The sequence below is a fragment of the Amycolatopsis sp. NPDC114505 genome (assembly GCF_055633615.1).
This window is the reverse complement of the sequence record NZ_JBVKDV010000002.1, coordinates 387,965-613,039: the sequence shown is the minus strand read 5'-3', so window position 1 is coordinate 613,039 and position 225,075 is coordinate 387,965. Positions and strand designations below refer to the sequence as shown.

Here is a 225,075-nt window from a genome sequence, read left to right as displayed (position 1 = left end):
ACGAGCACCTCGCGGTGCCGTTCCGACAGCTCGGCCAGCGCCTCGGCGACCAGCCAGCCCTGCACCGCGCGGTCGGTCCCGTCGCCGACCGCCCGCTCCGGTGGCCGGTCGGTCATCACCTCCGACCGGGCCGACGCCGAGCGCCAGCCGTCGATCGCGATGCGCCGCGCCACCGTGAACAGCCACGCCCGCGCCGAACCCTGCGACTGGTCCAGCACCGCCGTCGACCGCCAGGCCCGCAGCAGCGTCTCCTGGACGACGTCCTCGGCCCGGATCCGGTCGCCGGAGGTCAGGTGGAGCGCGTACGACCACAGCGCGCCCGCGTGTTCCTCGTGCAAGGCGCGCATCAGCGCGTCTTCGGCGACTTCCCCCACGAACTCAGGCCGCGACTCGGCGCCGGTCCTTCACGAACATCAGGGCCAGGCCGCCGACGATGCAGACCGCCTCGGTGATGACGCCCCAGTACTCCGGCTGGCTGTTGAACTGGTCGTGGTTCCCGGCGAACCCGACGGTCGCGGCCAGCACGTACGCGCCGAGCGTCAGCACGCCGAACCCGACCGCGCCCAGCGCCGGCAGCCAGTGCCGCCAGGCCAGCACCGCGATCGCGAGGACCAGGCCGCCGATCGCGTCGAGCAGGAACAACGGCCCGACGATGCCCGGGTAGTCCTCGGTCCACAGGAAGTAGTGCACGCCCGCCGAACCCAGCAGCGCGGCCGCCACGACGATGCGCAGAACCCAACTCACCATGATCGATCCTCCACTCCACACCCACTCGGCTACATACACGGAACAGGGGCCGATCCGGTTCACCGCGAATTGAACCGATGCGGTGTCGATCTCGTTTAGAGGGGCATGACTGCCGAAACCCACTCCCGCCGCACCGTCCTCACCACCGGTGCCGCCGTCGCCGGTGTCGCCGTCGGCGCCGTCGCGCTCACCGCCTGCGGTTCCTCGGACGACGCCAAGTCGGGCACCGCGCAGGCACCGATCGCCGCCGGCACGCCGCTGGTCGCCCTCGCCGACGTCCCGGTCGGGGAGGCGAAGGCCGCGAAGGCGCCGGACGGTTCCGACGTGATCGTCGCCCGGACGTCCGAATCCGCCTGCGCCGCGTTCAGCGCGATCTGCACCCACCAGGGCTGCACGGTCGCCCCGAAGGGCGCCGACCTCGTCTGCCCGTGCCACGGCTCGGTCTTCAACGCGCTCACCGGGGAGGTCAAGCAGGGCCCGGCGAACAAGCCGCTGCCGTCGGTGCCGGTCAAGGTCGAAAACGGCAAGGTCGTGACCGGCTGACGGGCCGGGAACACGCGAAGGGCCCTTGTGGACAGTCGTCCCCAAGGGCCCTTCGTGTGACAGGAAGACCTCAGGCGTCCCAGCCGAAGAGCTTCTCGCCGGCGGCGACGTCCCGCTCGGCGTCCAAACCGGACAGCACGTCTGCCGAGGCGTCCAGCGCGACCACCGGGACGATCGCCGAGTAGCCCGCCGCGGTCACCGCCTCCGGGTCCCAGCTGACGATCGGCTGGCCGGCCCGCACCTGCTCGCCCTTGACGACGTGCAGTGTGAAGCCCTCACCCTTCTCCTTGACCGTGTCGATGCCCAGGTGCACCAGCACGGCCTTGCCGTCCTCGGTCGCGACGACGTAGGCATGCGGGTGCAGCGTCGCGACCGTGCCGTCGACCGGCGCGACCGCGTCCGTCCGGCCGCCCGACGGCTGCACCGCGACGCCCGGACCCACCATGGCCTCGGCGAACACCGGGTCGGGGACCTCGGTGATCGGCACCACCCGCCCGGCGACCGGACTGAGGATCTCCAGGCTCACAGCAGGTCCTCGATGTCGCTGGCGATCGTGTCCGCCTCCGGCCCGACGATCACCTGCAGCGCCGACGACCCCATCTTGACCACGCCCATCGCACCGGCCTTCTTCAGCGCCGCTTCGTCGACGAGGCTCATGTCCTCGACCTCGCAGCGCAGCCGCGTGATGCAGCCCTCGATCTCGGTGAGGTTCTCCGTGCCGCCGAGTGCGGCGAGGATCTTTTCGGGCCTGTCATCCGCCATCGCGGTCTCCTTGATCACTGTTTGTTCCCAACCTGACGCGCACCGCGTGTCCACCTGTACTACGCCGTTCGTCGGCATGCACCCCGCCGCGGGCCACGAACGGATAACGGTGGTTGACACCCGTCCGCGCGGCGGAGCATCCTGCCCCATCAGATCATTGGTCTAGACCGGAACGTACCAATGTTCCGGGCCGGACGCGAGCACCGGTCCCCCGGTGACGCGAGAACGAGGAGGGTGACGCCGATGAGCGCGGCAGCGCACGTCCCGCCACCCGACCGGGTCGTCAACGGGCCCACGCCCAAGCACGCCCAGCTGCGGGAGATCCTCCGCCGCACGGTGGAACGGGAACTCCCGCCGGGTGCGCCGATCCCGTCGGAACGTGAGTTGGCCCAGCGCTACGGCGTGTCGCGGCTCACGGTCAGATCGGCGATCGGCAAGCTCGTCGAGGAAGGTCTGCTCGCCCGCGTCCGCGGCAAGGGCACGTTCACCGCGGCCCGGCGGATGGAGCTGCAGCTCTACCTCATGTCGTTCACCGACGACATGCGGAGGCGGGGGCTGACGCCGACGACCGAGGTGGTCTCGGCGGCCACCGAGGTCCCGCCGACCGCCTCGGCGCACGCCCTCGGGCTGTCCGAGGGCACCCCCGCACACCACCTCGTGCGGTTGCGCCACGCCGACGGCGTGCCCCTGGCCGTCGAACGCGGCTGGTACCACGCGGGCCGGGCTCCCGGCCTGCTCGAGCTCGACCTGACCCAGTCCATCTACGCGCAGCTGGCCGAGACGTACGACGTGCGTCCCGACCAGGCGTGGCAGACGGTCTGGGCCGAAGGCGCGGACCGCGAGACGGCCCGGCTGCTCGGCATGCGTGCCGGCAGTCCCCTGCTCGTGTTCCGCCGGGTCTCCAGCGCCAACGGCGACCCGATCGAAGACATCACGTCCTGGTACCGGGGAGATCATTACCAGGTGACCATGCAGTTGGACCGGAACACCCCGGAACCCGGTCAACCACCCCACTATGGAGGATCCAGATGAGCTCCACCACCGCGGAGGGGGCGAAGAAGAGCGGCAGCGGTCTCGCCGGTCTTCAGCGCTTCGGCCGTAGCCTCATGCTCCCCATCGCCGTGCTCCCGGCGGCGGGCATCCTGTTGCGGTTCGGACAGGACGACATGCTCGGCAAGGACGGCCTCGGCTGGAACAAGGTCGCCTCGGTGCTGGGCGCCGCGGGCGGCACGCTGTTCAACTGGCTGCCGCTGCTGTTCGCGGTCGGCATCGCGGTCGGCTTCGCCAAGAAGGGCGACGGCTCGACCGCCGTCGCGGCGGTCGTCGGCTTCTTCGTCTTCAGTGCCGTCATCCAGGTGTTCGCTCCGCTGACCGACCTGCCCGGCTACAAGGCGGGCGCGACCGAGCTCGCGCCGATCAAGTGGCCGTACTCCGTGCTCGCGGGTGTCGTGGTCGGCATCGTGGCCGCGTTGCTGTGGCAGAAGTACCATCGCATCAAGCTGCCCGCCTACCTGGCGTTCTTCGGTGGCCGCCGGTTCGTCCCGATCATCACCGCGCTCGTCATGGTGATCCTCGGCGTGATCTTCGGCCTCGTCTTCCACTGGGTCGACCAGGGCATCCAGGCCGCCGGTGACGCGGTCACCTCGTCCCCGATCGTCGGTGGCGGCATCTACGGCGCACTGAACCGCCTGCTCATCCCGGTCGGTCTGCACCAGCTGCTGAACGTCCCGGTCTGGTTCATCTTCGACGGCGGTGACATCAACAACTTCGTCGCGGGCAAGCTGTCGGCGGGTGCGTTCACCACCGGCTTCTTCCCGATCTTCATGTTCGCGCTCCCCGCGGCCGCCCTCGCCATCTGGCAGACGGCCCGCCCGGCGCAGAAGAAGGTCGTCGGCGGTGTGATGATCGCCGGCGCGCTGACCTCGTTCCTGACCGGTGTCACCGAGCCGATCGAGTTCTCGTTCATGTTCGTCGCGTGGCCGCTGTACCTCTTCCACGCGATCATGACCGGCACCTCGCTGGCGATCTGCAACGCGCTGGGCATCCACCAGAGCTTCAACTTCTCGGCCGGCGCGATCGACTACCTGCTCAACTTCGGGGCCCCGGCCGCGCAGAAGCCGTGGCTGCTGATCCCGATCGGCCTCGTCTACGCGGTGATCTACTACTTCGTGTTCCGCTTCGCGATCACCAAGTGGAACCTGCGCACGCCGGGCCGTGAGGACGACTCGATCGAGGCCGACCTCGACCGCACGGCCGCCGCGTAACATCCCGACCGACGTAGAACCCCTTCAGGAAGAGGACGAGAACATGCCGGAGAAACGCGTCGCCGTGGCGAGCAAGGTGGGCCTGCACGCCAGGCCGGCCGCGCTGGTGGCGAAGGCGGCCGCGGCGCAACCCGTCGCGGTGCAGATCGCCAAGGCCGGCGGGAGCCCGGTGGCCGCCGGCAGCGTGCTCAACCTGATGACCCTCGCCGCCGGGTACGGCGACGAGGTCGTCATCAGCGCCGAGGGCGAAGGCGCCGAGGAGGCCGTGGAAGCGGTCGCCCAGCTGGTCGCCACCGACCTCGACGCCTGAGTAACACCACGCGAAGGCCTTCGCACCGGTCCCCGACACCGGTGCGGAGGCCTTCGTGGCGTTTCGTAGGGTGGACGCATGGAGAGCGTGCGCCTGATCGACGAGTGGCCGGTGGACAACGCCGCGACGGCCGTGGTGTCCGCCGGCGGGACTGTCGTGGGCCGCCACGGCGACACCGCGCGGACGTTCCGGCTGGCCTCGGTCAGCAAGCCGCTGACCGCCTACGCCGCGCTCATCGCGGTCGAAGAGGGCGTCGTCGAGCTGGACACGCCGGCCGGCCCCGAGGGCTCGACCGTGCGGCACCTGCTCGCCCACACCTCGGGCCTCGCCTTCGACGCGCACAAGGCCATGGCCGCGCCCGGCACGCGGCGGCTCTACTCCAACGCCGGGTTCGAGCAGCTGGCCGACGCGCTGGCCGAGCACTCCGGCATCCCCTTCGCCCAGTACCAGGCCGAAGCGCTGTTCGCCCCGCTCGGCATGACTTCGACCACCTTGACGGGTTCGCCCGCCTCCGGCGCGGAGTCCACTGTGGACGACCTGGTGGCCTTCGCCGCCGAGCTGCAGGCCCCCAAGCTGCTCGACCCCGCGACCGTGGCCGAGGCCACGAACGTCGTCTTCCCCGGCCTGTCCGGCGTGCTGCCCGGGTTCGGGCACCAGAAGCCCAACGACTGGGGCCTCGGCTTCGAGATCCGCGACCACAAGAGCCCGCACTGGACCGGCTCGGCCAGCTCGCCGCGCACCTTCGGGCACTTCGGCCAGTCCGGCACGTTCCTCTGGGTCGACCCGGACGCGGGCGCGGCCTGCGTCGCGCTGACCGACCGCGCGTTCGGCCCGTGGGCCGCCGAGGTGTGGCCGCGCTACACCGACGCCGTCCTGGCGGAATTGAGCGCGTGAAGGCCCTGCTCGCCGCGCTGCTGCTCCTGCTCGCCGCCTGCAGCGCGCCCGAGGCCGCCACCCCTCCCCCGGCGACGCGGTCCGAAAGCCCGCCGGCCCCGCCCGCGCTGGGCACGAACGGTGCCGCCGTGCCGGCGCTGAGCTGGACGCCGTGTCACGGGAAGTTCCAGTGCGCGGCCGCGTCCGTCCCGCTGAGCTACCGCGAGCCGAAGGGCACCGCCATCACGCTCTCGGTGATCCGGCTGCCGGCGAGCGACCCCGGCCGGCGGCTCGGCTCGCTGTTCTTCAACTTCGGCGGCCCGGGCACGGACGGCGTCGGCGAGCTGACGCGGTTCGCCGACCGCTATCCCGACGAGCTGCGCGCCCGCTTCGACCTGGTGAGCTTCGACCCGCGCGGGATCGGCGGGTCCGCGCCGATCAGCTGTCCCGGCGCCGACCACGCGCCGGGGCCGGGTTCGCCGCTGCGGCAGCCGGACGCGTTCTTCGCGGCGAGCGCGGCCCCGGGCAAGGCGTGCGCGGCCGGGTCGGGTGCGCTGCTGAGCCACCTGTCGACGGCGAACGTGGCACGCGACCTGGACCTGCTGCGCCAGGCCGTCGGCGACCCCACGCTGAACTTCTACGGCTACTCCTACGGCACCTACCTGGGCGGCACGTACGCGAACCTGTTCCCGGACAAGGTCCGCGCGATGACCCTCGACGGCACGCTCGACCTGGTCGCGAACGCCACCGGCAAGCCCGGCCAGGAGAAGCAGCCGGTCGACGTCCGCGCCGACGTCGCCGGGGCGCAGCAGCAGGAGCTGGACCAGTTCTTCGCGGTGTGCGCCGCGGCCGGGCCGAAGTGCGCGTTTTCCGGCGGCGACCCGAAGGCGAAGTTCGCCGGGGTCTTCGCGCGGGCGTCGCGCGGCCCGGGCGTCGGCTCGCTGATGAGGACCGTGGACAGCGCGCTGTACCAGTCGGGCCGGTGGAAGCGGCTCGCGCAGACCCTGGCCGCGATGCCGGTGGGCTCCGGTCCGGCCGCGCCGGTGCTCGACCCGTACGTGCCGGCGCACTCCCCCGGGTTCCTGGCCGTCCAGTGCGTCGACAGCGACAACCCGTCCTCGGCGGCGGATTACGCGGCACTGGCGCCCCGGGAAAGCGCGCGTCAGCCGTATTTCGGGCTGGGCTCGGTGTTTTCGATGGCCCAGTGCGTCGGCTGGCCCGCGCACGACCCCGATCGCTACACCGGGCCGTGGAACCGGCCGCGGAAGAACCCGGTGCTGGTGCTGAACAACCGCTTCGACCCGGCGACGCCGCTGCACAACGCCCAGGCGACGGCGGCCGAACTGGGCGACGGCCGGGTGCTGGTCGTCGACGGGTACGGCCACACGTCACTGGACGCCCCGAGCGCGTGCGCCTCGGCGGCCGTGGTGAAGTACCTGACCGACCTGAGCGCCCCGGCCGAGGGCACGACCTGCGCGCCGGACGCGGTGCCGTTCTCGTGAGTGAGAAACAGGGTTAGAACACTGTTTCTCACTCACGACCCGCCGGGACCCGCTGTTCAGCCGAACGGCCGACGGCGGCAGGGTCTTTGGACCCTGCCCACCGTGATGTGCGGGTGGTGTCATGGTTCTCGTGCGGGCCCGCCGCCGGGCCGGTGCGGGGACCTCGGGCCCCGGCGGGCCGCACGCCTCACTCCATGAGCCGGATCGGCTCCCCCGCCCGGAACGCCGCGATGTCCTCGACGGCGTCGCCGTAGAAGATCTCGTAGGTCTCGCGGGCGACGAACCCGAGGTGCGGCGTCAGCACCGCGTTGTCCATCGTCCTCAGTGGATGGTCGGCCGGGAACGGCTCGGTGTCGTAGACGTCCAGCGCGGCCGCCCGGATCTCCTTGCGCCGCAACGCGTCCACCAGCGCGGCCTCGTCGACGATCGGGCCGCGCGAGGTGTTCACCAGCAACGCGCTCGGCTTCATCGCGGCGAGCTCGGCCGCGCCGACCAGGCCGCGGGTGCGCTTGCTGAGCACGAGGTGGATCGAGAGCACGTCCGAACGCGCGAACAGCTCCTCTTTGGACACCGCGGTGACGCCGTGCGGATCGGCCTTCTCCTGGGTCAGGTTCTGGCTCCAGGCGATGGTCTCCATCCCGAAGACCTGCCCGATCTTCGCCGCGCCCGCCCCGAGCCGGCCGAGGCCGAGCAGGCCCAGCGTCTTGCCGTGCAGCATGGTGCCGACGGTCGTCTGCCAGCCGCCTTCGCGCATGTTCCGGAACTCCTGCGGCAGGTTCCGTGACGCGGCGAGGATCAGCGCCCAGGTGTGCTCGGCGGTCGGCTGCCCGAGGTACCCGGTCCGGGAGACGACCACGCCGTTGCGCTTTGCGGCCGGGACGTCGATGGCGGCGTTGCGCGGACCGGTGCTGACCAGCAGCTTCAGGTCCGGCAGCCGGTCGAGCACCTCGGCCGGGAAGCGGGTGCGCTCCCGCATCGCGACGATCGCGTCGAAGCCCTGGAGCTGCGCCACGACGTCGGTGAGGGGCTCGGTGAAGACGGTGATGTCCGCCTTGAGCGAGTCCCAGTCACCGAAGGTCAGGGCGACGTCCTGGTAGTCGTCGAGAATCGCGATCCGCATGATCTCACCGTAGTGGCACGAACACGTCCACGCGGACCAGGTGGTGGTCGGAGGCGTCGTTCAGCCGGGCCAGCGCATCGGACGGGACCGGCCAGAACACCTCCGCGTGCCACGGCACCAGCCCCTTCGACGGCAGCACGTAGTCCGTCCGCAGGTTGCCCGGCGCGACGTCGTTGAAGTCGCCCGTGTCGTAGAACGGGTCGCTCTGCTGGCCGACGTTCGCGCCGCCCTGGGTCTGCGCCGCCAGCACCGCGCCGCGGCTGCCCGGGTGCGTCTGGATGACGCGCCGCGCGTTCAGCAGCTGCTCGATCGCGCCCGGGACGCTGTCGCCGTCGAGCGGGTCCGAGTTGTTGTCGCCCGCCACCACGAAACGCTCAGAAGCGCCCAGACCGCCGCGGTGACCGCGGTCGTCGTGGATGTAGCCGCCCTTCCCCGGCGTCACGTAGTCGGCCCAGAAGCGGATCTCGTCGTTGTTGCGGGTGCCGTTGCGGTCCTCCGGCCCGTCGAAGCTCGGCGGCGTCGGGTGCGAGACGAGGAAGTGCACCGTCGAGCGGCCGATCTTCAGCGGCAGGTCCCAGTGCGACTTCGACGACAGCCGCAGCACGTTCAGCTCCGCGGGGCTGTACCAGTCGTGCGGCGCCGGCGTGGCCGGGTCGTCCGGCAGCAGCGCGCCCGGCATGTCCTTCCACAGGAACTTCTGGAACGTTCGCACGTGCGCCAGGTCGATCGGGTACTTCGACAGCACGAGCAGCCCGTACTGGCCTTCGAACGTGCCGAAGCCCTGGGCGTCGTTGCCGAGGCCGATCGTGCCGTCGCGGTCGAGGTCGAAGCCCGTCGGCACGCCCGTGTTGACCGGCGCGGTGTAGGCGTACGGGTAGTCGATCGGCTTCGCGCCGTTCTGCCCCACCGCCAGGTAGTTCTTCCGGAACAGGTCCGCGGCCCGGTTGCCGGGCACGTAGTCGAACTCGTTGATCAGCTGGACGTCGGCGCGGTTGCGCTGCACGACCTCGGCGACCTTCTGCGCCTGGGCGTTGCCCGGCGTCGAGAGGTCGGTCACCAGCTGCCCGGCGGCCGCCCGGTTCAGCGAGGCGTTGAAGGTCGCGAAGCGCACATTGGTCCCGAAGCTCGCGGAAGCGGTGGCGGGCACGAAGAGCGCGACGAGCGCGGCGGCCGTCAACCCGGCGGCGATGCGTTTCACGGTGATACCTCCCAGTCGGTGTGACCCTACCCTCTTGAACACGTTCAAAAAGAGCGCTACCGTCCTTCTTGAACACGTTCAAAACAAGGAGGAACCATGGACCGCATAGTGCTGGCGTACGCCCTCTACCTGCTGATCAGCATCCCGTTGACGGTGCTCGTGGCCCGGACGCTGAGCCGGCACGGCCGCACCTTCCTCACCGAGGTCTTCGCCGACAGCCCCGGCCTGGCCAACGCCGTCAACCAGCTGCTGGTCGTCGGCTTCTACCTGGTCAGCCTCGGGTTCGTGACGCTCTTCCTGACCAGCCACGCCGAGGTGCCCACCGCGCGCGAGGTGTTCGAGCTGCTCTCGGTGAAGGTCGGCGTGGTCGCGCTGATCCTCGGCGTGATGCACCTGACGAACGTGCTGGTCTTCAACGGCATCCGGCGCCACCACCTGGCCGCCAAGCAGGCACCGCAGCCGGCGCCACTGCCCTACGGCATGCCGCAGGCCCCGCCCTTCCCCGCGCCCTGACGTGCCCGGCGCTAACGTGCCGCACGTGGCCAAGAGCGAGGAAACGCGGTCCCTGATCGTCACGACCGCGATGCGGCTGTTCACCGAGAACGGCTACGACCGCACGACGATGCGGGCGATCGCCGCCGGGGCGGGTGTCTCCGTCGGGAACGCCTACTACTACTTCTCGTCGAAGGAACAGCTGATCCAGGGCTTCTACGACGAGATCGCGAAGCAGCACCTCGACGAGGCCCGCGCCCGGATCGGCGGCGAGACCGCCTTCGCCGCCCGCCTGAAGACCGTGCTGCTGTGCTGGCTGGACATCGCCGAGCCCTACCAGCGCTTCGGCACGCAGTTCTTCGTCAACGCGGCCGACCCGGAGTCGCCGCTGAGCCCGTTCAGCGACGACTCCTCGGCCGCCCGCGAAGCGTCGATCGGCCTCATGCGCGAGGTCGTCGACGGCTCCGACGTCAAGCTCGACCCGGAGCTGCGCGGCCAGCTGCCCGAGCTGCTCTGGCTCTACCAGATGGGCGTGGTGCTGTTCTGGGTCCACGACCGCTCGGCCGGCCAGAAGCGCAGCCGGATGCTGGTGGAGCGCAGCGTCCCGCTGATCGCCCGGCTGGCCGCGCTCTCCCGGCTGCGGGTGTTCCGCCCGGTCAGCCGGGAGATCGTCGACCTCATCCAGGACCTGGCTAAGAAGGACTGACCGCCCGGAAGTAGAGGAACCGAGGCTGCGTCCGCAGCTTCTCCGCCCACTTCGGGTCGGCCTCGTCCGCCGCCGGGACCGGCATCGGCTCCACCAGCCGGTCGACGGCGAACCCGGCGTCGCGCACCGCCTGGAACGTCCAGCTCAGCGGGCGCCGGTAGAACCGGACCGGGTGCGGCTTCCCGTCGAGGCCGAAGTCGTCTTCGAGCAGCTCGAGCTGGAAGTAGTCGTCCTTGTCGAACCAGTGCCAGTCCTCGCCCGGGTGGTGCACCGAGAACACGAGCGCCCCGCCCGGCTTGAGGACCCGGCGGAACTCGGCCAGGGTGGCGCCCCAGTCCTTCAGGTAGTGCAGCACGAGCGACGCCGTGACGACGTCGATCGAGCCGTCCGGCAGCGGCAGCGGCCCGCTGACGTCCACGACCTCGAAGCGGGCGACGCCGCCGAACTTCCGGCGGGCGACCTCGACCATGCCCGCGCTGGCGTCGACGCCGAGGACGTCCGCGCCCCGCTCGGCCAGCAACGCGCTGAGGTGCCCGGCCGCGCAGCCGACGTCGAGGACGCTCAGACCGGCGACGTCGCCGGCCAGGTCCACGATCGCCGGCCGGTCGTAGAGGGCGTTGGTGACGGACTTCTCCGCGTGCGACGCGTAGGCCTCGCTGTAGCCGTCGTACTGCTCGGCCCGCGCGCGGGCGAGGATCTCCTCGACCACCGCCGTCTTGGCGTCGGCGTACTGCTGGACGTACTTCCACTCCTTCGCACCCAGCTCACGCTTCGTCGTCGCGTAGAGCTCCAGCTCCTCCGGGTGCGACCGCAGGCGGTCGCGGAAGAGCCGGTAGCGCGGCGTCTGGCCGTTGCCCGGCGAGTAGACGTGCAGGTTGATGTTCGTGTCCGGGCCCTTGAAGCAGCGGTGCTTCTCCCAGTCCGGCTCGCGGATCACGAGCCGGTAGCCCGCGGCCTCCAGCGCCGGCAGGTAGGCGTCCTCATCGTCGGAGTCCGGCACCTCCAACAGGATGTCGACGCAGGGCTTGGCGCACAGGCCCGGCACCGACGTCGAGCCGACGTGCTCGAGGACGAGCACCCGCTCCCCCAGCGCGCCCCGGATCCGCGCGGCCTCACGCCCGAACCGCGCCGGCCACTCCGGGTCATAGTCGACGAGGGTGACCGTGGTGTTGAGCTGCGGCGCCTCGCCGCCGACCCAACCCGACTCGATCTCGTCCTCGCTCAACGCTTCTTGGCTGGTCATTCCGGTAGACCCCCTTCTTCAAGGCAGTCGACCAGATTATCAACCCGCGCAAGCGGATTTACGAGATCGGCAGCGGCAGCAGGTTCCCGGTGGCTTCGCGCAGGGCGTCGCGCATCGCCGCGCGCGGGGCCGGGCGGCCGGTGAAGTGCTCGGCCTGGCCGAACGCCTGGTGCAGCAGCATGTCCAGCCCGGTCGCGAGCCGTCCCCCGCGGGCGGCGACGGCTTCGGCGAGCGGCGTCGGCCACGGGTGGTAGATGACGTCGAGGACGTGCTCGACCGCCGCGAGGTCGTCCGCCAGGGACGCGACCGCGTCCGGCGGCACGGTGTTCACCAGCACCGCCGCGGACCCCAGGGCCGCGAAGTCCGTCTCGGACCAGCGAAGCACGTCGACATCGAGCGAAGCCCGCTTCGCCGCGTCGAGGGTTTCGCCGGCCCGCGCGGGATCCCGCACGACCAGGCGCACCTGCCGCACGCCCAGCGCCGCGAGCCCGACGACCGCCGCGGCCGCCGTGCCGCCCGCGCCGAGGACGACGCCGGTGTCCCCGGGCGACGGCTCGTAGCCGCCCGCGGCCCGCAGTGCCCCGGTGACGCCGTCGACGTCGGTGCAGTCCGCGAGCCAGCCCTTCGCCGTGCGGACCAGGGTGTTGGCCGCGCCGACGGCGGCCGCGCGCGGCGTCACCTCGTCGGCGTGGTCCAGCGCCGCGCGCTTGCCCGGCATGGTGACCGAGAGCCCGGCCCACTCGGGGCCGAGGCCGGCGACCAGGCCGGGGAGCTCCTCGGCGCCCGTCTCGATGCGCTCGTACGTCCAGCCGGTCAGGCCGAGCGCGGCGAACGCGGCGCCGTGCAGCACCGGCGACAGCGAATGGGCCACCGGCTTGCCCAGGACAGCCGCCCGGCGCGGCTCAGATGACACCGCGATCCCTGGCCAGATCCCGGTTCTTGTTGTGCTCGTCGTTGGTGACCGCGAAACAGGACAGGCCGTTCTTCTCGCACTTGACGAAGTAGACCCAGTCCCCCGCCACCGGGTGCACCGCCGCCTGGACGGCTTCGGGGCTCGGCACCGAGATCGGCGTCGGCGGCAGTCCGTTGATCTTGTAGGTGTTGTACGCCCCGGACTTCACGCGGTCGGCCTCGTCGGTCAGCAGCGTCGGGCGGTCCAGGATGTAGTTGACCGTGGAGTCCATCTGCAGCCGCATGTTGATCCCGAGCCGGTTGTAGATCACCCGCGAGAGCTTGCCGAAGTCGGCCTTCACAGCCTCGCGTTCGATGATCGAGGCGATGATCAGCGTCTGGTACGGCGTCATCCCCGGGCCGGTCGACTGCGGGCTCAGCCCGGCGCTCTGGATCGCCTCGGTCGAGGAGCGCACCAGCTGCCCGACGATCTCCTGCGGAGTCGCCCCGGGCCGGACGTCGTAGAGGCCCGGCGCGATCAGGCCCTCGAGCCTGCGGTCCTTGCGGTCGGCCTTGTTCGCGGGCTCGATCGCCCAGTCCGGCACCCCGAGCGTCTTGAGGTCGGCGCCGTCGACGAACTTGCGCAGGGCGTCGGCCGTGACGCAGGTGCTCTTGCCGTCGATCTGCGCGCACGACGCCTTCGCCATCAGGCTGTACACGCCGGGCGTCACCTTGCCGTCGGGCTGGGTGATGTCGTCGAACTGCGTGTACGGCCGGATCTCCAGCTGGCCGACCCGCGAGCCGGTGTCGAGGATCCGGTCGACCGCGCTGGCCCCGGACATGTGCGACTTCATCACGTAGAAGCCGTGCTGGATCCGCGACAGCTTCGGGTTGTCCTCGCCGGCCTTGACGAACGCCTTGCCGCTGGCGACCACGCCCGCCGTGGCGAGCTTCGCGCCGATCGCCGACGTCGAGTCGCCGTCGTCGACCTGGAACAGGACGTCCCCGTCGCCGGAGCCCTCGAAGTCCTCGTAGCCGAAGATCTTGTTGAAGCCGTAGTAGGCGCCGCCCGCGAGCAGCACGATCACCACGAGCGCGGCGACCCAGCCGAGGGCGCGCTTGCCCTTCTTCTTGCGCGGCTTGGCCGGTTCGTCCTCGTAGTCGTCTTCGTACTCGGCGTCGTCGTAGTCCTCGTACTCGCCCTCGTCGTACTCGTCGTAGTCCTCGTCGTACTGCGCGTACTCGTCGTCCTCGGCGAAGAACTCCTCGGGCTCCTCGTGCGCCGGCTCGGCCGGAGGCGGCGGAGCGGTCTGCGCGGGGATGATGTCGGTGACCGGTTCCTCGCGCACCGGCGGGGGCGGCGGGCGACGACGCCGGGGCGGCTCCAGGCCGCTTTCGGGCACGCCGACAGAGCGGTCACCCGGCTGGACGGGCCGCCGCGGGGAGTCCGGGGTCGCCCGACGCGGGTCGGCCGCGTCCGGGTCGAGCACCGCGCGACGCCGGCGCGAATCGCCGGTCTCGTCGGGATCGGGCGCCCGGCGCCGCCGCGGCTCGGCGGCTTCGACCGGGTCGGGAGCGGCGCGACGCCGGCCGGACGGCGGCTCGGCGCCTTCGGAGGCGGCCCGGAAGCGGGCCAGGTCGGCCACCTCGTCCGAGGCGCCCCGGGGGCGGCGCGGGGCCTGTCCTTCGTCCGGCGCGCCGCGCAGCCGCGCGGCCTGGGCCTCGGCGGCCTCTTCCAGGTCGAGCATGGCCTGGTGCCTGCGCGCGGCTTCGGCCTCGGCCAGCTCTTCGGGGGACGGCCGGCGACGGCTCGGCTCCTCGGGGACCGGCGCGGGACGGCGGCGGCGCGGGGCCGCCTCCTCCGCGGCCGGGGGCGGAGCCGGGCGGCGGCGCCGGGGTTCGGCGGGCTCGCCGGGGTCCGTGCGGCGGCGGCGCGGGGGCTGGGCGTCGGCACCGTCGTCGAGGCCGTGGCGGGCCCGGACCGGGGCCGACCGCTCGGCGTCGCGGGGGTCGAAGTCTTCGTCGGCCGGGGGCAGCGTGCCCGGCGGCTCGAGGCGGCGACGACGGCCGGCCTGCGCGTCGCGGCGCGGGTCGTGGCCCGGTTCGGGCCGCGCCCGGCGGGACGGCTGGGGCAGCTCCTGGGAGCCACTGTTTTGGGAGCCACCGCGGCGCGAAGGCTGCGGAAGCTCCTGGTACCCACTGGCGTGGGGGTCGTGCGGGTCCGCACGACGCGGTGCGGGCCGGGACGGCGGCGGTGTGGCCGGTCCCGGCTCGCGGAGTCGCCTGCGCCCGCGTGAGGACTCAGGTGGCTGCTCGTTCATCGGTCTCCCTCCCGGGCGCGGTGCGCAGCTGCGGCGTCGATCCAGGCCTGCAGGATCTCCACGGCGGCGGCCTGATCGACCACCGCGCGTTGCTTGCGGCCCTTGACCCCGCGCTGGGAGAGGATGCGGGATGCGGTGACCGTGGTCAGCCGCTCGTCGCCCAGCCGGACCGGCACGGGCGCGACGCGCCCGGCCAGAAGGTCAGCGTACGCGATCGCGGACTCGGCCGCCGGTCCCTGGCGGTTGGCGAGCGTTCGCGGGAGGCCCACGATCACTTCGACCACCTCGTGCTCGGTGACGAGGGCGGCCAGCTGGTCCAGATCACTGTCGTCGGTCGCATCGCGGGAGAGGGTAACCAATGGCGACGCGAGCACCGGTGCCGGATCGCTCAGCGCGACCCCGACCCGGACGGATCCGACATCGACGCCGAGCCGGCGCCCGCGGCCCGGATCGCCTTCCCCAGGCCGGTCCGGGCCGCGGTTCCCGCGGTTAACCAATGCCGGCAATCGCCGAGCGCAGGGCCGTGACCGCGTCGTTCGCGCCGGCCGGGTTCGTGCCACCGCCCTGGGCCATGTCGGGCTTGCCGCCGCCGCGGCCGCCGATCTTCTCCGCGAACGACGGCACGAGCTTGCCCGCCGCGATGCCCTTGTCCTGAGCCGCCTTCGTCGTCGCGACGACGAAGCTCAGCTTCTCGCCGGCCGGCGAGAACAGCGCCACCACGCCGGGCCGCGCGCCGAGCCGGCCGCGGATGTCGGAGGCGAGCGCACGCAGGCCGTTGCCGTCGACGTCCGGGACGACCTCCGCCACCACGGTGACGCCGCCGATCTCCTGCGCCTTGTCGAGCAGCGCGCCCGCCGAGCCCAGCACCTGCTGGGTCTTGAGCTGCGTGATCTCCTTCTCGGCGTTCTTCAGCCGGGTCAGGACGTCCTCGATGCGGCCCGGCAGCTCGTCCGACGGCACCTTGAAGGTGTTCGCCAGCTGCGAGACCAGCAGCTGCTCCTTGCGGACGTACTTCAGCGCGTCCGAACCGACCAGCGCCTCGACGCGGTGCACGCCCGAGCCGATGGAGGCGTCCGAGACCAGCTTGACCAGGCCGAGCTGGCCGATCCGGTCGACGTGCGTGCCGCCGCAGAGCTCGCGGGAGTACTCGCCCATGTCGACCACGCGGACGTCGTTGCCGTACTTCTCGCCGAACAGCGCGACCGCGCCCAGCTCGAGGGCCTTGTCCTTGGTCGTGGTGAAGCTCCGCACCTCGACGTTGGTCTGCAGGTAGTCGTTGACCTCCTGCTCGACCTCGGTCAGCACGTCGGCCGACACCGAGCCCGGCGTGGTGAAGTCGAACCGCATGCGGCCCGGCGAGTTCAGCGAACCCGCCTGCGCCGCGCGCTTGCCGTACGCGCCGCGGACGGCCGCGTGCACCAGGTGCGTCGCGGAGTGCGAGCGCTCGATGGAGAGGCGCCGGTGCGCGTCGACCGAACCCGTGAGCTTCGTGTCCAGGCCGACCTCGCCGTCGGTGACCTCGACGCGGTGCACGAACAGGCCCGGGACGATCTTCTGCACGTCGAGGACCTTCAGCTCGACGCCGTCGCCGAGCAGCACGCCGGTGTCGGCGACCTGGCCACCGCTCTCGGCGTAGAACGGCGTGCGGTCGAGGACCAGCTCCGCCTTCTTGCCCGCCGAGACGCTGCGGACCGGCTGCCCGTCTTCGAGCAGCGCGACGACCTTCGCCTCGGCCTGCAGGTCGGTGTAGCCGAGGAACTCGGTCTCGCCGTGCTGCTCCAGGACCTTCCGGTACTCCGAGAGGTCGCCGTGGCCGGTCTTGCGCGCCGCCGCGTCCGCCTTCGCGCGGGTGCGCTGCTCGTTCATGAGCGTGCGGAAGCCGTCTTCGTCGACGGACAGGCCCTGCTCCGACGCCATCTCGAGGGTCAGGTCGATCGGGAAGCCGTAGGTGTCGTGCAGCTGGAAGGCCTTGTCGCCGGCCAGCACGTCGCCGCCGCCGCGCTTGGTCTCCTCGGCGGCCAGGTCGAAGATGCGCGAACCGCTCGTCAGGGTCGAGAGGAAGGCCTCCTCCTCGATCCGGACGACCTCGTTGATCCGGTCGAACCCGGCGACCAGCTCGGGGTAGGTCGGGCCCATGGTGTCGCGCACGACCTTCGCGAACTCCTGCAGCACCGGCTCCTGCACGCCCAGCAGGCGCGTGGAGCGGACGATGCGGCGCAGCAGCCGGCGCAGCACGTAGCCGCGGCCGTCGTTGCCCGGGGTGACGCCGTCGCCGATCAGCATGACGCCGGTGCGCGCGTGGTCGGCGATCACGCGGAACCGGACGTCGTCGGCGTGGTTGCTGCCGTAGCGGCGGCCGGAGAACTCCTCCGCGCGGCCGATGACCGGGCGCACGAGGTCGGTCTCGTAGACGTTCTCGACGCCCTGCAGGATCGTCGCGACGCGCTCGACGCCCATGCCGGTGTCGATGTTCTTCTTCGGCAGCTCGCCGATCGGCTTGTGCCCGAGCTTGGGGCTCAGGTCGCCGCGGACGTCCTGCATGAAGACGAGGTTCCAGATCTCGATGTAGCGGTCCTCGTCGGCGACCGGGCCGCCCTCGCGGCCGTACGCCGGGCCGCGGTCGTAGTAGATCTCCGAGCAGGGACCGCCGGGACCGGGCACCCCCATGTCCCAGTAGTTGTCCTTGCCGTCGCGCTCCTGGATGCGCTCGCCCGGCAGCCCGGTGAGCTTGCGCCACAGGCCGGCCGCCTCGGCGTCGTCGTTGTAGACGGTCGCCCAGATCCGGTTCGGGTCGAGGCCGAAGCCGCCGTCGCTCTGGGGCTTGGTGATCAGCTCCCAGGCGTTCTCGATGGCGCCTTCCTTGAAGTAGTCGCCGAAGGAGAAGTTGCCGGCCATCTGGAAGAACGTGTTGTGCCGGGTGGTCTTGCCGACCTCGTCGATGTCCGGCGTGCGCACGCACTTCTGCACGGAGGTCGCGCGCGGGTACGGCGGCGGCGCCTCACCGAGGAAGTACGGCTTGAACTGCACCATGCCGGCGTTGACGAACAGCAGGTTCGGGTCGTCGAGGATCAGCGGCGCGCTGGGCACGCGCGTGTGGCCCTTGCTCTCGAAATGGCGCAGGAAACGATCGGTGATTTCGTGTGTGTCCACGGGTCAGTCCTTGTGCTGTGGTGCCGGAGTGGGAGGACGTCGGCGGCGGAGCGGCCCCGGGTCGCGCGGGCGCGACCGGTCAGCGCTCCGCCCGGCGAGCTCGCCGGACGGGGCGGCGGTCGGCGGCGTGCCGGCCGGACGCCTGCGGCGTCACCACGCCCGTCCGCTCCTCGACCATGTCGTGCAACTCCTGCTCCCGCTCGCTCATGCCCGCGCGCACCTCGGCGCCGAACGAACCGACGGCGCCGGCCAGCTCGCGCACGGCCTCGCCCAGGTTCGATGCTAACCCGGCCGGAGTGGCCTGACGAGCGGTTTCGGCGGCCTTGCGGGACAGGGCGACGCCGGCGACCACGCCGACACCGAGCCAGAACAGCCGCTTCACTTGCCGGCCTTCTTCGCTGCCTTCAGCGCGCTCTTCTTCTTGCGCGCCCGGATCGCCTTGCTGAGCCCGTAGGACAGCGCCGCGGTCTTGACCAGCGGACCACCCAGGGTCGCGGTGAACACCGACGTCAGCGCGGAGACGTTGCCGGTGACGGCCTGCGCGTTCGACGTGATCCCGTCGACCCGCTCGAGCTGGGCGTTGACGTGGGTGATCGTCTGGTTCGCGCCGACCAGCAGCGGGTCGGTGTTGCTGTTGGTGCGCTCGATCGCCTCGGTGGCCGCGTCCAGCGTCTTGCCGAGCTTGATCAGCGGGATCGCCAGCAGGACGACCAGCACCACGAATGCTCCTGCGGCGATCAACGCGGCGATCTGCCCTGCCGACACGGGCCCTCCTCGGTTCACTGTGTGACTTGGCGTCTTGGGTGCAGGTGAGGTTACCGCCTGGCCGGGTCCCCGACCGTGTCACCCCGCGCGGGCCGGAAAACGCCTCGCTCCGGCGGTCGCGGGGCGGTACACCTGGGCGATGGGACACGACGACGGGCCCGGTCGCCGGGTGCTCGCCGGCCCGGCCGGAGCCGCGGCCGACGTGCTGGCCGCGTTGCCGGGCGCCGACCTGACGACGGTCCAGCTGGAGATCGCGCGGCGGCGCGCGGCCCGGCTGGCTCCCGCCGACGTGCTCCGCCGGCACCGGGACGACCGGTTCGTCGCGGCGAGCCCGCTGCCGTTCGCGTCGGTGCGGCGGGTCGAGGACGTGGTGCTGGCCGCGGCGTCGTCGTCGTTCGACCTGGTGACGCTCGCGCCGCTGGTCCCGCTGGGCACGCAGTCGGCGGTGACGGGACTGGCCCAGCACCGGGTGGTGCCGACCGGCCGCGGCACCGAGGTCGCGGCGGACCCCACGACGGGACTGGCCCTGGAGGCGGCGGTCCGGCGCCCGGCCGGGGATGTCGTCCGGTTGGCGACCGTCCAGCGCGTGGTGCGCGCCCAGCGCGTGCCGGCCGGGCTGTTCGCGCACTTCTCGCTGTTCGGCGCGGTCACGGCGGGCCGCGACACCGGCGGCCTGGAGTTCGAGCGGACGGCGGCGGCCGAGCACGCGCGCCTCATGGCGGCGGGCTGCTTCGCGCTCGGGGCCACCGCGGTCTCGCTCGGGGTGACGGTGCTGGACCCGCGGTTCGAGGACCTGCTCGACGGGGTCCCGGTGCCGGTCCACGCGTTCCCGGACCGCGAAGGCGGCCGAGGCGGGTACTACGAGGGGCTGTGCTTCAAGGTCTACGCGGCCTTCGGCGGCGAGCCGGCCGAAGTCGGCGACGGCGGCTTCACGCCGTGGACGCGCCGGCTGCTGGGGAACGCGAAGGAGCGCTTGATGACGAGCGGGCTGGGCATCGACCGCCTCGCCACGCTCCTCCCGGGCTGACCCGAGCGGGTCAGGCGTCCTTCACCACCGCGAGGTACAGCGCCGCCATGTCCTCTTCGCCGTGGCCCGCCTCCACCGTCGCCTCCAGGTGGGCCAGCGCCGCGCGAGCGCCCGCCACGTCGACGTCGGTGCCCGCGGCCTCCACCACCAGCCGGGCGTCCTTCGCCGCCAAGCCCGCCGGGAACGCCGGCGGGTACTCGCCGGCCAGCATCGCCGCGCCCTTCACGTGCGCGTAGCCGACGTCGAGGCCGCCGCCCTTGATCGTCTCCAGGAACAGCGACGGGTCCAGGCCCAGGCCGTGGGCCAGGCCGAGGCTCTCGGCCGTGGCGTTGGTCAGCGCGAGCACCCACGCGTTCACCACCAGCTTCAGCCGGCTCCCCTGCCCGGCCGGGCCGAGCCACCGCGTCTTCACGGCGACCGCGTCGAACACCGGCGTCGCCGCGGGGCGGGCCTCGTCCGGCCCGGATGCCAGCACCTGCAGCTGCGCCTGCTCCGCCGGGGTGCGCGTACCGAGCACGGGCGCGTCGACGAACACCACGCCCGCCTTCTCCGCCGCCGCGGCGAGGCGGTCGGTCCAGTCGAGGCCGACCGTGCTCATCTGCAGCCACAACGTGCCCGAAGCGGGCGAAGCGGCTTCGAACGCCGAAGCGACCGCGGGTCCGTCCGCGAGCATGGTCACCAGGATGTCCGCGCCCTCGGCCGCGGCGGCCGCCGAATCGGCGACGGTGGCGACGTCGGCGAGGCGCTCGGCCTTCGCCGGGGTCCGGTTCCAGACCCGGACGTCGAGGCCCGCCTTCGCGATGTTGGCCGCCATCGGCGCACCCATGATCCCGGTTCCCAGAAACGCGACGCTCATGTGCCCATCGTGCCGAACGCGCGGCGGTCCCGCAGTCCGGTCAGTAGTCGCCGAGGAGGCAGAACGGGTGCCCGGCCGGGTCGGCGTAGACGCGCCAGCCGCGGCCGCCGAGGTCGGGGTCGAGGAGCCGGCCGCCGTTCGCCAGCACCTGGTGGTGGGACTCGCGGAAGTCGTCGACCTCGAAGTCGAGGTGGAACTGCTGCGGGAACGACGGGTCCGGCCAGCGCGGCGGCCGGTAGTCGAACGACCGCTGGAAACCCAGGACGATCCCGTTGACGTGCACGGTGGACCAGTCCTCGTCGACCCGCCACCGCGGGTCCGGCCGGTCCACCTCGCCGCCGAGCAGGGCTTGGTAGAAACGGGCGAGCACCACCGGTTCCGGACAATCCAGGACGATGCACTGCAGTGTCGCGGGCACGGGAGCGCCTCCTGCGGTCACGGCGACCCCGGTTTTCGGGCCACCTCAAGGCGCGAAGCTTACGTAACCCGATGATCTTGACTTCCGCGGGCCACGCCGGTGATCAGGTTCCCGACGATTCGTGCGCCGGGTTCACTTCTCCCCGCGGATCGTCCGGCGCAGCTTCGGGACGCGCTCGGCGAGCGTGCGCTCCGCGCCGCGCTGGGTCGGCTCGTAGTAGTCCTTGCCGACCAGCTCGTCCGGCGGGTACTGCTGGGCCAGCACGCCTTCCGGGACGTTGTGCGGGTAGCGGTAGCCCTGCGCGTTGCCGAGCTTCTTCGCGCCCGCGTAGTGCCCGTCGCGCAGGTGCGGCGGGACAGTGCCGGCGAGCCCGCCGCGGACGTCGGCCAGCGCGGCGTCGATGCCGGTGACGACCGCGTTCGACTTCGGCGCCGTGGCCAGGTGGATCGTCGCCTGCGCGAGCGCCAGCCTGCCCTCGGGCATGCCGATGAACTGGACGGCGTGCGAGGCCGCGACCGCCGACTGCAGGGCCGTCGGGTCGGCCATCCCGATGTCCTCGCTGGCGTGCACGACCAGCCGCCGCGCGAGGAACCGCGGGTCCTCCCCCGCTTCGATCATCCGGGCCAGGTAGTGCAGCGCGGCGTCCACATCGGACCCGCGGATCGACTTGATGAACGCGCTGATGACGTCGTAGTGCTGGTCGCCGTCGCGGTCGTAGCGCACCGCGGCCTTGTCCACAGTGGACTCGACGATGGGCAGGTCGATCGTCTTCGCCTCGGTGGCCGACGCCGCGTCGGCCGCCGCCTCCAGCGCCGTCAGCGCGCGGCGCGCGTCACCCTCGGCGAGCCGGACGAGGTGGGCGCGCGCGTCGTCGGTCAGCGTCAGCTCACCGCCGAGACCGCGTTCGTCGGCCAGCGCGCGCTCGATCAGCCGCGTGATGTCGTCGTCGGTCAGCGGGCGCAGCTGCAGCACCAGCGAGCGCGACAGCAGCGGCGAGACGACGGAGAACGACGGGTTCTCGGTGGTCGCCGCGACCAGCAGGACCGTGCGGTCCTCGACCGCGCCGAGCAGCGCGTCCTGCTGGGTCTTGGAGAACCGGTGCACCTCGTCGATGAACAGCACGGTGTTCTCGGTGTTGTACTGCCGGCGCCGCCGCGCCTCCTCGATGACGCCGCGCACCTCCTTGACGCCCGCCGAAAGCGCCGACATCGCGACGAACCGGCGTCCGGTGGCGATCGAGACCAGGTTCGCCAACGTCGTCTTGCCCGTGCCGGGCGGGCCGTAGAGCAGCACCGACGCCGGCGCGGCCCCCTCGACCAGCCGCCGCAGCGGAGCGCCTTCGCGCAGCAGGTGCTGCTGGCCGACGACCTCGTCGAGCGAACGCGGCCGCATCCGCACGGCCAGCGGGGAGCTCGCCGGGTCGGCCTGCGTGTCGCTCGCGTTCGACGTCGTGCGCTCCGGCGGCGGGGCCACGTCGGCGTTCACGGTGAAGAGCTCGTCCTGTGCCACACCGATGACGTTAACCGACGGCACCGACAGAACCCTTGCCGTGGTCGGCGCATCGGCGCTACCGTCGTGATGACTGGTTGACCGAAAGTGCGAATCCGGTCAACAAGTCAAATGCTCAACGAACAAGCAGGTGGAGACCATGAGCCATCCCAACCGCGAGCGCGCCGACCGCATCCTGGACGCGGCGGGCGAGCTGCTGCTGCGCATGGGCTACCGGAAGGTGGCGGTCGACGACATCGCGCGCGCGGTCGGCATCGGCAAGGGCACCGTCTACCTGCACTGGCGCAACAAGGAGCTGCTGTTCCAGGCGCTGATGATGCGCGAGTCGGCCGACCTGACCGACGAGATCCTGGGCCGGATCCGGGACGACCCGGCGATGATCCTCCCGCACCGGATGATCTCGTCCTCGTTCCTCGTCACCCACCGGCGGCCGCTGGTGATGGCGATGCTGCGCGGCAACGCCGACATGTTCGGCTCGCTCGGCGACCTAGCCCTGCGCAAGCAGCAGGACGCGCTGCGCTCGCAGTTCGAGGAGGCGATGCTCCGGCGCGGGCTGATCCGCTCGGACGTCCCGAACCTGACCTACGCGCTCAACGCCGCGACGCTCGGCTTCTACCTGGGCGACACGCTTTCCGACGAATTCGACGGCATCCCGCTCGAAGAGAAGGCGACGGTGCTCGCCCACCTGATCCGCACGGCGTTCGAGCCGGCCGGGGAACCCGACCCCGCGGCGGTCGCGGACGTGGCGGCGGAGCTCGGTTCGGCGCTCGAGGAGCTCGTCTCGGGCTACCGGCAAGGGATCTACGCACACGATCCCACCAGGGCGCCCGGCTGATCCCGGGGCCACAAGGGGAAAGAAGGGGCGGACATGACCACCACACAAGCGGACACCTGGGGTCTCCACGAATCCCAGTTCTGGCTGCGGGGGAAACAGCCCGAGGAGCGCGTGCACCACGCGGCCGAGCTCGGGTTCTGGAACGTCTACGGGCACCCGGAGGCCGAAGAGGTCCTGCGCGACCCGGCGACGTACTCCTCGGACACCACCCGGCTGGTGCCGAAGGAGATGATGGAGGGGCAGGACCTCGACGTCGACTTCGCGGAGATGCAGGCGGGCAACCTGCTGCAGCTGGACCCGCCGCTGCACAACAAGATGCGCAAGCTGGTCAGCCGGGCGTTCACGCCGAAGGTCGTCGCGGACCTGGAGCCGCGCATCGCCGCGGTGACGCACGAGATGCTCGACGCGGCGGGCTCGTCCGGCCGGCTCGAGCTGGTCGAGGACCTGGCCTACCCGTTGCCGGTGATCGTCATCGCGGAGCTGCTGGGGGTCCCCGCGAGCGACCGGCACCTGTTCAAGGGCTGGGTGGACAAGCTGTTCGACTCCTCGGAGCAGTTCTCGCTCAAGGAGCAGACCGAGGGGCGGCAGGAGGCGGTCAAGAAGTCCCTGGAGGGGCAGAAGGCGCTCGTCGAGTACCTCGGCGTGCACGTCGACGAACGGCGGAAGCAGCCCCGCGAGGACCTGCTGACCAAGCTCGTCGAAGCCGAGGTCGACGGCGAGAAGCTGACGCGCAACGAGGTCGTCAACTTCGCCAACGTCCTGCTGCTGGCCGGGCACATCACCACCACGATGCTGCTCGGCAACGCCGTGCTGTGCCTGGACACGCACCGGGAGTGGGACGAGCGCGTGCGCGCCGACCGGTCCCTGGTGCCGCCGGCGATCGAAGAGTCGTTGCGGTACCTCTCGCCATTCGCGGTGGTGGCCCGTTCGACCACGCGCGAGGTGGAGCTGGGCGGGGCGACCGTGCCCGCGGACGAGATGCTGCTGGTCTGGGTGGCTGCGGCCAACCGCGACGAGCGGGTGTTCGCCGACCCGGACACCTTCAACCCACTGCGCGATCCCAACCCGCACCTCGCATTCGGCCGCGGGATCCACTTCTGCATCGGGGCGCCGCTCGCCCGGCTCGAAGGCCGGGTGGCGCTGAACATCCTGTTCGACCGCTACCCGGCGCTGCGCACGATCCCGGGTGAGCCGCCGAAGTTCCAGGTGAACCCGAACATGACGGGCGTGCGGGAGCTGCCGCTCACGACGGCGTGAACCGGTTGCGCCCTGGGCGAAATCGCTCGCCCGGGGCGCCGCCGTGCCCGAGGGTGGACCGATGAACGTGGCGGTGCTGTCGGACATCCACGGCGTCCTGCCCGCGCTGGAGGCCGTGCTCGCCGAGCCGGACGTCGAGGCGGCGGACCGGATCGTGCTGCTGGGCGACATGCTCGCCGGACCGATGCCGGTGGAGACCCTGGACCGGTTGCGGGCGCTGGGCTCGCGGGCGATCTGGGTGCGGGGCAACGCCGACCGGGAGCTGGCGGCGTCGGCGCGCGGCGCCGGGAAGTTCGTCCCGGACCCGATCTTCCCGTGGGCGGCGCGGCAGCTGCGTCTCGAGGACCTGCCGGTGCTCGACGCGCTTCCGCTGACGGTGTCGCTCGACGGCGTGCTGTTCTGCCACGCGACCCCGCGTGACGACACGGAGATCGTGCTCGTCGACAGCCCGCTGCAGCGGTGGGCGGAGGTCTTTTCCGGAGTGGCCGAGCGAACGGTCGTGCTGGGCCACACGCACATGCCGTTCGTGCGGCTCGCGGACCGGCGGCTGGTCGTCAACCCCGGGAGCGTCGGAATGCCTTACGGCGCAAGCGGTGCGCACTGGGCCCTGCTCGGTGACGGCGTCCAGCTGCGGCGCACGGCGTACGACGTCGAGCCGGCGTGCCGGTTCCTGGCTTCGCGGTCGGGCTACCCCGACATCGAGGCGTGGGCGGACTACTTCGTCCGCAGCCCGGCTTCCGACGCGGAGGCGCTGCGGGTGTTCAGCGGGTCCGGAACGACTTCCACATGATGACCGCGGCGTAGGGCAGGAACTCGCGGCCGCGGCGCCAGAGCCACGGGATTCCCTTGAGCACCAGCCACCCCACGTGTCCCGAGGCGCTCGGCTCGACGCCCCCGCCGCAGGTGAGGCTCACGGGCTCGGGGACGTCGAAGCCGGCTTCGGCGAGGAGGCCGGTGAAGCCGTCCGCGAGCAGGCGGTGCCCGAACTCCGAGGGGTGCAGCCGGTCGACGCTCCAGACGGCCAAGTCGTAGGCGCCCGGGAGGCGGTCGAGGTCGAGGCAGGGCACGCCTTCGCGGGCGACGACGTCGTCGATGGCGGCGTTCAGCTCGGCGACGCGGGCACTGAGGGCGCGCTTGAGCGACGGCGGGAGGCGGAAGACCTTGCTGTGGTCGTGGAACCGGACCGGGACGACGGTGGTGTTCACCTCGCGGAGCCGGTGGATGATGCCGGTGAGGTCGGCGGCGATGCGGGCGGCGTCGAAGTCCGGCCTCAGGGTGTCGTTCATCCCGGCCACGAGCAGCGCGACATCCGGCCGGTGCGCGACGGCGGCGGGCACCTGGTCGGTGAGCACGCACCGCATCCGCGCACCGGTGAAGGCGGGGTTCAGGTAGCCACCATCGTCGACCCCGAGCGCGGCGGCGACGAGCGGGCCGACGCCCCGCCAGCCCCCGCGCCGGGGAAGCGGATCGCCCAGCCCGACAGCGGTGGAGTCACCGAGCACGACGAGCCGCCGGGCTTGCTTCAGCGGCTCGAGCGACGGCACGGCGGCGAGCGCGGGGCGGCTCGGACGGGAGGGTTCGGGGGTGACTTCGACACTCATCACGGTCACGCCCACGACCATCGGCCACGGAAGCTCACTTGCGGTGAGGACGAGGTAACACGCCCGCGACCGGGCGCCTAATTCTTGACGCTCACCTCACAGGAGGGCGAAATGTCCTGTTCGTGGGCGGCCCAGAGGTCTTGCCGAGAGGCAGTTGCGGCGGGCCGGCGGCTGGCGGCTGGCGGCTGGCGGCTGGCGGCTGGCGGCTGAACACGCAAGGCCCGAGACGCCCTCTCCCGCAGAAGCCCGGCAATGTCGGGTCCGCGCGGCCGGCCAGCGCCGCCGCGGTGTCATGAACGACCCGTTCACCTAACCCGACGCCATGAACAAAAGTCATTCACGTCGTTGAGCCAGCCGCACACGTCGACTTTGCAGGGCCCCAGCCCTCCCGCAAGCAACCCCCGCCCATCCCTGGGGGACCGCCCGCCTCCAGCGTATCGGCGCCGCCCGACGGTAAGCCGGAACCGGCCGCGAAACGGCCGCCCGATCCACATCACGGCCGGCCTGTGGACAACCAGCCGGCGTCAGCGGAAAGCCGGGTAGAACGCCAGGTCGGCGTGCGGGCCCAGCCGGGCCGCCAACGCCGCCGCCACCCGGGTCGCGAACTCCGAAACCGCCGTCATCCGGACATATCCCGCGTGCTTGGCCAAGTCTCGCCACCACGTCACCAGCGCCGCCTCGCGGCTCACCGGGGCCGCGTGGCGGGAGAGGTCCAGCGATCCCAGCTCCTCGCCCGTGATCAGCCACACCCGCAGCAGCTCGCTGGTCGTCAGATGCTCGGCCAGTGCCTCGTCGTCGGCCAGGGCCGGCCAGACCCCGACCACCTCCGCGCGCCACGCCGCGACCATCGCCTCGCTCATGCCCGCCGGCAAGGCCAGCGCGTCCGGCCAGCTCGCAAACGGGAGCCTCAAGTGCGCCGCGTCGACCAGGGCCGAGCGGACGCAGCCGTACTCGAAGTCGAGGAAGCGGACGCTCTCGCCCGTCACGAGGTTGTTGTCCGGGCTCAGCTCCACCGGGCTGAACGCGCGGAAGCCCGCCGACCGCGACTGCTCCAGTGCCGCCGCCACCTGCGCGAGGACCTCGTCCGGCGCCGGGATGCCCAGGCGCTCCTGGATCACCGCCGGCACGCGCTCGTGCAGCTCGTCGCCCGCGGCGGAGTCCGTCTTCGACGGGCCGCCGAGCCGGCGCAGCAGCGCGTTGAAGTCCGCTTCGCGCCCCGCCGTGCTCGCGTGCAGCCGGCCCAGCGAGCGGGCCCACGACAGCAGCGCGCGCTCGGCCGCGCGGGAGTCGCGGGCGTAGAGCTTGTCCTCCAGCGTCGGCGTGCGGCCGAGGTCCTCCAGCACCAGCACGCGGTCGCGGCCGTCGTGGGCCAGCAGCTCCGGGCACATCCGCTCGTCCGGCGCCAGCGCGGTGAACAGCTGGTAGCTGACCGCCTCGTGGGCGAACGGGTCGGCGCCCGAGGACGGCTGGTCCGGGTAGTGCTTGATGACCAGCGTGCGCGGCAGCGCGAACGACGACGACACCACTCTCGCCCGGACGACCGTGGCCGGCCCGCTCCCCGCCAGGTCTTCGGGCGCGACCAGCGTGATCGCGCTGCCGAACCGGCGGGAAAGAACGGACTCGCCCGCCGCGACCGCAGCGGCGACGGCGAGCTGCTCGGCTCCTGCCCCGACCCCAGCATCGCCGGTGGAGGAGGTGTCGACTGTCATTGTCACCGACCCTACTCGTGACTGAGCAACCATGACTACTGACATCCGGACAAGAAGGATCCCCCGGCCCGGGCGGGGTCATCCCCGTGAAAGCGGACGCTGCCCCACCGGTAAACGTTGCCCATTCCGGCGCAGGATCAACACAATGGCCGCTGCTGCAACGATTCCGAGAAGGTTGACGAGCAGCTGTCCCACCGATTGGACGCATCGGCCCCACTCCCCCGCCACGGCGGCCACGACCGCGTAGCCCGCGGCCGGCACCGTCGTCACGGAGATGAAGACGCCCACGAGCGCCGCCGACTTCGCCGAGGTCATGGCGAGCATCCCGGCCGCGCCGGCGAGCATCGCCACGACCAGTGACGGCATGCCCACCGAAAAGACGAAGTCGACCTCGTTGTGCTGCTTCAGCTCGAACGCCTGCGCGCCGAACACGTCCGTGACGCGCACGAGCAGCGAGCCGCCGAGTGTCACGACCATGGCCAGCGGGAAGCCGATCCCCAGCGCCGCGCCCGCCAGCCGGACGAGGTCCCACCGGCGCAGCACCACGCCCACCGCCAGGGCGGCGAGCGGCCCGAACTCCGGGCCGACGACCATCGCGCCGACGATCGTCACCGCCGAGTCCGTCAGCACGCCGACCGCGGCCAGCAGGCAGGCGATGGTGAGGAACGCCAGGAACGTCACGTTGAGCCGCGACTCCTCGCCCGTGCGGGCCAGCAGCTCCTGCCAGACGACGGCGTCCGCGCCTTCGCCCGGCGCCGCCTCCTCCGCCTCGTCGGCGGCGTCGGACAGCGCCGTGTCGATCGCTTCGAGCGTGATCCCGCCGGTGCGGTCGAGCTCGAGCACGCACAGCGCGTCCACGATCTCGTCCGCCGCCTCGCGCGCGATATCGGCCTCGACCAGGTCCCCTTCCGGGGACACGGCGACGCCGCGGTGCACGATCAGGTGCGCCGTCCCGGCGTGTGCCCGCAGGATGTCGAGCGCCTGGGCGGTCTTCTCCGGCGGGCACACGGCCCTGAGGTGCAGCACTAGTTCTGCGGCGGGGTGGCCGGCTTCGCGTCGATGCCGGCCTCCTTGCGCTGCTGCGCCGTGATCGGCGCGGGCGCCGCGGTCAGCGGGTCGTAGCCGCCGCCGGTCTTCGGGAACGCGATCACGTCACGCAGCGAGTCGGCCTTGGCCAGCAGCATGACGATGCGGTCCCAGCCGAACGCGATGCCGCCGTGCGGCGGCGGGCCGAACGCGAAGGCGTCGAGCAGGAAGCCGAACTTCTCCTGCGCCTCCTCCTCACCGAGGCCCATCAGCGCGAAGACGCGCTTCTGGACGTCGCCGCGGTGGATACGGATCGACCCGCCGCCGATCTCGTTGCCGTTGCAGACGATGTCGTAGGCGTAGGCCAGCGCGTTGCCCGGGTCCTGCTCGAACTTGTCGATCCACTCCGGGGTCGGCGAGGTGAACGCGTGGTGCACCGCGGTCCACTTGCCGGCGCCGACAGCGACGTCGTCGCCGATGTCCTCGACCGGCGCGAACAGCGGCGCGTCGACGACCCACACGAACGACCAGGCGTCCTCGTCGATCAGGCCGAGGCGCTTGCCGATCTCGTCGCGCGCGGCGCCGAGCAGCGGCTGCGTGCTCGAGGCCTTGCCCGCGGAGAAGAAGACGCAGTCGCCCGGCTTGGCGCCCGCGGCGGCGGCGACGTTCTCGCGTTCGGTCTCGGACAGGTTCTTGGCGACCGGGCCGCCGAGCGTGCCGTCCTCGTTCACGAGGATGTACGCGAGGCCGCGCGCGCCGCGCTGCTTCGCCCACTCCTGCCACGCGTCGAGCTGGCGGCGCGGCTGGCTCGCCCCGCCGGCCATCACGACCGCGCCGACGTAGGGCGCCTGGAACACGCGGAACGGCGTGTCGGCGAAGAACTCCGTCATGTCGGTGATCTCGAGGTCGAAGCGCAGGTCCGGCTTGTCCGAGCCGTACTTGGCCATCGCCTCGTGGTAGGTGATGCGCGGGATCGGCCGCGGGATCTCGTGCCCGACCAGCTTCCACAGCGCGGTGACGATGTCCTCGCCGACCTTGATGACGTCGTCCTGCTCGACGAAGCTCATCTCGATGTCGAGCTGGGTGAACTCCGGCTGGCGGTCGGCGCGGAAGTCTTCGTCCCGGTAGCAGCGCGCGATCTGGTAGTACCGCTCCATGCCGCCGACCATGAGCAGCTGCTTGAACAGCTGCGGCGACTGCGGCAGGGCGTACCAGGAGCCGGGCTTGAGCCGGGCCGGGACGAGGAAGTCGCGGGCGCCTTCCGGGGTGGAGCGGGTCAGCGTCGGGGTCTCGATCTCGACGAAGTCCTGGTTGTGCAGCACCTCGCGGGCGGCGCGGCTGACCTCGCTGCGCAGCCGCATGGCCGCGGCCGGGCCGCTGCGGCGCAGGTCCAGGTAGCGGTGCTTGAGGCGGATCTCCTCGCCGACGTCGACCCGGTCGTCGATCGGGAACGGCAGCGGCGCGGCCTCGGACAGCACCTCGAGCTGGGTCGCGAGGACCTCGATCTCGCCGGTGGGGATCTCGGCGTTCGCGTTGCCCTCGGGGCGCTTCGCGACCTCGCCGACGATCTTGACGCAGAACTCCGAGCGCAGCGCGTGCGCGCGCTCGGCCATCTCGCCCTCGCGGAAGACGACCTGGGCGACGCCGCTGGCATCACGCAGGTCGATGAAGATGACGCCGCCGTGATCGCGCCGCCGGGCCACCCATCCGGTGAGGGTGACGGTCTGTCCGGCCTGTCCGGCACGCAGGGTGCCGGCGTTGTGAGTGCGGAGCACTGCGACTGCTCTCCTTCGACATGGGGTGTTCTCGCTGCCCGGAAAGGCTAACGAACAGCCCAGCGTACGACGTCGGCAGGCTTGGCTTGCGCGGTGGTCAGAGCACGTACTTCGGCCGGGCCTCCAGCGCGGCGACCAGCCGGTGGGCCTGGGCCAGGTAGGCGCCGACCGGGTAGATACCGCCGCCGGGGTGGGCGACCAGCCAGCTGGCCGCCGCCGGCGGCGACGCGAAGAACGGCTGGCCCGCGCAGGCCATCGCGTCGACGTGGTCGAGCCCGAAGCCCAGGTCGACCGCGGCGACGACCGCCGACGGCGGGTCGGCCTGGATGATCCCCCGGTCGGTGAGGTCGATGCGGATGCGCGTCCGGGTCACCGGGCAGATCGCCTCGGCGTGCACGCGCTCGCCGGTGGCGATGGCCAGCAGGAACATGTCGACGGTGCCGTCCGGGCCGGCACCGAGGGTGCCTTCGGCGGGTTGGAGGCGGTGGTGGGCGCCGCGCGGCGCGGGGCCGGTGCTGACGAGGTCGCGGTGCAGGGTGAAGCCGATCAGCTCGACGAGCCGGCGGACCTCGGCCGGGGCGACGCCGACGATGGCGGCCAGCCGTTCGACGCCCACCGGGTGCCGGCCGGCCCGGGTCAGCTTCAGAGCGGCCCACGCGAGCCGGGCGGCCGCGACCCGGTCGGTCTGCGAGGTCGTCATCACCGCTCTCCTTCCGCTTCGATCCCTTCGACGTTAGGCGTCGGTGAGGTGGGGCGACAACGACACGATCGGACATTTTTCCGCAAGGCCGCGACACGGTGGCGCAATCGTGTCCGGACTACGGCGAACGGGGGAGTTCACCGGTAGCCGGCGGCGTTCCGGGTGACGGCCTCACCCACACGGCGGCCCGGCGGATGATCACGGACCGGCGGACGGTGTTGTCCACAAAGGACCGATCACGCGATGATGTTCGCGCTCCCACCGCTTCGCGCCGGAAGAGCTGTGACTATTCGGCCACCGGTGTCTCGGCTCGCGGCCTCACAACAGGCGCGGCTGCTCCGCCGCCGGCCCCGCCACCCGCAGCTCTGACGCCCGGACAGGAGGCTCGACCACCGCGGGGATCCAGCACGCTTCCGCACAACAGACGCAGCTGACCCACGACCAGTTCCCCCGCCCGCACTCAGGTGCCCGGACCGGGCGCTCGGCCACCGGTGTCTCGGCTCGCGGCCTCACAACAACCGCAGCTGCTCCACGACCGGTGCTTCCGGCGGCGGTTCGGGCAGCTTCTCCGGTCGCCGCGCCTCGTACCCCGTCTTCGGGGCCAGCCCATGCCTCCGCAGCAACGGCGCCACCCGCTCCCCCAGCCGCTCCCGGTACGCCTTCTGCACGTAGCTCCCCCGCGCGTACAGCTCCCGGTACCGCGGCACCAGCGCCGGGTACGCGCCCGCCAGCCAGCGCCCGAACCACTCGCGCGCGCCCGGGCGCAGGTGCAGCGGGATCACCGTCGCGCTCGTCGCGCCCACCTCGGCCAGCTTCGCGAACAGCGCGTCCAGCGCCTCCGGCGAATCCGTCAGCCACGGCAGCACCGGCGCCACCAGCACCGAGCACGGCAGCCCCGCGTCACGGGCCTTGCGGACCAGCTCCAGCCGGGCCTGCGGGCTCGGCGTGCCCGGTTCGAGGCGGTGCTGCAGCTCGCGGTCGAGCAGGGCGATCGACACCGCGAGCGAGACCGGCACGTCGGCGGAGACCTGCTGCAGCAGCGGCAGGTCCCGCGCCAGCACGGTGCCCTTCGTCAGCACCGACAACGGCGTCCCGGAGCGGGCCAGCGCCGTGATGATCCCCGGCATCAGCCGGTAGCGGCCCTCCGCGCGCTGGTACGGGTCCGTGTTCGTGCCCATCGCGACGGGCTCGCACCGCCACGACGGCCGTTTCAGCTGCGCCGTCAGCACCTCCGGGGCGTTGACCTTCACCACGACCTGCGTGTCGAAGTCGTGGCCGGCGTCGAAGTCCAGGTACGTGTGGGTGTTCCGGGCGAAGCAGTTGTGGGACACCATGCCGTCGGCGATGAAGTCGCCGGTGCCGGTGGTGATGTCGAACAGCGGCAGCTGCAGGCCCAGCGGCTCGATCGCCTCGACGCGGCGGCGGCTCGCGCCGATCACCGCGCCGTCCAGCGACCGCTTCCACCCCACCGCCGGGTTGCTCACGTGCAGGAACCGCAGCACCTCGGCCGTCCCGCCCAGCAACCGGACCTCCTGCCGGGCGGGGAACTTCGGCACCTCGTCGATCTGGTGCGCGAAGCCGAAGCGGGTGAGCGCGCCGGCGAAGGCGTCGGTGATCTCGGGTTCGTCGTGCGCGACGGCGAGGACGCCGCGGCCGTAGTCGCCCGCGATGTCGAAGATGCCGGCCAGGAAGCCGCGCTGCCAGTGCGCGTCCGGCTCGGCCGGGACCTTCAGGAACCCGACGGACGAGCCGAAGTCGGGCAGGTACTCGAGCGCGCGCGTGGCGGCGTCCGGTTCGGCGGCGAACCCGCCGGAGCGCAGCATCCCGCAGAGGTAGCCGGCCCGGTAGCCGAGCGTCTCGTCCGGCGTGGGCTCGAACCGGCCGACGCCGATCAGCTCGGTGCCGGGCTCCAGGTGCGGGCGCTGCGCGGCGCCGAACTTGGTGCCGGTGACGTGCTTCCAGCCCTTGCTCGTGAGGAACCGGTGGTCGCCGCCCGCGACGAGCCGGGTGCCGTCCTCCAGGGTCACCCGGTAGGCGGCCCGCAGGGTCGTCCAGTGCGCTTCGACCCGGGTCGGCACCAGCCGCCGGGACGCGCCGTGGCCGCGGGTGCCGTAGAGGGCGTCGCCGACCTCCAGTTCGGACAGGGCCTTGGTGCGGCCGTCCGCCATCAGGATCTTGGTGCCGCCTTCGAGGCAGTAGGTGCAGGCGTGGGAGCAGCCGCGGTACGGGTTGACGGTCCAGCTGAACGGCACACCGGACCCGGTGGGCACCTTGTTCAGCACGGAGCGGGCGTGCACCTCGTGAAAGGTGACGCCGTCGAACTCCGGTGACCGCACGGACCGCACCAGGCCCTCCAGCCCGGGCAGTGCCGGCTCACCCTCCCCCGCTCGCTGCCGATCCCATCGCACAGCGCCAGTCGAACATATGTTCTAGACGAGTGTCAAACGCGTTCGCCGGGAGCGGATTCCGCCGATCAGGGGCAGCGGGTCAGGGTGGCCACCGGGCCCGGTCGGCCGGGAACAGCGCGGGCAAGTTGCAGCAGGAACTGCCCCGGCAGCGCGCCCACGCCGCGCTCGCCCGGGGTGCGCGGCACCGTCGGCAACGTCGCCTGGACCGGGCCGAACTCGCTGACGCGCACCTGGGCCGCCGGACTCAGGAGGAGAAGCGGTCCAACGCGCGGATCTTGTTGGTCGCGTCCAGGGCCGCCACCTTGTACGCCTCCGACAGCGTCGGGTAGTTGAACACCGCGTCGACCAGGTAGTCGACCGTGCCGCCGCAGCCCATCACCGCCTGTCCGATGTGGACGAGGTCCGTCGCGCCCGTGCCGAACACGTGCACCCCGAGCAGCTTGCGGTCCTTTGTGGACACCAGCAGCTTCAGCATGCCGTAGCTGTCGCCGGTGATCTGGCCGCGCGCCAGCTCGCGGTAGCGCGCGATACCGACCTCGTACGGCACCGCCGACGACGTCAGCTGGGCCTCCGTCGCGCCGACGTAGGAGATCTCCGGGATCGTGTAGATGCCGATCGGCTGCAGCGCGCCCAGGCCGTTCGCCGGCTCGCCGAACGCGTGGTACGCCGCGAGCCTGCCCTGGTCCATCGACGTCGCCGCCAAGGCCGGGAAGCCGATCACGTCGCCCACCGCATACACGTGCGGGACCTCGGTGCGGTAGCTCTCGTCGACCACGAGGCGGCCGCGCTCGTCCGCCTGCAGGCCCGCCGCCTCCAGGGCCAGCTCGCCCGTCATCCCCTGACGGCCCGCGGAGTACATGACGCCGTCGGCCGGGATGCGCTTGCCGCTCACCAGCGTCGTGATCGTCGCGTCGTCGGACACCGCGACGTCCGCGACCTTCTCGCCGAAGCGGAACGTGACGCCCAGGTCGCGCAGCTGGAACTTCAGCGACTCCACGATCTCCGGATCACAGAAGTCGAGCATCTGGTCGCGTTGCTCCACGACGGTGACGCGCGAGCCGAGCGCCGCGAACATCGACGCGTACTCGATCCCGATCACGCCGGCCCCGACCACGACGAGCGACGACGGGATCTGCTCGAGCCGCAGGATCTCGTCCGAGTCGAGCACGCGCGCGGCGTCGAAGTCGACGTGCGCCGGGCGCGCGGGCCGGGTCCCGGTGGCGATCACGACGTAGTCCGCGCTCAGCGTCCGCCGGTCGCCGGCGTGCTTGCCGTCGACGACGATCGTGTGCGGGTCGGCGAACGAGCCGGTGCCGGCGACCAGGTCGACGTGGTTGCGCATCAGCTGCGCGCGCACCACCTGGACCTCGCGCCCGACCACGTGCTGGGTGCGCGCCAGCAGGTCGGCGATCGTGATGTCCTGCTTGACGCGGTAGCTCGCGCCGTACAGCTCGCGCTGGTTCATGCCGGTCAGGTAGAGCACCGCTTCGCGCAGCGTCTTGGACGGGATCGTGCCGGTGTTGACGCACACCCCGCCGACCATGTCGTGCCGGTCCACGACCGCCACCCGCTTGCCCAGTTTCGCCGCGGCGATCGCGGCCTTCTGGCCGCCGGGGCCCGAACCGATGACGATGAGGTCGTACTCGTGCTCGCTCACGACGTCGAGCCTGCGCACCCGGGCGCCCCGGCGCAACCCCTCGCCGGTGAAGATCCGCGCGCGATGCCGTCTCGGCGCTAGCGTGACCGGGTGCTGCGGGTGTCGCTGCTGGGCGAGCAGGTGATCGCCGACGACGAGACCGGGGCCGTGCTGACGCGGTCACCGCGCTCGGTCGCGCTCGTCGGTCACCTCGTCGTGCACGCCGGCCTGGCGCAGCCGCGGCGGCTGATCGCCGGGCTGTTCTGGCCGGACTCCACCGACGCGCAGGCCCTGACCAACCTCCGCCGCGAGCTGCACCAGCTGCGCCGCGTGCTCGGCGACCCGCCCTCGCTGGCCGTCACCGGGCGCGACCTGTCCTGGCGGGACACGCCGTCGAGCCGCGTGGACGTGCGGGAGTTCGACGTCGCCCGCCGGGCCGCGCTGGCCGCGACCGACCCCGGTGACGTCGTCGCCCACGCCCAGGCCGCCCTCGCGACCTACCGCGGCGAGCTGCTGCCGGGCCTGGCCGACGACTGGGTCCTGGCGGCCCGCGCCGAGCTCGACCGCCAGTGCGTCGAGCTGTGCGACCTGCTCTGCCGGACCCCGGCGGGCGACCCGGCCGTCGCGCTCGCCGCGGCCCGGCGCCGGATCCGGCTGCGCCCGCTGGAGGAGACCGGCTACCGGACGCTGATGGGGCTGCAGGCCGACGCGGGCGACCGGGCGGGCGCGGTGAGCACGTACCACCGGTGTGCGTCGGTCCTCGAACGCGAGCTCGGCGTCGTCCCGGCCGAGCCGACCCGCGCGGCGCTGCGCCGGCTGCTCGCCCGGCCGGACCCCGAACCCCGGCGGGCGGCGGCGCCGGGGCTCGTGGGCCGGGCCGCCGAGCTGGCCCGGCTCGCCGACGCCTGGCGCGGCGCCGCGGCGGGACGCGCCGGGGTCGTCCTCGTCCGGGGTGACGCCGGGGTCGGCAAGACCCGGCTCGTCGCCGAGCTGGCCGGGCAGGCCCGCGCGGAGGGCGCCGTCGTCGCGGTCGGCCGCTGTTTCGGCACGGCGGGCCGGGTCGCGCTGGCACCGGTGGCCGACTGGCTGCGCGCGCCCGCGGTGCAGCGGGCGGCGACGGCGCTGGATCCGGTCTGGCGGACCGAGGTCGACCGGCTGCTGCCGGCCGCGCGCCGGAGCACGGGCGGGCACCCGAGGGTCGACGCGTGGCAGCGCCTGCGGTTCTTCGAAGGGCTGGCCCGCGCGCTCACCGCGGGCGGGCGGCCCGTCCTGCTGGTGCTCGACAACCTGCAGTGGTGCGACGAAGAGACACGCGCGTTCCTCGCCTTCTGCCTCGGTCTCCTGCCGGACGCGCCGCTGCTGGTCGCCGGGACGCTGCGCGACGGCGACCAGGACCCCGGCGTCGCGGCCTGGACCGCCCAGCTGCGCGACGACGGCAAGCTCACCGAGCTGCCGCTGCTCCCGTTCGACGCCGACGGCACCGCACGCCTCGGCGAAGTGGTGGCCGGGCGCCCGCTGTCCGCGTCCGACCGCGCCGTGCTGCACGCGGCGACCGGCGGCTTCCCGCTGTACGTCGTGGAAGCGTTGCGCACCAACGACTCCCCGCCGTCCGGCCGGCTCACCGGCGTGCTGCGGGCGCGGCTCGAGCAGCCCGGCCCGGCCGCCCGCGAGATCGCCGGGCTCGCCGCCGCGGCCGGCCGCGACTTCACCCTGGAGCTGCTCACCGAGGCGAGCGACCTCGACGCGGACACCGTCGTCGACGCGGTCGACGAGCTGTGGCGCCGCCGGATCGTGCGCGAGTTCGGCGGCAGCTACGACTTCGCCCACGACCTCCTGCGCGAAGCCGCCTACCAGCAGGTCAGCCCGCCGCGACGGTGGCTGCTGCACCGGCGGCTGGCCCAGGGCATGGAGCTGCTGCACGCCGACGACACCGACGCCGTGGCGGCGCAGCTGGCCGAGCAGTACGCACGCGGCGGGCGGCCCGACCGCGCCGTCGCCCACTACCGGCGGGCCGCGGCCGTCGCCGCCCGGACGTTCGCCCACGCCGAGGCGATCCGGCTGCTCAAGGCGGCCCTCGAACTCGTCCGCGCGCGCCCGGCGAGCGGCAACCGCGACCGCGCCGAGCTCGAGGTCCTCGAAGCGCTCGCCGGCCCGCTCAACGCCCACCACGGGTACTCCTCCCCCGAGCTGCAGCACGTCCTGGAACGGTCGCTCGCGCTCGCGGAGTCCGCCGGCGGCAAGGAGTCCGCGCTGACGGCGCTGCTGGAACTGTGGTCGTCCCGGTTCGTCCAGGGCCGGACGGCGGAGGCGCACGAAGCGGCCGAACGCGCCCTCTCGCTGCTCGTCCCCGGGACCAGTGCCGCACAGGGCGGCTCGGCGCACTTCATCGTCGGGGGCTCGTCGCTGAGCCTCGGGCACGACCCGGCCGAGGCGCTGCGGCACTTCGAGCTGGGCGCCGAACGCACGCGCGGCGCGTCGTCGTGGCCGATCGGCACCCGGCCGGACGTCCACGGGCCGGCGTGGGCGGCGCACGCGCACTGGCTGCTGGGCCACGACGACGAAGCCGTGGCCAGCAGCAACGCCGCGATCGACCTCGCGCGGGCGATCGAGCAGCCGTACAGCCTGGCCATCGCGCTGGCGTACGCCGGGATCACCCACCAGATGCGCCACGACCGGCGGGCGCTGTGGGCGGCCGTCACCGAGCTGCACGCGCTGTGCGACCGGTACGGCTTCGCGTACTACCGGGAGTGGGCGCTGGTGCTGGGCGGCTGGTCCCGCGGTGGCGCGGCCGGGCTCGCCGCCGCGCAGGAGGGCGTCGCGCACCTGAAGGCCGAAGGGGCGTTCGCGCGGATGCCGTACTGGCTGACACTGGTCGCCGACGTGTCGGCGCCGGAGGCGGCCCGCGCGACGCTGGACGCCGCGCTCGCCGCCGGGGAGGCCCGCGACGACCGCTGGTGGCTGCCGGAGGTGCTGCGGCTGCGGGCGGCCCACGACGCCGACCCGGCGCCCCGCCTGCGGGCCGCCGCGAAGCTCGCCCGCGCCCAGGGCAGCGTCGCCCTGCGGCGGCGCGCCGAGGCCGACCTCGGCGTTTTAGGGGGCCCGGGTGGCGGAGCCCCCGGCTCGGGGCGAAGCCCCGGATTGCGCAGCGTTCGGCCGGTGCCCTGACCTGCGGCGAACGGACCGAACGCTGCGCGAACGCCGCGTGCCTACGTTCTCCTCGGGTAAGGGAAATCCGAGAGGGGCACCATGACCACCACCGCTCTGCCGCACGAGGAACTGGCCGCCGCGCTGCGCGGCGACCTGATCACGCCGGCCGACCCGGGCTACGACGAAGCCCGCGCCGTCTACAACGCCATGATCGACAAGCGACCGGCGGCGATCGCCTACTGCCGCGACACCGCCGACGTCGTCGCCTGCGTCCGCTACGGCCGCGCGCGGGGCCTGGACATCGCCGTGCGCGGTGGCGGCCACAACGCGGGCGGCCTCGGCGTCGCCGACGGCGCGCTCGTCATCGACCTGTCCGGGCTGCGCAGCACCACCGTCGACCCGGTGAACCACACCGTCCGCGCCGACGCCGGCTGCACCTGGGGCGACGTCGACCACGCGACGGTCGCGTTCGGCATGGCGACGCCGTCGGGCATCGTCGGGTCGACCGGCGTCGCGGGCCTGACGCTCGGCGGCGGCATCGGCTACCTGGCCCGGCGGTTCGGCCTGACGATCGACAACCTGCTCGGCGCGGACGTCGTCCTCGCGGACGGGTCGTTCGTGCACGCTTCCGAGTCGTCGCACACCGACCTGTTCTGGGCGCTGCGCGGCGGCGGCGGCAACTTCGGCGTCGTCACGTCGTTCACGTTCCGCTGCCACGACATCGGCGAGAACGGCACGATCATCGGCGGCCCCGTGCTGTACGACCTGGGCGACACCCCGGACGTGCTGCGCTGGTACCGCGAGCTGCTGCCGTCCCTGCCCGAGGAGCTCAACGGCTGGTTCGGGTTGCTGACGATCCCGCCGGCACCGCCGTTCCCGGAGGAGCTGTGGGGGCGCAAGGCGTGCGGCATCATCTGGTGCTACACGGGTTCGCACGACAAAGCGGACGAGATCCTGGCCCCGGCACGCGAGTTCGGGTCACCGCTGCTGGTCGGCCTGCAGGAGATGCCGTACACGGCGCTGCAGGGCGCGTTCGACGCGCTGTACCCGCCGGGGCTGCAGTGGTACTGGCGCGCGGACGTGTTCCACGAGATCTCCGACGCGGCGATCGACATCCACGTCAAGTACGGCGAACGCCTGCCGAGCATGCACTCGTCGATGCACCTGTACCCGATCGACGGAGCGGCGAGCCGGGTGGCTCCGGACGCGACGGCATTCCCGCACCGGTCCGGCGGCTGGTCGGGCGTGATCGTGGGGGTGGACCCGTCGCCTGCGAACGCTTCGGAAATCTCCCAATGGACACGGGACTACTGGGAAGAACTGCACCCGACCTCGGCGGGCGGGGCGTACGTCAACTTCATGATGGAGGAGGGCCAGGACCGGGTGAAGGCTTCGTACGGCGCCAACTACGAGCGGCTGGCCCAGGTCAAGCGCCGGTACGACCCGGAGAACGTGTTCCACGTCAACCAGAACATCCGCCCGGCGTGACGGCTCACCGCCCGGCCGGGAGCCTGCTGGAGTAGGTTCCCGGTCGGGAGGTGATCGGCATTTCCGCGGTTCCGGCGACCCGGTGGGACGTCCTGCTCGCGATCGGCGCCGGCGGCGCGCTGGGCAGTCTCGCCCGCTACGGCCTGTCGGTGGCGATCCCGCACGCGCGCGGCGAGTTCGCTGTCGCCACGCTGCTCACCAACGTGCTCGGGTGCCTGCTCATCGGCGTCCTGATGGCGTTCCTGACGACCACCGCGCGTCCCCACCACCTGCTCCGGCCGTTCCTCGGCGTCGGGATCCTCGGCGGCTTCACGACGTTCTCCACGTTCGTGACCGACACCCTCGACGCCGCGACGACCGGGCGGATACTGGGCTCGCTGCTGTACACGGCAGCGTCGCTGGTGCTGTGCCTGGCCGCGGTGACGGCCGGCCTGACGGCGACCCGCGCGGTCCGGAAGGGACGCTGATGGAAGGGCCGGCCACCCGCCTGACGATCTACCTCGGCGAAGACGACCACTGGCACCACAAGCCGCTCTACCACGAGATCGTCCGCCGGGCGCGCGACGCCGGGCTGGCGGGCGCTTCGGTGCTTCGCGGCGTCGAGGGCTACGGCGCGTCGTCGCTGATCCACACGACGCGGATCCTGTCGCTGTCGGAGGACCTGCCGATGGTCATCGTGATCATCGACGCGGAGGACAAGCTGCGCGCGTTCCTGCCCCAGCTGGACGAGCTGATCGGCGAGGGCCTGGTGACGCTCGACCAGGTCGAGGTGGTCCGCTACGTGGGGCGGACGGAGTGACGCTGGTCCTGGTGGCCCTCGGCGGGGCGGCGGGCTCGATCCTGCGCTACCTGACCGACCGCCGCGTACAGGCGTGGCGGGACTCGCCGTTCCCGTTCGGGACGCTGACGGTGAACGTCGTGGGCTCGTTCATCCTGGGCTTCCTCAGCGGCTGGCTGCTGCACGGCGCGGAGCCGTCGTCGGTGCGGGCTCTCGTGGCGGTGGGGTTTTGCGGCGGCCTGACGACGTTCTCGACGTTCGGCTACGAGACCGTCCGGCTGTTCCTGGAGAAGACACGGCTGTACGCGGTGCTCAACGTCGTGGTGACGGTGGTCGCGGGCCTCACCTCGGGCGCGCTCGGCCTGCTGCTCGCCACCGCACTTTGGTCGTGAGTGAGAAACAGTGTTCTAACCCTGTTTCTCACTCACGACCCCTCAGCGCGGCGCGAGGCCCCGCACCTGCTCGAACGGATCCCCGCCCGTGGGCAGCAGCGCGATGATCGGCGTCGTCAGCCCGTTGTCCACATAGGACTGCACCTGCTCGCGGCACGACTCCACGCTCCCGTGGATCACCAGCTCGTCGACGACCGCGTCCGGGATCACCTGGTTCGCCTTCTGCCGGTCCCCCGCCGCCCACGCCTCGTGCATCGGGGCCAGTGCGTCGCCCCGGCCGAGCCAGTCGTGGAACGCCGCGTACACCGGGACCGTCAGGTAGCTCGAGATCAGCATGCGGCCCAGACCACGCGCCGCTTCCGCGTCCTCCGTCGGGCAGACGAAGATCCGGGCCGCCAGCTCGACGTCCGGGCCGATCACCGAGCGCACCTGGGGCACGTCCGATGCCGCCAGCCAGTTGGTGATCGCGCCGTCCGCTTCGCGGGCCGCCAGCTTCAGCATGCCCGGGCGCAGGGCCGCCAGCATGATCGACGGCGGCGGGTCGGCCGGGCGCTCCAGCCGGAACTTCGAGACGGCGAACGTCTCGTACTTCTCGCTGACCTTCTCCCCCGCCAGCGCCGAACGCAGGAACCGCAGCGTGTCCCGGGACCGCGCGAAGGGCTCCTCGAAGGCCGCCGCGTTCCAGTTCGAGACGATCACCGGGGACGACGCGCCGATGCCGAGGACGAACCGGCCGGGTGCCAGCTCCGCGACCGTCGCCGCCTGCATCGCCAGCAGGCCCGGCCCGCGGGTGTACACCGGGACGATCGCGGTGCCCAGCCGCAGCTGCGGTGCCCACTGCGACGCGAGCACGAGCGGCGTGAACGCGTCCGTGCCCGCCGTCTCCGCCGTCCACGCGTCGGTGTAGCCCAGGTCCGGCAGCTGCTCGACCAGCTCCCGGTGCGCCGTCAGCGGCACTCCGGTCAGCGGAATCGTGAGACCCCAACGGCTCATGAATTCTCCTTGTCCACGGCGGAAAGCTCGCGCAGCAGCCAGTCCACCTGCGTGCGCATCAGGTTCTCCGCGACCTCTTCGGCCTGCGGCGTCATGTGGGTGGCGCCGGCCAGCGGCAGGAAGACGTGCGGCCGCCCCTTCGCCAGCAGCGCCGACGACAGCCGCAGCGAGTGCGCGACGAACACGTTGTCGTCGGCCAGCCCGTGCACGATCAGCAGGGCCCGGCTCAGCTCCGCGGCGCTCTCGATCAGCGAGTTGTGCGCGTAGCTTTCGACCTCGTCCTGGGGCTTGCCCAGGTACCGCTCGGTGTAGTGCGTGTCGTACAGCGACCAGTCGGTGACCGGCGCGCCCGCGACCGCCGCGTGGAAGACGTCCGGCCGGCGCAGCACCGCCAGCGCCGAGAGGTACCCGCCGTAGGACCAGCCGCGGATCCCGACGCGCTCGACGTCCAGCTCGGGGAACTGCGCAGCCGCCGCCTCCAGCGCGTCGACCTGGTCCTGCAGGGTGACGTCGGCGAGCCGGCCGTGGACCTCGCGCTCCCACACCGCGCCGCGGCCCGGGGTGCCGCGGCCGTCCGCGACGAGCACCGCGAAACCCTGGTCGGCGAGCCACTGCGACGTCAGGAACGCGTTGCGGCTCTGCAGCACGCGCTGGGCGTGCGGGCCGCCGTACGGGTCGAGCAGCACCGGCAGCTTGCCTTCGCTCGGCTCGTAGCCGCGCGGCAGGAGCAGCGCCGCGCGCAGGCCGCGCTCCCCCAGCGTCAGCCAGGTCAGGTTGGGCACGATGTCCGGGTCCACAGTGGACACTGCGATCGACGCGACCGGCGCGCCGTCCCGCAGCACCGAGACGTGCGGGCCGCTGTGTTCGAGGCTCCACGAGGAAAGGACGGTGACCGCCGCGGACCCGGCGCCGACGTGGACGCCGTCCTCAGTGGACAGCCGGCGGACGGACGAGCCTTCGGTGCGGAACACGTGGATCTGCGTCGGGTCCTCTTCGGACGCGCTGAAGAGGATTTCGTCGCCGACGTCGAGCACCGCGCGCAGCTGCAGCCCGGCCGGGGTGACGGCCTCGCCGCCGACGAACAGGCGGTGGTCGCCGTCGACCATCTCCTCGGTGACGAGCCGCCCGTCGGGGGTCCACGCCGGGACGCCGCCGACGATGTCGATCCAGTGCTGGTCGGCCGCGGTGTGCACGACCGAGGTCGAGCCGTCGGCGACGTCGAGGGCGAGGACGTCCATCCGCTTCTGGTCGCGTGGCTCCACCGCCAGCAGCGGCGGGCCGCCCGCCGACCAGTGCACCGACGCCAGGTACTCCCACTCACCCGGGGCGACGTCCACGCGGGAGCCGTCCAGGCCGAGCACCGACAGCGACACGAGCGCGTTCGTGGTGCCCGCGGCCGGGTAGGCGACGACGTTCGCCGGGTGCTGCGGGTTGGCCGGGTCGGCGATCGTCCAGCGCGGCACCGGGCCGCGGTCGGAGCGCTCGGCCAGGATCCTCGCGCCGTCCGGGGACCACCAGTAGCCGCGGCTGCGGTCCATCTCCTCGGCCGCGATGAACTCGGCGAGACCCCAGGCGATGTCCTCGCCGTCTTCCTCGACGAGCACGCGGTCGTCGCCGGTGGCCAGCTCCAGCACGTGCAGCCGCCGGTCCTGCACGTACGCGACGTGCGTGCCGGCCGGGTTCGGCCGCGGGTCGATCACCGAGCCGTCGACGCGCAGCGTCACCTCGCCGGAAGCGAGATCCAGGGTGTGGAGCTTGCCCGACAGCGAGAACGCGGCGACCGTGAACGCCGCGTCGACGCTGTAGTGGACGACCCCGCCGCCGGTCTCGCGGGCGCGTTCACGCCGCGCCCGCTCCTCGGCCGGCAGCTCCTCCTCGCCGGGCAGCAGCTCGACGGCGTCGACGAGCTTCGCCTCGGCGCCGGTCGCCAGGTCGGCCGACCACAGGCTGTGCCGGGGGTCGGTGCCCGACTCCGCGCGCAGGAACAGCACGCGCGAGGCGTCCGGGGCGACCCGGAACTCCTTCGGCGCGCCGAGGGTGAAGCGCTGGGTCTGGGCCTGCTTGCGGAGGAACGGGAGGTCGTCGACATCGGTCACGTCCGCACTCTTTCAGACGATCACGACGGGACGCCAACACCCTTCAGCTTCGCCAGCTCCTCGGCGACGTCGTAGTCCGGCTCCGGGAACTCCGGCTTCAGCTCCGTGAGGGTCTCGATCAGCAGTTCGGCCACCGCCCAGTTCCGGTACCACTTGTGGTCGGCGGGCACGACGTACCAGGGGGCGTGGGCGGTCGACGTCTTCTTGAAGATGTCGGCGTAGGCCTCCTGGTAGGCCGGCCAGTGCGAGCGGGCTTCGAGGTCGCCCGGGTTGTACTTCCAGCGCTTCTCGGGTGTCTCCAGCCGGGCCTTCAGCCGGTTCAGCTGCTCCTCCGGCGAGATGTGCAGGAAGACCTTGACGACGGTCGTGCCCGTATCCGTCAGCTCCTGCTCGAAGGCGTTGATCTCGCCGTAGCGGCGGCGGCGCTCGGCCGCGGTCAGCAGCCCGGTCACGCGCGGGACCAGGATGTCCTCGTAGTGCGAGCGGTCGAAGACGCCGATCTGGCCGGGCGTGGGCAGCTGCTTGCGGATCCGCCACAGGTAGTGGTGGCGCCGCTCGGCCGCGGTGGGCTTCTTGAACGCGGCGTAGTGCACGCCCATCGGGTTCACCAGGCCGAGCACGTGCGAGACCGTGCCGCCCTTGCCCGAGGTGTCCATGCCCTGCAGCACGAGCAGGACGCTGCGCCGTCCGCCGCCGACGCCCTCGGCGTAGAGCGCCTCCTGCAGCCCGGACAGCCGCTCGCCGGCGCCTTCGAACTTGGCGAGCGCCTTGGCTTTCTTGCCGGGCCCCACCGGGGTCGAGCCCGGGTCCGGCAGCTCCGCGCCGACGCGCAGCGTGTTCCGGACCCGGCTTCCGTCGTCCTTCTTGGCCATCTCGTGAAGTTACCCGCTCAGGCGGCGGCTTTCTCGGCGAAGAGTTTCAGCAGACCACCGTGTCCGCCCTCGGTGGAGACGCCGTCACGGACCTTCTGCGCGGTTTCGCCGTGCCGCTCGAAGTTCCGGTGCTCCAGCTCGACTCGCGTGCTGCGCGGCCCCTCCTCGACGAATCTCACCTCGATCTCGCTGGCGTGCGCGGGATCGGGGTCGACCTTCCAGTCGCCGTCGATCCGCCACGACAGGACCACCCGGGCGGGTGGCTCCCAGACGAGCACCTCGCCCCACTGGCACTCGGCGCCGTCGACGGTCTTCTCGTACCAGCGTCCGCCCGGCTTCGGCTCGATGACGGCCTCGGCGAGGTCGGCTTCGCCCAGGTGGTGCTCGCGCGGCCACCAGCTGTCGAAGGCCTCGGTGTAGGTCTTGAACGCGTGCTCGCGCGAGCACGCGACGGTGATCGTCTTGCGGATCGGCTCCAGGGTCATGACTGCTCCTCTTCGGTGGATTCGGCGTACTCGGCGAACGAGCGCAGCGCGTCCGACCACATCCGGTCGAGGTAGGCGCGCACCGCGGCGATGCCGTCGGGCTCGAGGCGGTACAGCCGCTTCGTGCCCTCGGCCCGGTCCGCGACCAGGCCGGCCTCCTTGAGCACCTTGAGGTGCTGGGAGACGGCCGGGCGGCTGATCGGCAGGTCCGCGGCCAGCTCACCGACCGCGCGCGGCCCGGCACGGAGCGCTTCGACGATCGCGCGCCGCGACGGGTCGGCCAGCGCGGCCAGCTGGTCGCTTCCGTAAGTCGCCACGAACGGTAAGTTACGGCTTACCAATGGCCTCGTCAACCGGCGCGCACTGTTTCGAGGGTGTTACACACGGATTGCGCAACGAACAACGGGTGAAAGCAACGATTCCCGGCTGAACTCTGCGTGTTCTGCCTCTAATCTGAACAGATGACGACGTTCGCCGGCCGGGAGACCGCCGCCCCCTCCGCCGCGAGCTTCATCGAGCTCGACGAGCGGTGGAGCACGCACAACTACCACCCCCTGCCCGTCGTGATCGCCGAAGCTTCCGGGGCTTCGGTGACCGACGTCGAAGGCCGGTCCTACCTGGACTTCCTCTCCGGGTACTCGGCCCTGAACTTCGGCCACCGCCACCCGGACCTGATCGCCGCCGCGGTCGAGCAGCTCGGCCGCGTCACGCTGACGTCGCGGGCGTTCCACCACGACCAGCTGGGCCTGTTCTGCCGCGAGCTGGCCGAGCTGACCGGCACCGAGCTCGTCCTGCCGATGAACTCCGGCGCCGAGGCCGTCGAATCGGCGGTCAAGATCGCCCGCAAGTGGGCGCACCGGGTCAAGGGCGTGCCCGACGGCACCGCCGAAATCATCGTCGCCGACTCGAACTTCCACGGCCGGACCACCACGATCGTGTCGTTCTCGACCGACGAGACCGCCCGCGCCGACTTCGGCCCGTTCACGCCGGGCTTCGTCACGGTGAAGTACGGCGACGCGGCCGCGCTGCGCGACGCGATCACCCCGCGCACGGCCGCCGTGCTGCTGGAGCCGGTGCAGGGCGAGGCCGGCGTCATCGTCCCGCCGGAGGGCTACTTCGCCGACGTGCGCGCCGCCTGTGACGAGCACGGCGTGCTGCTGATCGCCGACGAGATCCAGTCCGGGCTGGCCCGCACCGGCACGGTGCTGGCACTGGACCACGAGGGCGTCCGCGCGGACGTGTACACGCTGGGCAAGGCCCTCGGCGGTGGCATCATGCCGGTGTCCGCGGTGGTCGGCCGCCGCGACGTCCTGGGAGTACTGAAGCCGGGCGAGCACGGCTCGACGTTCGGCGGCAACCCCCTGGCGTGCGCGGTCGGGCGCGCGGTGGTCCGCCTGCTGGCGACGGGCGAGTTCCAGCAGCGATCGACGGAACTGGGCGCCCACCTGCAGACGCGGCTGGGTTCGCTGATCGGGTCCGGGCTGTCCGAGGTCCGCGGCCGCGGCCTGTGGGCGGGCATCGACATCGCCCCTGGCGGACCGTCCGGGCGCGAGGCGTCCGAGGCACTGGCCGGCCGAGGTGTGCTGTGCAAGGAGACGCACGAGCGCACGCTGCGGGTGGCACCGCCGCTGGTGATCACCCGCGAGGAGCTGGACCGCGGCATCGACGCGATCGCCGAGGTCATCCGCCCCTGAACCCCCGGATGCCGCCGGGTGAGCCTCCCGCCCCGGCGGCATCCGGAGCACAACGCGGCTTTGGTGCGCGGCCCTGGTGCACGCTGCGGCCGGCCCGCGGGCGGCGGCAGTCCACAGCGCAGACCCGGTCCCGGCGAGCACCCCGGCGAGGCATGCTCGGCCCCGGCCGGGCGGAGCCGCCTCCCTCGGGCGGCGGCAGACCCCGGCCCAGGCGAGCACCCGGCACGGCTTTGCACGGCCCGGCCTGGCGGATCTACCTCCCGCAGGCGGCGGCAGTCCACAACACCCCCCCGGGCCCAGGCGAGAACCCCGCCGCGGCATGCGCGGCCCCGGCCCGGCGGCGCGTCCCCCGACCCGGCCTTCGGGTCATGAGCGCGGCCGGGTGACACCTGGCGGCTCGGGAGCAGATCGTCCCCTTCGGACGTTGTGCCCGATATGGGATCAGGGGAATGGGTGGAGCGGCCGCTCGTCGGCGCCGACAGCGTCACGCCGGCCGAACTCTACGAACAGGGCAAGCGGCTCCGGGACAAGACGCCCGCCGGCGTGCACGACCACGAAGCCGCCGCGAAGGACCGGCCGAGTGCGAAGCAGTACTTCGACGCCAGCAACGCCGGGCGCCTCCCCGAACTGGTCGAGCTCCGCCGGGAACGCATGCTCGCCTCACCGTTCACCTTCTTCCGCGGCGCCGCCGGGCTGATGGGCGCCGACCTCGCCGGGACGCCGTCGTCCGGGGTCATCGCGCAGCTCTGCGGCGATGCCCACGCCGCCAACTTCGGGCTCTACGGCACGCCCGAAGGCAAGATCGTGATGGACATCAACGACTTCGACGAGACCGTCCCAGGCCCGTGGGAGTGGGACCTCAAGCGGCTCGCGGCCAGCCTCGTGCTCGCCGGCCGCGAGGGCGGCATCGGCGAGTCCGGCTGCCGCGAAGCCGCCGAAGACGCCGTGAAGTCCTACCGCCGCACCATCCGCGCGCTCGCCGACCTGCCGTTCCTGCGCAGCTGGAACGCCCTGCCGGACTCCTCGGTGCTGTCCAAGGCGCGCGCGGACGAGCTGATCGACGACTTCGCCGACGCCGCCGAGAAGGCCCGCAAGAACGACAGCGCGAAGGTCGCCGCGAAGTGGACCGAGCGCGTCGACGACCACGAGACCGGCCTGGCGCGCCACCGGTTCGTCGAGGACCCGCCGGTGCTCACGCACGTCGACGAGAAGACGGCCGAGGCGGTCGCCGCCGGCCTGGTGTCCTATGTGGACACCCTGCGCGAGTCACGGCGGACGCTCATCGCGCGGTACCGGATCGCCGACGTCGCGTTCCGCGTGGTCGGCACCGGCAGCGTGGGCTTGCGCAGCTACGTCGCCCTGCTGCACGGCAACGACGACGAAGACCTGGTGCTGCAGGTGAAACAGGCGCAACCGCCGGCGCTCGCGCCGTACCTCGACCTGCCGGAAGCGGAGCACGAAGGCCGCCGGATCGTCGACGGCGCCCGCCTGGTCCAGGCCGAAACGGACGTCCTGCTCGGCTGGACCACGATCGACGGCGTCCCGTTCATCGTCCGCCAGTTCCGCAACCTCAAGGGCGACATCGACCCGTCGGAGCTGGAGAAGGACCACCTCGACGACTACGGCAGGCTGGCGGGCGCACTGCTCGCCCGCGCCCACACGCGCTCGCTGCACCCGAAGGTCCTCGCGGGCTACTTCGCCGAGGACTCCGAACTGGACGAAGCGATGGGCGCGTACGCGGTGCGGTACGCCGACCGGACGGAGGCCGACCACGCCGCCTTCTCGGCACCTTAGGTCGCGAACAACTCGGTGACGTCCGCCGCGCAGCCCCAGGCCAGGGTGATCCCCGAGCCGCCGTGGCCGTAACAGTGCACGACCTCGCCCTTCCGCTCCAGCCGCACCACCGGCCGGTACGGGCGCAGGCCCACCGCCGACCGCAGGACCTCCGACCCCGCCAGCGCCGGAACCAGCTCGCGGCAGCGGCGCACGATGTCCGCCGTCACGGCCGGGTCCGGTTCGACGTCTCCCCGGCCGGGCTCCTCCGTGCCGCCGCACACGACGTGGCCGCCGTGCGGGATGACGTACGTGACGCCCGGGCCGCTCTCGTCGACCACGAACTCCGGCAAACCCGGGTCGCTCAGGTGCACGACCTGCCCGCCGATCGGGACCATCGAGCCGTCGCCCGCCAGCGCCCCCGCGCCCAGGCCCGTCGCGTTGACCACCGGACCCAGGTCCGACAGCGAAGCCAACGTCCGGTGCTCGACGCGCACGCCCAGCGCCACCACCTGTGCGAGGAGCCAGTCCAGGTACACCGGGGTGTCGACCAGCGCCGTCGTGAACCGCAGGTGGCCGCCGTCGCGGACCGGGTCGAGCATCGCCGGCAGCCACTGCGGCTCGGGCTCGCCCGGCGCCAGCAGGACGTGGCCGCGGCGGAAGCGCACGCCCGGCGCCTCCTGCTCGCGCAGCACCGCCAGGGTCTCGGCCGTCCAGCGCACGATCCGCTTGTCCGGCAGGCGCACCGGCGGGTACAGCACCCCGCCCGCGACCGCCGAGGTCGTCTCCCCCGGCGGGGCCGCCGCGACGACCGTTACGTCGTGTCCCGCACCGGCCAGCCGGTATGCGCAGCTCAGGCCGATGATCCCGGCCCCCGCCACCGTGATGTGCATGCCCGCATCGTGGCAGACGGGTGCATCACGGAGTCACAGCTACCCTCTCGCGAGTGAGGACGATGTGGGTGCCGGCCGCGGTCTGCGGCCTGCTCGCGGTGCTGCTGGGACTGCCGTTCGCCGGCGGGACCACGCCCGGCGCCGTCGACGCGACCGTCGCCGGCTGGACCGCGCACCTGAGCCCCGGTGTGCTGCGGGTGCTGGTCTTCCCGACCGAGCCATACGTCGTGATCGCCCTCGGCGTGCTCGCCGTCGTGCTGTGCCTGCGCGCCGGGCGGCGGACCGACGCCGCCCTCGCGCTCGGCGCGCCGCTGCTGGCGATCCTGCTGACGGGCTGGCTGCTGAAACCGCTCTACGACCGGTGGAAGAACGACACCCTGGTCTACCCGAGCGGCCACACGGTGAGCCTGGTCGCGGTGCTGACCGTGCTCGTCCTCGTCACGCGCAAGGCGGTCGTCGCCGTGCTCGCCGCGCTGGCGCTGCTCGCCGCGGCCGCCGGGCTGGTCGGGATGGGCTACCACTACCTGACCGACGTCGTCGGCGGGACGCTGTTCGCGGTCGCCGTCGTGCTGCTCACGTGGTCGGTGCCGCGTCGCGTGCCAGTGCCGTCAGCCGGCTGACCGCGCGCAGGTACTTCTTGCGGTACCCGCCGTTCACCATCTCCTCGGTGAACAGCGACGGCAGCGGCTCGCCGGAGACGACGACCGGGATGGCCCGGTCGTAGAGCCGGTCGGCGAACGCGACCAGCCGCAGCGCCACGTTCTGGTCCGGCGCCGGGTGAACGCCGCGCAGGTGCACGCGGGTGACGCCGTCGAGCAGCCGCCCGTAGCGGGACGGGTGCAGCTCGCCCAGGTGCGCGCACAACGCGTCGAAGTCGTCCACAGTGGACCCCTCGTGCGCGGCGACGGACTCCTCGAGGACTTCGGGCGAGACCGGTGGCGGCGCCTCCGGCAGGCCGCGGTGGCGGTAGTCCGGGCCGTCGACGCGCACCACGCCGAAGCGGGCCGACAGCGTCTGGATCTCACGCAGGAAGTCCTCGGCGGCGAAGCGGCCTTCGCCGAGCTTCTCCGGCAGGGTGTTCGACGTGGCCGCGATGTACACGCCGGCGTCCATGAGCTCCTGCAGCAGCCGCGTGACCAGCGTGGTGTCACCCGGGTCGTCCAGCTCGAACTCGTCGATGGCCAGGATCCGGTGCTCGGACAGCCGCCGCACGGCCTCGGCGAAGCCCAGCGCGCCGACCAGGTGGGTCAGCTCGACGAACGTGCCGTACGCCTTGGGCGAGGGCGCCGCGTGCCAGGCCGAGGCGAGCAGGTGGGTCTTGCCGACGCCGAAGCCGCCGTCGAGGTAGAGCCCCATCGGGCCGGCCGGCTCCGGGGAGCCGCCGAAGAGCTTGAAGCGCTTCTTCTCCTTGCGCGCGCCGATCTTGGCCGCGAACGCCGAGCACGCCTCGACCGCGGCGGCCTGGCTCGGCTCGTCGGGGTTCGGGAGGTACGTGTCGAACCGGACCGCGTCGAAGCGCGGCGGGGGCACCAGCGCGCCGATCAGCTCGTCGGCGGACAGCTCGGGACGGCGATCGGCGAGGTGCGCGGGCATGGTCGCAGAGCCTAACCGCGCGGCGGGGCGCGCCCGGCGGCGATGTCCCCCGGTCGAGACGCACTTCACGCCCGTGTTGGGATTGTCGCGTGCGGAGCGTGTGGCCCTCTTCGACGGGCGAGCTGACCGGGGTGGACCTCGAGGGGATCTACGCCTACCCGGCCGATCTCGACCGCCCGTGGGTCCAGGTGAACTTCGTCGCCTCGGCCGACGGCGCCGTCGAGGTCGACACGACGTCCGCGGGGCTCTCGCACGCCGCCGACCGGCGGGTCTTCCTGCTCGGACGCGACCTCGCCGACGTGGTCCTGGTCGGCGCCGGCACCGCCCGCGCGGAGGACTACCGCGGGGTCGTCGCGGGCCCGAAGCGGCTGGAACGCCGTCGCCGGCTCGGGTTCGGGACCGTCCCGCCGATCGCCGTCGTGACCCGCACCGCGGATCTCGACCCCTCGTCCCGGCTGTTCACCGAGACCGTCGTACCCCCGATCGTGGTCACCACGGAGTCCGCGCCGACCGGCGCCCTCGAAGCCGCCGGGGCGGAGATCCTGCGCGCGGGCGACGACGACGTCGACGTCCGCCGCGCGCTCGAGCTGCTCGCCGCGCGCGGGCTGCGTCGCGTCGCCTGCGAGGGCGGGCCGCGGCTGTTCGGCCGGCTCGTCGCGGACGACCTCGTCGACCAGCTGTGCCTGACCGTCGCGCCGCTGCTCGTGGCCGGCCCGGCCGCCCGGATCGCCGCGGGGCCGGTCGCCGTGCCGCGCCGGCTCGCGCTCGCGTCGATCCTGCTCGAGGACGGCTTCACGTTCCTGCGCTACCGCCGGGACGCCGGGTGAGCGGCGACGCCGACCTGCTCGCCAGGGCCGCGGCCGGCGACGACGCCGCGTTCGGCGCGCTCGTGCGGCAGCACACGCCGCGGATGTACCGCGTCGCGCTGCGGATCACCGGCAGCGCCGCCGAGGCCGAGGACGTCGTGCAGGACGCGTGGCTCGCCGCGTGGCGCTCCCTCGGCTCCTTCCGGCACGAGTCCGCGGTGTCGACCTGGCTCTACCGCGTCGTCACCAACAGCGCGCTCGCCCTCCTGCGGCGGCGCCGGCCCACGATCTCGCTCGACTGCCCGGAACCCGACGGACAGTCCACTCTGGACAGTGCGCTGCTCGCCGGGGCCGACCCGGGGCCCGAGGGCCGTGTCGTGCGGGCCGAGGAGGTCGACGCGGTGCTGCGCGCGATCGGCAGGCTGGAGGTGTCGCAGCGCGTGCCGCTGGTGCTGCGCGAGCTGGAGGGCCTGAGCTACGAAGAGGTCGCCGAGGTGCTCGACGTGAACGTCGGCGCCTTGCGCTCGCGGCTGCACCGGGCCAGGGTGGCGCTGCTCGCCGAGTTGAGGGAGCGGTGATGGCCGAGCTTTCCGATCCCGAGCGGGACCCCCGCTGGGACGCCGTGCGCGCGGCGGCGCGCCGCCGGGTGCCGACCCCACCCGGGCTGGTCGAACGCGTGCTGCGAGCCGTCGCGCGCGGCCGCCGGACCGCCGTCGAGGTGCCCGGCGAGACGGGCAGCCTGCGCGTCACCGGGAACGTCGTCGCCCAGCTCGCGTCGGCCATCGCCGCCGAACGGGCACCCGAGGGGGTGCGGGTGTCGGCCGTCGCGGTCGAGGACGACGCCGTGCAGGTGCTGGTGTCGGTCCGGTTCGGGCTCACCGCCGACGCGGCGGCCGAGGCGCTGAGGCAGGGGATCACCGCGGAGCTGTCCCGCCAGCTCGGCGTCGCCACGACGGTGAACGTGCACGTCGTGGACGTCCACCCCGGCTAGCCGTTCCCCCGATCGGGGGATCTTGCGTGAGGTTTGCCCGCCGCGGGGCATCGTACGGGCGAGAGACCGCCGCGAGAGGAGCCCGCACGCATGCACCCGGAACGGACCGAAAGCCCCGGCACGGTGACCCCGCTCAACGAGGAGGGCGCCGCCGGCCGCACCACGATCTCGTCGGTGGTCGTGCAGAAGGTGGCCGGGCTGGCCACCCGCGAAGTCCCCGGGGTGCACGCCCTGGGCGGCGGCGGGGTGTCGCGCGCGCTCGGCGCCCTGCGCGAACGCATCCCCGGCTCCGGCACGGTCACGACCGCCGGCGTCGCGGTGGAGGTCGGCGAGAAGCAGACGGCCATCGACCTCGACGTGGTCGTCGAGTACGGCGCGCGCATCACCGACGTCGCCCGCGCGGTGCGGCGCAACGTGATCACCGCGGTCGAGCAGATCACCGGCCTCGAGGTGATCGAGGTGAACATCGCCGTCAACGACATCCACCTGCCCGGCGAGGAAGAACCCGAATCGACGCGGGTGGAATGACGGGGCACGACCCGGGCGACAGGGGCGACGCGGAAGGCCGGACGGCCTTCCGCGCGTTCGTGCGCGCCCACCACCCGGACGTGGGCGGCGACCCGGCGGAGTTCGCGGCCGGGCTGGCCCGCTTCCGGGCGGCGGGGGCGGCAGGCGGTCCGGGCGGGTCGGCCGGTGCCGCCTCATCCCGCACCGCCTCAGCCAGGCCCACTGAGTCCGAAGTGGACTCTCGCTACGACGCTCCCGTGACCTTCGTCGTGAACCGCCGCGGGATCGCGGCCGTCCTGGCCCGGTTCCGCCGCCGTCGCCGTCCGCCCCGAGTGCTGTGACCCGCACCTTCCGTTCGAAGGACCGTCCAAGGAGGACATGTGAACGCAACGCAGACCGGGCTCCTCGCCGGGCTGATCCTCGGCCTCGCCGCGACCCAGGGGTTCACCGCGTTCCTGGTGACGCTGGCCGTCGGGATCATCGGCCTGGTCGCCGGCCGGGTCCTCGACGGCGAGCTCGACCTCGGCGAGCTCTTCGGCAAGGGCCGCGACAAGTGAGCCGCGTCCTCGACGTGCCGCGCGAGCTCGCCGAACCGGCCGAGCGCGGCACTCTCACCGTCGGGCACGCCGTCGTGCGCAAGGTCGCCCAGCACGCCGCCGACCAGGTCCCCGGCACTTCACGCGACGGCAAGGGCGCCAAGGCGAAGGTCGGCGGCCTCGACAACGACGTCGACCTCGCGCTCGACCTGGCCCTGCAGTACCCGGCGCCGGTGCGGACCGTCGTCGGCGTCGTGCGGGAGAAGGTCACCGAGGAGGTCGAGCTGCTCACCGGCTACCGCGTCCGCACCCTGGCCGTGACGGTGTCCGCGCTCCGGCCGGACGTGCCGCCGAGGGTGCGGTAGCCGTGCGCCCGCTCGTCCGCCTCCTGTCCACTCTGCTCGGCCTCGCCTTCGCGGCCGCCGGCGCGCTGCTCGCGCTCGAAGTCGGCTGGCACTGGTGGCGGCCCGGTTCCGGCCCGCTGGTGGTGCCGTGGCCGCGCTGGCAGGCCGAACTCGCGTCGCTGGGCTGGGACGCCTACGCGGTGCGCGTCGGCGCCGGTGTGCTCGCCGCCGCGGGCCTGGTCCTGCTGCTGTGCGCGGTGGCCGCCAAGAGCCGCGCGATCCGGCTCACCGACCCGGCCGACGAGGTGAGCGTCTCGACGTCGCCGCGCTCGCTGGCCCGGCTGGTCGGGCTCACCGTGCGCGCGCAGGACAACGTCGCCGGCGCGACGGTCACCGCGAGCGCCCGCCGCGTCCGGGTCCGCGCGAAGAGCACCCTCGAAACCGAAGGCGAGCTGCGGCCACGCCTGCTGGAGACGGTGTCCGCGCTGCTCGACGACGTTCCGCTCGTGCGACGGCCCAAGGTCTCGGTCGTCGTCGACTCCACCAAGGACCGCCGATGAGCGAGCTTGCGAGTGAATCATCCAGCACAGCGCTTTGTGCTCAGCAGGCACCGAGCGTCAGCGAGGTGCGCGCATGAGCAAGTCAGTCGCCGCGAAGGCGCTTTCCCGGTCGTACACGGGCGAACGCACCTGGACGTTCCTCGTCGGGCTGCTGGCGCTGGCCGGCGGCGCGCTCGCCCTGGTGGTCGGCCTCGGCTGGCTCGGCGAGTTCCGCGGCCGCCGTCCGCTGCTCGACCCGATGGCCCTCGACTGGCTCGGCGGCCACGCCACGCCCGCCCGGATCGTCGCGATCGTGCTCGGCGTCCTGCTGTTCGTGTTCGGCCTGCGCGGGACGCTGCGTTCACTGCGTCCGGAGCCGCGGCCCGACGTGGACCTCGACCGCACCGAGGGCGCGGAGCTCGTCGTCACCGCCGCCGCGATCTCCGGCGCGGTCCAGGCCGACGCCGAACAGCTCGACGGCGTGAGCCGCGCCCGGGTCCGCGCGGTCGGGTCGCGGACGTCTCCCGCGTTGCGCATCACCCTGTGGCTGCACGAGGGCACCGACCTCAAGAGCGTCTGGGAAGACCTGGACGCGCGCGTCCTGACCAGGGCGCGGGAGTCGCTCGGCCTCGACGTCCTGCCCACCGCCGTCCGCCTGGAGCTTGACACGAGCGCGGCGAAACGCGTGCGCTGAGCGGCGTCTTTCCGCAGAATGCCCGCATGCCCCTACCGCTGCGGCCGCCGCTGAAGCCGATGCTCGCCAAGCCCGCGAAGGCCATCCCGGACTCCGGGGGCCTGCTGTTCGAGCCGAAGTGGGACGGCTTCCGCTGCATCGTCTTCAGGGACGGCGACGAGCTGTACCTGCAGTCCCGCGCGGAGAAGCCGCTCAACCGGTACTTCCCGGAAGCCGTCTCCCGGCTGCTGGAGACGCTGCCGCCGCGGGTCGTGCTGGACGGCGAGCTCGTCGTCGCGCGCGGCGGCCGGCTGGACTTCGACGCGCTCACCCAGCGGATCCACCCCGCCGAAAGCCGCATCACGCTGCTGGCCGACGAGCAGCCCGCCGAGTTCGTCGCCTTCGACCTGCTCGCCCTCGGCGACGAGTCCCTGCTGGACGAGCCGACGTCGGCCCGGCGCGAACGGCTCGTCGAGCTGGCCGGCGACCGGTTCGGGCTCACCCCGGCCACCACCGACCCCGCCACCGCGCGGCACTGGTTCGAGCTCTTCGAGGGCGCGGGCCTCGACGGCGTCATCGGCAAGCCCCTGGACGAGCCGTACACGCCGGGCAAACGCGTCCTGCACAAGTACAAGCACCTGCGCACCGCGGACTGCGTGCTGGCCGGGCTGCGCTGGCACGTCGACGGCGGGCCCGGCGAACTCGTCGGGTCGTTCCTGCTCGGCCTGCACGACGAGAAGGGCGTGCTGCACCACGTCGGCACCGTCGGGTCGTTCCCCAAGGAGCGCCGTCGCGAGCTCGCCGAAGAGCTCGCGCCGCTGGTCACCGACGGCGAGGACCACCCGTGGGGCGGTCGCGCGGAAGGCGAGGGCCAGCGGATCCCCGGCGGCATCAGCCGCTGGCGCGCCACCGAGCACGAATGGGTGCCGCTGCGGCCCGAGCGCGTCGTCGAGGTCGCCTACGAGAACACCGAAGGCGGCATGCCGTCGCGGTTCCGGCACAACGCGCGGTTCGTGCGGTGGCGGCCGGACCGCGAGCCCGCGTCGTGCGACTACGGCCAGCTGGACGAGCCGGCCCGCTACGACCTCGACGCCGTGTTCCGCGGCCAGGTGGTGCGGACCCGCTAACCCGCGTCCCACACCTGCCGTGCGAAGCTCGGCGGTACCTGTCTTTGATCGACGTGAGGACCTCGCCCGTGCACCGCCGCCGTACCCGTGTCCTGGTCGCGCTGCTCGCCCTGGCCTCCGCCGCGGGGTGCGCCGCCGGGCCGTCGGTCCGGCCGGCGCTGGTCGAGAACGACGGGAAGACGACGGCCGCCTCGCCGTCGGGCACGCCCGCGGTGCCGCTGCCGCCGCTGGGCGAACCGCAGTCGCCGTCGCTGCGGTGGGCGGACTGCGACGACGACACCCGGCAGCGGATCGGCACCCCCGCCGTCCCGGACACGCTGCACTTCACGTGCGCCCGGGTCACCGCGCCGCTCGACGCGCCCGGCGAGGCCCGGCGGTCGGTGGTGCGGCTGCTGGCGCTGAAGGTCGGCTCCGGGCCGGTGCCGCTGGTCGTGGTCAACGACGTCGACGGCGACCCGGGCACGGTGTACGCCGCGCGGCTGGCCGCGACGCTGCCGCCGGCGTTCCTGGAGAAGTTCTCGCTGATCGGCCTCGACCGGCGCGGCACCGGGCTCTCGGGTGCCGCCCAGTGCGTCCCCGACGACATCCGGCACGACCTGATCGACGCGGACCCGGCGCAGGGCGACCTGCAGGACGTCCTGGACGCCGCGCGCAAGGCCGGGCAGCAGTGCGCGATCGAGCTGGACGACTCCCAGACCGCGCTGGACAGCTGGCGCGGGGCCGGCGACCTCGACGAGCTGCGCAAGCAGCTGGGCATGGACCGGCTGGACGCCATCGGCCGCGGCGACGGCTCGAAGGTCCTCTCGGAGTACGCGGTGCGCTTCCCCGGCCAGGTCGGCCGGATGGTGTTCGACGGCGTCCCCGACCCGGGCCCGGACACCGCCGCCGTGCTCGACGCGGTCGCCGCCGGCGCCCAGTCCACGTTGGACGCCTTCGCCGCGGACTGCGCCGCGCGCAAGTGCGCCCTCGGCGACCCGAAGGCGGCGCTGACCGCGCTCACCGGACAGCTGCGGGACAGCATCGCGCCGCTGACCGACGACGGCGTCGCGTTCGGCCCCGGCGTCGCGATGTACGCGGTCTACTCGGGTTTGGCGCAGCGCACGCGGTGGCCGGAGCTGGCCGACGCGATCGTGGCGGCGCGGTCGGGGAACATCCGGCCGCTGGCGGCGTTCGTCACGCCGGTGCTGCACGATTCGCGCGCGCAGCCGTCGCGCCTCGACGTCACGATCGCGACCCGCTGCAACGACAGCCAGACCCGGCTCTCGGCCGACCAGCTCGACCAGGTCGTCGCCGGGATGCGGGGGAAGTACCCGCAGTTCGGCGCGGCCGTCGCCCAGCAGCTGGCCTGGTGCGGGCCGTGGCCGGTGCGGACCGAGCCGCTGCCGCCGGCGGGCGCGCCGGGTGCCCCGCCGATCCTGGTCGCGGCCACCGCGGCCGACCCGGTGACGCCCCAGCTGGGCAGCACCCGCGCGGCCGACCGGATGCCGTCCGCGGTGACGATCACGTGGCAGGGCGCGGGTCACGGTGCGCTGGGCACGTCCCCCTGCGTCACCGACGCGGCCCGCGCCTTCCTGATCGACGGCAAGATCCCCACCGACGGCACCCTCTGCCCCGCCTGAAACGGGCTTCACGCGTGATCAGAGAGGCATCACGCGTGATTGGCGGGGCATCACGCGTGATTGAGGGGGCATCGAGGGTGATGCCCCTCCAGACACACGTGATGCCCGCCCAGTCACGCGTGATGCCTCTTGGCGCACGCATCGACGCGGGTTACTGGCGGTAGGACTCCACCTCGGAGATCGGGCGGGCCGCGGCTTCGTCCGGGTTCTCGTGGAACTCCGTTTTCGCGCGGCGCTGCCGGAGCAGGTCCCAGCACTGGTCGAGCTGCTGCTCGACCGTGGTGAGGCGATCCTTGTCGCCGCCGCTCAGCCCCACGCCGACCGAACGCGACCGGAGCTCGTGCTCCTCCGCGATCAGTTCGTCGATCCGGCCCAGGATCTCGCCGTCGGCCATCGTGTTCCTCCTCTTACCGGGGTTGCGCTAGGGGGAGACGCTACCCCGGCTCCGGGAATTCCCGCCGCGTCCGCTTCGTTGACCAGGGCATGAGCACCGTTGAACTGACCGCCGAGAACTTCGACCAGACGGTAAACGACAACGAGTTCGTCCTGATCGACTTCTGGGCGAGCTGGTGCGGGCCGTGCCGCCAGTTCGCGCCGGTCTACGAAAAGGCCTCCGAGAAGCACGACGACCTCGTGTTCGCGAGCGTCGACACCGAAGCGCAGCAGCAGCTCGCCGCCGCCTTCGACGTCCGCTCCATCCCGACGCTGGCCATCATCCGCGACAAGACGCTGATCTACGCCCAGCCCGGCGCGCTGCCCGAGCCCGCCCTCGAAGAGCTCATCAAGCAGGCTCGCGAGGTCGACATGGACGAGGTCAAGCGCAAGGCCGCCGAAGCCGAGGCCGAACAGGCCTGACCACCACCACATGACTGAGGCCGCCCCGCGGGGCGGCCTCGGTCATGTTCAGGAACGTGTCGCGAGCCCGCGCAGGAAGAACGCCAGGTTCGCCGGGCGCTCGGCCAGCCGGCGCATGAAGTAGCCGTACCACTCGTCGCCGTAGGGCACGTAGACGCGCATCCGCGACCCGCCGGCCGCGATCCGCGCCTGCTCCTCCGGCCGGATGCCGTAGAGCATCTGGAACTCGTGGTCGTCGTCCTTGCGATCGTTCTCGATCGCCAGCGCGGCGGCGATCTCGATCATCCGCGGGTCGTGCGAGGCCACCATCGGGTACCCGGAGCCCGCCATCAGGACGCGCAGGCAGCGGACGTAGGACTTGTCCACTTCGGACTTCTCCTGGAACGCGGCCGGCTCCGGCTCGGCGTACGCGCCCTTGCACAGCCGCACGCGCGACCCCGGCCCGGACAACTCCCGGCAGTCCTGCTCGGTGCGCCGCAGGTAGGCCTGCAGCACCGCGCCGACCCACGGGTACTCGCCGCGCAGCTCGCGCAGGATGCCGAGCGTCGAGTCCGTGGTGGTGTGGTCCTCCATGTCGAGCGTCACGGTGGCACCGACGGCCTCGGCCGCCGCGCAGATCTTCCGCGCGTTCTCCAAGGCGACGTCCTCGCCGTTCGACGGCAGGAACTGCCCCACCGCCGACAGCTTCACCGAGACGTCGGCACCCTCGGCCAGGCCTTCCGCGGCGAGCGCGGTCAGCACGGCTTCGTAGGCCGCGACCGTCGACGCCGCCTGCGCGGCGTCGGTGGTGTCCTCGCCCAGGTGGTCGAGGGTGATCCGCCGGCCGTCCGCCGCCAGTTCCCTGGCGACGCGGACGGCGTCGGCGGTCTCGGACCCGGCCACGAACCGGCGCACCACGGATCGCGTGGCGGGCACGGCTTCGACGAGCCGCCGGATGCCCTTCGAGCGGGCGGCGGCGAGCAGCGGGGCACGCAACATGACGGTCTCCCTCTCAGCCCTGGTGCGGGTAACGGACGCTGGTCGGCGGGACGAACGTCTCCTTGATCGAGCGCGGGCTCGTCCAGCGCTGCAGGTTGAAGATCGAGCCCGCCTTGTCGTTGGTGCCCGAGGCCCGCGCGCCGCCGAACGGCTGCTGGCCGACGACGGCACCGGTCGGCTTGTCGTTGATGTAGAAGTTGCCCGCGGCGAACCGCAGCGCTTCGGACGCCTTCGCCACGGCCGTGCGGTCGTTGGCGATGATCGCGCCGGTCAGCGCGTAGGCCGCCGTCTCGTCGACGAGCTTGAGGACGGCGTCGAAGTCGCCGTCCTCGTAGACGTGCACCGCCAGGATCGGGCCGAAGTACTCGGTCGAGAAGATCTCGTGCTTCGGGTTGTCCGACACGAGGATCGTCGGCTGCACGAAGTACCCGACGCTGTCGTCGGCGGTGCCGCCGGTCAGGACCTCCACCGAGTCGTCGGCGGCGACGCGCTCGAACAGCGCCTGGTGCTTGGCGAACGCGCGAGCGTCGATGACCGCGCCGCCGAAGTGCGACAGGTCGGTGACGTCGCCGTAGGACAGCGCCTCGGTCTCGGAGACGAGACCGTCCTTCACCCGGTTCCACACGCTGCGCGGGACGTACGCGCGCGAAGCGGCGGAGCACTTCTGGCCCTGGTACTCGAACGCGCCGCGGACCATCGCGGTGCGCAGGACGTCGACGTCGGCCGACGGGTGCGCGACGATGAAGTCCTTGCCGCCGGTCTCGCCGACCAGGCGCGGGTACGAGCGGTAGCCCGCGATGTTCGCGCCGACCGTGCCCCACAGGTGCTGGAACGTCGCGGTCGAGCCGGTGAAGTGGATCCCGGCCAGGTCGCGGTGGGTCAGGGCGACCTCGGAGACGGCCTTGCCGTCGCCCGGCAGCAGGTTGATGACGCCCGGCGGCATCCCGGCCTCTTCGAGCAGCCGCATGGTCAGGTGCGCGGCGAACGACTGCGTCGGCGACGGCTTCCACAGCACGGTGTTGCCCATCAGCGCGGGCGCGGTGGGCAGGTTGCCGGCGATCGCGGTGAAGTTGAACGGCGTGATCGCGTAGACGAAGCCTTCCAGCGGGCGGTGCTCCAGCCGGTTCCACACGCCGGGCGAGCTGATCGGCTGCTCGGTGAGCACGCGGCGGCCGAACTCGACGTTGAAGCGCCAGAAGTCGGCGAGCTCGCAGGCCGAGTCGATCTCGGCCTGGGTCGCGGTCTTGGACTGGCCGAGCATGGTGGCGGCGTTGATCGTGGCGCGCCACGGGCCGGTCAGCAGGTCGGCGGCGCGCAGCAGGATCGCGGCGCGGTCGTCGTAGGACAGGCCACGCCACTCCGGCGCGGCCTGCGCGGCCGCGGCGATGGCGTCGGTGGTGTCCTGCTGGGTCGCGCTGTGGATGGTGCCGAGCACGTGCCGGTGGTTGTGCGGCTGGACGACGTCGATCTTCTCGCCGCCGCCGGGACGCTGCTCGCCCCCGACGGTGACCGTGAGGTCGACGGGTTCCGCCTGGCCCAGCCGCTTGAGCGCACCCTCGAGTTCCGCGCGCTCAGCGCTGCCCGGCGCATACGTCAGCACCGGCTCGTTCTTCGGGGCGGGGGTCTGGGTCACGGCGTCCACGGCGGCTCCTCTGCCTTTCCTGTACGTCTGGATGCCCCGAACGGTAACTCCGGACACGCTTCGGCGGCTTGTTCAACCGGCTAAAATCAATCGGGTGACTTTGGCCGATCCGATAACGTCGTTGCGGCACGTGCTGGCGACCCTCGGGGAACCGCTCGTCGAGGTCGTCGTGGCGCCGCACGGCCTGGGCGTCCCGGTCACCGACGTCGTGATCCTCGACCCCGAAGACCCCCTGGAAGCCGGGCCGGGCGACCTGGTGCTGGTGATCGGCGCGCGCGGCCGGGCGGCGGCGCCGGCGATCCGCGCGGCCGGGCGCGGCGGGGCGGCCGCGGTGGCGGTCAAGGGCGCGACGGGCGCCGACGTCGCCGCCGACGCGGGCATCGCGCTCCTCACGGTCGGCGCGGAAGCGCGCTGGGAGCAGGTGGAGTCGCTGGCCCGCGGGGTCGTCGAGGCGGCGCGCGCGGGCGGCGAAGCGGCCAGCGGCGAGGTGCTCGGTGACCTGTTCGCCCTGGCCCAGACGATCGCGACGCTCACCGGTGGCCTGGTCAGCATCGAGGACACGGCGAACCGCGTGCTCGCGTATTCCCGGGCCGGCGACGAGGTCGACGAGCTGCGGCGGCTGTCGATCCTCGGCCGCGAAGGCCCGGAACGTTACCTCGCGATGTTGCGCGAATGGGGCATCTACCAGCGGCTTCGCGCCGGGGAGGGGATCGTCCGGATCGACGAGCGACCGGAGCTGGGCATCCGCCGGCGCATCGCGGCGGGCATCCACGCGGGCAAGCAACCGCTCGGCACGATCTGGGTCCAGGAGGGCGCGCAGCCGCTCACCGAACGCGCCGAGACGGCCCTGCTCGGCGCGAGCCGCGCCCTCGCACCGCAGCTGATCCGCGCCCGGACGCTGCCCAGCCCGGAGCTGCGGCTGCGGGAGGACCTCCTCGCGAGCCTCCTCGAAGGGCGGCTGGACGCGGAGTCCGTCGCGGACGACATCGGCGCGGACCCGGCCCGGCCGGCGCAGGTCCTGGCGTTCTCCTTGGAGCGATCGGGCAACCGGCAGCTGCGCCGAGCCGAGCTGGTGCACCTCATCGCCGTCCACACGGCCGCTTACCGGCGCAGCGCACTGGTGAGCGTGATCGGCGGCCGCGTCTACGCGCTGCTGCCGGACCTGCCCGAGCACTCGGACGCGGCGGTCCTGGCACTGGCGAAGGAGATCGCCGGCACCGCGCGGCGGCACCTGGACGTCCCGGTGCGGGCGGCCCTCGGCGGCGTGGTGCCCCGGCTGTCGGACGCGGCGGCGTCCCGGGGCGACGCGGACCGCGTCCTGGCGGCGATGGCGCGCGGGCACTGGGAGGCCGACGTCGCCTCGCTGGCCGACGTCCGCGCCGAGGTGCTGCTGTCGGAGGTGCTGGCGTTCCTCGGCGGGCAGCCCCGGATCCGCGACCCGCGGCTGACGTCGCTGGTGGAGCACGACGCCGAGCACGGCGGCATCCTGGTCCCGGCGGTCCTGGCGTGGCTCGACGCGTTCGGCGACGTCCGGGCGGCGGCCCGGGTCCTGAACATCCACCCCAACACGGTCCGCTACCGCGTCCGGCGCGCCGGTGAAGTGTCCGGAGTGGACTTCGCCGACCCCGCTCAGCGCATCCTCACTCAGCTGCAGCTGAGGCTCTGACCCTGCTAGCTTCGCCGGCGTGGATCTCTTCTCGCGCACGTGGGCGGCGTTGCGCGCCGCGGTCGCCGCTCTTCCGGACGACGACTTCGCGAAGCCGTCGGGGTGCCGGGGGTGGCTGGTCCGGGACCTGGTCTGCCACCTGGTGATCGACGCGCAGGACGTCCTGATCACGCTGGTGACACCGGCTTCTTCGGCGGTGACGCACGACGCCGTGACGTACTGGGCGGTGACGGACGCGCCGCCTTCGGCCGACGACCCGCTGGACGCGCTGATCGTCCGCCTGGCGGCGGCGTACGAGGACCCGGCGCTGCTGAAGTTCCACCTCGACGACGTGGGCGCGGCGGCGGGCCGGGCGGCCGATCTGGCGGACCCGGCGACGCGGGTGTCGACGCAGGACATGGTCCTCACCGCGGGCGACTACCTGTCGGCGTACGTGCTGGAGTGGACGCTGCACCACCTGGACCTGGTGGCGCACGTGCCGTCCGCGGCCGGGCCGCCCGCCGAGGGCGTGGCGCGGACACGCGAGATGCTGGCGCAGATCGCCGGAACGACGTTCCCGGCGTCGTTCTCCGACGAAGACGTGCTGCTGGTGGCGACCGGCCGCCGCTCCCCCACGGACGCCGAGCGCGAGGCCCTCGGCGACCTGGCCGCGCGGCTGCCGTTCGTGCTCGGCTGATCCTTCGGCGAAGGCCGCAACCCCGGCGGCCTACGGTGGAGGAACCCGCCCTCCAGGAAGGCTTCCCCCGATGCCCGAACTGCAAGTCATCGCCCGGCACACCCTCCCCGCCGGCAGGACGGCCGAGCTGCTGCCGCTGTACCGGCGGCTCGCCGAAGCCAGCCGCGGCGAGCCGGGCAACCTCGCGTTCGAGGTCTACCGGGACCTGGACGACGAGCACAGCGTCGTCCTCCTCGAGCGGTACACCTCGCCGGAGGCCTTCGAGGAGCACCGGCGGACCCCGCACTTCAAGGAGCTCGTCCTCGAGCAGCTGGTCCCGAACCTCGCGAGCCGCACCATCGAGTCGTACCAGGCCACGGACTGACCGCCGCGGCTTCGGGGCCGGGCGCCCGGCCCCGAAGCTTCGTCGGACTAGGCCCGCACCAGGCTGAACCGGCGGCGTTCCTCGTCGACGCGGTCGATGCGGACGCTCACCCGGCTCCCGGTCTCGGGGGCCGTATCGGTCACCCACAGGCCGTGGACACCGGGCGCGACCTCGACGAACGCGCCGAACGGGACCACCCGCGCCACGACGCCGTCGAGCACCTCGCCGCCGGCGTGGGCCGCGACGAACTCTTGCCATTGGGACATGCGATTCACCTCCTTCCCGCGCACGTTCCGATGACGGAAGACGTGCGGGAGGCGGCGGGCCACGGGGCCGCCCGGAGGTCACGGCACAGCCGGGTACCCCGTCTGCTCACGGCTCGAGGCCGACCCGGCAGTCACGCGAAAACCATACCGCGAAAACGTCACCGTAATATTCCGACGCGGTACTGCCGCAATTCGATATCCCCTCACGAAATGGGGACGCGAAGGCCGGCGACTCCGGCCAGCGCGGCGAAAGAATCGAGCCGCGCGGATTGGTCGTAGGCGGCGGTAGTGGCGAGGACTTCGTCGGCGCCCACGGCCGCGACGAGCGCGCCCAGGCGGTCCTCGACTTCGGCCGGGGTGCCCGAGATCTGGCCGTCCAGGGTCTCGTCGAGGCGCCTGCGCTCGCGGTCGGTCATGGGCCGGGCCAGGACCTCCGCGGGCGGTGACAGCGGCGGGAAGACGCCGTGGGAGCGCGAATACACCGTCGCCCACGCCTCCGACACGAGCAGGCGGCGCGCGTCGGCCGCCGAGTCCGCGACGGCGATCGCGGACGACACCACGACGTACGGCTCCCGCGCCCACTCCGACGGCCGGAAGCCGTCGCGGTAGCGCGTCACGGCCTCGACCAGGGCGCGTTCGCCGCGGACGGGCGCGATCACCAGCGGCAGCCCGAGGTCCGCGGCGAGGTCGGCGCCGGACCCGGTGGCCAGCAGGAACGGCGGCACGCGCAGGCCCTCGGCGGGGTAGGCGTGGACACCCGCGTGCGAGCCGGTGAAGAACCCGAGCAGCTCCCGGACCTGCGCGCCGAAGTCGTCGGCGGCTTCCTTGCCCTGGCCGAGCGCCTCGCGGACGCCGGCGGTGAAGCCGACCGAGCGCCCCAGTCCCATGTCGATCCGGCCGGGGTACAGCGCTTCCAGGACGCCGAACTGCTCCGCGACGACCAGCGGCCGGTGGTTCGGCAGCATGACGCCCCCGGTGCCGACCCGGATCCGGCTGGTCGCGGCCGCGACGGCGGCGGCCAGCACGGCCGGCGCGGAGCCGGCGACCCCGGGCACGCCGTGGTGCTCGGAGACCCAGAACCGGTGGTAGCCCAGCCGTTCCACGCCGGAAGCGAACGCGACGGTGTCCCTCAGCGCCCGCGCTGCCCCGCCGTCACGCCGCACCGGCGAACGGTCGAGCACGGAGATCCTCACCCCGGGTGCAACGCCCGGCGCGGGCCGGGATTCCCGTCAGGGGCGCCAGCGCTCGCTGTAGTCCGGGTGGTCGGTGTAGGGCAGGGCCAGCAGGCGCAGCGTGAGGCACCAGTTGGAGCCGGCCTCGTCGGCGGGCACGTGGCAGGTCTCACACCAGTATTCGCTGCCGTAGAGCGGAAAGCCGGGCACCTTCTCCGACACCGTGGTGCGGTGCGCGAGCAGGATCCGCCGGGCCGCCTCGATCTCGTTGATCATCTGGTTGACCGCGTCCAGGTCCAGGTCGGTCAGCCCGCGGATCTTCTGCTCCACGGCGACTTTCGTCTCGCCGCGGTTCATCGCGTCGCCGGCTTTCGCCTTGTTGACGGCCTGCATGATCATCGCCTGCCGCGCACCCACGCGCGCGGCGAGGAAAGCGATCAGGTCGTCCACTGAGGGCCTCCCTCGAACTCGCCCCGGGGACATGTCCCCGGGGAGTCGTCGATCCGGGACCGCACGTTACGCCGTTCGAGCCGGTGGTCGAGACCACCGAGGCGGCCGTACGCCATTTGTGACCCGAAAGGCGACAGTGGGCAGCGAACTGCTCACTCCGCGTTTCCCGCGGTGAGATTCCGATTAAGGCTTTGACGGTTTCGGGCCCGCGAAAGTGGCGCGCGGCACCCTTGTGGCCTCGATTACACCCGGTATCGATCGGGCGTACTCCGGTGCCGCTGAGTAACACCGGTCCCGGCCGCGGCGTCTGTCCCGGGCACCAGAGTCCACGGAGGCGAGCCCTGTCCGCTGCGCTTCCGCCCGTGTCGCGGGTGCCCGCTCGGCCGAAGCGCCAGAAGCAGCCGTGGATCGTCGGCGCGGAGCTCGTGGTCCCCGCCCTCTTGGCGGGCGTCGCGACGGCGATTGCCGTCGGCAAGGCGTCTTCGAGCCCGCGCCTGGACAAGACCCAGGCAGCGCCTGCGTCGGCCCCGGCGTGACCGGGGCTCCGCAGACGGTGGGATCCGGCCTCGCGACGCCACCACCAGTCCCTCGATTCCGGCCTTCGTCGCGCCGGCCACCACCGAGCCCGCCCTGCCCGAGCCCACGCGAAGGACTACTCGGTCGATCTGGCGGTCGTCTCGAAGCAGTGCTTCGGCTCCGCGGGGTGCACCGTCGTCGTCGAACCGAAGCTGACTTTCCTCGGGCGCGAGCACGAGACGGCCTACGCGCAGGGCGAGCGTGACGGCGGTCGGCTGCCGCAAGCCGCAAGGTCACTCCTCCGGCCGCGCCTTGCTGGGCTGGACCCGCTTGGGCTCCCCCGGCATCTTGGGGTAGTCCGGCGGGTACGGCATGTCCCCCAGCCCGTGGTCGCGCAGGTCGCGCTCGTACCACTCCAGGGCCTTCTCCAGGCCGAACGCCTCCGCGTCCATCGCCTCGTGCAGGTCGCCGTGCGAGGCCAGGAACGCCGGGATCGTCAGCACGTCGAAGTCGTCCGCGTCGACCTCGCCCAGCAGGTCCCACGTCAGGGGCGTCGACACCGTGGCGCGCGGGGTGCCGCGGACCGACCAGCTCGACGCCACCGTGCGGTCGCGCGCCGCCTGGTTGTAGTCCAGGAACACGCGGCCGCCGCGCTCCTCCTTCCACCACGCGATCGTCGCCTTCTCCGGGATGCGGCGCTCGACCTCGCGGCCCAGCGCGATCACCGCGTGGCGGACCTCGACGAAGTCCCACTCCGGCCGGATCCGGACCAGCACGTGCACCCCGCGGCCGCCGGAGGTCTTCGGGTAGCCCGTCAACCCCGCGTCGGCGAGCACGTCACGCACCACCAAAGCGACCTCGACCGCGTCGGCGAACCCGGCCCGGTCGGGCGGGTCGACGTCGATGCGCAGCTCGTCCGGGTGGTCCACGTCGGGGCGGCGGACCGGCCACGGGTGGAAGTCGAACGTGCCCAGGTTGGCCGCCCAGGCGAAGACCGCCGGCTCGGTCGGGCACACCTCGGCGGCCTTGCGGCCCGACGGGAACGTGATCTCGGCGGTCTCTAGCCAGTCCGGCGCCCCCTTCGGCACGCGCTTGGCGTAGAACCACTCGCCCTCGACGCCGTCGACGTAGCGCTTCAGCGTGGTCGGCCGCTCGCCGATCGCGCGCAGCAGCGGCCCGCCGACGGTGATGTAGTGCTCGACGACCTGCCGCTTGGTGATGCCGCGCTGGGGGAAGTACACCTTGTCCGGGCTCGAGACGCGGACGGTGCGGCCGCCCACCTCGTACTCGACCGGGTCACCGTGCTTGGGCATGCGGCCACGCTAGCGGTGATCGGGCTCACCGGGGCGCTGCGCCGAACGCCGAACGTGCCCCGGAGGCCGGCGAGGCCCGCAACGGACCGCCGGTAGGCTGGAGCGGGTGTCCGGCCGCACCAAGCTGATCGTCGCGCTCGCCGTGCTCGCCCTCTTCGCGGCGGCCGCGGTGCTGCTGCCGATCCCCGGGCCCGCCGAGCTCCGCGCCTGGGCCGCCGCCACCGGGCCCGCCACGCCGCTGGTGCTGTTCGTCGCGTATTCGCTGCTCACCGTCGCGCCGATCCCGCGCACGGTGTTCAACCTGGCCGCCGGCCTGCTGGTCGGCACCGCGGCCGGGATCGCCATCGGCCTGGTCGCCACCACCATCGCGGCCGGCCTGTCCTTCGGCCTGGCCCGGCTGCTCGGCCGCGACCTGGTCACCCGGCACCTGCACCGATCCGCCGTCCGGACGGTCAACGACCGGCTCTCCGGCGGCGGCGTCCTCGCGATCACCTCGCTGCGGCTGATCCCGGTGGTGCCGTTCGCGCCGTTCAGCTACCTCTGCGGCGTGTCGGCCGTGCGGCCGGTCCCGTACCTGGCCGGTACGCTCCTCGGCAGCGTGCCCGGCACCGTCGCCGTGGTCGTCCTCGGCGACGCCCTGACCGGCGACACGCCGCCCGCGCTGCTCGTCTGCTACGGCGCGTTCGCGCTGGCCGGGGCGCTCGGACTGGTCAGGGTGTTCAAGAAACGGGCCCCGGCCGAACCGGAGCCCGCCGGACCGGCTGGCTGACGCGAACAGCACGGGGCCGACCGCTACACTCGATCGGGTGCGCGAAGCGGAAACGCGCTGAGCAGGGCCACCATCACCGGGAATTTCGTCAGGAGCAGTCGCCATCGACACCGGTCAGCTGATCGCGGGGCACTACCGCCTCGTCGAGCACATTGGTAGCGGTGCCATGGGAGTCGTGTGGCGCGCCACCGACGTGCGCCTCGAGCGCGACGTCGCGATCAAGCAGATCCTCCCCCAGCCGGGCGTCTCCGAGACCGAGCGCGACAACATGCGCCAGCGCGCGATGCGCGAGGCGAAGAACGCGGCCCGGTTCCAGCACCCGAACGCGATCGTGGTGTTCGACATCGCCGAGCACAACGGCGACCCGTGCCTGGTGATGGAGTACCTGAACGGGCCCAGCCTCTCCACGATCCTCTCCCAGGACGGCACGCTGCCCCTCGGCCGGATCGCCCGGATCGGCGAGCAGGTCGCGTCCGCGCTGGTCGCCGCGCACCGGGCCGGGATCGTCCACCGCGACGTCAAGCCCGGCAACATCCTCATCGACGAGACCGGCACCGCGAAGATCACCGACTTCGGCATCTCGCGCGCGGCAGGCGACATGACGCTGACGGCCACCGGCCTGATCGGCGGCACCCCCGCCTACCTGGCGCCCGAGCTGGCCCGCGGCGCCGACCCGGTGCCCAGCTCCGACGTCTTCGCCCTCGGCGCGACCCTCTACCAGGCGATCGAGGGCACCACGCCGTACGGCAACACCACCAACCAGCTCGCGCTGCTCTACGCGGCGGCGAACGGCCAGATCAACCCGCCGGTGCAGGCGGGCGCGGCCACCGCGCTGCTGATGAGCCTGCTGCGCAGCGAGCCGGGCGAGCGGCCGAGCATGGCCGAGGCCCGGGAGCGGCTGGCCGCGCTGGCCCGCACCGAGCCGGGCGGCGCGATGGCGTCACCGCCGCTGCTCTCCGGCGGCGGGGGCCGCAAGCCCGCCGGCCCCGCCGAGAGCGGCGACCGCCCGCCGTGGCAGCGCACCGACCAGCCCGCACCGCCGTCGCCGCCGGTCGGCACGCCCGCGCCCGGGGGCAAGGCGCCGTCGAACCCGCCGCGCCCGACGGCGGCGTTCATGCCGATGCGGTCGCCGGCGGCACCGCCGAACACCCCGCCCAGACCGATGCCCGCCGCCGCTCCGACGGCGAGGGCCCCGCAGTACTCGTCGACCCCCTCGAAGCCGGACAACAAGCGCAAGTACGCGCTGCTCGCCGGCGGCGGCGCCGCGGTCGTCGTGGTCGCGGTCATCATCTTCCTGGTGGTCAACTCCGGCGGGGGCGGCGGAACGGGCGGCACCACGAACGCCCAGTCGCCGAACCAGCCCACCACCGGGCAGTCGAGCCCGAAGACCAGCCGCTCCGACGACGCCCCCGCGTCCGGCCAGCTGGGCAAGACCCCGTCCGAAGGCAAGATCACGGACTTCGGCCAGGCGGGCCGGCTGCTCACCGACAGCTACTACCCGAACCCGGGCGCCGGCTGGGGCTATCTGACGCCGGCCGCGCAGGCGGTCTACGGCTCGCAGGCCGAGTACCAGACCTACTGGAACGAGCAAAAGGGCAGCATCAAGGGCTACCGGCAGGCCAAGGCGGAGGACGCCGGGGACGGCTCGCTGAACCTGACCATGGAGCTCAACGGCACCCGCCGGGCGTACCACATCGTGCTGATGAACGGGCAGTTGCTGATCGACAGCAACACCAGGCTCGACGCGAACCCCAACACCGGCCTGTAGAGACTTAACACGCCGCTGGTGGGCTGACGGGCGCGGATGGCCTACCGTGGACGCATGGCCGACAACGGAGCTTCGCTGCCGGGCCAGAATCCTCGCTTCCACGAGGATCTGGTCGGCCTGGATCCGTACGACCCGGAGGCGCTGGCGTTCGCCGAGCACCTCGACCGGATCGAGCGATCCGGTCCCAACTACACCATCGAAGCCGCGCTCGACGGCGTCTCCGACTTCGCCGATTCCAGCAACCGCCTCGGCGGCCTGCGCTACTGGGTGTCGGCCTTCATCGTCGTGCTCATCGTGCTCGGCGTGATCGTGGCCGCATGGGACATCGTCGTGCACGCCCTGGCGTGGCTCGCGGCGTAACGTGGAGCGGGTGAAAGGTATGAAACCCGTTGTCGGCGCCACCCCCCGCGTCGTGAAGTCCGAGCAGGAATGGCGGGAGCAGCTGGGCCCGGAAGAGTACGCCGTGCTCCGCCAGGCCGGCACCGAACGGCCGTTCACCGGTGAGTACACCGACACGAAGACCACCGGCGTCTACGAGTGCCGGGCCTGCGGTGCCGAGCTCTTCCGCAGCGACACCAAGTTCGAAAGCCACTGCGGGTGGCCGTCGTTCTTCGACCCGGCGGACTCCGACGCCGTCCTGCTGCGCGAGGACCGCGCGATGGGGATGAAGCGGATCGAGGTGCTCTGCGGCTCCTGCCACAGCCATCTCGGGCACGTCTTCGAGGGCGAGGGCTACGCGACCCCGACCGACCAGCGCTACTGCATCAACTCGATTTCGCTGAAGCTGGTACCCCAGTCGTAGCACCGCCAGCCTAAATCCTCCTCAAGCCGACAACCGCCGCCCTTCCTCGAACGTAGTCTCCGCACACGGACGAGGGAGGGCGGCGTCATGACCGACACCTGGGGCATTCCCGGACCGCTGTTCACGGGCCTCTACCTGGGCCTGCTGCTCGTACCCGCGGCCTACGCCGCGGTGCGCGTCACGCTGCTGCGGCGCGGCCGCGCGGGCGGCGCGCCGGAACGGGCCGAAGAGCTGGCGCTGCTGACCGGGGGACGCACGCGCGCCGGCGAGTTCGTCGTCGCGCGGCTGCTGGACGGCAAGGTCATCCGGATGGACGGCACCGGCCGCGTGCACCGCGTCCGGGGCAGCGCGCCGGACGACCTGGGCCGGGCCGCGCTGGTCCGGATCAGCAAGACCGGCACCGCCGTCGCTTCGGTGAGCCGTGAAGTGCTGCACCACCCGGCGCTGGCCGACCTGGAGAACGGCCTGGTCGCGCGCGGCCTGCTCGTCGACGCGGGGAAGATCCGCCGGACCTGGGTGTTCACCGCCGTCGCGTACTGGGTGCTGGTCGTCTTCGGGATTCTCCGGCTGATCGCGGGCAGCTCCACCGGGCACCCCGTCGGCTTCCTGGTGGGCCTGCTGCTGCTCGGCCTGGTCGCGGCCATCTTCGTCACGACCCGGGCCGCGAACCCCTCCGAGGTCAAGGCCACCACCGCCGGGCGGGCCGCGGCGGGCGAGGCCGAGCGCGCCGGCTCGCTGACGTCCGGCCCGGCGGGCGCGGTCGCCGCCGGCGGGTTCGGCGGCCACCCCGACAAGGACGTCCGGCTGGCCGTCAGCCGCGCCACGGTGGTGTCGACGTCCCGTGCCTACAGCCGCCGCGGCCGGTGGGCGGCGGCCGGCGGCGGTGGCGGGTTCGCCGGCTACTACGGCGGCAGCTCCTGCGGTGGAGCGAGCGGTGGCAGCTCTTGCGGCGGTGGTGGCGGGGGCGGCTGCGGAGGCGGTGGCGGCGGGGGGTGCGGCGGTTGAAACGCCGACGCGACCACCCGCGTCTCACAGCTACGGTAACCGCAACTCAGTGAGGGGAGACGGGCGATGAACGACCCGTGGGGCATCTCCGGACCGGATTTCGTGGTCCTCTACATCGCACTGCTCGGCGCGGCGCTGCTGCTCCGGCTCATCGTGTCCGGGGTCGTCGCCGCCCGCGCGTTGCGGGCCGACAACGTCCAGCCGGGACCGCCGCCGACCGTCTACCAGCTCGCGTTCCTCGCGGGCGGGCCCGACCGGGCCGTCGACGCGGCGATCGCGGCGCTGGTGGAGCGCGGCCAGCTGCGCGTCAACAGCTACAAGCAGGTCAGCCAGGCCGGCGCGCGACCGTCCGAGCCGCTGGAGCAGGCGGTCTTCGACGCGGCGCAGCTCAAGACGACGGCGACGCTGCGCGCCTACGGCCGCCGGTCGGCCGCGATGCGCGCGCTGGAAGAGGGTCTCGACCAGCGGGGTCTGCTGGCGTCGGCGGCCGCCAAGCGGCAGTCCCGGACGTTCGGGCTCGTGCTGCAGCTGGCCGTGCTGGTGGTCGGCGTCCTGCGGCTGGTCAACGGCATCTCGCTCGGCCGGCCGGTCGGCGTCCTGGTGTTCCTGGTGCTGATCGCGGCGGTGCTGACGATCGTGGCCGCGGTCCGGCGGTCGAAGACCGGACCCCGGCAGCCGTCGGCCGCGGGGCAGCGCCTGCTCGGCCAGGCCCGGTCCGCGGCGAGCGGCCCGGTGCCGGCCGGGATGCTGGCGGGCGGCGTGCTGCTCGGCGGCGCGGTGGCCGCGGTCGCCCTCGGCGGCTGGGCGATGTACCCGGACGAGGAGCTGAGCGCGGCGCTGATGCCGCCCGCGGGCTCCTTCGGCGGCGGCGGGTCGTCGGGCGGGTCGTCGTGCTCCAGCTCGTCGTGCAGCAGTGGGTCGTCGTGCAGCAGCGGGTCTTCCTGCGGCGGCGGCTCGTCGTGCGGCGGCGGTGGCTGCGGTGGGTGAGCTGGGCATCGGCATCGGCTGGCGGCACGAGCTGGACCTGTCCATCGCGCGGCTGCCCGGCGTCGACTGGGTGGAGGTGGTCGCCGAGAACCTGCACGCCGACCACCTCCCGGAGACGCTCGTCGCGCTGCGGAAGCGGATGCCGGTGCTGCCGCACGCGGTGTCGCTGTCGCTGGGCGGGGCCGAGCCATTGGACACCGGGCGCGTCCAGCACCTCGCGGAGATCGCGCGGGCGCTGGACGCACCGCTGGTCAGCGACCACGTGTGCTTCGTGCGCGCGGGCGGGCTCGACTCGGGCCACCTGATGCCGCTCCCCCGCACCCGCGAGGCGCTGGACGTGCTGGTGGCCAACGTCCGGCTCGCGCAGTCCATCGTGGACGTCCCGTTCGCGCTCGAGAACATCGCGGCGGTGCTGGACTGGCCGGACGCCGAGCTGACCGAGGAGCAGTTCCTCACCGAGCTGACCGAGCGGACGGACTGCCGGCTGATCATCGACGTGGCGAACCTGTACGCCAACGCCCGCAACATCGGCACCGACCCGGAGCGGTTCCTCGACGGCATCCCGTGGGAGCGGCTGGCGTACGTGCACATGGCGGGCGGAACCGAGCGCGACGGCGTGTACCACGACACCCACGCCCACCCGGTGCTGCCGGAGGTGCTTTCGCTGCTCGCGGAGCTCCGCCGCCGCACGGATCCGCCGGGGGTGCTGCTGGAACGCGACGACGACTACCCGACCGACGACGAGCTCGCGGCGGAGCTGGCGGCGTTGCGGGCGGCGGTGACGGAGTGAGCCGGGCGGAGCTGGCGGCTCAGCAGGCTTCGTTGCTGCGAGCGTTGTTGGCTGACGGGCCGGCGCCGGAGGGTTTCGACGCTTCGCGGCTTCGCGTGGAGGCTCAGGTCCTGCGCCGGAAGCACGGGCGGGTGCTGGCGTACCAGCGGCCGGAGCTGGCGGAGGAGCTCGGGGACCGGTTCGGGCCGCTGTTCACGGAGTTCAATGCTTCGCGGCCGAAGCGGGATAATGAGCGGTCGGGGGCGTACGCGGATGCGTTTGTGACGTGGTTGATCGAGGGTGGGCATGTGCCGAAGCCGAAGCGGGGCTTGGTTTCCCGGCTCCGGCGGCGGTAGTCCACAAGGTGGTGGGCTTGTGGACAGCCCGGGCTGGAGTGGGCTTTTCGTCAGGCAGCGCCGGTAAACTGGCTGCGGGGGCATCCCCCGGGAAGGGCGGGCTGCGTCTGGGCCAGCAGCGGCAGGACGAGCCGCGTCGAGGCCCGGCCGCATCAGGACCAGCTCCGGTCGGGGTCGGCTGTGCCTAGGCCGGCTGCGGCAGGACCGGCCGAGCCAGCTGCGGGGGGCGAGCTGCACCTGGGCCAGCCGCAGCAAGGCAAGCCGCGCGAGGCCCGGCTGCGCCAAGACCGACCGCGTCACCGCCAGCTGCCGCAGGACAAGCCGCGTCGAAGCCCGACTGCGGCAGGACCAGCTGCGGTCGGAGTCGGTTGCTCCCAGGCCGGCTGTGCCGGGGCCAGCCGCAGCAGGACCGGCTGCGCATGGGCCAGCCGCGGCAGGACAAACCACGTCGAGGCGCAGCCGCGTCAGGACCTACCGCTACAGGACCAGCCGCTACAGGACCAGCCGCGCCGAGGCCCACCACCTCAGGACCCCAGCCGCGGTCAGACCCGACCGCGTCAGGGTGTCCAAGTCGGCTTGTCGACACCCGGCAACCGCGTCCCGAAGTCCCACCGGGGCTCCGCTCCCGGCAACCCACCCGCCATCCGGACTCGCGTCAGCCGGCCGTAGCCGCTGTCCACTTCCTCCGTCAGGTCCGCGAAATCCACCTCAGCACCCGCAGGATCCTTACGCCCCAACGAATCCAGCCAACGGCCCGTGCCCGCCAAAGAAAGCCGGACCCGCCACGTGCCGCCGTCGGTTACCTGGCGGCGCAACGCCGTCATCACCGCCGCCGCCGCGAGCCAGCCCGTTCCGTGGTCCAGCGCCTGGACCGGGAGCGGCGACGGGTCGCCGTCGGGACCGAAAGCCATGCCGTTCGACATCTGCACCAAACTGTCGAACCCACGCCGCCGGGCCCACGGACCCTCCCAGCCGTACGCGCTCAAGTCCGCGATCACGAGACCCGGTCGCAGCTCCGCCAGCTCCGCAGGCCCGAAGCCGATGCGGGAAAGCGCACCCGGGCGGAACGACTGCACCAGTACGTCCGCCCGGCTGATCAGCTTCTTCAGCCGCGCGCGGCCGCCCTCCGTGTCCAGTGCCACGAACGCCGATCGCTTGCCCTGACCCGTGTCGCGCACCAGCGTCTCGACGCGCGGCAAGTGCGCCGCGCCGACGTGCAGCACGTCCGCGCCGTGGGCCGCCAGCACCCGCCCTGCCACCGGGCCGGCGAGGACGTGCGTCAACTCCAGGATCCGGATGCCGCCCAGTGGACGGTCCGAATAGAACAACGTCCGCTTCGGCGCTTCGCCGATCGGCGCCAGGTCCACCAACGGCAGTGATGCCACCGCCGCCCCCTGCGGGTGCGCGGCCCAGTCCTCGGGCGATCGCAGCTGCGCCGCCGCTCCCCCGGCCGACACGACCGCGTGCTCGACCTCGCGCGCGCCGCGGCCGGCGACGGCCTTCGTCACCGCGTCCCGGGTCCCGGGGACGCCGAGTCCCCAGCACACCGCCGCTTCGTGACGCGGGTAGTTGCAGTGCAGGCGCACCCAGCCGTCGGCCGTGCGGTAGTTGCCCGACAGCGGCGCCCACACCGGCTCCGGCGAAGCGCCCTCGACGCGCGAGAACCCTTCGCTCGCGAACGCCGCCGCCGCGTGGCGGGTGTCCGCCGTGACGACGCCGGGCTCGATCTCGCGCAGCTTCAGCATTTCGCCGGCCGCCAGGGTTGCCGCGGCAACGGTCGCGGTTGCGGCGGCCGCCACCCGGTACGGGCCGGGCAGCACGTCTTCGGCGCCGGTCAGCTCGACCGGTCCCGGCGCTTCCCCGGTGAGGGTGCGCCAGACGCCGTCCAGGATCTCCGGCACTACGGCAGGGCCGCGACGAGCTCGGCGGGCGGCACGCGGGTGCCGGTGTAGAACGGGATCTCCTCGCGCACGTGCAGCCGCGCCTCGGTGCCGCGCAGGTGCCGCATCAGGTCGACGATCCGGTGCAGCTCGTCGGCCTCGAAGGCCAGGATCCACTCGTAGTCGCCCAGCGCGAACGACGCCACGGTGTTGGCGCGGACGTCCGGGTAGTCGCGGGCTTCCTTGCCGTGGTCGGCGAGCATCTTGCGGCGGTCGGCGTCCGGCAGCAGGTACCACTCGTAGGACCGGACGAACGGGTAGACGCAGATGAACTTGCGCGCCTCTTCGCCGGCGAGGAAGGCCGGGATGTGGCTCTTGTTGAACTCGGCGGGCCGGTGCAGCGCGGTCTGGCTCCAGACCGGCGTCGACGCGCGGCCGAGCGGGGTCCGGCGGAAGCCGGAGTAGGCCGCCTGGACCTGCTCGATCTCCTCGGCGTGCCACCAGATCATGTAGTCGGCGTCGGCGCGCAGGCCCGAGAGGTCGTAGACACCCCGGACGACGACGCCCTTGGCCTCGAGGCCGTCGAGGTACTCGGTCGTCTCGCGCCCGGCCGTCCCGCGGTCCTCGCCCAGCCTGCCGGGCTCGATCCGGAAGACCGACCAGGTGGTGTAGCGGATGGTGTCGTTGAGCTCGTTGTAGTTGACCCGCGCCATGCTTCCATCCTGTCACCGCGGCGACGCGGCCGCTGCCACGGGTCAGGTGAGAGCACTCACGAAGAGAGGTGGGCCGCGATCCGCTGCGCCGCCGCCTCGGCCGTCGCCACGCACGCGGGCAGCCCGACGCCGTGCAGCGTCGCCCCCGCCACCGCGAGCCCCGGCACCCCGGCGATCGCCTTCTCGATCCGCTCCACGCGCTCGAGGTGGCCCGTGCCGTACTGCGGCAGGCCGCCGCCCCAGCGCGTCACCAGCGTCTCGACCGGCGCCGCCGTCACGCCCGTCAGCCGCGCGAGGTCGTCGCGGACCACGCGGACCAGCTCGACGTCGTCGGCCTGCAACGCGCCCAGGTCGCCGAAGCGCCCGACCGAGCCGCGGACCAGCACCGGGCCGGTGCCGAAGTGCGCCCACTTCCGCGACGAGAACGTGAACGCCTTCGCCGCGTAGGGCTTGCCCGAGGCGTCGCCCTCGCCGGCGCCGATGAGGATCCCCGAGGCGTCGGGCAGCCGCGTGCCGGGCGGCAACGCCAGCGCCACCACGGCCATCGACGCCAGCTCGACCTCGCCGAACGCCGCCGAAGCCGCGGGCACCAGGTCGGCCAGCAGCCGCCGGGCCGAGGGCGCGGGCACCGCGAGCACGATCGCGTCGGCCTCGACCGTGTTGTCCGCGGGCGCGTGCGCGGTGGGGTTCGCGCCGATCCGCAGCCGCCAGCCGGGGCCGTGCCGGTCGATGTCGCAGACCGGCAGCCCGGTCCGCAGCTCGGCGCCGGACAGCTCGGTGAGCCGGTCGACCAGAGTGCCCAGGCCGCCAGGGACGGTGCCGAACACCGGCGCCGTGCTCGGCGACGCGGGCAGCTGCGCCTTGGCCGCCGCGGTCAGCGAACCGGCGCCCGCGGCCACCGCCGCGGCCAGGCCGGGCATGGTCGCGCGCAGGCCGAGGCCGTCGGCGCCGCCCGCGTAGACGCCGCCGAGCAGCGGGTCGACGAGCCGGTCGACCAGCTCGTCGCCGAACCGCTCGCGCAGCAGCGGCCCGAGCGGCAGGTCGCCGCCCGGCAGCCTCAGCTCGGGCAGCGACGGCTCGGCCTCGACGGCCCGCCGTCCCGCCTCGGACAGCACGCCGGCCACCGATTCGGCCGACGCCGGGACGCCCATGACGGTGCCCGGCGGCAGGCCGGTCACGGTGCCGCCGGCGTGGATCTTCGCGCGCGCCTTCGTCGGGTGGACGACGTCGAGCCCGAGCTCGCGGGCCAGCGCGAGCATCTCGGGACGGCGGACGAGGAACGCCTCCGCGCCGACGTCGTAGGGGACGCCGGCGAGCTCGGTCGTGCGCAGCTTCCCGCCCGGCGTCTTCGTCTTCTCGAACACGACGATCTCGGCGCTGTCGCCGAGCAGGCGCCGCAGCCGGTACGCCGCGGTCAGTCCGGAAACGCCCCCGCCGACGACCGCGACGCGCTTCACAGCTCGTGCACCAGCCCGACCACGCGGGTCAGCACGTCGGGGTCGACGCCCGGCAGCACGCCGTGGCCGAGGTTGAAGATGTGGCCGTCGGCCGTCTTGCCCTCTTCGACGATCCGGCGGACCTCGGCTTCGAGGACCGGCCAGGACGCGTGGAGCAGCGCCGGGTCGAGGTTGCCCTGGACGACGGCGTGCCCGCCGAGGCGCCGGACGGCCTCGTCCAGGGGGATGCGCCAGTCGACGCCGACGACGTCCGCGCCCGCGTCGCGCATGGCGCCGAGGAGCTCACCGGTGCCGACACCGAAGTGGATCCGCGGCACGCCGTACGCGGCGACGCCGTCGAGGACCTTCGCCGAGTGCGGCAGCACGAACTCGCGGTAGTCCCGCTCGGACAGCGCGCCCGCCCAGGAGTCGAACAGCTGGATCGCGTCGACGCCGGCGTCGAGCTGCGCGCGCAGGAACGTCAGCGCGATGTCGGCCAGGCGGCCGGCCAGCTCGTGCCACAGCGCCGGCTCCGAGTGCATCAGCGCCTTGGTGTGCTCGTGGTTGCGGCTCGGGCCGCCCTCGATGAGGTAGCTGGCGAGGGTGAACGGCGCGCCGGCGAAGCCGATCAGCGGCGTCCCGCCGAGCCGCTCGACCAGCAGCTTGACGCCGTCGGCGACCTTCCCGACCTGGTCGGGGGCCAGCTCCGGCAGCGCCCGCACGGCGGCTAGGTCGCGGATCGGCGCCGCGACCACCGGGCCGGTGCCGGGGACGATGTCGATATCGACCCCCGCGGCCTTCAGCGGCACCACGATGTCGCTGTAGAGGATCGCCGCGTCGACGCCGTGCCGGCGGACCGGCTGCAGCGTGATCTCCGCGAGCATCTCGGGGTCGAAGCAGGAGTCGAGCATCGGCACGCCCTCGCGCAGGGCGCGGTACTCGGGCAGCGAGCGGCCGGCCTGGCGCATGAACCAGACGGGCGTGCGCGCCGGGCGTTCGCCGCGGGCGGCGGCCAGGAACGGGGCTTCGGGCAGCTCGCGGCGGCCGGACTGGGCGGCTCGCTGCGGCAGGGGCGTGGTCGGAGACATCACGGTCAATCGTGCCACGAGCCCGGCGGGGCGTTTCTCTCGGCGCGCCTGCGCCCGCAACGGGGCGTGCCCGCCCTAAAGTCGAAGCGTGACCGCGATGACGCCAGTGCCCGAACTCTTCCGTGAAGCAGTTGTGGCGCTGCAGTCCGTCCGACCCCGCCGGGAGGTGCTGCTGGAGCCGATGCGGGCGCCGCAGCGGCTCGCGCCGTGGTCGTACGCGGTCAGCTGCGAGGTTTCCGGGCCCGCGGACGTGCTGGCCTCGGGCCGGCTGGTCCTGCTGCACGACCCCGAGGGCCAAGAGGGCTGGGACGGCGTGCTGCGGCTGGTCATGTACGTGCGCGCGGAGCTGGACCGGGAGCTGGCGACGGACCCGTTCCTGCCGGCGGTCGGCTGGTCGTGGCTGACGGACGCGCTGGAGGTGTCGGGCGCGAGCTGGACGGCGCTGGGCGGCACGGTGACGGAGACGTCCTCGGCCCGCTTCGGCGACATCTCCGGCCCGGCGCGCACGGACGACCTGGAGCTGCGGGCGTCGTGGACGCCGACGGACGCCGGGCTTTTGCCACACGGGCAGGCGTTCTGCCAGGTCATGGCCAGTGTCGTGGGCTTGCCGCCGGTCGGCGTGACGCTCTTCGGGCAGCGCCAGAGCTCCTGACCGGGGTCTCGTCGGCTACGCCGGGCCGCGCCCGCCGGACTCGGCCATCCGGGCGATCATCGCCGCGGTCCGGCGCCGGCTGATCTTCCCCGGCCGTCCCCGCACCGGAGCCTTGTACGGATGTGAGCAAATTTCACATCCGCTGAACGCCGTCCAAACCAACGGGAACCCCCGGTCGGCCCCCTCAGCCCTTCACCGACGGGTGTAACCGCCCTGGCAACTGCCGCACCCCCGGCCGGCCGGCTCGACGTTTCCGAGGCCGTTTCACGTCTTCGCCGATGCCCCCGTTAGTGACGCTCGGCAGTCACGCACCGCAACAAGATCAACTTGCGCCACACCGGCCGAAGATCGCCTCCGAAGGCCACGGACAGTCACCGTTCCGGCCGTCCGGAGAGCCCTCGGAAGCCGGTTCGCGAAGTTGATCATGCCCCGGCCGGAGGCACATTCCGGCCCTCCCGGACCCCCATCCGGCCCCTCGTGACTACGCGCACCGGCAGCTGCACACCCCATCTGCACGGCCATTTGGACGCCGGTAACTTCTTTGCATCGTGTTCGCTGGGCTATCCGTTAGCAACCGGCCGTGCACTAGCCCGATCGTGTTACTCCGAACCCACTGAGTGACTGTTCGTTTGAGATAGATACCCATTCGATCCCCCCGCGACGGCCCCAGGGCGGCTACAGTGCCTTCGACGACACCACTTTCGGTCTAAAGCTGGCGCGGCTGAACGGCCGAAGGTCCCGGTGCCGGTCGGGGGGCACGACCGACTCCAGGGAGGTAGTGACGTGGCTACCGTCGGCATTTCTCAGGCCGTCCGATCCACGCCAGCCGGTGCATTGCCGGCGAGCATGGTTCCGCACCCGCGGGAAGAGCTTTTTTCCGTGTTGGTGGTCGATGACCACCCGCTGTTGAGGGAGGCAATCGCAGCAAGACTCGCACAGATGGGTGCGGGGACCGTCCACGAAGCCGCCACGGTGGCCGAAGCGAGGGCGCGAGCACAGGCCACTGGGCCTTGTGACCTGGCGATCCTCGATCTCGGACTGCCGGACGGCAGCGGTATCGAGCTGGTTACGGAACTCCGTAGCCACGGCTGGCCGCGCGTGGTGGTACTCGCATCCTCGGACGACCCGTACGCGGTCCGCTCGGCCTTCCAGGCCGGGGCCCAGGCGTACCTGCTGAAGTCCGCGTCGCCGGTCGTAGTGACCGATGGCGTGCGGCGTGTGCTCGAGGGCGGCGTTTACGCCGACCCGAGCGTGGCTCCGGTGCTGGCCACCGGGACCCGCGTCGCGGGCACCGACAACACCCCGCGCGAGCTGTCCGCTCGTGAGGTGGAGGTGCTCCAGCTGGTCGCCGACGGACAGTCCAACAAGGAGATCGGCGAGGAGCTTTCGCTCTCCGCTCTCACCGTCAAGTCCCACCTGTCCCGGATCGGGCGCAAGCTCGGCACGGGCGACCGGGCTCAGATGGTTGCGCTGGCCATGCGAGCCGGCGTCATCCGCTGACGCAGACGAACCTCCCTGCGGGGCGGGCGGACCAGGCGCGGTACGCCCGTCCCGTAGGGTCGTCGGTTATGGGAAGTGCAGAGGCCTCCGGGATGGAAATCGAGTCCACGGGCGGCCCTGTGCTGCTACGCGAGCCCACCGAGGGCACCCCTCCGGTGGTCACGGACCAGTCCGCGCTGGCTGAAGCCTGCGCGCGGCTGGCCGCGGGCACCGGCGCGGTCGCCGTCGACACCGAACGCGCGTCCGGCTACCGGTACTGGCCCAAGGCCTACCTCGTCCAGCTGCGGCGCGAAGGGTCCGGCACGGTCCTGATCGACCCGACCGAGCTGGACGACCTCACGCCGTTGCGGAACGTCCTCAACTCCCTGGAGTGGGTGCTGCACGCGGCCTCCCAGGACCTCCCCTGCCTCGCCGAGCTGGACCTGCACCCGGCGGGGCTCTTCGACACCGAACTGGCCGGCCGGCTGGCGGGCTACGAGCGCGTCGCGCTGGGGACCCTCGTCGAGCTGCTGCTGGGCTACACCCTCGAGAAGGGGCACAGCGCGGCCGACTGGTCGAAGCGGCCGTTGCCGGTCGACTGGCTCAACTACGCGGCCCTCGACGTCGAGCTGCTCATCCAGCTGCGCGAAAAGCTGGAGGCGGAGCTGGGCGCCCAGGGCAAGCTGGAGTGGGCGCAGCAGGAGTTCGAAAACGTGCGCCTGGCGCCGCCGCCGGCCCCGCGGGCCGAGCCGTGGCGCCGGACGTCCGGCGTGCACAAGATCCGCAACCCCCGCGGGTTGGCGGCGGTCCGCGAGCTGTGGCAGGCCCGCGACGAGCTGGCCCGCAAACGCGACCGAGCACCGAGCCGGATCCTCCCGGACAGCGCGATCATCAACGCGGTGACGGCCGACCCCAAGACGGTCGAGGAGCTCCAGGCACTACCGGTGTTCAGCGGCCGCGTCCAGCGCAAGTACACGGCGAACTGGCTCCGCCACCTCCAGGCGGCTCGCGCGCTCCCGGCATCGGAGCTGCCGTCACCGTCCCAGCCGACGGACGGCCCACCCCCGGTCAACCGCTGGGCGGACAAGGACCCGGACGCGGCGGCCCGCCTGTCGGCGGCCCGAGCGGCATTGACGGCGATCGCGGAGGACCGGCGGCTGCCGGTGGAGAACCTGCTGCTGCCGGACCTGGTGCGCCGGACGTGCTGGCGTCCCCCGGCGGAGACGGACGAGGAGTCGGTGGCTTCGGTGCTGCGTGCGGGTGGGGCGCGGCCGTGGCAGGTGGACTTGACGGCGGTGGCGCTGAGCAAGGCCCTGCAGACGACCGCTTCCTGAGCGGACAGATCCAGGACACTTCCGGGTCATCACCGCATGGCACCGGGAATCGATCGCGCGCCGACCTATTCTCGCCGAAGTCCCGCGACTCCGGCGAAGGTGTGCTCGATGACCGACTTCATGTCCGATCAGCCCGCTGTCCAGTGCTTCCTCAGTTTCACGCACGAGGACGACAGTTTTCTGAATTTCGTCACTCCGTTGAAGTCGTCTCTCGAGAAGTTCTGCGCTTCGGCACACGGCCGAAAAGTCGAGGTCTTCGTGGACCGCGAAAGCATTGGCTGGGGTGAAGACTGGCGCACCAAGATCCAGGACGGGATCAACGCCGCGATGGTCTTCATCCCGGTCATCTCGATGAACTACTTTTACGAGAGCGACTCCTGCCGCGAGGAGCTCACCGCGTTCTACGCCAAGGCCAACGAACTCGGCCTGACCCAGCTGATCCTGCCGTTGATCGTCCTGGGACGAAACCTCATCACCCAGAGCAGCGACGACGCGAACATCCGCATCATCGAAAGGTTGCAGTACATCGACATCGAAGACGCAGTGCTCGCCGGAGCCGGGACCGCCGAGTGGCGGAGGGCCATGGCCGTAGTGGCGGACAAGTTGATCAAGGCCATCCAGTCAGCCGAGAGCAAGCTGGAGACTCTGCAAACGACCGAGGCGACTCCCTCTCCCCACGCACCAGACGACGACTCCCCCGGTCTCCAGGAGTACGTCGAGCGGCTTGCCGAGATCGGCACCCTGCTCGAGCAGCAACTCGGCACCGTCACCATCTCGCTGAACGACGTGACCGAAGAAATGCTGCAGGCGACGGCCGATATGGAAGGCCAGTCCAAAGAAGTCATCAAAGAACGAATCGCCCGAACAGCCGACACGATCAAACCGCTGTCGGTGAGTATCCAGCAGGCAGGCACCGATTTCGAGAACACGATCGCAGAGACCGACAACATCATGCGCTCCTACGTCTCGCTCATGAACTCCCACGGGAGTCCTGACATGGTGACCCAAGCGCGCAAAGAGTACGAGGAATTCGTGGAACTACTTGGCGAGCTGGAGACTGTGGAGACGACGATCTCCGGCTTCCTCGGCCAGATCCGCCCCCTCGAAGCGATCAACGCGCCCCTGCGCGCGGCGATCCGGCCGCTGCGGGTCGGCGCTCAGTCGATCCAGCTGGGCATCCGAACTCTTCGCGACCTCAAGGACCTCATGACGGCGGAGAACGCCGCTAGTCGGTGAGCGTCGCCAGCAGCGTGTGACCCTCCGCGCGCAGTTCCTCCGTCGGCTCCGGCAGCCCCGCCAAGCGGACCACCCCGTCCGCCCCCTCGCGGACGTGAGCCTCGACATCCAACTCCGGATCATCCCGCCGGATCACCGCGATGCTCTCCACCAACCCGAACACCAGGTCCGTCCGGATGGCCACCGCCGAGGACGCGATCCCGGACGCCGCCACCAACCGCCCATACGCGGCCTTCAGGTCGGCGCGCTCGGCGCGGAAGCGGGCCAGGTTGGGCGACCCCACCTCCGGCAGCAGGTACAGCGCGCCCAGGTTGTGGCGGGCGCCCCCCAACAAGCGGATGTCCGCGTACGCCAGGGCCCACAGCCGGACCGCTGCCGGGGATGCATCCGCGACCAGCCGCGCCGCCAAGTCGAGTGACGGACGGACCGTCTCCGCCAGCAGGGCCGCGAGGATGTCTTCCTTCGCCGGGAAGTGGTAGTACAGCGACGCCTGACGCAGGCCCGCGCGTTCGGCGATCGCGCGTGTCGTCGTCGCCGCGTAGCCGGCTCCGGTGAACAGCTCGCCCGCCGCGTCGAGCACGGCCTGGCGCGCGTCCGGGCGGTTCGCCGCCGCGCCGCTCGCCCGGGGCCTGCCGACCCCTACCCCTTTGACCACGGCGGTGATCTTGCCAGGTTCGCGGCCCGGACACCCGCACGGACGCCCGGTTACACCCACATGTCGCCGTTGACGCGCGGTCGGCTCGGCCGTTAACGAGCCCCTAACGCGCCGGAGATCGGGAAGTCGCGCCCGGACCTTAATTTCTGTCAAGCGATCGAAACAAGGAGTCTGCATGTCCGACGAACTCACCGCCTTCGGTTACCGCCAAGAGCTTCGCCGGTCGCTGGGCGGGTTTTCCGCCTTCGCCGCCGGCTTCTCGTTCGTCTCGATCCTCACGACCGTCTTCCAGCTCTTCGGCTTCGGCTACTCCTTCGGCGGCCCGCTCTTCTTCTGGACGTGGCCCGTGGTGCTCGCCGGCCAGCTGCTCGTGGCGCTGACCTTCGCCGAGCTCGCCGCGCGCTTCCCGCTCGCCGGATCCGTGTACCAGTGGGCGAAACAGCTCACCCGGGGCTTCCTCGGCTGGCTCGCCGGCTGGATGATGCTGCTCGGCTGCGTCGTCGCGCTCGCCGCCGCGGCGATCGCGCTGCAGATCGTGCTGCCCTCGGTGTGGGACGGCTTCCAGTTCGTCGGCGGCGACCCCGCGGTGACGTCGCCGAGCGGCGCCGCCAACGCCGTCCTGCTCGGCACGCTCCTGCTCCTCTTCACCACCGCGGTCAACGCCGGCGGCGTGCGGCTCATCGCGCGGATCAACGACTTCGGCGTCGCGGCCGAGCTGCTCGGCGTCGTCGTCCTCATCGCCGGCCTCGCCCTGTTCGCGGTCCGCGGGCCGCAGGTGGTGCTGCACGACGCGCCCGGCACGAGCGCCGGGATCGGCGGCGTGCTCGCTTCGGCGCTCATGGCGGCGTACGTGCTCTACGGCTTCGACACCGCCGCGTCGGTCGCGGAAGAGACGAAGAACGCGCGAAGGGCGGCTCCGCGCGCGGTGCTGCGGGCGGTGCTCGTGTCCGGGATCGGCGGGCTGGCCGTGGTGATCACCGCGCTGATGGCCGCGCCGAGCCTCACCGACGGGCAGCTCGCCGGGCACGGCCTGCCGTACGTCATCACCGCCGTCTTCGGCGACACCCTCGGCCGGGTCTTCCTCGCAGACGTCGCGACCGCGGTCGTCGTCTGCACCCTCACCATCCAGACCGGCACCATCCGCCTGATCTACGCGATGGCCCGCGACCGCGCGCTCCCCGCGTCCACCCGACTTTCGTCGGTGAGTTCGCGCACGGGCACGCCGATCGCGCCCGCCCTCGTGTCGGGTGGGCTCGCGATCGGGCTGCTGCTGCTCAACGTCGGCAACCCCACGCTGTTCAGCACGATCACCGGGACGTCGGTGGTGGTCGTCTACCTGGCGTACCTGCTGGTCACCGGGCCCTTGCTGGTGAACCGGCTGCGCGGTCGCTTCCCGCCGGAGCCGGGGCTGTTCTCCCTCGGCCGCTGGGGCGTTCCGGTGAACGGAGCAGCGGTTCTCTACGGCATCGCCATGATCGTGAACATCGCCTGGCCACGCCCGGAGATCTACGACGTGACCGGTTCGGGCGCCCCCTGGATGCTCTTGTTCCCGATAGAGTTCGTCGGCGGCGCTCTGGTGATCGGCCGGCTCTGCTGGCTGCGGCTGCGTCCCGCCCCCGCCCTCGAACCCGCGCTCTGAGAGAGGACGTCCATGAGCACCACCGCCACCCCCTACGGCGCCCGCGACCACGCCCGCGCCCAGGCCGGCACCGTGGTCGAAACGATGCCGTCGATCCCGGCGAGCACGTGGCCGGCCGAGGTTCCCCAAGTCGCGCCCGAGGCGCTGACCTGGGCCGAGACGGTCGCCGGCGGCGGATACACGCACAAGGTGCTCGCGCGGGGCACCCGGCTGCGGCTGACCGACGTCGACGGCGACGCCTGCGCGCACCTGCTGCTGTTCAACGCGGATCAGCCGTGGGAGCGGCTGAACGTCGCGGACACGGTGAAGGTGCAGTGGAACGCCTACCTGGGCCCGAAGGTGGCGCTGCTGTCCGACCAGGCGCGGGTGCTCGCGACGATCGTCTCGGACTCGAGCGGGCGGCACGACGCGCTGTGCGGGACGTCCACTGTGGACAGCAACACCGAGCGCTACGGCGACGGCGCCCCGCAGGGCCCCTCCCCCGCCGGGCTCCCGCTGTTCACGTTGGCGGCGGCCAAGAACGGCCTCGGGCCGCGCGACCTGCCGCCGAGCCTGTCGTTCTTCCAGGGGGTGCGGGTCCAGCCGGAAGGCGGCCTGGACTTCACCGGGTCCGCGGGCGCGGGCGGGTCCGTCGAGCTCCGGATCGAAATGCCGGTGATCGTGCTGATCGCCAACGTGGCGCACCCGGTCGACCCGCGGCCGGACTACGCCGTGACCAACCTCGAAGTCCTCGCCTGGCGCGACCGGCCGTCCACTCCGGACAGTCCGGAGTGGACGCACTCACCGGAGGCGCAGCGGGCCTTCGAGAACACCGCCGATTACCTGACCGCCCGGGGGATCGCATGAGCACGGCCTACCGTTCCACGCTGGAGCTGACGTTCGACGTCGCCGCGCGCGCCCCGTTCTCGACCGTGCTGAAGCGCGGCAGCGAGCTGGCGATCATCGACCTCGGCGGCAACCAGGCCGTCGACTTCCTCTGCTACGACGCGAACGACACGAGCAAGCGCTACAGCGCGGCGGCGACGATCGCGGCCCAGCGCAACATCTTCCTGACCACCGGCAGCGTGCTGCGCACCCAGGAAGGCGCACCGCTAATGACCGTCGTCGCCGACACCTGCGGGCGTCACGACACGCTCGGCGGCGCGTGCAGCAAGGAGTCCAACAGCCTCCGCTACGGCCAGCACACCCGCTTCCAGCACGCCTGCGTCGAGAACTTCCTCAGCGAGGGCGCGAAGTGGGGGCTGGGCAAGCGCGACCTGGTCAGCAACGTCAACTGGTACATGAACGTGCCGGTCGAGGAAGACGGCACGCTCGGCATCGTCGACGGGATCTCCGCGCCCGGCCTGGAAGTCCGGCTGCGCGCCGAGACCGACGTCCTCGTGCTCGTGTCGAACTGCCCGCAGATCAACAACCCCTGCAACGGGTTCGACCCGACGCCGGTGCGCCTGGTCGTGACGTCCCCCGGAGGCGGCGAGTGAGGCTGCTCGTCGCCAACCGCGGCGAAATCGCCGTCCGGATCCTGCGCACCGCCGGAGAGCTGGGCCTCGAGACCGTCGCGGTGTACTCCGACGCCGACCGCCTCGCCCCGCACGTCCGGCTCGCCGACCGGGCCGTGCGGCTCGGTCCGGCGCCCGCCGCGGAAAGCTACCTGCGGGCGGGCGCGATCGTCGAGGCCGCACTCGAAACCAGCTGCGACGCCGTCCATCCCGGTTACGGGTTCCTGTCCGAGGACGCCGCGTTCGCGCGGGCCTGCGAGGACGCCGGGCTCGCGTTCGCCGGGCCGTCGCCCGCGCACCTGGAGGTGTTCGGCAGCAAGCACACCGCCCGCGAGGCCGCCGTCGCCGCGGGTGTGCCGCTGCTCGCCGGCACCGGTCTGCTGTCCGATGTGGACGAGGCGGTGGCCCGCGCCGCGGAAATCGGTTACCCGGTGATGCTCAAGGCGACCGGGGGCGGCGGCGGGATCGGCATGCGCGCGTGCGCGTCGCCCGAGGAGCTGCGCGACGCCTGGGAGACCGTGCGGAGCGTCGCGGCCAAGAGCTTCGCGAACTCCGGGGTGTTCCTGGAACGCCTGGTGCGCCACGCGCGGCACGTCGAGGTCCAGGTGTTCGGCGACGGCTTCGGCGAGGTCCTGGCGCTGGGCACCCGTGACTGCTCGTTGCAGCGGCGCAACCAGAAGGTCGTCGAGGAGTGCCCGGCACCGGACCTGCCCGGCGCCGTCCGGAAGCAGCTCGTCGACTCGGCCGTCGCACTGTGCTCGTCGGTGCGGTACCGCTCGGCCGGCACGGTCGAGTACGTCTACGACCCCGACCGCGAAGAGGCCGCGTTCCTCGAGGTCAACACGCGGCTGCAGGTCGAGCACCCGGTCACCGAGGCGGTCTACGGCGTCGACCTGGTCGCCTGGATGCTGCGGCTCGCGCAGGGCGACCGCGCGATGTTCCGCGCGGTGCCGGTCGCGCGCGGGCACGCCGTCGAGGCGCGCGTGTACGCCGAGGACCCGGGTGCCGGGCACCGGCCGAGCGCGGGGCTCGTCACGCGCGTCGTGCTCCCCCCGGATGCCCGCGTGGACACCTGGGTCGAACCGGGCACGACCGTCACCACCCACTACGACCCGTTGCTGGCCAAGGTGATCTGCACCGGCACCACCCGCACCGACGCCATCGCGCACCTGCGGGAAGCGCTCGCCGTGACCCGGGTCGACGGGGTGCGCACCAACCTCGGGCAGCTGCGCGCGGCGGCCGCCGACGCGGCGTTCGGCGCGGCCATCCACGACACGTCCACTTTGGACGGCATCGAAGACAGTGAGCCCCGCGTGGACGTCGTGCGCGGCGGGACCATGACGACAGTGCAGGACTGGCCCGGCCGCACCGGGTACTGGCACGTCGGGGTCCCGCCTAGCGGGCCGATGGACGACCGCTCCCTGCGGCGCGGCAACCTCGCCCTCGGCAACCCCGAAGGCGCGCCCGGCCTGGAGTGCACTGTGGACGGTGTGACGCTGCGGTTCTCGCACGCCACGCAGGTGTGCGTCACCGGAGCGCCGGCGACCGTGCTGGTCGACGGCGCCGAGGTTCCCTTGTGGACACCCGTCGAAGTACCCGCCGGAGGCACGCTCGACGTCCGGGCGTGCACGGCGGGACTGCGCAGCTACGTGCTCGTCCGCGGCGGCGTCGACGTCCCGGCGTTCCTCGGCAGCACGGCGACGTTCACCCTGGGCAAGTTCGGCGGGCACGGCGGCCGCGCACTGGCCGCGGGCGACGTCCTGCGGACCGGGCCGGCCCCCGCGGACCCCGTCGTGGGCCCGGTCGCCGACCGCCCGGAGTTCGCCTCGCACTGGACGATCGGCGCGCTCGAAGGACCCCATGCGGCACCGGAGTTCTTCACCCCCGATGACGTCGACACGTTCTACGCCACGGACTGGCAGGTGCACTTCAACTCCGCCCGCACCGGCGTCCGGCTCGTCGGGCCGCGACCGAAGTGGACTCGCGCCGACGGCGGCGAGGCCGGCCTGCACCCGTCGAACATCCACGACACGCCGTACGCGATCGGCGCCGTCGACTACACCGGCGACCTGCCGATCCTGCTCGGCCCGGACGGGCCCAGCCTGGGCGGCTTCGTCTGCCCGGCGACGGTCGCCACCGGCGAGCGGTGGAAGCTCGGGCAGCTGCGCCCGGGCGACACCGTGCGGTTCGTGCCGATCGACGCCGACCACGCGGCGGTGCTGCGGCAGCGGCCGGCCCCCGCGGTGACGTCCACCAGGACGGCCCGCCACGACGGCGGGGTCCTGGGACGGCAAGCGTCCGAGGGCGACGAGCCGTCGGTCACCTACCGCCGCAGCGGGGACGACAACCTGCTCGTCGAGTACGGCGAGATGAAGCTCGACCTCGCCCTGCGGATGCGGGTGCACGCGCTCGGCGAGCGGCTCGCGGCCGAGGGCGTGCCGGGGATCGTCGACCTGACGCCGGGCATCCGGTCGCTGCAGGTGCACGTCGACCCGGACGCGCTGCCCGTCGAGAAGGCGCTCGGGCTGGTGCGCGAGCTGGAACGCGACCTGCCGCCGACCGCCGACCTCGAGGTGCCGAGCCGCAGCGTCCGGCTGCCGCTGTCGTGGGACGACCCGGCGACGCGCGAGGCGATCGAGCGGTACATGACCGGCGTGCGCGACGACGCGCCGTGGTGCCCGTGGAACATCGAGTTCATCCGCCGGGTGAACGGACTGTCCAGTGTGGATGACGTCTACCGGACGGTGTTCGACGCGGAGTACCTGGTGCTCGGCCTCGGCGACGTCTACCTCGGCGCGCCGGTCGCGACGCCGCTGGACCCGCGCCACCGCCTGGTGACGACGAAGTACAACCCGGCGCGGACGTGGACCGCGGAGAACTCCGTCGGCATCGGCGGCGCGTACCTGTGCATCTACGGCATGGAGGGGCCGGGCGGCTACCAGTTCGTCGGCCGGACCGTACAGGTGTGGAACAGCTGGCACGGCGGGGACCGGCCGTGGAACCTGCGGTTCTTCGACCGGATCTCCTGGTACCCGGTGTCCGCGGACGAGCTCCTGGAGCTGCGCGCGCAGAGCTCGTCCGGGCAGCTGGCGCTGGACACCACCGACGGCACCTTCAAGCTGGCCGAGTACCAGCAGTTCCTCGCCGACAACGCGGACGGCATCGCCGCGTTCCGGGCGACGCAGTCGGCGGCGTTCGAGGCGGAACGGCGGGCCTGGGCCGCGGCGGGCGAGTTCGACCCGAAGCCGGAACCGGTGACGCTGCCGCGGAAGCGGGTCGAGGCACCGCCGGGCGGCCACGTCGTCGAGGCGCCGTTCGCCGCGACGGTGTGGCGGGTGGACGTCGCGGCGGGCGAGCGCGTCGAGGACGCGCAGTCGCTGGTGACGCTGGAAGCGATGAAGACGGAGGCGCGGATCCCCGCGCCGGCCCGCGGTGAGGTGGTCGAGGTGCTCGTGTCCCCCGGTGACCAGGTGGCCCCCGGAACGCCGTTGGTGGTGCTCGGATGAGCCTCCGGGAACGAGTGCACGCCGCGTACCGGCGGATCGAGCAGGTCGACCGGCCCGAGATCTGGATCGACCTGCGGCCGGAGGCCGAGGTACTGGCCGAGGCCGAAGCGTTGGTCCAGCGCGGGTTGCCGCTGTACGGCAAGCTCGTCGCGGTCAAGGGGAACATCGACGTCGCCGGGCTGCCGACGACGGCGGGTTGTCCGGCCTACGCGTACAAGCCGGAGGCCGACGCGCCGGTCGTCGCGCGGCTGCGGGCGGCCGGGGCGCTGGTGCTCGGCACGACCAACCTCGACCAGTTCGCGACCGGGCTGGTCGGCACGCGCAGCCCGTACGGCGCGGTCCGCAACGCCGTCGACCCGGCGTACGTCTCGGGCGGGTCCAGCTCGGGGTCGGCGGTGGCCGTCGCCCTGGGCATCGCCGATCTGGCTCTGGGCACGGACACCGCGGGCTCCGGGCGGGTGCCGGCGGCGTACAACGGGATCGTCGGGCTCAAGCCGACGCCCGGGCTGCTGCCGACCGAGGGCATCGTCCCCGCCTGCGCGAGCATCGACTGCGTGTCGCTGTTCGCGCGGACGGTCGAGGAGGCGGCGTTCGCCCTGACCTGCCTGGCCGAACCCGCGCGAGTCCACCCGGGACGGTTCCGGCTCGGCGTGCCGGACCGGCTGGGACCGCTTGAAGCGGGCTGGGCGGAGGCGTTCGAGGCCACCGTCGCGGAGTACGCGGCGGCGGGCGCCGAAGTGACCACAGTGGACATATCGACATTCCTGGAAGCAGCGGACCTGTTGTACGGCGGCGCGTTCGTCGCCGAGCGGTACACCGCCGTCGGCGAGTTCCTGGACGCGCATCCGGACGCCGTGGACCCGGTGGTGCACGGCATCATCACCGGCGCCAGGGACATTCCGGCGCACCGGCTGTTCGCCGACCAGCGAACCCTGGCCGGGCTGCGCGCCAAGGCCCTCGCGGTGCTGGCCGGCGTCGACGCGCTCCTCATGCCGACGACGACCGAGCACCCCACGATCGCCGCGGTGGCCGCGGATCCGGTCGCGGTCAACGCCCGCCTGGGCCGGTTCACCAACTCCACCAACCTGTTCGGGCTCTCGGCGCTGGCGGTCCCGGCGGGCACAGTGGCCGGGCGCCCGTTCGGCGTGATGCTCGTCGGCGCCCCGCACGACGACCTGAAACTGGCCGCCCTCGCCGGGCTGCGCGGCGAACGGGTGCCGATCGTGGTGGTCGGCGCGCACCTGCGCGGACAGCCGCTGAACCACGAGCTGACGTCGCGCGGCGGGCGGTTCGTTTCCGAGGTGTCGACTTCGGCGTCGTACCGGCTGTTCGCGTTGGACACGGTGCCGCCGAAGCCCGGGTTGGTGCGCGTCGCGTCCGGCGGGGTGCCGATCAAGGCGGAGGTGTGGGACCTGCCGGTACGCGGCTTCGGCGAGTTCGTCTCGCGGATTCCCGCACCGCTGGCGATCGGCAAGGTGGAGCTGGCCGACGGCTCGCGCGTGTCCGGCTTCCTGTGCGAACCGGCGGCGACGGAAGGCGCGGAAGACATCTCGGCGAAGGGCGGCTGGCTGGCGCACCTCGGGTAATTCGGATGCGGACCGATGACGCGGCCCGCACACTGAGGACGTGAACACCCTGCCTTGCGGCCATCCGGGTCGCATCGGCACCTTGCGCCTCTGCCCGCACCTGGCTGTCGAAGAACCTCCCCCGTCCACGCGTCACCTGACCGGCGTGGGCACGCGCTACGACCTGGTCTGCGGGCTCTGCACGCCCGCCGCGCTGGTCGACGTCTGCGAGAGCTGCGCCGATCGGGCCGACCAGGAGAGCTTTCCCGCGGCCTGGCACGGCGAGCCCGAAATCCTGCTGCGGGACGGGGAACTCGGCGGAACCTGGTCGACGCGCCCCTGCCCGGTGCGGCCGGTGAACGACGGCTGCCTGGCCCCGATGCCCGGCGGCTGGCTCGCGCTCACCGAAGAGGGCTTCGTCCGGATCGACGAAGACGACCAGTGGCTCCTCGGTCCGGTCGAGCTGCCCGCGGAGACCTACGAAGACATCCGGGACATCCCGGACCGCCCCCGCCGCGGCCTGCACACCTCGCGGGACGGCCGGTACGCGGCGGTCGTCTCGGACTACGGCCAGTTCGCCACCGTCGTCGACCTGCGCGAGTGGCTCACCGTCGTCGACCTCGACCGGGACTGGAACGACAACGAGCTCACCCGGTTCCCCTTGGCCTTCCTCGGGGAAGGCGAGACGGCCAGGGTCGTCGCGGGGACGGACTGGAACCGGCTCGACGTGTTCGCCCTGCCCGGCGGGGAACTGCTGACCGACCGCGAAACCGCGGCGCCGGACCGCGGCGAGAAGCCTCCCGAGCACTACCTCGACTACTTCCAGGGCGCGCTCCACGTGAGCCCGTCCGAACGGCGATTGGTCGTGGACGGCTGGGTCTGGATGCCCGTGGGCGCGCCGTTGGTGGTCGACCTGCGCACCTGGCTCGGCGGCGACGTCCACGCGGCCGAAACGGGCCGGCATCTCACCCCCGGCCGCAGCAGCGACTGGGACCAGCCGATCGCGTGGCTCGACGACACCACGGTCGCCGTCCAGCGCATGGGCGCCGCGTGGCAGGAGCTCCTCGACGGCGTCGAGCTGTACGACGCGGGAACCGGCCGCCGGACCGGGATGTTCGCGGGTCCGAAGGGGCCGATGTGGGGTCACCACGGCCTCCTGCACGTCGCCGCCGACGCCGGCTTCGAGATCTGGGACCCCGCCGACGGCGCCCGAATCGGGGTCGCCGAGGGCTTCCGCCCCATCGCGCACGACCCCGCGACCGGCGCGTTCGCCGAACTGCGTAACGATCAGCTGAGGATCTGGGCCGCCGTCGGGTAACAACGCTCGTTCCGGGGCAGGAAACCGCCGATGACCTCGGTGAGACCCCGGAGGCGGCCCATGACCACCGCGACCCAGACCCCCCTCGTCCACTCCTACTTGTATCTGCGGCGCGCGATCGGGCTCATCGGCCTGGCCCTGCCGATGGTCCTGATCGTGGGCAAGCAGGTCGTCCAGGGCGGCGATCTCATCGGGTCGCTCAGCGGCTACTACTACAGCGATCTCGGGAACGTCTTCGTCGGCGCGATGTGCGCGGTGGGCGTGTTCCTGCTCGCCTACTACGGCCACGACTTCATCGACAACGTGGCGAGCACGGTGGCAGGCCTCGGCGCGATCGGGCTGGCGCTCTTCCCGACGACCCCGGATCGGGACGTTTCATCGTGGGACCGCACGTCCGGCGTGCTGCACCTGGTGTTCGCGGCGGTGTTCTTCCTGATGCTGGCGTACTTCTGCCTGCGCCTGTTCCCGCACGACGGCGAGCAGCCGGCGGGGACCGGGGTCGTCTACCGCGTGTGCGGGGTGGTGATCCTGGCCGCGCTCGTGCTCATCGCGGTGACGAGCTGGCTGCGGCTGGTGCCCGAGCTGCACCCCGCGCTGTGGCTGGAGAGCGTCGCGGTGTGGGCGTTCGGTGTGGCGTGGCTACTGAAGGGCCAGACCCTGACGCCCAAGAGTGTGCCGTAGCCCACTCGACCGGGCCACACCACTGGTTACCGACGGGTAACAAGGGCTATCGTGCGGGCAAAGACCTCTACTTCATGGAGCATTCGTGGCCGCACCAGCAACGCCGCTCGCGCCGACCGCGCGGGGCGTGCGCACCGTCGCCTTCGTCGAGGGGGTACGGACCCCCTTCGGCAAGGCCGGCGAAAAGGGCATCTACGCCGGGACCCGCGCCGACGACCTCGTCGTCAACGCCATCCGTGAGCTGCTGCGGCGGCACCCGGAGCTGCCACCCGAGCGCGTCGACGAGGTGGCCATCGCCGCCACCACCCAGATCGGCGACCAGGGCCTGACCATCGGCCGCACCGCCGCGCTGCTCGCCGGCCTGCCGAAGTCCGTGCCGGGCTTCGCCATCGACCGCATGTGCGCCGGCGCGATGACCGCCGTCACGACCGCCGCGTCCGGCATCGGCTTCGGCGCCTACGACATCGCCATCGCCGGTGGCGTCGAGCACATGGGCCGCCACCCGATGGGCGAGGGTGTCGACCCGAACCCGCGGATCATCGCCGACAAGCTCGTCGACCCGACCGCGCTCGTCATGGGCCAGACCGCCGAGAACCTGCACGACCGCTTCCCGGCGATCACCAAGCAGCGCACCGACGCCTACGCCGCGCGCAGCCAGGAGCGCTACGCCGAAGCCGTCAAGACCGGCAAGATCGGCCCCGAACTGGTCCCCGTCGCCACGCGCTCGAAGGAACTGGGCTGGGGCCTGGCCACCGAGGACGAGCCGCCCCGCCCGGGCACCACGCTCGAAACCCTCGCCGGGCTGAAGACGCCGTTCCGCCCGCACGGCCGGATCACCGCGGGCAACGCGGCCGGCCTCAACGACGGCGCGACCGCCTCGATCCTCGCCGACGAGGAGACCGCCCGCGAGCTGGGCCTGCCGGTCGCGATGCGGCTGGTCGGCTACTCCTTCGCCGGCGTCGAGCCGGAGGTCATGGGCATCGGCCCGGTGCCGGCCACCGAGAAGCTGTTCAAGCGCACCGGCCTGTCCATCGACGACATCGGCCTGTTCGAGATCAACGAGGCCTTCGCCGTGCAGGTGCTGGCCTTCCTCGACCACTTCGGCATCGATGACGAAGACCCGCGCGTCAACCAGTGGGGCGGCGCGATCGCGTGCGGCCACCCGCTGGCGTCGTCCGGCGTCCGGCTCATGACGCAGCTGGCCCGCCAGTTCGCCGAGCGGCCCGACGTTCAGTACGGCATGACCACGATGTGCATCGGCATCGGCATGGGCGGCACCGTGATCTGGGAAAACCCGGCCTTCCAGGGGGCGAAGTAATGACTTTCACCGCAGAAGAGGCGAAGGCCGCGTTCCCGGACGAGGTCGTCACCAACGCCGTCACGCGGCTGGTGAAGGTGCCCGGGCTCGAGAAGCCCGTCGCGCTGATCACGCTCGACAACGGCCACGACCACACCCGGCCGAACACCTTCGGCCCGCAGGGGCTCGTCTCCCTGAACGCCGCGCTGGACAAGGCGTTCGAGGCCGAGCCGGCCGCGATCGCCGTCACCGGCAAGCCGTTCATCTTCGCCGTCGGCGCGGACCTGTCCGGCGTCGAGTCGGTCAGCGACCCGAAGCTGGCGCGCGAGATCGCCCAGACCGGGCACGACGTCTTCCGCCGCCTCACCGAGACGAAGATCCCGACCTTCGGGTTCATCAACGGCGCGGTCATGGGCGGCGGCCTCGAGCTCGCGCTGTCCTGCCACTACCGGACGCTCTCGGAGAACACCGCCGCGATCGCGTTCCCCGAGGTCTTCCTCGGCCTGTTCCCGGGCTGGGGCGGCACGCAGCTGCTGCCGAACCTCATCGGGCCGGACGCCGCCGTCACGGTGATCATCGAGAACGCGTTGGCTCAGAACAAGATGCTCAACGTCAAGAAGACGGCCGAGCTCGGCATCGTCGACGCGGTCTTCGGCAGCGCCGACTACCTCGAGCAGTCGCTGCTGTGGCTGGCGAAGGTGGTGAACGGCGAGATCACCCCGGAGCGCCGCGAAATCAACCGCGACTCCGAGTGGGACGCCGCGATCGCCCGCGCCAAGTCCCTTGTGGACGGTCGCACGCACGGTGCGTCGCCGGGTGCCACCAAGGCCGTCGAGCTGCTGGACCTGGCTCGCGAGAACGACCTCGACCGCGGCTACGCGGCCGAGACCGACGGCCTCGCCGAGCTGCTCATGTCCGACGTCCTGCGCGCCGGGCTGTACTCGTTCAACCTGGTCAACAAGCGCGCCAAGCGCCCGGCCGGCGCGCCGGACCGGAACCTGGCGCGCAAGGTGAACAAGGTCGGCATCGTCGGCGCCGGCCTGATGGCCAGCCAGCTCGCGCTGCTGTTCGTGCGCCGCCTCAAGGTGCCGGTCGTGCTGACCGACGTCGACCAGGCGCGCGTCGACAAGGGCGTCGGGTACGTCCACGACGAGATCGACAAGCTCCTGGCCAAGAAGCGCGTCTCCCCGGACGGCGCCAACCGGCTCAAGGCGCTGGTCTCCGGCTCGCTCGACAAGGCCGCGTTCTCCGACGCCGACTTCGTCATCGAGGCGGTGTTCGAGGAGCTGGGCGTCAAGCAGCAGGTGTTCGCCGAGCTGGAGCAGCACGTCAAGCCCGAGGCGATCCTGGCGACGAACACGTCGTCGCTGTCGATCACCGCGATGGCGTCGAAGCTGCAGCACCCCGAGCGCGTGGTCGGCTTCCACTTCTTCAACCCGGTCGCCGTGCTGCCGCTGCTGGAGATCGTCCGCGGCGAGCAGACCGACGACGCGTCCCTCGCGACGGCGTTCTCGGTCGGCAAGCAGCTCAAGAAGTCCAGCGTGCTGGTGAAGGACGCGTCGGCGTTCGTCGTCAACCGGCTTCTGCTGCGCTTCCTGGGCGAGGTGCTGGTGGCCGTCGACGAGGGCACGCCGTTCGAGGTCGCCGACGGCGCGCTCGAGCCGCTCGGCCTGCCGATGTCGCCGCTGACGCTGATGCAGCTCGTCGGCCCGGCCATCGCGCTGCACGTCGGCGAGACGCTGCACGAGGCGTTCCCGGACCGCTTCACCGTGTCCGACAGCCTCGCCAAGTTCGTCAAGGCGGGCAAGAAGGGCGTCTGGGTCTGGGACGACAAGGGCAACCAGTCGCCCGACCCCGAGGTCGTCGAGCTGTGGACGCAGGGAGACTCTCCGTCCACTTCGGAGCAGGTGCGCGACCGGGCGCTGTCCGCCATCGCCGAGGAGATCCGGATCATGCTCGACGAGGGCGTGGTCGCCGAGGCGCAGGACATCGACCTGTGCCTGATCCTCGGGGCCGGCTGGCCGTTCTGGAACGGCGGCATCACGCCGTACCTGGACCGCTCCGGCGTCTCCGAGCGCGTGAACGGCAAGCCGTTCCTCGCCCCGGGCGTCGCTTCGGTCCCGGCTGACTAGTACTCGCCCTCTCGAGGGCACTTCGGCGGCGGCGCGGTGAGTTTCAGCTGCGCCGCCGTCGTGTCGGAGTCGATCACCGTCACCCGCTCGGCGGTCCGGAAGCGGGCGTGCAGCTCCCGGGCCCAGGCCATCAGGTCGGTGCCCGGGACGGCGAGCAGCGAGACCGAAGGCGGGTCGACGAACACCCGCCGCGCCTTCGCGTCGTCGTGGAAGGACCGCGCGGCCCCCTGCATCTCGGCGTCGGACGGGAAGACCAGGACGACCGCCGCGCACAGGGTGTGCCCGGCGAGCGGCACCGGGTTCGTGTCCACCGGCAGGTCCGGCGGCCGCTTCAGGGCCGCGACGCCGAAGGCCAGCCCCACCCCGGCCGCCAAAGCCAGCGCGAAGACCGGCACCACGACGCGGACCAGCGGCTTTTCCGTCACGCCCAAGATCACAGCACACGTTGGCCGCCGGGACACCGCCCGTTCACCCCGGCGGCTTAGCGTCCGCGCGTGACCACCGACAGACGCCGGTTCCTCAAGGGCGCCGGGCTCGCGGCCGCCGCCGCGGGCATTCCCCTCCCCACCTCCGGGAGCTCCGAGCTGGACCGCCTGTGCGGCCGCTACCAGTGGCTGGTGGGCGACCACCACACGCACAGCCAGTACTCCTACGACGCGATGTACCGGATCGACCAGATCGCCCGCGGCGGGCGGGCGCACGGCGCGGACTGGATCGTCTTCACCGACCACGGCCACGCCGAGCACGAGAAGGCGTCGGTCGAGCCGACGGAAGCGGATTTCCTCGCCGCTCGGCGGAAGTACCCGGACCTGCTGCTGTGGCACGGCATGGAGTGGAACGTCCCGGGCGCCGAGCACGCGACGGTGTTCTTCCAGGCCGGTGACCGGCAGGCGGCGAAGCTGCGCGAGTTCGAGCGGACCTTCGACTGGCGGCTGACGGGCTCGGAGGCGTCGAGCCCGGCGAACGAGGCCCTCGCGCTGCGGGCGTTGCGCTGGCTCGCTTCGGAGGAACAGGCGAAGCGGATCCACGCACCGGTCGTGCTGGTCAACCACCCGCTGCGCAACGGCCGCGTCGCCCCGCACGAGCTGCGCGCGTACCGCGACGCGGCGCCCGGCATCGTGATCGGCATGGAGGGCGCGCCCGGCGCACAGGCGGACGGCTTCCCGAAGCCGCTCGGCAACGGCGGCGCCCGCGGCGGCTACGCGAATGCTCCCGGCCCGAACTCGTGGCCGGGCTTCCCGGCCGAGGCGTACCGGACGTTCGGCGGCTGGGACTGGGCGACGGCGAAGGTCGGCGGGCTGTGGGACTCGCTGCTCGCCGAGGGCAAGCCGTGGTGGATCACCACGAACTCCGACTCGCACTACAACCGCGGCGACACGCTGGTGCGACCACAGGTCGCGGATGACTGGTACGACACGCACGGGAAGTTCCCGGACCCGGTCGACACCGGCTCCCCACAGCTGCTCGCGCCGTACGCCGACTTCTACCCCGGGGAGTTCAGCCGCACGTACGTCGGCGTGACGCGGCGCAGCCTCGAAGGCGTCCTGGAGGGCCTGCGGGCCGGGCGGATCTGGCTGACGCACGGCGGGCTGGCCCAAGACCTCCAGGTCGGCGCGTACGGCGATGGCGCTTCGGCGACGCTGGGCGGGCGGCTGCGGGTGCGGCGGGGTTCGGACGTCACGGTCGTGCTGTCGGCGCGGCTCGCGTCGCGGCCGAACGGCGGCGGCTCGGTGCCGCGGCTGACGCGCCTGGACGTCGTCGCGGGACCAGTCACCGGACCGGTCGCCGACCCCGACACGATGACGGCGCCGGGCACCCGGGTCGTCGAGTCGTTCGAGCCGCGGTGGGCGCCCGGGCGGCAGGTCGTCTTCCGGCACACCTTCCGGAACGTGCGTTCGCCGTTCTACGCGCGGGTCCGCGGGACGAACGGGGATTCCGAGCCCACACCGGACGTTATCGGACAGGCGAACCCGTTCGAGGACTTGTGGTTGTACGCGAACCCGATTTTCGTGGACGTGTGCTGAACGGACTCGCCAGACCACTGCTCGTCCGAGCGGTGATGACCGGGCTGCGGTGGCTGCTGCGGCTGCCTTCGCCGGTGCTCCGCGTGCTGGCCGGCCATCCCGTGGTGGTCGACGGGCGGCAGCCGGTGCTGAGCGCCCGGGTGCTGATGCGGGTGTCGCGGCTGGCGCCGTTCGACGCGCCGCACCGGAACGGCAGCCTCGCGCGGGCCCGGGCCGAGCTGAACCTGGCGGGTGCGCTGGCCGGCGCCGGGATCTGCCGCGGGGTGCGGACGCACGACTCGACGTGGCCCGGGCCGGGCGGCCCGCTGCCGCTGCGGCTGTACGAGCCGGCCGGGGTCCCGGCGCCCGGGCCGGCGCTGGTGTACTTCCACGGCGGCGGGTTCGTCCTCGGCAGCCTGGACACGCACGAGGGCGCGTGCCGCCTGCTGGCCGAGGAGGCCGGGGTGCGCGTGGTGTCGATCGGCTACCGGCTGGCCCCGGAACACCCGTTCCCGGCGGCGGCATCGGACGCGGTGGCGGCGTTCGCCCACGTCTTTTCCCACGCGCCGGAGTTCGGCATCGACCCGGCGCGGCTCGCGGTGGGCGGCGACAGCAGCGGCGGCAACCTGGCGGCGGTGGTGGCCCACGCGGCAGCCCGCGGCGAGCTGCCGAAGCCGACGTTCAGCCTGCTGCTCACCCCGGCGACGGACGCGCTGGGCGAGTCGTCGTCGCACCGGCAGTTCGGGTCGGGTTTCCGTCTCGACCGCGACGAATGGGCTTGGTACCGCTCGCAATACGTGCGAGACCCGGCGCTGTACAAGGACCCGCGGGCATCGGTGCTGTACGACGACCAACTGGAGGGCCTCCCGCCGACGTACGTGGCAACGTGCGGCTTCGACCTGCTCCGCGACGAAGGCGAGGCCTACGCTCTCCGCCTCGCGTCGGCAGGAGTTCCGTTGGTGCACCGACGGCACGAAGGGCAGCTGCACGGCTTCGCGAACCGAGTCGGCATCGACCCGGACGCCCGAGCGGCGATGGTCCACGCGGCGGGAGTCCTCCGCGCCGGCCTCGCGCTGAGCGGTCGTGAGTGAGAAACAGTGTTCTAACCCTGTTTCTCACTCACGACTAGCGGACCGGGAGGTGGACCGTCACGCCCAGGCCGCCGCCCACGATGGGTTCCGCCGTCACGCTTCCGCCGTGGGCCGCGACCGCCGCGCGGACGATCGACAGGCCCAGACCCGCGCCGTGGCGGGCCGTGCGGGCCACCCCGGCCCGGCGGAACGGCTCGAACAGCTCCGGGACCGCTGCCGGGTCGAGCAGCCCGCCCGATGAGCGCACCCGCAGCATCGACCACTGCGGGCCCGGCTGCGTCACGACCTCCAGCCAGCCGCCCTCGACGTTGTGGCGGACCGCGTTCTCCAGCAGGTTGCCCGCGATCCGTTCGAGCAGCGCCGGGTCGCCGAACGCCGGTGCCGGCGTCACCGCGAACGTCGCCCGGATCCCGCGCTGATCGGCTTCCGTGCGCGCCGCGCGCCAGGCCCGGTCGACGACCGCCGCCAGGTCGACCGGCTCGCGGACGCCGAGGCCGGCGCCGTCCGTGCGGGCCAGCAGCAGCAACGAGTTCACCAGCTGCCCGGCTCGCTCAGTCGCGTCGCGGACCACCCCGCCCATCCGGCGCAGCTCGGCTTCGTCCGCGTCGTCGTCGGAAAGGGTGACGTCGAGCTCCGTGCGGATCACCGCCAGCGGCGTCCGCAGCTCGTGGCTCGCGTTCGCGACGAAGTGGCGCTGCGCGTCGAACGCGGACTGGAGCCGGTCGAGCATGTCGTCGAACGTGCCCGCCAGCTCGGCCAGCTCGTCGCGCGAACGCACCTCGCCGATCCGCTCCCCCAGCGACTCGACCGACAGCCGCCGCGCGGTGCCGGTGATCTCGCGCAGCGGCAGCAGCACGCGCGAGGTGAACGTCCAGGCGAGGATCGCCGCGGCCGCGACCACCAGCAGGAACGCGACCGACCCGAACAGCAGCATCCGGTTGCGGGCGTGCACGCGCAGGTGCTCGGCGAGCGTCGACGCGTCGACCTGGACGCCGTCGACGACGACCACGCTGCCCGGCGGCATCTGCGGGACGTTGTCGAGCGAGTCCCGGACCAGCGTCCAGGCCAGCCAGAGCAGCAGCAGGCTGACGGCGGCGACCAGGACGGTCGCCAGCAGGGTGATCCGGGCGCGAAGGCTGCGGGTGCCCGGCAGGTTCACGCGCGTGGTGCGCCGGGCTCCGGCACCCGGTACCCGGAGCCGACGACGGTCTCGATGATCCCCGGCTCGCCGAGCTTCTTGCGCAGCGTCATGACGGTGACCCGGACGGTCGTCGTGAACGGGTCGGCGTTCTCGTCCCACACTCGCTCGAGCAGCTCCTCGCTGCTGACCACCGAACCGGCGGCCGACAGCAGCACCTCGAGCACGCCGAACTCCTTGCGCGTCAGCTCGACCGGCCCGCTCGCGCGGCGCACGGTGCGCTTGGCCGGGTCCAGCTCGACGTCCCCGGCGGTGAGCAGCGGCGGCGCGGCCGGCGTGGCGCGCCGGCCCAGCGCCCGCACCCGGGCGACCAGCTCGGGGAAGGCGAACGGCTTCGCGAGGTAGTCGTCGGCGCCGAGCGACAGCCCGTCGACGCGATCCGACACCGAGCTGCTCGCGGTCAGCATCAGCACCCGGGTCAGCTCCCCGGACGCGACGATCTCCCGGCACAGCTCGTCGCCGGACATTCCGGGCAGATCCCGGTCCAGCAACACGACGTCGTACCGCGTGACGGCGGCCTTTTCGTGCCCGTCGTCCCCGGTGAGCGCGACGTCCACCGCCATTCCCTCACGGCGCAGCCCGCGGGCGATCGCATCGGCCAGGGGTTCTTCGTCCTCGACTACCAAAACTCGCACGAGACCACAATTCCATATTTTCCTGAGAGTGCCCTTTAAGGACGATGTGCGTCCGGTGAGGCCCACCGCAGGGCGAACCACAGCCGCATCCGGATCTCCGGGTCCGCCAGATCCACCCCCAGCGCCTTCTCCACCTGCGCGATCCGGTGCCGGACGCTGTTGCGGTGCACGCCCAGCTCGGCCGCGGTCGGCTCCCAGCCGCCGTGGTGGGCCAGCCACGTCCGCAGCGTCAGCACCAGCTCGCGGTCGCCCGCCGCGTCCAGTGCGACAAGCGGTTCGAGGGCCTTCGCGGCGAAGCCCGCCGCGGCGCCCGGGGCCAGCAGCGCGTCGAAGTCCGACGAACCGGCGACGATCGGGCGGCCGAGCGTGCGGGCCCGCGCCAGCAGCAGGTCGACCTCCGCCTCCTCGAGACGGTCGGCCGGTGCCGGCGACCCGGCCGCGGCCAGCCAGCCGAAGGAGCGGAGGTCTTCGAGCACCGCGAGCGACGGCGCGGTGCCCACGATGGCCACGAAAGCGGGGCCGGGCAGCACCGAAACCAGCGGTGTGTCCAGCCGCGCGCGCAGCCAGTCCGGGCGCTGCGCCCCCTCGCCGGGGCCCCGCCGGTAGGCCGCGCCGGCGATCAGCCGGACGACCTCGGAGCCCACCAGCGCCCGCGCCACCTCCCGGGCCGACGTCCGGCCGAGCAGCAGGCCGGTCGCCGCCGCGCCCAGCTCGGCCGCGTCGGACCCCGCCCGCCCGACCAGGCCGAGCAGGGCCGCGCCGACGGCGAGGATCGCGCGGTCGGCGCCGTCGAAGCGCCCGGCGCGGCCGAGCACGACCAGGTGCGACGCGGTGGCCTGCGGGTACACCGGCTGGACCACGACGAACCCGCCGTCCAGCTCGGTGGTCGCGCTGCGGATCCCGCTGCCCGCCCGCACCGTCGCCATCAGCTCCCGCACCGCGGGCGGCAGCGGCGTGGGCGCGTCGTGCGCCGAGGCGAGGACGTCCCCGGCGCCGACCAGCGCGACCCATGACTCCAGCAGCTTCGCCAGTGACGAGGTCAGCTCGCCCAGCCCGCCGCCCGCGGCGCGCGTCAGCGTCTCGCGGGCGGCGGTGATCCGCCGCTGTTCCCGCTGCGCCGCCTCGGTCAGCGCGACCGAAACCGCCTGGTTGATCGCCAGGAACGGCGTCCGCGTGGGCACCACCAGCAACGGCAGGCCGTACCGCGCGCAGGCCCGGCGCAGCGGCTCGGGCAGCGTCTCGAACACGTTCGGGGTGAGTCCGAAGCCGAGCGCCGTCACGCCGGCGTCGCGCAGGCCCCGCACGTACCGGTCGACCTCCGCCGGCAGGTTCACCCCGGCGGTGAGGATCAGCTCGCCGCCGACCAGGTAGGGCGCGGGGTCCTGCAGCTCGCTGACGTGCGCCCAGCGCACCGGCGCGTCCAGCGCGCCCGGCCGCAGGGTCTCGCGGACGACGTGCAGCGCGAGCTCCCGGTTGCCGACCACCGCCCGTAACGGGACATTCACTTCGGAAGACAACGGATCCAGGTTCTGGGTCATTCCGTCTCCAGAAAGTCGACTTGAGGACGAATCATCCCATGCCGAACCCGGTGCGCGCGAACCTACGGTGACCCGAACAACACCGAGGCAAGGAGGACGCCGTGACCGGGGACTACGTGGTCATCGCCCTGTACATCGCGGGCATGCTCGGGGTCGGCTGGTACGGCCTCCGGCTCGCGAAGACGAAGTCCGACTACCTCGTCGCCGGCCGCCGGCTCGGCTGGTTCATGTACTCCGGCACGATGTCGGCCGTCGTGCTCGGCGGCGCGTCCACCGTCGGCGGCGTGAAGCTCGGCTACACCTACGGCATCTCCGGGATGTGGCTGGTCGTCAGCATCGGCGTCGGCATCCTGGTGCTGCACGCGCTGTTCGCGCGGCGGCTGGTCCGGCTGAAGGTCTACACCGTCGGCGAGATGCTCGACCTGCGCTACGGCGGCCGCACCAGCGCCGTGTCCGGCGTCGTCATGTGGGGCTACACCCTGATGCTCACAGTCACCTCGACGCTGGCCTTCGCGACCATCTTCAAGGTCCTCTTCAACCTGCCGAACTGGGCCGGCATCGCGATCGGCGGCTCGATCGTCGTGCTCTACTCGGTGCTCGGCGGCATGTGGTCGATCACGCTCACCGACATCGCCCAGTTCGTCATCAAGACCATCGGCATCCTGGCGATCCTGCTGCCGGTCGCGATCTCTTCCGCGGGCGGCTTCGAAGGCATGAGCGAAAAGCTCGACGCGAGCTTCTTCAGCTTCACCTCGATCGGCACCGACACGATCATCACCTACTTCGTCATCTACACCTTCGGCCTGCTGATCGGCCAGGACATCTGGCAGCGCGTGTTCACCGCCCGCACCCCGGCGATCGCGACGTCCGGCGGCATCACCTCCGGCGTCTACTGCCTGGTCTACGGCCTCGCCGGCGCCCTGATCGGCACCGCCGCGCACGCGCTCTACCCGGACCTCGCGAGCGCGCAGGACGCCTTCGCGACGATCGTCGAACGCCTGCTGCCCACCGGCGTCCGCGGCCTGGTGCTGGCCGCCGCGCTGTCGGCGATGATGTCGACCGCGAGCGGCGCGCTGATCGCCTGCTCCACCACCACGACGTCGGACCTGCTGACCAAGCTCGGCCTCAAGAAGGGCGGCGAGGTCAGCCGCAACCGGATCGCCACGCTGGTGCTGGGGCTGCTCGCGATCGGCATCGCGATGATCGTCGACGACGTCGTCAACGCCCTCACCATCGCCTACGACATCCTCGTCGGCGGCCTGCTGGTCGCGATCATCGGCGCGCTGTTCTGGAAGCGCGGCACCCGGCAGGGCGCGTACGCGTCGATGGTCGCCGGCACGGTGTCCGTCGTCGCCTTCATGATCATCGACGGCGTCGACGCCAACACCCCGATCTACTGGGGCCTCGGCGCGAGCCTGGTCGTCTACCTGGCCGTCAGCTTCGCCACGCCCCGCACGGCCGACTCGATCCTCGCCGTCTGGACCCGCCGCCTCAGCGGCGAAGACACCACCACCGAAACCCGGGAACAGGAGCCCAGCAGTGCCTAACATCGGACCCCTCGACTCGTCGCGCGTCCCCCGGTTCGCCGGCTTCGCGACCTTCGCGCGGCTGCCGCGGATCGACCAGGTCGAGCACGCCGACGTCGCCGTCGTCGGGGTGCCCTTCGACTCCGGCGTCTCCTACCGGCCCGGCGCGCGGTTCGGCCCGGCGGCGGTGCGCGAGGCGAGCCGGCTGCTGCGGCCGTACCACCCGGAGCTGGACGTCTCGCCGTTCGAAGAGAAACAGGTCGTCGACGCCGGGGACATCGCGGTCAACCCGTTCAACATCGGCGAAGCGATCGAGACGCTGCAGCAGGAAGCCGAGGCGCTGCAGGCGAACGGGACGCGGCTGGTGACGGTCGGCGGCGACCACACCATCGCGCTGCCGCTGCTGCGGGCCGCGGCGAAGCAGCACGGGCCCGTCGCCCTGCTGCACTTCGACGCGCACCTCGACACCTGGGACACCTACTTCGGCGAGCCGTACACCCACGGCACCCCGTTCCGGCGGGCGTCGGAGGAAGGCATCCTCGACACGAGCGCGCTTTCGCACGTCGGCACGCGCGGGCCGCTGTACGGCAAGCGGGACCTCGAAGAGGACCGCCGGCTCGGCTTCGGCATCGTCACCTCCGGCGACGTCCTGCGCCGCGGCGTCACCGAGACCGTGGACGCGCTGCGGCAGCGCATCGGCGACCGGCCGCTCTACATCTCGGTCGACATCGACGTGCTCGACCCGGCCCACGCCCCCGGCACCGGCACCCCCGAGGCGGGCGGCATGACCAGCCGCGAGCTGCTCGAAATCCTGCGCGGGCTGCGCGATCTCAACCTGATCGGAGCCGACGTCGTCGAGCTGGCCCCCGCCTACGATCACGCCGAGATCACCGCCATCGCGGCCTCCCACGTCGCCTACGACCTGGTGAGCCTGCTGTCGTTGGGAAAGAGCGCATGACCGATACCGACCGCATCGGCGGCGACGTCGTCGTCGAAACCCTCCGCGCGCTGGGCGCCGACACCGTGTTCGGCCTGCCGGGCCAGCACGCGCTCGGCCTGTTCGAGGCGCTGCGGCGAGCCGGCGACCTGCGGGTGATCAGCGGACGCGTCGAGAACAACCTCGCCTTCGCCGCCGACGGGCACGCCCGCGCCCGGCTCGCGGCGAACCCCGACGGCCCGGTCCCGGTGACGCCCCTGCTCGTCTCGACCGGGCCGGGCGCGCTGCTGACGTTGGCTTCCCTGCAGGAGTCCCGCGCGGCGTCGGTGCCGGTGCTCGGCATCTCCAGCCAGGTCCCGGTCACCGGGCTCGGCGGCGGTCGGCACGGTTACCTGCACGAGCTGCCCGACCAGCAGGCGAGCTTCCGGGACGTCGTGAAGTCGGTGCACGTCGTGCGCCGCGCGAGCCAGATCCCGTCGGCGTTGCGGGAGGCGTGGACGTCGGCCGCGACGGCGCCGTACGGCCCGGTGTGGGTCGAGATCCCGCAGGACGTCCTGCTCGGCCCGGCCGGGCTCCCGCCGATCACGTCGGTGGCGGCCACTCCCCCACCGCTGGAACCGCTGCCCGAGCTGGTCACCGCGGCGGCCGATCTGCTGGCCGCGGCGTCGAACCCGGTGATCCTGGCGGGCGGCGGCGCGCTGCGGTCCGGCGCGCACGCCGAGCTGACGGCGCTGGCCGAGGCCCTGCGCGCCCCGGTGATCTCGACCTTCGGCGGCAAGGGCGTCTTCGGCTGGGACCACGAGCTGTCCGGGCGGTCGTGGATGGAGGACTGGCACACCACGGAGTTCCTCGCTTCCGCGGACGTCCTGCTGGTGCTCGGCTCGGGGCTGGGCGAGCTGTCCAGCAACTACCGCGAGTTCGCCCCGCGCGGCCAGGTGATCCAGGTCGAGGCCGACCTCGGCAAGCTGGAGTCGAACTACCCGGGCCTGGGCATCCACGCCGACGTCAAGCTCACGCTGCGGGCGCTGCTGGAGTGGGTGCCGATGCGGGCGTCCGACGGCCGGGCGGAAGCCGCCGTCGCTTCGCTGGTGTCGTCCGTGGAGTCGCGATTGGACGGTCAGGACCTGGCCGTCGAGCGCAAGCTGATCGACGACATCCGCGCGGCGCTGCCCGAGGGCACGCAGACGTTCTGGGACATGACGATCGCCGCGTACTGGGCCTGGTCGGCGTGGAACCCCGAGGGCGCGCCGATCCACACCGCGCAGGGCGCGGGCGGGCTGGGCTACGGCCTGCCGGGCGCGCTCGGCGGCGCGGCCGCCGGGGGCACGACGCTCGCCGTGTCCGGTGACGGCGGCGCGATGTACGGCGTCGCCGAGCTGGCCACCGCGGTCCAGCACGGCCTCGACGTGACGTGGCTGGTCGTCGACGACGGCGGCTACGGCGTCCTGCGCGAGTACCTCACCGACGCGTTCGGCCACACGACGGCCACCGAGCTGGCCCGGCCCGACTTCGTGGCCCTGGCTTCGTCGTTCGGCGTGCCCGCGACGTTGTCCACTCTGGACACGGTGGGTGCGGACCTCGCCGAAGCGCTGCGCACGCCCGGGCCGTCCGTGGTCGTCCTCCCCGCCCTGCTGAAGCTGTTCGCGCCGACCCACCTGGAGAAGGCATGACCGACGCCCGCACGCTCGACCTGACCGACCCGGCGACGGGCGAGGTGTTCGGCACCAGCGCGATCGCCTCGCAGTCCGATGTGGACACGGCGCTCGAAGCCGCGGCGCAAGCGTTTGCGGTCTGGCGGCGCAGCACTCCGGCGCAGCGGCAGCTGGCCCTGCTGAAGATCGCCGACGCCCTCGAAGCGCGAGCTTCGGAGTTCGCCGACCTCGAGGTGCGCGAGACGGGCAAGATCCGGTCGGTCGTGCTGGAGGAGGAGATCCCGGAGTGCGTGAGCGCGCTGCGGTTCTTCGCCGGCGCCGCGCGGCACCTGGAGGGCACGGCCGCCGGGGAGTACACACCCGGCCACACGTCGGTGATCCGCCGCGAGCCGGTGGGCGTCTGCGCGCAGATCGCGCCGTGGAACTACCCGCTGATGATGGCGGTCTGGAAGATCGCGCCGGCGCTGGCCGCGGGCAACACGGTGGTGCTCAAGCCGGCCGAGACGACGCCGTCGACCGCCGTGCTGCTGGCTCGCGTGGCCGCGGAGTTCCTGCCCGCGGGGGCGTTCACCGTGCTGACCGGCGACCGCGACACCGGCCGGGCGCTGGTGCGCCACCCGATCACCGAGCTGGTGTCGATCACCGGGTCGACGCGGGCGGGCATCGATGTCGCGACCGTCGCGGCCGCCGACCTCAAGCGCACCCACCTGGAGCTGGGCGGCAACGCACCGCTGCTGGTGTTCCCGGACGTCGACGTCGCGTCGGCGGTGGAAGGCATCGTGGGCGCGGCGTTCTACAACGCCGGGCAGGACTGCACGGCGGGCAGCCGGGTGCTGGTGCACGAGTCGATCCACGACGACTTCGTCGCTTCGCTGGCGAAGGCTGCTTCAGCTCAGACGCCGGGCGTCGATTACGGGCCGCTCAACAGCGCGGCACAGTTCTCGCGCGTCGAGGGCTTGATCTCACGGCTGCCTTCGCACGCGCGGATCGAGACCGGCGGGACGCGGTTCGGTTCTCGGGGCTTCTATTTCGCCCCCACGGTGGTTTCCGGCCTCCACCAGGACGACGAGATCGTCCAGGAGGAGATCTTCGGCCCGGTCATCACCGTCCAGTCCTTTTCGGACGAAGCTTCGGGCGTCGAGCTGGCCAACGGAGTCCCTTATGGACTGGCGTCGTCGGTCTGGACGAACGACCTCGGCGTCGCCGCGAGGGTGTCGGCCGAGCTGGACTTCGGCTGCGTGTGGGTCAACACGCACGGACCGCTGGTGGCCGAGATGCCGCACGGCGGGTTCGGCCACTCCGGCCACGGCAAGGACCTCTCCGGATACGCCTTCGCCGAGTACACCCGCGTCAAGCACGTGATGACGAGGTTCGCATGAGCGACAAGATCACCGAGGTCGAGCAGCACGGCATCGCCCCGATCCCCCCGGAGGAGCAGACATCGCGCCCGCGCGACCTGTTCCGGATGGCGTTCGGCGGCGCGAACACGTTCGCGACGATCATCCTGGGCACACTCCCGATCGCGTACGGGCTGAGCTTCCGCGACGCGGCACTGGCGACAGCGCTCGGCGTGGTCGTCGGCGGGCTGGTACTGGCACCGATGGCGTTGTTCGGCCCACGGACGCGCACGAACAACGCGGTGTCCTCGGGCGCACACTTCGGCGTGGTCGGCCGCTGCGTCGGCTCGTTCCTGTCCCTGCTGACGGCAATAACGTTCTTCGCGATCTCGGTCTGGGTAAGCGGCGACGCGGTGGCCGGCGCGGCACAACGGCTGTTCGGCTTCGACGGCGGCGCGGCACTACGGGCCGTGGCGTACGGGCTCATCGCGATCGCGACGCTGGTCGTCTGCATCTACGGCTACCGGTTCATGCTCCTGGTCAACCGGGTAGCGGTGGTGCTCGGCACGGCGATCATGCTGCTCGGGATCGTCGCCTATGGCGGCACGTTCGACCAGGGTTACGCGGGCACAGGGACGTACGCACTGGGCACGTTCTGGCCGACGTTCACGTTGGCGGCCCTGACGGCCCTGGCCAACCCGATCTCGTTCGGCGCGTTCCTCGGCGACTGGGCCCGTTACATCCCTTCATCTTTCAGCAAACGTTCTCTGCTGGCAGCGCCGTTCCTCGCGCAGGTGGCGACGTTGCTGCCGTTCGGCTTCGGCATCGCAACGGCAACCCTGGTGGCCGACCCGGCCGACTACATCACGGGCCTGACGGCGGTGTCCCCGCTGTGGTACGCGATCCCGCTGATTGTGGTGGCCCTGATCGGCGGCCTGTCCACGGGCACGACGTCGTTGTACGGGACGGGCCTGGACTTCAGTTCGATCTTCCCGAAGCTGTCCCGGGTCCAGGCAACGCTGCTGATCGGAACGCTGAGCGTGGCGTTCATCTTCGTCGGCAACTTCGTGCTGGACATGGTGTCGAGCATCAACGCGTTCGCGACGCTGATCGTGCTGTGCACATCACCGTGGATGGTGATCATGATGATCGGCTTCCGCCAGCGGCGCGGCTTCTACGACGTGGCGGACCTGCAGGTGTTCAACGAGGGCCGCAAGGGCGGCCGCTACTGGTTCACCCGCGGCGTGAACTGGCGCGCGATGGCGGCCTGGATCCCGGCGACAACGCTGGGGCTGCTGTGCGCGAACACGCCGATGATCGCGGGACCCCTGCGAGACATAGCGGGCGGAGTGGACGTGAGCCTGCTGGTGACGTTGGCGACGGCAGCGGTGGCATATCCGGTACTGGTGAAGCTGTTCCCAGAACCAGCAGAGGTGTTCGCCTCAGCCGCCACCGAGCAGCCGGAAGCCGTCCCCGCCGAAGCCTGAGCTGGTGGTCATCCCGTCGCCTGAGGCCACAAAAATCACTTTGAGCCAGGCCCGCAACCCACAAGCAAAGGCGGGAAGAAAGCGCAAGCTTGCGGGCCTGGCTCAAAGTGATAGGCCTCAATCAGACGACGGGATGACCACCAGCGACGACGGTCATCCCAGAGCCTGCCCGTCCGGCGAGGACAAGCTTTTCACCTGCGATTGACGTCCTTGGCCGGAGCAGACTCCGAAGAAGACCCAAGCCGAGAAGCCCACTCAGTAACCCGCCGAGCCACATCCTGAGCGGTCAACCCGATCCGCCCCAGCACCTCGTCCCGGCTGCCCAGGTCGTGGAACGTCTGCGGCACCGCCAGATCCCGCAGCGGGACGTCGCACTCCGCGTCCCGGAAGACCGCCGCCAGGGCCGAGCCGAAGCCGCCGTGGCGGCCGCTGTCCTCGACAGTGACCACGAGCTTGTGCTGTGACGCCAGCGCCACCAGCTCCGCCGGGACCGGCAGGACCCAGCGTGGGTCGACGACCGTCACGCCGATGCCCTGGTCCGCCAGCCGGGCAGCGGCCGCCAGGCCCAGCGTCGCGAACGGGCCCACCGTCACCAGCAGGACGTCGGCGCCCTCCTTCGGGCGGCGCAGCACGTCGACCGTGCCCACGCGCTCGACCGCGGCGACGTCCGTACCGACCTTGCCTTTGGAGAACCGCAGCGCAGTCGGACCATCCGACACAGCGACAGCCTCCCGCAGCTCCTCCCGCAGCGTCGCCGGGTCACGCGGAGCAGCCACCCGCATCCCCGGCACCATGCCGAGCAGCGACAGGTCCCACATACCGTGGTGACTGGGCCCATCCGGCCCGGTGATGCCCGCCCGGTCCAGCACCAGCGTCACCGGCTGACGGTGCAGCGCAACGTCCATCAGCATCTGGTCGAAAGCCCGGTTGAGGAACGTCGAGTAGATCGCGACCACCGGGTGCAGCCCGCCCATCGCCAGCCCGGCGGCCGACGTGACCGCGTGCTGCTCGGCGATGCCGACGTCGTACCAGCGGTCCGGGAACGCCTCGGCGAACTTGTCGAGGCCGGTCGACCGCAGCATCGCCGCCGTGATCGCGACGACGTCCTCGCGCTCGGCGCCGATCTTCGCCAGCTCGTCGCCGAACACGCCGGTCCAGCTCGGGCCCTTGACCGGCGGCAGGCCGGTCTCGGGGTCGATCGGGTCGGTCTGGTGCATCTGGTCGTGCTCGTGGTTGACCGCGGGCGCGTAGCCGTGGCCCTTCTCGGTCACCACGTGCACGATCACCGCGCCGCCGAACGTCTTCGCGCTGTGCAGGGCCTTCTCCAGCGCCACCTGGTCGTGGCCGTCCACCGGCCCGAGGTACTTCAGGCCGAGGTCGGAGAACATCGCCTGCGGGCTCAGCGCGTCCTTCAGCCCGGCCTTCGCGGCGTGCAGCGCGGCGTAGATCGGCTTGCCGACGACCGGGGTGTGCTTGAGGATCTCGCGGCCGCCGTCGAGCAGCCGCTCGTAGCCGGGCTGCAGGCGCAGCGCCGCGAGGTGGTCGGCGACGCCGCCGATGGTCGGCGAGTAGGAGCGGCCGTTGTCGTTGATGACGATGACGACCGGGCGCTCGCGGTGCGCGGCGATGTTGTTGAGCGCCTCCCAGCACATGCCGCCGGTGAGCGCGCCGTCCCCGACGATGGCCACGGCGTGCCGCTCGCCCTCGCCCAGCGCGAACGCCTTCGCCAGGCCGTCCACATAGGACAGTGCGGACGAGGCGTGGCTGCTTTCGACCCAGTCGTGGTCACTCTCCGCGCGCGACGGGTAACCGGTGACGCCGCCGGTCTGGCGCAGCCGGTCGAAGCCTTCGGCCCGGCCGGTGACGATCTTGTGCACGTAGGCCTGGTGCCCGACGTCCCAGACGATCGCGTCGCGCGGCGAGTCGAACACGCGGTGCAACGCGATGGTCAGCTCGACGACGCCGAGGTTCGGCCCCAGGTGCCCGCCGGCGCGGCGGACCTTGTCGACGAGGAAGTCCCGGATCTCGGCGGACAGTTCGCCGAGGTCCTCGACACTCATGCGCTTCAGGTCCGCCGGTCCGTTGACGGACTCCAGCAACGTCACTCGTCTCCACCTCACTTGATCGGCACGCCCCGCGTCCGGCCAGTCTACGGAGGACGGCCACCGCGCCTCCGCCCGCCGCGTCCGGCGTCACAGGCGGAGCGCGATCACACGTCATCTCCCGGGGTGAACCTCGTCTCCCCGCGGTGCTGTGGCGGTCACGCGCTGTGGCCACGAGAATGGGACGCATGGCGGACTTCTTCATCGGCGGCGACTGGGTGGACGCGATCGGCGGCGGCCGGCGGGAGATCCGCTGCCCGGCCGACGGTTCCCTGGTCGCGACGGTCGCCGAGGGCACCGCCAAGGACACCGAGGCCGCGATCGCGGCGGCGCGGCGGGCGTTCGACACCGGCCCGTGGCCCGGCACGCCCGCCCACCTGCGCGGTGACCTGCTGCTGCGCACCGCGGACCTCCTCGATCGCGACGCGGAGGCGTTCGCGCGCGCCGAGTCCCTCGACACCGGCAAGCGCCTGGTCGAGAGCCGCTACGACATGGCCGACATCGCCGCCTGCCTGCGCTACTTCGGCAAGCTCGCGGCGCAGGACGCGGGCCGCGTCGTCGACACCGGCAACCCGGACGCGTTCAGCCGGATCGTGCACGAACCGGTCGGCGTCTGCGGGCTGATCACACCGTGGAACTACCCGCTGCTGCAGACCGTGTGGAAGATCGCGCCGGCGCTGGCCGCGGGCAACACGTTCGTGCTCAAGCCCAGCGAGCTGACGCCGCACACCTCGATCCTGTTCCTGAAGCTGCTTACCGAGGCCGGCCTGCCCGCGGGGGTGGGGAACCTGGTGCTGGGCGCGGGTGCCGAGGTCGGCGCGCCACTGGCCGAGCACCCGGACGTCGACCTGGTGTCGTTCACCGGCGGGCTGGCGACCGGGCGCGTCATCGCCGCCGCGGCGGCCGCGACGGTCAAGAAAGTGGCCCTGGAGCTGGGCGGGAAGAACCCGAACGTGGTCTTCGCGGACGCCGACTTCGAGACGGCGGTCGACTACGCGCTGACGGCGGTGTTCCTGCACTCGGGCCAGGTGTGCTCGGCGGGCACGCGGCTGATCGTGCAGCGCGAGTGGCACGACGAGTTCGTCGCCGAGCTGGTGCGCCGGGCCGAGCGGATCCGCCTGGGCGGGCCGTTCGACTCCCGGGCGGAGACGGGCCCCCTGATCTCGGCGGCCCACCGGGCGAAGATCGAGGCGTACGTCGCGGCGGCGCTGGCCGAGGGCGCGGTGCTGCGGACGGGCGGCCGCCGGCCGGACGACCCGGCGCTGGCCGACGGCTTCTACTACCTGCCGACCATCCTGGACCAGGTGAAACAGGGGTCGTCGGCGGTCGTCGACGAGTCGTTCGGGCCGGTGCTGACGGTCGAGACGTTCACCGACGAGGACGACGCGGTCCGCATCGCCAACGACACCCACTACGGCCTGGCCGGCGCGGTGTTCACGAACGACGCGGGGCGGGCGCAGCGCGTGGCCGGGCGGCTGCGCCACGGCACGGTCTGGATCAACGACTTCCACCCGTACCTGCCCCAGGCCGAGTGGGGCGGCTACAAGCAGTCCGGCTTCGGCCGCGAGCTGGGCCCGACGGGGCTCGCCGAGTACACCGAGGTCAAGCACATCTACCAGAACCTCCGGCCGGCACCGCAGCACTGGTTCGCCGGCTGACTCGGGCCGGATCGCCCGATCGGGATCCACCGAACGGCCCAGCGCCGGAAAGGTGCTCGGAAAGCCGTTTCCCGCGTCTTATGCTGCGTCCACCGCGACGCAGGGAGGCCGGAGTGGACCAGCATCGACCGGGGAAGCGGCTTCGGGGCCCGCGCGCCGTGGCGGTGGGGATCGCGAGCCTCGGCGTGATCGCGGGCCTGACCCTGCGCACGGCGGACTACCCCGGGATGCTCCCGCCGGGGACGCCGGATCCGGAGCTGGACCTGGGGTTGCGCCTGGTGTGCGCGGCAGCGGTGCTGATCGCGGGGACGCTGGCGTACCTGACGTTCGCCCGCCACCAGGACGAGCCGCTGGCGATGACATGCCTCCCGGGTCTGGTGGTGACGGGCGTGGTGCTGCGCCATTTGGTGGTGACGCTCCCGGGAGTAACCCGAATTCAGCCGGCGGCGCGGGTGGTGCCGGGGGCGGGGTCGTGGGTGTTGTTGGCGTCGGGGGTGGCGATGACGGCGGCCGGGCTGGCGGCGGCGTTCGCGGTGCGCCGAGCGGCCTGAGCGGGGTGCGGCAGCCCTTGGCGCTGCTCTGGGGCACCCGCCGGCAGCCGTCGCGGCTCGCCGAGCGGCGTGAGCAGGGCGTGGCCGATGCCCGCGGGTCGCGGCTGGCCGGGTTCGCGGTCGGCCGAGCGGCCTGAGCGGGTACGGCTGCCCTTGAGCGCTGCTCTGGGACACCTGCCAGCAGCCTTCGCAGCTCGCCGAGCGGCGTGAGCAGGCCCCCAGCGCCGCCGCAGCCGGCCCGGCGGCGACCTTCGCGGCTCGCCGAGCGGCCTGAGCGGAGTGCGGCCGGCCCTGAGCGCTGCCGATGTCCGGGTCGCGATGACGGCGGCCGGCCGGGCAGCAACCTGCGCGAGGTGCGGCCACCTCGCTGATCGCGAGCGCGGCGGTGCGAGCGAGGTGCCGGTGCCGGTGCCGGTGCCGGTGCCGCAATGATCGCGGGGCGGCGGCTGAAGCGAGCCTCCCCACGACGCACGTACCTCCGCTAAACTCGTTTCATGCCGCAACGAAAAGAATCCGCCGAGCTGGCACGGGCCGTGATGGAGCTCATCGACCAGGGGCATCGGCGGATCTCGCGGCGGATCGACCTCACTCGCGTCCGCGTGCTCGGGCTTGTCTCCGCCCGGGGGCCGCTGCGGCCGCGGGACATTGCCGCGGAGCTCGGCCTCACCGCTTCCGCCACCAGCCGGCACCTCTCCGCTCTCGAACGGGATGGCCGGGTCGTCGTCGAGGCGGATCCGGCTGACTCGCGGACCTTTCTCGTCCAGGTCTCGCCGGGTGGGCAGGCCGAGATCGACGCCACCGTCGATGCCGGTGCCGCCGTGTTCGCGCAGGTCATCGCCGACTGGTCGGACGAAGACGTCGCCACCGCGCGGGTCCTCATCACCCGCCTCAACGACGCCTGGGCCCGGCGCGGCGAAACCAGCAGCACCCCACCGTCCGGCCCGCGCTGGCAGCGGGCCCGCATGCAGGAGGACTGACGTGGACACGACCACCCGCGCGAAGAGCGCACCCAAGCCCGTCCAGGCCGCCCGGGCCCTCCTGGCCCTCGTCGGGCTGAGCCACCTCGTCATCCCGATCGTCATGGGCGCGCGCGAGGACACCCTGCGCGATCAGATCGCCGCGCAGCACCCGGACTTCGGGGCCGCCGAGGTCGCGCGGTCGGCCGATGTCGCCGTGGTCTCCGGGGCCGTCTTCCACGGCCTGCTGCTCCTCCTCTGCTTCCTCCTGGTCGTCAAGCTGGGCTCGGGCCGGCCGTGGACGCGCCGGCTCACCGTCGTCTCGCAGCTGCTGTCGGTGGTCTTCGGCTTCTTCTCGTGGTCGTCGTCGCCGATGTTCCACGCCGTCATCCCCGTGGCCGCCGTCGCGCAGCTCGCCGTCGTCGTCCTGGTGTGGGCGCCCCGGCCGTCACGGGACTTCTTCGCCAAGCGGTAGCTAGCCGCTCACCGCCTTCCGGCCGAGGAACGCCGCGAGCCGGTCGGCCGCCGTCACCCCGGGCGGCGCCTCCACCTCCGGTCCGAACGGGCCGCCCGGCTGCCGGGGCGCCGCACCGAACCGGGACCGCCACTGCTCCAGCGCCCCCTCCGCGAGGTCCGGCAGCAGGTCCGTCGAGGCACCGGTCGCGTCCGCGAGGTCCCAGCCGTGGGCCAGGTACTCGTTCACGCGCATGTGGACGAGGAACACGCCCGGCACCTCCCCCAGCGGGGTCGTCACCTTCCGCGCGAACAACCCGGGCGAGGCCAGCACCGCCCGCGCCGCCGCGACGGACGCCACGAAAGCCGAAGCCGGGGACGCACCGAGATAGTCACCGTCCGGGGCCGGTGGACCCAACTCGGCCCAGAACGCGACTTTCGCGTTGCCGTGCGCGAGGTGGTTGACCACCGCGCGGACGTCCCAGTCCGCGCACGCCGTCGGCAGGGTCCACTGGTCGTCACGGAGCGCGGTGACCAGGGAAGTCACCGTCGAGGCCGCGCGATCGAAGTCGTCGAGAGGAGTCATGCCCGCAGTGTGACGGTCACCACCGACAAAAACTCAGGACAGCAGCGCCACGCACTCCACGTGGTGGGTCATCGGGAACGCGTCGAACGCCCGCAGATCCGTCAGGCCGTAGCCGTGCGACGCGAAGGTCGCCAGGTCACGGGCCAGTGCCGCGGGGTCGCACGCCACGTAGACGATCCGATCGGGTGAACCCGCGACGATCGACTCCACCACCGCCTTGCCCGCCCCCTTGCGCGGCGGGTCCAGCACCACGACGTCCACGGGCTTCGGGGCCGACTCCAGCACGTGCTCGACGCGCCCGGCCTCCCAGGAGACCTGGGGCAGGTCGGCCAGGTTCTTCTCGCCGTCGGCGACCGCGCGCCGGCCGGACTCGATCGCCAGCACCCGGCCCGCCGGGCCGACCTGCGAAGCCAGCACCGACGCGAACAGCCCGACCCCGGCGTAGAGGTCCCAGGCCGAACCGCCCGCGGGGGCGTCCGCCCACTCGGCCACGACGGCGGCCAGCGTCGACGCCGCGGCCGGGTGGACCTGCCAGAAGCCGTGCGCGTCGAGGTGCCAGTCGCGCCCGGCCGCGTGCTGCACGGCCACGCCGCCCGCCAGCTGCCGGGCGCGGACCTTGCCGCGGACCGTCGACAGCTCGCGCACGTGGACACCGCCGTCGCCGTCGCTGGTGACCTCGAGCTCGCTGCCCGGCCGCCAGCGCCGCGCCAGGACGTCGTCGAGCTCGCCCGGCACCGCGATCGGGCAGTCCTCCAGAGCGACCACCCGGTGGCTGTGGTGGGCGCGCAGGCCCGCGCGTCCCTCGCGGTCGGCGACCAGCCGGACGCGGCTGCGCCAGTCCAGCGGACCGCCGTCGAGGGCCTCCACGACGACCTCGCGCTCGATGCCGGCCAGCCGCTGAAGCTGCTCCGCCACCACCGAAGCCTTCAACGAACGTTGGTACGCGGGGGAAGCGTGCTGCCAGTCGCAGCCGCCGCAGCCGCCCGGCACCGCGAGCGGGCACGGCGGTTCGACCCGGAACTCCGACGCCGACAGCACCTCGATCGCGTCGCCGCGGCAGAAGGAACCGCCGTTGTCCTCGGTGACCTCGACGCGGACCTGCTCGCCCGGCAGCGCGTGCCGGACGAACACGACGCGGCCGTCGGCACGCGCCACGCAGTGGCCGCCGTGCGCCACCGCGCCGACCTCGACCTCGAGGACCCGGCCCAGCCAGCTCGTCATTCGGCAGGCTCCTTGGGCTTCGGCGCCGTGACCGGCTTTCCGTTGGGTGAGAAGCCGCGGCGGACGTCGCCGGCCGCGGGACGTTCGTTCCGGACTCGCGCGGCCGCCTTGGCCGAGGACTCCAGCTGCCACGGCACGCTCGCGACGATCACGCCGGACTGGAAGAGCAGCCGGCCCTTGAGCCGCAGCGCGCTCTGGTTGTGCAGCACCTGTTCCCACCAGTGCCCGACCACGTACTCCGGGATGAACACCGTGACGACGTTGCGCGGGTTGTCCCCGCGCACGCGCTTCACGTAGTCCAGGACCGGTTTCGTGATCTCGCGGTAGGGCGACTCGACGACCTTCAGCGGCACCTTGAAGTTGTGGGCGTCCCATTCAGCGGTGAGCCTGCGCGTGTCCGCATCGTCCACATTGACCGTCACGGCTTCGAGGACGTCCGGGCGCATCGCCTTGGCGTAGGCCAGCGCGCGCAGGGTCGGCCGGTGCAGTTTGGACACCAGCACGATCGCGTGGTTGCGCGACGGCAGCACGGTCGGGGTGTCGCCGAGGTCCTTCAGCTCGTCGGCGACGCGGTCGTAGTGCTTGCGGATCGCCGTCATCAGCACGAAGATCGCCACCATCGCCGCGATCGCGATCCACGCGCCGAGCAGGAACTTGGTGATGAGCACGATCACCAGCACGATGCCGGTCATGGTCAGGCCGACCGCGTTCACCGTCTGCGAGCGCCGCATCCGCCGCCGCTTGGCCGGGTCGGTTTCCTTGGCCAGTAACCGGTTCCAGTGCCGGATCATGCCGGCCTGGCTCACCGTGAACGACACGAACACACCCACGATGTAGAGCTGGATGAGTCGCGTGACCTCGGCGTCGAACGCGATGATCAGCACCAGTGCGAACGCCGAGAGGAACAGGATCCCGTTGGAGAACGCCAGCCGGTCGCCGCGCGTGTGCAGCTGCCGCGGCAGGTAGCGGTCCTGCGCCAGGATCGAGCCCAGCACCGGGAAGCCGTTGAACGCGGTGTTCGCGGCCAGCAGCAGGATGATGCCGGTGGAGAAGGAGATGTAGTAGAACGCCGGCGGGAAGTCGGCGAACACCGCGTGCGCGATCTGCGCGACGATCGTCTTCTGCTCGTAGCCGGCGGGCGCGCCGACGAGCTGCTCCGCCGGGTCTTCGGCGAACTTGACGTCGGTGATCGAGGCCAGCGTGATGATGCCGACCAGCATGGTCACCGCGAGCAGGCCCATCATCAGCAGCGTCGTCGCCGCGTTCTTCGACTTGGGTTTCTGGAACGCCGGGACGCCGTTGCTGATCGCCTCGACCCCGGTCAGCGCCGCCGCGCCGGAGGAGAACGCGCGCAGCACCAGGAAGGCGTACGCGACGCCCGCGAACGTCCCCTCGGCGTTCAACGTGAACCCGGCGCTCTCGGCCTTCATGTCGGCGCCGGTCGCCGCCCGGAAAAGGCCCCAGGCGACCATCACCATGATGCCCAGGATGAACCCGTATGTCGGGATCGCGAAGGCCTTCCCCGACTCCCGGATGCCGCGCAGGTTCAACGACGTCAGCACGACCACGATGACGATCGAGGCCAGCACCTTGTGCTGCGCCACCCACGGCACGGCCGACCCGATGTTGGCCACACCGGACGAAGTGGACACCGCGACCGTCAGGACGTAGTCGACGAGCAGCGCGCTCGCCACGGTCAGCCCGAACTTCCCGCCCAGGTTCGTGTTGGCGACCTCGTAGTCGCCGCCGCCGCTCGGGTAGGCGTGCACGTTCTGCCGGTACGACGCGACGACGACCAGCATCACCAGCGCGACCATGATGCCGATCCACGGCGCCAGCGCGTAGGCGGAGAGGCCCGCGACGCTCAGCGTCAGGAAGATCTCTTCGGGGGCGTACGCCACGCTCGAGAGCGCGTCGGACGCGAAGATAGGCAGCGCGATGCGCTTCGGCAGGAGCGTGTGAGCGAGCCTGTCACTGCGGAACGGACGTCCGAGGACCAGGCGTTTCAGCACGGTCGGGAACTTCGACACCACGGAAGCGTAGCCGCCGGGGTGCACGGTAGGTTCGGCGCTGGCATGTCCGGGTAGGTACGGACGGGTTAACCGCCGAAGAGGAGGCAGGGCGTGCACGTGGTGATCATGGGATGCGGCCGGGTGGGCGCGTCTCTGGCCGCTGCGCTGGAGCGGCTCGGCCACGAGGTGGCCGTCATCGACAAGAGCCAGCAGGCGTTCCGGCGGCTCGGCAGCGACTTCCACGGCCAGCAGGTCGTCGGCGTCGGGTTCGACCGCAAGGTGCTGATCGAAGCGGGCATCGAGCGGGCCGGCGCGTTCGCGGCGGTGTCCAGCGGCGACAACTCGAACATCATCTCCGCGCGGGTCGCGCGCGAGAACTTCGGCATCGAGCACGTCGTCGCGCGGATCTACGACCACAAGCGCGCGGCCGTGTACGAGCGGCTGGGCATCCCGACGGTGGCGACCGTGCCGTGGACCACCGACCGGTTCCTGCGCACGCTCCTGCCGGACGGCGTCGCGTCGGCGTGGCGGGACCCGTCGGGCAACGTCGCGCTGCTGCAGCTGCCGCTGCACGAGGGCTGGGTCGGGCACTCCGTCCGGTCGCTGCAGGAGGCGTCCGGCGCGCGGGTGGCGTTCATCATGCGCTTCGGCACGCCGGTGCTGCCGGACGGCAAGACGATGGTGCAGGACGGCGACGACGTGTGGGTCGCGGCGCGCTCCGGCACCGTCAGCGACGTGACGAGTGTGGCCAATCGCGAACCGGAGGACGAGGCATGAGGGTCGCGATCGCCGGCGCGGGCGCGGTGGGGCGCTCGATCGCCAACGAGCTGATCGACGGCAGGCACCAGGTGATGCTCATCGAGCGGGAGGCCGACCAGTTCGAGCCGCAGACCGTCGAGCAGGCCGACTGGGTGCTCGGCGACGCGTGCGAGGTGTCGATCCTGGAGGAGTCCGGGATCGAGCAGTGCGACGTCGTGATCGCCGCCACCGGCGACGACAAGGCGAACCTGGTCGTCTCCCTGCTGGCCAAGACGGAGTTCGCGGTGCGGCGCGTGGTGGCGCGGGTGAACAACCCGGCCAACGAGTGGCTGTTCACCGACGCCTGGGGCGTCGACGTCGCGGTGTCGACCCCGCGGATGCTCGCGGCGATGGTCGAGGAGGCGGTCAGCGTCGGCGACCTGGTGCGGCTGATGACGTTCCGCCAGAGCAACGCGAACCTCGTCGAGCTGACGCTGCCGGCGGAGACCCCGCTGGCCGGCAAGCCGGTGAGCGAACTTTCGCTGCCGCGCGACGCGGCGCTGGTGACGATCCTGCGGGGTGACCGGGTGATCGTGCCGCAGCCGGAGGACCCGCTGGAGCCCGGCGACGAGCTGCTGTTCGTCGCGACGGCGGACGTCGAGCCGGAGATCCGGACGGCGCTGGGTTACTGAGTTCGTCCATGGAGAAGGCCCTCGGCGAGTGCGCCGGGGGCCTTCTTCGTGGTCCGAAAACTGTCGGTGCTCTCCGGTAACGTGAAACCGGGGGCTCCCCTACGCGCGCGGGTTGTCACGCTTCGCGAGGGCGACGACGGGACTCGCGTGATCGGACGCGTATCCGGCGTGTTCGGGCGCGTGACTCACGTGATCGGGCGCGCATCTCGCGTGATTCGGCGCGCATCACGCGTGATCAGGCAGGCATCGCGCGTGATTGAAGGGGCATCACGCGTGATCGGGGAGCCGACACGGCGGATCCGCTGGTGCGGCACCCGGTGGGTCAGGCTTCGGGAGCCTGGGCGTACTTCGCGCGCAGCCGGGCTTCGACCTCGGCGTCGGTCTCCGGCTTGGGCTCGTCCTCGGCCTGTGCCTTCAGCCGCTTGTCCGACCGGCGCACCGCCCAGACCACCACCAGCAGGCCCAGCGCGTACAGCGGGTACCCCATGGCGATCTTCGTGAACGCCAGCCAGCCGGTGTAGTCCTCCTGGTACAGCCACCGCTGGACGACGAACCGGGCGGCGAACACGGCCGCCAGGGCCAGCGTCGCGATGTCGTAGCCGTAGCGGGACGGCTTGTCCTTGCGCCACGCCTGGCCGGTGCCGTTCAGCACGTTCCAGACGACGCCCGCGATCGGCCAGCGCACGACCACCGACAGCACGAAGATCCCGCAGTACACCAGGCTCGCGTAGATCCCGAAGAGGAAGAACCCCTTCGCGGACCCCGTGCGGTAGGCGATGAACGCCGCGATCGCGACGCCGAAGAAACCGGAGATCGCCGGCTGCAGGGGCTCCTTGCGGACCACCCGCAGCACGGTGATCGCCACCGCGCTGCCCACCGACGTCCAGATGGCCGCGGTCAGGCCGAAGAAAGCGTTCGCCAGGACGAAGACGATCACCGGCACCGACGAGTAGATCAGGCCGGACACGCCGCCCATCTGCTCGAGCAGGGTCGGCTGCGGTTCTTCTTCCGCGTCGGTCTTCTTCTCGCTCGGGGCGGGTTCAGTCACGATGGGTGATCAACTCACTGGGCTCTGGAGCTCGTAATAGGGGTTGTACAGCACCTTCTGGCCGTCACGCTCGGCCATCCGGCCGCGCACCTTGATCGTCCGGCCAGGCTCGATGCCCGGGATCCGGCGGCGGCCGAGCCAGATTAGCGTCACGCCCTGTGTCCCGTCGAACAGCTCCGCCTCCAGCGTGGCGGCCTCGTTCGTCGGGCAGAGCTCCACGCTGCGCAGTCTCCCCATCACAGTGACCTCTTCGCCGGAACGGCAGTCGCAGGCCCGCTGCGCGCCCTCGGCGCCGGACCTCATCGACATCTCGTCGGCGTCGAGCTCGTCGACGTCGCTGGTCAGCTTGCGTACCAGCCGGCTGAAGTAGCCGCCGTCTTTGGCGGACATAGGTGCTCCTGTGCTCCGGGGCCGGCGACAAAACTGCTTGCGGCCCGTGCGGTTCAAGCGTACTGCGGTCTCCGCCAGGGAAACGCCTTTGCGCAAAGATCGCAACGTGACGTCCGCGATCAGAGTTCCCGCCGCGGTGCTGCTGCCCGGCACCGGCTCGGACGAGGTGTTCGTCCGGGCGGTCTTCGCCGGCCCCCTGCGCGCCCTCGGTGTCCCGCTCATCGCGCCACCGCCGCCGCCCGGTGCGGCACTGGCGGACGGCTACCTCGCGACGCTGGACGCGCTGGCGGACGAACACGGCGAACTGCTCGTAGGCGGCATTTCGTTCGGCGCCCACCTGGCCGCGGAGTGGGCGGTGGCCAATCCGGGCCGTTGCGGGGGCCTGCTGGCCGCGCTCCCGGCCTGGAACGGCCCGCCGGGCCTGGCACCCGCATCGCTGGCCGCGACGCTGTCCGCGGATCTGGTGGCCGGCTCCGGGGTCGACGCGGCGCTGGCGCAGACGGCGGGCAGCCCGGACTGGCTGCGGGCGGAACTGGACCGGGCGTGGCGCCGCCACGGCGACGGGCTGGCGGCGGGCCTGCGCGCCGCCGCGGACCGTCCGGCGCCGACGCTCGAGGCGCTCTCCGCGCTGGCCGTCCCGGCCGGGATCGGCACGTGCACCGACGACCCCATCCACCCGACGAAAGTCGCATCGGAGTGGACCCGCGCCCTCCCCCGCGCCGCCCTCGGCGAGACGACGCTGGACGCGCTGGGCGCCGACCGCGAGTCCCTGGGCCGGGCGACCGTGCTCGCCTTCCTGAGGGCCCTCGAAACGCACTGAGGGGCACCCGCGCGGTCGCGCGCAGGTGCCCCTCAAAGACGTGGTCAGCCCTGTTGCTGCTGGGCCGCGATGTGCTCGGCGACGGCCTCGGGCAGCGTGATGGTGAGCGGGGTGCGGACCGGCATCGGCGCGTCACCGCGGTCGACGATCGTGCGCCGCACGATCCCGCGCAGCACCTCGACGGCCGCCGCGGCCTCCGACTGCGGCCCGGCGATGACGCCGCGCAGCATCCAGCGCGGCCGGTCGATGCCGACGAACCGCAGCGAGACGTCGCCGACGATGGCCGAGATCTCCAGGCCCCACACGCCGCGGCCGATGTTGACCTTGGCGCCGTCGGCCCGCAGCTGCTCGGCGAGCTCGGTGCTCACCTCGCGCCAGAGGCCGCCGGTGCGCGGCGCGGCGTAGGCGCTGACCGTGATCTGGCCCTGCTCGGTGACGACGTGCACGGCGCGCACGCCCCCGGTCTCGGGGTCCATCTCGACCTGGACCTGGGATCCGTCGGGCACCGGCACCTTCACCGAGCCGAGGTCGATCCGCGGGACGCCGTCGTCCTCGAAGTCCGCGACGTCGAACGGGCCGTCGGAGACGTCCGACAGCTCCGAGTCCTCGTCGTACGCCTCGTCCTCGATCGTGTCGTCGGCCTCGGGCGCGGCGTGCCTGCCGGCGGACTCGCCCTCGGTCCGCCGCTTGCGTCCGAAAATCCCCACTACTTCTCCGTTCCTTCCCCCGCGCCGGCGCTCGCGCCGAGCGCCTGTGCTCCCAGTGTGGCGTGTCCACCCGTGGAGCCGTAGCCTCCGTCGCCCCGTTCGGTGGCGTCGAGCTCGGCGACCTCGACGAACACCGCGTGCTCGACCCGCTGCACGACCAGCTGGGCGATGCGGTCGCCGCGCGTGAGCTTCACCGGGTGCACCGGGTCGTGGTTGATCAGGCAGACCTTGATCTCCCCGCGGTAGCCCGCGTCGATCGTGCCCGGCGTGTTCACCACCGAGAGGCCGACCCGGGCGGCCAGGCCCGACCGCGGGTGGACGAACCCCGCGTACCCGGGCGGGAGCGCGATCGCGACGCCGGTGCCGACGACGCCGCGTTCCCCGGGTTTCAGCACGATATCCGAGGTCGTGACGAGATCGGCGCCCGCGTCGCCCGGCCGGGCGTAGGCGGGCGGCGGGACATCCGGGTCGAGCCGGGAGAGGAGTACCTGAACGCTGGACACGGGCGGCGAGATTACTCTCTACCCGTGGGTGAATCTGCGAAGACGGCCGCGAGTGCCGCGGTCCGGCACTCCGAGCGGCTGTACGTGCCGTGGTGGGGCTGGCCGTTGCCGGTGCTGGGCGCCATCCTGCTGGCCGCCGAGGTCGACATGGGCTACCCCGGCGTCCGGGCGTGGCTGCCGTACGTGATCGCGCTGCCGGTCGTCGTGGGGCTGATGCTGTCGCTGGGCCGGGCGAAGGTCCGCGTCACCGGCGGTGACGAGCCGGAGCTGTGGGTGGGCGACGCGCACCTGCCGCTGCGCTACGCCGGGAAGATCGAGATCTTCGACAAGGACGCCAAGCGCAAGGCGCTGGGCCGCGACGGCGACCCCGCCGCGTACGTGCTGCACCGCGGCTGGGTGGGCCCGGTCGTCCGGATCACGCTCACCGACCCCGCCGACCCGACGCCGTACTGGCTGTTCAGCACCCGGCACCCCGAGCGCGTCGCCGAGCTGGTCAAGGGCGCCTGACCCCAGGCTCTGCCCCCTCAGGACATGGGAAGGGGGCCGGCCTGCCGGCCGGCCCCCTTGTCCCCAGCGCTTCGAGCCTCCCCCTTGGTGCCCTCGAGGCTCTCCGCGTCTGTTCGTCCCCTGAACCCTGTCCGAGATCCCGCGCGCTCAGGCGCAGTCGCGGCAGATCAGGCGTCCGCCGCTCTCCTCCGACAGCCGGCTGCGGTGGTGCACCAGGAAGCACACGGAGCAGGTGAATTCATCCGCCTGCTTCGGCACCACCTTCACGGTCATGTCCTCCCCGGAAAGCCCGGAAAGGTCGGCACCCGGCAGCTCGAAGTTCTCGGCGGTCGCGTCCTCGTCGACGTCGACGACGCCGGACTGGTTCTCGTTCCGCCGGGCCTTGAGCTCCTCCAACGAGTCTTCGGCCAGCTCGTCGGCTTCGCTGCGGCGCGGAGCGTCGTAGTCGGTAGCCATGTGTCCCTCACCCCTGCGATCAGCTTGTGTAGTCGTTTTCCCGGACCCCCGGGTGCGCCCGTGAGTCCGCCGTGCCGCTGGTCAACGTTCCAGGGCCGCTGTTTGTGCCCGACGGCCGAAGTGACCGAGGTCTCTTCTTTATGGGCCTCTTCCTGCGGCCGGAGCCCGGGAAGGGTAGCTCACGCCCGCGACGGTTCTGCAACGAGTCAGACATTGCCCCGAAATCGTCACCCGACAGGGGGAACCCGCAGGTAAGACGCGTTGTCGTCCATTCGGGTTGCCCGCGGGTGGAGAACTTCACCGGCGGCCCGTGTCCGCTTGCCCCGGCCGACCCCGCCGTGGTGCGATCGCCGCACGGGGAACCGTCGCGGACGAGGTCCGCGACGACGAGCAAAACACCGGAAACCGGCGAGGTGACCCGGGACGCCGGGCACCGGCCGCAGCGCCTAGGCTGATCGGCCACGACGGTGCCGGGTTCGCACCGGCCGGGTTCGGTGTTCGGGAAGGGACGGGCAGGTGGCGTCGGGGAACGGCATCGGGGACCGTGAGGCGCGGCCTTATCGCAAGCACAAGCCGCTGCCGGCGCTGATCGTCATCGGCGTGCTCGCGCTCGGCGCGATCATCGTCTGGATCAACGCGGCGGTCGGCAAGGGCGACGTCGACGAGGCCGTGAAGTGCGACCCGGCCGCGAGCCCGCCGCCGGGTGTCACGTTCAGCACGCTCCCCCACAACGCGCTCGACGACCGCGCGCCGGTGCCGCCGGACAAGGTCGCCGTCAAGGTCCTCAACGCCTCCAGCACCCGCGGCCAGGGCGGCATCGCCACCACCGCGCTGAAGGAGCTGGGCTTCACCGGCGCCGGCGAGCCGGCCAACGACCCGGCTTACGAGGGCCGCGTGGCCAAGTGCCGCGGCCAGATCCGCTTCGGCGAGAACGGCGTCACCGCGGCCCGGACGCTCAGCCTGGTCGTCCCGTGCGCCGAGCTGGTCCAGGACAACCGCAAGGACGCGAGCGTCGACCTGGTGACGGGCAGCCTCTTCGGGGATCTCCGGCCGCGCGCGGAGGCGCGCCAGATCCTCACGCAGCTCGCCGACTGGTCGAAGGCCCACCAGGGCGGCGGCACGAACGAGCAGTCAGCCGGTGCGAAGGCTCCGGTCATCGACCAGACGTTGCTCGCCTCGGCCCACGACGTCGGCTGCTGAGGCCCGAGCGCCCACAACGCCTCAGAGACCCAACGCCCCTGCGACCCAACCCGCGCGCGTGGGGGCGCCCCCGTTTTCCACGCTACCGGCGAGCACCGACAGTTCCGGCGACCCGGCGTCGCGAACGGCCCGTTCGCGACGCCAGAGGTCCCCGATGAGGCGTTCGCGACGCCAGAGTCCCGGACGAGACGTTCGCGACCCGCCCTCAGACCTCCGACGCGCCGCAGTCCGCGAGAACCTTCCGCAGCGGATCCGCGATCGACGGCGCCGCCGCGTACGTCGCGTCCGCGCCCAGCTCCGGGGCCGATCCCGGCAGGTGCACCCGTGCGCCCGCCTCCGCCGCGATGAGCGCCCCCGCCGCCCAGTCCCAGCGGTGCAGCCCGTGCTCCACGTACGCGTCGAGCCAGCCCGCCGCCACCGCGCACAGGTCCAGCGACGCCGCCCCGTTGCGCCGGATGTCGCGGACGCGCCCGAGCAGCTCCGCCGCGAAGCGCGACTGTCGCGTCCGCCGCTCGGCCGCATACGCGAACCCGGTCCCGACGAGCGTCAGCTCCAGCCGGGCGGGTGCCGACACCGCCAGCCGGCGGCCGTCCAGGAACGCGCCCTGGCCGCGTGCGGCCGACCAGACGCGCCCGCTCGCCGGCTCCACCACCGCGCCCGCCACCGACTCGCCGCCGACCTGCGCCGCCACCGACACCGCGAACCACGGCAGCCCGTAGAGGAAGTTGACCGTCCCGTCGATCGGGTCGACGACCCAGGTCACGCCGTCGCCGGCCGACCCGCCGCCCTCCTCGCCGAGCACCGGCTCCCCCGGTCGCAGCGAGGCCAGCCGGGCGCGCACGAGCTGTTCCGACTCGTGGTCCACCGCGGTCACCACATCGGTGTCCGCGGACTTCGTGTCCACGGCCACCGAGCGCCCCCGGGCCATCCCCTCCCAGGCCTCGCGGACCAGCTCGGCGGCGTCCGTCGCGACCTGCACCGCGACGCTTTTCAGCAACGACTCGTCAACTCCCACGTCCGACATGTCACCACATCCGGTTAAAGTCTCCGAGGCAGGCTTCTGAATCGTGCGAGAAGGGACCACGTCCGTGGTGGAGGCGACCCGCCGAGGTTTCGGCATCGACATCGGCGGCAGCGGGATCAAGGGTGCCTTGGTCGACCTGGACAAGGGGCAGCTCATCGGCGACCGGATCCGGATCGAGACGCCGAAGCCGTCGACGCCGTCGGCGGTGGCGGACGTCGTCGCCGAGATCGTGACGCAGGCGGGCTGGGACGGCCCGGTCGGCGTGACGCTCCCGGCGGTCGTCAAGAAGGGCGTCGCGCACACCGCGGCCAACATCGACAAGCAGTGGATCGGCACCGACGCCGACGCCCTCTTCGCCAAGCGCCTCGGCCGCGGCGTCGACCAGGTCGCGATGCTCAACGACGCCGACGCGGCCGGCATGGCGGAGATCCGATTCGGCGACCCCGTCGCGCGCCGGGGCGTCACCGCCCTGCTCACCTTCGGCACCGGCATCGGCAGCGCGGTGTTCCAGGACGGCAAGCTCGTCCCGAACACCGAGTTCGGTCACCTGGAGATCGACGGCCACGACGCGGAGAAGCGCGCGGCCGCCTCGGTGAAGGACAACGAGGGCCTCTCGTACCCCGAATGGTCCAAGCGCGTGCACCGTTATCTGACCGTGCTCGAAAACCTGATCTGGCCCGACCTGTTCATCGTCGGCGGCGGGGTCAGCAAGAAGGCCGAGAAATGGGTGCCGCTGCTGGACATCCGCACTCCGGTCCTGGTGGCGACGCTGCAGAACAACGCCGGGATCGTGGGTGCCGCGGTGGCCGCGAGCGAGGGCATCCAGCACTAGTTCCGGCACGGGTTCCGGTGCCGATCCGGGCGCCGAACCGGGCCGGAGGGTGATCGCTTCGCGACGCATGCGCGTACCGTCGTTACAATGGAACACGGCCCACGGCTGCGGAGGCGAAAACCGCAGGCCGAGGCGTGAATCCCGAATGTGAGGCAGCAGTGGCTCCGTGTCCGCTGCTCGTCATGATCGACCGCTGCGAAAGGGCGTAAGTGGCAGCCGCAAGAACCGCAACCCGAGGCGGGACGAAGACAGCGACCGCAGCCGGCGAGCCGGCCGAAGAGGCAGCCACCGGGACGGCGAAGCCTGCGGCCCGCAAGACCACCACTGCCAAGAAGGCACCGGCCAAGAAGGCACCGGCGAAGAAGCCCGCGACCAAGGGCGAGGACGGCGAGCCCGACGGTCCCGAGGGCCCCGAAGGCGAGCTCGACTCACCCGATCTGTCGGATCTGGAAGAGGTCGAGGTCGACGTCGTCGACGAAACCGTCGTCGACGAGCCGGACACCGGCTCGACGGATGACGACGACGATGACGACGACGAGGAAGAGACCCCGGCGCAGCGTCGCCGCGGTGCCGCGGCCGACAAGGCGGCGGCCGCGAAGAGCTCCGACAACCCGGACTTCGTCTGGGATGAGGAAGAGTCGGAGGCCCTGCGCCAGGCGCGCAAGGACGCCGAGCTCACCGCGTCGGCCGACTCCGTGCGTGCCTACCTCAAGCAGATCGGCAAGGTCGCGCTGCTGAACGCGGAGGAGGAGGTGGAGCTCGCCAAGCGGATCGAGGCCGGGCTCTACGCCGCCGAGCGCGTGCGCACCGCCGAGGAGGAGGGCGAGAAGCTCGTCACCCAGATGCGCCGCGATCTCAAGTGGATCGTGCGCGACGGCGAGCGCGCCAAGAACCACCTGCTGGAGGCGAACCTCCGGCTCGTGGTGTCGCTGGCCAAGCGCTACACCGGCCGCGGCATGGCGTTCCTGGACCTGATCCAGGAGGGCAACCTCGGCCTGATCCGCGCGGTGGAGAAGTTCGACTACACCAAGGGCTACAAGTTCTCGACGTACGCCACGTGGTGGATCCGCCAGGCGATCACCCGCGCGATGGCCGACCAGGCCCGCACCATCCGCATCCCGGTGCACATGGTCGAGGTCATCAACAAGCTCGGCCGCATACAGCGCGAACTCCTGCAGGACCTCGGCCGCGAGCCGACGCCCGAGGAGCTCGCCAAGGAAATGGACATCTCCCCGGAGAAGGTCCTGGAGATCCAGCAGTACGCCCGTGAGCCGATCTCGCTCGACCAGACGATCGGCGACGAGGGCGACTCGCAGCTCGGTGACTTCATCGAGGACTCCGAAGCGGTCGTCGCGGTGGACGCGGTGTCGTTCACGCTGCTGCAGGATCAGCTCCAGTCGGTGCTGCAGACGCTGTCCGAGCGCGAGGCGGGCGTGGTCCGGCTGCGCTTCGGCCTCACGGACGGCCAGCCGCGCACGCTCGACGAGATCGGCCAGGTGTACGGGGTCACCCGTGAGCGCATCCGGCAGATCGAGTCGAAGACGATGTCGAAGCTGCGCCACCCGTCGCGGTCGCAGGTCCTGCGCGACTACCTGGACTGAGTTCCTTTCAGAAACCCGCCACCGAGATTTTCTCGGTGGCGGGTTTCTTTGTGTCCACATAGGACATCAGGGCACGGCCAGGCCGCGCTCCCGCAGAGACTCCTCGACGCGCAGGCGTTCGATCTCGCGGTCCATGCCCTCGGGCAGCTCGGCGAGCCGGTGCGGGACGCCGATCTGGCGGCACGCCTGGGTGAGGAGCTCGTCGTACGCCTGGCGCGTGCCGAGCCGCCGGGCGGCTGGGGTGCCGGACGGATAGTCGGCGAGCAGGCGGTGCACCCGCCGCAGGTCCGCGGCGACGCGTTCGATCGGCGGACCTTGCGGCTGGGGCTTCGCGCGCTTCTCGAGGAGCCGGCGAAGCAGCTTCGGGGCGCGCAGCGCGCACCAGAAGAGCACCGTGGGAGCGATGCAGACCACGGCGAACAGGATCAGGTTCGCGAGGACGCCGCCGGCGCCGGCCATGCCCTCATCGTAAGCCCGCGCGGGCGTTTCGGGACCCCTCCCCGGCGACGAACGGTAAAACGTCCCCATCACGACTGTGCCGGGGAGGAACTGCTGTGCCGTGTGCGGTGTTGCTCGGCCTCGGCCTGGGCGCGGCGGCCCTGGCCTGGATCATCTCCGCGCTGGGCGACGGCGCCTGGCTGCTGGGCGTCACCGCCGCGGTCGCGCTCGTGACGGTGACGATCCACCTCACGGCCCGCGCCCACGGGACGGCGTCGCGGGTCCGGCTCGGGCGGGTGCGCCGCCGGCTCCGTGCGGCCGGCCGTCACCCGGCCCACGTCTACGCCGTGCACGACCGCGGCCGCCGGGCCCGGACGAGGGCGCGTCACCTCGTGTTCCTCGTGCACGAGCCGCGGCTCCACTCGCTCGAGCTGCTGGCCTGGTCGTCCGGCGAACTCGAACGACGGTGGCACGCCGAGCCCGCCGGAATCACCGAAGCCAAGGTCGCGCTGGGCGGGACGACCGGCCGGTGGACCGACCTGCCCGCGGAGCTCGTCCTGCGCGTCGGTGACGACGACCCGCTGGTGCTGTGGGTACCGGGTGCGCAGCCCGGGCTCATGCAGTTCGCCTGGTACCTGGACGCCCCGGCCCGCCGCCGTCGCCGCCGCGCGGCCCGCCGAGCCCGCGAAAAACGCGAAGCCGACCGTGATTCAAGGGGCATCACGCGTGATCAGGAGGGCATCACGCGTGATTGAAGGGGCATCACGCGTGATTGGAGGGGCGACACGCGTGATGCCCCTTCCGTCACGGGAGTTCGGGGGTCGGTGGGGTTTCTTCGATGAGCCAGAGGACGCCGGCCGGGGGGAGCTGGAGGACTGCCGAGGCCGGCTGGCCGTGCCAGGGGTCCTCCGTGGCCTCCACCGAACCCAGGTTTCCGACGCCCGAGCCGCCGTAGGCCTCCGCGTCCGTGTTGACTGCCTCGCGCCAGCGGCCCGCCGCCGGCAGGCCGACCCGGTAGTCGTGGTGCGGGACGCCCGAGAAGTTCGCGATGCAGGCCAGCCGTGACCCGTCGGTGCCGATGCGCAGGAAGCTCAGCACGTTGCCGCTCGAGTCGTTCGCGTCGATCCAGCGGAAGCCGTCCGGCGAGGTGTCCTGGCTGAACAGCGCCGGCGACGAGCGGTACACCGAGTTCAGCGACCGCAGCAGGTCCTGGACCCCGCGGTGCAGCGGCTCGTCCAGCAGGTGCCAGTCCAGCGACCGCTGCTCCGACCACTCCGAAGGCTGGCCGAACTCGCCGCCCATGAACAGCAGCTGCTTGCCCGGGTGCGCCCACATGAACGCCAGCAGCGAACGCAGGCCGGCCGCCTTGTTCCAGGCGTCGCCCGGCATGCGGCCCCACAGGGATCCCTTGCCGTGCACCACTTCGTCGTGCGACAGCGGCAGGACGAAGTTCTCGCTCCACGCGTACACGAGCGAGAACGTCATCTCGTTGTGGTGGTACGCGCGGTGGATCGGCTCGTGCGACAGGTACCGGAGCGTGTCGTGCATCCAGCCCATGTTCCACTTGAAGCCGAACCCGAGGCCGCCCAAGTGCGTCGGGCGCGTGACGCCCGGCCACGCCGTCGACTCCTCGGCCACCATCACGACGCCCGGGTGTCGCTTGTAGACGGTCGCGTTCAGCTCCTGCAGGAACTTCACCGCGTCCAGGTTTTCGCGGCCGCCGTACTGGTTCGGCAGCCACTCCCCCTCGTTGCGGGAGTAGTCGAGGTAGAGCATCGACGCCACCGCGTCGACCCGCAGGCCGTCGAGGTGGAACTCCTCGATCCAGTACAGCGCGTTGGCGACGAGGAAGTTGCGGACCTCGTTGCGGCCGAAGTCGAACACGAGCGTGCCCCAGTCGGGCTGCTCGCCGCGGCGCGGGTCCGCGTGCTCGTAGAGCGCGGTGCCGTCGAACTTCGCCAGCGCCCAGCTGTCCTTCGGGAAGTGCGCGGGCACCCAGTCGACCAGGACGCCGATCCCCCGCTGGTGCAGGCGGTCGACGAAGTAGCGGAAGTCGTCCGGGGAGCCGAAGCGCGACGTCGGCGCGTAGTACGACGTCACCTGGTAGCCCCACGAGCCGCCGAACGGGTGCTCCGACACCGGCAGCAGCTCCACGTGCGTGAAGCCGGTCTCGATGACGTAGTCGCCGAGCTGGTCGGCCAGCTCGCGGTAGTTCAGCCCGGGCCGCCACGAACCGAGGTGGACCTCGTAGACGCTCATCGGCGCCGCGGACCACTCGGTGGCCTCGCGCTGGGCGACCCACGCGTCGTCGTCCCACAGGTGCCCGGAGGTGGTGACGACCGACGCCGTCGCGGGCGGGAGTTCCGTGCCGAACGCCATCGGGTCGGCCTTCTCGCGCCAGTTGCCGTCGGCGCCGAGGATCCGGAACTTGTAGCAGGAGCCGGCGCCGACACCCGGCACGAACAGCTCCCAGACGCCCGACGAGCCGAGCGAGCGCATCGCGTGACCGCGGCCGTCCCAGCCGTTGAAGTCGCCGATCACGCGGATGCCGCGGGCGTTCGGCGCCCACACCGCGAACGACGTCCCCTCGACGACGCCACCCGGCGTCTCGTACGAACGGACGTGCGCGCCGAGCGCCTCCCAGAGCCGCTCGTGGCGGCCCTCGCCGATCAGGTGCAGGTCCAGCTCGCCGACCGTGGGCAGCCAGCGGTACGGGTCGTCGGCGGTGACGGAGTGCCCGTCGTAGTCGATCTCCAGCCGGTAGTCGCCCGGGTGTTCCGGCACCGCGACGGCGAACAGTGCGTCGATCACCGGTTCCATCGGGTACCGGTGCTCGCCGCTGCGCAGGGCGACGGCCTTGGCTCCGGGCAGCAGCGCCCGGGCCACGAAGCCCTTGCCCACCGCGTGCGCGCCCAGCACCGAGTGCGGGTCGTGGTGCGAGCCGGCGAGCAGCCGGTCGATGTCCGCGGCCGCCGGGGCGGCGGCCGGGAGGCCTTCCGGAACCGCGTTCACGGCGTCATCCCTCTCCATCGGTGATCCGGGCGATCGAGGCGAGCGGCACACCCAGCCAGTCGGGCCGGTTCGCGTGCTCGTAGCCCACCTCGTAGACCGCCTTGTCCAGTTCGAAGGCGCGCAGCAGCTCGCCCTGTTCGCGCGGGTCCGCCGCGACCGCGGCGTAGCCCTCGCAGAACGCCGCCCGGTTGCGGTGCGACCACTCCAGGGCCCGCGCGGCCAGCGCCGAGTCGTCCGGCTGGCCGACCAGCATCTGCTGGGCCGCGTAGTCGAACGACCTCAGCATGCCCGCCACGTCGCGCAACGGCGACCGCAGCGCGTGACGCTCCTCCACCGGCGCCGCCGGCTCGCCCTCGAAGTCGATCAGCAGCCAGCCGGTGACCGTCCGCAGCACCTGGCCGAGGTGCAGGTCGCCGTGGACGTACTGCATGGTCACGGAGTCGGCGGGCAGCGCGCGCAGCTTCTCGAACGCCGCCCGCAGCCCGGGAGCGTGCGCGGCCAGCTCCGGCACCCGCGCGGCGACGGTGTCGAGCCGGACGAGCATCGCCTTCGCCGACCGCTCCAGCTCGTCGGCGTCGACCGGCTCACTGCCGAGGGCCTCGGCCAGGTCCGCGTGCACCTCGGCCACCGCGCGCCCGAGCCGCTCGGCCTCGCCGGCGAAGTCGCCGCCGACCTCCTCGGCGTGCAGCTCCGGCGCGGCCATCAGGTCGCGGACGCTGGTGGTGGCCATCGCCCAGCCGTCGACCGCGTCCGCGACGAACTGCTGGAGCATGCCGACCGTGGTCGGCTCGCCGTCGAGGTCGCCGGTGATCGAGCCGAGCACCGGCGCGATGTGCTTGCTGTCGACGCCCTGCAGCGCCCGGTGCAGCATCAGGTCCTTGTTCTTGCCCGGCGTCAGCTTCCGGAACAGCTTGAGGATGTACTGCCCGCCGTAGACCAGGGACGTGTTGCTCTGCTCCGACGTGATCGGCCGCGCCCGCAGCCCGGTGTCGAGCTCCACGCCGGGCTCGTGCTCGAAGACGAGCGAGCCCACCGTGGCCTCCCGGGCCATCAGGTCCAGCAGCACGCCGGTGACGTCGAGGTCGCCGGACGCCTCGTAGGCGTTGAGGTCGCCGACGGCACCGATCCAGCTGCCCGACGAGATCTCCGGCGGGTGCGTCCGCCGGCCGACGAGCAGCTGGTAGGGCTCGCGCCGGTCACCCTGGGCGACCTCGACGACCACGTGCAGCAGCTGCGGGTCGCCCGCGACCAGCTCGGTCACGCCGAGCACCCGGACGCCGGTCACCGGCCGGTCCTTGCCGGCGAACCAGCGCTGCTCCGGCAGCCAGTGCTCCAGGTCGCCGAGCAGGTCGTCGACCAGCTCACGCGGGTCGGACAAGGGACTCACCTCGTTTCGCCTTCGTCTCCCGGGCTCGTCAGCTGGAACCAGTAGAAGCCGTGCCCCGGCAGCGTCAGCAGGTACGACAGGTCCCCGATGCCCGGGAAGCGCACGCCGCCGGTCAGTTCCACGGGGACGCAGCCGCGGTGCGCGGACAGGTCCAGCTCCACCGGCTGCGGGAACCGGGAAAGGTTGTTCACGCAGAGCACGACGTCCTCGCCGCCGTCCGGGCGCCGCCACTGGCGCTTGTACGCCAGCACGCTCGGGTTGGACCCGCCGAGGTCGACGAACTCGCCTTCGGCGAACGCGTGGTGCTCCTTGCGCACCTCGATCATCCGCCGGGTCCAGTTGAGCAGGGAGGACGCGTTGTTGGACTGCGCCTCGACGTTCAGGCCCTGGTAGCCGTACACCGGGTCCATGATCACCGGCAGGTAGATCCGGCCGGGATCGCAGGAGGAGAACCCGGCGTTGCGGTCCGGGGTCCACTGCATGGGTGTGCGCACCGCGTCACGATCGCCGAGCCAGATGTTGTCTCCCATGCCGATCTCGTCACCGTAGTACAGAACGGGCGAGCCCGGCAGGGACAGCAGCATCGCCGTGAAGAGCTCCTGCTGGTTGCGGTCGTTGTCCAGCAGCGGGGCCAGCCGGCGGCGGATGCCGATGTTGGCCTTCATCCGCGGGTCCTTGGCGTACTCCGTGTACATGTAGTCGCGCTCTTCGTCGGTGACCATCTCGAGGGTCAGCTCGTCGTGGTTGCGCAGGAAGATGCCCCACTGGGTGCCGCTGGGGATCTCCGGGGTCTGGGTGAGGATCTCCGAGATCGGGAAGCGCGACTCGCGGCGCACGGCCATGAAGATCCGCGGCATCAGCGGGAAGTGGAACGCCATGTGGCACTCGTCGCCGCCGACCGCCGCGTCGCCGAAGTACTCGACGACGTCCGACGGCCACTGGTTCGCCTCGGCCAGCAGGATCCGGCCGGGGTACTCGTCGTCGACGACCTTGCGGCAGCGCTTGAGGAACTCGTGCGTGCGCGGCAGGTTCTCGCAGTTGGTGCCCTCCTGCTCGAACAGGTACGGCACGGCGTCCAGGCGGAACCCGTCGATACCCAGGTCGAGCCAGAACCGCAGGGTGTCGATCATCGCGTTCTGGACGTCGGGGTTCTCGAAGTTCAGGTCGGGCTGGTGGGAGAAGAACCGGTGCCAGTAGAACTGGCCGCGCACCGGGTCGTAGGTCCAGTTCGACGTCTCGGTGTCGACGAAGATGATCCGCGCGTCGGCGTAGCGGGAGTCGTCGTCGCTCCACACGTAGTAGTCGCCGTACGGGCCGTCCGGGTCCTGGCGGGACTGCTGGAACCACGGGTGCGCGTCCGAGGTGTGGTTGAGCACCAGGTCCGTGATCACCCGGATGCCCCGCCGGTGCGCCTCGTTCAGCAGGAAGACGAAGTCCTCGACGCTGCCGAACTCCGGCAGCACCGCGCGGAAGTCGCTGATGTCGTACCCGCCGTCGCGCAGCGGCGACGCGTAGAACGGCGGCAGCCACAGGCAGTCGATGCCGAGCCAGGCCAGGTAGTCCAGGCGGCCGGCCAGGCCGCGCAGGTCGCCGGTGCCGTCGCCGTTCGAGTCGGCGAAGGCGCGCACCAGCACCTCGTAGAACACCGCGCCCTTGAACCAGTCCGGGCTGCTCGGCGCCTGCTGCGCCGAGCGGAAGTCGCCGGCCTGGGGCTCCACGAGCATGCCGTCGGCGGTGATCGCCTCACCGGTGTGCGGCACGCCGTCCAGCCCGAGCGCGGCGTCGGGGCGGGGTTCCTCCGCCATGTGTTCCACCTCAGTCCCTCGATCCGTTCCTTCCCCTGCTAACCGGCCAGCCGCCGCCGGACCGAGACCACGTGCGCCACGGCCCGCCAGGGCTCGAGCCGGACGAAGTTCGCCGGCCCCCAGTCCCAGGTGTCGCCGGTGACCTCGTCGTGGGCGATCAGCCGCTCGTGCGCCTCGAACCCGAGCTGGGCCGTGTCGAGCCACAGCGTGCCCTCCTGCGGCCCGTACGGGTCGAGGGTCACGACGGTGACCACGGTGTCGCCGGTCGCCGGGTCCTGTTTGGAGTACGCCAGCAGCGCGTCGTTGTCGACGTGGTGGAAGTGCAGGGTGCGCATCTGCTGCAGCGCCGGGTGCGCGCGGCGGACGGCGTTCAGCTTCGCGATCCACGGCTCCAGCGACCGCCCTTCGGCGAGGGCGCGCTCGAAGTCGCGGGGGCGCAGCTGGTACTTCTCGGAGTCGAGGTACTCCTCGCTGCCCTCGCGGACCGGGACGTGCTCGAACAGCTCGTACCCCGAGTAGACGCCCCACGTCGGCGAGATCGTCGCGGCCAGCGCGGCCCGCAGCGCGAACATGCCGGGCCCGCCGCGCTGCAGCGACTCGTGGAGGATGTCCGGGGTGTTGACGAACAGGTTCGGCCGGCCCTCGTTCCAGTGCTCGCGCAGGTCGATGGCGAAGTCGATCAGCTCCTGCTTGCCGGTCCGCCACGTGAAGTACGTGTAGCTCTGGGTGAAGCCGAGCCGGGCCAGTCCCCACAGCCGCGCCGGGCGGGTGAACGCCTCGGCGAGGAACAGGACGTCCGGGTGGGCGTCCTTCACCGACTGGATCAGCCAGGCCCAGAAGTCCGGCGGCTTGGTGTGTGGGTTGTCGACCCGGAAGATCTTCACCCCGTGGTCGATCCACACCGTGATGACCCGGAGCATCTCTTCGTAGACGCCCTTGGGGTCGTTGTCGAAGTTGATCGGGTAGATGTCCTGGTACTTCTTCGGCGGGTTCTCCGCGTAGGCGATCGACCCGTCCGGGCGGGTGGTGAAGAACTCCTGGTTCTTGAGCACCCACGGGTGGTCCGGCGCGGCCTGCAGCGCGAAGTCGAGCGCGACCTCCATGCCCAGCTCTTCCGAGCGGGCGACGAAGGCGTCGAAGTCGTCAAAGGTGCCGAGGTCCGGGTGGATGGCGTCGTGGCCGCCCTCGTCGGAGCCGATGGCCCACGGCGAGCCGACGTCGTGCGGCTGCGCGTCGAGGGTGTTGTTGGGCCCCTTGCGGTTCACGCGGCCGATCGGGTGGATCGGCGGCAGGTAGACGACGTCGAAGCCCATCTTGGCGACGCGGTCGAGCGCGGCCGAGGCCGTGGCGAAGGTGCCGTGCACCGCGTTGCCCTCGGCGTCGAGGCCGCCGGTGGAGCGGGGGAACAGCTCGTACCAGGAGCCGAACGCGGCGCGGGGGCGGTCGACCCACGCCTTGTGGGGCTTGCCCTTGGTGATCAGCTCCCGCACCGGGAACTCGTGCATGATCCGGCGGACCTCGGGCGAGAGCGCGGGTCCGACCCGCTCGGCGAGGCCGCGCTCCTCGTCGCGCAACGCGGTCAGCGCGCCGGTCAGCAGCGCCTTCTCCGCCCGGCGGTCCGGGCGGCGGGAGACGCGCTCCAGCAGCCGGGCGCCGTTCTCGAGATCGTTGGCGAGGTCCTCGGGGCCCTGCCCCGCGGCGATCTTCACCTCGACGTTGTGCTCCCACGTCGCCCAGGGATCGCTCCACGCGTCGATCCGGTAGGTCCACGTGCCGGTGGTGTCCGGGACGATCACCGCGGCGAACTCGTCGGGGTGGTCGGGACCGCGCGGCACCATCCGCGTCTGGCGCGTCAGGCGGTCGCCGGGACCGCGCCACGCGACGGTGGCCGCGACGGCGTCGTGGCCCTCGCGCCAGACGGTCGCGGTGACCGGGATGTGTTCCCCCACAACGGCTTTGGCCGGATACCGGCCGCAGCTCACGCTGGGGGAGACGTCGTCGATACCGAGCCGGCCGGTCATGGGCAACGCCCCTCGAAGTGTCGGTTTGGACGCAGGCGTCGTCAGTCTGCCTGACTCGATCAAGCACGAACGAGGCAGGGCTCTTTTGTTCTGTACCCACCCCGGTGCGGACGAAACGCTTTCCCCGCAACGAATTTCGGGCGGATGTCCGGCAGGTTAAGTCCACGCGGGGCCCGGCCGCCGGCCGCGGCCGCTGAACACCCGTACCCGAATGGACGACACGCGTACTCCGCCGGACGACACGCGCACGCGGATGGACGACACGGCGGCGGAGCCCGGCCCCACGTCGTGTCGTCCGGCCAGATACGCGTGTCGTCCGGCTGGGTGCGTGTGTCGTCCGGTGGGGTACGCGTCAGTAGGGTTCGGGGGCGGGGTCCGCCGCCAGGCGGGGGGCGCGGAGCAGGAGCAGGGAACGCGACTGGAGCGTCACGCGGCTCTTGGCTTCCAGGGTGCCCGGGTTGGCCGGGTTGCCGTCGGAGGTGCTCGTGTCGAGCGTCGGCTTGAACGTCTCGCCGTACTCGCGGCCCGGCAGCGTCACCTCGGCCGGCTCGTCGCCCGCGTGCAGCCACATCAGCCACGAGTGGTCGGGCACCAGCTCGCCGTCGCGGTTGCGGGCCTGGCTGTTCGAGCCGTCGACCCACATGCCGAGCGTGTGCCGGTCCTCGAACCAGTCGGTCTCGCCGAACTCCTCGCCGTCCGGGCGGAACCAGACCAGGTCCGGCTTGCCGGTCGGCGTCGTCCGGCCTTCGAAGAACTCCGGCTGCCGCAGCGCCGGGCTCATCGAGCGCAGCCGCACGACCCGGCGGGCGAAGGTCAACATGGCCTCGGCCTCGGGATCCTCTGGGGTCCAGTCCAGCCAGGACGTCTCGTCGTCGAGGCAGTACGCGTTGTTGTTGCCGCCCTGGGTCCGCCAGAACTCGTCGCCCGCGGTGATCATCGGGGTGCCGGTGGACAGCAGCAGCGTGGCGAACATGTTCCGCACCTGCCGCGCGCGCAGCCCGCGGATCCCCTCGTCGGCCGTGTCGCCCTCGGCGCCGTGGTTCCACGAGCGGTTGTCGTTGGTGCCGTCGCGGTTGTCCTCACCGTTGGCCTCGTTGTGCTTTTCGTTGTAGGACACCAGGTCCCGCAGCGTGAAGCCGTCGTGGGCGGTGACGAAGTTGATCGACTGCCACGGCCGGCGCAGGTTGTGGTCGTAGAGGTCCGACGAGCCGGACAGCCGGTAGGCGAGGTCGCGCACGCCGGTCGCGCCGCGCCAGAAGTCGCGCACGGTGTCGCGGTAGCGGCCGTTCCACTCCGCCCACTGGGCGCCGAAGCCGCCGACGCGGTAGCCCTCGCCGGTGGCGTCCCATGGCTCCGCGATGAGCTTGCAGCGCGAGAGCACCGGGTCGGTGGTGATCGCGGTGAGCAGCGTCGACGCGGGGTCGAACGGGCCGCCGCGGGCCCGGCCGAGCGTGCTGGCCAGGTCGAACCGGAAGCCGTCGACGCCCAGCTCCTGCGTCCAGTACCGCAGCGAGTCGGTGACCAGCCGGACCACGGTCGGCGAGCCGGCCTCCAGGGTGTTGCCGCAGCCGGTGATGTCGGCCATGTGGCCGCGCTCGGTGTGCAGGTAGTACACGGGCGCGTTCAGCCCGCGGAAGCTCAGCGTCGGCCCGTCGGGCCCGCCCTCGCAGGTGTGGTTGAACACGACGTCGATGATCACCTCGATGCCGGCCGCGTGCAGGGCGGCCACCATCAGCCGGAACTCCTCGACCTCGTGGCCGGGCTCGCTGGCGTAGCCGGCGTGCGGCGCGAAGAAGCCGAGCGGCGAGTACCCCCAGTAGTTGTGCCGGCCGGCCCGGACCAGCGACGGCTCGTCGAGGAACGAGTGCACCGGCAGCAGCTCCACCGACGTGACGCCGAGCCGGGTCAGGTACTCGATGGCCACCGGGTGGGCCAGGCCGAGGTAGGTGCCGCGCAGCGCCTCCGGGATGAACGGGTGCTGCTGGGTGAACCCCTTGACGTGCAGCTCGTAGATCACCGCCTCCTCGAACGGGACCTCCGGCTTGACCCCGGTGTCCGGCCCGCCCGGCGACGACACCACCGACAGCGGCACGCTGCCCAGGGAGTCCACTGTCGACATCGGCCCGCGCTCGGGGTCACCGGTGAAGCCCTGCGCCGCGGTCAGGTCGGTGAGCCCGCCGGTGATCTGCCGGGCGTAGGGGTCGAGCAGCAGCTTGTGCGGGTTGCAGCGCAGGCCGCGGGCCGGGTCGTACGGGCCGTGGATCCGGTAGCCGTACCGCTGCCCCGGCGTCACCCCGGGCACGAGGCCGTGCCAGACGCCGAACGTGCGCTCGGTGAGCGCGATCCGGCGCTCCGACCCGTCGGCGTCGATCAGGCACAGGTCGACCGCGTCCGCGACGGCGGAGGTGATCGCGAACCGGACCCCGCCCGCCTCGGGGTGGGCGCCGAGCGGGAACGGGCGTCCGGCGAGGACGTGCTGGGTCGAGGGTCGTGTGGCCATTCCTGAATCGTCCCAGATCCGGGTCACATCGCGCGCGATGTGACTTCCGGTTACGGGGTTTCGACCAGGACGAAACTCTCCGGCGGCAGGACCGCGGAACTCCCGTCCACGGTGGCCCCGGCCCAGGTCAGCAGGGTCGCGGTGGCCGCCAGCGGGAGCGTGACCGGGCCGGGACCGAAGTTGACGGCCAGCCGCAGCCCCCCGCGGTGCAGCACGAACCAAGAGCCGTCCGGCGCGGTGTCCACCCGCAGGTCGGCGACCCACGGGCCGGCCAGCTCGGGCCGCTCGCGGCGCAGCCGGATCAACGTCCGGTACAGCTCGAGGGTCTCGCGGTGGCCGGGCGTGTCCGCTTCGGCCCAGTCGAGCCGGGAGCGCTCGACCGTCGCCGGGTCCATCGGGTCGGGCACGTCGGACTCGCCCCAGCCGTGCCGGGCGAACTCGCGACGGCGGCCCGTGCGGACCGCCTCGGCCAGCTCCGGGTCCGGGAAGGAGGCGAAGAACTGCCACGGCGTGCTCGCCCCCCACTCCTCCCCCATGAACACCATCGGCGTGAACGGCGAGCAGAACAGGATGGCCGCGCCGCACGCCAGCCGGTCTCGCGACACGGTCGCGGACAGCCGGTCGCCGGTCGCGCGGTTGCCGATCTGGTCGTGGTTCTGCAGGTAGGCGAGGAAGCGGTGACCCGGCACGGTCCGGGTGTCGACCGGACGGCCGTGCGTCCGCTCGCGGAACGACGACCAGGTTCCGGCGTGGAAGAACACCTCGCGCAGCACCCGCTCGACGGCGTCTCCCGCGGCGAAGTCCGTGTAGTAGCCCGACTCCTCGCCGGTGAGCTTGACGTGCAGGGCGTGGTGGAAGTCGTCCGACCACTGGGCGTGCAGGCCGTACCCGCCGCGTTCGCGGGGCGTGACGAGCTTCGGGTCGTTGAGGTCGGACTCGGCGATCAGCGTCAGCGGCCGGTTCAGCGCCGCCGACAGCGCCTCGGTCTCGGTGGCGAGCTGTTCGAGCAGGTGGACGGCTCGCCGGTCGAGCAGCGCGTGCACGGCGTCCAGGCGCAGCGCGTCGACGTGGAAGTCGCGGAACCAGCTCAGCGCGTTGTCCACGACGTACCGGCGGACCTCGTCCGAACCGGCGCCGTCGAGGTTGAGGCCGGGCCCCCAGTCGTTCTGCCCGGCGAAGTACGGCCCGAAGCGGTCGAGGTAGGCGCCCGACGGCCCGAGGTGGTTGTAGACGACGTCGAGCACGACGGCCAGGCCGCGCGCGTGGGCCGCGTCGACGAACCGCTTGAAGCCGTCCGGACCGCCGTAGGGCTCGTGGACCGCGCCCCAGAGGACGCCGTCGTAGCCCCAGCCGGCGGTCCCGTCGAAGGAGTTGACCGGCAGCAGCTCGACGTGGGTGATGCCCAGCTCGACGAGGTGGTCGAGCCGGTCGATCGCCGCGTCGAAGGTGCCGCCCTCGGTGAACGTGCCGACGTGCAGCTCGTAGACGACGGCGCCGGGGAGCTGCCGGCCGTGCCAGGCGTCGTCGGTCCACTCGAACTCGCCGTGGTCGTAGACGCGCGACTCCTGGTGGACGCCGTGGGGCTGCCACCGCGACCGCGGGTCCGGCAGCCGGTCGCCGGAGTCGTCGAGGAGGAAGGCGTAGTTGATGCCCTCCGCTTCGGCGTGCCACCAGCCGCCGTCGCCGGCGGTCATCTCGTGCACGCCGGCGTCGACACTCACCCGGACTCGGCGGGCCGCCGGGGCCCACACGCTGAACCTCATGCGTCTCCTCGCACCAGCAACGCCACGGGGTACCGCTCGAACAGGGTCGCCAGGTCGCCGGTGACCTCGCGGCCGGTCAGGACGTCGGTCCAGACGCCGGCCGGCAGCGGGAGCACGGTGTCGCGCCAGCCGCCGGCGGCTTCGAGACCGACCGGCAGCCGGGTGACCGCGACCGCCAGGTCCGCGCTCCGGGTGAAGGCGAGGCAGTGCTCGGCCGCGACCCCTTCGGCGCGCAGCGGCCGGTAGCCGCGGAACAGCGCCGGGTGTTCACGGCGCAGCCGCAGCGCCTTGTGCACCACGAGCAGCTTCGCCGCGCCCGACGCGTCGATGTCCGACAGCTCGCCGTCGAGGACGCGGGCCAGGATCTCGCGCCGGACCGCGTAGTCGACCGGGCGGCGGTTGTCCGGGTCGACCAGCGAGAAGTCCCACAGCTCGGTGCCCTGGTAGACGTCCGGGACGCCGGGCGCGGTCAGCTGCACGAGCTTCTGGCCGAGGGAGTTCGCGTAGCCGGCCTTCTCGATGCGCCCGACGAACGCCTCGATGTCCGACGCCAGTCCGGCGTCGCCCATGACGTCCTCGGGCCACGCGGCGACGTCGGCCTCGAACGCCTCGTCGTGGCTGGTCCAGCTGGTCCGGAGCTTGGCTTCCTTGGCCGCCTTGTCGAGGTAGTCGCGCAGCCGCGCGGGCTCGATCGGCCACGTCGAAACCAGCGTCTGCCACGCGAGCAGGTTCAGCGACGGCTCGTCGATCCCGCGGCGCGCGGTCCACCGGCGGACGGCCTCGGCGAACTCGCCCGGCACTTCCGCGAGCACGGCCATCCGCGCGCGGGTGTCCTCCGAGCGCTTGGTGTCGTGCGTGGTCAACGTCGTCATCGAGGCCGGGTGCCCGGCTTCGCGTTCGGCCGCCAGGCGGTGGAACTCCTCGACGTCGAGGCCGAACCGGTCCGGGTTGCCGCCGACCTCGTTGAGCGCGGCGAAGCGGGTGTAGCGGTAGAACGTCGTGTCCTCGGTGCCCTTGGCCACGACCATGCCGGACGTCTGCTGGATGCGGGTGGCCAGCTCGCTGTCGGGGTTCTCGGTCACGTAGGCGTCGAGGAGGATCAGCGCGTCGGCGAGGTCCGGCCGGGCTTGCCGGGCTCCGGCGATCGCGGCCGCCCAGTTCGCCGCGCCTTCGGGGAGGTACGAGCGGTAGACGGGGAAGGCGACCATCGTCTCGGCGACGGCTTGCCGCGCCTGCTCCGGATCGACGTCGGGCAGCAGCGCGGCGATCCGCCGGACCTCGGCGACCAGGATGTGGTCGGTGACCAGGCGCCGGGCCTCGGCCTCGACGCGGTGGTAGCCGGTCTTCACGCCCAGCTCCGTGGCCAGCTCGGTGAAGGCGGGCTCGGCGGCCGGGTCGACGAAGACGCCGGCGACCTCGCGCAGGGCGTCGTAGCCGGTGGTTCCGTCGACCGGCCAGCTCTGCGGCAGCGGCTCGCCCGGGTGCAGGATCTTCTCGGCCACGATCCACGCGTTCGGCGCGTTCTCGCGCAGCCGCCGGAAGTAGCCGCCCGGGTCGGCGAGGCCGTCCGGGTGGTCGACGCGCAGGCCGGTGACGTCGCCGTCGGCGACCCAGCGCAGGACCTCCCCGTGCGTCTCGGCGAACACGGTCGGGTCCTCGACGCGGACCGCGGCCAGGTTCGTGATGTCGAAGAACCGCCGGTAGGTCAGCTCCGCGTTGCCGCGGCGCCAGCCGACCAGCCGGTAGTGCTGGCGCTCGTGGATCTCTTGCGGCGTCCCGCTTTCCGTGCCGGGGGCGATCGGGAAACGGTGGTCGTAGTAGGCGAGCTCGCCGCCGTCGACGGTCAGCTCGGCGACGGCGTCATCGTCGCCGAGCACCGGCAGCAGCAGCGGGCCGCGGTCCCAGTCGACGTCGAAGAAGGACGCGAACTCCGAGTCGCGGCCGTGCGCCAGGACGTCCCACCACCACCGGTTGACCTTCGGCACCTCGACCGACATGTGGTTCGGCACGATGTCGACGACCAGGCCGAGCCCGAGCTCCTTCAGCTTCGCGCTGAGCGCCTGCCGGGCTTCCTCGCCGCCCAGCGCGGGCCGCGCGCGGGTCGCGTCGACGACGTCGTAGCCGTGGGTCGAGCCGGGCGCCGCGTCCAGCACCGGCGACGCGTAGAGCGCCCCGATGCCCAGGTCACGCAGGTAGCCGGCGATCTCCGCGGCGTCGCTGAAGGGGAACTCCGGGCGCAGCTGCACCCGGTAGGTCGACTCCGGCACCGTCATTCGGACTCCGTCTCCGTCCGCTGCAGCACGATCAGGGAGCGGGCGGGCAGGGTGAACTGGCCGCCGCCTTCGATGGACTTCGCGTCGCGGGGCTCCACCTCGCCCGTCGCGGTGTCGATGACGACGGTCCAGGCCTGGCCGTAGCCGTTGCCCGGCAGCTTGGCGTCGATGTCCTCGTAGTGCGCGTTGAACGCGAGCAGGAACGAGTCGTCCTCGACGTGCATCCCGCGCGGGTCGAGGTCCGGGATCGCCTGGCCGTTGAGGAAGACGACGACCGCCTTGCCGAAGCCGTCGTCCCAGTTCTGCTCGGTCATCTCCTCGCCGGCCGGGGTGAACCAGGCGATGTCGCCGAGCTTCTCGCCCTTGCCGACCGGGCCGCCCTGGAAGAAGCGGCGGCGGCGGAATACCGGGTGCCCGTGCCGGAACGCGGTCAGCCCGCCGACGAACTGGACCAGGCCGGCGTTCTCCTTGGCCAGCTCCCAGTCCATCCAGGCGATCTCGGAGTCCTGGCAGTAGACGTTGTTGTTGCCCTGCTGGGTACGGCCGATCTCGTCGCCGTGCAGGATCATCGGCACACCCTGCGACAGCAGGATCGTGGCGAGCATGTTGCGCTGCTGGCGGATGCGCAGCTCGTTCACCTCCGGGTCGTCGGTCTCACCTTCGACACCGCAGTTCCACGAGCGGTTGTCGTCGGCGCCGTCGCGGCCGTCCTCGCCGTTGGCCTCGTTGTGCTTCTCGTTGTAGGACACCAGGTCCCGCAGCGTGAAGCCGTCGTGGGCGGTGACGAAGTTGATCGACGCGAACGGGCGGCGGCCGTCGTCCTGGTAGAGGTCCGACGAGCCGGTGATCCGCGACGCGAACTCCCCGAGCGTCGAGGGCTCGCCGCGCCAGAAGTCGCGGACGGTGTCGCGGTACTGCCCGTTCCACTCCGTCCACAGGGGAGGGAAGTTGCCGACCTGGTAGCCACCGGGGCCGACGTCCCACGGCTCGGCGATGAGCTTGACCTGGCTCACGATCGGGTCCTGCTGCACGAGGTCGAAGAACGTGGACAGCCGGTCGACGTCGTAGAACTCGCGCGCCAGCGCCGAGGCGAGGTCGAAGCGGAAGCCGTCGACGTGCATCTCGGTCACCCAGTACCGCAGCGAGTCCATGATCAGCTGCAGCGTGTGCGGGTTGCGCACGTTCATCGAGTTCCCGGTACCGGTGTAGTCCATGTAGTACTCGGGCTCCCCCTCGACCAGCCGGTAGTAGGCCTCGTTGTCGATGCCGCGCATCGACAAGGTCGGCCCGAGGTGGTTGCCCTCCGCGGTGTGGTTGTAAACCACGTCGAGGATCACTTCGATGCCGGCCTCGTGGAAGGCCTTGACCATGCCCTTGAACTCCTGGACCTGGCCGCCCTCACCGGGCATCGCGGCGTAGGAGTCGTGCGGCGCGAAGAAGCCGATCGTGTTGTAGCCCCAGTAGTTCGTGAGGCCCTTCTCCTCCAGGCCGTGGTCGGAGACGAACTGGTGCACCGGCAGCAGCTCCACCGCCGTCACGCCGAGCTTCTGGAGGTGTTCGACGACGGCGGGGTGCGCCAGGCCGGCATAGGTGCCCCGCAGCGCCTCGGGCACGAACGGGTGATTCACGGTCATGCCCTTGACGTGGGCTTCGTAGATCACCGTCTCGTTGTACGGCCGCTTCGGCTGACGGTCGTTGCCCCAGTCGAAGAACGGGTTCGCCACCAGCGAGTAGGGCACCCGGCCGGCGGAGTCGTCGTCGTTGCGATCCTCCGGGTTGGCGAACTGGTAGCCGAACAGCGACTCGTCCCACTTCACGCCGTGCGAAACGGCCTTCGCGTACGGGTCGATGAGCAGCTTGTTCGGGTTGCAGCGCAGGCCGCGGGCCGGGTCGTACGGGCCGTGCACCCGGAACCCGTAGCGCTGGCCGGGCTGGACGTTGAGCAGGTAGCCGTGGTGGACGAAGCCGTCCACCTCTTCCAGGGCGTACCGCGTTTCGTTGCCGTCGTCGTCGAAGAGGCACAGTTCGACCCGCTCCGCCACCTCGGAGAACAGGGCGAAGTTCGTCCCGACTCCGTCATAGGTGGCGCCGAGCGGGTAGGGCGTTCCGGGCCAGGGCCGCACTGGGTTCTCCTCGAGCTTTCGCAGGTTGTGCCGGGTGTCCGTGCTGACGGACGGGAATCGCGTGCCGTGGGGTACCCGTTACCGGGGCAAGGGACGCGCCGCCGCCAGCGGCGCGATCGCGGCGCGCACCCCCTTCGCGGTGAAGAAGCCGTCGACACTGACGGGAAGGGGGATCCGCCAGTTAGGGTACTGGTCGACGGTCCCGGGCAGATTCGGCTGCCGCACTTGGCCCGCCACGTCCGCCGGCGAGGTCAGCACCAGGCGTGACGCGGCTTCGGCGAGCAGCGTGTGCAGGGCGACGACCGGGTCGCCGGCCGGAATCCCTTCGCGCGCAACGAGTTCGAACAAAGCTTCACGTTCGGCGGCGGCCGCCTCTTCCTCCGCTTCGACACCCCGGTCCAGCAGCCCCAGCTCGGCCCGGACCCGGACGTGCTCGCCCTGCAGCCAGCCGGAGACCGTCGGCAGGTCGTGGGTGGAGATGCTGGCCATGGCCTCCGGGTCCCAGCTCGACGGACGCGTGAACGGCTTGCCCGGCGCGTCCCAGTCGCGTTCGAACCAGAGCACGGCCGAGCTGAGCATGCCGCGCTCGTGCATGGTCTCGGTGACGGTGTCCTCGACGGTGCCGAGGTCCTCCCCCACGACCACCGCGCCGGCCCGGTGCGCCTCGAGCGCGAGCACGCCGACCATGGCTTCGGCGTCGTAGTGGACGTAGGTGCCGCGGTGCGCGGGCTCGCCCGGCGGGATCCACCAGAGCCGCCAGAGCCCGGCGATGTGGTCGACCCGGATGCCGTCGGCGTAGCGCAGGACGCCGCGGATGACGTCCCGGAACGGCGCGTACCCGGCCTCGGCGAGCTTGTCCGGCCGCCACGGCGGCAGGTTCCAGTCCTGTCCCTGCTGGTTGAACGCGTCCGGCGGCGCGCCGACGCGGACGTCGGCGGCGAAGACGTCCCGCACCGCCCAGGTGTCGGCCCCGCCGGGGTGCACGCCGACGGGCAGGTCGTGCACGATCCCGACGGTCATCCCGGCGTCTTTCGCCGCTTTCCGGGCGGTTTCCAGCTGCTCCCGGCAGAGGTGCTGGAGCCAGGTGTGGAAGCCGACGCGGTCCTTGAGCTCTTCGCGAGCTTTTTCGACCTCGGGCCCGGCCGGGTCCCGGAGTGGCGCCGGCCACTCCCGCCAGTCGGCGCCGTGCTGCTCGGCGAGGGCGCAGAAGAGGGCGAAGTCTTCGAGGTCCCGGTCTTTCGGCAGGTCTTCGACCCGGTGCGGCCACAGCAGCTCGAGCGCGGCGCGCTTGGCCGTCCAGACGGCGTCGTAGTCGATCAGTTCGCCGTCCCGGTCCGGAGCCAGGGACTGCACGGCCTCCTGCGTCGCGGCGCCGGCCTGCGCGTAGGTCTCGGTGGCGGTGACGCGCAGGTAGATCGGGTTGGCGAAGCGCCGGCTCGCGGGCGAGTAGGGCGACCGCTCGACGGGGTGGGCCGGGCTGAACGCCTGCACGGGGTTGACCAGCAGCACTCCGGCGTCCAGCTCCGAGGCCGAGCGGGCGGCGAAGGTCGCGAGGTCGGCGTAGTCGCCGATGCCCCAGGAGCCGGCCGAGTGCAGGGCGTAGAGCTGCAGCATCCAGCCCCAAGCCGGCGGGACGTCCGGCAGCTTCGCGGGCACGACGGCGAGCACGACGTCCTGGTCGGCGGTGACGATCCGGTGCCAGCCGAGCGGCAGGTCGGCCGGGAGATCACCGGCGGTGACGCGCCGGCCCCCGTCTTCGAGGAAGATCTCGGCGTTGGTGCCGAGGCTCCGGGTGCTGCCTTCCTTCACGACGATCGTCGGGGGCAGCCCGCCGGGGGTTTCGCGCACGTCGAGGGCCCGGGCGATGGCGTCGTCGCTGGTCGCGTCGACCCCGAACTGCCCGAGAACGGCGACGACGACGTCGTCTTCGACATCGACCCAGACCTGGTCGGAGTTCTCGTACCGGGTGGCGACGCCGTAACGGTCGGCGAGCAGGTGCAAGGGGCTGCGGGTGGGGGTCTCGTCGGGCACCGGCCCAGCATTCCGGTGCGGGACCGATCGCGCCATCCGCGCGGGGTCACGTCACCCCGGAACCGTTCTGCGGAAATCTCCGTGACCTTCTAACTTCTCCCCATGGGTGTGCGGAGAACCTTGAACGTGGACGACGTCCTGAAGCGCCAGGACTCCGGGGAGCTCAAGCGGCGGCTGCGCGGGCGCGACCTGGTGGGGTTCGGTGTCGGGATCATCATCGGCACCGGCATCTTCACCCTCGCGGGCGTCGAGGCGAAGACGCACGCCGGGCCCGCGGTGACGCTGTCGTTCGTGCTCGGCGCGGTCGTCGCGGGGCTCGCGGCGCTCTGCTACGCCGAGCTCGCCTCCAGCGTCCCGACGGCCGGCAGCGCCTACACCTACGCCTTCGCGACCCTCGGCGAGGTGTTCGCCTGGATCATCGGGTGGGACCTGCTGCTGGAGTTCGCGCTCGGCGCGGCCGTGGTGTCGCGCGGCTGGTCCGGCTACCTGGCCAACCTGCTCGGGCTGTCGCCGGAGTGGTTCGGCGAGGACGCGAAGGTGAACGTCGGGGCGGTGCTGATCATCGCGGTGCTGACCGTCGTCGCCGTGCTGGGCATCAAGGAGTCGGCCTGGCTGACCAACCTGCTCGTCTGCGTGAAGGTCGCCGTCTGCGTGCTAGTGCTGGCGGTCGGCCTGTTCTTCGTCAAGGGCGCGAACCTGACGCCGTTCATCCCGCCGGCCCAGGCACCCGCGAACGGCAGCACGGTGCTGGAGCAGCCGATCGTCCAGGCCGCGCTCGGCCTGGAGCAGTCCGTCTACGGCATCGCCGGGATGGTCACCGCGGCCGCCATCGTCTTCTTCGCCTACACGGGTTTCGAAGCGCTCGCGAACCTCGGCGAGGAGACGCTGAACCCGAAGAAGGACCTCCGGGTCGGCATCCTCGGCGCGCTGGCCGTGTGCGCGGTGCTCTACATCGGCGTCTCGATCGTGCTGACCGGGATGATCCCGTTCACCGACATCGACACCGGCGCGCCGCTGGCGGACGCGTTCGACAAGGTCGGCCAGCACTGGGTCGGCGCGCTCATTTCGCTCGGCGCGGTGACCGGGCTGACGTCGGTGATGATGGTCGAGCTGGTCACGATCGGGCGGATCGGCTTCGCCATGGGCCGCGACGGCCTGCTGCCGAAGGCGCTCGGCCGGACCCACCCGCGCTGGGGCACCCCGCACCGGATGACCATCGGCGGCGCCGTGCTGATCGCCGTGCTGGCCGCGTTCATCCCGATCTCCGAGCTGGCCGACATGGTGAGCATCGGCGCACTGTCGGCGATGATCATCGTGGCCGTCGCGGTGCCGGTGCTGCGCCGCCGCCGGCCCGACCTGGACCGGCCGTTCTCCGTGCCGTTCTCGCCGGTGGTGCCGATCGTGGCGGCGCTGGCGTGCTTCTACCTGATGCTCAACCTCAACGTGCTCACCTGGATCCGGTTCGCCGTGTGGCTGGCGCTCGGCCTGGTCATCTACGTCACCTACGGCCGGCGGCACTCCCGCTTCGCGCCCGGGAACGCCGAGGAAGTCAGTCCCAGAACGACGGAGTGAGGCCGGCGACGCGGGCCGCTTCGCGCGTCACGGCGACCTGGTCCGCGTCGACGACCACCAGCACGCCCAGCCCGGCGAGCGCCGCGGCGACCCATTCGACGGGCTGGCCGTGGATCCCCTCCTCGCCGAAGGACGGGTAGGTGTCCACAACGGACAGCAGCGTGCCCTCGGCACCGATCCGGATGCCCGCCACGAGCACGAAGTGGCCGCCCGGCGGCCGCCAGCGGGACGTCCACAGTGGAGGGACACCGGTGTCGAGGTAGTCGAGCAGCGCGCGTTCCGGCGTGTCGTGGGCGCCGAGCTCGGCGCCGTCGATCCGGGCGATCACCGCGACGCGCGGCACGTCCCACAGCCCGACCAGCAGGTCGAAGAGCGTCTCGGTGGTCCACTCCCCCGTCACCGGCACCGCCGCGAGGGCCCCGCCCGACAGCGAGCCGATGGCCGTCGCCAGCCCCGAAACGCGCGTCCCCGCCGCGGCCGGGTCGTCGACCATCGGCACGGGCAGGCGGAACTCCGGACGGCCCGCCTCGCCCGGCGGGCGCACGACCGGCCCGCGGACCGTCCCCGCGGCCATCGCGACCGCGTCCTGGTCGGGCACGTCGAGCCCGGCCGCGCGCAGGGCCGCGAGCCCGCAGAACGCGGCGGCCAGGCCGTCCTTCTGGGGCAGCTCCGCCTGGGCGAGGGCGGCCAGGCGGGCCCCGCCCGGCAGCCACCGCACCCCGGACAGGTCGAGCTGCCCGCCGTCGATCCCCGAAGACATCGGTCCCCTCAGCGGTTTCCCGGATTCGATGGGGTCATTCTCCCAGACCTCAATAACGCCACAGGTGCGCGGCGACGATCTCGTCGGCCGTGCGCTCGGCCGCCCACGCCGCGTCGGACGCCCGGACCGCGCGGAAGGCCCCGAGCAGGTCGTCACCGAGCACGCCGGCGACGCGCGGCGAGGCCGTGAGTGCGGCGTCCTGCCCGGCGGTGTCGGCCGGCAGCCGGCGCACCCCGCGCGTCTCCCGCTCGCCTTCCGTCCAGCCGCCCGGGTCCTCGGCGATCGGCTCGGGCAGCGCGGCGGAGTCTTCGATGCCGGCCATCCCGGCGGCCAGCACCACGGCCAGGGCGAGGTAGGGGTTGGCGGAGGCGTCCGACGTCTTGAGCTCGACGTTCGCGTGGTCGGCGCCCAGCAGCGGCGAGCCGGGGACGTACCGCAGCGGCGCCTCCCGGTTCTCGACGCCCCAGAACGCGTACGCGCCCGCGAAGTAGCCGGGGCGCAGCCGCAGGGTCGACGGGACGCTCGGCGCGGTGATCGCGGTCAGCGCCGCCAGGTCGCGCAGCAGGCCGGTGAGGTAGCCGGCGCCGTCACCGGTGGGGACGCCGCTTTCGTCGTCGAGGAGGTTGCGGCCCTTGCGGCGGACGGAGGTGTGCAGGTGCCAGCCGTTGCCGGCCGCGCCGAGCCCGATGAGCGGCGCGAAGCTGACGACGAGACCGTGCGCGTGCGCGGCGGCGTGGATGGTCTGGCGGGCCAGCAGCTGGTCGTCGGCGGCGGAGACGGGATCGGTGGCGGCGAGCGACAGCTCGACCTGCGCCACGCCGTACTCGGCGTGCAGCTGGCCGATCCGCAGGCCGTTGGCGGCGAAGTCGTGCAGGAGGGCGGCGACGAAGCCGTCGAGCCCGACGAGGGCGTGCGGGCTGTAGGCGGGCCCGGGGTGCCCGGGAGCGGCGACGATGTCGGCGCTGCCCGCGGGCGCGACGGCGAACTCGAGCTCGTAGCCGGCCCGGAACTCGAGGCCGCGCCTGGCGCCCTCGGCGACCTGCGCTTCGAGGACGGAGCGCTGGCAGTAGGGCCACGGATCGCCGTCTCGCGTGAGCTGCCGGACGGGAGCCCAGGCGAGCGCGGGCTGCCCGGCGAGCCGCCGCAGCCGCTCGACGACGGGCACGAGCCGGACATCCCCGGAGGGCGTGGCGAGGCCGGCGTGGCCATAGGTGATGGCATCGTGACTGTCGAAGACGGCGAACAACGAGGTGGCGCCGACGCCCCGGGTAGCGGCCTCGGCAAGCCCCCCGACGGGAACGATCCGCGAGCGCGGGATGCCGTTGTTGTCCGCCCAGGCGAGGTGGACCCCACCCACCCCGGCGGCGGCGAAGTCCTTCGCCGCGGCCGACGCCGCCTTGGTCATGGCACCCGCCTCCTCCGGCTCAGTATCGCGGTCCGAGGTGACGGAAGCCATCACGGCCGCCGGGCGGGTGCCTGCCCTCGGCCTGACGCGGGAGCTGCCGCCCGACGCGGGGAGCTGCGACCCGACGCGAGGAGCTGCCGCCCGACGCGAGGAGCTGCGGCCTGCTCGGGCGGTCGGCGGTCTTGTCGCCGGCCCGGCCCCGGACACGCCCCGCCCTTCCCTGGGGGACGACCCCTGTCCAGCGTATCGGCGGAGGCCGACGAAAAGCCCCGGCAAGCGGTCGCCGTGGCTCGGTTGTCCACATCACGGCCGACCTGTGGACAAGCGGCCCGGCGAAGGCGCCGCGGCCGGTTCGGAGTGGGCCGGACATAGAGGATGACGCATTCGGGACCTCGAAAGTCGCGACTGACTCATTCGCGACGCTGCCCGACGGCGGCTCGCTCGGCCCGGCTCGGCCGGCTGCAGGACCGCGAGCGGCCCGGCAGCCCGGCGGCATCCAGCCCGGGGACGCCGCCCAGCCCTATGCGCTCAGGCTGGCGGCACCCCGCCAGGCAAGCCGTCAGCCCGGCGGCGGGTCAGCCGGGCGGCACTTGGTTCGACGCCTCGCCAACCTGACGGCACCGCCCAGCCAGGCGCGCTCAGGCTGGCGGCGCCCAACCACGCAGCGGGTCAGCCCAGCGGCACTCAGCCGGCGGCACCCAGCCCGGGGGCGCTGTCAGCCTGGCAGCGCCCAGTCCCGCGCCTCGCCGGCCCGCCAGCGCCCACCCTGGCAGCGCCCAGTCCGCCAGCCCTCACCCCGGCGGCTCCGGAGCAGGCCGCACGGGCTCATCCCGGCTCCGCAACGCCACCCCACCCACCACAGCCAGCGTTCCCAGCGCCTCGGGCCACGACGGCACCTGACCCAACCCCACGAACCCCATCACCCCGGCCGTCACCGGCAGCAGCGCCAGCAGCACCGCGAACCGGGCCTGCCCCAGCCGGCGCAGCACCACCTGGTCGAGCGCATACGGCACCACCGTCGACAGCACCCCCACCCCGACCCCCAGCAGCAGCATCCGTGGCGAAGACCACACCTCCCCGGTCCCGATGGCCAGCGGGGACAGCACCACCGTCGCCGCCGCGAAGCCGATCGCCAGGCTGTCGATGCCCGATCCGTCCGATGACGCCACCCGCTTGCCCAGCAGGATGTAGCCCGCCCAGGCCGCCGCCGCGCCCAAAGCGAACAAAACGCCCATGACCGACCCCGACAGCTGGACGTCGGCGATCGCCACCACCCCGCACGCCACCAGGACCACCGCCAGCACGTCGCGCAGGGAGCGGGAGCCGAACGCCGCCACCAGGACCGGGCCGATGACCTCCATCGCCACCACCGTCCCCAGCGGGAGCCGGGCGATCGCCTCGTAGAAGAGCACGTTCATGCCCGCCGTCACGACGCCGAACGCGATCGCCAGTGCCAGCCGGCGGCCGCGCCAGGCCGCGCGGCCGGGGCGGCGCCAGGCCAGGAGCACCACCGCCGCGCCGAGGCAGCGCAGCCAGGCCACCCCCGCCGGCGTCGCGTGGCCGAAAAGGCCGACCGCGATGGCCGCTCCGGCGTACATCGAAATTCCGCTGAGAACGAACAACAGCGGAGCGGGGACCCGGGAAACCCGTCGGGGCGAAGTCACCGTACTCACCACCCCATGGTGCCTGACCACGGAAAACGTAACTCTCCGGGTATTCGTCTCCTGCATTGCGGGATGCCGCTACGACATCCGGGGTAAATCGGCGTGACTCAGGTCCCACCGGCGCGGGAACACTTGCGAGCCGCGAAACGTCTGGAAGAGTGGAAGCACGAACACCGCGGAGCCGAAGGCGATCGCCGCCACCGGCATCAGTCCCGAAGTGGGCGTAGCTGGATCGATGGCACCGGGCAACCGGTGCCGGGACGGAGGGAGACCCCCATGACAACGCCGACGCTCACCCGCCCCGAACTGACCGCCGCCGACCGCTGTGACCGGTGCGGAGCTGCAGCTCAGGTACGAGCCATCCTCAAGGGTGGCGAACTGCTCTTCTGCGGGCACCACGCCCGCGAGCACGAGGCCAAGCTCAAGGAACTGTCCGCCGACATCCAGCGGTAACCACTCCGAAACGCCGAAGACGGCCGGTGCGCACAGGCACCGGCCGTCTTCGTTTTTCTGCAACTTGCAAAGTGCGTGGCGGATATCACGGTAAGGCCGCGGAAGATACCTATTCCGGACACGAAACCGGACAGGAAATCAGACAGAATCCAGCACGACTTCGAACGCGACTTCCGCCGCGCCCAGCAGCTTCACATCGGCTCCCAGCGCCGAACTGATGATGCGGGTGCCGCCGACCGCCCGGCTCACCAGGCTCCGCCGGCGGACCTCCGAGCCGACGTGCCGCAGCACCGCCTCCGGCAGCACCGTCAGCAGGTCGCCGAGGATCACCAGCTGCGGCCCGAGCAGGTTGACGACGTTGATCAGCCCCAGGGTCAGCCACTCGGCGAACTCCGCCAGCCGCGACAGCGCCGCCTCCGGGTCGCGGCCCAGCTCGCGCAGCTCGAACAGGATCGCCCCGCGCGGGGTGTCCTCGGGCAGGCCGAGCGCCTGGCACAGCGCCGCCTCGCCGACCTCGGTCTCCCAGCAGCCGCTGCTGCCGCAGTAGCAGTCGCGCCCGTCCGGGCGGATCACCATGTGCCCGATCTCGCCGACGTAGCCGGAGCCGCCGCGCAGCGCCGACCCCTCGGCGATGACGCCGCCGCCGACCCCGACGTCCGCCGAGATGTACACCACGTCGGACGCCCCGCGGGCCGCGCCGCGCAGGTGCTCGGCGACCGCGCCGAACTCGGCGTCGTTGCCGACCAGGATCGGGATCTGCAGCACCGCGCCGAGCCGCTCGCCGAGCGCGACGTCGGTCCAGCGCAGGTTGGGGGCTTCGTGCACGTACCCGTCGGCCCGCCGGACGACGCCCGGCACCGACACCCCGGCCGCCACCGGGGTCACGTCGAGGTCGCTCGCCAGGATCGCGGTCGACTCGATGACGTGCGTGATGACCTCGTCGGGCTGGCCCATCCGGCCCCGCAGGTTCCAGCTGTTGCGGCCCAGGATCTGGCCACCCAGCCCGACGAGGGCGATCGCGACGTGCTCGACCTGCAGGTCGACCGCGAGCACGACCGCCGCGTGCGGCTGGGGCAGGACCAGGAGCGAGGGGCGGCCCGCCCCTCGTCCCGGCCTCGGCACCTTCTCCTCGACGACGCCGGCTTCCGCCAGCCCGTCGACGAGGGTCTTGATCGTGCTCCGGTTGAGCCCCAGCTCCGCGGCCAGGGTCGCCCGGGTGCTCGGCCCGCCGACGTGCAGCAGGCGGAGCAGGGTCGTGCGGTTGTGCCGGCGCACCTCGTCCGGTCGAGCAACGGGTGAGCTGGACACGGGCTTGATCATGCCAGGCTGGTTCAGCGCGTCGACGCAGCCGCGCGGCGCCGGGACAGCGCGTCGACCGTGGCGGCGAGCAACAGGACCAGACCGGTGACGATGTTGACCACCGCGGCCGGCTGCTTGAGCAGGCCCAGGCCGTTGATGACCACGGCGATCACGAGGCCACCGACGACGGCGTCGGCCACGCGGCCCTTGCCGCCGAACAGCGACGTGCCGCCGATGACGGCCGCGCCGACCGAGTACAGCAGCGTGTTGAGGCCACCGGACTGCGGGCTGACCGAACCGACCTTCGACGCGGCGACGATGCCGCCGATGGCCGCGACCGCCGAACCGATGACGAACACGCTCGCCCGGATCTTCGGCACGTCGATACCGGCGCGACGGGCGGCTTCCTTGTTGCCGCCGACCGCGTAGACGTACCGGCCGTACTTGGTCCGGTTGAGCACGTAGGTCCCGGCCACCAGCAGCACCAGCATGATCGGGATGACGTACGGGATGCCCTCGATCGTGACGACCGCCTTGTTCGGCGAGCGGTTGACCGTCAGCAGCCAGGTGCCCAGCGCCGACAGCACGACGAGCGCGCCGACCTTGGCCATCACCAGCGCCGTCGGCTGGACGACCAGACCGCGCTGCAGCCGACGGAAGTGGCTGAGCAGCGTGATCACCGCGAACCCACCGGCGGCGACGAGGAAGAAGATCCAGCTGCCGAGGACGTTCAGGTTGCCGTTGGCGATCTTGTACAGGACGTCGGAGTTGGTGATGCCGATCGTGCCGCCCTCACCGATGAACTGCAGCAGGACGCCCTGCCACACGATGAACAGCGCCAGCGTCACGACGAAGGACGGCATGCCGATCTTCGACACCAGGAAGCCGGTGATGCAGCCGATCGCGGTGCCGACGCAGATGGCCAGCAGGATCTCCAGCCAGGCGTTGGCGGGGACGCCGATCGCGACGATCAGCAGGCCGACCAGCGACAGCGCCGCACCGCCCCAGATCCGCTGGTAGGCCGAGAGCAGCATCGCCGCGGCGAGGACCGCGATGAACGTGACGAACACGCCGGAGCCCAAGGTGCCCAGCAAATTGCCTGCATGGACATAGTGCAGGGCCATCACCGACGCGGCGGTGCCGGAGGCCACACCGGCGGCGAGGTCGATCTCGCCGAGCAGCAGCACGAAGACGATGCCCATCGCGATGATGATCACGCCCGCGCCTTGCGGGAACACGTTGGCGATGTTGGCCAGCGTGAAGAAGTTGTCCGACAGCGCGCTGAACAGGATCACCAGCACGAGCAGGCCGAACAGCGACGGCAGGGAGCCGAGCTCACCGGCCCGGATGCGGGCGAAGTAGTCACGCAGCGCTTCACCGGTTGACATCGATGTCGTGTCGATGCCGAAGTCGGTGATCGCCGCGGTCGGGTTCTGGGTCTGCGCGAGCGCTTCCGCGGCCGGGGTGTCGACCTCGTGCTTGGCAGGGGTTTCAGTCATTTCCGGTTCTTTCTTCCCGCTCACAGGACCACGGCTTCGGGCCGGGCCAGACCGAGGTCACCGGAGCGACCCGCGGTGATCAGCTCCACGACCTGGCCGTGGCTGACGTCCTTCGTGTGCACCTCGGCGACGAGCCGGCCGAGGTAGAGCACGGAGATGCGGTCCGCGACCTCGAACACGTCGGCCATGTTGTGGCTGATCAGCACGACCCCGAGGCCCTGCTCGGCGAGCCGGCGGACGAGGTCGAGCACCTGCCGGGTCTGCGCCACGCCGAGGGCGGCGGTCGGCTCGTCGAGGACGACGACCTTGCTGTTCCACAGCACCGACTTGGCGATGGCCACGGTCTGCCGCTGACCACCGGACAGCGAGGAGACCGGGGTGCGGACGGACTTGACGGTCCGGACGGAGAGCGAGGCCAGCGTTTCGCGGGCGGCCTTCTCCATGCTGGCTTCGTCCAGCTTCCACGAGCTGCCGCGCTCGCGGCCGAGGAACATGTTCTGGACGATGTCGAGGTTGTCGGCGAGCGCGAGGTCCTGGTAGACGACCTCGATGCCGAGATCCGCGGCGTCACGCGGGCCGCGGATGTGGGTGTCCTTGCCGTTGAACCGCACGGCCCCCGAGTCGTACGGGTGGATGCCGGCGATGCACTTGACGAGGGTCGACTTGCCGGCGCCGTTGTCGCCGACCAGGGCGGTGACTTCGCCCGCACGCACGTCGAAGTCCACGTCGTGGAGGACGTGGACGGGGCCGAAGCTCTTGTTCAGGCCCTTGATCTCGAGGATGGGCTCACTCATGGATGGCATTTCTCCGAATTTCTGATGCCCTCTGCCGCCGCTGGGGCCAGGCGATCCCCGCGAACGGGGAGTGGGGACCGGGCCGGGACGCGCCGTCGGGGTGCGCGTCCCGGCCCGGCTGTTCTTGGGTACAGCACCGTTCGTCACCGATCCGGCCACAGTCACGGCCGAAGATTCGCGGCAACGGTTACGTGCCGCTCGAGGGGCGGCCTACTTTTGGCCGGATCGGTAACGGGGGCGGGTCAGGAGATGCCGAGCGAGCTGCACTTGGCGGCGAGGTCGCCACCGCAGATCTCGGCCGCCTTCACGTAGCCCTGGGTCACGACCGTCTTGACGTCCTTCTCCAGGATCGTCGTCGGGGTCAGCAGCACGGACTTGATGTCCCGGTTGTTCTTCGGGTCGTGCAGCTTCGCCGTGGCGATCGCGTCCGCACCGGCGGTGTCACCCTTGGCGAGGGCGGCGGCCAGCTTGGCGGTGGCCTCGGCCTCTTCCTTGATCGGCTTGAAGACCGTCATGTACTGGTCGCCGCGCATGACCGCCATCAGGCCGTCCGCGGTGGCGTCCTGGCCGGTGACCGGGACCTTCCCGTTGAGGCCGTTCTTCTTCAGGATGGTGATGACCGCGCCGGCCAGGCCGTCGTTCGCCGCGACGACGCCGTCGACCTTGCCGCCGTTGGCGGTGAAGATCTGCTCGAACGTCGTGCCGCCGAGCTGGTTGTCCCAGTCGTTGATCGGCTGCTTCTGGATCCGCTTGAGGGTGCCCGCCGTGTTCAGCGGGTCGAGGACGGAGTCCTGGCCCTTGGTGAACAGCGTGGCGTTGTTGTCGGTCGGGGCGCCCTCGATCTGGACGAAGCCCGCGCCGGGCTTGCTCTTCAGCGCGTCGGCCATGGCCTGGCCCTGCAGCTGGCCGACCTTCTCGTTGTCGAACGAGACGTAGTAGTCGGCGGAGCCGCCGAGGCTCGGGCGGTCGTAGTCGATGACCGGGATGCCCGCGGTCTTGGCCTTGGCCTCGACCGCCGCACCGACGGCCGGGTCACCGGGGGCGATGACCAGGACCTTGACGCCGGAGCTGATGAAGCCGTCCGCCAGGGTGGAGAACTTCTGGTTGTCACCCTGGGCGTTCTGGACGTCGACCTCGAAGCCCTGAGCGGTCAGCGCGGCCGTCAGCATCGGCTTGTCGAAGGCTTCCCAGCGGGCCGAGGTGGCGGTCTCCGGGAGGATGACGCCGACCTTGCCGCTGGCACCGCCCGCGGCGGCCGGCGCGGAGGAGGAAGCGGAGCTGCTCCCCGTGCCCCCGCTGTCCGAACTGTTGGCACCGCAAGCGGAGAGCACCAGGCCGGTGCTCACCGTGGCGGCGAGGAGGGTAAGGGTTCTGCTGCGCATCCTCGTTCCTTCCGGATCCAAGCATTGGTGACGAGTGGGCCCTCGACGTCGTCTCGGGCCCTGCGAGGCGGTGATCCGGAGGGTCCCGGCGCACCGTCGCGCATATGTTGTGGGCGACAACATATGCCGCTGAGCGGCTGCGGGGAAGATAGCTGGATCGATTAAATGACACCAATTGGACACGGTTCGGCAACACAGGCTGAGGGTCGCCCGGAAAGAGTAGATCCGCTGACGATGTGATCGCCAGCACTTACCGTGTGTTACATCCAGGTTTCCTGCCGAGGCGAAGATACTCCGCTGGTGTACACCCAGCGCGATCCGTCGCGAAGTGGTGGTGAATCCACGTCAACCGCGCGCGATTGGTCGCCGACTTGCGAACTTCGGACCGGAACGTGCCCGAAGCACCACCGGCCGGGGGACGCGCGGGCAGCCGGGGCACGACCGATCGGCCACGCAACGTCACGGAGTTGTGGAAGGTCTGGCGCGGCCCGGCGGAACGGACGGTGACGGCCGAGCTTCAGCCTCTCGGGCGACACCGCGGGCCCCGGGGAGCCGGCGGCATGGCCGGACGCGCGCGGGCGCTCGGCGGCGAACTGACCGCGGCGCCGCGCGAAGGCGGCCGGGCCCGACGCGTGGACGGGCTGCGCTCAGGTCGGGCCTCACCAGGTCCGCAGGGTGACGATCCGTTCCTCGAGCTGTTCGATGGTCGCCATCGCGGTCACCGGGCCGCCGCACACCCGGCGCAGCTCGTTGTGGATCGCGCCGTGGGGCTTCTTCGTGCGGTGGTGGTACATCCCCACCAGCGCGTTCAGCTCCTTGCGCAGGGTGCCGAGGCGCTCGCTCACCGACTGCGAACGGGCCGGCGCCGGCGCGGCCTCCTGCTTCGCGGGCTTGCGGCGCTTCTCGTCCGCGACCTGCTCTTCCTGCCGCTTCCGCAGCAGCGCCCGCACCTGGTCGGGCTCCAGCAGCCCGGGCAGGCCGAGGTACTCCTGCTCCTCGTCCGAACCCGAGAACACCGCCGTGCCGAACGAGTTGCCGTCGTAGATGACCTGGTCGAGCTCGGCCGAGGCGCCCAGCGACGTGAACGCCTTCTCCTCCTCGCCCGGCTCGTCCTCGGTGCGGTTGGCCTGGGCGAGGAGCTCGTCTTCCCAGCCTTCCTGCTCGCGGTGCGGCTTGCCCAGCACGTGGTCGCGCTGCGCTTCCAGCTCACTGGCGAGCTCCAGCAGCACCGGCACCGACGGCAGGAACACACTCGCCGTCTCGCCCTTCTTCCGGGCGCGCACGTACCGGCCGATCGCCTGGGCGAAGAACAGCGGGGTCGACGCGCTCGTCGCGTACACGCCCACCGCCAGCCGCGGGACGTCGACGCCCTCGGAAACCATCCGGACGGCCACGATCCAGCGCTCGTTGGTCTCGGAGAACTCCTTGATCCGGCCCGAGGCCTTCGGGTCGTCCGAGAGCACCAGCGTCGGCGTCTCGCCCGAGAGCCGCTCCAGGATCTTCGCGTACGCCCGCGCCGACTCCTGGTCGGTGGCGATCACCAGGCCACCCGCGTCCGGCACGCTCTGGCGCACCTGCGACAACCGGGTGTCGGCGGCCTGCAGGACCGCCGGGATCCACTCGCCGGCCGGGTCGAGCGCGGTGCGCCACGCCCGGGCGTTCTGCTCCGCGGTCAGTGGCTCGCCGAGCCGCGCGGTGAACTCCTCCCCCGCGCTCGTGCGCCAGGAGGCCTCACCGGAGTAGGCGAGGAAGACTACCGGCCGGACCACACCGTCGGCCAGCGCGTCCGCGTAGCCGTACGAGTGGTCGGCCTTGCTGCGCTGGAAGCCGCCGGAGTCCGGCTCGTAGGTGACGAACGGGATGGCCGAGTCGTCGGACCGGAACGGGGTCCCGGTCAGCGACAGCCGCCGCACGGCCGGGGTGAACGCCTCGCGGATCGCGTCGCCCCACGACTTGGCGTCGCCGCCGTGGTGGATCTCGTCGAGGATGACCAGCGTCTTGCGGTTCTCGGTGCGTACCCGGTGCAGCGTGGGGTGCGCCGCGACCTGCGCGTACGTCAGCGCGACGCCGTTGTAGTCCGACGACGTGACGCCGGTGGTGTTGCGGAAGTTCGAGTCGATCTGGATCCCGGCCATCGCGGCCGCGGCGGCCCACTGGTGCTTGAGGTGCTCGGTCGGGGTGACGATGCTGACCGCCTCGATCGTGCGGTCGGACAGCAGTTCGGCGGCGATCCGCAGGCCGAACACCGTCTTGCCGGCGCCGGGCGTCGCCACCGCGAGGAAGTCCTTCGGCCGGCGGGTCAGGTACTTGGTGAGCGCCCGCCGCTGCCACGCCCGCAGCGGGCGCGCGGTCGAGTCCTTCTCCGCGGGAGGCGCCCCGAGCTGCGTCTCCGTCATCGCCGATCCTCCCCCTCGCTCACGTGCTCCAAGTGCTTTGACGTGCGAAAACCCTCACTGTGGTACCGACTTCGGCTGTGACAACCGGGCTGGCGACTGCGGTGAGGGCACTGGACCGAGTCTACCGGCCGGGTCCGACAGTTCCCGGCACCGGCACGGGTGATGTCCCCCGACACGCCCGGGTGCATGGGTGGTGACGAGCCAAATCAGCACGGATGGACCATGCTGGACACGTCATGGGTGAGGTTCAGCCGTCCGCAGCGACGAAGGTGGCCCGCAAGGGGCCGTGGCGGCTCGTCACGCGCACGTTCGGCAAGGCGTGGGAAGGCAACATCTTCTCCGAGGCCGCCGAAGCGGCCTTCTGGCAGACGCTGTCGCTGCCGCCGCTGCTGCTGGGCCTGCTGGGCGCCCTGGGCTTCATCGGCGAATGGTTCGGCCAGGACGTCGTCGCCGCCGTCCACGACCGGATCATCGGCTTCTGCAAAACGGTCTTCAGCAGCAACGCCGTCCAGGACATCATCGAGCCGACCGTGAACAGCATCCTCACCGTCGGCAAGGGCGAGATCGTCTCGGTCGGCTTCCTGATCTCGCTGTGGGCGGGGTCGTCGGCGATGTCGTCGTTCGTGGACGCGATCACCGTCGCCCACGACCAGTACGGCGTCCGCAACGACGTCTGGCAGCGGATCTTCGCGCTGCTGCTCTACCTGGCCGGCCTGGTCATCCTCGTGGTGGGCCTGCCGCTGCTGGCGATCGGCCCGGACCTGCTGCCGGAGTTCTTCCCCACCGACTGGCGCCCGACCGTGTCGTCCTGGGTGGGCGCGCTCTACTTCCCCACCCTCGGGGTCGTGATCACCCTCGCGCTGACGACGCTGTACAAGCTCGCGCTGCCGCGGAAGCTGCCGTGGCACCGCGGGCTGCCCGGCGCGGTGCTCGCGATGGTGGTGTTCCTGCTCTCCTCGATCGGCCTGCGCATCTACCTGAACTGGATCACCAAGACCGGCTACACCTACGGCGCCCTCGCCGCGCCGATCGCGTTCCTGCTGCTGATGTTCTTCATCGGGCTGGCCGTGGTGGGCGGGGCCTACTTCAACAGCGCGATCCAGGAGCTGTGGCCGGCGAAGGCGACCCGGCGGCAGCGGCGCAAGTGGCGCCGGCTGGAGATGGAACGCGCCTCCGAGCGGCTGCGCTCGGAGGACGGCCGGAAGCTGTGGGAGCGCACGACCACGCCGCTGCGGCGCCCGGCCCCCGAAGACGTCTCCCCCAACGGTGACGCGCCGGAGGAGGCCGCCGGACCGTCCGAAGAGGACGAGTCGTCACCCAGCGCGCCGGACCCGGCACCCAGCGCTGCTCAGGGTCGGGTCTCCTCCCCAGGGACGACCCGGAATCCACCCTCAGACTGAGTCGCTCCTCAGTTCGGACATGGCAAGCTCGGCGGGTCACTGACGCCGGCGTCGGTCGCCGCGTCGTTCCCGAGGGGGTTCCCAAGTCATGTCCGTGCTGGCCAGATTGAGCCTGCGCAACCGAAGCCTGATCGGCCTGCTCGCGCTCGTCATCGTCGGTTTCGGTGCCTTCGCGCTGCCGCAGATCAAGCAGCAGCTGTTCCCGTCGCTGCAGTTCCCGCAGGCCCAGATCGTCACGGCGTACGCGGGGGCGTCGCCGGATGCGGTCGACAAGCAGGTCACCGAGCCGCTCGAGGGCGCGTTGCAGGGGCTCAAGGGTCTCGAAGACATCAACTCGACGTCGTCGGACGGGGTTTCGCGCGTCGTCACGCAGTTCGCGTTCGGCACCGACCTCGACGCGGCCGTCTCGCAGATCCAGCAGGCGGTGAACCAGGTCCGCCCGCGGCTGCCGCAGAACTCCGAGCCGGCGGTGTCCGCCGGCAGCACCGACGACCTGCCGGTCGTCCTGGTCGCCGCGGGCACCAGCGGGGATCCGCAGAAGCTGGCCCCCGCGCTGACCGACCAGGTCGCGCCGGAGCTGCGCAAGATCGACGGCGTCCGCACGGTGACCGTCACCGGCGTGCAGCAGCCGCGCGTCACGATCACGCTCGACTACGCGAAGCTGGCCGCCGCCGGGGTCGACCCGGCGTCGATCGCGACCACGCTGCAGACCGCCGGCGCCGCCGTGCCGGCCGGCACGCTGACCGACGGTGGCAAGACGCTGAGCGTCCAGGTCGGTGGCGGGCAGACCACTGTGGACAGCCTCCGCAACCTCTACCTCACACCAAGCGCCGCTTCCGCGGCCTCACGGCCGGGCACGCCCGCTCGCGGGCCGGTGAAGCTGGGTGACGTCGCCGACGTCCAGACCGGCTTCGCGCCGCCGACGTCGATCACGCGCACCAACGGGAAGCCGAGCCTCGGCCTCTCGATCACCATGGTGGACAACGGGAACGCCGTCGCGATCTCCGACGCCGTCCGCGACAAGCTGCCGGACCTGGGGAAGAAGACCGGCGCCGAGATGAGCGTCGTGTTCGACCAGGGCACGCCGGTGAAGGACGCGATCAGCGGCCTGACCACCGAAGGCCTGCTGGGCCTGGCGTTCGCCGTGCTCGTGATCCTGCTCTTCCTGCTGTCGGTGCGCTCGACGCTGGTGACCGCGGTGTCGATCCCGCTGTCGGTGGTCGTCGCGCTGATCGCGCTGTGGACCGGCGACCTGTCGCTCAACCTGCTCACCCTCGGCGCGCTGACCATCGCGATCGGCCGGGTGGTCGACGACTCGATCGTCGTGCTGGAGAACATCAAGCGGCACTTGGGTTACGGCGAAGAGAAGCAGCGGGCGGTGCTCGACGGCGTCCGCGAGGTGGCCGGCGCGGTGACGTCGTCCACGCTGACGACCGTCGCGGTGTTCCTGCCGATCGCGTTCGTCGGCGGGTTCGTCGGCGAGCTGTTCTCGCCGTTCGCGGTGACCGTGACGGTGGCGCTGCTGGCTTCGCTGCTCGTCTCGCTGACCGTGGTTCCGGTGCTGGCGTTCTGGTTCCTGAAGCAGCCGGAGATCCCGGCGGACGCCATCGAAGCCGAGCGGGCGCGCGAAGCGGCCGTCGAGAAGGAGCGCCGCGGCTTCCTGCAGCGGGCCTACCTGCCGGTGATCCGGTTCGCGACCAAGCGGCGGCTGACGGTCGTGCTGCTGGCGCTGCTGATCTTCGCCGGCACCGTCGGGCTCGCGACGCGGCTGAACACGAACTTCCTCGACCAGTCCGGCGGCACCACGCTGAACATGACGCAGAAGCTGCCCGCGGGCACCAGCGTCGAGGCGAAGGAGAAGGCGGCCACGACCGTCGAACAGGCGCTGGCCGCGGAGCCCGCGGTGCAGACCTACCAGGTCAGCATCGGCGGCGGGGGCGCCTTCGGCTTCGGGGGCGGGACGAACACGAGCATCTCGGTCACCGTTGCGAAGGACACCGACCTCGACGCGCTGTCCGACCGCCTGCGGTCGAAGCTGACGTCCCGGCCCGAGCTGGGCGAGATCAAGATCGGCGCGGACGCGTCCGGCTTCAACTCCGACCAGGTCTCGGTGACGGTGACCGCGCCGTCGGAGGCCGCGCTGAAGCCCGCGTCCGACCAGGTCGTGCAGGCGCTGAGCGGGGTGTCCGGGCTGGCCGAGGTGACCAGTGACCTGGCCGTCGGCTCGCCGCGTGTGCAGGTCGAGGTGGACGACGCCGCGGCTGCCGCGCACGGGCTGTCGGCGAGCAGCATCGGGCAGGTCGCCAACCAGGCGATCGCCGGCCGCACGGTGACGCAGCTGCCGGTCGACGGGCAGCGCACGGACATCGTGCTGCGCGCCGGCACCGCGCCGGCCACGGTCGACCAGGTGAAGGGCCTGCAGATCCCCGGTCCCACGGGGGTCGTCCGGCTCGACGAGGTCGCGAAGGTGTCCACTGTGGACGGCCCGGCGTCGGTGCACCGCACCGGCGGCGACCTGAGCACCACGGTCACCGCCAAGAACACCGGCGACAACCTGACCAAGACGACCGCGGACATCCAGTCCAAGCTGGACGGCCTGACGTTCACCGGCGGCGCGTCGTACTCGCTCGGCGGCGTGAGCCAGGACCAGCAGGAGGCGTTCTCGAACCTGTTCCTGGCGCTGCTGGCGGCGATCGCGATCGTGTTCCTGATCATGGTGGCGACGTTCCGCAGCCTGATCCAGCCGCTGATCCTGCTGGTGTCGATCCCGTTCGCGGCGACCGGCGCGATCGGGCTGCTGCTGGCCACCGGCACCGCGCTCGGGCTGCCCGCGCTGATCGGCATGCTGATGCTGGTCGGGATCGTGGTGACCAACGCGATCGTGCTGATCGACCTGATCAACCAGTACCGGGCCGAGGGGATGAGCGTCGCCGACGCAGTCACCGAGGGCGGCCGGCGCCGGCTGCGGCCGATCCTGATGACCGCGGCGGCGACGATCTTCGCGCTGGTCCCGATGGCGCTGGGCATCACCGGGCAGGGCGGCTTCATCGGGCAGCCCCTCGCGATCGTGGTGATCGGCGGGCTGGTCAGCTCGACGCTGCTGACGCTGGTGCTGGTCCCGACCCTCTACACGATGGTCGAGACCCGCAAGGAACGCCGGAAGGCCCGCCGCGAGGCGAAGCGGAACCCGGCGAAGGCCCCGGCCTCGGAGTCCCTGGACCCCGCGCCGACGGCCTGACCGCATGACCGCATGACGAAGGCCCGGCACTTCCCTCGGGAGGTGCCGGGCCTTCGGCGTTTCACTGCTTGAAGCGGTAGGTCATGCTGTCGAAGAGGATGCAGATGCTCGGCGACATCACGATCACGCGCAGGGTGCCGTCCCGCTCGTCGAAGTCGATGCCCTCGACCTCGAAGTTGCCGCTGCAGCCGCTGCGCAGCGGGAGCTGCCCCAGCGACGTCACGTGCCCCGCGACGTCCGAGCCGGACAGCGGGCCCGCGAGGTCGACCTGCAGCAGCGGCTTCGTGGTGCCGAAGAGGCTGCCGTCCGGGTCGTCGGACGCGCAGAGCAGGCGGGTCGCGGTCTGGAAGTCGCAGCCCTGGACGTCGCGGACCGGGTGGTCGAGCCGGATCGTGCCGGCGAGCGGCAGGTTCTGCGCCGGGTCGGTGGCCGCCACGCCGGGCATCGGGTGGACCAGGAGACGGTCCATGGTGCCCCACTCCCCCGCCACCATCCACCGGGCGTCCGGCGACACCGCGGCGAAGGAGTTGTTGTTGGCTTCCCACGACTCGAGGGTGTGCTTGTAGTTCTGCCACGAGCCGTCCGGGGCCTGGACGCGGAAGAGCTTCGCGCCCCGGTCGTCACGCTGGTAGGGCTCGACGTAGAAGCCCTGGGCCGAACCCGGGTCGCCGACGTGGTTCCAGCCCTGCGAGTTCAGGTCCGCCGGGATGGTGCTGATCCCGGTGTAGCGGATGGTGGTGCCCGACGGCCGCACGATCGTGGCCAGCCCCTGGCTCTCGTCGAGGGCCCGTGCGTGGTCGGAGCCGACCTCCGTCCAGCCCGTCGCGGCCTGGGCCAGTGCGGGCGAGAAGGCCGTGAGCAGGGCGACGGCGGCGACGACGATCCCCGTTTTGCGCATGTGCGACTCCGGTGGGTGAGGGAACCTGGCCCGCTGGATTTACCAGGTCCCCGGCATCCCGCGCACCCGCCGAATGAAGGTTTTTCACGTTTGTTCGACGACTTGTCCGCTTCCGGACAGCAAGAAGCCCCGGCAGGCTCACCCGCCGGGGATCAGGCCGGGGTCACTCCCCCGGGCGCAGCCCGTCGAAGATCTTCTTGCAGTCCGGGCAGACCGGCGAACCGGGCTTCGGCGACTTCGTGACCGGGAAGACCTCGCCGCACAGCGCCACCACGAAGTTGCCCATGACCGCGCTCTCGGCGATCTTGTTCTTCTTCACGTAGTGGAACATCTTCGGGGTGTCGTCGTCGGCCGTGTCCGTGCCCTCGGGCGTGGTTTCCGGCTTCGTCAGCGTCTCGGTGCTCACCCGGCCATTGTGCCCGAGTCCCGTCGAACCTCGTACGAAAGCCCCTCGACCTGGCAGGATCGGCGGCATGTTCCAGAAGGTGCTCGCGACGTTCGGCTCGGGCGGGGCGAAGATCGACGCCCGCCTGCTCGACCGGACCGCCTCCCCCGGCCGCCCCCTGCACGGCGAGGTGCTGCTGACCGGCGGCGAGGTCGACCAGGAGATCAAGGGCCTCGCGGTGACGCTGCTGGCCCGCGTCCAGGTCCCCGGCACGGACAAGACCGAGGACCTCCCGTTCGGCTCCCAGCACCTGGTCGGCGCCGAGACGATCCGCGCCGGCCAGCAGGTGCGCCTGCCGTTCGAGGTGCCGCTGCCGTGGGAGACGCCCGTCACGAGCGTCTTCGCCAAGCCGCTGACCGGCATGGCGGTCGGGGTGCGCGCCGAGCTGGACCTGGCCTCGTCCGTGTCCGACCCGTTCGACGCCGACGCCGTCGCGATCGAGCCGCTCCCGGCGCAGAAACGGGTCCTCGACGCGCTGAGCCGGACCGGCTTCACCTTCCGCGAGGCGATCCTCGAACAGGGCCGGATCAACGGCGCCCAGCAGCAGCTGCCGTTCTTCCAGGAGATCCGCTTCACGCCTTCGCCGCGCTTCGCGAGCGTGTTCTCGCAGCTCGCGGTGACGTTCCTGGCGTCGTCGAGCCGCACCGACGTCGTCCTGGAGGTCACCAAGCGGGTCCGGGTGAGCAAGACCGGCGGCTTCGGCGGGCGCGGGCAGGACTTCCTGGGGATGTTCACGATGAAGCCGGACGTGAACTGGGAGAAGCAGCTCGAAGACTGGCTGGACCAGGTCGCCCGGCCGCGCGGCATCTTCGACTGATGGCCACGCCCCGCGCCGAGCGGCCGCACATGCCCGGCTACGGCATCGCGGCCGATCCGTCGGGGCTGCTGCCCTGGTCGTGGGCCGAGGCGCGGCTGCGGGAGTCGCACGACTTCTGGCTGGCGACAGTCACCCCCGCCGGGCGCCCGCACCTGATGCCGGTCTGGGCCGTGTGGACCGGCGAGGTGCTGTGGTTCTCCTCGTCCCCGCGGTCGGTGAAGGCCCGGAACATCGCCGCGGGCTCGGCCGTGTCGATCGCCACGGACGACCCGTACGAGCCCGTCGTCGTCGAAGGGACGGCCGAGATCGTCACCGAGCCGGCCGCGCTGCGCACGTTCCTCGACGCGATGAACGCGAAGTACGCGACGGCCTACGGCGAAGACTTCCTCGACAACGCCTCGATGCGGCTGCTCCCGGAGAAGGCGTTCGGCCTGCGGGAGAAGGACTTCACCGGCACCCCGACGCGCTGGACGTTCCCGTGAAGTGGGCCGAAGCCGTCACGGCCCTGGGTGGCGTGCCCCGGGCGGGGCTCGAGATCCGCTACGCCGAGCCCCACCGCCGCTACCACACCCTCGACCACGCGGCCGCCGTCGCGCGGGACTCCGCCTGGCTGGCCTCGGATCTGGGCGAGGTCGACCGCGCGGTGCTCGCCGTCGCGGCCTGGACGCACGACGTCGTCTACGACGCGAAGCCCGGCGAAGACGAACGCGCCAGCGCCGCCTGGGCCCGCGAGGCGCTGGCCGGGGTCGCCGAAGCACACGTCGAGCGCGTCGAAGGCCTGATCCTCGCCACGATCAAGCACGACGCTCCCCCGGACGACGCCCTCGCCACCGCCCTCCTCGACGCCGATCTCGCGATCCTCGGCGCACCTGAGGAGCGGTACGCGGCGTACGCCGAGGCTGTGCGCGAGGAGTACGCGAAGTACCCCGACGACGTCTGGCGCGAGGGCCGCATCGCGGTCCTCGAAAGCATGCTGGCCCGGACGCTCTACCGCAGTGAAGCCGCCCGGACACGCTGGGCGAGCGCCGCGCGGGCGAACCTGACGGCCGAGCTGACCCACTGGCGCCGCGAGCAGGACGATCACCGATGATGGTTCCTCGTGACCACCCCACTCAACCTGCACGAAGAGGTCGCCTCGGCGCTGCGTGACGGGCACCCCGTCGTCGCGCTCGAGAGCACCATCCTGTCCCACGGCCTCCCCGCCGGCCGCAACCTCGACGTCGCCCACCGCCTCGAGCGCGTGGTGCGCGACGGCGGCGCCGTCCCGGCCACCATCGCGGTGCTCGACGGCCGCGTCGTCGTCGGCCTCTCCCCCGCCGAGCTCGAGCGCGTCTGCGCGCCGGACGCCGGCCTGGACAAGCTGTCGCTGCGCGACCTCGGCCCGGCCGTCGGCCTCGGCCGCTCCGGCGCGACGACCGTGGCGAGCACGTCGGCGCTCGCGGCCGCGGCCGGCATCGGGATGTTCGCCACCGGCGGGCTCGGCGGCGTGCACGTCGGCGCGGCGCAGTCGTGGGACGTCTCGGCGGACCTCGGCGTGCTCGCGAAGGTGCCGACGGTGGTGGTCTGCTCCGGCGTGAAGTCGGTGCTCGACATCCCGGCGACCCTCGAGGTGCTGGAGACGAACTCGGTGCCGGTGCTGGGCTACCGCACCGACGACTTCCCGGCGTTCTACCTGCGCTCGTCGGGCCACGCGGTCGGCTGGCGCGTCGACGACCCGAAGCAGGCCGCCGCCGTGGTCGCCGCGCACCGCGCGTACGCGAAGTCCGGTGTCCTGCTGGCGAACCCGATCCCCGAAGCGTCCGAAATGGACAAAGACCTGCACGACCGGCTGCTGGCGGAAGGCCTCGCGCTGGTCGCCGAGCGGGGCGTGCACGGCGCCGACGTCACGCCGGTGCTGCTGGAGCACTTCCACACGGCGAGCGGTGGCGTGAGCATCGACGCGAACGAGGCCTTGGTGCTCAACAACGCGAAGCTTGCTACCGAGGTGGCGGTGGCGCTGTCGTGAGCGGAATCGTGGTGGTCGGCGACGCGGCCCTCGACGTGATCGCCCGGCACGACAAGCCCTTGCCGCACGGCGGTGACGCCCGCGCGAAGATCCGGTTCACCGGCGGCGGCTCGGGCGCCAACACGGCGCTGTGGCTGCGGTACCTCGGCGCCGAGACGACGCTGCTCGCGCGCATCGGCGACGACCCGGGCGGCCGGCTGATCCGGGCCGAGCTGGAGGCCGCGGGCGTGCGGTGCGCGTTCGCGGTCGACGCGGAGGCGCCGACGTGCTGCGTCGTGGTGATGGTCGACGGCTCCGGGCAGCGGAGCATGCTCGCCGACCGCGGCGCGAACCAGCGTTTCGCGCCCGAGGACGTCACCCCCGAGGCCCTGGCCGGCGCCCGGCACCTCCACCTGTCGGGTTACGTGCTGCTCGACCCGCCGTCGCGGGCCGCCGGGCTGGCGTCCCTGGCGGCGGCGAAGGAAGCCGGGCTGACGACGTCGGTAGACCCGCAGGCCGCCGCGCACATCACCGACCCGGCCGCGTTCCTCGACGACGTCCGCGGGGTCGACCTGCTGCTGCCCAACACCGAGGAACTGGTGGCGCTGACCGGTTCGGCGGACCCGGCGTCGGCGAAGGAGCTGCTCGGCACGGTCGGCGCGGTGGTCGTGACCGCCGGGCTGGACGGCGCCAGCTGGGTCGACGCCGGCGGCGTCACGAGCGTGCCGGCGATCGAGGCCGAGTGCCTCGACTCGACCGGCGCGGGCGACGCCTTCGACGCGGGCGTGCTCACCGGCTGGCTGGCCGGGGAGTCCACTGTGGACATCCTGCGACACGGGACGCGGCTGGGCGCGCTGGCCGTCGGGAAGGTGGGCCCGCAGCCGACGTGACGCTCAGCCGTCGATGACCCGGTGGCTGGTGCTCTCGATCGCCGTCGCCTCGTGCTGGTAGGTCGAGACGTTCTCGGACTTGCGGGGCGGGCGGTCGTTCGCGATCAGGACCGCGATCCACGGCAGCGGGACCGAGATCGCGAGGAACCCCAGCGCCAGCCACCAGGTGTGGTAGGTCAGCCCGGCGAGGATCAGGCACGGGATGCGGCACGCCATCATGATCACGTACTTGCGCTTGCGCGCCTTGAACTGCTCTTCGTACGACGGGGCCGCCGCGGTGATCAGCACCGGGTCCGAGTCGTTGGCGGGCATGGTCACTGCACCACCTCCGTCTGCCATCGTCCCACCTGCGGGGCTCATGCGTCACCTGGGTGAGGCAAGCGGCTCAACGCGGCGGCGACGAGCGTCTCGATGCCTGTCCGCAGCGTCGGGTGCAGCACGGGGGCGAAGCGCGGCGAGTGGTTGGACGGGATGTCGCGCTCGAACCGGCCCTCGGTCATCGCCGTGATCACCGTCTCCGCGTCGAAGCCGCCGACCAGCCAGAACACCGACGGGACGCCGGCCGCGCGGCCGAACTCGCTGAAGTCCTCGCTGCCGGTGACCAGCGGCGCCGGCATCACCGCCTCGGCGCCGAAGTGGCCGCGGAAGACCTCGGTGAGCGCGTCGTTGACCGCTTCGTCGTTTTCGGTGATCGGGTACGAACCGGACCGGACGATCTCGGGCGGCTTCGGCGCGCCGGCCGTCGCGGCCTCGCCGTTGACGATCCGTTCCACCGCGGCGAGCACGCGTTCGCGGACGGCCTGGTCGAAGGACCGGACGTTCACCTCGAGCACGGCGTCGTCGGCGATGACGTTGCTCGCGGTGCCCACGTGCAGCGAACCGACGGTGACCACCGCGGAGTCGGTGGCGGCGATCTCGCGCGAGACGATCGTCTGGAGCTTGAGCACCACGGACGCGGCCAGCACGGCCGGGTCGACGGTCGTCTCCGGGCGTGACCCGTGGCCGCCGCGGCCGTGCAGGGTGATGCGCAGCGTGTCGGTCGCGGCCATGATCACGCCGGGCCGGGTCAGCACCCAGCCGGCCGGGCCGGGCACCAGGTGCTGGCCGAACACGACGTCGGGCGTCCCGGCGCGGTCGAACAGGCCGTCGCGGACCATCCGGACCGCGCCGCCCGCGCCCTCCTCGCCCGGCTGGAAGACCACCTGAAGCGTGCCGGACCACGTGTCGCGGCCCTTCGCGAGCAGCGCCGCGGCACCGGAGAGCCAGGTGGCGTGCATGTCGTGGCCGCACGCGTGCATGACCGGGACGTCCGTGCCGTGCTCGTCGGTGCCGCGGGCGACGCTCGCGTACGAGAGCCCGGTCTTCTCCTCGACCGGCAGCGCGTCGATGTCCGCGCGCAGCAGCACCGTCGGGCCCTCGCCGTTGCGCAGCACGCCCAGCACACCGGTGCCGGCGATGCCGGTGTGCACCTCGTAGCCGTCGCGCTCCAGCCGCCGGGCCAGCTCGGCCGCCGTCCGGGTCTCGGCGAAGGACAGCTCGGGGTGCCGGTGCAAGTCGATGTACAGCGCTTCGAGCTCGGGCAGCGCCGCGTCGAGCGGGGCGAGGACGCGTTCAAGGGTCACGAGGGCCATCGTGGCAGCATTACCCACCGTGAGCACGCGAAGCGTACTGCCCGACCTGTCCGACGACGTCTGCGCGCGGCTGCGCGAGGCCTTCCGGCGCACGTCCTACGACGCCGACGGCGTGGTGGCCGCCCTCGGCGGAGCCGCGCAGGCGGCGCTGGGGCGCGGCGAGCCGGTGCCGGCCGAACGCGCGAGCCGGGACGCGGGCGACCTGGGCACGCTGGTCCGGCTGTTCCTGCTGGGCGGGACCGAGCCGGAGACCGCGGTCAAGGCCGCCTTCGCGCCGCTCGCGCCCGAGGACGCGGTCGCCGCCGGGGTGCTCGCCCCGGTGGCCGACGGCTACCGCGCCGCCCTCGACATCCGGCCGCACGGCGACGATGACGGCTCCTGGTGGGTCGTGTCCGACCTCGACGCCGACGTGCTGGGCCGGACCGTGCCCGAGGACCACGTGCTGGGCGTCGGGCACGCGTCGCTGTCGCTGATCCGCGCGACCGGCCGCCGTCCCGTCGGCACCCTGCTCGACGTGGGCACCGGCAACGGTGTCCAGGCGCTGCACGCGACCCGGCACGCCCAGCGCGTGACGGCCACCGACGTCTCTTCGCGGGCTCTGGCGCTGGCCGCGGCGACGTTCCGGCTGAACGAGCTGGACGTCGAGCTCGTGCGCGGCGAGTGGTTCGCGCCGGTCGCGCGGCGGAAGTTCGACCAGATCGTCTGCAACCCGCCGTTCGTGGTCGGCCCGGCCCGCGTCGACTACACCTACCGCGACTCCGGGCTGGCCGGCGACGACGCCAGCGCGCTGGTCGTCCGGCAGCTGCCCGGCTTCCTCAACGACGGCGGCGTCGGGCACCTGCTCGGCTCCTGGCTGCACACCGGCCGCGAGGACTGGGCCGACCGGGTGAGCCGCTGGCTGCCCGCCGAGACCGACGCCTGGTTCGTCCAGCGCGACATCGCCGACCCGGCGCTCTACGTCGGCACCTGGCTGCGGGACGCGGGCCTCGACCCGCGCTCGCCGGAGGGCCGGGCGAAGGCGGCGGCGTGGCTCGACTGGTTCGCCGCGAACGACGTCCAGGGCATCGGGTTCGGCTTCGTCACGCTGCGGCGCGCGGCCGGGCGCACCCCGACCGTGGTGTGCGAGGACCTCCGCCAGGCCTACGACGACCCGCTGGGCCCGGAAGCGGCCGGCTGGCTCGACCGCGTGGAATGGTTGCGGGAATCAGGAGATTCGTTGCTCGATGTCCGTTTTGTGGTCCCGGACACGGTTTTGCTGGAAAGCGTCGAGGAACCCGGCGACGAAGGCTGGGCGACGACCGTCCGGCGGCTGCACCGCACGGACGGACCGGGCTGGCACCACGAGGTCGACGACCTGGCCGCGCGGCTGCTGGCCGGCTGCCGCGGCGCGCTGCCCCTGGAGGACCTGATCGAGCTCCTCGCGTTCTCGCAAGGGCTCCCGGCGGAGGAGCTGGCGGCCGCCGCGCTGCCCGTCGTCCGCGAGCTCGTCCGGCACGGAATGCTCCTTCCGGCGGGCCGGTGAGGGCCGTCGCGGCCCGCGTGACGCGGGCGGACGTGACCGTCGAGGACGAGGTCGTCGGGGCGATCGCCGAACCGGGTCTGCTTGTGCTGCTGGGAATCCACGTCGGCGACGACGCGGCGAAGGCCGCCGTGATGGCGCGCAAATTGCACGAGCTGCGCGTGTTGCGTGACGAGGAATCATGCGCCACGGCGAATGCCCCGCTGCTCGTGGTGAGCCAGTTCACCCTCTACGGCGAGACGAAGAAAGGGCGCCGGCCGTCGTGGACGCAGGCCGCCCGGCCGGAGGTCGCCGAGCCGTTGGTGGACGCCGTCGTGGCCGAGCTGCGCGGCCGCGGCGCCACGGTCGCGACGGGCCGTTTCGGGGCGATGATGGCGGTCTCGAGCGTCAACGACGGTCCGTTCACGGTTCTCGTAGAGGTCTAGACCACGCTGGGACGGTTCACATCCTGACCCGATTCACATCGGATTCTCAGGTTCCCCGGTCACGGACTGTTCTCAGCAAAAGCTCAGCAATGGTGGAGCAACCGGAGCGCGCCCGCGGCCGTCTCCTTTTCAGGCGAGCCGGGAACGTTTTGGAAACCCGGAGCGTTGTGACAGATGTCCAGCCAAGCCGGCCGGACCGGCGTACCGGGCTCCACAGGCCCCGGTCCGCGGGTGCGCACCCGGTGGGACGACCGCAGCAACACGTTCAGCCCGTGACCGGGGAGGCAGAATGTCAGTCCAGACTCTCGAACGCGAGTCGCGCGGGATTCGCGAGCGCATCCCGGCTCAGGTGTCCGAGGAGCCGGTGAGCGTGGGGGCGCTCGCCGACGGCGACCTCGACGCCCCGAGCCCCGCCGCCGACCTCGTGCGTGTCTACCTCAACGGTATCGGCAAGACGGCGCTGCTGTCCGCGGCCGACGAGGTCGAGCTCGCCAAGCGCATCGAAGCCGGCGTCTTCGCCCAGCACATGCTGGACACCGGGGAGAACCTCACCCCGAAGCGCCGCAAGGAGCTCTCCGCCCTGGTCCGTGACGGGCACGTGGCCAAGAACCACCTGCTGGAGGCCAACCTCCGACTGGTGGTCTCGCTGGCCAAGCGCTACACCGGCCGGGGGATGCCGCTGCTCGACCTGATCCAGGAGGGGAACCTGGGTCTGATCCGCGCGGTGGAGAAGTTCGACTACTCCAAGGGGTTCAAGTTCTCGACCTACGCGACCTGGTGGATCCGCCAGGCCATCACCAGGGGGATGGCCGACCAGGGGCGCACGATCCGGCTCCCGGTCCACCTGGTGGAACAGGTCAACAAGCTGGCCCGCATCAAGCGCGACCTGCACCAGCAGCTCGGGCGCGACGCGACGCACGAGGAGCTGGCGGCCGAGTCGGGCATCCCGGCGCACAAGATTTCGGACCTGCTCGACCACTCGCGTGACCCGGTAAGCCTGGACATGCCGGTCGGCACGGAGGAGGACGCCCCGCTGGGCGACTTCATCGAGGACTCCGAGGCAACGGACGCCGAGAGCGCCGTGATCTCGAGCCTGCTGCAGGACGACCTGCGCCGGGTCCTGTCGACGCTGGACGACCGCGAGCAGCAGGTCATCCGGCTCCGCTACGGCCTCGACGACGGCCAGCCCCGCACGCTCGACCAGATCGGCAAGCACTTCGGCCTGTCCCGCGAGCGCGTCCGCCAGATCGAGCGCGAGGTCATGTCGAAGCTCCGCCAGGGCGAGCGCGCGGACCGCCTCCGCGCGTACGCCAGCTGATCGTTAGTTCCGGAAGGGGCGGGTGCCCAGGCACCCGCCCCTTCCGCACGTCCACGACCAGCACTTCCGTGTTTTGCGTGGCGGTCCCGGAAAATTCTCCACGAAAACGGGGTTTCGTGGTCACCGGACCGGGGTAGCAAACCCTCGCCAACACCCGTTCGGCCGCGTTGACTTATGACCTTCGTCACGCCACATTCGTGGAGCGGCTTAGCGGACGGGCAGAGACCACGCGATCGGGTGTGCACGCACCCGGCCGCTCTCCCCGGGAGGTCGGGTCCGTCGGGGTGGACCCGGCCTCCCGACCAAAAGCCCGGAGCGCACGCGAACGCGAGCGAACGGCACAACCCGCACCCCACCCAGCCAGACCTCCCCGCAACCCCGATCCGAAGCCAGAACACGGCCGGCGGTGCCGGGTCAAGGCATCTTTCCCGCCTTGACGCGGTACTGCCGGCCGTAGTCACAATCGGGGCTTCGGGGTGGTGGGGGTTCACCGAGCGACTTCCGAACGCGGGACGAGCGTGGGGTGGCCCACAGTGAGCGGATGCCTCGGCCGCGTGGCCGCCGAGCCGCCGTAGGGTGGACCGATCCCGGAGCTGGCAAAGGAGCCTGGCAGTGCCGTCCACCACCACGTTTCAGCACACCGAAGTCCTCCCCCTCGGCAAGGACACCACCACCGAGTACCGGCTGGTCACCGATGAGGGCGTCGAGACCGTCGAAGCCGCCGGGCGGACGTTCCTGAAGGTCGACCCCGCCGCGCTCACCACCCTCGCGCGCACCGCCATCAGCGACATCCAGCACCTGTTGCGCACGTCACACCTGAAGCAGCTGCGGGCCATCGTCGACGACCCCGAGGCCTCCGGGAACGACCGGTTCGTCGCCATGGACCTGCTGCGCAACGCCGCCATCTCGGCCGGCGGGGTCCTCCCCATGTGCCAGGACACCGGCACCGCCATCGTGGTCGGGAAGCGCGGCGAGGGCGTCCTCACCGGCGGGGACGACGAGCGGGCCCTCTCGCAGGGCATCTTCGACGCCTACCAGCAGCTGAACCTGCGGTACTCGCAGATGGCGCCGGTCACCTTCTGGGATGAGCGCAACACCGGGACCAACCTGCCGGCGCAGATCGAGCTGTACCACAAGGACGGGCAGGACGACCCGTCCTACGAGTTCCTCTTCATGGCCAAGGGCGGCGGCAGCGCCAACAAGACTTTCCTTTACCAGGAAACGAAAGCCGTCCTGAACCCGAAGCGGCTCGCGCGCTTCCTCGACGAGAAGCTGCGCAGCCTCGGCACCGCCGCCTGCCCGCCGTACCACCTCGCGATCGTCGTCGGCGGGATGTCGGCCGAGTTCAACTTGAAGGTCGCGAAACTCGCTTCGGCGCGCTACCTCGACAACTTGCCGACCGAGGGTTCCGAGCTGGGCCATGCCTTCCGCGACCGGGACCTCGAGCAGCAGGTCCTCGAGATGACCCGCCAGTTCGGCATCGGCGCGCAGTTCGGCGGCAAGTACTTCTGCCACGACGTCCGCGTCATCCGGCTCCCTCGGCACGGTGCCAGTTGTCCGGTCGGCGTCGCCGTGAGCTGCTCCGCCGACCGCCAGGCCAAGGCGAAGATCACCGCGGACGGCGTCTTCATCGAGCAGCTCGAGCGCGACCCGGCCCGCTTCCTCCCCGACGTCACCGAAGAGGACCTCTCCGACGACGTCGTGAGCGTCGACCTCAACCGGCCGATGGCCGAGATCCGCGCCCAGCTCTCGCAGCTGCCGGTCAAGACGCGGCTTTCGCTCACCGGGCCGCTGGTCGTCGCCCGCGACATCGCGCACGCGAAGATCGCCGAGCGCCTCGACGCCGGCGAGGAGATGCCGGACTACCTGAAGAACCACCCGGTCTACTACGCCGGGCCGGCGAAGACGCCCGAGGGCTACGCGTCCGGCTCGTTCGGGCCGACGACGGCCGGGCGGATGGACTCCTACGTCGAGCAGTTCCAGGCCGCCGGCGGCTCACTCGTCATGCTGGCCAAGGGAAACCGGTCGAAGCAGGTCACCAACGCGTGCCAGTCGCACGGCGGGTTCTACCTCGGCTCGATCGGCGGCCCGGCCGCGCGGCTCGCGCAGGACTGCATCAAGCAGGTCGACGTCCTCGAGTACGCCGAGCTCGGCATGGAAGCCGTCTGGAAGATCGAGGTCGAGGACTTCCCGGCCTTCATCGTCATCGACGACAAGGGCAACGACTTCTTCGAGAGCACCGGCGACCCGGTGCTGCAGATCAGCTTCCGTTGACCCACAAGGGAAGGGGACACCGGCCCGCCGCCGGTGCCCCCTTTCTTCCCTGCTCCCTCAGCCGACGCGCTCGATCCGCGCGCGCCGGATGAGGAACTTTCCGGGTTCCCGAACCTGTTCGAAGGCCGCGTTGTTGAGCAGCGTGCAGCTGCCCGACACCGAGGTCACCTCGACCGTCGTGGACTTCGAGTTGTCCAGGTTGGTCACCTTCAGCTTCGTCCCCGCCGGGAACTGGTTGCTCGACGCGGCCGGCGCGCCACCCTCGCCCGAGAGCGTCACGGTGGAGCCGGCGCACACGACGTCGCCGGTCGCGCCCTGGTCGCCGGTGTTCGCCCCGGCCTGGTTCTGGTTCTGGTTCTGCTGCGCGGGCGCCTGCTGCGCCGGGGCCTGGGCGGCCGGTGCCTGCTGGGCCGGGGCCTGCGCGGCCTGGCCGTTGTTCGCCGCGACGTTCGCCGTGCAGCCCGCGACCTGCCGCCGCTGCTGGATCAGGTCGACCACCGCCTGCCGGTTGGCGATCCGCGCGGCCGACTGCGCGTCCGGGGCCGCCTGCTGGCCCGCGATGAAGTTCAGGTTGTTCTGCAGCGCGGTGTCGAGCCCCCCGCAGTTCTCCTTGGGCGCTTCGGCGGCGTTGCCCGCCGGGCTGCTCAGCGCGATGGCGGTCGCGGTGACACCCGCGACCCCCAGCAACGCGGCCAGACCGACCGTCGCCTGCTTGCGGTGCCGACCACTACTCAAGCGGGGCATGGGCCCCTCCTCTCTGATCACCACCTCACTGATGGATACGGCTCGGTAACAGCGGCGGTTCACCGAGATTTCAAAAGACTTTTCGACGACTTCGACACCGACCGGCCGGGGTGGTCCGGACCACTGGTCGGACAAGCGGCGCTCAGCAGCGGATCGCGCGGTGGTCAGGCCACCGGAGTGTCGTCATGGTCCGGACCATTCACGCGCGCCGCGGTCGCCGTGGCCCAGCGGCCCGTCGTCACCAGCCCCAGCAGGAACACCAGCACCCCGCAGCCCGCGACGATCGCCCACACCACCCGGCCCGTCCCCGGCGGCGTCCCCGCGCTCCCCGCCACGACCGCGCCGACCACCGCCACCCCCAGCGACGTCCCCACCTGGCGGCTCGTCGACGCCACCGCCGCCGCCAGGCCCGCCTGCTCGCGCGGCATCCCGGACACCGCCGCGTTCGTGATCGGCGCGTTGAGCAGGCCGTAGCCGATGCCGAAGCAGACGTAACCCACCACCAGCAGCGCAATCGGCGTGTCCGGGCCGATGCCCGCCAGGACGACGCCGGACGCGGCGATCCCGGCGCCGGCCACCAGCAAGGGCAGTCGCGGGCCCCGGATCCCGGTCATCCGGCCCGACAGCGGCGCGCCCACCGCGGTCAGCACCGCCATCGGCAGGGTCAGCAACCCCGCGTGCAGCACCGAAAAGCCGCGTGTCTCCTGGAGGTAGAGCGTGGTGAGGAAGAGGAAGCCCGACAGCGCGGCGAACCCGGCGACCGCGGTGAGCGTCGCGCCCGAGAAGGGGACGCTGCGGAAGAACCTGAGCTCCAGCAACGGGTCCCGGCGCCGTCGCTCGTACGGCAGCAGCACCGCCAGCGCCGCCGCGGCGATCAGGAAGCAGCCCACCATCACCGGCGCGCCCGAACCGCGGCCTTCGATGATCCCGTAGGTGAGCGAGGCCAGCAGGACGATCACCAGCAGCTGCCCCACCGGGTCGAGGCGGCGCGGGCGCGGGGCGCGGGACTCCGGGACGAACAGGGCCGTCAGCACGATCGCGGCGACGCCGACCGGGACGTTGATCCAGAAGATCGAGCGCCAGCCCGCCCAGGCGACGAGCACGCCGCCGAGGACCGGCCCCACCGCCAGGCTCAGCCCGTTCACCCCCGCCCAGACGCCGATCGCGCGGGCGCGGTCACGGGGTTCGGTGAAGACGTTGGCGACGATGGACAGCGCGACCGGGTTGAGCATCGACCCGCCGATCGCCTGCAGCGCGCGGAAGGCGACCAGCAGGCCGACGTTCGGCGCGAGCCCGCAGAGCAACGAGCCGAGGCTGAACAGCGCGAGCCCGGTCTGGAACGTCCGGCGCCGGCCGATCCGGTCGGCGGTGGAGCCGGACAGCATGAGCAGGCTCGCCAGCACGAGCGTGTACGCGTCGATCGTCCACTGCAGACTCGAGACCGACGCGCCGAACTCGTGGCGGATCGACGGCAGCGCGAGGTTCACGATCGTGTTGTCGAGCCCGACGATGAACAGGCTCAGGCAGCAGATCGCGAGGACCACCCGCCGTCGCACCGGCCGCGGCGAGGCCGTCGTCAAGCCGGGAACAGCTCCCCGAGCCGGGCCAGGGTCTTCTCGATGCCGTCGGCGTTCTTGCGCGGGAACGGGCTGAGGCTGATCGCGAGCGGGAACTTCGCCGTCGACCAGTCGAACGTCTCGGTGACCTCGGTGCCACCGTCGACGGGTTCGAGGCGCCAGCGCCAGCGGTGCCCGTTGAAGTGGCGCCAGGCGATCAGCCTGCCCTCTTCGAACTCGACCACGGTGTTGAGGATCTTGTACGACGCGCCCATCTTCATGTCCATGCCGAACTTGGCACCGAGCGTCAGCCGGTCCGGGCCGCCGGACTGGGCGGCCCGGACCGTGCCGGATCCGTCGATGAGCGGGTGCTGGGCCGGATCGGCGAGGAGCCCGAAGATCTTCTCCGGGGTCGTGGCGACGATCGCGGTGCGTGAGACCTGGCGGCTTCCCATCACCCGAGCCTAAGCCAGGGTGATCACTTCTGCGGCGTGGTCTTCAGCACGACGGTGCGCTGGTCCAGCGGCGCGGCCAGGGCGACCGAGATGACCGGGTACCGGATGTCCATCGTGCACATCTGGCCGGTCTGGGCCTTGGTCTCGCTCAGGTTGACGACGACGTGGTCGCCCGCCTGTTCACTCGCCTCACCGAGCGCGTGACCACAGCCGCCCTCCTGGGCGCGGATGTTGAGGATGGTGCCGCCGTTGGACGTCCACACCTCGTGCGGGTAGTTCTTGGGCAGCGCGGCGGCGTCGACCTTGTCCGGCGGCACCGGGGTACTGCCCTCGGGCACGGTCAGCCGGGGTTTGCCCGGCGGGTTCGCCGACGGCGGTGCCGGCTGCACCGACTCGCTCGGCGCCGTCGGCGACGTCGACACGCTGCCGGTGGGGTCCGTGGAGGTCCCCCCGGCGGCGGGCTGGCTGATGGGCACGTTCTGGCCGGCGCAGGCCGTCACCATCAGCAGGATCGCGCCTGTCCCGGCCACCTTCGCTAAGTACCTCATGTCCCGAAGACGGAACGGGGGCGGCGGAGGGTTGCACGGAAGATCGATCCGGCCGGGGTGGTGAGGTCCTGGTCCGGACATGGTCTGGGAGGGTGACCCGCGGTCACCCTCCCAGCGTCGGTGCGGCGCTTCAGCCCTGCCGGAGCACCACGGTGCGGGTTCCGAGCGGTGCGGCCAAGGCCAGCGGGAGACTGATCTCCTTGATGTAGTCCGGGCACATCTGGCCCTTCTTCGCCGTGGTGACGGCGACCAGCACGACCACCTGCTGCGGAGTCTGGTCGCCGACGTGGGCCGAGATGCGGCGGCACCCGCCCTCCTCCGCCTGGAGGATCAGCGTCTTGCCGTCGGTGCTCCGCGTGAGGCTGCGGGGGTAGCCCTCGGGCAGCCCGCGCGCGTCGACCTGGGTTTCGGCGATGACGTCGTCGCCCGGGGCGATGCCCTGCGTCGGGCGGCCGACCGTCTGCGACGGCGGCGGCGCGGCCGTGGGCGAACCGGGCACCGGGGACGAAGGGGACGACGTCGTCGGCGTCTCCGGCCCGGTACTGCTCCCCGCGGGCGCGGCCGTGTTCGCCGCCCCGCAGGCCGTCAGCGTGAGGAGCAGCAGACCCGTACCCAGCACTGTGCGCATACCTGCCAGACGGAGCAGACCCCCGTCCGGTTGCATCCCGCTGTCAAAGCCGCCCGGCGGCGACGAACACGCACACCGCGAAGATCAGGCTGTTGACCCCGACGTTGCGCCACTCCGCCGGCTTGTGCCCGACGACCGCCAGGCGGCCGTGCATCGCCATCGCGCCCACCATCACCACCGCCAGCCCCACGGCCGCCCAGCCGGTGAGCGCCGGCGCGACGCCCAGCAGCACCGGCAGGATCAACCCCACCACGGCGACGAGCTCGCAGATCGCGGTGAACCGGACCACCGGCAGCGGGTAGGCCGCCGCGCCCGTCTGGCCCGTTTCGAGCATCCGCTGCCGCGACATCGTCGACTTCAGCGCACCCGACAGGGCGAAGATCGCGGCCAGCAGCACCTGACCGACCCACAGTGCGACGTTCATGACGTCCTCCCTTTTCGACTGGTGCGGGAGGAACGAGGACGTTCTGGAGAACGTGACAGTCAGGCGCGGCCGAGGCGGGTCACGAAGCTGAGCCGGTCACCCCGGTACAGCGAGCGCACCCGCTCGAACGGCGCGCCGTCCGGGCCCCAGGAGATGCGGTGCATCAGCAGCATCGGCAGGGCCGGGTTGGTCCCGATGAGCAGGGCCTCGCGCGGGGTCGCCAGCACCGTCTCGACGCGCTCCTCGGCACCGTCGAACACCACGCCGAGCCGGTCCCGCAGGCACGCGTACAGCGACTGCCCGGGGTCGAACTCCTCCATCAGCGTCGGGAACCGCTCGGCCAGGAGATATGTCGACTCCAGGCCGACGCGCTCCTCGTCGGCCAGTAGCACCCGCTCGATGTGGATCACCTCGGCGTCGGAGGTGACCTGCAGGTCGGCGGCCAGTGCGCTGCCGGCCAGGCGCCGCTCCAGCGTGATCACCGTGCGGCCCGGCCGGATGCCCTGGCGCCGCAGCCCCTCGGTGTAGCTCACCAGGGCCAGCGGCTGCACCAGCTTCGGGCCGGCGACGAACGTGCCGCTCCCCTGCCGCCGGCTGAGCCTGCCCTCGAGCACGAGCTCACTGACCGCCTGCCGGACGGTCGCCCGCGACACCTCGAAGCGCTCGCACAGCTCCCGTTCGGTGGGCAGCACCGATCCTTCACCGAGCTCCGCGATCACCGCCAGCAGTTCGACCTTGACCGCGTAGTAACGCGGGACACGGCCGTGCTCGGGAATCCCGTCGAGAACGGGACCGTCGGCGGACAGGCGGTAATGACGCGAAGGGGCGGGCACGCACCCGACCCTATTCGTTTCCCCGACCACCACGGTTCGCTGTGGCGCGGGACACGGAGGATCACCCGGATGCCTTTCCCCCGGTCCGGGCTCGATAATGCGACATCTTCCGCGCGATCGGCCGCGATTCCTTCGAATTCCGGCGGAACCTCCCTTTACGGCCGGGAAAGGCTCGGTGAATTCCCGGGAAGACGGCAAGCCGCGCCACGATGACGCCGACCGTCCTCGCGTGCGCGGCGGCCGCCGTGCCCTGTTGCTGGGCCCATCGGCCTACGGCGTTCGTCGGATCCGCCGGTGAGAAATCACCCAACCGCCCGAAACATCCGAAGAAAGTCGGTTGTCCGGGTATGTGACCACCTGGTGTAGTCATGGGGCCGCTGACGGCAACGGCTTCCACTGTGGACACTGGAAGGACTGATCCCCTTGGCTCCCAAGCGCTGGTTCACCCTGCTCAGAAACGTCACCACCGCGGTGGCCGCGGTCGCCGCGGCCGCGTCGTTCGCCACCCCCGCGATCGCGGCCCAGCCACCGTCCACCGACGTCGTCGGCGGGACCCGGGCCGCCCAGGGCGAGTTCCCGTTCATGGTCCGGCTGTCGATGGGCTGCGGCGGCGCGCTCTACACCAACCAGATCGTCCTGACGGCCGCCCACTGCGTCAGCCGGACGGGGTCGAACACCTCGATCACGGCGACCGTCGGCGTGGTCGACCTGCAGAGCACGAGCGCCAAGAAGATCAAGTCGACCTACGTCTACCAGTCCCCCACCTACGGCACCTCGACCGGCGGCGACTGGGCGCTGATCAAGCTCGCGAGCCCGGTCACCGGCCTCTCGACGCTGCCGATCGCGACGACGTCGACCTACAACACCGGCACGTTCACCGTGGCCGGCTGGGGCGCGGCCCGCGAAGGCGGCGCGCAGCAGCGGTACCTGCTGAAGGCGACCGTCCCGTTCGTGGCCGACTCCACCTGCCAGGCCCAGGGCGGCAGCTACCCCGACCTCATCCCGAGCGCCGAGATCTGCGCCGGCAACCTGACCGCGGGCGGCGTCGACACCTGCCAGGGCGACTCCGGTGGCCCGATGTTCCGCCGCGACAACGCCAACGCCTGGATCCAGGTCGGCATCGTCTCCTGGGGTGACGGCTGCGCCCGGCCGCACGCCCCCGGCGTCTACACCGAGGTGAGCACGTTCGCGTCGAAGATCGCCGCGGCCGCCGCCGGTCTGTAACCGCTTCCGCGAAGAGGGGGCCCGCCGCGGCGGGCCCCCTTCAGCGTGTCTTGTCCAACCGGGACAGTGCTTCTTCGTAGCCGGCCACCAGGTCCGCGACGACGTCGGCGACCGGGCGGACCGCGTTCATCCGGCCGACGATCTGCCCGACCGGCATCGACACCACGCTCGGGTCGTTCGCCGCGTGGATCCGGTTGTGGGCGTGGGAAACCAGCAGGTTCTGCAGCGGCATCGGCAACGGCTCGGGAGCGTCCGCCGCGGCCCACGCCTCCGTCCAGCGGGTCTTCAGCAGCCGCGCCGGCTTGCCGGTGTAGATCCGCGTCCGGACGGTGTCCGACGACGTCGCGCCGACCAGTGCCTGCTGCATCGCCACGGACTCGCCCATGGTCTGCAGGTACTCCTCGGTGGCGAGCCACATCGAGCCCATCCAGACGCCGGACGCGCCGAGCGCGAGCGCCGCGGCCACCTGCCGCCCGGACCCGATCCCGCCCGCGGCGAGCACCGGGACGTCGACCGCGTCGACGATCTCCGGCACCAGCACCATGGACGCGATCTCGCCGGTGTGCCCGCCGGCTTCGTAGCCCTGCGCGACCACGAAGTCGACGCCGTTCTCGATGTGCCGGACCGCGTGCTCGGCCTTGCCGGCGAGCGCCGCGACCGGGACGCCCCGGTCGTGGCACTGCCCGATGACGTCGGCGGGCGGCGAGCCGAGCGCGTTGGCGATCAGCTTGATCGGGTGGTTCAGCGCGACCTCGACGTGCGAGCGGGCCACCGAGTGCAGCCAGCCGAGCACCCCCGCGCGTTCGTCGGTGTCGTCCGGCAGCGGCGGCACCGAAAGATCGCGCAGCACCTTGTCGACGAACGCGCGGTGCCCCTCCGGGATGTGCTTCGAGAGGTCGACCTGGGTGCCCTCGGCCGGGATCTTCGCCGGCATCACGATGTCGACGCCGTAGGGCTTCCCGCCGGTGTTCTCGTCCATCCAGGTGAGCACCCGGTCGAGCTCGGCGGCGTCGTTGAACCGGACGCAGCCGAGCACGCCGAGCCCGCCGGCGCGGCTGAGTGCCGCGGCGACGTGCTCCGACGGCGTGAACCCGATGATCGGCAGGTCGATGCCGAGCCGGTCGCACAGGGAAGTCCGCACTGGTGATGTCCTCCTAGACGGGCTGGGCCGCGGCCGGTTCGTGGTCGGCGGCGTAGCGCTGGGCCCACGGGTAGTCCGGCTTGCCGCTGGGCGAGCGGCCGATCTCGTCGGCCAGCCAGACCGTGCGCGGCACCTTGTACCCGGCGACCTCGCCCCGGACGTGCCGCTCGATCCCGGCGAGGTCGGCTTCGGCGCCCTCGCGGAGCTGGACGACGGCGGCGACGCGCTGGCCGGTCCGCTCGTCCGGGATCCCGATGACGAGCGCGTCGAAGACGTCCGGGTGCGACTTGAGCGCCCCTTCGACCTCCTCCGGGTAGACCTTCTCGCCGCCGGTGTTGACGCACTGGGAGCCGCGGCCGAGCAGGGTGACCGTGCCGTCCTCCTCGTAGCGCGCGTAGTCGCCGGGGACGACGTACCGGACGCCGTCGATGTCGACGAAGATCGTCTTGCTCTTCTCGGGATCGCCGTAGTAGCCGAGCGGGACGTGCCCGCGGCGGCCGATCAGCCCGATCGCGCCCGCCTTCGGCTCGACGAGGTTGCCGTCGTCGTCGAGCAGGATGGCGTCCTTGCCGAAGCTGACGCGCGGGCCGGCGCTGTGGTCGGATCCCTTGGCCACCATGCCGATCCCGGTGAAGCCGCTTTCCGACGAGCCGATCGCGTCGGTGATGACGGCGTTCGGCACGAGCTCGACGAACTCCTGCTTCACTGACTGCGAGAACAGCGCGGCGTGGCTCGACACCGCGACGAGCGACGAAGCGTCGTAGTCGCCCTCGCGGAACGCCTCGATCAGCGGCCGCGCCATCGCGTCGCCGACGATCGTGAGGACCTGGACCTTGTGCTCCTGCACGGCCTTCCAGATGTCGTGGGCTTCGAAGCGCGGCACGAAGACCACCGGGCTGCCGGTGAACAGGGCACCGAACGCGGCCCACTGCGCGGCGCCGTGGATCAGCGGCGCGGCGGGCAGCCGGGTCAGGCTCCCGGCCTTGCCCTGCTCGGCGAGCGTCCACTCGTCCGGGACGTACTCGCCGGTGACGAAGTTGATCCCGCCGCCGAGCGCGCGCCAGATGTCCTCGTGGCGCCAGAGCACGCCCTTCGGGTAGCCCGTGGTACCGCCGGTGTAGAGGATGTAGAGGTCGTCGTTGCTGCGCTCTTCGAAGTCGCGCTCGGGCGACTGGGCCTCGAGCGCGGCTTCGTATTCGACGCCGCCGTAGCTCTCGAAGTCGCCGTCGCTGCCGTCCTCGACGACGACAACGTGTTTCAATTTCGGCGCCTCGGGCAGGACGGCTCTCACCTTGTCGGCGTAACTCCGCTCGTGCACGAGGGCGGCGAGATCGGCGTCGTTGAAGAGGTAGACGAGCTCGCCGTGCACATAGCGGTAGTTGACGTTGACGGCGATCGCGCGCAGCTTGTACGCGGCGATCATCGCCTCCAAGGCCTCGATCGAGTTGCGGGAATAGACCCCGATGTGGGACCCGCGTCCCACGCCGTGCGCGGCGAGGTGGTGGGCGAGCCGGTTGGCCCGCGCCTCCAACCCGGCGAAGGTGACCTGCCGGTCGCCGCACACGACCGCGACGCGCTCCGGCACGGCGTCGACGGCGTGCTCCAGAAGATCCGCGATGTTGAGTGCCACGTCCTCAAAGTAGAACATGTTATCGTTCTGGGCAATGGCACTGCTCCTTCAGGAGGTTTCCGTGGGTGAACCGCACGCGCTGGTCTCACAGGAGGGCCAGACCCTCGTCGTCACGATGAACCGGCCCGAGGCCCGCAACGCGATCACCGGCGAGATGATGTCGATCATGGTCGAGGCCTGGGACCGCGTGGACTCCGACGACTCGATCCGCAGCTGCGTCCTGACCGGCGCGGGCGGCGCGTTCTGCGCGGGCGCGGACCTGAAGTCGATGTCCCGGAACTCGCCGTCGGAGTCGTTCGCGTCGGGCAAGTTCGACCCTTCGCACATCCCCGGGCTCTTGAAGGGGCGTCGCCTGACGAAGCCGCTGATCGCGGCGGTCGAGGGGCCGGCGATCGCGGGCGGGACGGAGATCCTCCAGGGGACCGACATCCGGGTGGCGGGAGCTTCGGCCCGCTTCGGGGTGTCGGAGGCGCGCTGGGGCCTGTTCCCGATGGGCGGGTCGGCGGTGCGGCTGCCGCGTCAGATCCCGTACACGGTCGCGGCGGACATCCTGCTGACGGGGCGTCACCTGTCCGCTTCGGAGGCGTTGGCGATCGGCCTGATCGGGCACGTGGTGCCGGACGGGACGGCGCTCGGGAAGGCTTTGGAGCTGGCTTCCCTGGTGAACGCGAACGGGCCGGTCGCCGTGCGGGCCATCCTGCGGACGATCCGGGACACCGAGGGTCTCCACGAGGAGGAGGCCTTCAAGCTCGACTCGCAGTACGGGATCGAGGTCTTCGCGTCGGAGGACGCGAAGGAAGGGCCGAAGGCGTTCTCGGAGAAGCGGAAGCCGGAGTTCCGCGGCCGCTGACCCTCAGGCCCGTACCGGCTCGTCCCCGTCGACGATGAACGACGAGCTGCCACCCTCATCGGCCCTGCTCCGGGAACGGGACGGCGAGCCGGAACCGAGGCCGAAGCCGAGGCCGAGCGTGCCGGCCATCGTGCGCGCGGCCGTAGAGCCGGCCGAGACCGAAGGCCTCGCCCGCCGAACTCGACGAGCCCGGCGACGGCCGGCGACCGACCTCGGTGCGGCCGCGTCCGGCGAGTCGATCGCCGCCTACAGCACCCTGCTCGGCCGGCTCGCCGAGAAGGAACGGCAGCTGAACCACGCGTTCAGCCTCGACCGGATCCTGGCCGGCGTGGCGATGCTCGTCCAGCAGCGAGCGAGTGCGCAACCAGGGCAGATCTAGAACGCGTTACACATGCAGTGCGCTGGATCTTGCCGCCAGAACGAGAACGTGTTTCACTCAAGGCGTGACCGAGACACCACTGGCGGCACCCCTCAACGTCGGCTTTGACTACACGCGCTCCACCGGGCCCGTTCTCGGCCGGTTCGTGAACGCGCTCCGCGAACGCCGCATCGAAGGCATCCGGGGCAGTGACGGCCGCGTGCACGTTCCGCCCGTCGAGTACGACCCCGTCACCGCCGAACAGCTCAGCGAGTTCGTCCCGGTGGCCGAAGAGGGCACCGTCGTCTCGTGGTCCTGGTGCCCCGAGCCGCTCGACGGGCAGCCGCTGAGCCGGCCGTTCGCCTGGGCGCTCGTGCGGCTCGACGGCGCCGACACCGCGATGCTCCACGCCGTCGACGCCGGCGAGCCCGGGAACATCCACAGTGGACAGCGCGTCCGGGTCAAGTGGGCCGGGGAGACCGTCGGGCACATCCGCGACATCGCCTACTTCCTCCCGGCCGGCGCCGAGGACACCACGCCGACCGAGCCCGCTCCCCCGGTCGCCGAGCGCGAGGAAGGCGCTCCGGTCAGCGTGGTCATCACGCCCGTCCACCTCAAGTACCAGCACTCCGCGTCCCCCGAGGAGAGCCGCTACCTGCGCGGGCTCGCCGAGGGCAAGCTGATCGGCCAGCGCTGCCCCGCCTGCGAGAAGGTCTACATCCCGCCGCGCGGCGCCTGCCCGACCGACGGCGTCCCCACGACCGACGAGGTCGAGCTGCCCGACACCGGCATCGTGACGACGTTCTGCATCGTCAACGTCCCGTTCCTCGGCCAGCGGCTCAAGCCGCCGTACGTCGCCGCGTACATCCTGCTCGACGGCGCCGACATCGCGTTCCTCCACCTGGTCCTCGGCTGCGCCGCCGAAGACGTCAAGATGGGCATGCGCGTGCGCGCCGCCTGGAAACCCCGCGACGAGTGGTGGACGTCGCTGGAGAACATCGACCACTTCGAGCCGACCGGCGAGCCGGACGCGGCCTACGAAACCTTCGCCCACCACCTGTGAGGTCCTGATGCCAGACGTCGCGATCGCGGGCTTCGCGAAGGCCCCCAACGTCCGCGAGACCCCGGGCACCACCAACGGCGTGGAGATGCTCGTCCCGATCTTCGCCGAGGTCTTCGAAAAGACCGGACTGTCCAAACAGGACATCGGCTTCTGGTGTTCCGGCTCGTCGGACTACCTGGCGGGCCGGGCCTTCTCGTTCATCGCCGCGGTCGACGCGATCGGCGCGTTCCCGCCGATCCACGAGTCGCACGTCGAGATGGACGCCGCCTGGGCGCTCTACGAGGCCTGGCTGAAGATCAAGATGGGCGAGGTCGAGACCGCGCTCGTCTACGGCTTCGGCAAGTCCAGCGCCGGGCAGCTGCGCCGGGTGCTCGCCCTGCAGCTCGACCCGTACGTCGTCACGCCGTTGTGGCCGGACTCGGTCTCGATCGCCGGGATCCAGGCGCGGCTGGGCCTGGAAGCCGGCCTCTGGTCCGAAAAGGACCTCGCCGAGGTCGCCGCCCGGGGCACCGGCAAGGACGTCAGCGAGCTGCTCGACACGCCCTACCTCGCGGATCCGTTGCGGCGGCACGACATCGCGCCGATCACCGACGGCGCCGCGGTGATCGTCCTGTCCACTGTGGAACGCGCACGCGACATCGTCGAGCACCCCGCCGTGATCCAGGGCATCGAGCACCGCGTCGACTCCCCCGTCCTCGGCGCCCGCGACCTCACGCGCAGCCCGTCCACCGAGATCGCGGGGCGGGCCCTGGACCTCGACGGCGTCGACCTCGCCGAGCTGCACGCGCCGTTCACACACCAGGAGCTGATCCTGCGGACGGCGCTGAAGCTCGACGACACCGTGAAGATCAACCCCTCGGGCGGGGCGCTGGCCGCCAACCCGATGTTCTCCGCCGGCCTCGCCCGCATCGGTGAGGCGGCGACCCGGATCCACAGCGGCGAATCCCGCAAGGCCGTGGCGCACGCGACGAGCGGCCCGGCCCTGCAACAGAACCTGGTGACCGTGCTGGAGGCCCGATGACCAAGCAGCTCACCGCCGTGCTCGGCACCGGCCAGACGCACCACCGCGCCAAGCGGCAGGACGTCTCGATGCCGGGCCTGCTCCGCGAAGCGATCGACCGCGCGATGGCCGACGCCCAGGTCGGCTGGGCCGACATCGACGCCGTCGTGCTCGGCAAGGCGCCGGACCTGTTCGAGGGCGTGATGATGCCCGAGCTCTTCCTCGCCGACGCACTCGGCGCGACGGGGAAACCGTTGCTGCGCGTGCACACCGCCGGTTCGGTCGGCGGGTCGACGGCGCTGGTCGCGGCCTCGCTCGTCCAGTCCGGCGTGCACCGCCGGGTGCTGACCGTGGCCTACGAGAAGCAGTCCGAGTCGAACGCGATGTGGGGCCTGTCGATCCTGCCGCCGTTCCAGATGCCGGTCGGCGCCGGCGCGGGCGGCTACTTCGCCCCGCACGTGCGCTCCTACATCCGCCGCTCGGGCGCGCCCGACCACGTCGGCGCGATCGTCGCGGCGAAAGATCGGCGCAACGGCGCCCTGAATCCCTTCGCGCACTTGCGGCAGGCCGACATCACCGTCGAGTCGGTGCAGAAGTCGCAGATGCTGTGGGACCCGATCCGCTACGACGAGACGTGCCCGTCGTCCGACGGCGCGTGCGCGATGGTGCTCGGCGACGAGGCCGCCGGGGACGTCGTCGAGGGCGGCGCCGCGTGGATCCACGCGACGGCGATGCGGACCGAGCCGACGACGTTCGCCGGCCGTGACCAGGTCAACCCGCAGGCCGGGCGCGACGCCGCGGCAGCGTTGTGGGCCGAGGCCGGCATCAAGGACCCGATGTCCGAAGTGGACGTCGCCGAGATCTACGTGCCGTTCTCGTGGTTCGAGCCGATGTGGCTGGAGAACCTGGGTTTCGCGCCCGAAGGCGAGGGCTGGAAGGTCACCGAGGCCGGCGAGACGGCGATCGGCGGGCGGCTGCCGGTGAACCCGTCCGGCGGGGTGCTCTCGTCCAACCCGATCGGCGCGTCCGGCATGCTTCGCTTCTCCGAAGCCGCGAAGCAGGTCATGGGCCGCGCCGGGGACTACCAGGTGGACGGCGCGCGCATCGCGGTCGGGCACGCCTACGGCGGCGGGTCGCAGTACTTCTCGATGTGGGTCGTCGGCGCCGACAAGCCGCGTTGATACGCTCGACCCACCATGCCGAGACTCGCCGACCACGAGCAGCGCCGCCGCCAGATCGCGGAAGCCGTCTGGCGGATCGCGAGCGCGCGCGGGCTCGAAGACGTGTCCCTGCGCAAGGTCGCGGCCGAGGCCGGGGTCTCATTGCGGCTCGTCCAGTACTACTTCGGCACGCGGGACGACCTGCTGCTCGGCGCGCTCGAAATCCTCAACGCCGACGCCGGGGAGACGGCCCGCGCGGGCATCGGCCCCGACGAGGACGCGACCCCGCGCGAGGTGCTGCGCGCGCTGCTCGTCGGGATGCTGCCGGTGGACGACGGGCGCCGCACGCGCTACCTCGTCCACCTCGCCTACTTCGTCCGGTCCCTTTCGGACCCCGGGCTGGCGTCGGCGTTCAGCGCCACGCCCCCCGACCTGGAACGGCTGACCGCGGACCTGCTGGCGCTGGGCCGCGACCGCGGCGAAGTGGCGCCGGATCTCGAGCTGGTGCCGGAGGCCGAGCTGCTCCTGTCGAGCGTCGACGGCCTGCAGACCAGCATCGTCCTGGGCCAGCGCACCCCGGAAGCGGCGATCGCGCTGATCGACCACCAGCTCATGCGGCTCTTCAGTCTCGCGAACGCCGCCACCTGAGCGCCAGCAACGTCCCGACCACCCCGGTCACCACGCCGACCGCGGCCGGCACCGCGACCGGCGGGTCCACCACGACCACCGGCTCGAGCACGACCGGCGCCGGCGGCTGGATCGGCCGCGGCGGCGCGTCGGAGCCGGTCGCGGTCCACGCCGTGACGTACACGAGCAGCCGCGCGACGAGCGAGATGAAGAAGATCAGGCCGATCACCGAGCCGAACGCGATGCCGGTCGGCGAGTCGCCGATCAGCCGGAGGTAGATGCCGCCGGCCAGCTTGAGCACCTCGAACCCGACGGCGAGGGCGATCGCGCCCCGCACGGCGCTGCGCACGCCCACCTTCTGCCGCGGCAGCCGCGTGAGCACCCACAGGAACACCAGCCAGTCGGCGGCCAGCGAGAGCGGCACCGAGGACGCCGACACGAGCTGGTGGCCCCAGCTCGTGTCGTCCAGCCCGGCCAGCCGCAGCAGGTAGCCGCCGAGCGCGGTCCCGGACAGGGTGAGCGTGAACGACACGAGCAGCGCCGCGCTCAGGCCGAGCAGCGCGAGCAGGTCGACGGCGATGAGCCGGTACAGCGGCTGGTCGGAGCGGTTCTGCCCCCACAGCGCGGTCAGCGAGTCCCGCAGCGCGTTCATCCAGTTCCAGCCCGAGTAGAGGCCGATGACCAGACCGAACGCGCCGACGCTGGTGCGCTGCTCGACGAACCCCGTGAGCAGGTCGGTGGCCTTGTCGCCGAGCCCGCCGGGCAGCGTCGACACGATCGCGTGGACCATCGTGTCGAGCAGGTGCGGCTGGCTGGCCAGCACGAACCCGGCGACCGACGACGCGACCATCAGCAGCGGCACCAGCGACAGCAGGCTGAAGTAGGTGATCGAGGCGACGTAGTGGTAGCCGCCGCACTCGATGTAGCGGTTGGTCGCGCGGGCGATGTGGTCCAGCCACCGGTACCGGGCACGGGCCCGCGCCCAGGGGCTCGGGGCCTTGGGGGAACTCTTCACGGACACTGTCTACCCAGCTGAAGGCCACTTCGCGCAGACAACACGCGGTCGGACCATCCGATCGGATCAGCCCAGGACGACCAGCTCTTGCCAGTCGTCCTGGGGCAGCGCGGTGTCCGTCGTCGCGAACACCGTGCTGCCCAGGAAGTCGAGCTCGCAGCCGAGGGTGGCGAGGAACGACGTGTCCGCGGCGTCACGGCCGGTGGAGATGCGCAACATCGTCTGGCGCGGCGCCAGGTGGGTGGCGTCGAAGACGTACCAGTGCCCGTCGATCCCGGCCTCGAAGACGGCGTGGAAGTCCATCGGGGACAGTCCGGGCGCGTAGACGCCGACGTAGCGCGCGGGGATGTCGAGGAACCGGCACAGGGTGATGCAGACGTGCGCGAAGTCGCGGCAGACGCCCTCCCCGGCGAGGAGCGTGTCGACCGCGTCGGTGTTCGGGCGGCTGGAACCGACCACGTAGGACAGTCGCTCGTGGACGTTGCGGACGATCGTGTCGACCTGTTTCTTGGTGCTCCGGAGGGAAAACAGCTCCGGCGGCACCAGCCCGGCGATCCGGTCGGACGGGCAGTACCGGCTCGGCCGCGTGAAGACGGCGCGCTCGACGAGCGTCACCGGCTCCGGTTCACCGTCGGTGACGGCCCGCTCGGCGTGGTAGGTGATGCGGTGCTCCCCGGCGGGCAGCTCGAAGACCTCGGCGCGGGTCCCGTGCTCGAACTCGGCGACCTCGCTTTCGCCGTGCCAGGAAACGGTGAGCTCCTCGGTGTCCGCGTGCGCGGCGGCGACCGAGATCGCGGCGAGACCGGGCTCGGTGACCCGGACGGAGAACTCGACGTCGACGGTCGCGCGGGGGGACATCGCTTCATGATGTCACCCCCGGCCGGTATCGTTGTCCGTCGACGCCCGGTTCACGAAAAAGGTCCCGATGCCGCGCAGGCGGCCGCACGAACTCAGGCAGGCGACTCGTCCGCGCCCGGCGTGTCGGAAGCACTGGCCGGCTGGGCCCGGACCGCCGCCGGCGCGGAGGTGTTCCGCTACCCGGGCATCGGCCACCTCTACGCCAACTCCGGCGGCCCCGAGCACGACGAACCCGCCGCCGGGCTCACCTGGCGGCGGGTCCTCGAATTCCTCAGGCGTAGCGAACCGGGTAGTGCTTGATCCCGTTGAGCCAGCTGGACCGCAGCCGCACCGGGGGCGCCGCCTCGGTGATCGCCGGCATCACGTCCGCGATCGCGTTGAAGATCAGGTCGATCTCCAGCCGCGCCAGGTTGGCGCCGATGCAGTAGTGCGAACCCGTGCCGCCGAAGCCGACGTGCGGGTTGTCTTCGCGGAGGATGTCGAACTTCTCCGGGTCCGCGAAGACCTCGTGGTCGAAGTTGGCGGAGCTGTAGAACATGCCGACGCGGTCGCCCTTGCGGATGTGCGCGCCGCCCAGTTCGGTGTCGCGGGTGGCGGTGCGCTGGAACGCGACCACCGGGGTGGCCCAGCGGACGATCTCGTCCGGCGCCGTCTTCGGCCGCTGCTCCTTGAAGAGCTCCCACTGGTCCGGGTGGTCGAGGAACGCCTTCATGCCGTGCGTGATGGCGTTGCGCGTGGTCTCGTTGCCGGCCACCGCGAGCAGGATGACGAAGAAGCCGAACTCGTCCGAGCCGAGCGCCTCACCGTCGACGTCGGCCTGGATCAGCTTCGTGACGATGTCGTCCATCGGGCACTTGCGCCGGTCCTCGGCCATGTTCCACGCGTAGCCGATGAGCTGCGTGGACGCCTCCAGGGGCTCGACCTCGTACTCCGGGTCGTCGTAGGCGACCATCTGGTTCGACCAGTCGAAGATCTTGAGCCGGTCTTCCTGCGGGATGCCGATCAGCTCGGCGATGGCCTGCAGGGGCAGCTCGCACGCGACGTCGGTGACGAAGTCGCCGGACCCCTTCTTCCGCGCCTCGGAGACGATCCGCTCCGCGCGGTCGCGCAGGGTGTCCTCGAGCTTCGCGATCGAGCGGGGGGTGAAGCCCTTGGACACGATCTTCCGCAGCTTCGTGTGCTGCGGCGCGTCCATGTTGAGCAGCACGAGGCGGTTCGCGTTGAGGCGGTCCTCGGTCATGCTCTCGTCGAAGCGGATGATCGCGGTCTTCTCGCTGGACGAGTAGAGCGTGCTGTCGCGCGAGACCTCCTTCACGTCTTCGTGGCGCGAGACGACCCAGTAGCCGTCGTCGCCGAAGCCTGCGGTGTTGGTCTTCTGAGGGTTCCACCACACGGGGGCCGTGCGCCGGAGCTCAGCGAACTCCGCCAGCGGCAGCCGTTCGGCGTAGAGGTCCGGGTCCGTGAAGTCGAAACCGGCGGGGATGAGCGGAGCGGCCACGTTGCCTCCCACGGTTCGCCTTGAAACACGTTCTAACAGCGATTAGAGCATACGGTGTTCACTTGCGGAAGACGTTCAGTGAAACCCGTTAACTTTACCGATGAGGCCAGGTGAGCGAATGCTCAGTCGGCAAAGATCAAGATCACGTCGAACCTGGGGACGCTTGCACGTAACGATAACTTGTTCTAGTTTTTGACTGTCTGAAGAGCGTTGCCCGACGAAAGGGACGACATGGGCGTGCCGGTCATCGTCGAAGCCGTGCGGACCCCGATCGGCAAGCGGGGCGGCCTGCTGGCCGGCCTCCACGCGGCCGAGCTGCTGGGCGCCGCGCAGCTGGCCCTGCTCGACCGCGCCGGGATCGACCCGGCCCTGGTCGAGCAGCTGATCGGCGGCTGCGTCACGCAGGCCGGCGAGCAGTCCGGCAACGTGACGCGCACGGCGTGGCTGCACGCGGGACTCCCGGAGACGGCGGGCGCGACGACGATCGACGCCCAGTGCGGCTCGGCGCAGCAGGCGACCCACCTGGTCGCGGGCCTGATCGCGGCGGACGCCATCGAGGTGGGCGTCGCGTGCGGGGTCGAGGCGATGAGCCGGGTGCCACTGGGCACGAACCGCGCGGGCACGTCCCCGCGGCCGGCGTCGTGGTCGATCGACCTGCCCAACCAGTACGGAGCGGCCGAGCGGATCGCGGTCCGGCGCGGACTGACGCGAGCCGACGTCGACGCGTTCGGAGCTGCCTCCCAGCAGAAGGCGGCGGCCGCGTGGGAGGCCGGGCACTTCGACCGCGAAGTGGCACCGGTGAAGGCTCCGGTCCTCGACTCCTCGGGGGAGGCGACCGGGGAGACGCGCCTGGTCGGCCGGGACCAGGGCCTCCGCGAGACAACGGTCGAGGGCCTGGCGCGGTTGAAGCCGGTGGTGGAGGACGGCGTCCACACGGCGGGCACGTCATCCCAGATCTCCGACGGCGCGGCGGCGCTGCTCCTGATGGACGCTTCGCGGGCGGCTGCGCTGGGACTGCGTCCGCGAGCCCGGATCGTGGCGCAGGCATTGGTCGGCGCGGAGCCGTACTACCACCTGGACGGCCCGATCCGCGCGACCGAGCGGGTGCTCGCGAAAGCAGGAATGACGATCGCCGACCCGGACCTGTTCGAGGTGAACGAGGCGTTCGCGTCGGTGGCGTTGTCGTGGCAGCAGGTCATGGCGCCGGATCCGGCCCGGGTCAACGTCAACGGCGGCGCGATCGCGCTGGGCCACCCGGTGGGCAGCACGGGGGCCCGGCTGCTGACGACGGCGTTGCACGAGCTGGAACGCCGCGACGCATCGACGGCCCTGGTGACGATGTGCGCGGGCGGCGCCCTCTCGACGGCGACCATCATCGAACGGCTCTAGCCGGGCAGGTGGGCGTCCACCTCGATCTCGATCTTCATGCGCGGGTCCGCCAGGCCGCACTGCAGCATCGTCGCCGCCGGGCGGACGTCCGCGAAAGCCTTGCGCAGCACCGGCCAGCACGGCTCGAAGTCCTCGCGCGCCGGGAGCAGGTAGCGCACGCGGACCACGTCCGCGAACCTGCAGCCCGCTTCCGTCAGCGCCGCCTCGATGTTGCGCAGGCACTGGGCCGCCTGCTCGACGACGTCGTCGGGGATCGTCATGGTCGTGTAGTCGAAGCCGGTCGTGCCCGAGACGTACACGCGGTCGCCGTCGACCACCGCGCGGGCGTAGCCGATCTGGTCCTCGAAGGTCGACCCGCTGAGGATCGCTCGCCGTTCAGCCATGCCGCGCACGCTAGGGATCGACCACCGCGCCGTCCACTTCATTGTCTGTGCTTGACTTCAGGCATGATCTCGGAAAGCCGTTGCCCGGTGGAGGACGGCGAGCTCCTCGTCCGCCGCGGCGGCGAGGGCCCGGCGCTGCTGCTGATCGCGGGCGGCACCGGATCGGGTGACTCCTACCGCGCGCTGGCGAAGCAGCTGTACGCGGACTACACCGTCATCACGTACGACCGGCGCGGCCACTTCGGCAGCACGGACACCACCACGGGCCCGGTCCCGGTGTCGCGCCAGGCCACCGACGCGCGGGCGGTGCTGGACCACGCGACCGACGGCCCGGCGCTGGTGTTCGGCTCGAGCGCGGGCGCGCTGATCGGCCTCGACCTGGTGGCCCGGTACCCGGCCAGCGTGACGACGCTGGTCGCCCACGAACCCCCGGCGGTACACCTGATGCCGGACGCGGCCGGCTGGCTCGAGGCGGCCGCGGAGCAGGTCCGGCTGGCCCGTTCGGGCGAGCTCCTGACGGCGGTGACGCGCTTCGCCGACGCGATCGCGGGAGCGGCCCTGCCCGACCTCCCGAACCTCCGCCTCCCCCACGAGGCCGACTGGATCCGCCTGTTCGACCGCGAGCTGACGGAGTTCTTCGACTACCTCCCGGACTTGCGCGCGTTGCGCAAGGCAAGCACGGAGATCATCCCGGCGGCGGGCGAGGGCAGCCGCGGGCGGTACCACTACCAGCCGGCGAAGATCCTGGCGCTGGAGCTGGGTTTGCCGTTCACCGAGATGCCGGGGGCCCATCTGGCGCCGCAACGGAACCCGGCGAAGTTCGCGGTGGCGTTGAAGGATTTGCTTTCCCCGGAGCTCTGATCGAACGCGAGCAGCCCCGCCCTTCCCTGGGGGGCGTGCCCATGCCCAGTTTACCGGCAGGTCACGACAAAGCACGCGAATCGGGACTCTGGCGCCGAGGTTGTCCACATCCGGCGAGGGCTGTGTACAACTGCCGCATGCACGCGGCCCAAGTACCGGCTGGTTCGGGGACGCGGTGCGGTCGCGCTCGGCGCACATTCGCGTGCCGGGTCTGGAAGCCGACGTCACCGTGGAGGACCTCGGCGGCACCTCACCCCAGGTCACCGCGGACGTGGATGCCGCCTACCGCACCAAGTACACCGGCGGCGGCACCGACGCCATGGTGACTGCCGAGGCCGCGGCGACCACCCTGCGCCTCGACCGCCGGTAGCGCCACGCGCGTGCGAACACCACGGGACCGCCCGCGTGCGCCATGCCGGAACCCGCGTGACCGGGGCCGGAAGTCGCGTGACCGGGGCCGGAACCCGCGTGATCTCCCGCCGCACTCACGGGACCAAGGCCAAAAGCCGCATGCCCCCACCGAACTCACGGGCCAGGGCCGAAGCCGCGCGATCAGGACCGGAACCCGCGCGGCCGTAGCCCCGGGCGTCAGACCACCCGGATCCCGTCCTTCCAGACTTCCCGGATGTTCGACGCCAAAGCCGGGAAGTCATAAGGATCCCCGGCCACCACCACGACATCCGCCCGCAGCCCCGGCTCGAGCCGCCCCAGCTCGCCGTCCAACCCCATCAGCCGCGCCGCCGACGACGTCGTCGCCTCCAACACGTCCGCCGGCGTCATCCCGCACGCCGCCATCAACGCCAGCTCCTCCAGGTTCGTGCCGTGCGGCCCGACCCCGCTGTCCGTCCCCATCGCGATGCGGACCCCCGCCGCGTACGCGCGGCGCACCGAATCCCGGTGCACCTCCACCACCTCCCGCGCCTTCGCCACCACCGACGCAGGCAAATCCACCCCGGCATCAGCCGCGCGGACCACGTTGACCGGGGCGATCAGCGTCGGGACCAGCCACGTCCCGTGGCCCAGCATCAGCTCGATCGCCTCGTCGTCGAGGTAGATGCCGTGCTCGATGGACCGCACGCCCGCCCGGACCGCGTTCTTGATGCCCGCCGACCCCTGTGCGTGCGCCATCACCGGGCGCCCCTGCGCCGCCGCTTCGGCGACCAGGACCTCCAGCTCCTCCGGTGTGTACTGCGAATGCCGCGGGTCGTCGCGCGGGGAAAGCACGCCGCCGGTCGTGCACACCTTCAGCACGTCCGCGCCCGCTCGCAGCAGCGTCCTCGCGACGCGGCGCATCTCGTCGGGGCCGTCGGCCGTCGCGTCCGGGCGGCCCGGGTGCGGCACCAGCAGCGGGACGCAGATGCTCGACGGGTTCCAGCTGTCGCCGTGGCCGCCGGTCTGGCTGATCAGCCCGATCGAGATCTGCAGCCGCGGCCCCGGGATCAGCCCGTCGTCCACCGCCTGCTTGATGCCGAGGTCCGCGCCCGACGCGTCGCGCACCGTCGTGATGCCCAGCCCGAGCGTCGCCCACAGGTTCCGCGCCGCTTCGTAGAACTGGTAGGAAAACGGCTTCTGCACCCGGGACAGCAGCCCGATCTCCGACACCGTGACGTGCACGTGGCAGTCGAAGAGCCCGGGCAGCAGCACCGCGCCCGAACAGTCGACGCCCTCGTCGCCGTCCAGGTCCGTGCCGACGTCGACGATCCGGCCGTGCTCGACGACGACGTCCGCCGCCGCCGGCTCGGCACCCGTGCCGTCGAAGATCGAACCACCGGTGAAAACCGTGCGTGTCACGCCGCCTCCACGGAAGAAGTCCGCCGGCTCACGGCAGCGGCGGTCAGAGCCAGCACGACGACGTTGACGCCGAGCCCGATCAGGCCCACGTTGACCGTGCCGGCGAAATGAGTGTCCACAAAGGTCAGCCAGACGACCACGAGCTCGCCGGCGATCAGCCCGGCGAACACCGGGCCCTTGCCGACCGGCACCCGCCGCAGGAAGCCCAGCAGGTTGGCCGGCGCCAGCTGGACCGACCCCGAATAGGTGAGCAACAGCAGGTTGGCCAGCAGGTCCGGCCGGAAGATGCCCAGCACGAGGGCAAGAATACTCGCGAGCACAACCGTGCCGTGGTTGATCCAGAACTGCTTGCGGCCACTGCGGACACGGACTATGTTGCGCGCCACCAGCGACGAGATGCCGATCAGGATCCCGGCCGCCGGGACCATCGCCGTGGCCGTCGCGGCGACGACGATGATCCCCGTCACCCACCCCGGCAACGCATCCTTCGACAGCGTCAGCAATACGCCGTTCGGGTCACTCCCCTTCGACACCACGAGGATCGCCGCGAACCCGATGATCATCGGTAGCAGCAGGCACAGCTCGTACACCGGCATCCAGGCGTAGTTGCGCCGCAGCACCTTCGGGTCGCGCGCCGACATCAGCGCCGGCCACGAGTGCGGCAGCGTCATCAGCCCGACGCCGATCGCGCTGACCAGCATGCTCGTCACGAACCAGACATGGTCGTTCGGTCCACTGTGGATGATCAGCTTCTCCGGGTGCAGCTGTTCGATCTTGTGGAACACCCCGCTGATCCCGCCGGCGAAGTGCGTCGGCACCGCGATGGCCAGCACCACCAGCGCGACCAGCATGATCCCGTCCTTGAAGTAGGACGTCGCCGCGACGCCGCGCAGCCCGGCCCACAGCACGAACGCGACCACCAGCACGCTGCCGGTCACCATGCTCAGCGTGCCGGACGCGCTGTCGCCGGTGACCAGCCGGACGATCAGGCCGAGCCCGGTGATCTGCAGCTGCAGGTACGGCAGCACGAACACGACGCCGAGCACCGCGGACACCGTCCCGAGCGCCCGGCTGGAGTAGCGGTCCTCGAGGAAGTCGCCCTGGGTGAGGTAGCCGCGCTCCTTGCCCATCGTCCAGAGGCGTTTCGCGAGGAAGAACAGCACGACGTAGGCGATCGGCACGTACGGCAGCGCGTACATCGCCGCGACGCCGCCGGAGAACGCGAGGCCGGCCATGCCCAGGAAGGTGAAGGTGGTGAACACCTCGCCCGCCTGCAGGAACCACATGGTGAGCGCGCCGAAGCGGCGGCCGCCGACGGTCCATTCGGCCAGGTCGGCGACGGGTTTGCGGCGGCCGACGAAGCCGAGGACGCCGATCAGGACGATGCCGGCGAGGGTGAAGGTGAGGATCACGAGTCCTCCTCCCGCCCGCGCATCAGGCGCTCGGACAGCAGCAGCGCCGGGGTGAACATGAGGCACCAGAACGCGCCCCACACGATCATCCGCGGCAGCCCGAGCCACAGCCCGGTGGTGTTGACGAACGGCAGGAACGGCATCACGACCAGCGCGAGCACGGGCAGCAGCGGGGGCCAGTGGTAGCTGCGCACTCCCCTCACCCGGCCAGGAGCCCGAGGCGGCGGACGGCGAGCTCGGCCAGCAGCGCGGCGCCGTCGCCCAGCACGCTGTCGTCGAACCTCGCGCGCGGGGAATGGTTGTCCGGCGCGGAGTCCGGGTCCGTCGGGCACGCGCCGAGGAAGAGGTACGCGCCGGGAACGCGTTCGAGCACGCGGGAGAAGTCCTCCGAACCGGTGATCGGGTCGGCCATCTCGGTGAACCGCTCTTCGCCGAAGACGTCACGGATCGTGGCGGCGACGAAGTCGTACGCGGCGGCGTCGTTGACCGTCGCCGGGTACTCCGGCTCGTAGGTGACGTCGATGTCGAGGCCGTGCGCGTCGGCGATGCCGCGGCACACCCGCACCGCCCGCTCCCCCACCCGGGCCGCGACCTCCGGCGAGAACGACCGCAGCGTCGCCTCGAACACCGCGTCGTCCGGGATGATGTTGCGCCGGGTGCCGGCGTGGAACGAGCCGACGGTGACCACCACCGGGTCGAAGACGTCGAAGGTGCGCGTCACCATCGTCTGCAGGGCGGTCACCATCTCGCACGCCGCCGGGATCGGGTCGCGGGCGTCGTGCGGCGACGAGCCGTGGCCGCCTTCGCCGCGTACGCGGACTTCGAGGGCACCGGACGCCGCCATCAGCGTGCCGGGCCGGGCGACGAACTGGCCCTTCGCGTAGCTCGCGGCCGAGACGTGCAGGCCGTAGGCGGCGTCGACGTGCTTGCCGGACGCCGTCAGGACGCCTTCCTCGATCATGTGGCCGGCGCCGTCCCAGCCTTCTTCGCCGGGCTGGAACATGAAGACGACGTCGCCGGGGAGGTCCGCCTTGCGGGCGGCGAGCAGCCGGGCCGCGCCGACCAGGCCCGCCGTGTGCAGGTCGTGGCCGCAGGCGTGCATGGCGCCGTCGAGGGTCGAGCTGAACTCCTCACCGCTGGCCTCGGTGACCGGGAGCGCGTCCATGTCGCCGCGCAGGAGGACGGTTCCGCCGGGCTTGCCGCCGCGGAGGACCCCGGTGATCGACGAGAGGTTCTTGCCCAGGCTGATCTCGAGGGGCAGGCCGTCGAGGGCCGCGAGGACCCGCTCCTGGGTGCGCGGCAGGTGCAGGCCGATCTCGGGGATGCGGTGCAGGTCGCGGCGGAGGGCGACCAGGTCGTCGAGCAGGGCGGCGGCGTCCGAGCGCAGGGTCATCCGCAGATCATGCAAGTGTCGAGCACAATGGCCGCAGGAATTACCCGAAACCACCGCTGCGAGGGTCGATGAGCGAAGAATCCGCCATGTTGACCGAGCAGGACCTCAAACTGGTCGACGCGCTGCAGGCCGCGCCGCGGGCGTCGTGGTCGACGGTGGGCCGTGCGCTCGGTCTGGGCGCGGTGACCGCCGCCCGGCACTGGGACACGCTGGTCGAGCGCGGGGACGCGTGGCTCACCGCTTACATCGGCGGGGAGCTGACCGCGCAGCTGGCGCTGGCGTTCGTCGAGATCGACTGTGCGCCGGGAGCTGCGTTGCGGGTCGCGGCGGCGCTGGCCGCGGACGTCCACGTCGTCACCGTCGAGCACGTGGCCGGGCCGTGCGACCTGCTCGCCCACGTCGTCGCGCCGACCCTGCGCGAGCTGGGGGCGCACGTTCTGGACCGGGTGGCGACGGTCCCCGGGGTGACGCGGGCGCGCACGGTGCTGTCACCGCGGATGTTCACCGAGGGCAGCCGGTGGCGGGTGCGGGCGATCTCGCCGGGGCAGCGCGAGGCGTTGTCGGTGAAGCCGGTGAAGAACCGCGCGCCCCTGCGGTTCGACGACGCGGACCGGGCGCTGATCCTGGCTCTCGGCGTGGACGCCCGCGCGTCGGCGGCGGCGCTGGCGATCGAGCTCGGCGTCGGCGCGACGACCGTGCGGCGCCGGCTGGACGCCCTGCTCGGCCGGGGCGCGATCCGCGTCCGGTGCGAGATCGCGCGGTCGGTGTCGCCCGCGCCGGTCACGGTGACGCTGTGGCTGCGGGTGCCGCCGGACAAGCTGGAGACGACCGCGCGGTCGCTGGCGATGCTGCCGGAGGTGCGCATGTGCGCGGGCCTGACGGGGGCGGCGAACCTGATGCTGGTGGTGTGGCTGCCTTCGCACCACGACACGCTGCCGCTGGAGGCGGTTCTGGCGGCGAAGCTGCCGTGGCTGGAGATCACCGGCCGGGCGGTGACGCTGCGGAGCGTCAAGCTGATGGGCCGCCTGCTCGACGCGGCCGGGCGCGGGACCGGGCGGGTGCCGCTGGACTTCTGGGCCGCGGTCCCCGTGCCGGAGCACGGGGACCGCAGCGTGGGCCGGTCCGGGGGATGAGGGGGGTGAGGTGGAGGGAAGCATCCACCGGACCGGGGTCTTCGGGGGATTCCGGCCGGGTGACCGCGGGGCGGCCAGCGGGCCGGGAAGTCTGGGAGATCTGGGAGGTCTGGGCGGATCTCGCGTGAGCGGAGTGGTGACTCGCGCGGATCTCACGTACCTGGGAAGTCGGCTCGCGTAGCTGGACGGTCGGTTCGCGTGGCCTGGTGCGGATCTCGTGTGGCTGGGAGCGGGTCTCGCGTGATCCTGGGCGGAACTCGCGTGATTACGGAGGCATCTCGCGTGATCGGAAGGGCATCTCGCGTGATTGGGGAGGCATCTCGCGTGACTGGGCGGGACTCGCGTGACTCGGAGGGCATCTCGCGTGATTGCGGAGGCATCTCGCGTGATTGGAGGGGCATCGCTCGTGATCGGGGGGCCGACACGGGGAGGAGTTCCGGCTCGGTGGACTCGGGGGGGGTGAGGTGGAGGGAAGTGTCCACCGGCCGGAACTCGCGGGGCGGGGAGGCGCCCGCCTGTTTCCTCCTTCGCTGACCCGGCGGCTGCCGGATCGGTGTGGGGTGAGGAATCCCGGCCCGGGGGGACTTGGGGGGGGTGAGGTGGAGGGAAGCGTCCACCCGGGCCGGGGCTCGGGGCGCGGGACGGGGGTCCCGCGGTACTTCGGGTGGTGCTACCGGCCCGGCGGACTCGGGGGGTGAGGTGGAGGGAAGTGTCCGCCGGGCCGGGGTTCGTGGGGCGGGTCAGTACCCGCCGGTGGAGGCGGACGCCGTCTCGACGGAGTCGTCCGGCCGGCGCGACGGGTCGACCCGGCAGCCATTGGGTTCCATGGCGTACCAGGTGTTCCCCGCGCCGTGGCCGGTCGCCTCGCCGGGCGCGCCGTCCTTGGCGTAGGTGTAGACGGGCCAGCCGCCGACGGTCACCTGCTTGCTCCCGTCGGACCGGGTGACCTGGCCGACCAGTCCGGTGTCGATGTCTTCGGCGACGGTGATCCGGCCGTCGACGAGCAGGGGTGGCCACGTCCGCGCGCAGGAACCGTCGCAAGTGGACGTTCCGGCCCCTCGGCCGTCCCGGGTGTAGAGGTAGAGCGTGCGACCGGCTTCGTCGGTCAGGACCGAGCCGAGGCCGCCGATGTCGGCGGTCCCGATGCTGGTCCGGGCGGCGGGCCGGCTCGCCGCGGCCGCCTTCTCCCCCACCGGCGTGATCGCCGCCCAGTCCGCGCTGACGTTCTGGCCGAGCGCGATCCCGGAACCGGTGTCCTTGGCGTAGGAGTAGACGGGCCAGCCGCCGACCGTCACCTGCTTGCGGCCGTCGGGCCGGGTGACCAGGCCGACGAGCTGCGCGTCCACCCCGGCGGCCAGTGCCGGGGAGTCGGAGAGCAGTGGTGGCCACATCTGCGCGCAGGCGGCCACGCAGGTGGCCTTCGGCGGATTGCCGGAGTCCTTGGCGTAGCGGTAGAGCGTGTGGCCTTCGGCGTCGGCGAGGACCGCGCCGAGACCATCCACAGTGGACTTCACCAGCTGGGCCTGGCCGGCCCCGGGAGCCGCCTGAACCGTGCTCGCCGAGAGCTGCTGCTGCGCGCCGAGCGACACCGGCTGGACCGCACCGGACGTGGCGTACGGGTTGGTCCCGCAGGCCGCGACCAGCGCGAGACCGGCGATGGCGGCGGACAGTGCAACGGCACTCGGACGAGCACGGTTCATCGGACGTTCTCCCTCCTGGCGTGGAGTGACTGGTGCGGAAGGGTTATTCCGCGCAGGCCTTGCCGGAGTTGATGCAGTTGACCAGACGGCCCATGATCTTCCGGCTCATCACGTTCGCGAAGTCGTCGTGATCGGACCGCGGGTTGTGCTTTTCCTGGGCGAAGGCGTCCACTTTGTACTGGCCCTTCTGCTGGACGTCCTGCGGGACGTCGTAGACCAGCGTCACCTGCAGCTGCGGCACGTTCTTGAAGCCCTGCGGGCACTTGCCCTGCTGGTTCGCGAACACGATGTGCGTGCGGTGGTTGGCGCTGTCGGTGTTCTTGCCGTCCCAGCAGTTCGGGAAGTTGTGGATCCGCTCGACCTTGCTGCCCTGCGGGCAGATCGGGTAAAGGTCGGTCAGGCGGTCCTCGAACCCGGTGCAGGTCCAGCTGGGCCGGGCGTTGGCCGGGCCGTTGGTGCTCTGCTTGGCGTCACCGTAAAGGATCTTCAGGCCGAGCGGCATCGCGACGACCTTCTGGGCGCCACCGCCGATGAACTTCAGCGTCGCGGACTCCGGCTCGACGATCTCGCCGTCGTTGTCGCCGACCTCTTCGTTCGCGCCCTCGGGGCCGCCCAGCTCTTCGGCCGGCGGCGCGGCGGCGGAGCTGCTCTGGTTGCCGTTCTGGCCACCGTTCTGACCGCCGTTGTTCTTGCCGCCGTTGTTCTGGCCACCGTTCTGGCCGCCACGACGGCGGTCCTGGGCCTGCTGCTGGTCCTGCTGGTTCTGCCCGTCCTGCTGCTGGGCGCTCGCGTCACCGTTGCGGGTCGCGCCGCCACCGGTGTTCTTTTTCTTCTGCTGCTGACCGTTCTGGTCCTGCGCGTTCGGGTCCTGCTGGTCCTGCGCGTTGGGGTCCTGCGCGTCCTGCTGGTCCTGCGCGTTCGGGTCCTGCGCGTCCTGGTTCTGGGCGTCCTGGCCCTGCCCGGCGTCGTCCGCGGCCTGCGCGTCCTTGGCGCTCTGGTCCTGCTGGACGTCGCCGGTCTTGCCCTGCTGGTTCTGCTGGGCCTTCTGGTTCTCGCTCTCGTTGGCCGCGTTGTCCTCGCGGTCGATGCGGATCACGGGCCAGAAGTAGGCCGACTGGTCACCGTTCTTGCAGGTGGTGTCGCCGGCCAGCAGGCTCTTGAGGCTCGAATCGGCGTCGGTGGTCACGTTGCCGACGTAGTCGTGCAGGTGCTGCGCGCCGTTCTTGATCCCGGGCTGGGCGATGAAGTTGTCCGGGTTGTGGTGCGCGCCGTCCGCGTTCGTTCCACAGTCGACGGTGAAGGACCCTTGGGTGCCCTTCTTCTTCAAGGCCGCGTTGACGTTGTTGCCGGCGGGAACCTTGTTGATGTCGATGAAGAACGACGGGTCCGCGGGGTCCGCGCTGGCCTCGCCCGTGCGGCCCGTCGAGACCGCGACGGCGAGTGCGCCGACGGCGATCGCCAGGCCGATCGCGCCCATGGCGATCTTGGTACGGCGGGCGACGCGATGCTTGCCCGTCACGGGGGACCGAGAATTCCGGGCCATAGACTAGTTCACCTCGTTCGTTATTCCGGGCACGCCGAATAGCGCGGCGGCCCGGGCAAGAACTACCGTTGGTTGAGGTCGAGATCGCACGGAACCCGCGGGGAGCTCTGGTTCCGGCTGTCGGGATGCATCGGGGGATGCATTGGGGGATACGGACGTGAGCGCTCCGAGGTTCAAAAGCGACCAGCCCGTTATCTGTTCGTTATCAAGCGAAACGCAACCGCGCGCCATTCATCGAGGTCACCGCGCTGCGGGCCGGAAAAGGAAGTCTGGTCCATGCCTTGAACCACGGCCGGATCACGGCCGTGGTTCAGGCAGGACGTGGTTCAGACAAGACAGAGTGCCGAAGAAGAAAAGTCAGCGCTGCACGACGACGAGGACCGTGCCGTCGTCGCCGCGGACCTCGAAGCGGGCGATCTGGTCCATCGGCAGCGAGATGGAACCCTGCAGCCGCAACGGCTCCGGGGAGCCGGGGATGCCGAAGCCCTTGGGCGGCACCGACCAGCCGGAGACGACGCGGGCGTCACCCGTCGTCGAGATGGCGAACAGCTGGCACTTCAGCGGTCCGACGATGCCACGCAGCTCGAGGTCGACGCGGCTGCCCCACTCCACAGGGGACACCGTCACGACGGCGCTGACCGCGGACCCGCCACTGCCGCTGCCCCGGCCGTAGGTCTGGCCGCTGCCGGCCGGCGCACCGGTGGACGGCGGCGCCGGAATGCTCGTCGCCAGGACGCTCGTCACCGGCGGGGGCTGCTTGGTGCTCGGCGCCGAGAGCGACGCGGGCGGGACGGCGTCGGCCGGGCGGACCGCGAGGGTCACCAGCGGGCCGGCCACGACGAGCGCGGCCGCCGCGGTGCCGGCGATGATGCCGAGCCGCTTGCGGCGGCGGCGCTTGACCGAGGCCTCTTCCATCAGGCCGCGCAGCACGCGGGGCCCGGGCGCGAGGGTGCGCGGGCTGGGCGCCGGCATCGGCGGTTCCGGCCAGCTGCGCTTCACGAGGTCGAGGACGTCCGGCAGCTGGTACAGCTCGATCAGGTCGAGCTGGCAGTGCGGGCAGTTCATGAGGTGGGCTTCGAACTGGGTGCTCTCGGCCTCGCTGAGGACGCCGAGCACGTACGCGGCGACGTCGGTGTGTGCGGACCCGGCCACCCTCAGTTCACCCCCGCTCACGCAGGGCCCGGCGCAGCGCGCGGACGGCGTGGTGGATGCGGGACTTGATGGTGCCCGGGGGCACGCCGAGGGTCGCCGCCACCTCGTTCACGGTCCGATCCCGCAGGTAGGTCTGCTGGATGGCCTCCCGCTGCTCGGGCGAAAGGCCCTGCAGCGCCTCGTAAACGATCATCGCGGCGAGCGTCCGGTCCGACTCGTCGGACACCGTGATCGCGTCGGATTCGATCTCCTCGAGCTCCTGGGGGCGCACGCTCCGGCTGCGCCAGCCGTCGATGACGATGCGGCGCGCGACCGTGAACAACCAGGCGCGCAGCATCTCCGGCTGGCGGTCGAGCTTGTCCGCGTTCCGCCACGCCTTGATCAGGGTCTCCTGCACGACGTCTTCGGCCCACTGCCGGTCGTGGCCGGTCAGGCGGAGCGCGAACGCCATGAGGGACCCGCCGAACTCCTGGTAGAGCGCCTTCGCCAGATCATCATGGGCGTCGTTGGGCTCAACACCCACGACTTCCTGATCTTCGACGGGTCTCAGCGCTCGAGTGTGCCGTCCCACGCGGGACATCCTGGTGGTCCGGACGGCCTACGTCCAGTACCAATATGCAGCGAAACTTTTTTGAACCGTTTCCGAACCGTGTCCGTATCCCCTACCGAAGACCCCCGACAACGCGTTGTCCCCCGCAACGCTCCACATCCACTCCGGACTGTTCGTCCACTGTGGATCTTTCGCGCGCATTTTCGCCTCACCCCAGGCTACTGCGCGTAGTCATGCCCTCCGGAGGAGCAGTGATACGCATTCCCCGTACGGTGGTCCCCGCCGCCGTGTGCCTCACCGCACTCGCCCTGCTCACCGCCTGTACCGCCGGCGCCGCCACCACCTCGGGTGGCTACGCCGCAGGCAGCGGTGCCGGCATGCAGATGCCCGGTATGCAGGCCCCCATGACCCTCGCCATGCCGCAGCCGATCACGGCCAACCCCAACGACCCGATGAAGAGCCAGCTCAGGGGTGCGAAGACCTTCGACCTCGGCCTCATGCTCGTCGACGGGACCGGCTACACGATCTACCGCTACGACCGCGACTCGACCAACCCGCCGCGGTCGAACTGCAACGACGCCTGCGCGACCAAGTGGATCCCCGTCAAGACCGGCGGTCCCGCGCCGATCGACGTCGACCAGTCGCTGATCGGCGAGCTCACCCGCGACGACGGCACCCAGCAGGCCACCCTCGCCGGCTGGCCGCTGTACCACTTCGTCGGTGACAGCGAGCCGGCCGACACGTCCGGTCAGGGCGCCGACCAGGCCTGGTACCCGATCGCGCCCGACGGCAAGAAGATCACGCTGACCCAGGACCAGTGGAGGGAAAATGCTTTCGGCCTCTGAGTTCGCCGGCCCGGAGCTCATCCCTCCGTCCCCGCTCGAACGCTCCCGCCCGCTGGTCCGGATCCTGTTCGTGCTGGTCGCGGTGCTGACGCTGCTCGCGTCGGTGTCCCCGGCCTCGATCGCCCAGACGAGCTCCACCGCCATCTCGCCCGAAGACGCCATCCTGCTGAACAAGGTCCGCCAGGCCGGTCTGTGGGAGATGCCCTCGGGCATGATGGCGATGCAGAAGGGCAGCCCGAAGGTCCAGGCGGTCGGCTTCGCGATCATGATGGACCACGGCCGCCTCGACGTCGCGACCCGCGCGCTGTCGGCGAAGCTCAACTCGCCGGTGCCCGACCAGCCGTCGGACGAGCAGCGCGGCTGGCTCCTCGAAGAGATGAACGCGCCCCCCGGGCCGTCGTTCGACAGCGTCTTCGCCAACCGGCTGCGCTCGGCGCACGGCGCCGTGTTCGCCGTCCTCGCGCAGCTGCGCGCCGGCACCCGCAACGACGACGTGCGCGCGTTCGCGACCGTCGGCAACCAGGCGGTCATGCGGCACATGACGATGCTCGAGAGCACCGGCATGGTCGACTACACGGCGCTTCCCGCGCCGGTCGTCTCCGCCACGTCCGCGCCCGCCGGGCAGCCGCTCGGCCTCGACACGTCCCAGATCGCCGTGGTGGCGGCGTTGTTCCTGCTGGTCGGCGGCGGTCTCTTCTACGTGCTGCGCCAGATCAAGGGCAACCGCGGCCGCGGCCGGGCCACGCGCCGGCCGGCCACGGTGAGAACCGGGGGCACCCATGGTTGAGACCTGGCACGACGCGACGATCTTCCTCACGCAGCAGTTCCAGCCGAAGACCGACCCGGCGGCCCGCGGTCTCGCGGCCTTCGCCGCCCGGGCGTCCTACGCGGCGATGATGCTGACGCTCACCTGGGGTGTGCTCACCGCCACCGGCTGGGTGCGCTCGGTCACCGGCCGCAAGGCACTGCGCAGCTCCCACATGGTGCTCGCCACCGGCACGATCATCTTCGGTGGCATCCACGCGCTGGGCTTCTTCTACCTGACGGTCCAGCCGTACAGCCTGCAGTACCTGTTCCTCCCCTTCCTGTCGGGCCAGGAGACCCGGCACAGCATCGGCATCGTCGGCTTCGAGGTCATGCTGGCCATCGCCCTCACCGCGGGCCTGCAGCGGTTCACCTCCTACCGCCGCTGGCTGTGGCTGCACCGCTGCGCCTACCCGGCCGTCGCGCTGACCGCGCTCCACGCGTGGTTCGGCTCGATCGCCAACGGCCACCTCGCGGTCGTCTGGCTGGGCGGCATCACGCTGCTCGTCCCGGCGGTCACGACGTCGCTGCTGCGGTTCATGCCCGCGCGGACCCTCGAACGCATCGGACTCGTGGAAGAGCAGGTGGCTTGACATGCCCTTCCGTTTGCCCGGTGGCGGGCCCCGGATCAGCGTCGACAACGACCGGTGCGAGCTCTACGGCATCTGCGCCATGGAGGCGCCGGACGTGTTCGACCTCGGCCAGGACGGCCGCCTGCGCTTCCACACGCGGCTGCTGGACGAGACCACGATTGAACAGGCGAAGATGGCGGCCCGCTGCTGCCCGATGCAGGCGGTCGTGATGAGAGGAGAGCTCGATGGCTGACGGCGACCGGATCGTCATCGTCGGCGCGGGTGTCGCCGGGTTGCGCGCCGCGGAACGGCTGCGCGAGCAGAACTTCGACGGCGAGATCGTCCTCATCGGCGACGAAGCGCGGCGGCCCTACCACCGGCCGATGGTCTCCAAGGCACTCGTCATGGGGACCGAACGGCCCAGCGACGTGGGCCTTTCGCACTACCTGCCGGACCTCGACGTCCACTGGCGCCTCGGCGCCCGGGTCACGCACCTCGACACCACCGAGCGGGTCGTGCACCTGCCCGGCGGCGAGTCCCTCTGGTACGACGGCCTGATCGCCGCGACCGGCGTCTACCCGCGGCACCTGCCCGGGACGCCGCGGCACGACCCGCGCGTGCGGATCCTGCGCACGGTCGAGGACTCGATGGCCGTGCGGCGCTGCCTCAACGCCAGCAAGAAGCCGGCCGTCGTGATCGGCGCCGGCCTGATCGGCAACGAGTTCGCCGCGAGCATGCGGCACATCGGCCGGGACGTCACGCTCATCGGGCACGCGAAGGCCCCGCTGCACCGCTTCGGCGACCGCGTCTCGAACGGCGTCGTCGAGGCGCACCACGAGCACCGCGCGAAGCTGTCGATGAAGAGCGAAGTGCGGCACTGGATCAGCACGAAGGACACCGTCGGGCTGCACCTGACGAACAACCAGCTGCTGGTCGCCAGCGTCGTCGTGCTCGCCATCGGCAGCGTCCCGTCGGTCGACTGGATGCGCGGCTCCGGCCTCGACATCAGCGACGGCGTGCTCTGCGACTCGAAGCTGTTCGCCGAGGGCGCGTCCGACGTCGTCATCGCCGGCGACATCGCGCGCTGGCCGAACCTGCGGTTCGACGAGACCCCGCGCCGCGTCGAGCACTGGATCAACGCCGTCGAGTCGGCCCGGCACGCGGCGGACAACCTGCTGATGGGCCAGTCCAGCGCGAAGCCGTTCACCCCGCTCCCCCGCGCCTGGTCGACGCTCTACGACACCCGGCTGCAGATGTGCGGGATGCCTTCGCTGGCCGAGGACACGGTCACGCTGGCCGACGGCATCACCGGCTTCATCCGCGACGGCAGGCTCGTCGGCATCTCCGCGTGGGACAAGCCGCGCGCGATGCTCGACTGGATGGCCGAGCTGGACCGCCGGCTGCCCGCGCCCGAGTACGTGCCGGAGCCGGAGCCCGCTCCCGCCCCCGAGGTGGCCGAGGTCCCGACGGTCGAACCGGCCATCGCGGCACTGGCGGCCGAGGTGCCGGCGGAGTTCGAGAGCGGCTTCGACCAGCAGGCCTTCGAGCGCGAGTTCGAGAGCGAGTTCGCCAACAACATCCCCACGACGGCGTTCCCCGCCCTCGCGGCCCCGCCCACCACGGCGTTCGCCGCACAGCCCGGAGCGGCGCTGCCGACGATGGCCATTCCGATGGGGAGGTAAAAGCCGGGACGTGGCTGCGCGCGGCGGCCATCGTCCCTTGCCGGTCACCACATCCCCTCCGCGGCTGGGCGGTGTGGTGACCGGCCCCCAACGTCCCTCTGCCCGCCTCGCGTCCGGTGACCAGGGCTTTCCGCCCGAAGTCGAAGACCGAGCGTCCGGCGGGCCAGGAGAGGGCCATCCCGAGGGAACCCGACGCCCCCGGGGTGGCCTTCTCCCGGCGCACCGGGCGGGGGTCCGGGGTCGAACGTCACGGCGGTTCCGCCGCCGCGGCGTGCACGTCCGTGACGGCCTTTCCGGCGGAAGGGTATGCCGCCGGAAAGGCCGTCACGGTCGAAAGTCGGGTTCGGGGTTGCACCGGCGAAGGCCGTCTCGGGGGAAACGGGAACCCTCGAGACGGCCTTCACCTCGTCCTGACCCCTTGTGAGACCTTCGATTCGGCCACCACGAGCACGCCGAGCACCAGCACCACGATCCCGACCACCCGCAGCCCGGCGTCCGCGCCCGCGACGAACGCCGTGACGAAGTCGGGCCCGTGGCTCGCCGCGGTCATGACCGTGCCGATGACGGCGACGCCGAGCGCGCTGCCGAACTCGCGGGTGGTGGCCTGCAGCCCGGTGCCGACACCCGCCCGGTCCGGCGGCAGCGAGCCGGCGATCACGCCCGAGAGCGTCGGCAGCGCCAGTGTCACGCCGATCCCGGTCACCACCAGCCAAGCCGCGTAGCCCGCGTACGGCGTCTGCGCGTCGCTCGTGGACAGTCCGAGCAGGCCACCGCCGACGAACGCGAAGGCCAGTGCCACCGTGGTGTCGAGGCCGATCCGCCGCGCCAGCGGGCCGGCGTGGCGGCCGCCGAGGATGATCGGGACGGTCAGCGGGATGATCCCCAGCCCGGTGCCCAGGACCCCGAAACCCTTGGCGTACTGCAGGAACGACGCGTTGACGTAGAACAGCGCGAACATGCCGAAGAAGATCGTCGTCATCCCGAGGCAGGCGCTGCGCAGGCCCGCGATCCGGAACAGCCGCGGGTCCAGCAGCGGGTGCGCCACGCGCAGTTCGACGAACGTCCACGCGGCGAACAGCACGGCGGCGCCGGCGAACCCGGTCACGACGACCGCGCTCCCCCAGCCCGCTTCGGGACCTTGGACGATCCCGACCAGCAGGGCGACCGACGCGCCGACCAGCAGCACCGTGCCCAGCGGGTCCAGCCCGCGGTCGTGGCGCGAGGACACCGGGGCCGTGCGCGCCACCAGGGCAGCGGTCACCAGGGCGAGCGGCACGACGGCGGCGAACAGCCAGCGCCACGAGCCGGCGGTCAGGACCAGCCCGCCGCCGACGTTGCCGAGGACGCCGCCGATGCCGGTCATCGACGCCCAGGTCGCGATGGTCGCGGCCTTCTTCTCCGGCGGGACGGCGTGCAGCAGGACGGCGAGCGAGTTGGGCAGCACGGCGGCGGCCCCGGCCCCGGTGAGCGCGCGGCCGGCGAGCAGCGATACGACGTCCGGGGCCACCGCCGAGAGCAGCGCGCCGGCGGCGAACAGCCCGAGCCCGGCCAGCAGGACGCCCTTGCGGCCGAACCGGTCGCCCGCCGCCCCGCCCGGGATCACCAGGCAGGCGAACACGATGACGTAGGTGTCGACGATCCAGACCAGCGCGGCCGCCGACGGGTGCAGCGCGCTCGCGGCCAGCATCGGGACGGCGAGGTTGACCGCCGCGACCATGCCGACGACGAGCACCACGCAGGCGCACATGAGCGTGAGCAGGCCACTTCGTTTCCCGAGATCCATGCGGCCGACGGTAGGAAACGCCGGGATGTTCGTGCCACGCAACTTCGGCAACCCTGGATTGCATACGATGCAACCATGTCCGACCAGCTCGACCTCAACCTCCTGCGCGTGTTCGACGCGCTGCTGCGGGACGGGAGCGTGACGGCGGCGGCCGAGCGCCTCCACCTGTCCATCCCGGCGACGAGCCGGGCGCTGGGCCGGCTGCGGCGGGCGATGGGCGACCCGATCCTGGTGCGCGCCGGCCGCGCGATGGCGCCGACGCCGTTCGCGCTCCGCACGGCGCCGCGGGTGCGGTCACTGCTGGACGAGGCCGCGTCGCTGGTCAACGTGGACTTCTCGGTCGCCGGCCTCGAGCGGACGTTCACGATCCGGATCAACGACGGCGTGGCGGCGACCCTGGCGTCAGCGGCGGTGGAGGCGACGGCGGCGGCCGCCCCGGGCGTCACGCTGCGCTTCGTCGCGGAGGGCAGCGAAAGCCCGGAGGCGCTGCGAGACGGCTCGATCGACCTCGACATCGGCGTCGGCGACGCCCCGGCGCCGGACATCCGGACCGCGGTGCTGTACCGCGAACAGCTGGTCGGCATCGTCCGGGCCGACAGCCCGCTGGGCCGCGGCCGCCGCCCGACGCCGGCGCAGCTGTGCCGGCACCCGCACGTGTCGGCGTCCCGGCGCGGCCTGGCCCGCGGTCCGCTGGACGAGGCACTGGCCGCGCTCGGCCTGCGCCGGCACGTGGCGGCGGTGGTCCCGACGTCGGCGGTGGCGACGCTGCTGGTGGCGTCGAGCGGCTACGTCGGCATGGTCCCCGGCCGCCTCGCCGAGCAGCACGGCCCGGCGCTGGGCCTGCGCTGGTTCCCGATGCCGGTGGACCTGCCGGAGGTCGACGTCCGGCTGTACTGGCACGCCCGCCTGGACGCGGACCCGGCCCAGCGCTGGCTGCGCGACACGATCCGCGCCGCCCTCCGCTGACCGTGTCGACCCTCCGATCACGCGTGATGCCCCTCCAATCACGCGTGATGCCCCTCGGCGCACGCCCGATGTCGTGCGGAAACGGTCGACACGCGTGATCGGAAGGACGACACGCGTGATTGGAGGGACGACACGAAGCTCTCCGCCGGAGCTGTCCGATGTGGCACGATTCGAGCGTGACCAGCACCGCCACGGCCCAGTACCTGCGCGACCTCGCGCTGCTGCGCCGGGTCCGGGACCGGATCGACCGGGAGTACGCCCAGCCGCTCGACGTCGAAGCGCTCGCGCGCGGGGTCAACATGTCCGGCGGGCACCTCAGCCGGCAGTTCCGCAAGGCCTACGGAGAGTCACCGTACTCGTACCTGATGACGCGGCGGATCGAGCGCGCGATGGCGTTGCTGCGCAAGGGCGAGCTGAGCGTCACCGAGGTCTGCTTCACCGTCGGCTTCTCGTCGCTGGGCACCTTCAGCACGCGGTTCGCCGAGCTGGTCGGCGTGCCGCCGAGCGTCTACCGCGAGGAGCAGGCCGAGGCGACCGCGGGCATGGTGCCGTGCGTGGCCAAACAGGTCACCAGACCGATCAGGAATCGAGAAGCGCGGCCCTCGGCGGCCACCTAGGGTGACCGTCATGGACGTCACCATTCACTCGAGCTTCCTCCCCCACACCGACCCGGAAGCGTCGCTCGCCTTCTACCGCGACCTGTTCGGCTTCGAGGTCCGGATGAACGTCAAGTACGGCGAGCTGAACTGGATCACCGTCGGCCCGCCGAACCAGCCCGACACGGCGATCGTGCTGAGCCCGGTGTCCGCGACGCCCGGCCTCACCGACGACGAACGCCGCATGATCGCCGAGATGATGGCCAAGGGCACCTACGCCTCCATCAACCTCGCCAGCACGGACCTCGACGCGCTCTTCGCGAAGCTCGAAGCGGGCAACGCCGAGGTCGTCCAGGAGCCGGTCGACCAGCCCTACGGCGTCCGCGACTGCTCCTTCCGCGACCCGGCCGGCAACCTCCTGCGCATCCAAGAACTGCGCTGAGGCGGCCCGCATGTGCCTCGGCCTGACCGTCGCCGCCCGCGAGCACTTCCGTGAGCTGACGCGGCTGCGGCGCGTCCGCGATCACATCGACCGCACCCACGCGCGTCCCCTCGACCTCGACGCCCTGGCCCGGCTGGCCGAGCTGCCGGTGCCCCGGTTCGTGCACCGCTTCCGGCTGGCGTACGGGCTTTCCCCGCAGGACTACCACCGCCGCGCCCGCGTCCCCGCCGCAGACCTCGTCCCAGAACCACGCTGACCGCCCCGAACGCTGGAGACCCGATGACCAAGCCCACGAGGAAGTCCGCGCCGCACGTCGCCGACAGCCACGACCTGATCCGCGTCCACGGCGCGCGCGTGAACAACCTCAAGGACGTCAGCGTCGAGCTTCCGAAGCGGCGCCTGACGGTGTTCACCGGCGTCTCCGGCTCCGGCAAGTCGTCCCTGGTGTTCAGCACGATCGCCGCGGAGTCGCAGCGGCTGATCAACGAGACCTACAGCACCTTCGTGCAGGGGTTCATGCCGACGCTGGCCCGGCCGGACGTCGACGTCCTCGACGGGATCACCACCGCGATCATCGTCGACCAGGAGCGGATGGGCGCCAACCCGCACTCCACCGTCGGCACCGCGACCGACGCGAACGCGATGCTGCGCATCCTCTTCAGCCGGCTCGGGCAGCCGCACATCGGCTCGCCGCAGGCGTTCTCGTTCAACGTCGCGTCGATCAGCGGCGCGGGCGCGGTCACCATCGAGAAGGCCGGGCGGCAGATCAAGGAGCGGCGCAGCTTCAGCATCACCGGCGGCATGTGCCCGCGCTGCGAGGGCCGCGGCAAGGTCAACGACATCGACCTGACCGCGCTGTTCGACGAGGACAAGTCGCTCAACGAAGGCGCGATCACGATCCCCGGCTACAGCATGGAGGGCTGGTTCGGCCGCATCTTCCGCGGCTCCGGCTTCTTCGACCCGGACAAGCCGATCAAGAAGTTCACGAAGAAGCAGTTCAACGACCTGGTCTACAAGGAACCGACCAAGATCAAGGTCGAGGGCATCAACCTGACGTTCTCGGGGCTGGTGCCGGCGATCCAGAAGTCGATGCTGTCGAAGGACGTCGACTCGATGCAGCCGCACATCCGCGCGTTCGTCGAGCGAGCGGTCACGTTCACCACGTGCCCGGACTGCGAGGGAACGCGGCTGTCGGCGGAGGCCCGGTCGTCGAAGATCGACGGGATCAGCATCGCCGACGCGTGCGCGATGCAGATCAGCGACCTCGCCGGCTGGGTCGGGAAGCTGGCCGAGCCGTCGGTCGCGCCGCTGCTGGACGCGCTGCGGCGGACCCTCGACTCGTTCGTCGAGATCGGGCTCGGCTACCTCTCGCTCGACCGGCCGTCGGGCACGCTCTCGGGCGGGGAAGCCCAGCGCACCAAGATGATCCGCCACCTCGGGTCGTCGCTCACCGACGTCACCTACGTCTTCGACGAGCCGACGATCGGCCTGCACCCGCACGACATCCAGCGGATGAACGACCTGCTGCTGCAGCTGCGGGACAAGGGCAACACGGTGCTGGTCGTCGAGCACAAGCCGGAGGCGATCGCGATCGCCGACCACGTCGTCGACCTCGGCCCGCACGCCGGTTCGGCCGGCGGCGAGGTCGTGTTCGAGGGCACCGTGGCGGCTCTGCGCAAGAGCAAGACGCTCACCGGGCGGCACCTGGACGACCGCGCGTCGCTGAAGTCGTCGGTGCGGTCGCCGTCGGGCTTCCTCGAGGTGCGCGGCGCGTCGACGCACAACCTCCAGGACGTCGACGTCGACATCCCGCTCGGCGTGCTGACCGTCGTGACCGGGGTGGCGGGCTCGGGCAAGAGCTCGCTGATCCACGGCTCGGTGTCCGGCGGCGAGGGTGTCGTGACCGTCGACCAGACGGGCATCCGCGGCTCGCGCCGGAGCAACCCGGCGACCTACACCGGCTTGCTGGAGCCGATCCGCAAGGCGTTCGCCAAGGCCAACGGCGTCAAGCCGGCGCTGTTCAGCGCGAACTCCGAGGGCGCGTGCCCGAACTGCAACGGCGCCGGCGTCGTCTACACGGACCTGGGGATCATGGCCGGCACCGCCACGCCGTGCGAGGTCTGCGAAGGCAAGCGGTTCATGGCGGAGGTGCTGGACTACAAGTTCGGCGGGCGCGACATCAGCGAAGTGCTCACGATGTCCGTCGCCGAAGCCGAGGAATTCTTCGCCGAAGGCGAGGCGACGCTCCCCGCAGCTCACAAGATCCTCACACACCTGTCCGACGTCGGCCTCGGCTACCTGACGCTCGGCCAGCCGCTCACGACGCTGTCCGGCGGCGAGCGGCAGCGGATCAAGCTGGCGACGCACATGGCGGAGAAGGGCGGGATCTACGTCCTCGACGAGCCGACGGCGGGCCTGCACCTGGCCGACGTCGAGCAGCTGCTGGGCCTCCTCGACCGACTTGTGGACTCGGGCAAATCGGTGATCGTCATCGAACATCACCAGGCCGTCATGGCCCACGCGGACCGGATCATCGACCTCGGCCCGGGCGCGGGCCACGACGGCGGCCGCGTCGTCTTCGAAGGCACCCCCGCTGACCTGGTGAAATCGCGCAAGACGCTCACCGGCGAGCACCTCGCGGAGTACCTCGGCTGATCAAGGAGCCCCTATACCAGATTCGGCGGTGGGGCAGGCCCCCGGAATGTGCCGGGGGTACTCCGGGTTCCGCGACGAACCCCTACCAGGAAGACTGCTGCCGGTGACCACAGAGAACCTCGTGCACACCGGCAGCGACTTCGCCCGGCTGAGCCAACGCATCTCCGCCGCCGGCCTGATGACGCGCCGCCCCGGCTACTACACCGCCCGGTTCGCCGTCGTGGGCGGGCTGTTCGCCGCCGGGTGGGTCGCCTTCGCGCTACTCGGGGACTCGTGGTGGCAGCTGGCCGTCGCCGCGTTCCAGGCCGTCATGTTCGCGCAGATCGCGCTGCTCTCGCACGACCTCGCGCACAAGCAGGTCTTCCGGCGGCGGCGGCCCACCGAGATCGCCGGGATGCTCGTCGGCAACCTCGGCATCGGGATGAGCTACGGCTGGTGGATGGACAAGCACACCCGCCACCACGCCAACCCGAACCACGAGGACCTCGACCCCGACGTCGACCCGGACATCTTCGTGTGGTCCGAGAACCAGGCCCGAAACGCGGGCGGGGTCGCGCGGTTCATCGGGCGGTACCAGGCGTTCCTGTTCTTCCCGATGCTGACGCTCGAAGGGCTCAACCTGCACGTTTCGGGGATCCGCGCGGTGGTCCAGCCGGGCCTGCGCCGCCGCTGGGTGGAAGCGTCGCTGCTGGCCACGCACGTCGTCGTCTACCTCGGTGCGCTGATCACCGTGCTCTCCCCCGGCAAGGCGGTCCTGTTCTTCGTGGTCCACCAGGCGCTCTGGGGCGTCTACATGGGATCGATCTTCGCGCCCAACCACAAGGGCATGCCGACGCTGACCGGGCAGCCCGCGCTCGACTTCCTCCGCAAGCAGGTGCTGACCTCGCGCAACGTCCGCGGCGGCCTCGTCACCGACGTCGCCCTCGGCGGCCTCAACTACCAGATCGAGCACCACCTGTTCCCGAGCATGCCGTCGCGGCACCTGCGGCTGGCCCAGCCGATCGTCGAGGGGTACTGCGCCGAGCTGGGCGTCCCCTACCTGCAGACGAGCCTCGTCGAGTCCTACCGGCAGGCCCTCACCCACCTGCATGAAGCTGGGGCACCTCTCAGGAACCGTTCGTAGACTCGGAGGCATGAGGAAGACGATCGCTGCTCTGCGCGACCTGCCGGCGGCGTTCGGTGCGAAGGCCAGCGGCGCGCGGGCCGAGCGGGTCCGCACGTCGCCGCAGTTCGACGGCAAGGTGTTCCGCAACGCCGCGCCCCGGCTCCCGATGACCGCGGCGTCGATGCGGACCATCTTCCGCGAGATGTTCTTCGGCGAGCACCGCGAGCTGCGCAAGCCCGCCGGGGCGGTCCCGCTGGTCGCTTCGCCGCCGGTCGAGTCGGCCGAGGGACTGCACGTGACGTGGTACGGCCACGCGTCGGCGCTGATCGAGCTGGACGGCGCCCGGGTGCTGCTGGACCCGGTCTGGAGCGACCGGGT

The 225,075-nt window shown here is 71.8% G+C and carries 214 protein-coding genes (2 of these 214 only partly in view); 114 read left to right on the top strand and 100 right to left on the bottom strand.

All coding sequences use genetic code 11. The annotated features are described in order from the left end of the window. A protein-coding gene (locus tag ACZ7OU_RS20940) for a sigma-70 family RNA polymerase sigma factor (protein WP_470238408.1) crosses the window boundary here: on the bottom strand, nt 1–374 show its 5' portion. The gene continues 139 nt to the left of window position 1, outside the view; the window shows 374 of its 513 coding nt (coding positions 1–374); its start codon is at nt 372–374; the stop codon falls past the left edge of the window. A gap of 4 nt (nt 375–378) precedes the next feature. Next, complete coding sequence (locus ACZ7OU_RS20935; protein WP_257919254.1) at nt 379–747, bottom strand: hypothetical protein; 369 nt, start codon at nt 745–747, stop codon at nt 379–381. A 105-nt stretch (nt 748–852) separates the two neighbouring features. Between ACZ7OU_RS20935 and ACZ7OU_RS20930 the strand changes: the two genes are divergently transcribed. Then, a complete protein-coding gene (locus tag ACZ7OU_RS20930) occupies nt 853–1,290 on the top strand; it encodes a QcrA and Rieske domain-containing protein (protein WP_470256304.1) in 438 nt (145 codons plus the stop codon). A gap of 70 nt (nt 1,291–1,360) precedes the next feature. Here ACZ7OU_RS20930 and ACZ7OU_RS20925 read toward each other — a convergent pair whose 3' ends face one another. Both ACZ7OU_RS20925 and ACZ7OU_RS20920 read right to left on the bottom strand, forming a co-directional pair. After that, on the bottom strand, nt 1,361–1,816 hold the full coding sequence (locus ACZ7OU_RS20925) for a PTS sugar transporter subunit IIA (protein WP_470238410.1): 456 nt from the start codon (nt 1,814–1,816) through the stop codon (nt 1,361–1,363). Then, nucleotides 1,813–2,052 (bottom strand): PTS sugar transporter subunit IIB, encoded by a 240-nt coding sequence (locus ACZ7OU_RS20920; protein WP_167379806.1) that lies wholly within the window; start codon nt 2,050–2,052, stop codon nt 1,813–1,815. Before ACZ7OU_RS20920 ends, ACZ7OU_RS20925 begins: the two co-directional genes overlap by 4 nt. A 243-nt stretch (nt 2,053–2,295) precedes the next feature. On the opposite strand from ACZ7OU_RS20920, the gene ACZ7OU_RS20915 reads away from it, so the two are divergent. The 5 genes from ACZ7OU_RS20915 (at nt 2,296) to ACZ7OU_RS20895 (ending at nt 7,001) form a co-directional block, all read left to right on the top strand. Continuing rightward, the gene (locus ACZ7OU_RS20915; protein ID WP_470256303.1) at nt 2,296–3,084 is read left to right on the top strand and encodes a GntR family transcriptional regulator; all 789 of its coding nucleotides are present in this window, start codon (nt 2,296–2,298) and stop codon (nt 3,082–3,084) included. Continuing rightward, nucleotides 3,081–4,316: a PTS transporter subunit EIIC gene (locus ACZ7OU_RS20910; protein WP_470238411.1), complete on the top strand. Its 1,236-nt coding sequence runs from the start codon at nt 3,081–3,083 to the stop codon at nt 4,314–4,316. Before ACZ7OU_RS20915 ends, ACZ7OU_RS20910 begins: the two co-directional genes overlap by 4 nt. A 43-nt stretch (nt 4,317–4,359) precedes the next feature. After that, a complete protein-coding gene (locus ACZ7OU_RS20905) occupies nt 4,360–4,626 on the top strand; it encodes an HPr family phosphocarrier protein (protein ID WP_013224593.1) in 267 nt (88 codons plus the stop codon). Between the two features lie 78 nt (nt 4,627–4,704). Then, on the top strand, nt 4,705–5,520 hold the full coding sequence (locus tag ACZ7OU_RS20900; protein ID WP_470238412.1) for a serine hydrolase domain-containing protein: 816 nt from the start codon (nt 4,705–4,707) through the stop codon (nt 5,518–5,520). Beyond that, nucleotides 5,517–7,001: an alpha/beta hydrolase gene (locus tag ACZ7OU_RS20895; protein ID WP_470238413.1), complete on the top strand. Its 1,485-nt coding sequence runs from the start codon at nt 5,517–5,519 to the stop codon at nt 6,999–7,001. The genes ACZ7OU_RS20900 and ACZ7OU_RS20895 overlap by 4 nt, the downstream gene beginning before the upstream one ends. Before the next feature lie 187 nt (nt 7,002–7,188). On the opposite strand, the gene ACZ7OU_RS20890 is transcribed toward ACZ7OU_RS20895, so the two are convergent. After that, nucleotides 7,189–8,121 (bottom strand): D-2-hydroxyacid dehydrogenase family protein, encoded by a 933-nt coding sequence (locus ACZ7OU_RS20890; RefSeq protein WP_470238414.1) that lies wholly within the window; start codon nt 8,119–8,121, stop codon nt 7,189–7,191. A 4-nt stretch (nt 8,122–8,125) separates the two neighbouring features. Next, on the bottom strand, nt 8,126–9,319 hold the full coding sequence (locus tag ACZ7OU_RS20885; RefSeq protein ID WP_470256302.1) for an endonuclease/exonuclease/phosphatase family protein: 1,194 nt from the start codon (nt 9,317–9,319) through the stop codon (nt 8,126–8,128). 96 nt (nt 9,320–9,415) lie between these two features. On the opposite strand from ACZ7OU_RS20885, the gene ACZ7OU_RS20880 reads away from it, so the two are divergent. Together ACZ7OU_RS20880 and ACZ7OU_RS20875 are read left to right on the top strand one after the other, a co-directional pair. Beyond that, the gene (locus ACZ7OU_RS20880) at nt 9,416–9,832 is read left to right on the top strand and encodes a hypothetical protein (RefSeq protein WP_470256301.1); all 417 of its coding nucleotides are present in this window, start codon (nt 9,416–9,418) and stop codon (nt 9,830–9,832) included. Between the two features lie 25 nt (nt 9,833–9,857). Next, a complete protein-coding gene (locus ACZ7OU_RS20875; protein WP_470256300.1) occupies nt 9,858–10,517 on the top strand; it encodes a TetR/AcrR family transcriptional regulator in 660 nt (219 codons plus the stop codon). Here ACZ7OU_RS20875 and ACZ7OU_RS20870 read toward each other — a convergent pair. From ACZ7OU_RS20870 to ACZ7OU_RS20840, 7 genes are all read right to left on the bottom strand, one after another. Then, nucleotides 10,504–11,760: a GrpB family protein gene (locus ACZ7OU_RS20870; protein WP_470256299.1), complete on the bottom strand. Its 1,257-nt coding sequence runs from the start codon at nt 11,758–11,760 to the stop codon at nt 10,504–10,506. The two genes, ACZ7OU_RS20875 and ACZ7OU_RS20870, sit on opposite strands and share 14 nt — an antisense overlap. Nucleotides 11,761–11,818: 58 nt before the next feature. Beyond that, nucleotides 11,819–12,673, bottom strand: a complete 855-nt coding sequence (locus tag ACZ7OU_RS20865) for a shikimate dehydrogenase (RefSeq protein ID WP_470256298.1) — start codon at nt 12,671–12,673, stop codon at nt 11,819–11,821. Continuing rightward, on the bottom strand, nt 12,663–14,972 hold the full coding sequence (gene mltG / locus ACZ7OU_RS20860; protein ID WP_470256297.1) for an endolytic transglycosylase MltG: 2,310 nt from the start codon (nt 14,970–14,972) through the stop codon (nt 12,663–12,665). The genes ACZ7OU_RS20865 and mltG overlap by 11 nt, the downstream gene beginning before the upstream one ends. Beyond that, nucleotides 14,969–15,469 carry a Holliday junction resolvase RuvX gene (gene ruvX, locus ACZ7OU_RS20855; RefSeq protein ID WP_470239014.1) on the bottom strand — a complete coding sequence of 167 codons (501 nt, stop codon included), beginning with the start codon at nt 15,467–15,469 and terminating at the stop codon, nt 14,969–14,971. Before ruvX ends, mltG begins: the two co-directional genes overlap by 4 nt. Continuing rightward, on the bottom strand, nt 15,462–18,122 hold the full coding sequence (gene alaS / locus ACZ7OU_RS20850) for an alanine--tRNA ligase (protein ID WP_470238422.1): 2,661 nt from the start codon (nt 18,120–18,122) through the stop codon (nt 15,462–15,464). Before alaS ends, ruvX begins: the two co-directional genes overlap by 8 nt. Before the next feature lie 79 nt (nt 18,123–18,201). Then, a complete protein-coding gene (locus ACZ7OU_RS20845; protein ID WP_470238423.1) occupies nt 18,202–18,504 on the bottom strand; it encodes a hypothetical protein in 303 nt (100 codons plus the stop codon). Further along, on the bottom strand, nt 18,501–18,887 hold the full coding sequence (locus ACZ7OU_RS20840) for a DUF948 domain-containing protein (RefSeq protein WP_470238424.1): 387 nt from the start codon (nt 18,885–18,887) through the stop codon (nt 18,501–18,503). Before ACZ7OU_RS20840 ends, ACZ7OU_RS20845 begins: the two co-directional genes overlap by 4 nt. 139 nt (nt 18,888–19,026) lie before the next feature. Here ACZ7OU_RS20840 and ACZ7OU_RS20835 point away from each other — a divergent pair, with 139 nt between their 5' ends. Next, complete coding sequence (locus tag ACZ7OU_RS20835; RefSeq protein WP_470256296.1) at nt 19,027–19,914, top strand: hypothetical protein; 888 nt, start codon at nt 19,027–19,029, stop codon at nt 19,912–19,914. A gap of 10 nt (nt 19,915–19,924) precedes the next feature. Here the strand turns inward: ACZ7OU_RS20835 and ACZ7OU_RS20830 are convergent, their stop codons facing one another. The 3 genes from ACZ7OU_RS20830 to ACZ7OU_RS20820 form a co-directional block, all read right to left on the bottom strand. Further along, nucleotides 19,925–20,770, bottom strand: a complete 846-nt coding sequence (locus tag ACZ7OU_RS20830; RefSeq protein ID WP_470256295.1) for an NAD(P)-dependent oxidoreductase — start codon at nt 20,768–20,770, stop codon at nt 19,925–19,927. 40 nt (nt 20,771–20,810) lie between these two features. After that, entirely contained in the window at nt 20,811–21,188 is a 378-nt protein-coding gene (locus ACZ7OU_RS20825) for a VOC family protein (RefSeq protein ID WP_470238427.1), read from the bottom strand. 132 nt (nt 21,189–21,320) lie between these two features. Next, the gene (locus ACZ7OU_RS20820; RefSeq protein ID WP_470256294.1) at nt 21,321–22,697 is read right to left on the bottom strand and encodes a replication-associated recombination protein A; all 1,377 of its coding nucleotides are present in this window, start codon (nt 22,695–22,697) and stop codon (nt 21,321–21,323) included. Between the two features lie 139 nt (nt 22,698–22,836). Here ACZ7OU_RS20820 and ACZ7OU_RS20815 point away from each other — a divergent pair, with 139 nt between their 5' ends. The 3 genes from ACZ7OU_RS20815 to ACZ7OU_RS20805 all read left to right on the top strand — a co-directional run bounded on the left by ACZ7OU_RS20815 (nt 22,837) and on the right by ACZ7OU_RS20805 (nt 25,579). After that, entirely contained in the window at nt 22,837–23,532 is a 696-nt protein-coding gene (locus ACZ7OU_RS20815) for a TetR/AcrR family transcriptional regulator (RefSeq protein WP_470256293.1), read from the top strand. Nucleotides 23,533–23,565: 33 nt separating this feature from the next. Beyond that, nucleotides 23,566–24,789, top strand: coding sequence for a cytochrome P450 (locus ACZ7OU_RS20810; RefSeq protein ID WP_470256292.1), 1,224 nt, complete (start codon nt 23,566–23,568; stop codon nt 24,787–24,789). Between the two features lie 61 nt (nt 24,790–24,850). After that, complete coding sequence (locus ACZ7OU_RS20805) at nt 24,851–25,579, top strand: metallophosphoesterase family protein (RefSeq protein ID WP_470256290.1); 729 nt, start codon at nt 24,851–24,853, stop codon at nt 25,577–25,579. On the opposite strand, the gene ACZ7OU_RS20800 is transcribed toward ACZ7OU_RS20805, so the two are convergent. From ACZ7OU_RS20800 to sthA, 7 genes are all read right to left on the bottom strand, one after another. Further along, entirely contained in the window at nt 25,551–26,411 is an 861-nt protein-coding gene (locus ACZ7OU_RS20800) for an SGNH/GDSL hydrolase family protein (protein ID WP_470238432.1), read from the bottom strand. The genes ACZ7OU_RS20805 and ACZ7OU_RS20800 overlap by 29 nt on opposite strands. Before the next feature lie 503 nt (nt 26,412–26,914). Next, a complete protein-coding gene (locus ACZ7OU_RS20795; protein ID WP_470256289.1) occupies nt 26,915–28,099 on the bottom strand; it encodes a phosphotransferase in 1,185 nt (394 codons plus the stop codon). Nucleotides 28,100–28,177: 78 nt separating this feature from the next. Further along, the gene (locus tag ACZ7OU_RS20790; RefSeq protein ID WP_470256288.1) at nt 28,178–29,125 is read right to left on the bottom strand and encodes a DUF389 domain-containing protein; all 948 of its coding nucleotides are present in this window, start codon (nt 29,123–29,125) and stop codon (nt 28,178–28,180) included. Continuing rightward, on the bottom strand, nt 29,125–30,900 hold the full coding sequence (gene aspS, locus ACZ7OU_RS20785; protein WP_470256287.1) for an aspartate--tRNA ligase: 1,776 nt from the start codon (nt 30,898–30,900) through the stop codon (nt 29,125–29,127). Before aspS ends, ACZ7OU_RS20790 begins: the two co-directional genes overlap by 1 nt. 97 nt (nt 30,901–30,997) lie before the next feature. After that, a complete protein-coding gene (gene merB, locus ACZ7OU_RS20780; protein ID WP_470238436.1) occupies nt 30,998–31,600 on the bottom strand; it encodes an organomercurial lyase in 603 nt (200 codons plus the stop codon). A gap of 509 nt (nt 31,601–32,109) precedes the next feature. After that, nucleotides 32,110–34,008 carry an intein-containing Rv2578c family radical SAM protein gene (locus ACZ7OU_RS20775; protein ID WP_470256286.1) on the bottom strand — a complete coding sequence of 633 codons (1,899 nt, stop codon included), beginning with the start codon at nt 34,006–34,008 and terminating at the stop codon, nt 32,110–32,112. Nucleotides 34,009–34,252: 244 nt separating this feature from the next. Continuing rightward, complete coding sequence (sthA, locus tag ACZ7OU_RS20770; RefSeq protein ID WP_470256285.1) at nt 34,253–35,665, bottom strand: Si-specific NAD(P)(+) transhydrogenase; 1,413 nt, start codon at nt 35,663–35,665, stop codon at nt 34,253–34,255. A 90-nt stretch (nt 35,666–35,755) separates the two neighbouring features. Here sthA and ACZ7OU_RS20765 point away from each other — a divergent pair, with 90 nt between their 5' ends. From ACZ7OU_RS20765 to crcB, 5 genes are all read left to right on the top strand, one after another. After that, entirely contained in the window at nt 35,756–38,809 is a 3,054-nt protein-coding gene (locus ACZ7OU_RS20765) for an ATP-binding protein (protein WP_470256284.1), read from the top strand. An 81-nt stretch (nt 38,810–38,890) separates the two neighbouring features. After that, complete coding sequence (locus ACZ7OU_RS20760; protein ID WP_470256283.1) at nt 38,891–40,279, top strand: FAD-binding oxidoreductase; 1,389 nt, start codon at nt 38,891–38,893, stop codon at nt 40,277–40,279. Nucleotides 40,280–40,338: 59 nt separating this feature from the next. Further along, on the top strand, nt 40,339–40,746 hold the full coding sequence (locus ACZ7OU_RS20755; protein WP_470257634.1) for a fluoride efflux transporter FluC: 408 nt from the start codon (nt 40,339–40,341) through the stop codon (nt 40,744–40,746). After that, the gene (locus ACZ7OU_RS20750; protein WP_470238441.1) at nt 40,746–41,078 is read left to right on the top strand and encodes a DUF190 domain-containing protein; all 333 of its coding nucleotides are present in this window, start codon (nt 40,746–40,748) and stop codon (nt 41,076–41,078) included. Before ACZ7OU_RS20755 ends, ACZ7OU_RS20750 begins: the two co-directional genes overlap by 1 nt. Continuing rightward, nucleotides 41,075–41,449: a fluoride efflux transporter CrcB gene (gene crcB / locus ACZ7OU_RS20745; protein WP_470238442.1), complete on the top strand. Its 375-nt coding sequence runs from the start codon at nt 41,075–41,077 to the stop codon at nt 41,447–41,449. The genes ACZ7OU_RS20750 and crcB overlap by 4 nt, the downstream gene beginning before the upstream one ends. 42 nt (nt 41,450–41,491) lie before the next feature. On the opposite strand, the gene ACZ7OU_RS20740 is transcribed toward crcB, so the two are convergent. From ACZ7OU_RS20740 to ACZ7OU_RS20720, 5 genes are read right to left on the bottom strand one after another with little or no spacing between them, the layout of a single operon-like run. After that, on the bottom strand, nt 41,492–42,442 hold the full coding sequence (locus tag ACZ7OU_RS20740) for an LLM class F420-dependent oxidoreductase (RefSeq protein WP_470256282.1): 951 nt from the start codon (nt 42,440–42,442) through the stop codon (nt 41,492–41,494). Beyond that, nucleotides 42,439–44,538, bottom strand: coding sequence for a S9 family peptidase (locus ACZ7OU_RS20735; RefSeq protein WP_470256281.1), 2,100 nt, complete (start codon nt 44,536–44,538; stop codon nt 42,439–42,441). Before ACZ7OU_RS20735 ends, ACZ7OU_RS20740 begins: the two co-directional genes overlap by 4 nt. A 20-nt stretch (nt 44,539–44,558) precedes the next feature. After that, nucleotides 44,559–45,410, bottom strand: a complete 852-nt coding sequence (locus tag ACZ7OU_RS20730) for a PPK2 family polyphosphate kinase (protein ID WP_470256280.1) — start codon at nt 45,408–45,410, stop codon at nt 44,559–44,561. 17 nt (nt 45,411–45,427) lie between these two features. Beyond that, nucleotides 45,428–45,895 (bottom strand): SRPBCC family protein, encoded by a 468-nt coding sequence (locus ACZ7OU_RS20725; RefSeq protein WP_470256279.1) that lies wholly within the window; start codon nt 45,893–45,895, stop codon nt 45,428–45,430. Then, the gene (locus tag ACZ7OU_RS20720) at nt 45,892–46,212 is read right to left on the bottom strand and encodes an ArsR/SmtB family transcription factor (protein ID WP_329049429.1); all 321 of its coding nucleotides are present in this window, start codon (nt 46,210–46,212) and stop codon (nt 45,892–45,894) included. The genes ACZ7OU_RS20725 and ACZ7OU_RS20720 overlap by 4 nt, the downstream gene beginning before the upstream one ends. A gap of 144 nt (nt 46,213–46,356) precedes the next feature. Between ACZ7OU_RS20720 and rocD the strand changes: the two genes are divergently transcribed. Then, nucleotides 46,357–47,589, top strand: a complete 1,233-nt coding sequence (rocD, locus tag ACZ7OU_RS20715) for an ornithine--oxo-acid transaminase (RefSeq protein WP_470238448.1) — start codon at nt 46,357–46,359, stop codon at nt 47,587–47,589. A 435-nt stretch (nt 47,590–48,024) separates the two neighbouring features. Further along, nucleotides 48,025–49,383 carry a DUF2252 domain-containing protein gene (locus ACZ7OU_RS20710; protein WP_470256278.1) on the top strand — a complete coding sequence of 453 codons (1,359 nt, stop codon included), beginning with the start codon at nt 48,025–48,027 and terminating at the stop codon, nt 49,381–49,383. Here the strand turns inward: ACZ7OU_RS20710 and ACZ7OU_RS20705 are convergent. Beyond that, on the bottom strand, nt 49,380–50,255 hold the full coding sequence (locus tag ACZ7OU_RS20705) for an FAD-dependent oxidoreductase (RefSeq protein WP_470256277.1): 876 nt from the start codon (nt 50,253–50,255) through the stop codon (nt 49,380–49,382). The two genes, ACZ7OU_RS20710 and ACZ7OU_RS20705, sit on opposite strands and share 4 nt — an antisense overlap. A gap of 68 nt (nt 50,256–50,323) precedes the next feature. Here ACZ7OU_RS20705 and ACZ7OU_RS20700 point away from each other — a divergent pair, with 68 nt between their 5' ends. Next, nucleotides 50,324–50,875 (top strand): phosphatase PAP2 family protein, encoded by a 552-nt coding sequence (locus tag ACZ7OU_RS20700; RefSeq protein ID WP_470257633.1) that lies wholly within the window; start codon nt 50,324–50,326, stop codon nt 50,873–50,875. On the opposite strand, the gene zapE is transcribed toward ACZ7OU_RS20700, so the two are convergent. After that, a complete protein-coding gene (gene zapE, locus ACZ7OU_RS20695) occupies nt 50,829–51,848 on the bottom strand; it encodes a cell division protein ZapE (RefSeq protein ID WP_470256276.1) in 1,020 nt (339 codons plus the stop codon). The two genes, ACZ7OU_RS20700 and zapE, sit on opposite strands and share 47 nt — an antisense overlap. A gap of 89 nt (nt 51,849–51,937) precedes the next feature. Here zapE and ACZ7OU_RS20690 point away from each other — a divergent pair, with 89 nt between their 5' ends. The 11 genes from ACZ7OU_RS20690 (at nt 51,938) to ACZ7OU_RS20640 (ending at nt 58,990) form a co-directional block, all read left to right on the top strand. Continuing rightward, nucleotides 51,938–52,675 (top strand): pyrimidine reductase family protein, encoded by a 738-nt coding sequence (locus tag ACZ7OU_RS20690; protein WP_470256275.1) that lies wholly within the window; start codon nt 51,938–51,940, stop codon nt 52,673–52,675. Then, nucleotides 52,672–53,232 carry an RNA polymerase sigma factor gene (locus ACZ7OU_RS20685; protein WP_470238453.1) on the top strand — a complete coding sequence of 187 codons (561 nt, stop codon included), beginning with the start codon at nt 52,672–52,674 and terminating at the stop codon, nt 53,230–53,232. Before ACZ7OU_RS20690 ends, ACZ7OU_RS20685 begins: the two co-directional genes overlap by 4 nt. Continuing rightward, the gene (locus ACZ7OU_RS20680) at nt 53,232–53,645 is read left to right on the top strand and encodes an Asp23/Gls24 family envelope stress response protein (protein WP_470256274.1); all 414 of its coding nucleotides are present in this window, start codon (nt 53,232–53,234) and stop codon (nt 53,643–53,645) included. Before ACZ7OU_RS20685 ends, ACZ7OU_RS20680 begins: the two co-directional genes overlap by 1 nt. A 90-nt stretch (nt 53,646–53,735) precedes the next feature. Beyond that, nucleotides 53,736–54,173 (top strand): Asp23/Gls24 family envelope stress response protein, encoded by a 438-nt coding sequence (locus tag ACZ7OU_RS20675; protein WP_470238455.1) that lies wholly within the window; start codon nt 53,736–53,738, stop codon nt 54,171–54,173. After that, nucleotides 54,170–54,493 carry a hypothetical protein gene (locus ACZ7OU_RS20670; RefSeq protein WP_470256273.1) on the top strand — a complete coding sequence of 108 codons (324 nt, stop codon included), beginning with the start codon at nt 54,170–54,172 and terminating at the stop codon, nt 54,491–54,493. The genes ACZ7OU_RS20675 and ACZ7OU_RS20670 overlap by 4 nt, the downstream gene beginning before the upstream one ends. Nucleotides 54,494–54,532: 39 nt before the next feature. Then, a complete protein-coding gene (locus tag ACZ7OU_RS20665; protein WP_013224542.1) occupies nt 54,533–54,709 on the top strand; it encodes a hypothetical protein in 177 nt (58 codons plus the stop codon). Continuing rightward, a complete protein-coding gene (locus ACZ7OU_RS20660; protein ID WP_470238457.1) occupies nt 54,706–55,053 on the top strand; it encodes an Asp23/Gls24 family envelope stress response protein in 348 nt (115 codons plus the stop codon). The genes ACZ7OU_RS20665 and ACZ7OU_RS20660 overlap by 4 nt, the downstream gene beginning before the upstream one ends. 2 nt (nt 55,054–55,055) lie before the next feature. After that, nucleotides 55,056–55,592 carry a DUF6286 domain-containing protein gene (locus tag ACZ7OU_RS20655; RefSeq protein WP_470238458.1) on the top strand — a complete coding sequence of 179 codons (537 nt, stop codon included), beginning with the start codon at nt 55,056–55,058 and terminating at the stop codon, nt 55,590–55,592. Nucleotides 55,593–55,665: 73 nt separating this feature from the next. Beyond that, nucleotides 55,666–56,265 carry an Asp23/Gls24 family envelope stress response protein gene (locus ACZ7OU_RS20650; RefSeq protein WP_470256272.1) on the top strand — a complete coding sequence of 200 codons (600 nt, stop codon included), beginning with the start codon at nt 55,666–55,668 and terminating at the stop codon, nt 56,263–56,265. A 26-nt stretch (nt 56,266–56,291) separates the two neighbouring features. Continuing rightward, nucleotides 56,292–57,371 carry an ATP-dependent DNA ligase gene (locus ACZ7OU_RS20645; protein WP_470256271.1) on the top strand — a complete coding sequence of 360 codons (1,080 nt, stop codon included), beginning with the start codon at nt 56,292–56,294 and terminating at the stop codon, nt 57,369–57,371. Between the two features lie 68 nt (nt 57,372–57,439). Next, on the top strand, nt 57,440–58,990 hold the full coding sequence (locus tag ACZ7OU_RS20640) for an alpha/beta hydrolase (RefSeq protein ID WP_470256270.1): 1,551 nt from the start codon (nt 57,440–57,442) through the stop codon (nt 58,988–58,990). A 151-nt stretch (nt 58,991–59,141) separates the two neighbouring features. Here ACZ7OU_RS20640 and ACZ7OU_RS20635 read toward each other — a convergent pair whose 3' ends face one another. After that, entirely contained in the window at nt 59,142–59,384 is a 243-nt protein-coding gene (locus ACZ7OU_RS20635) for a DUF2630 family protein (protein ID WP_470238461.1), read from the bottom strand. Nucleotides 59,385–59,473: 89 nt separating this feature from the next. Between ACZ7OU_RS20635 and ACZ7OU_RS20630 the strand changes: the two genes are divergently transcribed. Next, nucleotides 59,474–59,845, top strand: a complete 372-nt coding sequence (locus ACZ7OU_RS20630; protein ID WP_093951826.1) for a thioredoxin family protein — start codon at nt 59,474–59,476, stop codon at nt 59,843–59,845. A gap of 48 nt (nt 59,846–59,893) precedes the next feature. On the opposite strand, the gene ACZ7OU_RS20625 is transcribed toward ACZ7OU_RS20630, so the two are convergent. Both ACZ7OU_RS20625 and pruA read right to left on the bottom strand, forming a co-directional pair. Then, nucleotides 59,894–60,823, bottom strand: coding sequence for a proline dehydrogenase family protein (locus tag ACZ7OU_RS20625; RefSeq protein ID WP_470238462.1), 930 nt, complete (start codon nt 60,821–60,823; stop codon nt 59,894–59,896). 13 nt (nt 60,824–60,836) lie between these two features. Next, a complete protein-coding gene (pruA, locus tag ACZ7OU_RS20620; RefSeq protein ID WP_470256269.1) occupies nt 60,837–62,465 on the bottom strand; it encodes an L-glutamate gamma-semialdehyde dehydrogenase in 1,629 nt (542 codons plus the stop codon). A 112-nt stretch (nt 62,466–62,577) separates the two neighbouring features. On the opposite strand from pruA, the gene ACZ7OU_RS20615 reads away from it, so the two are divergent. From ACZ7OU_RS20615 to ACZ7OU_RS20605, 3 genes are all read left to right on the top strand, one after another. Beyond that, complete coding sequence (locus tag ACZ7OU_RS20615) at nt 62,578–64,131, top strand: PucR family transcriptional regulator (RefSeq protein WP_470257632.1); 1,554 nt, start codon at nt 62,578–62,580, stop codon at nt 64,129–64,131. Nucleotides 64,132–64,150: 19 nt separating this feature from the next. Beyond that, nucleotides 64,151–64,807 (top strand): maleylpyruvate isomerase N-terminal domain-containing protein, encoded by a 657-nt coding sequence (locus tag ACZ7OU_RS20610; protein ID WP_470256268.1) that lies wholly within the window; start codon nt 64,151–64,153, stop codon nt 64,805–64,807. A 70-nt stretch (nt 64,808–64,877) separates the two neighbouring features. Then, nucleotides 64,878–65,171 carry a putative quinol monooxygenase gene (locus tag ACZ7OU_RS20605; RefSeq protein WP_470256267.1) on the top strand — a complete coding sequence of 98 codons (294 nt, stop codon included), beginning with the start codon at nt 64,878–64,880 and terminating at the stop codon, nt 65,169–65,171. Between the two features lie 47 nt (nt 65,172–65,218). On the opposite strand, the gene ACZ7OU_RS20600 is transcribed toward ACZ7OU_RS20605, so the two are convergent. From ACZ7OU_RS20600 to ACZ7OU_RS20590, 3 genes are all read right to left on the bottom strand, one after another. Beyond that, on the bottom strand, nt 65,219–65,437 hold the full coding sequence (locus ACZ7OU_RS20600) for a S1 RNA-binding domain-containing protein (protein ID WP_470238466.1): 219 nt from the start codon (nt 65,435–65,437) through the stop codon (nt 65,219–65,221). Nucleotides 65,438–65,640: 203 nt separating this feature from the next. Continuing rightward, nucleotides 65,641–66,618, bottom strand: coding sequence for an LLM class flavin-dependent oxidoreductase (locus ACZ7OU_RS20595; protein WP_470256266.1), 978 nt, complete (start codon nt 66,616–66,618; stop codon nt 65,641–65,643). A 48-nt stretch (nt 66,619–66,666) separates the two neighbouring features. Beyond that, nucleotides 66,667–67,059 (bottom strand): DUF6221 family protein, encoded by a 393-nt coding sequence (locus tag ACZ7OU_RS20590; protein WP_470238468.1) that lies wholly within the window; start codon nt 67,057–67,059, stop codon nt 66,667–66,669. A 371-nt stretch (nt 67,060–67,430) separates the two neighbouring features. Between ACZ7OU_RS20590 and ACZ7OU_RS20585 the strand changes: the two genes are divergently transcribed. Continuing rightward, nucleotides 67,431–67,595 (top strand): hypothetical protein, encoded by a 165-nt coding sequence (locus ACZ7OU_RS20585; RefSeq protein WP_470256265.1) that lies wholly within the window; start codon nt 67,431–67,433, stop codon nt 67,593–67,595. A gap of 273 nt (nt 67,596–67,868) precedes the next feature. Here ACZ7OU_RS20585 and ACZ7OU_RS20580 read toward each other — a convergent pair whose 3' ends face one another. Next, nucleotides 67,869–68,888, bottom strand: coding sequence for a DNA polymerase domain-containing protein (locus tag ACZ7OU_RS20580; protein WP_470256264.1), 1,020 nt, complete (start codon nt 68,886–68,888; stop codon nt 67,869–67,871). 106 nt (nt 68,889–68,994) lie between these two features. Between ACZ7OU_RS20580 and ACZ7OU_RS20575 the strand changes: the two genes are divergently transcribed. The 8 genes from ACZ7OU_RS20575 (at nt 68,995) to ACZ7OU_RS20540 (ending at nt 75,344) form a co-directional block, all read left to right on the top strand. Continuing rightward, a complete protein-coding gene (locus tag ACZ7OU_RS20575) occupies nt 68,995–69,657 on the top strand; it encodes a TVP38/TMEM64 family protein (protein ID WP_470238470.1) in 663 nt (220 codons plus the stop codon). Nucleotides 69,658–69,823: 166 nt separating this feature from the next. Then, nucleotides 69,824–71,425 carry a serine/threonine-protein kinase gene (locus tag ACZ7OU_RS20570; protein WP_470256263.1) on the top strand — a complete coding sequence of 534 codons (1,602 nt, stop codon included), beginning with the start codon at nt 69,824–69,826 and terminating at the stop codon, nt 71,423–71,425. A gap of 54 nt (nt 71,426–71,479) precedes the next feature. Further along, a complete protein-coding gene (locus ACZ7OU_RS20565) occupies nt 71,480–71,785 on the top strand; it encodes an aminotransferase class IV (protein WP_470238471.1) in 306 nt (101 codons plus the stop codon). A 19-nt stretch (nt 71,786–71,804) separates the two neighbouring features. Next, nucleotides 71,805–72,227, top strand: coding sequence for a peptide-methionine (R)-S-oxide reductase MsrB (msrB, locus tag ACZ7OU_RS20560; RefSeq protein ID WP_470256262.1), 423 nt, complete (start codon nt 71,805–71,807; stop codon nt 72,225–72,227). 87 nt (nt 72,228–72,314) lie between these two features. Next, nucleotides 72,315–73,232, top strand: coding sequence for a TIGR04222 domain-containing membrane protein (locus tag ACZ7OU_RS20555; protein WP_470256261.1), 918 nt, complete (start codon nt 72,315–72,317; stop codon nt 73,230–73,232). Between the two features lie 66 nt (nt 73,233–73,298). Beyond that, nucleotides 73,299–74,219, top strand: coding sequence for a TIGR04222 domain-containing membrane protein (locus ACZ7OU_RS20550; RefSeq protein WP_470238474.1), 921 nt, complete (start codon nt 73,299–73,301; stop codon nt 74,217–74,219). Further along, the gene (locus tag ACZ7OU_RS20545; RefSeq protein ID WP_470256260.1) at nt 74,212–75,009 is read left to right on the top strand and encodes an MbnB/TglH/ChrH family RiPP precursor modification enzyme; all 798 of its coding nucleotides are present in this window, start codon (nt 74,212–74,214) and stop codon (nt 75,007–75,009) included. Before ACZ7OU_RS20550 ends, ACZ7OU_RS20545 begins: the two co-directional genes overlap by 8 nt. Continuing rightward, nucleotides 75,006–75,344, top strand: coding sequence for an SCO6045 C-terminal-like domain-containing protein (locus ACZ7OU_RS20540; protein WP_470256259.1), 339 nt, complete (start codon nt 75,006–75,008; stop codon nt 75,342–75,344). The genes ACZ7OU_RS20545 and ACZ7OU_RS20540 overlap by 4 nt, the downstream gene beginning before the upstream one ends. Before the next feature lie 557 nt (nt 75,345–75,901). On the opposite strand, the gene ACZ7OU_RS20535 is transcribed toward ACZ7OU_RS20540, so the two are convergent. From ACZ7OU_RS20535 to hemE, 4 genes are read right to left on the bottom strand one after another with little or no spacing between them, the layout of a single operon-like run. Next, complete coding sequence (locus tag ACZ7OU_RS20535; RefSeq protein WP_470256258.1) at nt 75,902–77,245, bottom strand: CoA transferase; 1,344 nt, start codon at nt 77,243–77,245, stop codon at nt 75,902–75,904. Next, on the bottom strand, nt 77,245–77,937 hold the full coding sequence (gene hemQ / locus ACZ7OU_RS20530) for a hydrogen peroxide-dependent heme synthase (protein WP_155544358.1): 693 nt from the start codon (nt 77,935–77,937) through the stop codon (nt 77,245–77,247). The genes ACZ7OU_RS20535 and hemQ overlap by 1 nt, the downstream gene beginning before the upstream one ends. 56 nt (nt 77,938–77,993) lie before the next feature. After that, nucleotides 77,994–79,394, bottom strand: coding sequence for a protoporphyrinogen oxidase (hemG, locus tag ACZ7OU_RS20525; protein ID WP_470256257.1), 1,401 nt, complete (start codon nt 79,392–79,394; stop codon nt 77,994–77,996). Continuing rightward, nucleotides 79,391–80,461 carry a uroporphyrinogen decarboxylase gene (gene hemE, locus ACZ7OU_RS20520; RefSeq protein WP_470256256.1) on the bottom strand — a complete coding sequence of 357 codons (1,071 nt, stop codon included), beginning with the start codon at nt 80,459–80,461 and terminating at the stop codon, nt 79,391–79,393. The genes hemG and hemE overlap by 4 nt, the downstream gene beginning before the upstream one ends. Before the next feature lie 88 nt (nt 80,462–80,549). Here hemE and ACZ7OU_RS20515 point away from each other — a divergent pair, with 88 nt between their 5' ends. The 4 genes from ACZ7OU_RS20515 (at nt 80,550) to ACZ7OU_RS20500 (ending at nt 85,162) form a co-directional block, all read left to right on the top strand. Beyond that, nucleotides 80,550–81,113, top strand: a complete 564-nt coding sequence (locus tag ACZ7OU_RS20515) for a DUF3000 domain-containing protein (protein ID WP_470238480.1) — start codon at nt 80,550–80,552, stop codon at nt 81,111–81,113. Between the two features lie 783 nt (nt 81,114–81,896). Continuing rightward, nucleotides 81,897–82,613 carry a response regulator gene (locus ACZ7OU_RS20510; protein ID WP_033261886.1) on the top strand — a complete coding sequence of 239 codons (717 nt, stop codon included), beginning with the start codon at nt 81,897–81,899 and terminating at the stop codon, nt 82,611–82,613. 92 nt (nt 82,614–82,705) lie between these two features. Further along, complete coding sequence (locus tag ACZ7OU_RS20505) at nt 82,706–83,926, top strand: HRDC domain-containing protein (RefSeq protein WP_470239020.1); 1,221 nt, start codon at nt 82,706–82,708, stop codon at nt 83,924–83,926. Between the two features lie 108 nt (nt 83,927–84,034). Beyond that, nucleotides 84,035–85,162, top strand: a complete 1,128-nt coding sequence (locus ACZ7OU_RS20500) for a toll/interleukin-1 receptor domain-containing protein (RefSeq protein WP_470256255.1) — start codon at nt 84,035–84,037, stop codon at nt 85,160–85,162. On the opposite strand, the gene ACZ7OU_RS20495 is transcribed toward ACZ7OU_RS20500, so the two are convergent. Beyond that, a complete protein-coding gene (locus ACZ7OU_RS20495) occupies nt 85,152–85,817 on the bottom strand; it encodes a TetR/AcrR family transcriptional regulator (RefSeq protein WP_470256254.1) in 666 nt (221 codons plus the stop codon). The genes ACZ7OU_RS20500 and ACZ7OU_RS20495 overlap by 11 nt on opposite strands. Nucleotides 85,818–85,992: 175 nt before the next feature. On the opposite strand from ACZ7OU_RS20495, the gene ACZ7OU_RS20490 reads away from it, so the two are divergent. From ACZ7OU_RS20490 to ACZ7OU_RS20450, 9 genes are all read left to right on the top strand, one after another. After that, nucleotides 85,993–87,456, top strand: coding sequence for an amino acid permease (locus tag ACZ7OU_RS20490; RefSeq protein WP_470256253.1), 1,464 nt, complete (start codon nt 85,993–85,995; stop codon nt 87,454–87,456). A gap of 12 nt (nt 87,457–87,468) precedes the next feature. Beyond that, entirely contained in the window at nt 87,469–88,302 is an 834-nt protein-coding gene (locus ACZ7OU_RS20485) for an urea amidolyase associated protein UAAP1 (protein WP_470256252.1), read from the top strand. Beyond that, nucleotides 88,299–88,934: an urea amidolyase associated protein UAAP2 gene (locus tag ACZ7OU_RS20480; protein ID WP_470256251.1), complete on the top strand. Its 636-nt coding sequence runs from the start codon at nt 88,299–88,301 to the stop codon at nt 88,932–88,934. The genes ACZ7OU_RS20485 and ACZ7OU_RS20480 overlap by 4 nt, the downstream gene beginning before the upstream one ends. Next, nucleotides 88,931–92,458: an urea carboxylase gene (gene uca, locus ACZ7OU_RS20475; RefSeq protein ID WP_470256250.1), complete on the top strand. Its 3,528-nt coding sequence runs from the start codon at nt 88,931–88,933 to the stop codon at nt 92,456–92,458. The genes ACZ7OU_RS20480 and uca overlap by 4 nt, the downstream gene beginning before the upstream one ends. Then, complete coding sequence (locus ACZ7OU_RS20470; RefSeq protein WP_470256249.1) at nt 92,455–94,044, top strand: allophanate hydrolase; 1,590 nt, start codon at nt 92,455–92,457, stop codon at nt 94,042–94,044. The genes uca and ACZ7OU_RS20470 overlap by 4 nt, the downstream gene beginning before the upstream one ends. 40 nt (nt 94,045–94,084) lie before the next feature. Next, nucleotides 94,085–95,341: a hypothetical protein gene (locus tag ACZ7OU_RS20465; protein WP_470256248.1), complete on the top strand. Its 1,257-nt coding sequence runs from the start codon at nt 94,085–94,087 to the stop codon at nt 95,339–95,341. 60 nt (nt 95,342–95,401) lie between these two features. Continuing rightward, entirely contained in the window at nt 95,402–96,022 is a 621-nt protein-coding gene (locus tag ACZ7OU_RS20460; protein WP_470256247.1) for a DUF998 domain-containing protein, read from the top strand. A 127-nt stretch (nt 96,023–96,149) separates the two neighbouring features. Then, the gene (locus ACZ7OU_RS20455; RefSeq protein WP_470257631.1) at nt 96,150–97,340 is read left to right on the top strand and encodes a thiolase family protein; all 1,191 of its coding nucleotides are present in this window, start codon (nt 96,150–96,152) and stop codon (nt 97,338–97,340) included. Further along, nucleotides 97,340–99,451, top strand: a complete 2,112-nt coding sequence (locus tag ACZ7OU_RS20450) for a 3-hydroxyacyl-CoA dehydrogenase NAD-binding domain-containing protein (protein WP_470256246.1) — start codon at nt 97,340–97,342, stop codon at nt 99,449–99,451. The genes ACZ7OU_RS20455 and ACZ7OU_RS20450 overlap by 1 nt, the downstream gene beginning before the upstream one ends. On the opposite strand, the gene ACZ7OU_RS20445 is transcribed toward ACZ7OU_RS20450, so the two are convergent. After that, a complete protein-coding gene (locus tag ACZ7OU_RS20445) occupies nt 99,448–99,876 on the bottom strand; it encodes a hypothetical protein (protein ID WP_470256245.1) in 429 nt (142 codons plus the stop codon). The two genes, ACZ7OU_RS20450 and ACZ7OU_RS20445, sit on opposite strands and share 4 nt — an antisense overlap. 69 nt (nt 99,877–99,945) lie before the next feature. On the opposite strand from ACZ7OU_RS20445, the gene ACZ7OU_RS20440 reads away from it, so the two are divergent. Together ACZ7OU_RS20440 and ACZ7OU_RS20435 are read left to right on the top strand one after the other, a co-directional pair. Continuing rightward, nucleotides 99,946–101,475 carry a twin-arginine translocation signal domain-containing protein gene (locus tag ACZ7OU_RS20440; RefSeq protein ID WP_470256244.1) on the top strand — a complete coding sequence of 510 codons (1,530 nt, stop codon included), beginning with the start codon at nt 99,946–99,948 and terminating at the stop codon, nt 101,473–101,475. After that, nucleotides 101,469–102,545 (top strand): alpha/beta hydrolase, encoded by a 1,077-nt coding sequence (locus ACZ7OU_RS20435; RefSeq protein ID WP_470256243.1) that lies wholly within the window; start codon nt 101,469–101,471, stop codon nt 102,543–102,545. Before ACZ7OU_RS20440 ends, ACZ7OU_RS20435 begins: the two co-directional genes overlap by 7 nt. Nucleotides 102,546–102,579: 34 nt before the next feature. Here ACZ7OU_RS20435 and ACZ7OU_RS20430 read toward each other — a convergent pair whose 3' ends face one another. From ACZ7OU_RS20430 to ACZ7OU_RS20420, 3 genes are read right to left on the bottom strand one after another with little or no spacing between them, the layout of a single operon-like run. Then, nucleotides 102,580–103,704: a sensor histidine kinase gene (locus tag ACZ7OU_RS20430; RefSeq protein ID WP_470238493.1), complete on the bottom strand. Its 1,125-nt coding sequence runs from the start codon at nt 103,702–103,704 to the stop codon at nt 102,580–102,582. Further along, nucleotides 103,701–104,378 carry a response regulator transcription factor gene (locus ACZ7OU_RS20425; protein WP_169734892.1) on the bottom strand — a complete coding sequence of 226 codons (678 nt, stop codon included), beginning with the start codon at nt 104,376–104,378 and terminating at the stop codon, nt 103,701–103,703. The genes ACZ7OU_RS20430 and ACZ7OU_RS20425 overlap by 4 nt, the downstream gene beginning before the upstream one ends. Nucleotides 104,379–104,413: 35 nt before the next feature. After that, nucleotides 104,414–105,916, bottom strand: a complete 1,503-nt coding sequence (locus ACZ7OU_RS20420; protein WP_470256242.1) for a PucR family transcriptional regulator — start codon at nt 105,914–105,916, stop codon at nt 104,414–104,416. Nucleotides 105,917–106,017: 101 nt separating this feature from the next. Between ACZ7OU_RS20420 and ACZ7OU_RS20415 the strand changes: the two genes are divergently transcribed. Genes ACZ7OU_RS20415 through ACZ7OU_RS20395 form a run of 5 tightly spaced genes read left to right on the top strand, consistent with a single transcriptional unit; the run spans nt 106,018 to nt 112,855 of the window. Next, nucleotides 106,018–107,463: a sodium:solute symporter family protein gene (locus ACZ7OU_RS20415; protein ID WP_470256241.1), complete on the top strand. Its 1,446-nt coding sequence runs from the start codon at nt 106,018–106,020 to the stop codon at nt 107,461–107,463. Continuing rightward, nucleotides 107,456–108,400, top strand: a complete 945-nt coding sequence (gene speB / locus ACZ7OU_RS20410) for an agmatinase (protein WP_470256240.1) — start codon at nt 107,456–107,458, stop codon at nt 108,398–108,400. The genes ACZ7OU_RS20415 and speB overlap by 8 nt, the downstream gene beginning before the upstream one ends. Then, the gene (locus ACZ7OU_RS20405; RefSeq protein ID WP_470256239.1) at nt 108,397–110,049 is read left to right on the top strand and encodes a thiamine pyrophosphate-binding protein; all 1,653 of its coding nucleotides are present in this window, start codon (nt 108,397–108,399) and stop codon (nt 110,047–110,049) included. The genes speB and ACZ7OU_RS20405 overlap by 4 nt, the downstream gene beginning before the upstream one ends. Then, complete coding sequence (locus ACZ7OU_RS20400; RefSeq protein ID WP_470256238.1) at nt 110,046–111,410, top strand: aminobutyraldehyde dehydrogenase; 1,365 nt, start codon at nt 110,046–110,048, stop codon at nt 111,408–111,410. Before ACZ7OU_RS20405 ends, ACZ7OU_RS20400 begins: the two co-directional genes overlap by 4 nt. Continuing rightward, on the top strand, nt 111,407–112,855 hold the full coding sequence (locus ACZ7OU_RS20395; RefSeq protein WP_470256237.1) for a purine-cytosine permease family protein: 1,449 nt from the start codon (nt 111,407–111,409) through the stop codon (nt 112,853–112,855). Before ACZ7OU_RS20400 ends, ACZ7OU_RS20395 begins: the two co-directional genes overlap by 4 nt. Nucleotides 112,856–113,046: 191 nt before the next feature. On the opposite strand, the gene dxs is transcribed toward ACZ7OU_RS20395, so the two are convergent. Further along, nucleotides 113,047–114,960: a 1-deoxy-D-xylulose-5-phosphate synthase gene (dxs, locus tag ACZ7OU_RS20390; protein WP_470238500.1), complete on the bottom strand. Its 1,914-nt coding sequence runs from the start codon at nt 114,958–114,960 to the stop codon at nt 113,047–113,049. 185 nt (nt 114,961–115,145) lie between these two features. Here dxs and ACZ7OU_RS20385 point away from each other — a divergent pair, with 185 nt between their 5' ends. From ACZ7OU_RS20385 to ACZ7OU_RS20365, 5 genes are all read left to right on the top strand, one after another. Continuing rightward, nucleotides 115,146–116,615 carry an aldehyde dehydrogenase family protein gene (locus tag ACZ7OU_RS20385; protein WP_470256236.1) on the top strand — a complete coding sequence of 490 codons (1,470 nt, stop codon included), beginning with the start codon at nt 115,146–115,148 and terminating at the stop codon, nt 116,613–116,615. Between the two features lie 113 nt (nt 116,616–116,728). After that, complete coding sequence (locus ACZ7OU_RS20380) at nt 116,729–117,166, top strand: hypothetical protein (protein ID WP_470256235.1); 438 nt, start codon at nt 116,729–116,731, stop codon at nt 117,164–117,166. A 5-nt stretch (nt 117,167–117,171) separates the two neighbouring features. Next, nucleotides 117,172–117,303, top strand: a complete 132-nt coding sequence (locus ACZ7OU_RS20375) for a hypothetical protein (protein ID WP_470256234.1) — start codon at nt 117,172–117,174, stop codon at nt 117,301–117,303. A 357-nt stretch (nt 117,304–117,660) separates the two neighbouring features. Continuing rightward, nucleotides 117,661–118,143 (top strand): MarR family winged helix-turn-helix transcriptional regulator, encoded by a 483-nt coding sequence (locus ACZ7OU_RS20370; RefSeq protein ID WP_470256233.1) that lies wholly within the window; start codon nt 117,661–117,663, stop codon nt 118,141–118,143. A 1-nt stretch (nt 118,144) separates the two neighbouring features. Further along, nucleotides 118,145–118,597, top strand: coding sequence for a hypothetical protein (locus ACZ7OU_RS20365; RefSeq protein WP_470256232.1), 453 nt, complete (start codon nt 118,145–118,147; stop codon nt 118,595–118,597). Here the strand turns inward: ACZ7OU_RS20365 and ACZ7OU_RS20360 are convergent, their stop codons facing one another. Genes ACZ7OU_RS20360 through ACZ7OU_RS20350 form a run of 3 tightly spaced genes read right to left on the bottom strand, consistent with a single transcriptional unit; the run spans nt 118,598 to nt 122,412 of the window. Next, nucleotides 118,598–119,161: a TIGR03086 family metal-binding protein gene (locus tag ACZ7OU_RS20360; RefSeq protein ID WP_470256231.1), complete on the bottom strand. Its 564-nt coding sequence runs from the start codon at nt 119,159–119,161 to the stop codon at nt 118,598–118,600. A 33-nt stretch (nt 119,162–119,194) separates the two neighbouring features. Further along, nucleotides 119,195–120,382 (bottom strand): class I SAM-dependent RNA methyltransferase, encoded by a 1,188-nt coding sequence (locus ACZ7OU_RS20355; RefSeq protein ID WP_470238506.1) that lies wholly within the window; start codon nt 120,380–120,382, stop codon nt 119,195–119,197. Further along, entirely contained in the window at nt 120,379–122,412 is a 2,034-nt protein-coding gene (locus ACZ7OU_RS20350; protein WP_470256230.1) for an APC family permease, read from the bottom strand. Before ACZ7OU_RS20350 ends, ACZ7OU_RS20355 begins: the two co-directional genes overlap by 4 nt. 93 nt (nt 122,413–122,505) lie before the next feature. On the opposite strand from ACZ7OU_RS20350, the gene ACZ7OU_RS20345 reads away from it, so the two are divergent. Then, the gene (locus tag ACZ7OU_RS20345; RefSeq protein WP_442875848.1) at nt 122,506–123,171 is read left to right on the top strand and encodes a potassium channel family protein; all 666 of its coding nucleotides are present in this window, start codon (nt 122,506–122,508) and stop codon (nt 123,169–123,171) included. Then, complete coding sequence (locus ACZ7OU_RS20340) at nt 123,168–123,824, top strand: potassium channel family protein (RefSeq protein WP_470238508.1); 657 nt, start codon at nt 123,168–123,170, stop codon at nt 123,822–123,824. Before ACZ7OU_RS20345 ends, ACZ7OU_RS20340 begins: the two co-directional genes overlap by 4 nt. Nucleotides 123,825–124,146: 322 nt before the next feature. On the opposite strand, the gene ACZ7OU_RS20335 is transcribed toward ACZ7OU_RS20340, so the two are convergent. Together ACZ7OU_RS20335 and ACZ7OU_RS20330 are read right to left on the bottom strand one after the other, a co-directional pair. Further along, nucleotides 124,147–124,872 carry a DUF3159 domain-containing protein gene (locus tag ACZ7OU_RS20335; RefSeq protein ID WP_470238509.1) on the bottom strand — a complete coding sequence of 242 codons (726 nt, stop codon included), beginning with the start codon at nt 124,870–124,872 and terminating at the stop codon, nt 124,147–124,149. Between the two features lie 9 nt (nt 124,873–124,881). Further along, on the bottom strand, nt 124,882–125,262 hold the full coding sequence (locus tag ACZ7OU_RS20330) for an OB-fold nucleic acid binding domain-containing protein (RefSeq protein ID WP_072480405.1): 381 nt from the start codon (nt 125,260–125,262) through the stop codon (nt 124,882–124,884). Between the two features lie 136 nt (nt 125,263–125,398). Between ACZ7OU_RS20330 and ACZ7OU_RS20325 the strand changes: the two genes are divergently transcribed. Next, nucleotides 125,399–126,082 carry an alpha/beta hydrolase gene (locus ACZ7OU_RS20325; protein WP_470257630.1) on the top strand — a complete coding sequence of 228 codons (684 nt, stop codon included), beginning with the start codon at nt 125,399–125,401 and terminating at the stop codon, nt 126,080–126,082. 44 nt (nt 126,083–126,126) lie between these two features. Here ACZ7OU_RS20325 and ACZ7OU_RS20320 read toward each other — a convergent pair whose 3' ends face one another. Together ACZ7OU_RS20320 and dut are read right to left on the bottom strand one after the other, a co-directional pair. After that, nucleotides 126,127–126,789 carry a DUF3710 domain-containing protein gene (locus ACZ7OU_RS20320; protein ID WP_470256229.1) on the bottom strand — a complete coding sequence of 221 codons (663 nt, stop codon included), beginning with the start codon at nt 126,787–126,789 and terminating at the stop codon, nt 126,127–126,129. Then, complete coding sequence (gene dut / locus ACZ7OU_RS20315; RefSeq protein ID WP_470238511.1) at nt 126,789–127,292, bottom strand: dUTP diphosphatase; 504 nt, start codon at nt 127,290–127,292, stop codon at nt 126,789–126,791. The genes ACZ7OU_RS20320 and dut overlap by 1 nt, the downstream gene beginning before the upstream one ends. 24 nt (nt 127,293–127,316) lie before the next feature. Between dut and ACZ7OU_RS20310 the strand changes: the two genes are divergently transcribed. Next, the gene (locus ACZ7OU_RS20310) at nt 127,317–127,799 is read left to right on the top strand and encodes a DUF3093 domain-containing protein (RefSeq protein ID WP_470238512.1); all 483 of its coding nucleotides are present in this window, start codon (nt 127,317–127,319) and stop codon (nt 127,797–127,799) included. Nucleotides 127,800–127,946: 147 nt separating this feature from the next. Here the strand turns inward: ACZ7OU_RS20310 and ACZ7OU_RS20305 are convergent, their stop codons facing one another. Further along, entirely contained in the window at nt 127,947–128,255 is a 309-nt protein-coding gene (locus tag ACZ7OU_RS20305; protein WP_470238513.1) for a DUF4193 domain-containing protein, read from the bottom strand. Nucleotides 128,256–128,771: 516 nt separating this feature from the next. Here ACZ7OU_RS20305 and cei point away from each other — a divergent pair. Further along, nucleotides 128,772–129,455: an envelope integrity protein Cei gene (cei, locus tag ACZ7OU_RS20300; RefSeq protein WP_470238514.1), complete on the top strand. Its 684-nt coding sequence runs from the start codon at nt 128,772–128,774 to the stop codon at nt 129,453–129,455. A gap of 205 nt (nt 129,456–129,660) precedes the next feature. On the opposite strand, the gene ACZ7OU_RS20295 is transcribed toward cei, so the two are convergent. Beyond that, nucleotides 129,661–130,479: an inositol monophosphatase family protein gene (locus ACZ7OU_RS20295; protein WP_470256228.1), complete on the bottom strand. Its 819-nt coding sequence runs from the start codon at nt 130,477–130,479 to the stop codon at nt 129,661–129,663. A gap of 64 nt (nt 130,480–130,543) precedes the next feature. Here ACZ7OU_RS20295 and ppgK point away from each other — a divergent pair, with 64 nt between their 5' ends. Together ppgK and ACZ7OU_RS20285 are read left to right on the top strand one after the other, a co-directional pair. Continuing rightward, nucleotides 130,544–131,311 carry a polyphosphate--glucose phosphotransferase gene (ppgK, locus tag ACZ7OU_RS20290; RefSeq protein ID WP_470239023.1) on the top strand — a complete coding sequence of 256 codons (768 nt, stop codon included), beginning with the start codon at nt 130,544–130,546 and terminating at the stop codon, nt 131,309–131,311. A gap of 209 nt (nt 131,312–131,520) precedes the next feature. After that, nucleotides 131,521–132,912 (top strand): RNA polymerase sigma factor, encoded by a 1,392-nt coding sequence (locus ACZ7OU_RS20285; protein WP_470238516.1) that lies wholly within the window; start codon nt 131,521–131,523, stop codon nt 132,910–132,912. A 66-nt stretch (nt 132,913–132,978) separates the two neighbouring features. Here the strand turns inward: ACZ7OU_RS20285 and ACZ7OU_RS20280 are convergent, their stop codons facing one another. After that, a complete protein-coding gene (locus ACZ7OU_RS20280) occupies nt 132,979–133,371 on the bottom strand; it encodes a hypothetical protein (protein ID WP_470256227.1) in 393 nt (130 codons plus the stop codon). A gap of 95 nt (nt 133,372–133,466) precedes the next feature. Here ACZ7OU_RS20280 and ACZ7OU_RS20275 point away from each other — a divergent pair, with 95 nt between their 5' ends. Then, nucleotides 133,467–134,105, top strand: coding sequence for a hypothetical protein (locus tag ACZ7OU_RS20275; RefSeq protein ID WP_470256226.1), 639 nt, complete (start codon nt 133,467–133,469; stop codon nt 134,103–134,105). A 49-nt stretch (nt 134,106–134,154) separates the two neighbouring features. Here ACZ7OU_RS20275 and glgB read toward each other — a convergent pair whose 3' ends face one another. From glgB to malQ, 9 genes are all read right to left on the bottom strand, one after another. Further along, complete coding sequence (gene glgB, locus ACZ7OU_RS20270; RefSeq protein ID WP_470256225.1) at nt 134,155–136,362, bottom strand: 1,4-alpha-glucan branching protein GlgB; 2,208 nt, start codon at nt 136,360–136,362, stop codon at nt 134,155–134,157. A 4-nt stretch (nt 136,363–136,366) separates the two neighbouring features. Continuing rightward, nucleotides 136,367–137,740, bottom strand: coding sequence for a maltokinase N-terminal cap-like domain-containing protein (locus tag ACZ7OU_RS20265; protein WP_470256224.1), 1,374 nt, complete (start codon nt 137,738–137,740; stop codon nt 136,367–136,369). Nucleotides 137,741–137,745: 5 nt separating this feature from the next. Then, a complete protein-coding gene (gene treS / locus ACZ7OU_RS20260; RefSeq protein ID WP_470238521.1) occupies nt 137,746–139,554 on the bottom strand; it encodes a maltose alpha-D-glucosyltransferase in 1,809 nt (602 codons plus the stop codon). Between the two features lie 38 nt (nt 139,555–139,592). Next, nucleotides 139,593–141,575, bottom strand: a complete 1,983-nt coding sequence (locus ACZ7OU_RS20255; RefSeq protein WP_470256223.1) for a maltotransferase domain-containing protein — start codon at nt 141,573–141,575, stop codon at nt 139,593–139,595. A 352-nt stretch (nt 141,576–141,927) separates the two neighbouring features. Continuing rightward, nucleotides 141,928–144,075, bottom strand: a complete 2,148-nt coding sequence (gene glgX / locus ACZ7OU_RS20250) for a glycogen debranching protein GlgX (RefSeq protein WP_470256222.1) — start codon at nt 144,073–144,075, stop codon at nt 141,928–141,930. 50 nt (nt 144,076–144,125) lie between these two features. Then, complete coding sequence (treZ, locus tag ACZ7OU_RS20245) at nt 144,126–145,838, bottom strand: malto-oligosyltrehalose trehalohydrolase (RefSeq protein WP_470256221.1); 1,713 nt, start codon at nt 145,836–145,838, stop codon at nt 144,126–144,128. Next, nucleotides 145,835–148,111 (bottom strand): malto-oligosyltrehalose synthase, encoded by a 2,277-nt coding sequence (gene treY / locus ACZ7OU_RS20240; protein WP_470256220.1) that lies wholly within the window; start codon nt 148,109–148,111, stop codon nt 145,835–145,837. Before treY ends, treZ begins: the two co-directional genes overlap by 4 nt. After that, entirely contained in the window at nt 148,108–150,234 is a 2,127-nt protein-coding gene (gene glgX / locus ACZ7OU_RS20235; RefSeq protein ID WP_470256219.1) for a glycogen debranching protein GlgX, read from the bottom strand. The genes treY and glgX (ACZ7OU_RS20235) overlap by 4 nt, the downstream gene beginning before the upstream one ends. A 78-nt stretch (nt 150,235–150,312) precedes the next feature. After that, nucleotides 150,313–152,265, bottom strand: a complete 1,953-nt coding sequence (gene malQ / locus ACZ7OU_RS20230) for a 4-alpha-glucanotransferase (RefSeq protein ID WP_470256218.1) — start codon at nt 152,263–152,265, stop codon at nt 150,313–150,315. A 126-nt stretch (nt 152,266–152,391) separates the two neighbouring features. On the opposite strand from malQ, the gene ACZ7OU_RS20225 reads away from it, so the two are divergent. Next, on the top strand, nt 152,392–153,837 hold the full coding sequence (locus ACZ7OU_RS20225) for an amino acid permease (RefSeq protein WP_470239024.1): 1,446 nt from the start codon (nt 152,392–152,394) through the stop codon (nt 153,835–153,837). Here the strand turns inward: ACZ7OU_RS20225 and ACZ7OU_RS20220 are convergent. From ACZ7OU_RS20220 to ACZ7OU_RS20210, 3 genes are all read right to left on the bottom strand, one after another. Next, nucleotides 153,815–154,597, bottom strand: coding sequence for a DUF6885 family protein (locus ACZ7OU_RS20220; protein ID WP_470256217.1), 783 nt, complete (start codon nt 154,595–154,597; stop codon nt 153,815–153,817). The genes ACZ7OU_RS20225 and ACZ7OU_RS20220 overlap by 23 nt on opposite strands. Before the next feature lie 49 nt (nt 154,598–154,646). Continuing rightward, the gene (locus tag ACZ7OU_RS20215) at nt 154,647–156,002 is read right to left on the bottom strand and encodes a type I glutamate--ammonia ligase (RefSeq protein WP_470256216.1); all 1,356 of its coding nucleotides are present in this window, start codon (nt 156,000–156,002) and stop codon (nt 154,647–154,649) included. A 791-nt stretch (nt 156,003–156,793) separates the two neighbouring features. Beyond that, nucleotides 156,794–157,600, bottom strand: a complete 807-nt coding sequence (locus ACZ7OU_RS20210) for an EamA family transporter (RefSeq protein WP_470256215.1) — start codon at nt 157,598–157,600, stop codon at nt 156,794–156,796. A gap of 342 nt (nt 157,601–157,942) precedes the next feature. On the opposite strand from ACZ7OU_RS20210, the gene ACZ7OU_RS20205 reads away from it, so the two are divergent. Next, a complete protein-coding gene (locus ACZ7OU_RS20205) occupies nt 157,943–158,119 on the top strand; it encodes a DUF7455 domain-containing protein (RefSeq protein ID WP_284745229.1) in 177 nt (58 codons plus the stop codon). Between the two features lie 138 nt (nt 158,120–158,257). Here the strand turns inward: ACZ7OU_RS20205 and ACZ7OU_RS20200 are convergent, their stop codons facing one another. The 5 genes from ACZ7OU_RS20200 to ACZ7OU_RS20180 form a co-directional block, all read right to left on the bottom strand. Then, on the bottom strand, nt 158,258–159,439 hold the full coding sequence (locus tag ACZ7OU_RS20200) for an ROK family protein (protein ID WP_470238531.1): 1,182 nt from the start codon (nt 159,437–159,439) through the stop codon (nt 158,258–158,260). A gap of 11 nt (nt 159,440–159,450) precedes the next feature. Then, nucleotides 159,451–160,917: a sugar ABC transporter permease gene (locus tag ACZ7OU_RS20195; RefSeq protein ID WP_470238532.1), complete on the bottom strand. Its 1,467-nt coding sequence runs from the start codon at nt 160,915–160,917 to the stop codon at nt 159,451–159,453. A 20-nt stretch (nt 160,918–160,937) separates the two neighbouring features. Continuing rightward, the gene (locus tag ACZ7OU_RS20190) at nt 160,938–161,711 is read right to left on the bottom strand and encodes an ATP-binding cassette domain-containing protein (RefSeq protein WP_323334881.1); all 774 of its coding nucleotides are present in this window, start codon (nt 161,709–161,711) and stop codon (nt 160,938–160,940) included. A gap of 242 nt (nt 161,712–161,953) precedes the next feature. After that, nucleotides 161,954–163,093 (bottom strand): sugar ABC transporter substrate-binding protein, encoded by a 1,140-nt coding sequence (locus ACZ7OU_RS20185; RefSeq protein WP_470238533.1) that lies wholly within the window; start codon nt 163,091–163,093, stop codon nt 161,954–161,956. 659 nt (nt 163,094–163,752) lie between these two features. Continuing rightward, nucleotides 163,753–165,489, bottom strand: coding sequence for a DEAD/DEAH box helicase (locus ACZ7OU_RS20180; protein WP_470238534.1), 1,737 nt, complete (start codon nt 165,487–165,489; stop codon nt 163,753–163,755). A 236-nt stretch (nt 165,490–165,725) separates the two neighbouring features. Between ACZ7OU_RS20180 and ACZ7OU_RS20175 the strand changes: the two genes are divergently transcribed. Next, nucleotides 165,726–166,889, top strand: a complete 1,164-nt coding sequence (locus tag ACZ7OU_RS20175; protein ID WP_470256214.1) for a YihY/virulence factor BrkB family protein — start codon at nt 165,726–165,728, stop codon at nt 166,887–166,889. Between the two features lie 88 nt (nt 166,890–166,977). Beyond that, a complete protein-coding gene (locus ACZ7OU_RS20170) occupies nt 166,978–170,127 on the top strand; it encodes an efflux RND transporter permease subunit (RefSeq protein ID WP_470256213.1) in 3,150 nt (1,049 codons plus the stop codon). Nucleotides 170,128–170,188: 61 nt separating this feature from the next. On the opposite strand, the gene ACZ7OU_RS20165 is transcribed toward ACZ7OU_RS20170, so the two are convergent. Both ACZ7OU_RS20165 and ACZ7OU_RS20160 read right to left on the bottom strand, forming a co-directional pair. Beyond that, complete coding sequence (locus tag ACZ7OU_RS20165) at nt 170,189–171,025, bottom strand: hypothetical protein (protein ID WP_470256212.1); 837 nt, start codon at nt 171,023–171,025, stop codon at nt 170,189–170,191. A gap of 163 nt (nt 171,026–171,188) precedes the next feature. Next, nucleotides 171,189–171,431 (bottom strand): DUF3039 domain-containing protein, encoded by a 243-nt coding sequence (locus ACZ7OU_RS20160; RefSeq protein ID WP_155542254.1) that lies wholly within the window; start codon nt 171,429–171,431, stop codon nt 171,189–171,191. Between the two features lie 67 nt (nt 171,432–171,498). On the opposite strand from ACZ7OU_RS20160, the gene ACZ7OU_RS20155 reads away from it, so the two are divergent. Genes ACZ7OU_RS20155 through ACZ7OU_RS20135 form a run of 5 tightly spaced genes read left to right on the top strand, consistent with a single transcriptional unit; the run spans nt 171,499 to nt 175,161 of the window. Further along, nucleotides 171,499–172,287 (top strand): sporulation protein, encoded by a 789-nt coding sequence (locus tag ACZ7OU_RS20155; RefSeq protein ID WP_470238539.1) that lies wholly within the window; start codon nt 171,499–171,501, stop codon nt 172,285–172,287. After that, nucleotides 172,287–172,769: a TIGR03618 family F420-dependent PPOX class oxidoreductase gene (locus tag ACZ7OU_RS20150; protein ID WP_470256211.1), complete on the top strand. Its 483-nt coding sequence runs from the start codon at nt 172,287–172,289 to the stop codon at nt 172,767–172,769. The genes ACZ7OU_RS20155 and ACZ7OU_RS20150 overlap by 1 nt, the downstream gene beginning before the upstream one ends. Further along, nucleotides 172,766–173,377, top strand: coding sequence for an HD domain-containing protein (locus tag ACZ7OU_RS20145; RefSeq protein ID WP_470256210.1), 612 nt, complete (start codon nt 172,766–172,768; stop codon nt 173,375–173,377). Before ACZ7OU_RS20150 ends, ACZ7OU_RS20145 begins: the two co-directional genes overlap by 4 nt. 9 nt (nt 173,378–173,386) lie before the next feature. Further along, the gene (locus tag ACZ7OU_RS20140) at nt 173,387–174,292 is read left to right on the top strand and encodes a pseudouridine-5'-phosphate glycosidase (protein WP_470256209.1); all 906 of its coding nucleotides are present in this window, start codon (nt 173,387–173,389) and stop codon (nt 174,290–174,292) included. After that, on the top strand, nt 174,289–175,161 hold the full coding sequence (locus ACZ7OU_RS20135; protein WP_470238543.1) for a carbohydrate kinase family protein: 873 nt from the start codon (nt 174,289–174,291) through the stop codon (nt 175,159–175,161). The genes ACZ7OU_RS20140 and ACZ7OU_RS20135 overlap by 4 nt, the downstream gene beginning before the upstream one ends. A 3-nt stretch (nt 175,162–175,164) precedes the next feature. On the opposite strand, the gene ACZ7OU_RS20130 is transcribed toward ACZ7OU_RS20135, so the two are convergent. Next, nucleotides 175,165–175,500 (bottom strand): DUF3099 domain-containing protein, encoded by a 336-nt coding sequence (locus ACZ7OU_RS20130; RefSeq protein WP_470256208.1) that lies wholly within the window; start codon nt 175,498–175,500, stop codon nt 175,165–175,167. Nucleotides 175,501–175,517: 17 nt separating this feature from the next. Continuing rightward, a complete protein-coding gene (locus ACZ7OU_RS20125) occupies nt 175,518–176,783 on the bottom strand; it encodes an amidohydrolase (protein WP_470238545.1) in 1,266 nt (421 codons plus the stop codon). A gap of 28 nt (nt 176,784–176,811) precedes the next feature. Between ACZ7OU_RS20125 and ACZ7OU_RS20120 the strand changes: the two genes are divergently transcribed. From ACZ7OU_RS20120 to ACZ7OU_RS20105, 4 genes are all read left to right on the top strand, one after another. After that, the gene (locus ACZ7OU_RS20120) at nt 176,812–178,314 is read left to right on the top strand and encodes a DUF7782 domain-containing protein (RefSeq protein WP_470256207.1); all 1,503 of its coding nucleotides are present in this window, start codon (nt 176,812–176,814) and stop codon (nt 178,312–178,314) included. Next, the gene (dtd, locus tag ACZ7OU_RS20115) at nt 178,311–178,736 is read left to right on the top strand and encodes a D-aminoacyl-tRNA deacylase (protein WP_470256206.1); all 426 of its coding nucleotides are present in this window, start codon (nt 178,311–178,313) and stop codon (nt 178,734–178,736) included. Before ACZ7OU_RS20120 ends, dtd begins: the two co-directional genes overlap by 4 nt. A 289-nt stretch (nt 178,737–179,025) precedes the next feature. Continuing rightward, nucleotides 179,026–180,054, top strand: a complete 1,029-nt coding sequence (locus ACZ7OU_RS20110; RefSeq protein ID WP_155542247.1) for a sigma-70 family RNA polymerase sigma factor — start codon at nt 179,026–179,028, stop codon at nt 180,052–180,054. Nucleotides 180,055–180,666: 612 nt separating this feature from the next. Further along, the gene (locus tag ACZ7OU_RS20105) at nt 180,667–182,328 is read left to right on the top strand and encodes a fumarate hydratase (protein WP_470256205.1); all 1,662 of its coding nucleotides are present in this window, start codon (nt 180,667–180,669) and stop codon (nt 182,326–182,328) included. A gap of 57 nt (nt 182,329–182,385) precedes the next feature. On the opposite strand, the gene ACZ7OU_RS20100 is transcribed toward ACZ7OU_RS20105, so the two are convergent. The 7 genes from ACZ7OU_RS20100 to ACZ7OU_RS20070 form a co-directional block, all read right to left on the bottom strand. Continuing rightward, nucleotides 182,386–183,072 carry an RlpA-like double-psi beta-barrel domain-containing protein gene (locus ACZ7OU_RS20100; RefSeq protein ID WP_470238549.1) on the bottom strand — a complete coding sequence of 229 codons (687 nt, stop codon included), beginning with the start codon at nt 183,070–183,072 and terminating at the stop codon, nt 182,386–182,388. A gap of 164 nt (nt 183,073–183,236) precedes the next feature. Next, a complete protein-coding gene (locus ACZ7OU_RS20095; protein ID WP_470256204.1) occupies nt 183,237–184,652 on the bottom strand; it encodes an MFS transporter in 1,416 nt (471 codons plus the stop codon). Then, on the bottom strand, nt 184,649–185,083 hold the full coding sequence (locus ACZ7OU_RS20090) for an SRPBCC family protein (RefSeq protein ID WP_470238551.1): 435 nt from the start codon (nt 185,081–185,083) through the stop codon (nt 184,649–184,651). Before ACZ7OU_RS20090 ends, ACZ7OU_RS20095 begins: the two co-directional genes overlap by 4 nt. Before the next feature lie 23 nt (nt 185,084–185,106). After that, entirely contained in the window at nt 185,107–185,631 is a 525-nt protein-coding gene (locus ACZ7OU_RS20085; RefSeq protein ID WP_470256203.1) for a hypothetical protein, read from the bottom strand. 130 nt (nt 185,632–185,761) lie between these two features. Then, nucleotides 185,762–186,259, bottom strand: coding sequence for a hypothetical protein (locus ACZ7OU_RS20080; RefSeq protein ID WP_470256202.1), 498 nt, complete (start codon nt 186,257–186,259; stop codon nt 185,762–185,764). 43 nt (nt 186,260–186,302) lie between these two features. Then, a complete protein-coding gene (locus tag ACZ7OU_RS20075; RefSeq protein ID WP_470238554.1) occupies nt 186,303–186,683 on the bottom strand; it encodes a DoxX family protein in 381 nt (126 codons plus the stop codon). A 59-nt stretch (nt 186,684–186,742) separates the two neighbouring features. Next, nucleotides 186,743–187,516 carry a GntR family transcriptional regulator gene (locus ACZ7OU_RS20070; RefSeq protein WP_470238555.1) on the bottom strand — a complete coding sequence of 258 codons (774 nt, stop codon included), beginning with the start codon at nt 187,514–187,516 and terminating at the stop codon, nt 186,743–186,745. Nucleotides 187,517–187,939: 423 nt separating this feature from the next. On the opposite strand from ACZ7OU_RS20070, the gene ACZ7OU_RS20065 reads away from it, so the two are divergent. Next, complete coding sequence (locus ACZ7OU_RS20065; RefSeq protein WP_470256201.1) at nt 187,940–188,740, top strand: S1 family peptidase; 801 nt, start codon at nt 187,940–187,942, stop codon at nt 188,738–188,740. A 40-nt stretch (nt 188,741–188,780) separates the two neighbouring features. On the opposite strand, the gene ACZ7OU_RS20060 is transcribed toward ACZ7OU_RS20065, so the two are convergent. Together ACZ7OU_RS20060 and ACZ7OU_RS20055 are read right to left on the bottom strand one after the other, a co-directional pair. Next, on the bottom strand, nt 188,781–189,881 hold the full coding sequence (locus ACZ7OU_RS20060) for an NAD(P)H-dependent flavin oxidoreductase (protein WP_470256200.1): 1,101 nt from the start codon (nt 189,879–189,881) through the stop codon (nt 188,781–188,783). A gap of 13 nt (nt 189,882–189,894) precedes the next feature. After that, nucleotides 189,895–191,511 carry an acyl-CoA synthetase gene (locus ACZ7OU_RS20055; protein WP_470256199.1) on the bottom strand — a complete coding sequence of 539 codons (1,617 nt, stop codon included), beginning with the start codon at nt 191,509–191,511 and terminating at the stop codon, nt 189,895–189,897. Between the two features lie 61 nt (nt 191,512–191,572). Between ACZ7OU_RS20055 and ACZ7OU_RS20050 the strand changes: the two genes are divergently transcribed. The 6 genes from ACZ7OU_RS20050 (at nt 191,573) to ACZ7OU_RS20025 (ending at nt 196,590) form a co-directional block, all read left to right on the top strand. Beyond that, nucleotides 191,573–192,361 (top strand): crotonase/enoyl-CoA hydratase family protein, encoded by a 789-nt coding sequence (locus ACZ7OU_RS20050; protein WP_470256198.1) that lies wholly within the window; start codon nt 191,573–191,575, stop codon nt 192,359–192,361. 118 nt (nt 192,362–192,479) lie between these two features. Further along, nucleotides 192,480–192,740 (top strand): hypothetical protein, encoded by a 261-nt coding sequence (locus tag ACZ7OU_RS20045; RefSeq protein WP_470256197.1) that lies wholly within the window; start codon nt 192,480–192,482, stop codon nt 192,738–192,740. 64 nt (nt 192,741–192,804) lie between these two features. After that, nucleotides 192,805–193,782, top strand: coding sequence for a Zn-ribbon domain-containing OB-fold protein (locus ACZ7OU_RS20040; RefSeq protein WP_470256196.1), 978 nt, complete (start codon nt 192,805–192,807; stop codon nt 193,780–193,782). Between the two features lie 7 nt (nt 193,783–193,789). Then, nucleotides 193,790–194,803: a thiolase domain-containing protein gene (locus tag ACZ7OU_RS20035; RefSeq protein ID WP_470256195.1), complete on the top strand. Its 1,014-nt coding sequence runs from the start codon at nt 193,790–193,792 to the stop codon at nt 194,801–194,803. Further along, on the top strand, nt 194,800–195,963 hold the full coding sequence (locus ACZ7OU_RS20030; protein ID WP_470256194.1) for a thiolase domain-containing protein: 1,164 nt from the start codon (nt 194,800–194,802) through the stop codon (nt 195,961–195,963). The genes ACZ7OU_RS20035 and ACZ7OU_RS20030 overlap by 4 nt, the downstream gene beginning before the upstream one ends. A 15-nt stretch (nt 195,964–195,978) precedes the next feature. Further along, nucleotides 195,979–196,590: a TetR/AcrR family transcriptional regulator gene (locus ACZ7OU_RS20025; RefSeq protein ID WP_470256193.1), complete on the top strand. Its 612-nt coding sequence runs from the start codon at nt 195,979–195,981 to the stop codon at nt 196,588–196,590. On the opposite strand, the gene ACZ7OU_RS20020 is transcribed toward ACZ7OU_RS20025, so the two are convergent. Continuing rightward, on the bottom strand, nt 196,565–197,584 hold the full coding sequence (locus ACZ7OU_RS20020) for a YhjD/YihY/BrkB family envelope integrity protein (protein ID WP_470238565.1): 1,020 nt from the start codon (nt 197,582–197,584) through the stop codon (nt 196,565–196,567). The two genes, ACZ7OU_RS20025 and ACZ7OU_RS20020, sit on opposite strands and share 26 nt — an antisense overlap. A 66-nt stretch (nt 197,585–197,650) precedes the next feature. Beyond that, nucleotides 197,651–198,442 (bottom strand): transglutaminase-like domain-containing protein, encoded by a 792-nt coding sequence (locus tag ACZ7OU_RS20015; RefSeq protein WP_470256192.1) that lies wholly within the window; start codon nt 198,440–198,442, stop codon nt 197,651–197,653. Nucleotides 198,443–198,562: 120 nt separating this feature from the next. Between ACZ7OU_RS20015 and ACZ7OU_RS20010 the strand changes: the two genes are divergently transcribed. Then, nucleotides 198,563–198,742: a dienelactone hydrolase family protein gene (locus tag ACZ7OU_RS20010; protein WP_470256191.1), complete on the top strand. Its 180-nt coding sequence runs from the start codon at nt 198,563–198,565 to the stop codon at nt 198,740–198,742. Here the strand turns inward: ACZ7OU_RS20010 and ACZ7OU_RS20005 are convergent. After that, nucleotides 198,714–199,940, bottom strand: coding sequence for a cytochrome P450 (locus ACZ7OU_RS20005; RefSeq protein ID WP_470238568.1), 1,227 nt, complete (start codon nt 199,938–199,940; stop codon nt 198,714–198,716). The genes ACZ7OU_RS20010 and ACZ7OU_RS20005 overlap by 29 nt on opposite strands. Before the next feature lie 231 nt (nt 199,941–200,171). Here ACZ7OU_RS20005 and ACZ7OU_RS20000 point away from each other — a divergent pair, with 231 nt between their 5' ends. Then, the gene (locus ACZ7OU_RS20000; RefSeq protein ID WP_470257629.1) at nt 200,172–201,329 is read left to right on the top strand and encodes a steroid 3-ketoacyl-CoA thiolase; all 1,158 of its coding nucleotides are present in this window, start codon (nt 200,172–200,174) and stop codon (nt 201,327–201,329) included. Here the strand turns inward: ACZ7OU_RS20000 and ACZ7OU_RS19995 are convergent. After that, the gene (locus ACZ7OU_RS19995) at nt 201,326–201,712 is read right to left on the bottom strand and encodes a RidA family protein (RefSeq protein ID WP_470256190.1); all 387 of its coding nucleotides are present in this window, start codon (nt 201,710–201,712) and stop codon (nt 201,326–201,328) included. The two genes, ACZ7OU_RS20000 and ACZ7OU_RS19995, sit on opposite strands and share 4 nt — an antisense overlap. A gap of 63 nt (nt 201,713–201,775) precedes the next feature. Here ACZ7OU_RS19995 and ACZ7OU_RS19990 point away from each other — a divergent pair, with 63 nt between their 5' ends. Both ACZ7OU_RS19990 and ACZ7OU_RS19985 read left to right on the top strand, forming a co-directional pair. Beyond that, a complete protein-coding gene (locus tag ACZ7OU_RS19990; RefSeq protein ID WP_470256189.1) occupies nt 201,776–202,573 on the top strand; it encodes an alpha/beta fold hydrolase in 798 nt (265 codons plus the stop codon). Nucleotides 202,574–202,673: 100 nt separating this feature from the next. After that, a complete protein-coding gene (locus ACZ7OU_RS19985; RefSeq protein ID WP_470256188.1) occupies nt 202,674–202,943 on the top strand; it encodes a DUF2255 family protein in 270 nt (89 codons plus the stop codon). Between the two features lie 218 nt (nt 202,944–203,161). On the opposite strand, the gene ACZ7OU_RS19980 is transcribed toward ACZ7OU_RS19985, so the two are convergent. From ACZ7OU_RS19980 to ACZ7OU_RS19965, 4 genes are read right to left on the bottom strand one after another with little or no spacing between them, the layout of a single operon-like run. Beyond that, nucleotides 203,162–204,364, bottom strand: coding sequence for a metal-dependent hydrolase family protein (locus tag ACZ7OU_RS19980; protein WP_470238573.1), 1,203 nt, complete (start codon nt 204,362–204,364; stop codon nt 203,162–203,164). After that, nucleotides 204,361–205,776: a sodium:solute symporter family protein gene (locus ACZ7OU_RS19975; RefSeq protein WP_470256187.1), complete on the bottom strand. Its 1,416-nt coding sequence runs from the start codon at nt 205,774–205,776 to the stop codon at nt 204,361–204,363. The genes ACZ7OU_RS19980 and ACZ7OU_RS19975 overlap by 4 nt, the downstream gene beginning before the upstream one ends. Continuing rightward, the gene (locus ACZ7OU_RS19970) at nt 205,773–205,970 is read right to left on the bottom strand and encodes a hypothetical protein (RefSeq protein WP_470256186.1); all 198 of its coding nucleotides are present in this window, start codon (nt 205,968–205,970) and stop codon (nt 205,773–205,775) included. Before ACZ7OU_RS19970 ends, ACZ7OU_RS19975 begins: the two co-directional genes overlap by 4 nt. 5 nt (nt 205,971–205,975) lie before the next feature. After that, nucleotides 205,976–207,169, bottom strand: coding sequence for a M20 metallopeptidase family protein (locus tag ACZ7OU_RS19965; RefSeq protein ID WP_470256185.1), 1,194 nt, complete (start codon nt 207,167–207,169; stop codon nt 205,976–205,978). A 68-nt stretch (nt 207,170–207,237) separates the two neighbouring features. On the opposite strand from ACZ7OU_RS19965, the gene ACZ7OU_RS19960 reads away from it, so the two are divergent. Beyond that, nucleotides 207,238–208,302: an Lrp/AsnC family transcriptional regulator gene (locus ACZ7OU_RS19960; RefSeq protein WP_470256184.1), complete on the top strand. Its 1,065-nt coding sequence runs from the start codon at nt 207,238–207,240 to the stop codon at nt 208,300–208,302. Nucleotides 208,303–209,042: 740 nt separating this feature from the next. On the opposite strand, the gene ACZ7OU_RS19955 is transcribed toward ACZ7OU_RS19960, so the two are convergent. The 4 genes from ACZ7OU_RS19955 to ACZ7OU_RS19940 form a co-directional block, all read right to left on the bottom strand. Beyond that, nucleotides 209,043–210,002 carry an SCO0930 family lipoprotein gene (locus ACZ7OU_RS19955; RefSeq protein WP_470256183.1) on the bottom strand — a complete coding sequence of 320 codons (960 nt, stop codon included), beginning with the start codon at nt 210,000–210,002 and terminating at the stop codon, nt 209,043–209,045. 43 nt (nt 210,003–210,045) lie between these two features. Continuing rightward, complete coding sequence (locus tag ACZ7OU_RS19950) at nt 210,046–211,545, bottom strand: DUF1996 domain-containing protein (RefSeq protein WP_470256182.1); 1,500 nt, start codon at nt 211,543–211,545, stop codon at nt 210,046–210,048. A 357-nt stretch (nt 211,546–211,902) separates the two neighbouring features. Beyond that, on the bottom strand, nt 211,903–212,697 hold the full coding sequence (locus ACZ7OU_RS19945) for a zf-HC2 domain-containing protein (protein ID WP_470238580.1): 795 nt from the start codon (nt 212,695–212,697) through the stop codon (nt 211,903–211,905). A 7-nt stretch (nt 212,698–212,704) separates the two neighbouring features. Continuing rightward, complete coding sequence (locus ACZ7OU_RS19940) at nt 212,705–213,268, bottom strand: sigma-70 family RNA polymerase sigma factor (protein ID WP_470238581.1); 564 nt, start codon at nt 213,266–213,268, stop codon at nt 212,705–212,707. Between the two features lie 251 nt (nt 213,269–213,519). Between ACZ7OU_RS19940 and ACZ7OU_RS19935 the strand changes: the two genes are divergently transcribed. The 5 genes from ACZ7OU_RS19935 to ACZ7OU_RS19915 are packed head-to-tail and all read left to right on the top strand — an operon-like array spanning nt 213,520 to nt 217,150. Continuing rightward, the gene (locus tag ACZ7OU_RS19935) at nt 213,520–214,092 is read left to right on the top strand and encodes a hypothetical protein (protein ID WP_470256181.1); all 573 of its coding nucleotides are present in this window, start codon (nt 213,520–213,522) and stop codon (nt 214,090–214,092) included. Beyond that, nucleotides 214,076–214,879, top strand: a complete 804-nt coding sequence (locus ACZ7OU_RS19930) for a DUF4142 domain-containing protein (RefSeq protein WP_470238583.1) — start codon at nt 214,076–214,078, stop codon at nt 214,877–214,879. The genes ACZ7OU_RS19935 and ACZ7OU_RS19930 overlap by 17 nt, the downstream gene beginning before the upstream one ends. Beyond that, nucleotides 214,872–215,489, top strand: a complete 618-nt coding sequence (locus tag ACZ7OU_RS19925) for a ferric reductase-like transmembrane domain-containing protein (protein ID WP_360679319.1) — start codon at nt 214,872–214,874, stop codon at nt 215,487–215,489. Before ACZ7OU_RS19930 ends, ACZ7OU_RS19925 begins: the two co-directional genes overlap by 8 nt. A gap of 1 nt (nt 215,490) precedes the next feature. After that, nucleotides 215,491–215,721 carry a ferredoxin gene (locus ACZ7OU_RS19920; RefSeq protein ID WP_086675010.1) on the top strand — a complete coding sequence of 77 codons (231 nt, stop codon included), beginning with the start codon at nt 215,491–215,493 and terminating at the stop codon, nt 215,719–215,721. Then, complete coding sequence (locus ACZ7OU_RS19915) at nt 215,714–217,150, top strand: NAD(P)/FAD-dependent oxidoreductase (protein ID WP_470256180.1); 1,437 nt, start codon at nt 215,714–215,716, stop codon at nt 217,148–217,150. The genes ACZ7OU_RS19920 and ACZ7OU_RS19915 overlap by 8 nt, the downstream gene beginning before the upstream one ends. Before the next feature lie 400 nt (nt 217,151–217,550). Here the strand turns inward: ACZ7OU_RS19915 and ACZ7OU_RS19910 are convergent, their stop codons facing one another. Then, nucleotides 217,551–218,897, bottom strand: coding sequence for an MFS transporter (locus ACZ7OU_RS19910; protein WP_470257628.1), 1,347 nt, complete (start codon nt 218,895–218,897; stop codon nt 217,551–217,553). 111 nt (nt 218,898–219,008) lie between these two features. On the opposite strand from ACZ7OU_RS19910, the gene ACZ7OU_RS19905 reads away from it, so the two are divergent. The 7 genes from ACZ7OU_RS19905 to ACZ7OU_RS19875 all read left to right on the top strand — a co-directional run. After that, complete coding sequence (locus ACZ7OU_RS19905) at nt 219,009–219,899, top strand: LysR family transcriptional regulator (RefSeq protein WP_470256179.1); 891 nt, start codon at nt 219,009–219,011, stop codon at nt 219,897–219,899. A 158-nt stretch (nt 219,900–220,057) separates the two neighbouring features. After that, nucleotides 220,058–220,516 (top strand): helix-turn-helix transcriptional regulator, encoded by a 459-nt coding sequence (locus tag ACZ7OU_RS19900; protein WP_470238586.1) that lies wholly within the window; start codon nt 220,058–220,060, stop codon nt 220,514–220,516. A 10-nt stretch (nt 220,517–220,526) separates the two neighbouring features. Next, nucleotides 220,527–220,937: a VOC family protein gene (locus tag ACZ7OU_RS19895; RefSeq protein ID WP_470256178.1), complete on the top strand. Its 411-nt coding sequence runs from the start codon at nt 220,527–220,529 to the stop codon at nt 220,935–220,937. Between the two features lie 10 nt (nt 220,938–220,947). Further along, a complete protein-coding gene (locus ACZ7OU_RS19890) occupies nt 220,948–221,193 on the top strand; it encodes an AraC family transcriptional regulator (protein WP_470256177.1) in 246 nt (81 codons plus the stop codon). A gap of 23 nt (nt 221,194–221,216) precedes the next feature. Then, nucleotides 221,217–223,592 (top strand): ATP-binding cassette domain-containing protein, encoded by a 2,376-nt coding sequence (locus ACZ7OU_RS19885; RefSeq protein WP_470256176.1) that lies wholly within the window; start codon nt 221,217–221,219, stop codon nt 223,590–223,592. A 46-nt stretch (nt 223,593–223,638) separates the two neighbouring features. Next, entirely contained in the window at nt 223,639–224,715 is a 1,077-nt protein-coding gene (locus ACZ7OU_RS19880) for a fatty acid desaturase family protein (protein ID WP_470257627.1), read from the top strand. Between the two features lie 10 nt (nt 224,716–224,725). After that, nucleotides 224,726–225,075 carry the start of an MBL fold metallo-hydrolase gene (locus ACZ7OU_RS19875; protein WP_470256175.1) on the top strand. It continues 712 nt past the right edge of the window, so only the first 350 of its 1,062 coding nucleotides appear in the window; the start codon lies at nt 224,726–224,728; its stop codon lies off the right edge, out of view.

What these genes read in the sequence shown, in the direction of transcription:
- ACZ7OU_RS20835 (WP_470256296.1), top strand. Translation starts at nt 19,027, where the DNA reads ATGGGACACGACGACGGGCCCGGTCGCCGGGTGCTCGCCGGCCCGGCC.
- ACZ7OU_RS20030 (WP_470256194.1), top strand. Translation starts at nt 194,800, where the DNA reads ATGACCAAGCAGCTCACCGCCGTGCTCGGCACCGGCCAGACGCACCAC.
- hemQ (WP_155544358.1), bottom strand. Translation starts at nt 77,937, where the DNA reads ATGGCGCGGGTCAACTACAACGAGCTCAACGACACCATCCGCTACACC.
- ACZ7OU_RS19905 (WP_470256179.1), top strand. Translation starts at nt 219,009, where the DNA reads ATGTCCGACCAGCTCGACCTCAACCTCCTGCGCGTGTTCGACGCGCTG.
- ACZ7OU_RS20090 (WP_470238551.1), bottom strand. Translation starts at nt 185,083, where the DNA reads ATGGGAAGCCGCCAGGTCTCACGCACCGCGATCGTCGCCACGACCCCG.
- ACZ7OU_RS20255 (WP_470256223.1), bottom strand. Translation starts at nt 141,575, where the DNA reads ATGACCGGCCGGCTCGGTATCGACGACGTCTCCCCCAGCGTGAGCTGC.
- ACZ7OU_RS20505 (WP_470239020.1), top strand. Translation starts at nt 82,706, where the DNA reads ATGGAAATCGAGTCCACGGGCGGCCCTGTGCTGCTACGCGAGCCCACC.
- ACZ7OU_RS20085 (WP_470256203.1), bottom strand. Translation starts at nt 185,631, where the DNA reads ATGAGGTACTTAGCGAAGGTGGCCGGGACAGGCGCGATCCTGCTGATG.
- ACZ7OU_RS20710 (WP_470256278.1), top strand. Translation starts at nt 48,025, where the DNA reads ATGGGATCAGGGGAATGGGTGGAGCGGCCGCTCGTCGGCGCCGACAGC.
- ACZ7OU_RS20170 (WP_470256213.1), top strand. Translation starts at nt 166,978, where the DNA reads ATGTCCGTGCTGGCCAGATTGAGCCTGCGCAACCGAAGCCTGATCGGC.
- ACZ7OU_RS19890 (WP_470256177.1), top strand. Translation starts at nt 220,948, where the DNA reads ATGTGCCTCGGCCTGACCGTCGCCGCCCGCGAGCACTTCCGTGAGCTG.
- ACZ7OU_RS20910 (WP_470238411.1), top strand. Translation starts at nt 3,081, where the DNA reads ATGAGCTCCACCACCGCGGAGGGGGCGAAGAAGAGCGGCAGCGGTCTC.
- ACZ7OU_RS20195 (WP_470238532.1), bottom strand. Translation starts at nt 160,917, where the DNA reads ATGACTGAAACCCCTGCCAAGCACGAGGTCGACACCCCGGCCGCGGAA.
- zapE (WP_470256276.1), bottom strand. Translation starts at nt 51,848, where the DNA reads ATGCCCGCGCACCTCGCCGATCGCCGTCCCGAGCTGTCCGCCGACGAG.
- ACZ7OU_RS20175 (WP_470256214.1), top strand. Translation starts at nt 165,726, where the DNA reads ATGGGTGAGGTTCAGCCGTCCGCAGCGACGAAGGTGGCCCGCAAGGGG.
- ACZ7OU_RS20360 (WP_470256231.1), bottom strand. Translation starts at nt 119,161, where the DNA reads ATGACTCCTCTCGACGACTTCGATCGCGCGGCCTCGACGGTGACTTCC.
- ACZ7OU_RS20130 (WP_470256208.1), bottom strand. Translation starts at nt 175,500, where the DNA reads ATGGCAGACGGAGGTGGTGCAGTGACCATGCCCGCCAACGACTCGGAC.
- ACZ7OU_RS20750 (WP_470238441.1), top strand. Translation starts at nt 40,746, where the DNA reads ATGGAAGGGCCGGCCACCCGCCTGACGATCTACCTCGGCGAAGACGAC.
- ACZ7OU_RS20035 (WP_470256195.1), top strand. Translation starts at nt 193,790, where the DNA reads ATGCCAGACGTCGCGATCGCGGGCTTCGCGAAGGCCCCCAACGTCCGC.
- ACZ7OU_RS20370 (WP_470256233.1), top strand. Translation starts at nt 117,661, where the DNA reads ATGCCGCAACGAAAAGAATCCGCCGAGCTGGCACGGGCCGTGATGGAG.
- ACZ7OU_RS20000 (WP_470257629.1), top strand. Translation starts at nt 200,172, where the DNA reads ATGGGCGTGCCGGTCATCGTCGAAGCCGTGCGGACCCCGATCGGCAAG.
- ACZ7OU_RS20280 (WP_470256227.1), bottom strand. Translation starts at nt 133,371, where the DNA reads ATGGCCGGCGCCGGCGGCGTCCTCGCGAACCTGATCCTGTTCGCCGTG.
- ACZ7OU_RS20635 (WP_470238461.1), bottom strand. Translation starts at nt 59,384, where the DNA reads ATGGCCGACGGCGAGATCCTGGGCCGGATCGACGAACTGATCGCGGAG.
- ACZ7OU_RS20155 (WP_470238539.1), top strand. Translation starts at nt 171,499, where the DNA reads ATGTTCCAGAAGGTGCTCGCGACGTTCGGCTCGGGCGGGGCGAAGATC.
- ACZ7OU_RS19900 (WP_470238586.1), top strand. Translation starts at nt 220,058, where the DNA reads ATGTGGCACGATTCGAGCGTGACCAGCACCGCCACGGCCCAGTACCTG.
- ACZ7OU_RS19990 (WP_470256189.1), top strand. Translation starts at nt 201,776, where the DNA reads ATGATCTCGGAAAGCCGTTGCCCGGTGGAGGACGGCGAGCTCCTCGTC.
- ACZ7OU_RS20220 (WP_470256217.1), bottom strand. Translation starts at nt 154,597, where the DNA reads ATGTCTTCGGGGATCGACGGCGGGCAGCTCGACCTGTCCGGGGTGCGG.
- ACZ7OU_RS20740 (WP_470256282.1), bottom strand. Translation starts at nt 42,442, where the DNA reads ATGAGCCGTTGGGGTCTCACGATTCCGCTGACCGGAGTGCCGCTGACG.
- ACZ7OU_RS19885 (WP_470256176.1), top strand. Translation starts at nt 221,217, where the DNA reads ATGACCAAGCCCACGAGGAAGTCCGCGCCGCACGTCGCCGACAGCCAC.
- ACZ7OU_RS20355 (WP_470238506.1), bottom strand. Translation starts at nt 120,382, where the DNA reads ATGACGAGCTGGCTGGGCCGGGTCCTCGAGGTCGAGGTCGGCGCGGTG.
- ACZ7OU_RS20805 (WP_470256290.1), top strand. Translation starts at nt 24,851, where the DNA reads ATGAACGTGGCGGTGCTGTCGGACATCCACGGCGTCCTGCCCGCGCTG.
- ACZ7OU_RS20705 (WP_470256277.1), bottom strand. Translation starts at nt 50,255, where the DNA reads ATGCACATCACGGTGGCGGGGGCCGGGATCATCGGCCTGAGCTGCGCA.
- ACZ7OU_RS20205 (WP_284745229.1), top strand. Translation starts at nt 157,943, where the DNA reads ATGACAACGCCGACGCTCACCCGCCCCGAACTGACCGCCGCCGACCGC.
- ACZ7OU_RS20305 (WP_470238513.1), bottom strand. Translation starts at nt 128,255, where the DNA reads ATGGCTACCGACTACGACGCTCCGCGCCGCAGCGAAGCCGACGAGCTG.
- treS (WP_470238521.1), bottom strand. Translation starts at nt 139,554, where the DNA reads ATGGCGGAGGAACCCCGCCCCGACGCCGCGCTCGGGCTGGACGGCGTG.
- ACZ7OU_RS20880 (WP_470256301.1), top strand. Translation starts at nt 9,416, where the DNA reads ATGGACCGCATAGTGCTGGCGTACGCCCTCTACCTGCTGATCAGCATC.
- ACZ7OU_RS20905 (WP_013224593.1), top strand. Translation starts at nt 4,360, where the DNA reads ATGCCGGAGAAACGCGTCGCCGTGGCGAGCAAGGTGGGCCTGCACGCC.
- ACZ7OU_RS20815 (WP_470256293.1), top strand. Translation starts at nt 22,837, where the DNA reads ATGAGCCATCCCAACCGCGAGCGCGCCGACCGCATCCTGGACGCGGCG.
- msrB (WP_470256262.1), top strand. Translation starts at nt 71,805, where the DNA reads ATGAAACCCGTTGTCGGCGCCACCCCCCGCGTCGTGAAGTCCGAGCAG.
- rocD (WP_470238448.1), top strand. Translation starts at nt 46,357, where the DNA reads ATGACGACGTTCGCCGGCCGGGAGACCGCCGCCCCCTCCGCCGCGAGC.
- ACZ7OU_RS20405 (WP_470256239.1), top strand. Translation starts at nt 108,397, where the DNA reads ATGACCGATACCGACCGCATCGGCGGCGACGTCGTCGTCGAAACCCTC.
- ACZ7OU_RS20930 (WP_470256304.1), top strand. Translation starts at nt 853, where the DNA reads ATGACTGCCGAAACCCACTCCCGCCGCACCGTCCTCACCACCGGTGCC.
- ACZ7OU_RS19895 (WP_470256178.1), top strand. Translation starts at nt 220,527, where the DNA reads ATGGACGTCACCATTCACTCGAGCTTCCTCCCCCACACCGACCCGGAA.
- ACZ7OU_RS20210 (WP_470256215.1), bottom strand. Translation starts at nt 157,600, where the DNA reads ATGTACGCCGGAGCGGCCATCGCGGTCGGCCTTTTCGGCCACGCGACG.
- ACZ7OU_RS20795 (WP_470256289.1), bottom strand. Translation starts at nt 28,099, where the DNA reads ATGACAGTCGACACCTCCTCCACCGGCGATGCTGGGGTCGGGGCAGGA.
- ACZ7OU_RS19920 (WP_086675010.1), top strand. Translation starts at nt 215,491, where the DNA reads ATGCCCTTCCGTTTGCCCGGTGGCGGGCCCCGGATCAGCGTCGACAAC.
- ACZ7OU_RS20600 (WP_470238466.1), bottom strand. Translation starts at nt 65,437, where the DNA reads ATGTCCCAATGGCAAGAGTTCGTCGCGGCCCACGCCGGCGGCGAGGTG.
- ACZ7OU_RS19995 (WP_470256190.1), bottom strand. Translation starts at nt 201,712, where the DNA reads ATGGCTGAACGGCGAGCGATCCTCAGCGGGTCGACCTTCGAGGACCAG.
- ACZ7OU_RS20565 (WP_470238471.1), top strand. Translation starts at nt 71,480, where the DNA reads ATGGCCGACAACGGAGCTTCGCTGCCGGGCCAGAATCCTCGCTTCCAC.
- ACZ7OU_RS20460 (WP_470256247.1), top strand. Translation starts at nt 95,402, where the DNA reads ATGACCACCGCGACCCAGACCCCCCTCGTCCACTCCTACTTGTATCTG.
- ACZ7OU_RS19915 (WP_470256180.1), top strand. Translation starts at nt 215,714, where the DNA reads ATGGCTGACGGCGACCGGATCGTCATCGTCGGCGCGGGTGTCGCCGGG.
- ACZ7OU_RS19910 (WP_470257628.1), bottom strand. Translation starts at nt 218,897, where the DNA reads ATGTGCGCCTGCGTGGTGCTCGTCGTCGGCATGGTCGCGGCGGTCAAC.
- ACZ7OU_RS20490 (WP_470256253.1), top strand. Translation starts at nt 85,993, where the DNA reads ATGTCCGACGAACTCACCGCCTTCGGTTACCGCCAAGAGCTTCGCCGG.
- treZ (WP_470256221.1), bottom strand. Translation starts at nt 145,838, where the DNA reads ATGAGGTTCAGCGTGTGGGCCCCGGCGGCCCGCCGAGTCCGGGTGAGT.
- ACZ7OU_RS19965 (WP_470256185.1), bottom strand. Translation starts at nt 207,169, where the DNA reads ATGACCCTGCGCTCGGACGCCGCCGCCCTGCTCGACGACCTGGTCGCC.
- ACZ7OU_RS20330 (WP_072480405.1), bottom strand. Translation starts at nt 125,262, where the DNA reads ATGTCCGCCAAAGACGGCGGCTACTTCAGCCGGCTGGTACGCAAGCTG.
- ACZ7OU_RS20670 (WP_470256273.1), top strand. Translation starts at nt 54,170, where the DNA reads ATGACGGGGCACGACCCGGGCGACAGGGGCGACGCGGAAGGCCGGACG.
- ACZ7OU_RS20830 (WP_470256295.1), bottom strand. Translation starts at nt 20,770, where the DNA reads ATGAGCGTCGCGTTTCTGGGAACCGGGATCATGGGTGCGCCGATGGCG.
- ACZ7OU_RS20190 (WP_323334881.1), bottom strand. Translation starts at nt 161,711, where the DNA reads ATGAGTGAGCCCATCCTCGAGATCAAGGGCCTGAACAAGAGCTTCGGC.
- ACZ7OU_RS20340 (WP_470238508.1), top strand. Translation starts at nt 123,168, where the DNA reads ATGAGGGTCGCGATCGCCGGCGCGGGCGCGGTGGGGCGCTCGATCGCC.
- ACZ7OU_RS20680 (WP_470256274.1), top strand. Translation starts at nt 53,232, where the DNA reads ATGGCCGAGCTTTCCGATCCCGAGCGGGACCCCCGCTGGGACGCCGTG.
- ACZ7OU_RS19925 (WP_360679319.1), top strand. Translation starts at nt 214,872, where the DNA reads ATGGTTGAGACCTGGCACGACGCGACGATCTTCCTCACGCAGCAGTTC.
- ACZ7OU_RS20920 (WP_167379806.1), bottom strand. Translation starts at nt 2,052, where the DNA reads ATGGCGGATGACAGGCCCGAAAAGATCCTCGCCGCACTCGGCGGCACG.
- ACZ7OU_RS19880 (WP_470257627.1), top strand. Translation starts at nt 223,639, where the DNA reads ATGTGCCGGGGGTACTCCGGGTTCCGCGACGAACCCCTACCAGGAAGA.
- ACZ7OU_RS20760 (WP_470256283.1), top strand. Translation starts at nt 38,891, where the DNA reads ATGACCACCACCGCTCTGCCGCACGAGGAACTGGCCGCCGCGCTGCGC.
- ACZ7OU_RS20420 (WP_470256242.1), bottom strand. Translation starts at nt 105,916, where the DNA reads ATGACCCAGAACCTGGATCCGTTGTCTTCCGAAGTGAATGTCCCGTTA.
- ACZ7OU_RS20480 (WP_470256251.1), top strand. Translation starts at nt 88,299, where the DNA reads ATGAGCACGGCCTACCGTTCCACGCTGGAGCTGACGTTCGACGTCGCC.
- ACZ7OU_RS20295 (WP_470256228.1), bottom strand. Translation starts at nt 130,479, where the DNA reads ATGTCGGACGTGGGAGTTGACGAGTCGTTGCTGAAAAGCGTCGCGGTG.
- ACZ7OU_RS20630 (WP_093951826.1), top strand. Translation starts at nt 59,474, where the DNA reads ATGAGCACCGTTGAACTGACCGCCGAGAACTTCGACCAGACGGTAAAC.
- mltG (WP_470256297.1), bottom strand. Translation starts at nt 14,972, where the DNA reads ATGAACGAGCAGCCACCTGAGTCCTCACGCGGGCGCAGGCGACTCCGC.
- glgX (WP_470256222.1), bottom strand. Translation starts at nt 144,075, where the DNA reads ATGGCCACACGACCCTCGACCCAGCACGTCCTCGCCGGACGCCCGTTC.
- ACZ7OU_RS20800 (WP_470238432.1), bottom strand. Translation starts at nt 26,411, where the DNA reads ATGGTCGTGGGCGTGACCGTGATGAGTGTCGAAGTCACCCCCGAACCC.
- ACZ7OU_RS20150 (WP_470256211.1), top strand. Translation starts at nt 172,287, where the DNA reads ATGGCCACGCCCCGCGCCGAGCGGCCGCACATGCCCGGCTACGGCATC.
- merB (WP_470238436.1), bottom strand. Translation starts at nt 31,600, where the DNA reads ATGACGACCTCGCAGACCGACCGGGTCGCGGCCGCCCGGCTCGCGTGG.
- ACZ7OU_RS20200 (WP_470238531.1), bottom strand. Translation starts at nt 159,439, where the DNA reads ATGATCAAGCCCGTGTCCAGCTCACCCGTTGCTCGACCGGACGAGGTG.
- ACZ7OU_RS19930 (WP_470238583.1), top strand. Translation starts at nt 214,076, where the DNA reads ATGCTTTCGGCCTCTGAGTTCGCCGGCCCGGAGCTCATCCCTCCGTCC.
- ACZ7OU_RS20450 (WP_470256246.1), top strand. Translation starts at nt 97,340, where the DNA reads ATGACTTTCACCGCAGAAGAGGCGAAGGCCGCGTTCCCGGACGAGGTC.
- ACZ7OU_RS20570 (WP_470256263.1), top strand. Translation starts at nt 69,824, where the DNA reads ATGGGAGTCGTGTGGCGCGCCACCGACGTGCGCCTCGAGCGCGACGTC.
- ACZ7OU_RS20915 (WP_470256303.1), top strand. Translation starts at nt 2,296, where the DNA reads ATGAGCGCGGCAGCGCACGTCCCGCCACCCGACCGGGTCGTCAACGGG.
- ACZ7OU_RS20215 (WP_470256216.1), bottom strand. Translation starts at nt 156,002, where the DNA reads ATGACCAAGGCGGCGTCGGCCGCGGCGAAGGACTTCGCCGCCGCCGGG.
- ACZ7OU_RS20180 (WP_470238534.1), bottom strand. Translation starts at nt 165,489, where the DNA reads ATGACGGAGACGCAGCTCGGGGCGCCTCCCGCGGAGAAGGACTCGACC.
- ACZ7OU_RS20500 (WP_470256255.1), top strand. Translation starts at nt 84,035, where the DNA reads ATGACCGACTTCATGTCCGATCAGCCCGCTGTCCAGTGCTTCCTCAGT.
- ACZ7OU_RS20075 (WP_470238554.1), bottom strand. Translation starts at nt 186,683, where the DNA reads ATGAACGTCGCACTGTGGGTCGGTCAGGTGCTGCTGGCCGCGATCTTC.
- ACZ7OU_RS20100 (WP_470238549.1), bottom strand. Translation starts at nt 183,072, where the DNA reads ATGCCCCGCTTGAGTAGTGGTCGGCACCGCAAGCAGGCGACGGTCGGT.
- ACZ7OU_RS20185 (WP_470238533.1), bottom strand. Translation starts at nt 163,093, where the DNA reads ATGCGCAGCAGAACCCTTACCCTCCTCGCCGCCACGGTGAGCACCGGC.
- ACZ7OU_RS20730 (WP_470256280.1), bottom strand. Translation starts at nt 45,410, where the DNA reads ATGGCCAAGAAGGACGACGGAAGCCGGGTCCGGAACACGCTGCGCGTC.
- ACZ7OU_RS20110 (WP_155542247.1), top strand. Translation starts at nt 179,026, where the DNA reads ATGTCAGTCCAGACTCTCGAACGCGAGTCGCGCGGGATTCGCGAGCGC.
- hemE (WP_470256256.1), bottom strand. Translation starts at nt 80,461, where the DNA reads ATGTCTCCGACCACGCCCCTGCCGCAGCGAGCCGCCCAGTCCGGCCGC.
- ACZ7OU_RS20645 (WP_470256271.1), top strand. Translation starts at nt 56,292, where the DNA reads ATGCCCCTACCGCTGCGGCCGCCGCTGAAGCCGATGCTCGCCAAGCCC.
- ACZ7OU_RS20395 (WP_470256237.1), top strand. Translation starts at nt 111,407, where the DNA reads ATGAGCGACAAGATCACCGAGGTCGAGCAGCACGGCATCGCCCCGATC.
- ACZ7OU_RS20675 (WP_470238455.1), top strand. Translation starts at nt 53,736, where the DNA reads ATGCACCCGGAACGGACCGAAAGCCCCGGCACGGTGACCCCGCTCAAC.
- ACZ7OU_RS20165 (WP_470256212.1), bottom strand. Translation starts at nt 171,025, where the DNA reads ATGCGCAAAACGGGGATCGTCGTCGCCGCCGTCGCCCTGCTCACGGCC.
- ACZ7OU_RS20870 (WP_470256299.1), bottom strand. Translation starts at nt 11,760, where the DNA reads ATGACCAGCCAAGAAGCGTTGAGCGAGGACGAGATCGAGTCGGGTTGG.
- ACZ7OU_RS20555 (WP_470256261.1), top strand. Translation starts at nt 72,315, where the DNA reads ATGACCGACACCTGGGGCATTCCCGGACCGCTGTTCACGGGCCTCTAC.
- ACZ7OU_RS20605 (WP_470256267.1), top strand. Translation starts at nt 64,878, where the DNA reads ATGCCCGAACTGCAAGTCATCGCCCGGCACACCCTCCCCGCCGGCAGG.
- ACZ7OU_RS19960 (WP_470256184.1), top strand. Translation starts at nt 207,238, where the DNA reads ATGAGCGAAGAATCCGCCATGTTGACCGAGCAGGACCTCAAACTGGTC.
- ACZ7OU_RS20400 (WP_470256238.1), top strand. Translation starts at nt 110,046, where the DNA reads ATGACCGACGCCCGCACGCTCGACCTGACCGACCCGGCGACGGGCGAG.
- ACZ7OU_RS20025 (WP_470256193.1), top strand. Translation starts at nt 195,979, where the DNA reads ATGCCGAGACTCGCCGACCACGAGCAGCGCCGCCGCCAGATCGCGGAA.
- ACZ7OU_RS20080 (WP_470256202.1), bottom strand. Translation starts at nt 186,259, where the DNA reads ATGCGCACAGTGCTGGGTACGGGTCTGCTGCTCCTCACGCTGACGGCC.
- ACZ7OU_RS20015 (WP_470256192.1), bottom strand. Translation starts at nt 198,442, where the DNA reads ATGTCCCCCCGCGCGACCGTCGACGTCGAGTTCTCCGTCCGGGTCACC.
- ACZ7OU_RS20485 (WP_470256252.1), top strand. Translation starts at nt 87,469, where the DNA reads ATGAGCACCACCGCCACCCCCTACGGCGCCCGCGACCACGCCCGCGCC.
- ACZ7OU_RS20935 (WP_257919254.1), bottom strand. Translation starts at nt 747, where the DNA reads ATGGTGAGTTGGGTTCTGCGCATCGTCGTGGCGGCCGCGCTGCTGGGT.
- ACZ7OU_RS20470 (WP_470256249.1), top strand. Translation starts at nt 92,455, where the DNA reads ATGAGCCTCCGGGAACGAGTGCACGCCGCGTACCGGCGGATCGAGCAG.
- ACZ7OU_RS20625 (WP_470238462.1), bottom strand. Translation starts at nt 60,823, where the DNA reads ATGTTGCGTGCCCCGCTGCTCGCCGCCGCCCGCTCGAAGGGCATCCGG.
- ACZ7OU_RS19950 (WP_470256182.1), bottom strand. Translation starts at nt 211,545, where the DNA reads ATGGCCCGGAATTCTCGGTCCCCCGTGACGGGCAAGCATCGCGTCGCC.
- ACZ7OU_RS20650 (WP_470256272.1), top strand. Translation starts at nt 55,666, where the DNA reads ATGAGCAAGTCAGTCGCCGCGAAGGCGCTTTCCCGGTCGTACACGGGC.
- treY (WP_470256220.1), bottom strand. Translation starts at nt 148,111, where the DNA reads ATGACGGTGCCGGAGTCGACCTACCGGGTGCAGCTGCGCCCGGAGTTC.
- ACZ7OU_RS20890 (WP_470238414.1), bottom strand. Translation starts at nt 8,121, where the DNA reads ATGCGGATCGCGATTCTCGACGACTACCAGGACGTCGCCCTGACCTTC.
- ACZ7OU_RS20580 (WP_470256264.1), bottom strand. Translation starts at nt 68,888, where the DNA reads ATGCCCAAGCACGGTGACCCGGTCGAGTACGAGGTGGGCGGCCGCACC.
- ACZ7OU_RS19955 (WP_470256183.1), bottom strand. Translation starts at nt 210,002, where the DNA reads ATGAACCGTGCTCGTCCGAGTGCCGTTGCACTGTCCGCCGCCATCGCC.
- ACZ7OU_RS20550 (WP_470238474.1), top strand. Translation starts at nt 73,299, where the DNA reads ATGAACGACCCGTGGGGCATCTCCGGACCGGATTTCGTGGTCCTCTAC.
- ACZ7OU_RS20725 (WP_470256279.1), bottom strand. Translation starts at nt 45,895, where the DNA reads ATGACCCTGGAGCCGATCCGCAAGACGATCACCGTCGCGTGCTCGCGC.
- ACZ7OU_RS20900 (WP_470238412.1), top strand. Translation starts at nt 4,705, where the DNA reads ATGGAGAGCGTGCGCCTGATCGACGAGTGGCCGGTGGACAACGCCGCG.
- ACZ7OU_RS20385 (WP_470256236.1), top strand. Translation starts at nt 115,146, where the DNA reads ATGGCGGACTTCTTCATCGGCGGCGACTGGGTGGACGCGATCGGCGGC.
- ACZ7OU_RS20810 (WP_470256292.1), top strand. Translation starts at nt 23,566, where the DNA reads ATGACCACCACACAAGCGGACACCTGGGGTCTCCACGAATCCCAGTTC.